This window comes from Actinomadura madurae (assembly GCF_047130825.1).
GTDB classification, from domain to species: domain Bacteria; phylum Actinomycetota; class Actinomycetes; order Streptosporangiales; family Streptosporangiaceae; genus Spirillospora; species Spirillospora madurae.
The window spans coordinates 8,259,328-8,481,857 of sequence record NZ_CP083237.1 but is presented as its reverse complement, the minus strand read 5'-3'; the positions used below and the strand labels follow the sequence as shown (position 1 = coordinate 8,481,857).

Below are 222,530 nucleotides of genomic sequence, written 5' to 3'. Positions count from 1 at the left end.
GGCGGCCGGCACGCCCTGATGACCGCGCTCCTGGACGGTGACGCCACCGGCCACCGGCCGGCGCCCCGCTACGCCGTCCTAACGCTCGCGTTCGCCCCGCATCCGGACGAGTTGGGCGCGGGGCGGCGCGCCCGGATCGCGGCCCGCCGCAAGATCCGCCGCGTCCGCACCGTCCTGGACGACGTCGCCGACGAGCCCGCCCTCACCGCCCTGGACGCCTCGGGCGGGACGGCCCTGCTCCCCTTCTCCGCCGGTGAGGACGTCCTGCGCGACCTGGTGACGGCGGCGGCGAAGGCGGCCGGCATCGGCGTCACGGCGGCGGCGGAGATCACCGGCCCCGCCGGGGTCCCCGCGGCCGTCACCCGCACCTCGGAGATCATGGAGCTGGTGCGCCGCGCGGGCCGCCCGCCCGGCCTGTACCGGCTCGCCGACGTCCTGCTGGACTACCAGCTGAGCCGCCCGAGCGGCGCCCTGCCCGCGCTCGCCGGGCTGCTGGCGCCGCTGGACCGCAAGCCCGACCTGCTGCGCACCCTGGAGCACTACCTGGCCTGCGACCTGAACCGCCGGGCGACCGGTGCGGCCCTGCACGTCCACCCGAACACGGTGGCCTACCGGGTCCGCCGCATCAGCGCCCTCACCGGCCTGGACCCGTCGTGCCCCGGGGACCTCCGGCTGCTGCACGCGGCGCTCGTCGCCCGGCGCTCGCTGGCCTGACCGTCAGGCGTGGTCGATGCGGAGGTGGAGGTCGAGGGTCGCCAGTTCGAGGTGCGGCTCGTGGCAGCGCTCGCACGCCCATACGCCGCTCGGCACGGTGAAGCCGCGCGCGGCGGCGTCGTCGCGCGCGCAGAGCAGCGTGTAGGTCTGGACGAGGCCTCGCCACGTCCGCCGGATCGCCGATGACATTCCCGCTCCCCCCGGAGCCGTACGTTCGTATTCGGCCCAGGATATGGCAACGGGAATGTCAAGGCGAAACGCCGGGGGTCACTGCCCGATCTTCACCCCGGGCTGGCCCTGCCGGTACTGCAGTGGCCGGGCGGCTCGCCGGCCGCGGGCCTCGGCCGCGCCGCGGACCCGGAAGAGCGGCAGGATCGTCCGCCCGAAGGTGTTCTCCATCATCATCGCCGCCGCCGCGTACAGGGCCAGCACCGCCGTGACGACGAACAGCCAGCCGCCGACGTCCGACGCCCAGTCGGACGGGGCCCAGAAGCCGCCGGCGGTGAAGCCCGCCGCGGCCGACAGGCACGCCAGGAGCACCGCCAGCACGAGGTTCTCGGCCAGCGCGGCGAGCGCGCACAGCCCGGTGATCGCCGCGAGGGCGATGTACCAGAACGCGAAGCCCTCGCTCGGGTTCCCGGGGACCGGAGCGAGTGCCGCGGGGAAGGCGCCCACGCTCACCAGCGCGAACAGCAGGCCCCAGGCCGTCCAGAACGCGCCCCACATGCCGTGTATCGCGGTGGCGATCCCGTCGCGCGCCCGGTAGGCCCACATGCCCGCCAGGATCTGGGCGATGCCGGCGAAGAGCACCAGCGGCCACAGGATCAGCGGGGTGAGGGGGCCGCCGTACCACTCGGCCTCCCAGGCGCCGACCATCATCGCCGCCGTCGCGAGCCCGAACAGCCCGAGGATGGACGGTGCCGCGATGGGCTGCAGGAAGATGCGGGTCCGGTCCTCCCAGAACGCGTGCTCGCCGGGTTCGTCCACGCCCCGGCCGGGTGCGGCCGTGGCGGCGCCGGGAGTCGCCATGCCCCCCGCCTGGCCGGCCATGCCCTGACCTGACATGCCTTGGCCCGACATGCCCTGGCCCGCCGCGCCCTGACCGGTGTGCTCGCCGGGCGCCGGCGGGGCGGCACGCTCTTTACGCCTTGCCATGAGATCCCCCTGTGGAATTCGGAGAGCTGTAAATGCGTCCCTAACCGGGGTATTGGCGACCAAACAGTCGGACATTCACCTTTCCCCGGTACAAACGGGGACATTTACGGAGAATTCGAACCGACGTGGGGATCCGATGAACGTCAGCGCCGCGGACGGCAGTGGATCTGCAGGCCGGGGGACGTGTGCCAGCCGATCATCGCGAAGAGCCGGTCGATGTGCGGCGAGACCGCGTGCAGGACGAGCAGCCGGCCGTGCTCGTCGAGGTCGCGGGCGGCCTTGGTGAAGGCGCGCAGGCCGGCGACGTCCACGAACTCCACGGCGGTCAGGTCGACGTGCAGGTCACCGGGCATGCGGGCCTGGGCGGCGTGCAGGGCATTGCCGACGTCCGGGGCGTTGGAGACGTCGATCTCGCCGGACATCTGGAGCCGGGGCGACGCCGACGCGGCCGCGATGCGCAGCAGCGCCGTGTCGTGCTCGACGATGTCGTAGCGGGGCGCCGCCGCCCGCGCCCCGGAGTCGAGGCCGCCCTCGCCGTCGGTGATCCGCCAGACCGTCATCCGCTCCTCGCCCTCGACGGGGCGCCGCTACCGTGCGCGGCCCCGTATATGCCAGGCTCTCACCTGTCGGCACCTTCTGAACCCCACCGGGCGGATTTCATGGACGAGAAGGCGATTCTGGAACGTATCAACGAGTTCATCGAGGAGGAGCACGCGCTCCGGCAGGCGCACGAGCGGGCCGAGACGAGCAATGCCGACGCGCAGCAGCGGCTGCGGCGGCTGGAGGTGGCGCTCGACCAGTGCTGGGATCTCCTGCGGCAGCGGCGGGCCCGCATCGCGGCGGGACAGAACCCCGACGACGCCGAGGTCCGTCCCGCCGCGGAGGTCGAGAACTACCGCCAGTAGCCCCTCACGGGACCCTGCCGGTACCCCCTCACGGGACCATCCAGCCGAGCACGCCGGTCGACTGCAGGCCCGACAGCAGGCACATCCCGGCGAGGAACAGCAGGCTCCAGAGGACGACGCGGCGGAAGATGTCCCCCTCGCGCCCGTCCAGGCCCACCGCCGCGGCGGCGATGGCGAGGTTCTGCGGGGACACCATCTTGCCGAGGACGCCGCCGGAGCTGTTGGTCGCGGCCATCAGCACCGTCGACAGGTCGGCCTTGTTCGCGGCCGTGACCTGCAGGGCACCGAACAGCGAGTTGGACGAGGTGTCCGACCCGGTGACGGCGGTACCGAGCCAGCCGAGGATCGGCGACAGCAGCGCGAACCCGGCGCCTGCCCCGGCCATCCAGGTGCCGAGCGTGACCGTCTGCCCGGAGGCATTCATCACGAACGCGAGGGCGAGCACGGCCATCACGGTGACGATCGCCCACTTGAGCTGGACGAGGGTCGTCCAGTAGGCGCGCAGGGCCTTGCCGAAGCCGATCCCGAGGGCGGCCATGCTGATCAGCCCTGCGACGAGCATCTGCGTTCCGGGCGTCGTCAGGTAGTTGAAGCTGAAGGTGGGCAGGGTCAGCGGCCGGCCGGTCGGACCGGTGAGGTCCAGACCGGGCCAGGAGAACGTCCGCGTGGCCTTGTCCAGGAGGTCCTTGACCTGGTCGATCTGGCAGACGACGAAGACCGCGATGATGATCGCGTAGGGGGCGTAGGCGCGGGCGACCTCGGCGCGCGAGTCCTTGGCGCGCTCGTCCTTGGCGCCGCCCTCGACGCGGGCGGCGAACTCGGGAGTGGGCTCGTCGGCGGCGCCGCCGGCGACGGGCGCGGGCTGGGCGGGCGTCGCGGAGGGCCGCAGCCGGACGACGAGCACGACCGCGGCGGCCGAGACCAGCGACGCCACGACGTCGGCGAGCGGCACCGAGATGAAGTTCGCGGTGATGTACTGCGCGACGCCGAACGCGGCGCCGCAGAGCAGGGCGGTGGGCCAGGTCTCGCGGAAGCCGCGCCGCCCGTCCACGATGTAGACGAGCACGAGCGGGACGAACACGGCGAGGATGGGGGTCTGCCGGCCGACCATGGCGCCGAGCGTGTCGCTGGACTCGCCGGTGACCTTGCCGAGGGTGAGGATCGGCGTCGCCATCGCGCCGAACGCGACCGGCGCGGTGTTGGCGGTGAGGGCGAGGACGGCGGCCTTGATCGGCTGGAAGCCGAGCGCGATCAGCATGACCGAGGTGACCGCGACGGGCGTGCCGAACCCGGCAAGCGCTTCCAGCAGCGCGCCGAACGAGAACGCGATCAGCACGGCCTGCAGCCGGCTGTCGTCGCTGACCTGCGCGAACGACCGGCGGAGCACGTCGAAGTGCCCTGTCGTCACGGTCATGTTGTAGACCCAGAGGGCGTTGATGACGATCCACAGGATCGGGTAGAAGCCGAACGCGGCACCCTCGGTCGCGGCGAGGAACGCCTGGTCGGCGGGCATCCCGTACGTCCAGACGGCGACCAGTAGGGAGACGGCCAGCGCGATCAGGGACGCCAGCCACGCGCGCATGCGGACGCCGCCGAGCAGGACGAACAGCACGGCCAGCGGCAGCGCGGCGACCAGGGAACTCCAGCCGAGCGAGTCGGCGACGGGATCGAGGACCTGCTGGTACACGGCGATCACCTCGCGGGTAGGGAGCACGCCCCCGAGCAGATGATCGATACCCATCCGCATGACGCGGATCACCTAGATAGTGAACTTTTCAAACAGTCAGAGGTCGCGCAGGAGCCGGGCCGGGGTGATGGGCAGGTCGCGGACGCGGATCCCGGTCGCGTGGTGGACCGCGTTGCCGATGGCGGCGGCGGCCCCGACGATGCCGATCTCGCCGATGCCCTTGGAGCCCATCGGGTTCAGGTGCGGGTCGGACTCCTCCACCCACGCCGCGTCGATGTCCCGCACGTCGGCGCAGGCCGGGACGTGGTACTGCGCGAGGTCGCGGTTCAGGTAGTCGCCGAACTCGGCGTCCATGACGCTCTCCTCCATCAGCGCCATGCCGAGCCCCATCGTCATGCCGCCGATGAACTGGGAGCGCGCGGTCTTGGGGTTGATGATCCGGCCGGCGGCGAACACGCCGAGCATGCGGCGGACGCGGATCTCGCCGGTGTCGGCGTCCACCTCGACCTCGGCGAACTGCGCGCCGAAGGCGTGCCGGGCGTAGGCGTCCCGCGCCTTCAGCTCCGCGGTCGTGTCGGCCGACGCCTCGACCCCCTCAGACGGGATCCCGCCGTGTTCCCTGTGGGGGGACGACCCCCCACGCCCCCCGGCAACCCCGCCGTTGAGCTCGTCCTTAAGGGCCTCGCAGGCTCGGACGACGGCCGTGCCCCACCCCGCCGTCCCGGCGGACCCTCCGGCGACGGAGGCCCTGGGGAGCGAGCTGTCGCCGATCTCGATCCGCACGTTGCCGAGGTCCTCCTTGAGCGTCTCCGCGGCGATCAGGGCGAGGGCGGTCCGGGCGCCGGTGCCGATGTCGGCGGCGGCGATCCGGACGGTGAACGTCCCGTCGGGCTCGGCGCGGGCAGTCGCCCGGTTGGGGCGCTGGTACGCCGGATACGTGGACGCGGCCACGCCCGTGCCGACGAGCTTGCGGCCCTCCCACCGGACGCCCGGTCGCGGGTCGCGTCCGTCCCATCCGAAACGGGCGGCGCCCTCCCGCAGGCAGGCGACAAGGTTGCGCGAGCTGAACGGCAGGCCGCTCTCCGGCTCGCGGTCGGGCTCGTTGCGGATCCGCAGCTCGACGGGGTCGACGCCCGCCGCGACGGCCAGCTCGTCCATCGCCGATTCGAGCGCGTACATGCCGGGCGTCTCGCCCGGGGCGCGCATCCAGGACGGCGTGGGGACGTCCAGCTTGACGACGCGGTGGGTCGTGCGGCGGTGCGGGGCCTGGTACATGACGCGGGTCGGCGTCGTGGTCTGCTCCGCGAACTCCTTGACCGTGGACGTCTGCTCCACGGCGTCGTGGATGATCGCGTTCAGGCGTCCGTCGTCGCCGGCGCCGAGCCTGACGCGCTGGATGGTCGGCGTCCGGTAGCCGGTGGTGGCGAACATCTGCTGGCGGGGGACGGCGAACTTGACGGGACGGTTCGCCGCGCGCGCGGCCATCACGGCGAGGACGGCGTTCGGCCGCGGCAGCCCCTTGGAGCCGAACCCGCCGCCGACGTGGGGCGACACGACGCGCACCTGCCCCGGATCGAGCCCGAAGATCTTGGCGATGGTGGCCTGGACGGTCGACGCCCCCTGGTTCGAGTCGTGGAGCGTGAGGGTGCCGTCGTCGTTCCACTGGGCGATCGTGGTGTGCGGCTCCATCGGGTTGTTGTGCTCGGCCGGGGTCGTGTAGGTGACGTCGATCCGCACGGCCGCGTCCCCGAAGGCGTCCTCGGGGTCGCCCTGCTCGGTGTCCGCCGGGAAGACGGGGTTCACCTTGTCGGGCTTGTAGAGCCCGGGATGGCCGGCGCGGAGCGTGACGTCCGGTTCCTCCTCCGCGTACTCCACGTGGACGAGACGTGCCGCCTCCCTCGCCGTTTCGAGGGTCTCGGCGACCACGGCCGCGACGAACTGGCCGCGGTAGGAGACCGTCCGCGACTGGAAGAGGGCCAGCTCACCGTCGGAGACGTCGGCGAGCTCTGGCGCGTTCTCGCAGGACAGCACGGCGAGCACACCGGGCAGCCTCCGCGCGGCCTCCGTGTCGACGGACGTGACGCTGCCCTTGCCCACGCTCGCCTGGACCGCGGCCGCGTACGCGACGTTCTCCACCGGGTACTCGAACGCGTACCGCGCCGTTCCGGTGACCTTCTCGCGGCTCTCCAGCCGGTCGGTCATGAGGCCTCCCCCAGCTCGGTCAGCGTCCGGACGATCAGATTGCGCGCCAGCGGCACCTTGTACGCGTTGTCGCGCAGGGGCTCGGCGGCCTCCAGTTCGGCCTCGGCGGCGCGCAGGAACGACTCCCTCGTCGCCTGGGCGCCCCGGAGCGCCTCCTCCGCGCGCAGCGCCCGCCACGGCTTGTGGGCGATGCCGCCCAGGGCCAGCCGCACGTCCCGCACCTGACCGTCGTCCACGTCCAGGGCGGCGGCCACGGAGACCAGGGCGAAGGCGAACGACGCGCGTTCCCGGACCTTGCGGTAGCGGGACGGCAGGCCCAGCGGAGGAACCTCCACGGCGGTGATGAGGTCGCCCGGTTCGAGCGTGGTGTCGCGTTCCGGCTCGTTGTCGGGGAGCCTGTGCAGATCCTCGAAGGGGACGGTCCTCTCCCCGCCGCGCCCGTGGACCCGGACGGACGCGCCCAGGGCCGCCAGCGCGACCGCCATGTCGGACGGGTGCGTCGCCACGCACGCCTCCGAGTGGCCCAGGATCGCCAGGTTGCGGTGCTCGCCCTCCCGTGCGGGACATCCGCTGCCGGGGTTCCGCTTGTTGCACGGCTTGGAGGCGTCCTGGAAGTAGGAGCAGCGGGTGCGCTGGAGCAGGTTGCCGCCGACGGTCGCCAGGTTGCGTATCTGGCCGGACGCCCCCGCGAGGACGGCCTGTGCCAGCACGGGGTGCCCCTCGCGCACGGTCCGGTCCGCGGCGAGCGCGCTGTTGCTCACCGCCGCACCGATGACGAGGCTCCCGTCAGGCCGCAGTTCGATCTGGTCGTGCGGCAGGTGCGAGACGTCGACGAGCCTCGCCGGCTCCTCCACCCCGAGCCGCATCAGGTCCACGAGGTTGGTCCCGCCGCCCAGATAGACGGCTCCGGCCTCGTGCCGCTGGAGGGCGTCCTCGGCGCTGGTGGCGCGCTCGTAGGCGAAGGGCCTCATGTTCCGGCCGCCTCCCTGCGCTGCGCGGCCTGTTTCACGGCCGCGACGATGCCGACGTACGCACCGCACCGGCAGAGGTTGCCGCTCATGCGTTCACGAATCTCGTCGTCGTCCAGGACGGGATCGGAGCGAAGGTCGCGGGTCACAGCGCTCGGCCAGCCGCGTTCTGCCTCGTCCAGTACTGCCGTCGCGGAGCAGAGCTGGCCGGGTGTGCAGTAACCGCACTGGAACGCGTCGTTCTCGACGAACGCCTCCTGCACGGGGCTGAGCCGTCCGTCGCCCTGCGCCAGCCCCTCGACCGTGACGATCTCCGCCCCATCGTGGGCGACGGCCAGGGCAAGGCATCCGTTCGCACGGCGTCCGTCGAGAAGGATGGTGCACGCACCGCACTGACCGTGGTCGCAGCCCTTCTTCGAACCCGTCAGCCCGAGGTCTTCACGCAGGACGTCCAGGAGCGACGCCCGCGTATCGACGTTCAGCCGGTGCTCCGTGCCGTTCACGCGCAGGGTGATGTCGGCGTGTACCGGGGTGGCTTCGCTGTCCATGCCCGACTGCCTACCCCGGATCATCGATCGGTCACAAGACCTCGACGGCGGCGTCCACGGCGCCCCGGACGTCGCCGCCCGGCGGATACAGCAGCGACCGTCCCACGACGAGGCCCTTCACCCCCGGGATCCGCATCGCGCGCCGCCACCCGTCCCGCACCGCGCGCGGGTCACCGGCGACCTCGCCGCCGAGCAGCAGCGCGGGCAGCGTCGTCGCCGCCATCACCCGCTCCATCTCCGGGACGACCGGCACCTTCAGCCACGTGTACGCCGACGTCACACCGAGCCCGGACGCGACCGACACCGCCCGGATCATCGCCTCGGGCGTCAGCAGGTTCCGGACGCGGCCCTCGATCCGGTGCGCCACGAACGGCTCCACCATCGCCATCAGCCGGTGCCGCGCGAGCCCCGACACCGCCCGCGCACAGCCCTCCAGCGTCCGGGCGGTCGCCGGGTCGGCGTCGTCGACGCGCAGCAGCATCTTGCCGCCGTCCAGCCGCGCCGCGGCGATCGCGTCCGCGTCGTAGGCGGTGAACCGGTCGTCGATCTCGAAGGACGTCCCGGCGAGGCCGCCCCGGTTCATCGACCCGATCGCCAGCCGGGCGTCGAGGACGCCGAGCAGCATCAGGTCCTCCAGGACGTCGGGGGTGCCGAGCACGCCGTCCACCCCGGGCCGGTCGAGCGCGACGCACAGCCGGTCGAGCAGGTCGGCGCGGTCGGCCATCGCCACCGGGTCGCCGCCGACGCCGAGCGCGCCGCGCGCCGGATGGTCCGCCGCGATGATCATCAGCCGGCCGGACTCGCCGGGCGGCGCGTCCCGCCGCACCCGCCGCGCCGCCGCCTCGGCGATCGCCTCCGGCCGCGCGGCCCGCACGTCGGCCAGGTCGCTGATGCGCACGCCGCCGAGTCTGCTGATGATCACCTCGCCGTGTCAATCGGCCGGTCGGTCGGAGTCGGAGAGGATCTCCACCACCTGGCGGGCCGTCTCGGTGGGCAGCGGCGCCGGGAGGCCCTTCCACTTGCGGGACGCGGCCACCGCCGCGGCGCCCGCCCCTCCCCCGTACACCGCCGCGGCGACGAAGGACGCCAGCTCGGGCGGCAGCTTCCGCTCCAGGAGCAGCACGTTCATCCGGTAGGTGGCGGCGGTCGCGAGGACCCCGAAGGCCCCCGCCACGGCGCCCAGCCGCAGCGCCGGGACGCGCTGCCTGGCCTTGTCGATCATCTCCTGCTGCGCGGCCTCGACCACCCGCCGGGCGAGCACGAGGTTCTGCTCCAGCGGGTCGCCGGCCTCCACCGGTTCGCGCGACTCCGTCATGACCTCGCCTTACCCGCAGATGGGGATGAGAATCGGGCGAGCAAAGTGTCACTTCAAGTGACTTTACGTGTGCTGTAGGTTACCGAGCCGGACCCGACAGAGAGGCCGGTGGATGCAACCGTTCGAGCTGCCCGACTTCTACGTCCCGTACCCCGCGCGGCTGAACCCGCACCTGGAGAGCGCGCGGGCGCACACGATGGCGTGGGCGCGCGAGATGCGGATGCTGGACGAGCACCGGGACCCCGGCACTCCCGACATCTGGGACGAACGCGCGCTCGAAGCCATGGACTATCCGCTCCTGTGCGCCTACACGCACCCGGACTGCGACGGGCCCGAACTCGACCTCGTCACCGACTGGTACGTCTGGGTGTTCTACTTCGACGACCATTTCCTAGAGGTCTTCAAGAAGCCGCACGACCAGGAGGGCGCGCGGTCGTACCTCGACCGGCTGCCGCTGTTCATGTCGCTCGACCCGCCGGAGCCGGTGAACGCCGTCGAGCGCGGTCTCGCCGACCTGTGGGCGCGGACCGTCCCGTCGAGGTCGGACGCCTGGCGGCGCCGCTTCTCCGCCAGCACCCTCAACCTGCTGCGCGAGTCGCTGTGGGAGCTGTCCAACATCAGCACCGGGCGGATCCCGAACCCCGTCGAGTACATCGAGATGCGCCGCAAGGTCGGCGGCGCGCCCTGGTCGGCGGACCTCGCCGAACACGCGGCGGGCGTCGAACTGCCCGAACGCGTCGTGGGGACGCGCCCGCTGCGCGTCCTCAAGGACACCTTCTCCGACGCCGTGCACCTGCGGAACGACCTCTTCTCCTACCAGCGGGAGACCGAATCCGAGGGCGAGGTGAACAACTGCGTCCTGGTGATGGAGCACTTCCTGTCGGTGGCGCCCCAGGTCGCCGCGGACACGGTCAACGACCTGCTGACCTCGCGCCTGCGCCAGTTCGAGAACACCGCGCTGACCGAACTGCCGCACATCGTCGAGGACCACGCGCTCGACCCGGTCGAGCGCGCTCGCGTCGCGGCCTACGTGAAGGCCCTCCAGGACTGGCAGTCCGGCGGCCACGAGTGGCACCTGCGCTCCAGCCGCTACATGAACAAGAAGTCCATCGGCATGTCGGCCGCCCGCATCCCGGCGCTGCTGAATTCCGCAAGGATCAGCCTGCCCCACGTCCCATTCCAGCGAGTCGGCCCAACACCCCTGCCCGAGTTCGACATCCCGTACCCGCCCCGCGTGAACCCGCACCGCGCCGACGCAGGCCGCAACGTCATCGCCTGGGCCCGCGAGATGGGCATGTTCGACCCGCAGCCGCGCACGCCCGTCCCGGTCTGGAGCGCCGAGAGGCTCACCGGGATGGCTCTGGAGGTCTGTGCCGCGTCCCTGGCCCCGGACGCGGAGCCCGAGGCGCTCGACCTCGCGACCCAGTGGCTGGCCTGCGGAACCTTCGGCGACGACTACTTCCCCGCCGTCTTCAACCGCGACCGCGACATGGCCGGCGCGAAGCTGTTCCACGCCCGCGTCCCGTCCTTCATGCCCCTGGACCGCGGCGCGACCCCGCCGCCGGAGAACCCCTTCGAGGCCGCGCTCGCCGACCTGTGGCACCGCACCGCCGCCCCCATGGATGACACCGCCCGCCGCGAGTTCCGCGCCGCCGTCGAGCACATGACCGAAAGCTGGCTGTGGGAGTTGAACAACCACCTTCACTCCCGCATCCCCGACCCCGTCGACTACATCGAGATGCGCCGCCACACCTTCGGCTCCCAGCTCACGATGAGCTTGTCCCGCATCGAGCGCGCACCCGAGATCCCCGCACACGTCTTCCAGACCCGCACGCTCCGCGAGATCGACGCCTCCGCGATGGACGTCGGCTGCCTCCTCAACGACTGCTTCTCCTACCAGAAGGAGATCGAGTACGAGGGCGAGCTGAACAACGGCATCCTCGCCGTAGAGAACTTCTTCGGCTGCGGCCGCGACGAGGCCCTGCCCATCGTCAACGACCTCATCACCTCACGCCGCCGCCAGTTCGAACACCTGGCCACCACCGAGCTCCCGGCCCTCTGCGACGACCTCGGCCTGGACGCCCCGGCCCGCACGGCCCTCGCGTCCTACATCGACGAACTCCGCGACTGGATGACCGGCATCCTCAAATGGCACCGCGAATCCGACCGCTACGACGAACGCGAGCCCACCCCGCGCCTCCCGAAACCCACCGGCCTCGGCACCTCCGCCGTCCACCTCTTCACCCGCACGGTCAGCCCACCGACCGTCCCGGCCCCCCGAACCGCAAGCCCGGGATCATGAAGCCCCCGCTCACCCAGCCCATCGACCGCTGGTCGGTGGGAGCCAGGTCACCCGGCCCGGCATGACTCAAGCCCCCTGTCGCGAGCATGTCCGCGACGAAGTCATCGTCTCGCCGTAACGTGGATGCCGGTCGCGGCGTCCTACACGCGGGCCGCCCGATCGTTACGCGCCCGGTAGTCGGGCTCGCCGTACAAATTTCCCGGCCTCCTTCAAACGCTTTGGCGGGGTGACACGACGTTGATGCGTGAGGGCATGGAGAGATCTGCGTAGAACCTCGCCGGAGGTCCTTGCGGCGATAGCGTCGAACGCGACCTTCGTCGTTTCCTGGCAGGTGGGGCTGATGGCGCTGGGTGTGCTGGTCAGCTGGGGCGGGTGGCGGCTGGTCGTGCAGAGGCAACGGCAGGCGGCGCTGCGGGAGGTCCTGTCGCGCGCCTCGGCCGGGACCGTGGTCGTGTATGAGGACGGCCCCGACGGCCAGCGCGTGCGGATCTGGGCGAGCGACCAGCCGGACACGCCCCCGCCGCCCTCACCCCCGTCACCGGGCTCACCGTGATCAGCCCGGAGGAACAGGCCGCCGTCTGCGTGCTGTTCCGCGCGGAGGCGGAGGGGCTGTTCGCTTTCGCGTGGGCCGCGCTCACCCAAGGCGACGCCGAGACGGCCAGGGATCTGGTCCAGCAGACGTTTCAGGCGGCGATCGTGGCCTGGGCCGACCTGGCGGCACGAGACACCGAAGGACAGCGCAGATGGCTGTATCAGGTCCTCAAGTACAAGGCGATCGACGAGTGGCGCAAACAGCGGCGGGTGTGCCCAGTGGACGAGGTCGAGACCGACGATCCCATCGATCACGACAGCCTGGACGTCGGCCATCAGGTGATGTGTACGGCCGCGCTCCAAGAATGCTGGAATCTCATCGCCAAGATGCCGCCGGATCGTGCCCGCGTGGCGCATCTGCGCTGGGGAGAGGGCTGGACCACTCGCGAGATCGCCGATCGGCTGGGCATCGCTGCGAGCACGGTCCGCGGTCACATAATGAAGGCGCGCAGCGAGTTGTTGTTGAGGGTGGGACCACAGGTCCCGTTCATCGACGATTCTGAAGAAGAAGGATGGGGAAGGGGGACGGCATCATGAGCAGTATCGAATCCCGTATCGAGCCCGCCGCCCCGCCAGTGCGCTCGAGTTTTCGGACGCTGCTCGCGGTCGACATCGAGGGGTACAGCGCCAGGGGGCCGCGCCAGCAACTCAAGGCGCAACAGACGCTGCTGAACGCGATGGAGACCGCGGCCGAAGACGCCGAGCTCGAAAGAGGCCGGTGGCTGCAGCAGGTCAACGGTGACGGCCAGCCGACAGTGCTGCCGCACGACGTCGACATTGTCACCGTCGTCGGCCGGTTCGCTCCCGCCCTCGAACGGACACTGGCGGCGATGCGCAAGGACGCCGGCGCGTCCGGTTCGCCGCGCGTACGGCTCGCACTCCACTGCGGCCGGCAGATCTTGACATCGGACGCATCTCTCGGCCCCGCCGCGGACGTGGTCGTCCAACGGCTGCTCAGCTCCCGTCCGCTTCGCAGGTACCTGCGTGTCCATCCGGAGCGGAACGTCGCGCTGATCGTGTCCGATCTGATTTTCCGCAACGTGGTCCGAAGTGGCTTGTGCGCACTGCCTCCAGAGCAGTTCCGCCCCATTCGTACGGTTGTCGAAAACACCGTCTACCGCGGCCACATCTACCTCCCCGGCAAGGGCACCGACGAGAACACACGGGGCAGCGACCTGCACGCCGCCGAGGCTCCCGCGGCCCCGGTGAGTGCCGATGAGCCCTTCGACGAGCGGGGCGCAGAGCTGTACCAGCGGGTTCTGGAGCAGGCACAGCAGAATCCCCCCAGCTACGACGTCGAAGCCGAACTCGGCCGGTTGACCGACTGGATGAGTGCCGCACAGCGTCCACGGCCCGACGCCGCGACAACGGGCCGACAGAACGCCGACATCGGCCCATCGCCGACACCTGGCTTCGCTCATGCCCCGAAACCAGGCTTCTTGGAGCAGCTCACCCTCCCGGAGCAGGACGCGCTCTTCGCGTCCGCGCGGGAGGTCGTGCACCCGGTCGGCGCGGTGCTGTGGGCCGAGGGCCAGTCCGCCGACCACATCATCGTGATCAAGTCGGGCTCGGCTCGGGTCAGCGTCGAGCGGGACGGCCGCGAGCGGATCATCGCCATCCGCGGCCCCGGCGACATCCTGGGCGAACGTGCCGCGCTGATGCTGCGCCGCCGCTCGGCCACCGTCGTCGCGATGGACACGCTGCACGCCCTGCTCCTGTCCACGCAGGAGTTCGTCGCCTACCTCAGCGACCACCCGCGCGTCGTGGCCGTCCTGGAACACGAGATGTACGACCGGATGTTGGAGAGGGACCGCCTCCCAGGTGCCCCGGCTCCCAGCACGCTGCCGGATCAGCGCACCGACCCGTCCGAGAACGGGCCGCCCCAGCCCAGGCTGCTCTATTCGCCGGGCCGGGCCAGGCCACCGTGGACAGCCCTTTACCGCACCATCCTCTACGCCGACATCGCGGGCTTCAGCTCACCCGGACGCAACGACGCGGATCGCAACGACCTGCGCCACGCCATGTACCGAGCCCTCCAGAAGGCGTTCGAGGACGCCGCCATCCCTTGGGACGCCTCCCACATCGAGGACCGCGGCGACGGCGCGCTCATCATCGTCCCCACCGAGGTACCCGCCGCCGTGATCGACCCGATGCTGAGCTCGCTCGCCGCGCGGCTGGGACGGCACAACCGCGAGTCGAGCGGAGCCCTCCGCATCCAGCTCAGGGTCGCGGTGCACGTCGGCCGAGTGATGCCCGATCCGCCCGGCATGTCCGGATCATCCATCATCACGGCGGCCCGGCTGCTCAACGCCCCGCCGCTGAAGGACCGGCTCACCACGACCGGCGCCGACCTCGGCGTCATCGCGTCCCGGCTCCTCTACGACGAGGTGGTCGTCCCCGACCACATGCACGCCTCCGAGTACGAGCGGGTCACATGCCGGGTCAAGGGGGCCTACCTCGAAGGCTGGATCCGCCTCTATGGTCTCGACACCACCACGGACGACGACGCCCTGCCGGCTACTCGCCGGCGGCCGTGAACGGCCAGGCACCCGGCGGGGTGTCGACTTTCCGCAAGATCGAGGCGGCGCGGGTGCCGTCGGGGATCAGGCTGGTGACCACAGGATGTGGCGTGGCCTCGTAGCGCCGCCGTCTCGTTGCGCTCCACGGGTGTGCCAGGTGGGGCAGTAGTCCGGGGTGCAACGGTGACGACTCCCCCACGCCGGGGACGGTTCCAACCGCCACCGCCACCGCCAGCGCCCCCGGCCACCGCGCCCGCCGCCAAGTCCGCGTCCGTGCGGCTCCGTGCGCGTCCGGATGTGGCGAGGGGGCCTGGACGGGTGGGCGGATTCTGCGGTGCTCGGTTCTCTCGAAATGCTGGGGGGTGTGCGGACATGTGGGGTGCGTCCGGTTGATTCGCTCGCGCCTCGCGGCGCGTGAGGAGAGGAGATGGCTTGCCATCCCCCGCGGAGGAGTCCCTGCCCGATGAGAGACGGCACCGCTTCGAGGAGATCTACGCTGCCAACCGCGCCCGGCTCCTCGGGTACGCGCTGCGGCGCACCACCGATCCGCAGGACGCGGCCGACGTCCTGGCGGAGACGTTCCTGACCGCCTGGCGGCGGCTCGACGACATCCCGCCGGGCGACCAGGCGCGGCTGTGGCTGTACGGGGTGGCCCGCCGCGTCCTCGCCAACCACCACCGCGGCGAGCGCCGCCGGTCCGCGCTGGCCGCCGACCTCGGTTCCCGGCTCCGCGCCGCCGCGCCCGTCCAGGACGCGGCCGGGAACGACCTCACCGGCGTCGCCGCCGCCTTCCGGAGCCTGCCCGAGCTGGACCGCGAACTGCTGTCCCTGGTCGGCTGGGAAGGGCTCGACCACGCCGAGATCGCGACCGTCCTCGGCTGCTCCCGCAACGCGCTGCGGATCCGCCTGCACCGCGCCCGCCGCCGGTTCGCGCGCGCCCTGGCGCGCCTGGACGCCGAGGTCCCCGGCCCTTCCCTGCCCACCGCCGTGCGGATCCCGAACGGAGAGCACACATGAACCGCGAGATCGACACGCTGATCGGCGGGCTCGCCACCGTCACCGACCAGCGGGCCGGGGAACTGCTGCCCGAGGACGCGGCGGCCGCCCTGTCCGACCGCATCACCGCCACCGCCGTCGTGTCCGAGCGGCGTAGGCGGCGGCGCTCGCCGGTCCTTCTCATCGGCCTCCCGCTGGCGACGGCGGGCCTGGCCTGCGCGGCCGTGGCCGTGATCGTCCGGGACGACGGGACGCGGCGCCCGCCGGTCGGCACCACGACCGCGAGCCCTCGTACCGCTCTCGTGGCGGCGCTGTCCTTCACGCGGAAGGGCGACCACATCGACGTGCGGGTCCGCGACCCGCTGGCCGACCCGAAGCGGTACCAGGCCGAGTTCGCCGAGCACGGCCTCAAGGTCAGGCTGTCCCTGGTGCCGGCGTCCCCGTCGATCGTCGGCACGGTGATCGCGATGAGCACGAGCGAGGGCACGACCGAGGACGACATCAGGACGATCACCGCCAAGGGCGGGTGCGAGACCGGCGGCGGAGGCGACGTCTGCCCGGTCGGCGTCCGGATCCGCACCGGCTACCAGGGCACCGCCGACATCACCTTCGGCCGGGCGGCCCGTCCGGGCGAGCAGTACTCCAGCAGCGCCCCCGTGACCGCGCCGGGCGAGGCCATGCACGGCATGACCTTCCGGGGCCACCGCGTCGGCGAAGTGCTGGCCGCCTTGAAGAAGCGGAACGTCACGGTCCCCGAATACCGCGTCATGGACGGCAACGTGAGCAAGAAGATGCTTCCTGGCCAGGTCCCGGCCACTTGGTACGTGCACGACGCGGTCCCCTGGGCCAAGAACCAGGTCCTCCTCTTCGCAGGCCCCGAGCCCACCGAGCCCGCCGGGACGCCCGCGGCTCCGCCAGTACCGGGGAAGCCCTAGGGGACGACGAACGACGCGGCCGCGCTGCCCGGGCTACGAGGCCAGGGTGGCGCGGGCGGTCATCAGGGCGAAGCCGAGGAGGTTCTCGCCCTGCCAGGCTGAGACGTCTTCGGCGCGGGGGTCGGTGGCGGCCAGGCCGATGCCCCAGACGCGGTCCAAAGGGCTCGCCTCGACGAGGATGCGGGCGTGGGTGCCGAGGAGGTAATCGCGAAGTTCCTTGTTCTGCGCGAACTTGGCCTCGTTGCCTTTCGTGACGATCGCCACACGATGGTCCTGCCAGGTCTGCTCGTCGAAATCGCGGACGCGGCGGCCGAGGTCCTTGGCGCGGCGCGGATGGGACGCCGCGATGATCGCGGCGGCCGTTTCCTCGTCGCCGAAGAGGCGGGCCTTTCCGGCCATCATGTAGTGCTCGGCGGTGGCGTAGGTGGTGCCGTCGACGGTGAAGGGGGACGGCCACCACTGGCTGAGATAGCCGGGTCCGGGGGTCCGGTGGCCCCAGAAGAACAGGAACTTCAGGCGCGTGCCCTCGTTCTGGAGGCGGGACAGCTCGGCGACGTCCATGGGACGAGGGTGCCAGCCGGTGGACGCGTCCGGCCAGCGGGTTTCGGAGGGGAATGGCAGATCGACCGGCGTTGTTGGGAGAAGTGCCGCGGCCCTGGTCAGAGGGTGCGGTCTAGACCATTTTGCGAAAGCGGGCTGGACGTCGGGACCATTGTCTAATTCGGCCCGGCCCGAACAGGAGGACAGCGGTAACAATGGACAAGGCCCTGGCGAACCCCCGTCGCACCCAGATCGTCGCGTGGCCCGAGCGGCGCCCGGCGGATGCGGACTCCGAACGTTCCGCGGAGACCGAGGCGACCACGGACGAGATCGCCGCGCGCTGACGATAGATGAGGACCCGCCCGGAGCTCCGGGCGGGTTCTTTCGTTCTCAGAGGACGGAGACCGCCAGGTCGCGGACGGTCTTCTCGTCCACCTCGACGCCCAGGCCCGGACCGGACGGGACCTCGGCCGTGCCCTTCGAGACCCGCACCGTCGGGCCCGCGTACGGCGACTCGATGAACTGCCGGCCGTTCAGGTCGACCGGGGTGTCCAGGCCGTGCGCCGCGAAGAGGTGCAGGGACGCGGCGAGGCCCAGGTCGGAGTCGGTGAGGCCGGAGCCCATCAGGGAGACGCCCGCGTCCTCGGCGAGCGAGCAGAGGCGGCGCGAGAGCGTGAGGCCGCCGGTGCGCTGGACCTTCGCGATGGCGATGTCGACCGCTTCGAGGCGGACGAACGTGGCCAGGTCGGACGGGTGCCGGAGGCTCTCGTCCAGCGCGACGGGGATCGGGCAGGTGTCGCGGAGGCGGCGCAGCCCGGCGATGTCGTTGGCCGGGAGGGGCTGCTCGAACGCCGTGACGCCGAGGTCCTCCAGGCGCCGCGCCATGCGCAGGGCGCCGCTGACCGTGTAGCCCTGGTTGGCGTCCACCCAGAGGTCGGCGTCGTCGCCCGCGTGCAGGCGGACGGCCTCGACCACGGCCGCGTCGTCGGCGTGCAGGCCGATCTTGACCTTGAAGGCGCCGTACCCGAGGTCGCGGCCCTCGGCGACGCTGTCGGCCACCTCGTCCGGCGACTGGCCGGACACGATCCAGGCCAGGTCGATCGTCTCGCGGCGCCGCGCGCCCCACATCATGCCGAGCGGGACGCCGGCGGCGCGGCCCAGCAGGTCGTGGAGGGCGACGTCCACGGCGCTCTTGGCCAGCGGCGCGCCGATGCTGAAGCCGCGGTTGACGGCCCGGTCGAAGGCGGTCGTGGCGCCGTCCAGGTCCCAGGCGGGACGGCCGGTCAGGACGGGGGCAAGGTAGCGGTCGATCGTGGTGACGATCGACTCGGCGGTCTCGTACGTCCAGGCCGGGATGGGGGTCGCCTCGCCCCAGCCGTGCGCGCCGTCCGCGCTGACCTTGACCAGGACGCGCAGGCTGGGCCGCCCGGCCACGGCGACCGCGCCGCCGGACACGCCGAACGACCGCCGCGTCGGCAGCGCCACGCAGAACGTCTCGACCCGTTCGATCTTCATCGCACCCTCCGGAAGGTGGCGGCGCGCCCTGTCACCGGGAACAGCCCGGGCGGCGTCCCTGGACGGCGGGACGGCGGGCGCGCCGCGAGGTCAGCTGGGCGGGGCCGTGCTGGCGCGCAGCACCACCTCGCCGGCGACGCGCTCGATGCGGCTCCGGCGGGTGGCGGGCTCGCGCAGCGCCAGTCCCATCACGCGCTCCCCCATCGCGTTCAGCGGGAGCGCGACGGTGGTGAGCGGCGGGGTCAGGTCGCGGACGATCGGGATGTCGTCGAAGCCGGCGAGGGAGATGTCGCCCGGCACGGAGACCGCGTTGTCGCGGAACGCCGCGAGCGCGCCGATCGCCATCACGTCCGTGACGGCGAACACGCAGGTCGGGCGGGTCCCGCGGCGGAGCAGCTCGATCGCCGCCGCGTAGCCGCCGTCGCGGGTGAAGGCCGCCTCGACGATCCGCTCGGGCGGGACGGGGACGCCGGCGTCGGCGAGTGCGTCGGTGAACCCGCCGAGCCGGTCGGCGACGGTGGTGAGCGCGCGGGGCCCGGTCAGCACGGCGAAGTCGCGGTGGCCGAGGTCGAGCAGCGCGCGGGCGAGGGCGGCGGCGCCCTCCCGGTTCTGCGGCAGGACGGCGTCCACCTTGAGGCTCCGGTGCCGGCTGAGGACCGCGACGCGCCCGCCGGTGCGCTGGTAGGGGTCGAGCTCGGCGGCCATCAGGCGCTCCCAGTCGCGGTCCTCGAAGCCGGAGCCGATCAGCAGGATCGCGCGGGCCCGCTGGGCGCGGAGCATCGCCACGTACTCGACCTCGCGGGACGGGTCGCGGAACGTGCTGGCGAGCATCACGAGCATCCCGTGCTCGGCGGCGGTGCGCATCACGCCGTGCGCGATGGCGGCGAAGTAGGGGTCGCTGACGTCGTGGCAGATGACGCCGACGGACTTGCTGGACGAGCTGGCGAGCGCCTGCGCGTGCGCGTTCGGGGTGTAGCTGAGCTCCGCCGCAGCGGCGAGCACGCGTTCCCGGAGGTCGGCGCGCACCTGGGAGGTCCCGTTCAGGACGCGGGACGCGGTGGCCAGCGAGACGCCGGCCTCCCGCGCGACGTCCTGCAGGGTCACGTAGGCCCGGTCGCCGGCGCGCTGCTCCTCGGCCGCTTCCGTCATCACCGCCCCCTCGGTCGACGCGGGGTGCACGCGGCGGGTTTCCTGCGAAGACCCTCTTGACCGCGCCATGCGCCGCTTCTTACGGTACATCAGAAAGCGCTTTCTGAACGCGCTTTCCCAGCCACCGTCCCGGAGGAACCCATGGTGAGTCAGGGCACGACGGCCGCGACGCCCCAGGCGGACGCGGCGGGCGTCGTCGAACGCGGCCGGCCCGGCGTGGGCGAGCGGGTCCGCGACGGCCTGGAACGGTCGTGGCGGCCCGTCGCGCTGCTGATCGCCTGCTTCGCGGCCTGGTGGGCCGTGAGCGCCTTCAAGATCGTGGAGGCGTACCTCGTCCCGTCGCCCGGCGCGACGCTGCGCCTGATGGCCGACAAGTGGGGCTACATCTGGCACCACACCTGGGTCACCACGTACGAGACCCTGATCGGCTTCGCGCTCGCGGTGCTCATCGGGGTCTTCGCCGCGGTGATCATGGTCTACTCGGCGACGGTCGAGCGCACCCTCTACCCGATCCTGCTGTTCGCGCAGGTCATCCCGAAGATCGCGATCGCCCCGCTGTTCGTGGTGTGGCTCGGCTTCGGCATCGGCCCCAAGATCGTCGTGGCGGTGCTGATCGCGTTCTTCCCGGTGGTGATCTCGATGGTGGCCGGGCTGAAGGCGGTGGACCCGGAGATGCTGCAGCTGTCGGCCACCATGGGCGCGAGCCCGCTGGCGACGTTCGCCAAGATCCGGCTGCCGGCCTCGCTCCCGCACCTGTTCTCCGGCCTGAAGGTCGCGGTCACGCTCGCGGTCACCGGCGCCGTCGTCGGCGAGTTCGTCGGCGCCAACGAGGGGCTCGGCTACGTGATCCTGCAGGCCAACGGCAACCTCGACACCCCGATGCTGTTCGCCGGCCTGCTGGTCATGTCGGCCATCGGCGTCGTGCTGTTCGTCGTCGTCGAGGTCGCGGAGAAGCTGCTGCTGCCCTGGCACGCCAGCCGGCGCGGCGACGCGGTCACCACGACGTACTGACGACACCGCCCCACGCCGGACGCACGCCGACATCCGGCCCCGCCCCCCGCCACCGAACCGTCCGCCCGGAACCGCCGGGCGGGACGTCCGACACCACCGGCCGAGACAACCCACCCCTTTACGGAGGGCCGCCTCATGAAACTCCGCACTCTCGCCATCGCCGCCATGGTCCCGGCCCTGGCGCTCACCGGCACCGCCTGCGGTGGGGACTCCGACGAGACCACGAGCGCGTCCGGCAAGAAGCTGACCAAGGTCACGCTGACGCTCAACTGGTACCCGTACGGCGAGCACGCGCCGTTCTACTACGGCAAGAAGAAGGGCATCTACGAGAAGCACGGCATCGACCTGGAGATCAAGGCGGGCCAGGGCTCGCAGAAGACCGTCCAGGCCACCGGTGCCGGGCAGACCGACTTCGGCTGGGCCGACACGCCCGCGCTGCTCGCGGCCGTCGACAAGGGGATGCCCGTCAAGAGCGTCGGGGTGTTCCTGCAGACCACGCCCGCGTCGGTGCAGTCGTTCACCACGGCCGGCATCAAGAAGCCCGCCGACCTGAAGGGCAAGAAGATCGCCGGGACGGCCGGGGACGCGCTGGCGCGCACCTTCCCGGTGTTCCTGAAGAAGAACGGCATCAGCGAGAGCGACGTGCCCGTCCAGAACACCGACCCGGCCGGGAAGATGGCCGCGGTGCTGTCCGGCAAGACCGCCGGGCTGATGGGCTTCGCGAACGACCAGGGCCCGACGATGGCCGAGAAGTCCGGCAAGGAGGTCTCGTACCTGCGGTACGCCGACTTCGGGCTGAACTTCTTCTCCAACGGCCTGATCGTCGGCGAGCGGAAGCTGAAGAGCGACGCCGACGTCGTCAAGAAGATGGTCGCCGCCACCAGCGAGTCGTGGACGGCGGCGGAGGGCGACCAGGCGGGCGCCGTCGCGAGCATGGCGGGCGCGTCCGAGCAGCTCCCGCCCGACAAGGTCATCACCGAGCAGTTCAAGACCACGCTGACGCTGCTGCACACGCCGGCGACGCAGGGCAAGGCGCCGGGCGTCAACGCCGAGGGCGACTGGAAGACGACGATCGCCACCTTCCAGCAGGCCGGGGTCATCGGTGAGGCGAAGCCGCCGTCGGAGTACTGGCAGGCGTCGGCCGCACCGCAGGGATGACGGGACGAGCGATGAGGATCATGAGCAAGTCAGCCACCGGGACGGACGGGCCGGACGCGACCGCGCGGGAGAGCGCGGTCAGCCTCGACGAGGTCGCGGTCCGGTTCCGCACCCGCAAGCGGGACGTCACGGCGCTGCGCGAGGTGTCGCTGGAGGTCGCGATGGGCGAGTTCGTGGCCATCGTCGGCCCGTCCGGCTGCGGCAAGTCCACGCTGCTGAAGCTGGTCGCGGGGCTGCTGAAGCCCTCGTCCGGCGGGGTGCGGCTGCGCGGCGAGACGGTCGCGGGGCCGCGGCACGACATCGGCTACGTGTTCCAGCGGGCCGCGCTGCTGGAGTGGCGCAGCGCCCGCAAGAACATCCTGCTCCAGGCGGAGATGCGCAAGATGCCGTCCGACCAGGCGCGCAGGCGGACCGCCGAGCTGATCGAGATGACCGGCCTGACGGGCTTCGAGGACGCGCTGCCGCACGAGCTGTCCGGCGGCATGCAGCAGCGGGTCGCGCTGTGCCGGGCGCTGCTGCACGAGCCGCCCGTCCTGCTGATGGACGAGCCGTTCGGCGCCCTCGACGCGCTCACCCGCGAGCAGCTCAACGTCGAGATGAACCGGATCTGGCGGGAGACGGGCACGACCGTCCTGCTCGTCACGCACTCGATCGCGGAGGCGGCCTACCTGGCCGACCGCGTCGTGGTGATGACCGACCGGCCCGGCTCGATCGCCGAGATCATCGACGTCGACCTGCCGGCCGAGCGCGACTACGCCGCCACGATGGCCCGCCCCGAGTTCGCCCGCGTCACCAACCGCGTCCGGGGGCTCCTGGGCGCGCGCGGGGCGGCGGACTGACCGGTGCCCGCGGTGGAGCACCGCGGGCGAAGGCCACGGCCACTACACGACAGGCTAGGAAGGAACGGGATGGCACGCAGGTCCATCGGGATCGTCATGAACGGCGTCACCGGCCGGATGGGGTATCGCCAGCATCTCCTCCGCTCGATCCTCGCGATCAGGGAGCAGGGCGGGGTGCGCACTGGCGACGGCACCGTGCTCTGGCCGGAGCCCGTGCTCGTCGGGCGCAGCGAGGACAAGCTGCGCGACCTCGCCGAGCGGCACGGGCTCACCGCCTGGACGACCGACCTGGCCGAGGCGCTGGCGCGTCCGGAGATCGACGTCTACTTCGACGCGCAGGTCACCAGCGCGCGGGCGGACGCGATCCGCGCCGCCGTGGCGGCCGGCAAGCACATCTACACCGAGAAGCCGCTGGCCGACGACCTGGAGGGCGCGCTGGCCCTCGCGCGGCTCGCGGACGAGGCCGGGGTGCGGCACGGGGTCGTCCAGGACAAGCTGTTCCTGCCGGGGCTGCTCAAGCTGAAGCGCCTCGTCGACGGCGGGTTCTTCGGGCGGATCCTGTCGGTGCGCGGCGAGTTCGGCTACTGGGTGTTCGAGGGCGACTGGCAGGAGGCGCAGCGCCCGAGCTGGAACTACCGCGCCGAGGACGGCGGCGGGATCATCCTCGACATGTTCTGCCACTGGCGGTACGTGCTGGACTCCATCGCGCCGGTGCGCTCCGTCCAGGCGCTCGGGGCGACGCACATCCCCGAGCGGGTGGACGAGGGCGGCAAGCCGTACGAGGCCACCGCCGACGACGCCGCCTACGGGATCTTCGAGCTGGACGGCGGGATCGTCGCGCAGATCAACTCGTCCTGGACGACCCGGGTGTTCCGCGACGAGCTGGTGGAGTTCCAGGTGGACGGGACCGAGGGGTCCGCGGTGGCGGGGCTGCGGCGCTGCCGGGTCCAGCACCGGTCGATGACGCCGAAGCCGGTGTGGAACCCCGACCTGCCCGCCACCGAGGACTTCCGCTCGCAGTGGCAGGAGATCCCGGACAACGTCGAGTTCGAGAACGGGTTCAAGACCCAGTGGGAGATGTTCCTGCGGCACATCGCCGGCGACGGGGACTTCCCCTGGGACTTCTACGCGGGCGCGCGCGGCGTGCAGCTCGCCGAGCTCGGGCTGCGGGCGTGGCGGGAGGGCCGGCGCCTGGAGGTACCGGAGCTGTGAAGATCGACCTGCCGGGTTCGCTGACCCCGCACACGATGGGCGAGCCTCGCTCCTACCCGCCGCCTTCCGGTCCCAGCACGTCCCGGGTCGCCTACGCGGCCGCGCACGTGGTGGCCGGCGGCGAATTCCTCGACTGGGAGACGACGCTGGCGTTCCGGCGGTATCTGTGGTCGTACGGGCTGGGCGTCGCGGAGGCCATGGACACCGCGCAGCGCGGCATGGGCCTGGACTGGGCGGCGACCCGCGAGCTCATCGTGCGGAGCGGCCGGGAAGCGCTTTCAGCCGGGGGCCGCATCGTGTGCGGAGCGGGCACCGACCAGCTGCCGCCCGAGCCTGCCTCCCTCGACGAGATCGTGGCGGCGTACGAGGAGCAGCTCGCCGTCATCGAGTCGGTGGACGCGGTGCCGGTGCTGATGGCGAGCCGCCACCTGGCCGCCGCGGCGCGCGGGCCGGACGACTACGCCGCGGTCTACGGGCGGCTGCTGCCCCAGGTCAAGCGGCCCGCGGTGCTGCACTGGCTCGGCCCGATGTTCGACCCGGCGCTGGAGGGCTACTGGGGCTCGCCCGACCTGGACACCGCCGCCGAGGCACTGCTCGCCCTGATCGGCGAGCACGCGTCCCGCGTCGACGGGGTGAAGATCTCGCTGCTGGACGCGGGGCGGGAAATCGCCTTCCGCCGGCGCCTGCCGCCCGGCGTCCGGCTCTACACCGGCGACGACTTCAACTACCCGGAACTGATCCGCGGCGACGCCGAGGGGTACAGCGACGCGCTCCTCGGCATCTTCGACCCCATCGCGCCGGCCGCCGCCGCGGCGCTGCGGGCCCTCGACGGCGGCGACACCGCGTCCTACGAGGAGATCTTCGCGCCGACGGTCCCGCTGGCGCGCCACCTCTTCGAGACCCCGACCTACTACTACAAGACGGGTGTGGTGTTCCTGGCCTGGCTGACCGGCCACCAGAAGCACTTCCGGATGGTCGGCGGTCTGGAGGGCGCTCGTTCCGTCCCGCACATGGTGCGTCTCTTCCAGCTCGCCGACGCCGCGGGGCTCTTCCCCGACCCCGGTCTCGCGGCACACAGGATGCGCGCCTGGCTGACCGTCCAAGGAGCCGAGTGATGAGGTTCAGCCTCAACCAGTGGACGACCCGGTACTGGCCCCTGCCCGACCTCGCCGCCGGCTGCGCGTCGGCCGGGGTCACGGGAGTCGGCCTCTGGCGGGAGCCCGTCGGCGAGTACGGCGTGGCCCGCACGTCCAAACTGATGCGCGAGCACGGCCTGACGGTCACGTCCCTGTGCCGGGGCGGCTTCTTCCAGCGGGAGGACGCCGTGGAGAACAACCGCCGCGCCATCGAGGAGGCCGCCGAACTGGGTACGTCCGTGCTGTGCCTAGTGAGCGGCGGGCTGCCGGAGGGGTCCCGTGACCTGGACGGAGCCCGCTCCCGTGTCGCCGACGTCCTGGCCGAGCTCGCGCCCTACGCGGGCGAGCACGGCGTCCAGCTCGCGCTGGAGCCGCTGCACCCGATGTACTGCTCCGACCGGTGCGTGGTCTCCACCCTCGCGCAGGCGCTCGACATCGCGGCGCCCTTCCCGTCCGCCCAGGTGGGCGTGATGATCGACACCTATCACCTGTGGTGGGACCCGGACGCCTGGACCGGCATCGCCCGCGCGGGCGCGGAGGGCCGGCTGTCGCTGTTCCAGGTCGCCGACTGGGTGACGCCGCTGCCCGAGGGCGTCCTCACCGGACGCGGCATGCTCGGCGACGGCTGCGTCGAGCTGCGGCGGTTCCGCGAGGCCGTCGACGCCACCGGCTACACCGGCCCGATCGAAGTGGAGATCTTCAACGACGCCGTCTGGGCCATGCCGGGCCCGGACGCCCTGCACCTGGCCCTCTCCCGCTACCACGAGCACGTCGCGTGACAGACCGGCCCGACACCCCGCGCGGGAACGTGCGCGCGGACCCCGTCCCGGAACCTCGCGCCGGCCCGCGGCACACCCCTTCGCCCGGTCGCGGCGGGCCGACGAAACGAGCGGGCCGGGCATGACGCAGCGCTCATCGAAGGTCCGGACGTGGCGGGCGGCGTCGGGCGCCTGGCTCGGCATCGGGACGGCGCCGGGCGCGCTCGTCCTCGGCGCGCAGGTCGGCGGCCGCCACGACGGCGCGCTGCCCCTGATCGTCCTCGTGGTGGGCGGCGCCGTCATGGCGGCGCTGCTCGCCGCGCAGGGGCGGCTCGGGCTGCGGGCGCCCGCCGGCGAGGACGCGGGCATGACCGACCTGGCGCCGCGCTACCTGCCGCCCATGGCCGAGCGCGCGTTCACCGCCCTGCTGGCGGCCGCGATGGTCGGCTGGTTCGGGTTCAACGTCGGGCTCGGCGGGGCGGCCGCCGCCGCGCTGGGCGGCGTCCCGGACGCGGCCGGCGTGGTGGCGCTGACCGTCCCGATGGTCGCGATCCTGATCGCCGGCGGGGGCCGGTGGAACGCGGTCGCGGTCGCCACCACCCTCACCGCGATCGCGCTGATCGGCATCGTCGCGGTGCGGCTCGCTCCGCCGACGTCGCCGGTGACGTTCTCCCGGGAGGGCCCGCCCGGCGTCCTGGTCGCCGACCTCGCCGGCTACATCGGCTACGTGTCGGTGTTCGCCGTCCGGGCCCCCGACTTCACCGTCGGCCTGCGCGGGCGCGGCGACCTCGCGGCCTGCGTGACCCTCCTCGTCGGCCCCGCGCTCGCGGCCTCCGTCGTGGGCGCCGGGGTCGCGGCGGCCAGCGGCTCCACCGACGTCGTCGCCGTCCTGGCCGGCCCGGACGGCCTCCCGGCCGCGAACCTGTTCGTCGCCGCCTCGGTCATAGCCCCCACCCTGGCCGCCGTCCACTCCGGCGTCTTCGCCGTCCGCCGCTTCCTCCCCACCCCCAGCCCTGCTGGAGATGGGGGCCGGGGGTGGTGGGGGCGGGTTGACGGACGGCAGGTGGTGGCGGTTCTGGCCATCTCGGTTCCGGGGGCCGTGCTGGCGGCGTTGCGGGTGGATCGGATGCTGCTCGACTGGCTGACGGTGCTGGCGGCGGCGTTGCCGGCGCTCGTGCCGCCTATGGCGGCGGAGGCGGCGCGTCGGCGGCGGGGGCGGGCGGGGCGTCCGGTGGCGACGTGGATCTGGGCCCCGGGGGCGGTCGTGGCCATGGCGCTGACCTTGGCGGGGCACTCGGCCGCCGCGCCCGTCGGGCTCGTGGTGTCCGCGGCCGCTACGGCCGTCCACGGATGGCGGCGGCGGGTTCGGTCGTGACGCGATGTCCACATGCGGCAGGGCCGAATTGTCTCTTGACGTCCGGCGAGGCCGGTCGTACGTTCGTGAAAGCGCTTCCAGAAAGCGCTTTCCAGGCCCGCTCGACCCCCACCCTTGGACGGCCGGAATGCGAAGAAAACTTCATTGGTGTCTCCTCACGATCGCGGCGCTGCTGCTGCCGCTGCTCGCCGTGCCGCCGGCGGCGCAGGCGCGCGACGACGCGCCGATCCTCGACCCGATCCCCGACGACCCCGCCCCCTCCGGGCTCGGCCTCGTGCTGCAGGAGGTCGCGCAGCTGCCGAAGTCGAAGCCGACCGGCACCCCGACCGACCCCCGGCTGCTGCGGTGGAACCGCATCAACTACGTCGGTGAGGTCCCCGACCGGTCGGGCCGCCTCTACGTGCCCGACCTGAACGGCAACCTGTACCTGCTCGACAAGAAGACCCGCACCCCGCGCGTCTACCTCGACGTCGCGGCCACGTTCGCCCCCGACTTCTTCTCCCAGGCCGGGCTGGGACAGGGCTTCGGGTTCGTCGCGTTCCACCCCGACTTCGCGAAGAACGGGAAGTTCTACACCGCGCACGTCGAGGCCGGGGACGCGCTGACGACCAAGAAGCCCGACCTCACGCCGCAGCCGAAGACCGGCTACCACGGCGTGATCGACGAGTGGACGGCGTCCGACCCGAAGGCGAACACGTTCTCCGGCACCCACCGGGAGCTGCTGCGCATCGGGTTCGCCGGGCGGATCCACAACCTCCAGCAGATCGACTTCAACCCCAACGCGCGTCCCGGCGACGCCGACTACGGCAAGCTCTACCTGTCGGTCGGCGACGGCGGCAACGGCAACGTCGGCGACAACGGCGGCGACCCGCAGAACCTCGGCGTCCCGCAGGGCAAGATCCTGCGGATCGACCCGTCCGGGAACGACAGCGCCAACGGCAAGTACGGCATCCCGGCCGACAACCCGTACGCCGGGCAGGCCGGCAAGGTCGGCGAGATCTACGCCTACGGCATGCGCGACCCGCACCGGTTCAGCTGGGACACCGGCGGGACGCACCGGATGTTCCTCGCGCACATCGGCGAGCACGAGATCGAGTCGATCCACGAGCTGTACCCCGGCGCCAACATCGGGTGGAGCGAGCGGGAGGGCGCGTTCACGTTCCGCAAGGACGACCGCTGCCACCTGTACCCGCTGCCCGCGGACGACGACAAGTACGACTACGAGTACCCGCTCGCGGCGTACGACCACGACCCGCCGCCCGACTGGAACTGCTCCAGCGACGTCGGCCACGCCATCTCCGGCGGCTACGTCTACCGGGGCTCGAAGCTGCCCGCGCTGCGCGGCAAGTACCTGTTCACCGACATCGTGGACGGCCGGCTCATGTACACCGAAGAGTCGGAGATGAAGCACGACGCGACCGGGAGGAACCGCGCGCAGATCTACGAGATGACCGCGTACGACACCTCCGGCAAGCCCGTCACGATGAAGGAGCTGGCCGGCGACGAGCGAGTCGACCTGCGCTACGGCTCGGACGCCAAGGGCGAGCCCTACCTGCTCGCCAAGGCCAACGGCAAGATCTGGAAGATCGTCGGGACCAAGCGGTTCGCGGACTGCAAGGCCGGCCCGGTCAGGGTCGGGCACGCCATGGCCGGGAAGAACTGGGCGCCGGTGACCCCGTCCAAGTGGAAGTTCCCCGGCGACCAGGTCATCCTCGCCGAGGCCGGTGAGGAGCGCCCCGGGCCGCGCCGCCCGTTCGAGTACGCGGTCCTGAAGAAGGGGCCGGCGTTCACCTCGACGCGGATCGACGCGCGGGTGCGGCTCGACACACCGGTGTCGGTCAGCAACCGGGATGTGATCGTCGTCTTCGGCTACCAGGACGACACCCACTTCTACTACGCCCATCTCTCCAGCGACAACACCATCTACCCGCACAACGGGATCTACCTGGTGAACGGCGCGGACCGGCTGCGGATCGACCAGCAGTGGAACGCCAACCGGTCGCACGGAGCGCCCCCGTCCATCACCGACGAGGCGTGGCACCGCGTCAGCGTGACGCACTGCGCGGGCACCGGTGAGACGGCCGTGTACGTGGACGGGAAGACCCGCCCGGTCTTCACGGCCATCGACACGACACTCGGTTCCGGCCGGGTGGGCTTCGGCTCGTTCGACAACATCGGCCGGCTCCGCGACCTGACGGTCCGCGGGACCCCGGCGAAGTAACGGCCTCCTCCGGGCGGGCGACGGGCACCGCCGCCCGCCCGGAGGGCTCCAAGGAGTCTGCACATGCTGATCCGTCGTGGCCCCGCCGCACTCGTGACCGTGCTGCTCGGCGCCTCCCTCTCCGTCGCCGCCCCGGCGTCCGCGTCGTCCGGGCACGGCGGCGTCTTCCCGCCTCTGAAGAAGAACCTGGTCTCCTACTACGACTTCGAGCACCCCGTGCCGGGCGACCCGTCCCGCGAGGCCGACCGCGGCCGGTCCGGCACCGCGATCGACCTGATCAACGGCGGCGCGGCCATGCGGGTCCGGGACGGCGCGCGGCGGCACGCCGTCCAGATCAAGCAGGTGAACCCGTCCGCGAAGGGCACCGACGACTGGAAGGCGGGGATCTACTCCGCGACAGGCGTCCCGTCCCTGCGCGCGTTCAACGCCGCCAAGGGCGCCACCCTCATGGGCTGGTTCAAGATGACCGGGACGAACCCGAGCCCCAACACCGAGACCTCCAACCCTGACGACGTCTACAACGCGATCGGCCTGTCCGGCCTGCTCACCGGCGACTCCGACGGCCACGCCGTGCGCGCCCTGCTGGAGATCATCGACGTCGGCGGCACCCTGCACGTCGTCGCGCTGGGCCGCCGCGTGGACGGGGGCAGTTCCCAGACGTTCGCCGCGAGCGAGGACTGGCGGAGCATCCTCCCGCAGCACACGTGGGTGCACCTGGCGGCCACGTTCGACTACGACACCGGGCAGATGGCGCTCTACAAGGACGGCAGGCCGCTGCCCGGCTTCTACACCGTCTCCGGCGACCCCTGGAAGCTCGAAGGCGCCCCGGAACCCGACCTCACGTCCGCCACGGACCCCCGCGGCATCAAGATCGGCGGCAGCTTCCCGCAGAACGACGAGGAGAAGAACCCCTGCAACTGCCGCATGGACGGCCTGATGTTCCTCGACCGGGCCATCACCGCCAAGGAAGCGGCCATCCAGTACAAGTTCGCGCGCCACTGATCGAACGCCGCCGGCGCCCCCAAGGCGCCGGCGGCCCTTCAGGCGCGAAAGCCGCGCCGTTCCAGTCGGGCGCCCCAGCGGTGGAGGGCGTCCACGTGGTGGCGGGTCAAGCCCACTTCGGGCCGGACGGGGATCAGGCGCAGGGCTCGGCGGTGCGGAAACGCCTGCCTGCGGACCGTCAGCGGGATGACGTCGTCCACCCACGCGAAGGGGCGCCCCTCCGCGTGCCGGAGGATCGGCGCCCACTTGCGCATGCGGGGAAGCTGCAGAAGCGGGGTGCGGGGATCACCGTCCCGGGACGCGTAGGCGGAGATCTCCACGTGCGGCAGCGGCGGCAGGCCGACGAGCGGACCTATGTACTCGTTGGCGTGTTCCTCCCACGTCGTCGCCCAGACGAGGTCGTAGCGGGCGGAGAGGTCCTGGAGCCACGTCCCGTGCACCGGGTTGACGCGGACGGTGAGCCGTCCGACCGCGTGCTCGGCGAAGCCCGGCCGCGGCTCCTCCGGGTTCAGGACGCCGTCGACGTCCAGGTAAAGCAGTGGCCTGGCCTTGCGGGTGCCGGGACGGGGGACGTCGCCTAGCCACATGGGACGGTCAGCAGGCCGGCGTCGGTCGCGGCCAGGAGGGTGCCGTCCGGGGAGATGGCCAGGTCGTTGACGTGGGCCGGCGCCTCGACGCGGTGGGACGGGACGGATCCCGCCGCGTCCCAGACGAGGACCGTGCCGGAGGCGTCCCGGAGGGCCGCGGCGACCAGGAGGCGGCCGCCCGCGGAGGCCGCCGCCACGTGGGCGGACGGGGCGGGCAGGGGAAGGGTCGTGAGCCGGTCGCCGTCCAAGCCGAGGACGCGCAGCTCCGACGGGGCGGGCTCGATGAGGACGAGGCCGTCCGGGGACGGGGTCAGCGCCGCGCTGGCGGGCGGCACGGCGGCGATCTCCTCGCCGCGCTCCACGTCCCAGAGGGCGACCGCGGAGTCGCCGGGCAGCCCGATGAGGGGGCCGGTCGCGGGGGGCGTGTGGAGCATCCAGCGGCCGAGGGCGGTCCGGTGGCCGAGCCAGAGGGTGAAGTCGGCCAGGCGTTCGCCGGTGAGGGCGTCCCACACGGCGACCTCGGCGTCGTTGGCGGGGCCGGAGGCCGCGACCACCGCCGCGCGGCCGTGGTGGACGGCGAGGCCGAGCAGGTCGGGCCGGCCGTCCAGGGTCAGCTCGTCGCCGGTGCGCAGGTCGAGGACGTGCACGCGGTCGCGGTGCGTCCACGCGACGACCGGCGAGCCGGCCGGGACGCCGAACGCCCACTCGGCGCGGTCGACCGGGAAGTCGGGGATCGGCGGCCCGAGCGCCGACCCCGCCGCCAGGTCCCACGCCTGCCCGGTGTTCACGCCCTGACCGGACCGGGACGCGTACGCCAGCGGCGGCCCCTCGGCCGCGGCGGCGACCCCGTCGAAGGACCCTTCGGCCAGCACCCTTTCCGGCATGCGTGGGAGGTTAGGCCACACCGCTGAGATCGTTCTATACGGTCGCGAGAACTCGGCCGAGCTGTGACGTTTTCGGCCGCCGCGGGGCTGTTGTAGGTTCCCTCATCGTGGAGCCGATCGATCTTTCCCCCGTCGAGCGGCGCGTGTGGCGGGCGTTCCCCACCGGCGTCCCGGTCGACCTCAGGGACGGCACGGACGATCCCGAGGAGGGGCACGCGTGGGGGGCCGCGCGGACGGTCCGGGCAGAGGTTCTGCGGAAGCTGCTGCTGAGGTCGCCGGCGGACGGCGAGGTCTCGGCGCTGCGAGTGACGGGCGCGCGGATCACCGGGGTGCTGAACCTGGCCTACGCGACGGTCGGGCACCCGATCCGGCTGATGGGGTGCCGGTTCGAGGAGACCCCCGTCCTGTACGGGGCACGCGTCCGGCAGGTGAATCTGAGCGACTCCTACCTGCCGGGCCTGGACGCGGCGACCCTGCACGTCGACGGGGTGCTGCGCATCACCGGCTGCCGCATCCCGGGGCAGGTCCGCCTCGGCGGGGCGCGGTTGTCCGGCGCCCTCTTCCTGGAGCGGGCACGGCTCGGGGAGCGGGGCGCGCAGGAGGAGGTCCTCCACCTCAACCACTCCGTGATCGAGGACGACGTCTGGGGCCCCGGCCTGGTCGTGCGCGGAGAGATCCGGTTGAACGGCGCATCGGTCTCGGGCCGGATCAGCCTCGTCGGCGCCGTCCTCCGCAACCCGGGCGGGCGGGCGGTCGACGCCGAGAACCTGAGCGTGGGGTCGGACGTCAACGCCACGCGGGCGCGGTTCGAGGGGGAGGTCAGCCTGCGCGGCGCGACGGTCCCCGGGCTGCTGGTGTTCACGCAGGCGTCCCTGTCCGATCCGGGCGGGTGCGCCCTGCGCACGACCAGCGCCGCGATCGGGGAGCTCTGGTTCCGCGAGGCGCGGGTGGACGGGCCGGTGAACATGCTCCGCGGCAGGCTCGGCCTGCTCCATGTCGCTCCGAGCGCGCTCGGCGACGGCGAGGTGTGGCTGGACGGCCTGACGTACGGGTCGCTCACCCCCCGGCTGCCCGCGAAGGTCCGCATCGCGATGCTGGAGCGGGACGCCGAGGGCTACGTCCCGCACGCGTACGAGCAGCTGGCCGCCGCCTACCGGCAGGCCGGGGACGACCGGGCGGCGCGGAACGTCCAGCTCGCCAAGCAGCGCCGCCACCGCTCGACGCGTCCGTGGTACTCGCGGATGTGGGGCTACCTGCAGGACGTGACGGTCGGGTACGGGTTCCGGCCCCGCTGGGCGGCGGCGTGGCTGGCCGGCCTGCTCGCCGTGGGCACGACTGTGTTCGGCCTGCACGCGCCGGAACCGCTGAAGGCCGGCGAGCACCCGCCGTTCAACGCGCTCTTCTACACGCTGGACCTGCTGCTGCCCATCATCGACTTCGGGCAGGAGAAGGCGTTCAAGACGGCCGGCTGGTACCAGTGGCTCGCCTACACGCTGATCATCACCGGCTGGGTGCTCGCGACGACGATCGCCGCGGGGGTGACCCGGACGCTCAGCCGGCAGTGACGGCGCGCAGGCGTCCGGCGACCGACTCCGGCGGGACGTCGTTGATCCACGCGGCCATGCCCGACTCGGAGCCCGCGAGGTACTTGACCTTGCCGGGGGCGCGCCGGACCGAGAACAGCTCCAGGTGCAGGCGGAGGAGGTCGCGGCCCGCGCCGACCGGGGCCTGGTGCCAGCCGGCGACGTACGGGAGCGGCCCGTCGTCGAGGGCGTCGCAGCGCCGCAGCAGGTCGCGGTAGAGGACGGCCAGCTCGTCGCGCTCGGCGGCGTCCAGGGCGGTGAGGTCGGGGACGTGGCGGTGCGGCGTCAGGTGCACCTCGATCGGCCAGCGGGCGGCGGCGGGGACGTAGGCCGTCCAGTGCTCGCCGGCGAGGACCACCCGCTCGCCGGCGCGCTCGGCCGCCAAGACGGCGGCGAACAGGTCCGGGCGCGCGGCGGCCGTCGCCAGCATGCGGCCGGTGCGCGGGGTGACGAACGGGTACCCGTAGATCTGCCCGTGCGGGTGGTGCAGGGTCACGCCGATCTCGACCCCGCGGTTCTCGAACACGTAGACCTGCTCGACGCCCGGTATCGCGGACAGCTCGGCGGTGCGGTCGGCCCACGCGTCGATGACCGTCCGGACGCGGGAGACGGGCAGCCGCGCCATCGACGTGGAGTGCTCGTCGGTGAAGCACACGACCTCGCACCGACCGGCGCCGCGGGCGCGTTCCACACCGTCGATCTCCGGCGGCACCGGCGGCACCGGCGGGGTGCGGACGTCGAACGACGGGAACCGGTTCTCGAAGACCGCGACGTCGTAGGACGGGTCCGGGATCTCCGAGGCGGGCCCGCCGGGGCACAGCGGGCACTGGTCCGGCGGCGGCAGGAACGTGCGGTCGTTGCGGTGCGCGGTGATCGTCACGTGGTCGCCGGTCAGCGGGTCGCGGCGGGTCTCGCACACCGGCTCGGCGGGCGGGAGGCCGCGCGGGTCGGGGACGGGGACCCGGCCCGGCGCCCCGTCGTAGTAGACGATCTCGCGGCCGTCCGACAGCCGTGCGCGTGTCCGGTTCATCTCGCCCGGAAGCCTACAGCGCCGACAGGTCCGCCCGAGTCTCCGCCTCGTGGACGGCCAGAAGGTGCTTCACGAGGGTGGTCAGCACCTCCTTGCCGGACCCGCGCTCCCGGACGTCGCACAGCACGACGGGCACGGCGTCGCTGAGGTCCAGCGCGTCCCGTATCTCGCCGGGCTCGTAGTCGTAGCCGTCGTCGAAGCAGTTCACCGCGATGAGGAACGGCAGGCCGCGGTTCTCGAAGTAGTCGACGGCGGGGAAGCAGTCCGAGAGCCGGCGGGTGTCGGCGAGCACGACGGCGCCGAGCGCGCCGTAGGACAGCTCGTCCCACATGAACCAGAAGCGGTCCTGGCCGGGGGTGCCGAACAGGTAGAGGACGAGGCCGTCGCGGATCGTGATCCGGCCGAAGTCCATCGCGACCGTGGTGGTGGTCTTCTGCTCGACGCCCTCGGTGTCGTCGACGCCGACGCCCCGGTCGGTGAGCAGTTCCTCGGTCTGGAGGGGCCGGATCTCGCTGACGGCGCCGACGAGCGTCGTCTTGCCCACCCCGAATCCCCCGGCGACGAGGATCTTCACCGCGACCGGGGCCACCGGCGAGGCGTCCTCGTGGGGCGGCGACCCCGCGCTCTCAGAGTGCCTGGAGACCATGAAGCACTTCCCTCAGCAGACGTTCCTTGGAGAGCGGGCTCTCCTGTTGGGGACGGGTGGCGGTGATGAGCCGGTGATGCAGGAGATCACCGAGCAGGACGCGGACGACGACCAGGGGCAGCCGCATCCGCGCCGCGATCTCGGCCACCGGCTGCGGCTGCACGCACATCTCCAGGATGTCGAGATGCTCCGGGCCGATGCCGGGCGAGCCCGACCGGGGCCGCGCGGCCGTCGAGACGATCGTGATCATGTCGAACGCCTCGCCGGTCGCCGGCCTCGCCCGGCCGCGGGTGAGCGCGTACGAGCGGACGATCGGGCCGGCCTCGTCGTCGAGCCATTCGCTGCCAGGACCACTCATGGTCCGTCACGATTCCTCGTTGTCGAGAGCCTCGGCGCGGCCACGCCGGGTGCCCTGCTGGATGGACGACATCATCGACCGCAGCTGCTCGGGCGACCGGTCGGCCCGCGGCTCGGCGGCGGGCGGAGCCGCGGCGGAGCGGTCCTCGCGCAGCTGGGAGGCCATGTTCTCCTGCCGGACGCGCTTGGGCAGCGGGGGCCGGCCGCGGCCCGAGCCGCCCGGCGGGCGGCGCCGGACCTCGCGGGGCGAGCGCGGCACGCCGGGCGCGGCGGGCGCCGCGGCCGGCTGCGCCGGCTGGGCCTCGGGGACCGACGGCGGGTCGCCCCACGGGGACGGCGCCCCGCGCGGAGTCGGCACCGGCCCCTGCGCCGGCTCCTCGAACACCGGGATCGGCCCGGTCAGCGCGTCCGGGTCCTCCGGCCGAAGGCCGCCGGAGGGAGGCCTCGGGGCCGGGCCGGACGCGCCGGACACGCCGGACGGCGGGCCGAACGGGCTGCCGGGCTGCGGCGAGCGGGCGAGGGGGTCCTCCTCCCGCGGGGGCGCCGCCGCGGCGTGCCGCCCCGACGGAAGCCGCAGCACGGACCCGCCCTGGTCGTAGCCGCCCTGGTCATAGCCGTCCTGGTCGTAGCCGCCCTGGTCGTAGCCGCCCTGGTCGTAGCCCTGCTCCAGCCCCGGCTGCTGGCCGCCGCCGGCGCCGTGGTGGGCGCCGACGACCGTGCCGACGGGGACGAGCGCGTCCTCGGCGCGGCGGGTGGTGAGGGCGGGCGCGCCCTGCACGGGGTCGCCCTCGTCCGGGACGACGAGGTCCTCGGGCAGCAGCACGATCGCGGTCATGCCGCCGTACGGGGACGTCCGCAGCGTGACCTTGATGCCGTGCCGGCGGGCGAGGCGCCCGACGACGAACAGGCCGAGCTGCGCGCTGTCGGACAGGTCGAACTCGGCGGAGGTGGCGAGCCGCTGGTTGGCGGCGGCGAGCCTCGTCTCGTCCATGCTGAGGCCGCGGTCCTCGACCTCCAGCGTGAAGCCGTGCGCGACGGCCTGCCCCTGCACCTGGACGGTGGTGTGCGGCGGCGAGAACGTGGCGGCGTTCTCGATCAGCTCGGCGAGCAGGTGGATGACGTCCGCGACGGCGGGGCCGACGATCGCCGCCCGGGTCATCGGCGCGACGTTGACCCGGGTGTAGTCCTCGACCTCGGACGCGGCGGCGCGGGCGACGTCCACGATCGCGACGGGGCTGCGCCAGCCGCGGCCGGGCGCCTGCCCGGACAGGATGATCAGGCCTTCCGCGTGCCGGCGCATGCGGGTGGCGAGGTGGTCGACCCGGAACAGGTCCTCCAGGTCGTCGGGGGTCTCGATGCGCCGCTCCATCGAGTCGAGCAGCTTCAGCTGGCGGTGCAGCAGCGTCTGGCTGCGGCGGGCGAGGTTGACGAACACGTCGCTGACGTTGCGGCGCAGCGTCGCCTCCTCGACCGCGCCCTGGATGGCGGTGCGGCGGGCGGCGTTGAACGCCTCGCCGACCTGGTCGATCTCGCGGGTGCCGAACGCCAGCGGCGGCGCCTCGGCGGCCACGTCGACCTCGTCGCCGCGGCGCAGCCGCCGGATCACGTTCGGCAGCCGGACGTCGGCGAGGTCGATCGCCTCGCGGCGCAGCCGGGCCAGCTCGCGGATGACGGACCGGGCGACCCAGATCGCGAGGACGAGGGTCGCGATGACGGCGACCAGCCCGAGCACGCCCGCGAGGACGACGCGGGTGATGATGCCGTCGGAGATCGGCGCGGCGCGCTTCTCGGCGCCCGCGGACACCGCCAGCTCCAGGCCGCGGAGCCGGGTCAGGTTGGAGTCCGCGGTGGTCTTCCACAGCACGCCGGCGTTGGGGCCGGAGGTCCTGACCAGGTTCGCGGACGCGACGAAGTGGTCCTCCAGCGTGCGGAACCGGCTGTACTCGGGCATCCCGACGACGCGCTGGTAGTAGGCCTGGTCGGCGGACCGCAGCTCGGACGCCGAGTAGTCGTAGAGGGTGCGCTGGGTGCCGACGAGTTTGACGAACTGGGCGTGCTCCTCGGCCGTCATGCGGCCGGCGGCGATCGCGCCGGCGAGCAGCGCGTCCTCCTGGGCGAGGACCTCGCGGGCCCGGTTCAGCGACGCCTCGTTGCGAGCGTCCTTGGCGACCTCGGAGTTGTCGAGGGTGGACAGGGAGCCCTGCAGCGAGCCGACGTCGTTCAGCAGCGCGGTGTAGTCGGCGAACGCGCGGGAGCGGTCGGTGCGGAGGGTGTCGATGGCGCGGCGCCGGTCGTCCAGCCCGTCCAGCTCTTTGATGATCTTGTCGGCGAGCCGGCGGGTGTTCTCCGGCGCCGCGTCGCGGGCGCCGTCGTCGGCGGCGAGCCGACGGAACAGGTCGGCCTGCCGGTCGGTGACCAGGCGGCCGGACTCCATGGAGGCGCGATCGCCCTCCACTCGGCCGCCGAGGTAGACCATCGACAGGCGGCGCTCGGCCTGCAGCGCGCTGCCGAGGGCGCCGGCCGGGTAGCCGTAGTGGTCTTGGACGGTCTTGACACCCCTCAGGTTGAGTCCCTCGCCGAGCGCGATGCTCGCGGCGAACGCCCACAGGACGCCGAGGGAGACCACCGAGACGGTGACCATGAGGACGACTTTGAAGCGGATGGACCGAAATCGCGCGGCCTTGGGAGCCCGCCGGTGGCCGGCGGCTGAGTCCGTGTTGCGGCCTCGTTTTGGCACTGCGGCTGAACTTTCACTCGGGCGGACGGCTGGGAGACGGCTCGGGGCGACCGCGCGGAACGGTCGGGGTCGACCGCGCGGCACCGCACGCGTGGAACGCAGCAGAGCCTAGAACCGTACGCAGTCGTGTGTCGACAGTTTCCAGATCATCACGTTTTGTATGCACGAAGAGGTCTAAATACCCCTACCATGCCTGAGCGTGATGGTTCGTACTCCACACGCGACGAAGAGCGCGTGGCGACCGGCCCGCCCCGGCCGCACCCTGCTCGCCGCCGGCGCACTGCTGACCGCGGCGCTGACCGGCGGATGCAGCGGCGACTCCGAGGGAGCGGCGGCGCCGCCCGACGTCCCGATGCTCCAGGAGCTCGGCACCCCCGAAGGCCGCCTCGACCTCGTCGCCTGGACGGGCTACGCCGAGGACGGCTCCACCGACCCGAAGGTCGACTGGGTCACCCCGTTCACGAAGGCGACCGGCTGCAAGGTGTACACGAAGGTCGCCGACACCTCCGACTCGATGGTCGCCCTCATGCAGAGCGGCCGGTACGACGGCGTGTCGGCGTCCGGCGACGCCAGCCTCCGGCTCATCTACGGCGGGACGGTCGCGCCCGTCAACACCGGCCTGCTCAGCAACTACGAGGACATCGCCAAGTACCTCAAGAACCAGCCGTACAACTCCGTCAAGGGCCAGATGTACGGCATCCCGCACGGCTACGGCGCCAACATGCTGATGTACCGGACGGACAAGATCCCGCAACGTCCGACCTCCTGGAGCGTGGTGTGGGAGAAGGACTCCCCCGCGGCCGGCCACGTCGTCGCCTACGACTCGCCGATCTACATCGCGGACGCGGCGCTGTACCTGAAGACGCACCGCCCCGATCTGAAGATCACCGACGTCTACGAGCTGGACGAGAAGCAGTTCGACGCGGCGATCGACCTGCTGAAGCAGCAGCGCCCCAACGTCAACCAGTACTGGGCGAACTACCTGGACGAGCTCCAGTCGTTCAAGAGCGGCTACAACTACGCCGGGACCGCCTGGCAGGTGACCGCGAACCTGGCCATGACGGACAAGGCGCCGGTCGCCACGACGCTGCCGTCCGAGGGCGCGACGGGCTGGTCCGACACCTGGATGATCTCGTCGAAGGCCCAGCATCCGACATGCATGTACAAGTGGATGAACTGGATCTCGACGCCGAAGATCCAGGCCGAGATCGCGCAGTGGTTCGGTGAGGCGCCCGCCAACCCGAAGGCGTGCAGGTACACCGCCAAGGGCTTCTGCTCGACCTACCACGTCGGCGATCCGGAGTTCTACAAGCGGATCGCGTTCTGGAAGACGCCGGTGAAGGACTGCGGCGACGACCGCGGCAACACGTGCGTCGAGTACTCCCGCTGGGCCCAGGCCTGGACGCAGATCAAGGGCTGACGGAGGGCCGGCCCCTCCCCGGGGACGCCGCCGGACCGCGGCCCGCCGTGCTAGGGCCAGCGGTAGACGGCGTCCTCGGACGGGACGTGGTGCGGCAGGTAGCACTTCGTCGTGACGTGCTCGTCCTTGCAGGCGAGGCACAGGTAGGTGCGGTGGCCGCGCAGCCCCCGGCCGCGCCGGTCGCAGGGCGGGCACACGCACGGCGACCAGCCGACGATGACCCGCCCCGGGCCGAGCCGGTGCCCGGCGGGGCACACGAACGGCACGTGATCGCTGGTCGGCATGGTCTCGCTGGTCGGCACGGCCCCCAGCCTAGTCGAACATACTGTCGAACCTCTAGTGGTCCCGCCGGGTGACGAAGCGGGCGAGGGCCCGCAGTTCGGCGGCGGCGGGCTGGGCCGGGGCGGCGGCGTCCAGCTCGTCCAGGGCCTCGCCGAGCAGCGCCTCCGCGCGGGCCGCCGCCCAGGCGCGGGCACCGGCGGCCTCGACCAGCTCGGCGGCGCGGGCGGCCTCCTCGCCGGTGAGCGGCTCGTCGCGGAGATACAGCCCGGCCAGCTCCTCCCCCGCGGGGGTGGCGGAGGTGAGGGCCGCGACGACGGGAAGCGACTTCTTGCGCGCGCGCAGGTCCGCCTGGGCCGCCTTGCCGGTGACCGCCGGCTCGCCCCAGATGCCGAGCAGGTCGTCCACGAGCTGGAACGCCAGGCCGAGGCGCTCGCCGAAGGCGCGCAGCCGGGCGGTCCGGCCGGCGCCGGCGCCGGCGGAGACGGCGCCGAGCGCGCAGGCCGCGCCGAGGAGCGCGCCGGTCTTGCGGCCCGCCATGGCCAGGCACTCGTCGAGCGTGACGTCGGAGCGCCGCTCGAACGCCAGGTCGGCGCTCTGGCCCTCGACCAGCTCGACGACGGCGCGGCCGAGGACGCCGACCCCGACCGCCACGCCCGCGGAGCGCTCGTCGGCGAGCCGCTCGAAGGCGGCGGCGAGCATCCCGTCGCCGGCGAGGATCGCGGCGTTCGCCCCGAAGACGGTCCAGGCGGTCGGGCGGTGCCGGCGGGTGCGGTCGCCGTCCATCACGTCGTCGTGCAGGAGCGAGAAGTTGTGCGCCAGCTCCACCGCGACGGCGGCCGGGAGGGCGGCCGGGGCCGTCCCGCCGGCCGCCTCCGCGGCGAGGAGCGTGAACGCCGGGCGGATCGCCTTGCCGCCGCCCGCCCCCGTGGCGGGACGTCCCCGCTCGTCCCGCCAGCCGAAGTGGAACGCGGCGATGCGGCCCGTCGCGTCCGGCATGGCCTCGGCCGCGCGCCGCAGCGCGGGGTCGACCATGCGGCGGGTCCGGGCGAGCACCTCGGCCGCCGTGCGGGGACGGTGGTCCGGCCCCGGCCGGTGGCCGCAGCGGACCACGGCCGGGTCCTCTCTCCAGGCGGGCATGGCACGTCCCCTCTCGTCAGCGGGCGATCTCGACGTTCTCCAGGACGCCGAGGGCGTCGGGGACCAGCACGGCGGCCGAGTAGTACGCGCTGACCAGGTAGGTCAGCAGCGCCCGGTCGTCGATCCCGGCGAACCGGACCGACAGGCCCGGCCGGACCTCACCGGGCAGCCCGGTGCGGTGCAGGCCGATGACGCCCCGGTCGTCCTCGCCGGTGCGCAGCGCGAGGATCGAGCTGGTCCCGGCCGGGGTGACCGGGATCTTGTCGCACGGGTAGATGGGGACGCCGCGCCACGCCCGCGCGCGGCGCCCGTCGATCTCCAGGACGGACGGGTACACGCCGCGGCGGGTGCACTCGCGGCCGATCGCGGCGATCGTCCGCGGATGGGCGAGGAAGAACCGGGTCTTGCGGCGGCGCGCGAGCAGCTCGTCCATGTCGTCCGGGGTCGGCGGGCCGTCCCGGGTCTGGATGCGCTGCCGGAGGTCGGCGTTGTGCAGGAGGCCGAAGTCCCGGTTGTTGATCAGCTCGTGCTCCTGCCGCTCCCTGACCTCCTCGATCACCAGCCTGAGCTGCTGCTCGACCTGGTCCATCGGCCCGTTGTAGAGGTCGGCGACGCGCGTGCGGACGCGCAGGAGCGTCTGGGTGACGCCCAGCTCGTACTCGCGCGGCGAGGCCTCGTAGTCGACGAACGTGCCGGGCAGCACCGGCTCGCCGTCGTGCCCGGACGCCAGCGCGATCGCCGCCTCCCCGTGCCTCGTCTGCGGCGGAGCCGGCGCGTCCCGGAACTGCTGGAGATGCGCGCGCAGCGCCTCGGACCCGCCGGCCACCTCCTCCAGCGCCTCCCGCGACAGGGACAGGACGGTCGCCGGGGTCAGCGCGCGGAAGGTGTGCTCCCACTCCTCGGTGACGTCCAGGAGCGCGCGGTCGCCGAAGAACCGGCCGTCCGCGAGAACGTCGATCCGGGAGTCGGCGTCGTACTCCCCCGGCCCGGCCTGCTCGACCTTGCCGTGCGCGATGAGGTGGACCGCGTCCATGGGACGTCCCGCGACCGCGATCGCCTCGCCGGGGACGTACTCGCGCTGCGCGAACCGGGCGGCGAGGGCGTCCAGGACCGCGGGGTCGGGCAGGCCGCGCAGCGGCGGCAGCTCGGCGAGCTCGGGCGGGACGACCCTGACCTCGGCGCCGTCGTTGACGAACGTCACCAGGCCGTCGCCGAGCCGGTAGGTGAGCCGGCGGTTCACCCGGTAGACGCCGGCGTCCGCCCGCACCCACGGCAGCAGCGCCATCAGCCACCGCGGGGTGATGCCCCGCATCTGCGGGACGGACTTCGTCGTCGTCGCGAGGTTGCGCGCGGCCTGCGTGCTGAGGGCGTGCCGCTCGGTCACGCGCCGGCACCGCCGTGCGCGATCTCGACGGACTCCAGCATGCCGAGCGCGTCGGGCACCAGCACCGCGGCCGAGTAGTAGGCGCTGACCAGGTAGGAGATGAGCGCCTTGTCGTCGATGCCCATGAACCGGACGGACAGGCCCGGCTGGTACTCGTCGGGCAGCCCGACCTGGTGCAGGCCGATGACGCCCTGCGCCGCCTCGCCCGTCCGCATCAGCAGGATCGAGCTGGTCCGCGTCCGGCTGACCGGGATCTTGTTGCACGGGAAGATCGGCACGCCGCGCCAGGCGGGGACCTTGTGGCCGCCGACGTCCACGCCCTCGGGGTAGACGCCGCGGGCGCTGCACTCGCGGGCGAACGCGGCGATCGCCTTCGGGTGGGCGAGGAAGAACGCCGGGTCCTTCCAGACGAGGGTGAGCAGCTCGTCCATGTCGTCGGGGGTGGGCGGGCCGGTGCGGGTGTGGACGCGCTGCGACAGGTCGGCGTTGTGCAGCAGCCCGAAGTCGCGGTTGTTGATCAGCTCGTGCTCCTGCCGCTCGCGGAGCGCCTCGATGGTCAGCCGGAGCTGCTGCTCGACCTGGTCCATCGGCTCGTTGTAGAGGTCGGCGACGCGCGTGTGGACGCGCAGGACGGTCTGCGCGACGCTCAGCTCGTACTCGCGCGGCGAGGCCTCGTAGTCGACGAACGTGCCGGGCAGCACCGGCTCGCCGTCGTGCCCGGACGCCACGTCGATCGCCGCCTCGCCGTGCGCGTTGTGCGCGCGGGACGGGCTCGCCCGGTACTCCTCCAGGTGCGCCTGGAGGGACGCGGACTGGCCGAGCGTCTCCTGGAAGTCGGTGTCGCTCATGCTGAGGATGGTGCAGGCGGTCACGGCCTTGACCGTGTGCTCCCAGGTCGCCGGCTCCTCCCCCTCCTCCGTGCCGAGAAGGGCCTGCTCGCCGAAGAAGTCGCCGTTGGCGAGCGTCCCCAGCACCGCCTCGGCGCCGTACTCCCCGGCGCCCACCTTGCTCAGCTTGCCGTGCGCCACGAGGACGACGCGGTCGACCGGGCGGCCCCGCTCCACGATGACGTCGCCGGGCTCGAACTCCTGCTGCGTGAACCGGCCCGCGATGGCGTCCAGGGTCAGGTCGTCGTCGTAGCCGCGCAGCGGGGCCAGCTCGCCGAGCTCGCGCGGGATGACGCGGACGTCGGCGCCGGTCGTCACGAACGTCACCCGGCCGTCGCCCAGCGTGTAGGTGAGCCGCCGGTTGACGCGGTAGGCGCCGCCGGCCGCCTGCAACCAGGGCAGCAGTTTGAGCAGCCATCGCGAGGTGATGCCCTGCATCTGCGGGACGGACTTGGTCGTGGTCGCCAGGTTCCGTGCCGCCGCGGTACCGAGGCTCAACTGCTGCTGCTGTTCCGTCACGTCCACACCACCGATTCGTCGTGGGTCTGCGGGAAGCGGCCCTGTCGGGCCAACGATGAAGCTACAGACGGTAATCAGATGTGTGCAACGGGCCATTGCCCCCACCTCTGCTTCGCCACTGCGCCACACAAGTAGCACCGGTACGTGACATCACGTCTACATGCCTCGAATGGCATATGAACCGGCGGTTATGATTGGCGCCATGCCGTCCGCGTTCGCCGTGCTCGCCGAGCCGACCCGCCGCCACATCCTCGACCTGCTGCTGGAACGTCCCCGTCCGGTGGGCGAGCTGGTCGAGCACCTCGGGCTGACCCAGCCGGGGACGTCCAAGCATCTGCGGGTGCTGCGCGACGCGGGCCTCGTCCGGGCGCGCCAGGACGCGCAGCGCCGCGTCTACGAGGTCCGCCTGGAGCCCCTGGCCGAGGTGGACGCGTGGCTGACGCCGTACAGACGCGCCTGGGAGGCCCGGCTGGACGCCCTGGAACGGCACCTCGACGCGGGAGAGTGACGTGGGACGGCGCCGCTACCGCAGGCTCCTCGTCGGCCCCGACGCCTATCGCTGGCGCGTCGCGCACCAGCACGGCCGCGAGGGCGGAAGGTTCCGCGACTGCCGCGAGTCCGTGCTGCTCCGCAAGGAGGGGAGCCCGGGGCGCGTCACCGTCGTCTTCCGGGCGGGCCCCGGCAGGATCGTCCCGGACGGCGGCCCGTACACCCACAGCGGCGGCGTCGCCCGTGCCGAGGACGAGACCCTGCTCAACCTGCACCGGCCCGGAGTCATCCGCGCACTGCTGGACGTCGTGCTGGCACACGGCGAGGGCTTCGACTCCAGCGTCGAGATCGACGGCTGGACCCTCATGGACGAGGTGCGGCAGATCACCCTTCCACGCGGCGCGGGCCAGGAAAGATCCGCCGCGCCGGGGTGTTAGCCACGGAGAGCATCGGGCCCGGACAGGACGGGCCCGGCGGAAACCGGAGGGAGGCCCGCAGTGACGGCGGTATGGACAGCACTCGCGATCGAGACCGGTGCCGGCCTGGTGATCGCGGCTTCGCTGGCGGGCTGGGCCCGCCGGCGCTTCGCCCGGTCCCGCTGACCGCTCCGTTCACCGTGTCCCGGAACCCGCCGGTTCCGGGACGCGCTCGTTCCCGGCCTCCTCGATCGGCACCCCCGCGGTCTCGGGGATCTTGAGGATCGGCACCAGGGCCACCAGCGCGGCGATCATCAGGTAGTAGGCCGGGACGTAGTTGGAGCCCGTCACGTCGATCAGCGAGCCGATCAGCACGGCCGCCGTCCCGCCGAACAGCGACGTCGAGATGTTGTAGCCGATCGCGAAGGCCCCGTACCGCACCCGGGTCGGGAACATCGCCGGGAACGTCGCCCCGATCACCGCGAGGATCAGCACCAGCAGGCCGCCGACGATGGCGTAGCCCGCGGCGACGCCGAACGCGCTGTGGGTCTGCATCAGCGCGAACGCCGGCCACGAGAGCAGGAGGTAGCCGACCGCGGCGGTGATCAGGAGCGGCCTGCGGCCGATCCGGTCGGACAGCGCGCCGAGCGGCAGGATCACGACGATCATCGCCGCCTCGACCCCGATGGTGATGAGCTGCGCGGTCGTGTCGTTCATGTCCAGGAAGTCCACGAGGTAGGACGGCATGAACGTCAGCAGCGTGTAGTCCGCGACGTTCAGCAGGAACACGATCCCGATCAGCATCAGGATCATGCGCCAGTAGCGCGCCAGGGTCTCCTTCAGCGGCGACTGGGCCTTCTTGCCCTCCTGCTCCATGTGCTGGAAGACCGGAGTGTCCTCGATCCGCGTCCGGACGTAGAGGCCGACGGCGCCGAGCGGCAGCGCGATGAGGAACGGCACCCGCCAGCCCCAGCCGTTCATCGCCTCCTCGCTGAGCGCGAGGTCCATCGCCAGGACGAGCCCGGCGCCGAGGATGTAGCCGCTCAGCGTGCCGAGCTCCAGGTAGCTGCCGAAGAAGCCGCGCCGGTGCGTGGGCGAGTACTCGGCGATCATCGTGGCGGCGCCGCCGTACTCGCCGCCGGTCGAGAAGCCCTGCACGAGCCGGACCGCGAGGAGCAGCAGCGGCGCGGCGATCCCGATCGTGCCGTACCCGGGCAGGATGCCGATCACGAACGTGGAGCCCGACATCAGGATGATCGTGGCGGCCAGCACCCGCTTGCGGCCGAGCTTGTCGCCCAGCGGGCCGAAGAACAGGCCGCCGAACGGGCGGGCGAGGAACGCGGCCGCGATCAGCGCGAACGAGCGCAGCGACGCGCTGCCGCTCGCGCCCTCGGGGAAGAACACCGTGCCGATGATCGCGGTCATCACCCCGGCGCTGAACACGCCGAAGTCGAACCACTCGATGCAGTTGCCCATCGCGGAGGCGATCACGGCCTTGTGCACGGCCTGCTCGCTCGACTTCTGCTCCTTGGAGAGGGAGACGCCCTCACCATCCTCGGGGCCCTGTCCGGCAGCCGCGTTCACCGTGTTTTTCACGCGCTGCATCTGCCCGATGATCGGCGAAGCTAACGCCCTGCCGTGGCACGGTCACCGAGCGCAGGTCAGGCCTTGCGCGTCCTGCGCCGGGTGCGCACGGTGTCCTCTTCCTCCTCGCCGCCGCCGAGGAGGCCCGGCAGTGTGGGGAGGACGGTGGTGCGCTGCGGGTCCCCGTCGCCGAGCTCCTTCGCCTCGGACTTCTCGCCCTCGGGCTTCTCCCCCTTGGGCTCCACCGCCTCGGGCTCCTCCGTCTCGGGGGCGGCGTCCTGGTCCGGCAGCTCGTCGGTGGTCTGCGGGTCGTCGCCGCCGTCGAGCAGCTCGTCGAGGGTGGCGGTCTTCTGCGGGTCGGCGTCCGGCTCGTCCAGCAGGAGGTCGTCCTCGGGAATGGCGACGAGCGCCTGCGTCTCCTGCGCCTCCCGGGTGATGACGCCGCTGGCGAGGACGGTGTTGCGGTGCCGCAGCGCGCCGTTCTCGCGGAGCAGGTTGTCCACGTCGGCGCGGGCGCGGGCGATGCGGCGGCTCAGCCGGACGTGGACGAGCAGGCCGCCCGCCGCCGCGCCGAGCACGAAGCCCGCGACCGGGAAGCCGACGGCCGTCGGCGCCAGCAGGGCCACCAGCGCGACCACGACCAGGGCGACCACGATCGCAAGCGCGAGAAAGTGCTGCTCCATCCAGTCCAGGACGGCGTTCACGCGCTTGGGAATCCTCACTCGCCTTCTCCTCCACTCGGCTCAGAACGGGAACAACGAGCGGGCCGCGACAGGATGTTCCACACCGCGGCACCGCTGATCCTGAGTGCACCGCCGGGCTCCGCGGCCGGGACGGCCCGGGCTCGCGCCGCCGGCGCGCCGCCCCGCTCCCGCGACATGATGACCGGCGGGAGACCGTTCGAAACACTAACAGGGCGTGACCCTCGCCTCCCACGCGGCGCCCCGGGCACCCGGCTCACACCGCCGGGATGCGAACACGAGCTCGGGGCGAATATCGTCCATGGACATGAGCGAACACTTTGACGTCGTGGTCCTGGGCGCGGGCCCGGGTGGATATGTCGCCGCGATCCGGTCGGCGCAACTCGGGCTGAAGACGGCGATCATCGAGGAGAGGTACTGGGGCGGGGTGTGCCTCAACGTCGGGTGCATCCCCTCGAAGGCGCTGCTGCGCAACGCGGAGCTGGCGCACATCGTCACCCAGGAGCGGAAGACGTTCGGGATCAACGTCGAGGGGAGCGTGTCCTTCGACTACGGCGTCGCCTACCAGCGCAGCCGCCAGGTCTCGGAGAAGCTCGTCAAGGGCGTCCAGTTCCTGATGAAGAAGAACAAGATCACGTCCTATGACGGGCGGGGCACGTTCACCGACCCGAACACGCTGCAGGTCGCGCGGCAGGACGGGTCGAGCGAGACGGTCACGTTCGACAACTGCATCATCGCGGCCGGCGCGCACACCAAGCTGCTGCCGGGCACGTCCCTGTCGGAGCGGGTCGTCACCTATGAGGAGCAGATCCTCAGCTCCGAGCTGCCCGAGAGCATCGTCATCGCGGGCGCGGGGGCCATCGGCGTCGAGTTCGCCTACGTCCTGCACAACTACGGGGTGAAGGTCACGATCGTCGAGTTCCTCGACCGGATGGTCCCGAACGAGGACGCCGACGTGTCGAAGGAGCTGGCGAAGCGGTACCGCAAGCTCGGCGTGGACGTCCTCACCTCGACCCGGGTGGACGCGATCGACGACTCGGGCGAGAAGGTGAAGGTCACCGTCACCGGCAAGGACGGCGCCCAGCAGGTCATCGAGACCGACAAGGTGCTCCAGGCGATCGGTTTCCAGCCGAACGTGGAGGGCTACGGGCTGGAGAAGACCGGCGTGGCGCTGACCGAGCGCGGCGCCGTCGACGTGGACGGCCGCTGCCGCACGTCCGTCCCGCACATCTACGCCATCGGCGACGTCACCGCCAAGCTGATGCTCGCGCACGCCGCCGAGGCCATGGGCATCGTCGCGGCCGAGACCATCGCGGACGCCGAGACGATGGAGCTCGAGTACATCATGATCCCGCGCGCCACCTACTGCCAGCCGCAGGTCGCGAGCTTCGGCTACACCGAGGCGCAGGCCAAGGAGCAGGGCTTCGACGTCAAGACGGCCAAGTTCCCCTACAGCGCCAACGGCAAGGCGCTCGGCATGGGCGAGGGCGACGGCTTCGTCAAGGTGATCAGCGACGCCAAGTACGGCGAGATCCTCGGCGCCCACATGATCGGCCCCGAGGTCACCGAGCTGCTCCCCGAGCTGACCCTGGCCCAGCAGTGGGACCTGACGGTCCACGAGGTGGCCCGCAACGTGCACGCCCACCCGACCCTGGGCGAGGCCATGAAGGAGGCCGTGCACGGTCTGGCCGGGCACATGATCAACCTCTGAGGTCCGGAGACGAGAGGCCGCCGCCGCGGACGGGATCCGCGGCGGCGGCCTTTCTTCTACAGGAGGGCCTCTCAGGAGGCGGGCCAGAGGGTCAGGGCCTCGTAGGCGGGGCGCCATTCGCCCTCGTAGGCGGCGCGCACCGGCGGGGGCGCGACCCCGAGCAGGGACGCCACCACCGCGTCGCCGGCGCCGTCGAGCATCCACGGGATCACGCGCGGGGCGTCGGGTCCGACGCGCTCGCCGTGGACCTTGCCGAAGTTCTGGAACTGTTCGAGGGTCAGGGTGGCGTCCATAAGCGGGATCGCCTCCTTCTCCTCGTGGGCCAGGTGCGCGGTCAGGTTGGTGGCGAGGGCGTCGACCAGGTCGGCGACGGGTCCGGTGCCCGTGTCGATGGCCTCGATGACGGGATCGATGGCGGCGTGCTCCGCCTCCATCGCCTCCAGCAGCGCCAGGTCGTCGGGACGGTCTGCGAGCGACTTGGACAGCACCGGCCAGAGCGCCTGGTCCTCAGCGGTGTGGTGGGCGTGCAGGGCCGTCTTGAACAGCTCCCAGCCCGCGGCGGCGGCCAGGACGCGCCGGGGGTCGTCGCCCATGCGGGCGGTGGCCTTCGCGAGGCGCTCCAGTTCCCGCCGCAGCGCATCGTGCATGGCGTACATCGGGGTCCACTCGTAATTGCTCACGTTTCCTCCTTCGTTCACTGCACTGACGGAGCAGGAGGAGGAAACGTGACCGCTCAGGCCGGACCGCTCAGGACGTGGCGCTCAGGACGTGGCGCTCAGGACGTGGGCGCCGGGCTCGCGAGCCGGCTCAGCAGGCGCTGTCCCTGACGGGAGCTGATGCCGAGGCGGCGGGCCAGTTCGGCGCCGGTGATGCCGGGCTCGGCGTCGATGATGGCGAGGGCGCGGGCCTCGTTGTCGGTGGCGACGCTGCGCGGGACCCGCTGGGTCTTCTTGGGCGGCGCCTTCCGCCGCTGCGGCCTGGGTGCCGGCTCCGGTACGGGCTCCGGTGCCGGCTTCGGCGCCGTCAGCTCGGTGACGCGGGCGAGGGCCTGGTCGAGCATGACGCCGTCCGACAGCATCCAGACGACGTCGGCGGGCGCCCTGGCCTTCCACTTGCGGCCGTAGTGCGACTCCAGGAGCGCCAGGGCGTGGCGGCGGCGCTGCTCGGCGGTCAGCGCCCGCGGGTAGGACGTGATCTGCCACAGCACCATGCGGCGCCACAGCCGGAACGTCGAGAACGGTGCCAGCAGCCAGCGCGCGACGGGGATGCCTTCGCGGACGGTCCCGGCGGCGATGCCGGCGCGGCGGCGGATCGCGTGCCGGACGGCCTCGATGAACGTGATGAACAACACGGGCATCGCGGCGTGCATGACCATGCCGGTGACGTCGCCGTGCGCGGCGGAGACGTTGAGCCAGACGGTGGCGGCGGTGAACGCGAACGCCATCCAGCGCAGCGCCGGCATCGGCATGGCCAACCACTCCAGCAGCAGCGCGACCGACACCAGGGCCAGGATGCCGAGGTCGACCCCGGCCGGGACGATCCACGCCTGGTCGCCGAACCACGGCTCGGCGACGTCCTGGACGGAGGCGAACGAGCCGTAGCCGCCCAGGCCCGCGAGACCGGCGAAGAACAGGCCGCCGACCCCGGCCAGGACGCGCTGCGCCCGGGTCAGCGGCTCGACCGTCCGCGCCTCGTCCATCGCTTCCTCCCGCCACGGGGGTGTCTAGATCACCCAGTGACGGTACAGCGCCGTCCGGGACGAAACCGGCAATATCCCCCAGCCGTCCCGGGCGTCAGCGGAGCGGGTCGAAGGGGTCCAGCTCGCGCGGGCGGCGTCCGGTGACGATCATCTCGGCGAGCAGGTTCCCGGTCGCCGGGCCGAGGGTGATGCCCCACATGCCGTGCCCGCCGGCGGCGAAGACGCGCGGGGAGCGGGTCGCGCCGATCAGGGGCAGGCCGTCGCGGGTGCAGGGCCGGGACCCGACCCACTCGTCCTGCCGGGCGTCCAGGTCGGCGCCGCGCAGCAGCGGGCGGGCGGCGTCGACGATCGCCCTGATCCGGCGCGGGTCGAGCGGCGCCTCCGGGCGGCGGAACTCCATCATCCCGGCGACGCGCAGCCTGTCTCCGAGCGGCGTGCAGGCGACGCGCTGGGCGGGGAAGTACACCGGGCCGTCGGGGACGCGGTCCATGGGCACGCTGAAGCTGTAGCCCCGGCCCGCCTGGACGAGGGAGCGGACGCCGAACCGCCGGGCGAGGTCGCCGAGCCACACGCCGCTCGCCAGCACGACCGTGTCGAACTTCTCGAAGTCGCTCCCCGTGGTGCGGACCGAGACGCTGCCCTTCTGGTGGGCGATGTCGGTGACCGCCGCGCCCGTCCGGATCTTGCCGCCCCGGTCCCGGACGGAGTCGGCGAGCGCGTGCACGAACACCCCGGGATCGATGAAGCGCTGGCCGCGCAGCAGGATCGCGGCGCCGACCTTCTCGGACAGGGCGGGCTCCAGCCGGCGGGCCGCGTCGCCGTCCAGGACCTCGTACTCCAGCTCCTGCCCCGCCGCGCGGATGTGCTCGATCTCCTCCAGCAGGACGCGCCGCTCCCCGGCCGTCCGGTAGGCGGCGAAGAAGGACGCCGCGTCGCGGGTCTCGGCGTCGACGCCGCCCTCGACCAGCGCGTCGAAGCTCGGCAGCGCCCGGCCGTTGATCGGCACGAGCGACTCCATCGCGCGCCGCCACCGCGCGGCGGTGCTGTTGCGGGCGAACCCGGCGAGGAACTTGAGCAGGTTCGGGTCGGCGCTCGGCGGGACGTAGACGGGCGACGACGGGCTGAGCACCGCGCGCACGCCGTAGGAGAGGACGGCCGGTTCGGGCAGCGGGGTCGCGAGGCCGGGCGTCAGCCAGCCGGCGTTGCCCCAGGACGCCCCGGCGGCGACGTCCCGCTTGTCGAACACGGTGACGTCGGCACCGTGCTCCTGCAAGAACCATGCGGTGGACAGGCCGACCATGCCGGCGCCCACCACGGCGACCCGGCGCGGCGCCGCGTCGGCGGCCATGGCGACTCCTCTCCTCGTGAACCTCGTCACTCTCGATGGTGGTACGCCCGCGCGCCGATGCCTCTGTTCAGTTCGGCCAATATGACCGGCCGTCGTGTTGCGAAGCGCACAATGGAGGGGAGGAGGTCGCCGATGATCAGCGTGACCGGCCTGGTCGACGCGCTGGGCCCGGGGCTGCTGCGCCCGGTGGCGTCCGGCCGGGACGCCCAGGTGCACGACGTCGTCCTCGCCGAGCCGGGCGAGGCGGCCGGGCAGCCGGGCGAGATCGTCCTCGGCGCCGGCGTGACCGGCCCGGCCGAGGCCGTCGAGCTGCTGGAGCGGGCCGGCGCGGCGGGCGCGGCCGGCGTCGTGCTGAAGGCGCCGCTCGCCGCCGAACCCGAGGTCGTCGAGGCCGCGCGGCGGCTCGGGCCCGCGCTCATCGAGCTGCAGCGGGACGCCTCCTGGACGCATGTCATCTGGCTCGTGCGCGGCGCCGTCGACCGCGCCCACGCGGCGCTCCCCGGCCGGTCCGGCCCCCAGGACGACCTGTTCGCGCTGGCCGACACCGCGGCGGAGATCGCGGACGCCCCGGTCACGGTCGAGGACGCCCGGTCGCGCGTGCTCGCCTACTCGGGCCGCCAGGACAGCACCGACCCCGCCCGCGTGTCCACGATCGTCGGGCGGCGCGTCCCGCCGCAGGTCATCGCGCACCTGCGCGCCTCCGGCGTGTTCCGCAAGCTGGCGCGGTCGAGCGACCCGATCCTCGTCCCCGAGGGCCCGGACGGCATGCTGCCCCGCCTCGTGATCCCGGTCCGCGCCGGAGGCGAGTGGCTCGGCTCGATCTGGGTGGTGGCGAGGACGCCGATCCCGCCGGACCGGGTCGGGCGGCTCACCGACCTGGCGTCCGTCCTCGCCCTGCACCTGCTGCGCCTGCGCGCCGAGGCGGGCGTCGCGCGCCGCGTGTCGGCGGACCAGCTGCGCGCCGCGCTGCGGGACGGCACGCGGCCCGTCCCGGAACCGCCGCCGTGGCGCGCGGTGGTCCTCGGCGGCCGGGACGAGAGCGAGGACGTCCGCCGGCGCCTCGACCTGTGGGACGCCGTCGTGCAGCGCTTCGGCTGGCACCGCCCGCTGCTCACCGACCTCGACGGCACCCTCTTCGCGGTGCTGACGGAACCGCCGGGCCGCGACACCGCCGGGACGATGCCCTGGCTGCGGCACGCCCTGACCCGCGTCCGCGCGCACGATCGCGCCCTGTACGCGGCGGCGGGCGGCCTCGCGCACTCCCCCGCCGACCTGCCCCGCTCCCGCGCGGAGGCCGCCGAGCTCGCCGCCCTCATCACGGCCGGCCGCCTCTCCCCCGGAACGGTCCTGCTGGAGGACGCCTGGGACGCCGTCACCGTCGAACGCGCCAGGAGAGCGGTGGGCGCCGACCTTCCGGGCGGCCCGCTTCCCGCCCTGCGCGCCCACGACGAGAAGCACGGAACGGCCTTCCTCCCGACCCTCGCCGCCTGGCTGGACCACTACGGCGACCCGAAGGGCACGGCCGAGGCCCTGGACGTCCACCCCAACACCCTCCGCCACCGGCTGAGGCGGATGACCGAGGTGACCCCGGCGGACCTCTCGTCCTCCCGGACCCGCCTGGCCCTCCGCCTCCAGCTCACCGCCCTCCTCGACCGGGGCCGAGCGCGCAACGAAACGCCGTGATGGCGGTCGAACACGCAACGAAATGCCTGGTCAGCGCAAGGTTGGCGCATTGGATTCCCGTCTCGCTCTCCTTAGGCTTCCGATCGAGCGATCACCATCCCGGAAGCCCTGGAGACACCTATGACCGTGATGCCCGCAACGGAGCCGAGCACCGTCCGGACCGCGTTGCGGCGGCACTACCTGATGTGCCGGCCCGAGCACTTCGCCGTCACCTACGCGATCAACCCGTGGATGGATCCGGCGGCGGGGGCGGACGCGGCGAAGGCCGTCGCGCAGTGGGAGGATCTGCGGGCCGCGTACCACGCGCTCGGGCACGAGGTGAGCCTCATCGATCCGATCGAGGGGCTGCCCGACATGGTGTTCGCGGCCAACGGCGCGCTGGTCGTCGGGGGGCGCGTGTACGGGGCGAAGTTCATGTATCCCGAGCGGTACGCCGAAGGCCCCGCGTACGCCAAGTGGATGGTGGAGAACGGGTTCTCCGAGGTCCTGGAGCCGGAGTACACGAACGAGGGCGAGGGCGACTTCCTCACGCTCGACCACGTGATCCTGGCCGGGACGGGATTCCGGACGGAGATCGCCGCGCACCAGGAGGCGCAGGAGTTCCTCGGCCGCCCGGTGGTGACGCTCCGGCTCGTCGACCCGCGCTTCTACCACCTGGACACGGCGCTCTTCCCCCTGGACGGCGGCAACGTGGCGTACTTCCCCGGCGCGTTCTCGCCCGGGAGCCGCGCGGTGCTGGAGCGGCTGTTCCCCGACGCGATCCTGGCGGGCGAGGACGACGCGGCGGTGCTCGGGCTCAACGCGGTGTCCGACGGGCGCAACGTCGTCGTCAACGCCGAGGCGGCCGGGCTGATCGGCACGCTGCGCGAGCACGGGTACGAGCCGGTGCCGGTGGACCTGTCGGAGCTGCGCAAGTCGGGCGGCGGCCCCAAGTGCTGCACGCTGGAGCTGCGCTCCTAGCGCCGGTCGAGGGCGAGGCGGCGGCGGGCGAGCGTGCGGGTGCGCAGGACGCCCGCCACGCCGATCGCCCAGATCGCGAACTGGACGGTCCAGGCCGCCCGGAACGCGCCGGGCGTGAACTCGCCGGACGGCGACAGCGCGTCCAGCACGATGCCGATCAGCAGGATCGTGACGAGGGAGGCGCAGAAGCCGCCGACGTTGACGATGCCGGTGGCGGTGCCCTGGCGGCCGGGCGGGTTGAACGTCCGGGCGAAGTCGAAGCCGATCATCGAGCCGGGGCTGCCGAGCGCGACGCACAGGACGAGCAGCACCAGCAGCCAGGACGGCGCGGGCGGCGGCCAGGCGAGGACGGCGGTCCAGGCGCCGACGCCGAGCGCGACGATGCCGAGGACGAGCCACGACCGGCGCAGCGGGTAGCGCGCGACGAGCCGTCCGATGAGCGGCCCGGACACGACGTTGACGAGGACGAACAGCGTCAGCAGCGTCGACGCCGCCGACGGCCGCATGCCCTGCCCCGACACCAGGTACGGGTAGCCCCACATCAGCGCGAACGTGTGGGCCGGGAACTGGGTGACGAAGTGCGACCAGAGCCCGAGGCGGGTGCCGGGGTGGCGCCACGCCGCGGCCAGGTTGGCGCCCGTCCGGCGCAGCGTGGGCACCTCGGCGCGGCCCGGCCCGCTTCGCAGGAAGGCGGCGGACAGCACCGCCATGAGGGCGCCGAGCGCGGCGGCCGACCCGAACGCGGTGCCCCAGCCGGGCCCGTGCAGCAGCGCGACCAGCGGGATCGCGCTGAGCACCTGGCCGAGCTGCCCGAGCTGGCCGGTGAGCTGGGTGACGACCGGGACGTACCGGCCGGGGAACCAGGTCGCGACGATGCCGAGGACGCTGATGAACGTCATGGCGTCGCCGGCGCCGACCATCACGCGGGCGGCGACGGCCGTCCCGATGTCGGTGGAGACGGCCATGAGCGCCTGCCCGCCGGCCATGAGCAGCGCGCCGCCGGCGACCATCCGGCGCGGGCCGAGGCGGTCGAGCAGGAGCCCGACGGGGATCTGCAGGCCCGCGTAGACGAGCAGCTGGAGGACGGTGAACGACGCGAGGATCCCGGCTGAGGCGTCGAACCGGTGGACGGCCTCAAGGCCGACGACGCCGAACGACGTCCGGTGCAGTACCGCCACGGCGTAGGCGACGACGCCGACACTCCACAGCGCCCACGCGATCGGGGCGGCCTTCTCTTTTTCCAGGGATGCCAGGGGGGTTTGGGCGGTATGCACGGATACCCAATGTATGTCACGACTGTCGCGGCCGGGCGCGCAGGTGCAGCCGCTCGCCCTGCGGCCCGAACAGGCTGAGCACCTCGACGGTCCCGCCGGCGCCGCCGAACCAGTGCGGCAGCCGGGTGTCGAACTCGGCGGCCTCCCCCGGCTCCAGGACCATGTCGCGTCCGGCCAGGTGGAGGCGGAGCCGGCCGTTCAGGACGTACAGCCACTCGTAGCCCTCGTGGACCCGCGGGTCGGGCTCCGGCAGCCGCTCCGGGATGATCATCTTGAACGCCTGGACGCCGCCGGGACGCCTGGTCAGCGGCAGCACGATCATGTCGTTCATGCGCTGCGGGCGCGGCCTGATCCGCGGGTCGCCGACGTTCGGGGCGCCGACCAGCTCGTCCAGCGGCACCTGGTGCGCCTGCGCGAGCGGGAGCAGCAGTTCCAGGCTCGGCCGCCGCTTGCCCGACTCCAGCCGCGACAGCGTGCTCACCGAGATGCCGGTGGTCTCCGCGAGCGCGGCCAGTGTGACGTTTCTCTCCTGGCGCAGGCGCCGGAGCCTCGGCCCGACCCCGGCGAGGACGTCCTCGGTGGTCTCCATGCGGCAATTGCAGGATCGGCAAAGAAGTTTGTCAAATCCGCGGCCCACCGCGCACGCTCGCGGCATGACCGACAACAGCGAACGAGACGTACTGATCATCGGCGGCGGGCCCGCCGGGCTGAGCGGCGCGCTGACCCTGTCCCGCGCCCGCCGCACCGTCACCGTCGTGGACGCCGGCGAGCCGCGCAACGCGACGGCCGAGCACATGCACGGCTTCCTCACCAGGGACGGCATGCCGCCCGGCCTCCTGCTGGAGACCGGCCGCACCGAGGTGCGCGGCTACGGAGGCGAGATCGTCGAGGGGAGGGTCACGCGCGCGGAGGGGGGCGCCGAGGAGGGCTTCGTCCTCACGCTGGCCGACGGGAGCCGGCTCAAGGGCCGCCGCCTGCTGGTCACCACCGGCGTGACCGACGTCCTGCCCGCCATCCCCGGCCTCCAGGAGAGGTGGGGGCGCGAGGTGCAGATGTGCCCCTACTGCCACGGCTGGGAGGTCCGCGACAAGAAGATCGTGGTGCTGGGGACGTCCCCGAACTCGATCCATCAGGCGTCGCTGGTGCGGCAGTGGTCGGCGGACGTGACGTTCGTCGCCTCGCGGCCCCCCGAGGGAGAGGACGCGGCACGCCTGGACGCGCGCGGCATCCCGGTCGTCGCGGACGAGGTGAAGCGCGCCGTCGTCGAGAACGACCGGCTCACCGGGCTCGAACTGGCGGGCGGGCCGGCGCTCCCCTGCGACGCGGTGTTCCTCGCGCCGGAATGGGTCGCCAAGGACGGGCCGCTCACCGACCTCGGCTGCGAGACGGGCGACGACGGCTTCGTCAAGGTCGACGCGACCGGGCGGACCAGCGTCCCGGGCGTGTGGGCGGCGGGCAACGTCGTGCTCCCGGCGGGCCAGGTCATCATGGCGGCCGCCGCCGGCGCGATGGCCGCCGCGATGGTCAACGCCGACCTCGTCGAGGAGGAGGTCGCCCGCAAGATCGCCGCCTAGGGTGGGCGGCGTGGACGAGCGGGAGTGGCGGCGGGCGCGGGCGGCGCTCGACGCCGGTCGCGGGCGGCTCGGCGAGGTCGCGAGCGGCCTGTATCCGGACGTGCCGCGCGTCGCGGGAACCTCGCTGCTGTGCCGGGACGGGTGGATTCCGGACGCACCGGTTCCGTTGGAGGACGTCCGGCTGGAGTGGGAGGCCCGTCCCTCCGCTCCGGCCGTCGCCGACCCGTCCGACGGCCTGCCGCCCGGTTACCGCACGTACGCCGAGACCATGGCCGCCCTCGCGCCGCCGAGAGTCTTCGAAGACCGTCCGAGCTACCGGCTGCTGGCCGCCGCTCCCTCAGTGCTGCGCCTGGGACCCGCCCGCTACTTCGACGCGGTGAACGTGGGCGAGTCCGCCGCGCACGAGCTGGCGGCCGGGGCGGACGGCCTGCCGCTGCGGACCCGGGTCGGCGACCCGTGCGACCTTGCCCGGCGGGCGGCGCTGCCCGCGATCACGACGGTGACGGTGACGACGTCCGCGGAGTACGTCCTGCACTGGCGCGACCCGGCGAAGGTCGCGCACGCCGGCGGGCTCTACCAGGTGATGCCGGTCGGGGTCTTCCAGCCGCTCGGCGACGAGGCGCCCGACATGTGGCGGTGCATGGTCCGCGAGTACGCCGAGGAGTTCCTCGGTGGCGCGGAGGACTACGGCGAGGCCTTCGTCCAGGACGAGTGGCCCTTCCACCGGACGCTCACCACGGCCCGGTCCGAGGGGCGGATCCGGGCCTTCTTCCTCGGGCTCGGCGTCGACCCGCTCACGTTCGCGCTCGACCTCCTGACCGCCGTCGTCATGGACGCCGCCCTGTTCTCCGACCTCTTCGGCGGCCTGGTCGCGGTCAACGACGAGGGCGAGGTGTCGACGGCGGCGTTCGACGGGACCGTCCCGCGGCCGATGCAGCCGGCCGGCGCCGCCGCGCTGCGCCTGGCGTGGCGGCACCGGGCGGCGCTCGGGCTCACGCGCGGCTGAGCGCCTTCAGCTCGTCCAGCGCGTCCACCAGGTGGTCCACGATCTCCGACGGGTCGGGGACGAGGTCGCGGCAGGCGACGATGCCGACGTCCACCTTGCCGTCGTAGGAGAACACGGTGATGTTCAGGCCGCCGGAGACGTCCGTGATGACGGAGATCGGGTAGTAGGCACGCACCTTCGCCCCGCACAGGTAAAGCGGGAACTGCGGGCCCGGCACGTTCGAGATGATCAGGTTGACCGGGCGCAGCGACACCGCGGGCGCGGCCTGCAGCGCGAGGCGCGTGACCGCGCCGGCGAAGGGCGGCGGGAGGAGCCCGCTCATGTCCCGCACCCAGCCGCCCGACGTGCCGGTGAAGCGCCGCTTGGCGACGTCCATGTCGCGCCGGACGAGCTCGTACCGCTCGGCCGGGTCCGGGACGTGCGTGGCCAGCGGCGCCGTCATGATCGAGACCTGGTTGCCCGGCACCGCCGCCGCGCCGGCGCGCCGCCGCAGCGACACCGGCACGGCCGCGACCAGCGGCGTCTCCGGCAGGTCGCCGCGCTTGTCCAGCCACTGCCGCAGCGCCGTCGCGCACAGCGCCATCACCACGTCGTTGACGCTGCCGCCGAGCGCCCGCCGGATCTCCTTGATCTCCTCCAGCGGAAGCTCGCCGCACGCGACGGAGCGGCGGCGCCCGATCGGCCGGTTGAACGGCGTCGGCGGCGCGCTCACCCGGGGCGCCCTCGGCAGCTCGGGGCGGCGCAGGGCGCCCTGCATCGCCGACGACACGAGCCCGACGCCCGGGACGGACGACAGCCCCGGGATCTCGTCCAGGTACGGGGCGGTCCGCGCGGCCGCCACCGCGGACCGGACGGGATGCAGCGCGGCCCTCAGCAGCCCGGTGCCGAGCATCCCCGCCGTGCCGGGGGCGCGGGCGGGCGTGGTCTCGTCCGCGGGCAGGTCGCGGGGCTCGGGCGACAGGTCGAGCAGGGCGGCGAGCGTCTCGGCGGCCATCACGCCGTCGACCGCGGCGTGGTGCACCTTCACGTAAACGGCGGTCAGGCCGCCCGCGAGCCCCTGGATGAGGACCATCTCCCACAGCGGGCGGGACCGGTCGAGGGGCTGCTCGTGCAGCATCGCGACGATGTCGCCGAGCTGCCGGGCGGTGCCGGGCCGTGGCAGCCCGATCTCGGAGATGTGCCGCTCGGGCTCGAAGTCCGGGTCGTCCTCCCAGTACGGGTTGTCCAGCCCGAACGGAACCTGGACGAGGCGCTGCCTCAGCGGACGCGCCGCGAGGTGCGCGCGGCTCCGGATCAGCTCGGCGACGAGCGGGACGGTGAGCCGCCCCCCGGTGCAGGACGCCGCGTCGACGATGCCCAGCCCGGCGATGTGGGCGTGCGTGGTGCCGTTCTCGGCATGGAGGAAGGTGGCGTCCACGGTTGTCAGCTGGGTCATGCTCTCGTCCCGTCCGCTCGTCCTGCGCCGTCCTTACCTCTCTGAGAGTTATGCGCTCCAGGAGCGCAGGTCAACGTGGGTCGCCAGGAAGTAACAGCGACTTAACGGGGCGTTTCACCCAGTTCACCGGCCACTTTCCGCGGGCCTTGAAAACATTTGCCCGGCTCTCGACCTCATGTGGTCAGAAAACTTCACAACCCAGCTCAAAGGGGTGTTCTCCGGGTGGCACCAAGATCATCGCACTAGGGTGGTGCGCCATGACGGCACGACCACTCTCGGAGATCGTCGAAGCGGGGTGGGCGGCCGCGCTGCAGCCGGTCGCCGGGACGATCGCCGCCGCCGGCGACTGGCTGCGCGCAGAAGTCGCCGCCGGCCGCCGCTACCTGCCCGCCGGGAACCACATCCTGCGCGCGTTCACCCAGCCGTTCGACGACGTCCGCGTCCTCATCATGGGGCAGGACCCCTATCCCACCCCCGGCCACCCGGTCGGCCTCAGCTTCTCCGTCGCCCCGGACGTCCGGCCGCTGCCCGCCAGCCTCGTGAACATCTACCGCGAGTACTGCGCCGACCTCGGCCACCCGGAACCCTCCAACGGCGACCTCACCCCGTGGACGGAGCAGGGCGTCTGCCTGCTCAACAGGTCCCTGACCGTCATGCCCGGCAAGCCCGGCTCGCACCGCGGCAAGGGCTGGGAAGAGGTCACCGAGCAGGCCATCCGCGCCCTCGCCGGCCGCGGCCGCCCCCTCGTCGCCGTCCTGTGGGGCCGCGACGCCCGCAACCTCAAACCGCTGCTCGGCGACGTCCCGTGCATCGAGTCCCCGCACCCGAGCCCCATGTCCGCCGACCGCGGCTTCTTCGGCTCCCGCCCCTTCTCCCGAGCCAACCAGCTCCTGGAGCAACAGGGCGCCCAACCGGTCGACTGGAAGTTGCCGTAACTCCCAGGGGGGCGACCCCCTGGAACCCCCGTTGCGAGCCGGTCGATCCTCACGCCACGGTGCGGCCTTCTGTGACCGTGCAGGTCTGTGACGTGTCGCTGCGGTCGCCCGGCTCGACGGGCATGCGCGCTCCGCTCGCTGCGCTCGCTCCACGCGCCTGCCCGTGACCCCGGCTGAGCTTCGAACCCCAAGAGGGTGTGAACTGTCCTCGTCCAAGAGGGTGCGAAGTGTGTGCTCGCCGGGGAGGGCGAGCGCCTGGATCAGTCTTCGGGGAGTTTGCGGAGGAGGAGGGCGAACTCGTCGGTGCCCTCGGGGGGCAGGTGGGCGGGGAGCGGGGTCAGGCGGCGCTCGCCGTGGCTCCAGTAGACGCCCGGAGCGCACGGGTCGTCGGCGGCGGCGTGCATCTCCTCCACGACGTCGGCGAAGACGGGAAGCACGTCGCGGACGGAGCGTGAGGTGATCGGGTACAGCAGGAGCGTGCTGTGGCACGGGACGCCGACCAGGGCGCCGTGCTCGTTCGGCCACGGGAGGAACTGGTCGACCTCGCTGAGCAGCGCCGACACGTAGCGGCTGCCCGGCTTGGTGACGACCCGGACGTTGCGGCCCGGCAGCAGCGGCTGGTCGTGGACGGAGACGTCGGCCAGCTCCCGGTCGTGGGTGTTCGTCATCACATAGCCGAGCTTGTGGAGGCCGAGGAGACCGGCGCGGGCCTTGGTGAGCGGCCCCCCGTAGCGCGGGTGCTCGATCATCACCATCGCGTCGAAGTGGTCGCCGGCCGGGACGACGACCAGGCCCTCCCGGTCGCGGGGCGCGAGCTTCGGCACGATGCGGAGGCGGAGCAGCTCGCGGACGTCGCCGAACAGCTCCATCTCACCGACCGCGAGGAAGGCGCGGTCGCCGACCTCGCGGACCCACTCGTCCACCACCTTCGGCCAGGCCGAGCGCGGCTCGCGGGCACAGCGCTCCAGCACCGTCCAGCTGGAGGCGCGCGCCTCCGACCGGCCCACGGGCAGCACCACCTCGGAGGTGCCGGGGTCGAACCAGGCGCTGGGCGCCAGGGCGGGCAGCACGTCGCGGATGAGCGCGTGCACGTCCGCCGCCGCGTCCAACGGTTCCATGAGGCTCATCCTCCCTCAGCCATCGGCGGATCACGTCACTCCCCACCTTCTCAGGTTTGGGGCCGGTTGTGCGATGCATCGACATCCCCGGCTCACACTCGCTGATCATGAGCTGCTCAAGTACGGTGCTCACATGTCCGAAATCGTGTACCCACCGGTGATCAAGACGGCCCTCGGTGTGTTCAAGGCCCTGAACATCAAGTTCCGTATCGAAGGGACCGAGAACATTCCCGGCACCGGTGGCGCGGTGCTCGTCAGCAACCACGTCAGCTACCTCGACTTCATCTTCGCGGGCGTCGCCGCCCACCCGGCGAAGCGGCTGGTGCGGTTCATGGCGAAGAAGGAGATCTTCGACAACCGGATCGCCGGGCCGCTGATGCGCGGCATGCACCACATCCCGGTGGACCGGGACGCGGGCGCCTCCTCGTACGCGGCGGCGCTGAAGGCGCTCAAGGGCGGCGAGGTCGTCGGCGTCTTCGCGGAGGCGACGATCAGCCGGTCGTTCACGGTGAAGGACATCAAGAGCGGCGCGGTGCGGATGGCGGTGGCGTCCAAGACGCCGCTCGTCCCGGTCGCGCTCTGGGGCCCGCAGCGGCTGTGGACGAAGGGCCGCAAGCGCCGGCTGCTCCAGCGCAACGTGCCGGTGACGATCCTCGTCGGCGAGCCGATGCACCCCAAGCGCGGCGACGACTACGACCAGGTCACCCGCGACCTGCGCGCGCGGATGTCGGAGCTGCTGGAGAAGGCGCAGCGCGAGTACCCCGACGTCCCGCACTCGGACGAGACGTGGTGGCAGCCCGCCTACCTCGGCGGGACGGCGCCGACGCCGGAGGAGGCCGACAAGCTCGACATGGAGGAGGCCGAGGCCCGCAAGGCGGACCGCGCCGCCGGCGAGGCGGACAAGGACGGCGGCGCCTGACGGTCGGCCCGCCCGGCTAATTCGGTGGACGCGGTCCGCCACCGCGCGTGATCATCGATGCCATGACCATGTCGCGGGAGAGGCCGCAGGAGGTCCTGCATCTGATCGAGCCCGGGGAGAACGTCACGGATCTCGCTGAGGGGACGACGGCCCCCAGCACCGCCCTGGGCTCGGAGCCGGCGCTGCCCGTGGTCTTCAACCTGTCCGACAACAACTCGCCCGCCGACGTGATGGACGTGCTGTCGCTGCGCCCGTTCGCGTCCGGTGAGCAGCCCTGGTCGCGGTCGACGCGGCTGGAGAACGTCCGGGCCGAGGCGCCGCTGCGCCCGGACGACGCCCGGCTCGTGCGGGTCGCGCACGAGAAGGGCAAGGAGTCGGTGCTGGCCGAGGGCGACGGCTGGACGCTGCTGACGAACCGCTGGAAGAGCGGCGTCGCGTACGTCGCGGTGTCCGCCGTCACCGAAGAGCTGGCCGAGACCGTCCTCGACGCGTCGGTGAAGGACGCGACCGAGCCGCCGAAGGTGGACGAGACCAGCGTCGAGATGGGCTTCTGGCACATGGGGACGCACGGCCCGGTCCGCAGCGAGCGCGCCATCACCGCCGACTCCTGGGACGGCATCCGGCGCAACTACACCGCGTCCGTCGCCGAGGCGCTGGACGAGGTGATGAGCCTCACCCGCGACGAGGTCTCCGGCCGCCTGCTGCTCCTGCACGGTCCGCCCGGAACGGGCAAGACCACCGCGCTGCGCGCCCTAGCCCGCTCCTGGAAGGACTGGTGCCAGGCGGACTGCGTCCTCGATCCCGAGGCGCTGTTCGGCACGCCCAGCTACCTCATGGAGGTCGCGGTCGGCGACGACGAGGACGAGAACCGCCGCTGGCGGCTGCTCATCCTGGAGGACTGCGACGAGTTGATCCGCGGCGAGGCCAAGCAGTCGACGGGCCAGGGCCTGTCGCGCCTGCTCAACCTCACCGACGGGATGCTCGGCCAGGGCCGGGACGTCCTCGTGGCGATCACCACCAACGAGGACCTCGCCATGCTGCACCCGGCGGTCGTCCGCCCCGGCCGCTGCCTCGCGCAGATCGAGGTCGGCCGCCTCACCCGCGCCGAGTCCCTCTCCTGGCTGGACGGCACGGACGTCCCGGCCGCCGAGATCGGCGCCGACGGCGCGACCCTCGCCGAGCTCGCCGCCCTCCGCAAGGGCGAGAAGCGCCCCGAGTCCGAGAGCGCCCCTGCCACGGACACGGGCTTCTACCTCTGAGCGAGGCCGTGGTCAGGTGGCCTTCCGAAGGCCCTGCTCCATGTCGGCCCAGAGGTCGTCGGGGTGTTCCAGGCCCACGGAGAGGCGCACCGTTCCCTCGCCGATGCCGGCGGCGGCGAGGGACGCCGCGTCCATCTGCCGGTGCGACGTGCTCGCCGGGTGCATGACGAGCGTGGCGACGGCGCCGAGGGACGGGCCGAGGGAGATCAGCTCGACGGCCTCGGAGAAGGTGCGGCCCGCGTCCCGGCCCCCGGTCAGCTCGAACGCGAGGACGCCGCCGGCGCCGTCCGGGAGGAGGCGGCGCGCGACCTCGTGCTGGGGGTGGTCGTCCAGTCCCGGGTAGTGGACGCGGGTGACGGACGGGTGCGCGGCGAGGCGGTGGGCGAGGTCCAGCGCGGACGCGCTCTGCCGCGCCACGCGCAGCGGCATCGTGGCGAGACCGCGGACGGCCAGCCAGGCGGCGAACGGGTCGGCGGTGGCGCCCAGCTCGACGGCGTGGTCCCACACGCGCTGGTGGACGGCCGGGTCGGCGAAGACGGCGGCGCCGCCGATGATGTCGCCGTGGCCGCCGAGGTACTTCGTGGTCGAGTGGATCACGATGTCGGCGCCGTGCCCGATCGGGCGGCAGAGCAGCGGCACGAAGGTGTTGTCGACGACGGTGAGGACGCCCGTCCCGCGGACGGCCTCGGTGAACGCGGGCAGGTCCGTCACGTGCGTGGTGGGGTTGGCGACCGTCTCCAGATAGAGCAGGCGGGTCGTGGGGCGCAGCGCCTCGCGGACCTCGGCCGGGTCGTCGCCGGGGATGAACGTGACGTCGACGCCCCAGCGTGCGGCGAGGTCCTGGAGGAGCGCGTAGGTGCCGCCGTAGAGGGCGGTCTGCGCGATGACGTGGTCGCCGCCGCGGAGCAGCCCCATCAGCACGGCGTTGACCGCGCCCATGCCGGACGCGGTGGCGAGCGCGCCGGCGCCGCCCTCCAGCTCGGTCAGCGCCCGTTCGAGGGAGCGGACGGTCGGGTTGCCCATCCGGGCGTAGAAGAACGCCTCGTCCGGCCCCTGGAACGCGGCGGCCAGCTCGTCGGCGGCGTCGAAGGAGAACAGGTGGCCCTGGTAGATCGGGACGCCGAGCGGGCGGCTGCCCTCCGGCGTGATCACGGGCGGGTGGACGGCGCGGGTCTGCGGATGGTGTCCGGTCATGGTCCCAGCCTGTGCCCGCCGCCCGAGCGGCGGAAACGGCCAATTCCGACCAGTGGCCCGGACCACGCCCCCCGCTGCCGTGCGTCGCGGAGCCGGACCACCGGCCCGGCCGGGGCGCCGGCGCCGCCGGCCGCCCGGTACGGTCCCGCCGCCTGCCCACCCACCCCGCGAGGGCGGACCGGCGATCGGGGTCGTCCCGGACGGGGTGGCGATCGGCGTCCCTCGGCCGGAGACCCGAGCATCACCCGGCGAGGGCCCCTCCCGCCATCCGGGGTACCACCGCCAAATGCCGGACGGGCCCTACGGGGCCGCGGGCGCGAGTACTACGTACCGGTTACGGGGTCGCGCGGGCGAACAGCCGCCGGTACACGCACCGCAGACCGTGGAGATCACTGACGGGCGAGGGGAACGCGAGCCGCACGTCGAACGACGGGGCCCCGTCCGGTGGCGGGGCGGAGCAGCGCAGCCACATGCCGTACCGGTCGAGCGCCAGCGGCCGGACCGGCCCGCCGGGGACGGACTCGGGCAGCAGTCGCGGCAGCTCGTCCCGGTGGGCGGCGTCCAGGTGGGTGAGGATGCCCGCCTCGACGGCGACGAACGGGTCGGGGGCGGCGTCCGCGTACTCCTCGGGCTCCAGGGTGGCGCTCCCCCACGTGTCGTCGATCTCGACCTGCGCGACTTCGAGGGCCAGGATCGTCCACTCCCGGACGCCGTCCCTCTCGGCGCCGGAGGCGCTCCGGGGGGTGTGCGGGGTCGTCCCCCCTCGAAGAGCGTCGGCGCCGAGGTCGAGCAGTTCAGGACGCGGGTGGGCGTGCGAGAGGCGGAGGGCGGCGGCGCGCAGCTCGCCGTCCGGGACCTCGGTCAGCCAGCCGTGCAGCCAGGCCCAGCCGCGCACCCGGTCGGGGAAGGTGACGGGGGCGACGTCGGAGATCCGCAGCGTGGCGGGGACGTCCTCCGGCTCGGCCCTCAGCGCCGCCACGATCGGCGAGGCGGCCGGGACGAGCAGCAGCGGCCTGCCGTCGCGGTCGGTCGTGTGCGCCGGGACGGGCGCGTAGGGCACGCCCGGCGCGACGAGGACCCCGTCCGCCATGCCGTAGGCGAGGGTCCGCGCCCGCTCCGCCGCCGTCGGCCCCTCCGTGACCTGCCTGGTCTCCGCTCGCCGCACCGTGCCTCCTTGACGTGAGAGGTTAGGCTTACCTAACTTAGGCATACCTAACCACCAAGGAGCGTGATGAACAACCCCCGTCCCAAGGTGCGGATCTCGCGGGCGCTCGGGATTCCGCTGACGCCGAAGAGCGTGAAGTACTTCGAGGCCCGCCCTTACCCGCCCGGGGTGCACGGCCGCGCCCGCAAGCAGGAGACCGACTACAAGGTGCGGCTGCGCGAGAAGCAGCGGCTGCGCGCGCAGTACAACATCCGCGAGGCGCAGCTCCGCAACGCGTTCGCCAAGGCGGCGAAGGCGGAGGGGAAGACCGGCGAGGCCCTGCTCGTCGACCTCGAACGCCGGCTGGACGCGCTCGTCCTGCGCGCCGGCTTCGCCCGCACGATCTACCAGGCGCGGCAGTTCGTCGTGCACCGGCACGTGCTGGTGAACGGGCGCCGCGTCGACCGCCCGTCGTACCGGCTGCGCCCCGGCGACGTGATCACGGTCGCCGAGCGGAGCCGCTCGATGGTCCCGTTCCAGGTCGCCGCGGCCGGCGGGCACGCCGAGACCGTCCCGCCCTACCTGGACGTCCGGCACGACGCGCTCGCCGCGCAGCTCACCCGGCTGCCCGCGCGGAGCGAGATCCCCGTCATCTGCGACGAGCAGCTCGTCGTCGAGCACTACTCCCGCTGAGGCGCGGCGGGCGTTCCTAGTTCTTGGGCTTCTCGCTCGTCTCCGCCTTCGGCGACTCCGATGCCCCGCCGCCCGGGACGGCCGGGAGCTGCCCCTGCTGGTTCTGGTTCTGGTCGTTGGTCCCGGACGCGTACTGCTTGGTGACCTTCCAGGAACCGTCGATCTTGGCGAGGGCCAGCCGGAGCAGCGTGGCGGGGGCGGCGGTGGCGCCGTCCTTCATCCGGACGTCGATGTCGACCATGACGACGGCCGAGGCGAACTTCCCGTCGACGGTGCCCACGAAGACCTGGTTGGTCTTGGACGTCAGCGACAGCTCGGGGTTGTTCTTGAACGTCTCGCCGAGGCTGGGGAGCGTCGTGCTCTTGAAGCTCTCCAGCAGGTCGCCGCCCATGAGCTTCTGCGCCTTGTCCATCTGCGTCTGGTAGTTCTGCGCGTTGTAGTTCAGCGCGACGTCGCCGTAGGCGGAGGCGACCTTGGCGACGGCGTCCCGCTCCTCCTGCTTGCCGGACGCCGAGCTCGCGCTCCTCCATTGCCAGATCGCCAGGCTCGCCAGCAGCGCGACCAGGACGACCACCACGACCGCCTGCGGCACGCCGAGACCGAGGATCCCCGGCCGCTCGTCCACCCGCACCGCGCTCGCGCGGGCCGGGGCCTTCTTCGGCGCCTCCTCCTCGGCCTCCTCCTCCGGAGGTTCGAGGCGGGACGGACGCGGCTTCGCGGCGGTCGTCGCCTCGGTTGCCGCCCCCTTGGTCGTGGTCGCCTTGGTCGTGGTCGCCTTGGTCGTCTTCACCGCCGGTCTGGCGGCCTTGGCCGGACGCGCCGGGGGCTCGTCCTCCGCCTCGCCGTCCGCCTCGTCCTCGGCGTCGAGCGCCTCCAGGACCTCGTCGAGGTCCTCGTCGTCGATGACCTCGATGACCCGCACCCGGCGCCTTCGCTTGGCGGCGGGCTTCGCCGGCCTCTCCACGGCCTCGGTCTCCTCGGCCGCCGCCTCTCCGGCCGCCGTCTCCTCGCCGGCCGGGACCGCCTCGACCTCGTCGACGTCGTGCTTGCCGGTCTTGGCTGTCACTTCGGGCACTCCTCGGGGTTGGGGTCAGTCCTTGTTCCGACGCCGTCGGGACAGGCGGGACACCACGGGCACCGAGCCCATCATGACCCTGATCAGGATCAGCAGGGCGATGACCGGAGGAATGTACACCAGCCACACCGGCGGGCCGCCAGAAGAGCCGTCGTTGTTCGCGGCCTTCCTGGCCTGGACGCCCTGCTCGTTGAGCGCCGGGTCGTGCGTCGGGATCGTCTCGCCCGGGTTCTTGGCCTTGTACGGCTTCTGCTCGGTCGCCGCCGGGGTCCGCCCGCCGGGGCAGGTCGGCACCTTGTTCACCCGCGGCTGCGCGAGCGGGTACTTGTACTCCAGCGCCGCGAGCCTCTTCGTCGTGACCTGGAAGACGACGTTCAGCACGGGCTTGCCCTGGTCCCGCCCGATCACGTTGTCGAGGACGACCCGCAGCTGCGGCGCCAGCACGAGGATCTGCCGCAGGTCGCTCAGGTAGTCCGGGTTGTACCCCGCCACGCCCAGGTTCCCGAGCATGTCCACGGTGCACCCGAAGTCGGGGGCGGTCTTGTCGAGCAGGCCGTTGACCGTCTTCAGCAGGCCCGGCCCGCGGTCGCGCAGCTCGGCGATCTGCCCGCGGACCTGGCTGAGCGCCGCGGTCAGGGCGGCGAGGTTGTCGACGCCGGCGCCGAGCGACCCGCGGTTCTGGTTCAGCACGTGCGTGATGCGGCCGAGGTCCTTGGTCAGGCCGTCGAGCAGCTCGGTGTTCTCCGCGAACGTCTGCGTGAGGTCGTCGCCGCCGTTGATGATCTGACGGAGCGAGTCCTCGCGCCCCGCCCAGCCCTCGGCCAGCTCGTGGGTGAGGACCTTCGCGTCGTCGGGGTTGATCGCCTTGAGCGAGTCGATGACCGCGCCGAACAGGTCGCCGTACTTCGGCGGCACCTTGGTCTGCGACACCGGGATGACGGTTCCCGGCTTCATCGCCGGGGCGTCGCTCTTCCCGGCCCCCGGCGTCAGCTCGACGACCGGCTCGCCGACCGCCGACTTGCGCGCCGCGGCGGCGGTGACGCCCTGCGGAATCTTGACGCCGCGCTCGATGTCGAGCTTGACGACGACCTTGTTCCGCTCCAGCCGCACCGAGTCGATCTTGCCGATCCGCAGGCCGAGGTAGTCGACCTCGAAGTTCGGGTGCAGGCCGGGCGAGGACTCGAACTCCACCGTGATGTTGTACGGCCGGTCGATGAAGTCGAACCGGATGACGTTGTTGAACGCCCACACGACCATCACCGCGGCGAGCACGCCGAAGGCCACCAGGTTGATCGTCAGTCGTCTGGTCATCGGCGCGGCTCCAGGAGCTCGTTGAGGTCCGGCAGGGCGCCCTGGAGCTCATCGGGGAGTTCCGGTGTCCCGGCGGACTTCTTCTTCCGCGGCGGCTCGCTGAGGCCGGGGAAGATCGGCGTCCCGTCCGGCCAGACGATCCGGAGGATCGGGTAGAGCAGCAGCTGGCCGTCGTAGCTGGCCCGCGGGATCTTCTCGGTGAACGTCACCAGGCTGTTCACCAGGTCGGTGAGCCGCTTGCGGTTGTCGCCGAGCTGCTGCAGGACGGGGTCGAGGTCCCGCAGCAGGGCGCGGAACCTCCCGATGCGTCCCTCCAGCACCTTGTCGTTCAGCTCGCGGGCCATCATGGTGAGCCGGTCGACCGTCTTGATGATCTTGTCTTTGTCGTCGTTCAGCAGCCGGGTGGTGCGTTCGAGCTGCTCGGGGGTCTCGCTCAGCGCGTCGCTCCCCTTGGCCAGCGACCGCCCGAGCCTGGCGAACCGGTCCACCGACTCGCCCAGCTCCCGGCGCTGCTCGGCGAACATCCGCAGCAGCGCGCCCGCCTGCGCGATCGTCGTGTTGAGCTTCGTGCCGTTGCCGTCCAGGGCGGTCGCCCCGGCGTTCACCACGGTCGCCACGTCGTCCCCGGCCAGCGCCTGGATCAGCGGCCCGGCCTGCCCGACGACCTGCTCGAACGCCGGCTGGACGCTGGTGTCGGTGATCGCGGCGCCCGTCGCGAGGAACGGCCCGCGGTCCATGCTCGCGCCGGGCGCCATCTGCAGCTCGACGTAGTTCTCGCCGAGCAGCGACGTCACCTTGATCTCGGCGCGGGTGCCCTTGGGGATCTTGACGTCGTCCTCGATGGACAGCGTCGCCTTCGCCCGGTAGCCGGCGAGCTCGACCTTGGTGACGGTGCCGATCGTGATGTCGGACATCTTCACGCTGTGCCCCGCGACGAGGCCCTGCGCGTCATCGAACGTGGCGGTCAGCGTCAGGTCGCCCTTCGGGGCGCCCGCCGTCTTGTAGGAGCAGCCGGAAACGGCGAGCGCCACGGCCGTGATGAGCACCACCAGCAGTCTGCTCCGGCCCATCAGTTGCCTCCGTTCTGCCAGGGACAGTTGGAGTTGGGCGGTGGCAGCGGGCAGTCGACCTCGTCGCTGTTCATCAGGCCCTTGAGCCACGTGCGCAGGAACGCGTCCGTGGCGAAGCGGATCTGCAGCGACTTGTTCTTCGGGTTGTAGCCGCCGATGAGCGCCTCGTTGATGCCGGGCAGCACGTTGAGCAGCTGGGCCAGCTGCTTGGCGTTGCCCTTGAGGACCAGCGCGGTCCTGGTGAGGACGGCCAGGTCGTACGGCAGCGTCCCCTTGTACTTCTTCAGCAGCTTGTCGCCGTTCTTCGACAGCTCCAGGACGCCGCTGATCAGCTGCTGCAGCTCGCCGCGCTCGGAGCTGAGCACCTGGCTCGCGGTCCCGAAGTCGCGGATCACCGAGCCGAGGACCTGCTCGCGCCCGCGCACCACCCCGGCCAGCCGGCTGAGGTTCCGCGCGACCTCGATCAGCTCCTTGTCCTGCCCCGCGACGTTCTCGACGAGGCGGGCGCTCTGTTCGAGGGTGGCGTTGAACTCCTTGCCGTTGCCCCGGACGGTGTCGGCGGCGGTGCCGAGCGCCTGCTGCATCTTGGTCGGGTCGAGCGCGTTCGCCAGGTTGGTGAACGAGCTGAGCGCGTCGTCCACCTCGACCGGCACGTGGGTGCGCTCGATCGGGATGACGTCGGCGGTCTCCTTCGGCTGCCCCGGCCTCCACGCCGGGTGCAGGACGAGGTTGCGCTCGCCGATCAGGTTCAGCGGGACGATCGACGCCTGCACGCCCTTCGGCAGCGGGACGTCCCGGCGCAGGTGGAATGTCACCTTGACCCTGTCGCCCTGGCTCTCCACCTTGTCGACGAGGCCGACGTCGGCGCCCATGACCTTGACCTTCGACTCCTCGTAGAAGGAGCGGGCCTTCGGGACGTAGACCACCATGGTGCGGTCGCCGCTCGCGGACGGGGCGAGCGAGCAGCCGCCGAGCGAGGCGGTCATGGCGAGGCCGAGCGCGACGGCGATCCCCCTCGTCCGGCTCTGGCGGGCCATCAGTTGCCTCCCTGCGGTCGCCGCGTGGAGATCGGGCCGGGCGGCTGCAGCGGGCCGAGCCCGGTGAGCAGGCCCTCGATGTACTGGCCGTTGCCCTTGAGGTTGGCGACCTGCTGGAACGTCGGCCCGAGCAGCGAGAAGTCGGTGTTCAGCGCGTCCATGTTCGGCGCGAGCCGCGTGGTCAGCAGGTGCAGGTTGTCCAGGAGCGTGTCGAGCTGCTTCTGGTTCTTGGAGATCACGTTGGACAGCGTCCGGACGGTGCGGTTGCCCTGCCCGATCGTCGCGGCCAGCTCGTTGCGGCGGCGGACCAGCGTCTGCAGCAGCACCTGGCTGGCGTTGATGATCTCGCGGAGCTCCTGGTCCTTCCCGGCCAGCGTGCCGGTGATCGTCTTGCTGTTCTCGATCAGCCTCTGGATCTGCGGGTAGGAGTCGTTCAGCGTCCGGGACAGCTCCTGGATGTTGACCAGGATCCGGTGCAGCTTCGCCGCGCCCGGCGACCTGATCCGGTTGACCTGGGTGAGCAGCCGGTCGATGCTCTTCTGGTCGAGCTTGCCGACGATGTTCTGCGCGCCCTCCAGGGCCTCCGGGACGGTGAACGGCACGCTTGTGTTCGCCAGCGCGATCCGCCGTTTCGACTCGGGCACGTCCGCCATGTAGGGCTTGGAGACCGGGCCGGACAGCCGCAGGTACCGGCCGCCGAGCAGCGTCGTCGTCTGGATGTCGGCGCGGGTCTTCGGCCCGAGGTCGATGCCGGCGTTCACATGCCAGGTGACGATGACCTTGCCGTGCCGGAAGTCGGGCTCGACCGAGGTGATCCGGCCGGACTTCACGCCGGCCACCCGCACGTCCTGGCCCTTCTTCAGCCCGGCCGCGTCGCTGAACTCGCCGCTCATCGTGTAGCCGCGGTCCAGCAGGTGCAGCTGGCCGATGGCGAACGCGAACACGCAGCCGGCGGCGAGCGCGGACAGGGTGACGATCGCGACGACCTTGTGGTTGACGTCCCGCAGGGATTTCAGCGCCATCAGCCGCCCACCCCCAGCAGCATCTTCCGCAGCTTGTCCAGATCGTCCTTGCTGGGCTGGCCCGTACCGGGGGCCTTCGGCAGCTCCATCGGGAACGGGCACGGGCCCTGCACGACGTTGAGGCAGAGGGCGTTGGTGCGCAGGAAGTGGCCGCCGTTCGCGGTAGAGAACAGCTGCCGTAGCGTCAGCGGCAGCTGCTGCACCATCTTCTCCAGCTGGTCGACGTTCAGCCGGAACGTCTCGCTGAACCTGCCGAGGTTCTGGATGATGCGGGCGAGCTGCGCGTCGTTGCCGCCGAGGACCGCGTTGAGGTTGGTGGTGACGCCGGAGATCTCCACGACCGCGCTCTCCAGCAGCCTGCGGTTGCCGGCGAACACCTTGGTCAGCGACTCCAGGTTGTCGACGCTGGCGGCGATCTGCCGGTCCCGGGTGGCGATCGCGTCGCTCACCGTCTCGTAGTCGTCGATCATCCCCTTGATCGTCTTCTTCCGGGCCGCGAACGTCTGCAGCAGCAGGTCCAGGTTGTCGGTGAGCAGCGAGATGTTCTGCTCGTTGCCCTCCAGCGCCTGGGAGAAGGAGAAGAGGATCTTGTTGAGCTGGTTCGGGTCCAGGTTCCTCGTGAGCGGGCCGAGGCTGTTGACGATGTCGCCGAGGTCCACCGCCGACCGGGTGCGCGGGACGCGGTCGCCGTCGCCGAGCCTGCCCTGGCTCGTTCCCGGCTCCAGGTAGACGACCCGCTGGCCCATCACGTTGCGCCAGCGGATCGCGGCGGTCGAGTCGGCGGGGACCTTGACCTCCTTGTCGACGGCCATGCCGACCACGGCCTTGCCGCGCACCACCTTGATGCTCTTGACCTGGCCGACGGGCGTGCCCGCGACCTTCACCTGGTCGCCCTCCAGCAGGCCGGTGACGTCGTCGAAGGTGGCGGTCAGCTCGTACCGGGCCTTGAAGCTCGTGCCGAGGATCTGCTGGCCGATGTAGAAGGTGAGCAGCCCGGTCAGCACCACGAACACCAGGAACTTCAGGATCGTGGTGTATTCGGGGCCGCGCGCGGCCTTGCCGCGCATCCGCGGGCTCACGGCCTCCTCCCGGCCGGCGCGCCCTGCTGCCCCTCGGGCAGTTGCGCGTCGAACGCCGTCGTCCGCGGCGTCGACGGGCAGACGTCGATGATGATCTGGCAGATGTCCAGCGGGAGGTCGTCGCGGGCCTGGGCGATCAGCGTGCCCTCCGGACCGGGGACGCGGATGATCTGCGACAGCAGGGCGAAGAACCCGTTCAGGCCGTCGATCAGCACCGGGACGTTGCGGCGCTGGCCGTTCACCACCCGCACGACCTGGCCGCCGGTGTCGATGATCTTGCCGAGGTTCCCGCCGTGCCGCTGCAGGTTCGTGCCGAGGGTCTCGCCGAGCCGGCCGGACTCGTCCAGCAACTGGGAGACCTTGTCGGGCTTGGCGGTGACGACCCGGGAGAGTTGGTTGAAGTCGCCGGCGAAGCGGGCGATGGTGTCGCCGCGGGAGGCGAACGTCCCCGACAGGCCGTTGATGTCGTTCAGCAGCGCCTGGATCGCCGCCCGGTCCCTGTAGGTCGCGTCGACGACGATCGCGCCGTTCTCGATCGTGCGGCGCAGCGCCGGCCCCTGGCCGGACAGCCCGGCGCCGAACGTGTGCAGGATCGTCGCCACGTCGTCGGGATTGATCGCCTTGGTGAGGTTGTAGGCGGGCCAGGCGGTGTCGGACAGCTCCTTCGGGTCGTTGGTCTTCGCGATCCTGCCGCCGTCGTCGAGGAAGGGGCCGGACAGTTCGTGCGCGCCGAGGTCGAGGGAGAGGTCCTTCGGGCCGAACACCGAGACCGGCTCGACCGTCGCGACCGTCGTGTCGGCGATCCGGACGCCCTTGTCGACCCGGATCCGGACGGTGACCCGGCCGCTGTCGGCCAGCCGGATGTCGTCGACCTCGCCGACCGCGATGCCGCGGACCTTCACCTCGGACTTGCCGGGGTCGAGGCCCTGCCCGGCCCTGCCGAACGTCGCGTCGTAGTACGTGGAGCCCGCGTGGGACGGGGTGGACCCGATCGCGACGAACGCCGCGGCGGCCGCGATGACGCCCGCGCCGGTCAGCCCGAAGAGGGTCCGGGAGCGCTTGGAGAGTGTCTCGTCGCTCATCCGGTCAACTTCACTGTGCTGCCGTGGCCCCAGAAGATGTACGACAGGACCAGGTTCATCAGGATCATCAGAATGGTCGACTCCCGGATCGCGCGGCCCGCGGCGACGCCGACGCCGACCGGTCCGCCCGCCGCGTAGTAGCCGCGGTAGCAGTGGATGAACATGACGATGAAGGCGAACACCGCGACCTTGATCACGCTGTAGAACACGTCGATCGGCGGCAGGTAGAGGTGAAAGTAGTAGTCGTAGATGCCGGGTGAAAGGCCGAAGTACTGGATCGTGATGAACCTGGTGGCGAAGAACGCCATGAACAGCGACACCAGGTACAGCGGCACCAGCGCGATGACGCCGGCGGCGACCCGGGTGCACACCAGGTAGGCCAGCGAGTTGATGCCCATGACCTCCAGCGCGTCGATCTCCTCGGAGATCCGCATCGCGCCGATCTCGGCGGTGAACCCGGTGCCGACCTGGGCGACCAGCGCGACGCCCGCGATGATCGGGGTGACCTCGCGGACGTTGGAGTAGCTCGCGACCAGCCCGGTGAACGCCTCGGCGCCGATGCGCTCCAGCCCGGGGTAGCCCTGCAGGCCGACCATCGCGCCGGTGGCGAGCGACATCGTCGCGATCACGAAGATCATGCCGCCGCCGATGACCAGCGCGCCGACGCCGACGGTGATGTCGCTGACCTGCTTGGCGAGCGTCTTGCCGTACTTGCGCCGGATGACGATGTCGAAGAGCAGGTGGTAGAGGACCCGGCCGAGGAACACCGGCAGGTTGGCCGACGCGGCGAGGCCCGCGGTCCGGCCCCTGACGGCGCGGCCCAGCTTGCGGACGGGGGATATGGCGACCATCAGAACCTCGGGGGGAACAGGACCTGGTAGATCATGGTGAGGATGTAGTTCGTCGCGAACACCACGATCGAGGTGACGACCACCGCCCGGTTGACCGCGCGGCCGACGCCGACCGGGCCGTAGTCGCAGTTCATGCCCATGTAGCAGGCGACGGCGGCGGCGATGAACCCGAACACCCACGCCTTGAACAGGGTGATCATCAGGTCCGAGAACTGCAGCAGGGTCGTGGCGCCGTCGAAGAACGCGCCGGGGCTGACGCCCTGCTGGATGACGTTGAAGTAGTAGCCGCCCACGATGCCCGCGAGGATCACCACCGAGCAGAGCAGGCCGGACACCATGCTCGCCGCCCACAGCCGGGGGGTGACCAGGCGGTGGATCGGGTTGATGCCCATGACCTCCATGGCCGCGAGTTCGTCGCGGATGTTGCGGGCGCCCATGTCGGCGGTGATCGCCGAGCCGCCGACGCCGGAGACCAGCAGCGCCGCGGCCAGCGGCGCCACCTGCTGGATCATCGCCGCGGTGAGCAGCGCGCCGGTGCCGGACTGCGCGCCGAGCTGCCGGGCGATGTCGCCCACCTGGAGCGAGATCGTCGCGCCGAGCGGCACCGCGATGAGCATCACCGGCACGCTGGTGACCCGCGCCAGGAACCAGCACTGCTCGATGAACTCGCCCCACCACTGGCGCAGGTCCCAGGTGCGGCGCAGCCCTTCGAGGAGGGTCACGCACAGCAGTCCGGTCTCGTCGAGAGCTCGCTCGACGCGTCTGCGTGCCAGGTCCGGGGCCTTGGTCAGGCTCAGGGCCATCAGCCGGTGACCTCCCCCAAGGGGGGTTGGTGAAGGTTCACTCCAGCCTCCTTTGTGCTCGGACGTCGGCGCCCATCCGAAACCCCGGAGCCCGCCGTGCGCGGCGCCGCCATGTCGTGCGCTGGCGCCGCCGTTGCCGGCCGGCCCGGTACCACATGCGACCCCGCGCACCCTTCAGAGCACACCGGCACCGCCTGTGATTTGAGGCACTCTATTGGAAGAAGGTCTAAGAAGCGAGTACTTACATCTGGTTTTGTTCGAAGCTACGATCGGCCGGTGCAGACCAAGGCGCGACGAGGCATCGAAGAAGTCATGGACGACGGCGTGGACCCCCTGGTCATGGGCGTCCGGGACCGCTGGAAGGACCAGGGGCTGCGCGGTGATCCGTGGCCGTTCCTGGCGATCTGTTCGGTCGGGCGGCTCAACCAGCTGCTCACGAAAGCCCTGGACATCGAACTGAAACGGCTGGACCTCACCCGGACCGGCTACTTCCTGCTGACCACCCTCGCGCTCTCCGTCAACGGGCGGGCGCGGCTGAGCACGCTGGGCCGCATCCTGATGATGCATCCGACGACGGTGAAGCTCACCGTCGACCAGCTGGAGGCGGCCGGGCTCGTCGGCCGGGCCCGGCATCCGCGCGACCGGCGCGCCACCCTCGTGGAGATCACCGACGCGGGCCGGGAGCGGGCCAACGAGGTGAGCCTGGCGCTGGAGGCCTCCGGCGGCGCCCTCGCGGCGTTCGACGGCATGCACCGGGACCTGTTCGAGGCGCTGCAACCCGCCCGGCTCGCGGCCGGCGATGTGGAACTCTTGAACCCCGGCCAGGGCCAGGGCAGGGCACGCGGCGATGGGTGAACCGCGCGGCGTCCCGGCCGCGTACTTGGTCTTCGACGACACGAGACCCGGGCGATAAGGCAGTCTTCTCCTATGCCACAGAGTCACGGCACGCGCAGACGTCCCTCCACCCGGCGTTCCGCACGGGTGCCGCAGCCGCGTCGATCGCCCGAGGAACGCCCGGACGCGCCGCGCGGACGCGGGCGCCTGCGGCGGGTGCTCACCAGCAACGTCACCATCATGATCGTGGCCATCGGCGCGCTCGGCGCGGCGCTGACGATGGTCGACCTCGGCAGCTTCGTGGACGACGGCACCAAGCCGCCGAAGGCGGCCGCCGCCGGCCTGTCGACCAACGACATGCTCGCCAAGCTGACGTCGGCGTCCGACATGGACCCGATCCTGGCCGACTCGATCGCCGCCGCGAAGAAGCGCGCCTACGAGGAGCACCAGCGGGAGCTGAAGCGGCTCAAGGAGAAGGCCAAGAAGGAGGCGGCGGCGCGGGCGAAGCTCAAGGCCCAGCAGGAGCGGGAGCGGCTCGCCAAGTCGAACCCGAGCGCCGCGCAGAACAAGGCGTACGGCAAGAAGATGAACGCGCTCAAGGGCTGGGGCCGCTGCTGGGCGGACCTGGAGACGCTCTGGATGCACGAGAGCGGCTGGAACGAGCGGGCCGAGAACCCGTCCAGCGGCGCCTACGGCATCCCGCAGGCGCTGCCCGGCTCGAAGCTGGCGAGCGCGGGAGCCGACTGGCGCACCAGCTCCCCCACCCAGATCGCGTGGGGCCTCGGCTACATCAAGGCCCGTTACAAGGACCCGTGCGGCGCCTGGGACTGGTGGCAGGCGCACAACTGGTACTGAGCCCCCGCCGGACCCGCGCTCGGCCGCGTCCCGGCAGGCCCGAGCTGGCACCATGGAGGCATGCGGACGAGCAGGGCGCGCCAGGTCGGCGGCGCGGGTGAGGCGAATGGGGAGGGCGGCGGCGCCGCGGGGGGCGGCCGCCAGTGGGCGCGGGCCGACGCCACCCGCCAGGCGCTGCTGAGCGCGGCGCTGCGGGTCTTCGCCGACCGCGGCTACTCCGCGGCGGGGATCGCCGAGATCGTCGAGCGGTCCGGCATCAGCGTCGGCAGCCTCTACCACCACTACGGCGGCAAGGCAGGGCTGTACGTGGCGCTGTGGGAGGACCTCAGCGCCGAGCAGGAGGCGAGCGCCGCGCAGGCCGTGTCCGCCGCCCGCAAGGAGGGCGAGTCCGACCCGATCGCGCTGTTCACCGCCGGGGCCCGGGCCTACCTGCGGGTGTGCTGGGAGCGGCGGGAGGCGGCCCGGCTCTTCCTCGACGGCGAGGGCCCAGCGGGGTCGTCGCTGATGCGCCGCAGCCGCGCCCAGCACTGGATCGCGCAGAACACCAAGCTGCTGCGCGGCCCGTCCTCCGGGGAGCCCGCCGGACGCGCCGAGCAGGTGCTGAGCCTCGTGCTCACCACGGTGATCGGCGAGGCCGGGCGGGAGATCGCCACCGCCGAGAACGAGGACGAGGCCGCGGAGATCATCGACGAGGTGTGCCGCATCCTGATCCGGCTCGCCCGCTGACCCCACGCCGCCGCGTCGCCCCGTTCAGGGGCGGGCGGCGCGGACCTGCCCGGCCGGGAGCCAGGCGGGCCGGACCGTGCGGACGCGGGCGGGCTGCGGCGGGAGCGTGCGGAGCCTCGCCGCGGTGGGCCGCTTGCCCGCGAGCCGCGAGCCCGCGGCGCGCAGCCGCCGGCGTGCCGCCCGCCGGGCGCGGGTGCCGGCCCGGCGGCCCAGCCGCAGCCGGAGCAGCAGCAGCGTCACCACGACCGCCAGCGCGGCCAGGAAGCCCGCCTGGAGCGCGACCAGGTCCGCGACGGTGAACCGCTCGTCGGGGAGCTCGCGCAGGTTCGACACCGGGACGAGCGGCCCAGAGGCCGGCGCGATCTGCGGGGTGTCCGGCACGATCGGCGGCAGCGCCACCTGCGGACCGGTCATGCCCGCGAGCGGGTCGAAGCCGGACGCGGTCAGCGGCGGGACCCCGGGCGGCAGCGACGTCGGGCTGATCCCGGGCGGCAGCGCCCCGGACGCGGCCGTGACGATCAGCTTGTAACTGCGGGACACCGTCCTGGCCCTGGCCGCCGAGACGGACGCGCGCAGGGTGATCAGCCCGGGTTTCGCGGTGGACGGGGCCCGCACGGTCGCGAGCGCCGACGCCCCGCCGCTCCCGACGCCGCCGAGGTTCTGCGTCCGGGGGCTCACCCCCGCACCCGCGGCCGACATCCGCAGGACGGTGCCGGTCGCGGTCGCCTTCGCCGAGGACACCCGCACGGTCGCGGTGATCGAGCCACCGGGGCGCATCGTCGCGGACGAGACCGACAGCCCGAGGGACAGCACCGGGGTCTTGGGAGTGCCCGGCTCGTTCGGCGGGTCCGTGGGCGGATCCGTAGGCGGGTCGGTCGGTGGGTCCGTGGGCGGATCAGTGGGCGGGTCGGTCGGCGGATCTGTAGGCGGGTCGGTCGGAGGGTCGGTCGGTGGGTCCGTGGGCGGATCGGTCGGCGGGTCGGTCGGCGGATCTGTAGGCGGATCCGTGGGCGTCTCCGTCGGCGGGTCGGTCGGTTCATCGGTGACGGTCGTGCTCGGAGCGGGGGTCGGCTCCGCGAGCACCGGGTGGACGCCCACCGTGCCGATGAGCGCCACCGCGGCGAGCCCGGCCAGGACCGAAGCCGATCGTGAGCGCACCGAACGCACCTCCACGCACCCATCCCGCCGAATTGCACTGAATTGGATGGAAGCATGCGCCGAATCGGCGGATCAACCCTGCGCGTCAAGGTCCGTGTCAGGTGCTCATTTCCCGCCGAGACGACAATTGGCGATTATCAACGGTTGATTATTCGGGTGCGTTGTCGTCCCGTCCGGCGCCCGCCCGCGAGGCGCGCTCGCGCAGCCGCATCGCGCGCAGCACCGCCTCGATCGCGAAGCGCGCCTCGGAGTCGGCCAGCCGGTCGCCGAGGATGCCCTCGACCTGCCGCATCCGGTACCGGACGGTCTGGGGGTGGATGCCGAGCTCGCCGGCGATGTCGGTGGCGGTGCCGCGGGTCACCAGCGAGGCGCGGAGCGTGTCGAGCAGCCGGTCGCGCTGGCGGGGGCTGAAGCCGTCCATCTCACCGAGGTGGCGGTGGGCGAGCTGGTCGATGAGGGCCTGGTCGGAGAGCAGCCAGAGGGTGACGAGGTGCTCCTCGCAGTCGGTCACCGGCGCGTCCCCGAGCACCCCCGTCTCCACCAGGCCGAGCGCGTGCCGCGCCCACCGCAGCGAATCGGCGACCCCGGTGATCGGCACGGTGAGGCCCGTGACGAGCTGCCCGTCGGGCAGGACGCGGAGCAGGGCCTGCCGCCGCTCGGGGGTCGGCCTCCCGGGCACGACCAGAAACGGCTGGGTGGCGGTGAGGTCGGCGAGGACGTCATCGTCCAGGGCGCCGCGGACGTACCGTGCGCCCGACGGGGCCACGACGGCGGTGACCTCGTCCGGGATCGTCCAGCGCGCCCGTTCGGCGGCCTCGGCCAGCATGCGGGACCCGGCCCGGCGTAGCAGCAGTTCGAGTAACCGCCGCCGGTGCTCCTCGGCCTCGCCGTCCGGCCGCGCGTCCATGTAGCCCTCAAGCGCGAGCGCGGCCAACTCGTCGATGTAGGCGAACAGTGCGTCCGCGAGCTGCGCCATCACCTCGGGCGACACGCGCCGACGCGGGCCGACCTTCATGATGCGGCGCCACGCGACCTGCGCGCCGATGCGCAGCGCGGCCTGGAGCGTGTCGAGCGTCCGGCCCTCCTGCGCCTCGAACCGGCCGAGCCGGCGGTAGGTCTCGTGGTGGCGCTCGCGCGGGGCGTGGGGGTTGGCGACCTGGTCGACGAAGTCCATCAGGGCGCGCTCGACCCCGATCCGCAGCGCCTCCACGTGCGGGTCCCGCAGGGGACGCCCGTACTCGGGGATCGACCTGCGCACCTCCTCGATGATCTCCTGGGAGAGACTGGGCAGCTCCGGCCGCATCAGCAGGGCAAGCCGCCGCGGCAGCCTCGCCCGCCGCTGCGCGTGCTCCGGCGTCAGAGTCCGTGTCATGGGCACACCTCCGAGAACGCCGCCGTCGCGGTCCTGGCGTTTCGCCGGGCGGGGGCACCCGGCTTCCCGGACGGTCGGCGGTACGGCGTGACGCTGAGGGCGCGCCGAGCGGGGGACCCCTGCACACCCCCCGCGATCTGTGAGCCGGACCACAACGAAGTTAGATCAGATCAACTAGGGCTTAATGCAAAGAGAAAGTAAAATCACCATACTGTCGCTTTGCAGTGACACTCGGCGTCCGATAAAGGACAGTTCATCTCGAGGACGGACTCCGTTCCCGCAGCCGGTGCGCCCGCAGCACCGCGTCCAGGACGAAACGCGCGGACGGATCGGTCAACTGCTCGTCGAACGTCTCGCTGATCTGCCGCATCCGATAGCGGACCGTCTGCGGATGCAGCCGCAGCATCCGCGCCGCCTCGACGGCGTTTCCCTGCGCCTCCAGCCACGCGGTGAGAGTTTCGGTCATGCGCATTCGACGTGATCTTGTCATTCCCGCCAGCACGGCCAGTTCCCGCCGGGCAAGCTGATCGAGCAGAGCCCTGTCCGACAGCAGCCACAGCTCCAGCAGGTGCCGCTCGCACAGCGTCGGCCCGCCGTCCTCCAGAACGCCCGCCTCCACCAAGGCCAAGGCCTGCCGCGCCCACCGCAGCGAGTCGCCCGCCTCCGCCAGGGGCACGCCCAACCCCACCGCCGCCCGGCGATCCGGAAGCGACCGCTCCAGCATCGCGGCACGCTCCTCGTCGAACGCCCCGGGTATCAAGAGATGAGGTTCGGCGTCGGCGAGGTCAGCGAGCACGTCCTCGTCCAGCGCCTCCCGGACGCATCGCACCCCGGCCGGTATCGCCACCATCGTCACGGCGCTCGGCACCTCCCACCCCACCGCCGCCGCGGACTCCACCAGCGCGCCGCTCGCCACGCCCGGCCCCAGCACCAGCCGCAGCAGCCGCCGATGATCACCAGGCAGTTCGTCGGCCGACGACCGCACCTCCAGGTAGCCCTCGACCGACAGCGACGCCAGCTCGTCGATGTAGGCGAACAGCGCGTCGGCCAGCCGCGTCATGACCCCGGCCGGCAGCCGCTTCTCCCGCGCGACGTTCGCCACCCGCCGCCACGCGACCTGCACCCCGACCCGGTACGCCGCCTGCAACGCGTCCAGCGTGCGCCCCTGGTAGGCCTCACTCCGGCCGAGCTCCCGGCACAGCTCGTCGCGCCGCTCGGTACCGTCCCCGCCTCCCGACACCTGGTCGACGAACGCCGCCATGGCCTGCTCGACCGTGATCCGGAACGCGGGCGGCTTGGACGCCCCGTCCTGCCGCCCGTACTCCGGCACCGACCGCCGCACCTCGGCGATGATCTCTTCGGCCAGCGACGGCAGCTCGGCACTCAGAATGGCGATGACCTGTGGCGGAATCGACCCAGGACGACGCCCGGCGAGGGTCCCCGTCATTAACCCCTCCCCTCACCCAAAAAGGCCAAATAAAAGGTAACCCACCACCCCACCCCCACGCATCACCACCCAAAAAACACTCACCAAACGACAATTCCAAGCACCCCCCATGATCACCGAAAGACAAATTACAACCCACCACCACACCCCCGACTCAAGCGACAACCCCACCATTACCCCAAGTAACGACTTTCACCCTCCGCGTCCACACGAACACCGATAGCGTCCGCCGCGTGCCATCCGTAGATCACGAGGTGCCACTGGAACTGATCCGGAACGAGCCCGCACTCGCCCCGGAACTCCTCCAGCTGGTTTCCGGTATCAAACCCCCCGAATACGAACAGATCTCCCATGGATCGGAGACGCTCACCGACTGCAACCCCACCGAATACCGGTGCGACTCGACCGTCCTCCTAGGCGACCCCCACCGCCCAGACCTCGCGATCGTCGTAGAGGTCCAGCGCAAGCCGGACGATCGCAAGCGCTTCAGCTGGCCGGTCTACCTGTCCACACTCCGCGCCCGCCGCAGGTGCCCGGTCACGCTCCTCGTCCTGTGCCCGAACAAGCGAACGGCCACCTGGTGCCGCGAACCCATCGAAAGCGGACACGAGGGCTGGGTCCTGCGCCCCTGGGTACTGGACCTCACGAAGGCTCCCGCCGTCACCGACCTGAACAAGGCCCGCTCGCTCCCGGAACTGACCGTCCTGAGCACCCTCGCCAACGCCGACGGCCCCGACCGCGAAGCCGTCCTGACGGCCTTCGCCGAGGCGCTGGAGGTCACGGACCGGGACAAGGGCGAGCTGTACCATGACTACGTGCGGTCACAGCTCTCCGAAGCCGCACGAGACTGCCTGGAGGAGATCATGCAAGCCGGCACCTACGAGTGGAAAAGCGACTTCGCCCTCAAACACATAGCCGAAGGCAAAGCCGAGGGCAAAGCCGAAGGCAGGGTTGAGGAGGCGATCGAGCTGCTCCTCATCATCCTGGAATCGCGCGGCTTCACCCTCGACGGCGACCTCCGCCAGCGCATCACCACGTGCCAAGATCTCCAGCAGATCCACACCTGGGCACGACGCGTCAGCACCGCCCAAACCCTCGACGAGATCTTCACCTAACTCCCCACCCGCCCGCCAGGAAGCTGAAAGAGCCTGGCGGGCGGGTCACCACCACCGCGAGACACCGCCCTCCAAAGCCGTCCGAACCAAGGCTGTCGACACGACGCCGCTTCCGCGGCGCTAGGGGCGTGGATGGCCTGGTGACCCAGCCGTGGGGAGGGGCAGCACCGCAACTCGCGTAGGGGTTGGCATCACCCAGTCATGCGGGCAGTCCGCGCGATGTGAAAGGCCGGGGGCTTTGTCGTCACTCCCCGGCCAGCACACCTACTCGGAGGGAATCATGCAAGCCGGCACCTACGAGTGGAAAAGCGACTTCGCCCTCAAACACATAGCCGAAGGCAAAGCCGAGGGCAAAGCCGAGGGCAAAGCCGAAGGCAAAGCCGAAGGCAGGGTTGAGGAGGCGATCGAGCTGCTCCTCATCATCCTGGAATCGCGCGGCTTCACCCTCGACGGCGACCTCCGCCAGCGCATCACCACGTGCCAAGATCTCCAGCAGATCCACACCTGGGCACGACGCGTCAGCACCGCCCAAACCCTCGACGAGATCTTCACCTGAGCCGACGCATCGGCGCGGTCCGGCATCTGGTGGCGGGCCGTTCCCTTTGTTGGTGCCGTGCCCGCGGGGGTGCCGCGGGCACGGGCTCGGGGCGGTCAGAGTTCGCTGTAGGGCTTCAGGGCCAGGTACTCGTTGAAGATGACGGTGTTCTTGCCGGCCGCCGACGGGAAGCCGCCGACCTGGTTGACGAGCCAGTCGGCGATGCCGCCGCCGAAGACGCAGCCCTTCGCGCCGGGCACCGAGAACGAGTTGTCGACGTGCTTGGCGGACCGCACGGTGGGCGGCGGATCGGTGCGGACGACCCTCGCCGGCTCGCCGGTGATCGGGGTGTTCGGGGCCGGTGGCGAGGTGGTGGCGGTGGTGAGTTCGAGAGTGATCGGGTTGCTGTCGCTGCCGACCCGGCAGTTGGAGCCGAGGAACGGGTTGACCAGCCGGATCTTCAGGCCGACCTTGATGTGGAAGTCCGCGCTCGTCGGCTGGTCGAAGACGCCGGCGTACTCGGGCTGCGCGTACACCGCGGTCAGCAGCGGGTCGCCGAACAGGCCGGGCTGGACGAGCATCCGCTCCGCGCGCATCTTCCCGAACACCGCGGTGTACTTGAAGGTCTGCGGGTTGTAGGCGTTCGCGAACGTCATGCGGATCGGCTTGTCGATCGCCTGGTCGAAGGCGCCGACATGGAAGGTCCCGCTGGTGACGACCACGGAGACGCACCTGGACAGGCGCGGGTCGGAGCCCTCGGGAAGCGGCGGGCAGTCGGAGAAGTCGAAGGTGTCCGGGATCGGGTCGGGGTTGGCGGCGGGAGCGGCGGGGGCGGCCTGCGCCGCGGTCCCCGCGCCCACGGTCAGCGCCGCGCCCAGGGCGGCGGCGGAAAGCGCGAGCCGGGTCACGCGCTTGACGGGACGGGCGAGCTGCACGGTCGGGTCCTTTCTTTCTGCGCGAATACGGGGGACTTCGAACTGCGAAGATCCTCGATTCCTAGGGGGAGAGTAAGCCCGCCATATTGATGGTTCAATACGTGGCGGTGCGCATTTTTGGGACAAATCTTCGATCTTGTCAGCGGGTGCCAGAAAGAGGTTTTGTACGAGTGTTCTCATTGTCAGCGGGGATGCATTTCGGCGGCGGTCGTCAGGGGCTGGAAATCGTTTGGGGAGGGGTCACCGTTAGTCGTGCGGCGACCACGATCCGGTCTTCGGTCGCGATGAATCCGCTTGGACAGGCGAAGTTGACGAAAGTGACGCCCATGTTCCCGCCGTCGAGGCCGAGCACGCTGCTTCCGTTGGTGAAGGCCGCGTCGGCCGTTCCGAGGTTGCCGGTGGGATCCGCTATATCCGCCTGGCACCTGTTCGTCCCGACGAGGTTGAGGTGGAAGCCGAAGAGGGTGCCCGTCGTCTTGCCTGTTCCGGCGTCGTAGGACGAAACGTACATCTCCAACTGGACGCCGCTGGTCATCGTGACCGTGTATCCGACTCCGTCCGGGCCGGTGCAGTCCTGGAAGGTGGCCTCGTCGAATTCGATGAGCGGTTCCGTCGTGTCCCCGGCTCCGGATTCGGCGGATCCGGTGAAGGTGGCGCCGGCGCAGTCGATGCTCCAGCCCCGGTCGGTATTGCGAATCTCCACCGGTGCCGTGGCCGTCACGGATCCTCCCGGTGTGACCGTCCAGGTGTCCTCTGGGGCCGACGCCGGCAGGAGGGCGGCGAGAATGGCTGTCAGGGCAAGCACTTTCATGCGGCCACCCTTTCGTCGGGAGTCTCAGGCCGGTCCGCCGCAGGTGCGCGGCCTGCGGCGGACCGGCGGGTGCGTGCCCGGACCGGGGTGGTGGCGAACGGGCACGACCCGCTATTTGAGCGTGAAGTTCTGCGGCGGGTCCCAGGCGAACGCGGCGTTCGTGATCCGCCCGAATCCCGCTCTCGAGAAGCCCGTCCAGGACGGGCATGTCGTCTTGTTCGTGACTCGCATCGAGGCGCTGGCGGTGAACGTGCCGTTCGCGTATCCGCCGACCAGCCCGGCGTACGTCTCCTCCGTCGAGGCCAGAGCGGGGATGTTTCCGATGCGGATGGCGCAGGAGGTGCTCGGCACTTCGCCGGTGGCGGTGGCGGGGATCTTCCCGGACGCGTTGATGAGAATGCCGTTGAGTTCCAGGGTCACCGTGTCGTTCACGATGGGCCGTCCGTTGAACCACCAGTTCGAAGCCACGGAGAGGGCGAGGGGGAACTCGCGTCCGGATGCCGAGAGCACGCAGCCGGTGAACGTGGGGGTAACCTCGGCCAGCATGAAGCGCTGGCGCCAGTGCTGTTTGTCGAGGTGGAACCGCAGCGCGGCCGCCTCGCAGCGGATCTGGGAGGCGCCGGTCCCCGCGATGACGAACGGGGCGACCGTGGCCGTGACGTCTCCGCCCGGTGAGATCGTCCAGGTCTGCGGTTCTTCGGGATCGGCGTCGCAGTCCCGCGTCTCCGACGGCCTGCACCAGGGGCCGGACTCGATCTTCGCGTAGTTGCCGGAGCCGGAGATGCTCGCCGTGAACAGCGGGCTCAGGTCCTCGCCCACACCGCAATGGGAGAACGCCGGAATATCCAGTTCCCCGGTGAAGGTCTGGCCGTCGTCGGGTCTGATGAATCCCGTTTCCTCATCGCCCATGAACGAGGAGAGCGACAGCAGGGTCCGACCGCTGCCGCAGTTCTCTCCCACGTTCAGGGCGGTGCCGTTGACCGACACGTCCTTGACGCGCACGGCTACGTACTGGCGCATCCAGGCGTTGCTGCTCTCCACACCTGGCGGGCGGACGTTGGGCGCCTGCAATGGCGCGACGATGCGCAGGTTTCCGACCTTGCGGTTGATGGGGTCGCCGGGCGCGCGGAGCTGCACCGTCTCCGCCGCCGCCGTCGTGGGCATGAAACCGAGCGACAGGATCGTGGCTCTGCTCGGCACGGTGGTGTTGAGCACATAGCCCTGCTGCTCAAGGTAGTTCGTGCCGGTCGTGGGAGGATTGGCGCGATAGGTGACCACCCCTCGCCTGAAGACGCTTTCCGCCGCAATGGGGGTGGCGCTGCCGAGTTTCTTGATATTGGCGAATCCGGCGCCGCGCGCACAATAGGGCAGGCCGGGGTCATACCCCTCCGGGGGAACCCGCGCGATGCCCGTGCCGGGACGTTCCGGCTTATTGAAGATCTCGTAGAGTTTCTCGTCCAGGTTCAGGCTGTACTCGGGATCGTCGCCGGGGTTCACCGGTGGCGGCGGGATCTCGAAGCATTCGAGGGTGCTTGGCGGTTCCGCCTGCGGCGCGATGCCCTGCCCCGTGGCCGGGACCCCGGCCGCGGCCGGGGTCCGACCCCGCACCGAGACGCTTCCGAGCCGCGGGCTGCGCGGCGGGGTGCAGTTCAACGAGACCGGCTTCCCGGCCGTCCCCTCGGAGTCGTCGAGGACGAGTGTCAGGCCGCGTGCCCGCCAGGCCAGCTGGCCCGGCGCGGAAGGGGTGATCGGGGACGTCACGCCATGGCCGGTGAGCCGCACCGCCTCGCCGGTGGACGGCCCCTCGGCGGCGAGGGCGAACACGGGCCAGCCGGCGTCGAGGACGCGGGTGCCCTGGACGATGTCCACGTCCAGCCGCGCCGTCCCGGTGACACCGGCCATCGCCTGAACGCCGGGTGCCACGGGATCCGCCGTACCGCCGCCCGCCGGCTCGGCCGGTCCGCGCAGGAGCGTGGAGGGGACGTTCGCGCTGATCGCGACCGTGCCCGGTTGCACGGGTTCGCCGACGCGCCCGGCGGCCGGCGCGCTCGCCTTCACCGCGACGTCGACCCGCTGCGTTCCCGTCGGCGTGGTGCACAGGAAGGGCAGCTCGGCGCCGATGTCGGCGGACGCCGACGGGCCCGCGCCCGGCATGCCGACGACGGCCAGCGCCGTCGCCACGGCCGCGGTGGCCGCGAGCGAGGCGAGGCGGCGGCCGTACTGCAACATGTCCACGTCCAATCGTCGGAGGGGGCCGCATTCGCGCGCTCGGCGCGAATGCGGCCCTCGGGGGGAGCGTCAGGTCGCGGTCATCACGGGTGCGTGATCATCTGGAGCGGCGAGACCTGGTAGGCGCCGTCGAGCAGGACCTGGTCGCCCGCGTTGATCAGGCTCGGGTCGCAGTCCGCGTCGACGGTCTTGACCTCGAGGTTGCCGCCGGACACGCGGAGCGTTCCGTCGGAGTTGTCGTACGTGCCGTCGATCGTCCCGGTGTCGCTGCCGGGGCCGGCGACGGTGGCGTCGCACTCGTCGCTGCCGTGGATGCTCGCCTGGACGCCGGTCAGCGTGCCGGTCGTGACCCCGGCACCGTCGTAGTCCTGGGCGTTGAACTGCCAGGGCGTGCCCGTCGCCGTCACCTGGACCACGATCCCCACCGGCCCGGTGCACCAGTTGTTCGGGTTGCCCGGGGTGGAGAACGACACGCTGTCCAGCTGCGCGATGCCGGCGCCGGGCAGGTTGGACCCGCTCTTCGCCGACCCACTGGCCGTGGACGAGTCGCACACGATCGCCGCGCCGGTGGTCATGTCGATCGCGGTGAGCGGACCGAGGTTGGTGCCGGAGATGGCGCCGCCCGGCGAGACGGTCCACGGGTCGGCCGCGTAGGCCGGGGTGGACATCAGACCGAGACCGGTGACCATGACGGCGGTCGCGGCAAGAGCGTTTCGGGTGAGCTTTCGCATGTCAGTTCTGCTTCCCTTCAGAGGGTGGTTTCTGTCGGCTAGTGGGGATACTGACTGCGTTTTCCTGGGTGTGACTCCTCCTGTTCAGCGGGGAGCAGGACCCATGGAGCCGAAACCCTCGACTCCATCAGACGACCACCCTGTCCTGCCCTATATATACCTGTAAGATACGCACTGGTAACAAGTAAATCAAGGTCCGATTGACACCTTTCCGATGCCTCCACCACCGTTTTTTTGGTTTTGTCATCGACTTAGCAATCGAGCATCCCTGTATTGTCAGCGGCCACGAATCGCGCATTGCGGTCAGGCGCCGAGAGTGTCGATGTTGTCGATCTTCCATTGTCCGTTCAGCTGGACGGCGTCGACGGCGAAGACGGCGGCGGAGTAGCTGGTCTTGTCCTTGTCGGTCCGGGTGTTGCGCTGGTCGGCGAAGATCAGCAGGCGGGCGCGGTCCCTGGTCAGGGACGTGACCGCCGAGTCGGTGACGGTGGTGGTCAGGACCTGTTTCTGCTGGGGCGCCTGCCTGTGGACCAGCGCGAAGAGCTGGTTGTACTGCTGGACGGCTTTACCGGTGAGGACGTCCTGGGCGGCCTTCTCGGTTTTCGCCACGTCGGCGTAGTTGTAGGAGAAGGCGGTGTTCACCGCCGTGGTGATCTGCCCCTTCACCTCGCTTGTCCGGCCGTTGTCGCTCAGCGCCTCATTCTTGGCGGACGCCGCGCCGGTCCGTTCGCCGGCCTGGCCGTGCAGCCATGCGGCGGTGACACCGAACGCGATGGCCAGGGCGCCGAGAAATGTGACGAGGCGGTTGCGGCCGGATCCCGGAACCGCGCGCCCGAGCGTGCTGATCGCTGCCATGCGACTCTCCTCGTCAGGACGTTCCGGTCGGGGCCTGTCCGAGGGCCGACAGTTTCCAGCCCGCGGACGTTCTGGTGAGCTGACCGGTGAACCGGCGCAGATTGTTCACCGGCTTTCCGTCCGCCCCGCTGATCGAAATACTGACGGCGGCGATGACGGCGGCCTTTCCGGCGCGGATGTCGAGTTCGGTGAGGGCCGATTCCCGTATCTTCGCCGTGCTGGTCGTCTTCGCCTTCTGGATATCGCTCTTGAGCCGTGCGCCGCCCTGGACGATCTCGTCGTAGAGCTGGGCGGTCGACGAGTCCCGCCAGACCTTCAGCCCCGCGTCGACGTCGCGGTAGTCGAGGGTGTTGAGGTTGACGATCGCCTGGTCCGCCGCGGCGAGGACCTTGTCGCGCTCGGCGGCGTAGGCGAGCGAGCCGTCACTGGACGCGGTGCGGTACGAGTAGCCGAACCACGCGCACACACCGGCGGCGATCACGGTCACCGCCAAGGCCACCCTGACCAGTGGATCCGCGAAGAGCCCGCGGGACGGTTCGGCGGCGTCCTTCTTCTCCCGCCGCGGCGGCTCGTCGGACGCCCCGGTCCGTCGAGGCTCTTCCGCCGCTTCGGATGCTTCCGCCGCCTCGGGCTGTTCCGCCGCCTCGGGTTCTTCCGCCGCCTCGGGTTCTTCCGCCGCCTCGGGTTCTTCCGCCGCCTCGGGCTGTTCCGCCGCCTCGGGTTCTTCCGCCGCCTCGGGTTCTTCCGCCGCCTCGGGTTCTTCCGCCGCCTCGGGCTGTTCCGCCGCCTCGGGTTCTTCTGTGCGGGCTTCCTGCTCTTCTGCCGCCGGGTCGGCGGTTCTGGTCTCGGTCACCTGAATTCCACCCCTTTCCTTCAGGCGGCCCGGAGGTCGCTGATGCGCCAGCCGTGGTCGTCGCGGGCCGTGACGATGAGCTGGGCCGCGACGGGCGAGCCGGTCGCCTTGCCGTCGCGGGTGGTCGTCTGGTCGAGCATGACCAGCAGGACCGCCGTCCCGTCACGGGTGAGCTCGATGAGCCCGGCCTTGGTGACCTTCGTGGTGAGGGCGAGCCTCATGACCGGGGCGTTCTGCTCGACCAGGCCGAACAGCCGCCGGTAGTCGCCGATGGCCCGCCCGGTGAGGACGGCGCTCGCGGCCCGTTCGGTCGCGGCCGGGTCCGTGTGGACGTAGGTGAAGATCCGCTCGACCTTCGCCGAGACGTCCGCGACGACCCTGGCGGTCCGGGTTTTGTCGACGAGGGCGCGGTTGGCGGCCGGTGACCGCTCGCTCCGCCTGCCGGCCCAGCCGTCGACGGCGAGGGCGGACAGGCAGATCGCCAGGGCGAGGGTCACCGGCCACCCCAGCCCGGCGGCCCGCTTCAGCGCTGAGCCGAGCGAGCGCCGGGCGGCCTTGTTCTTCCGCGGGTTCTTCCGCGGGACGGGGCGGCGCCGCGCGGGCCGTTCCTCGGTGACGCTCACGGCCTGCTCCCCCCGGGCGCCAGCGGGTTCAGCGAGCTGATCTTCCACGTCCCGCCGACCCGCCGCATCCCGACCTCGTAGCGTTTGCGCTGCTCGGTGCCCTGGGCGGAGTCGCCGGCCGGCTCGGTGAAGACCCGGACGGAGGCGATGACGGTCGCCTCGCCGGCGGACCGGTCGAGGTCGGTGACGGCGAGCGCGGTGACGCGCCCGTGCGAGCGGGCCGTCTGCTTGGCGAACCTCGCGCGCGCGGCGGGCATGTCGCGTTTCAGCGCGTCGGCGAACGGGCCGGTGGCGACGTCCAGCCAGTGCTGCAGGTCCAGCTCGGCCACCTTGGGGTCGATGCTGTTGATCAGCGCGAGGTCGCGGACGGCGGTCCGGCTCACCTCGTCCCGCGCGGCGGCCAGGTCGTGGTCGGCGCCCCGCCCGGACTGGAACAGCGACCAGAGCGACAGGCACAGGAAGACCGCGGCGGCGGCCGTGAGGACGTGGCCCGCCGGGCGCGCCCACCGGATCAGCGAGCCCGGCCTGCGAAGCGCCGCCGCCACGCCGGTCATCGCGGGCCTCCCAGGCCGAGGAGGGCGGCCAGGTCCCCGGACGGCGCCGGTCGCGCCAGCCCGGTGAGGCCGAGCGAGTTGAGAAGGTCCGTCGTGCCCGCTCCGCTCAGGGTTCCGGGCTTGGCCGGTGCCGGGACGCCCTCGCGCGGTGCGTTGGCGGCGCCGCGGACGTTGATGCCGGTGCTCGGGCTCTCGGCGCAGTGCGCGCCGGTGTTGAACCCCGGCGCGGGCGACAGGTCGAGGCCGTTGCGGTAGCGGGTCTTCCCGTAGCCGCGGGTGCAGGGCTGCGGGTTGAAGAACGTGTTCACCAGGCCGAGCCGGAGCTTGCCGCCGGACACGATGCTGGACCCCACGCCCGCGACGTTCGGGAGGTTCGCCAGCAGTTCCTCGATGGCGGCCTGCCGCGGCTCGCCGACCCGGGCCGTGGTGAGGAGGTTCGCCAGCAGGACGCTGAGGCTCGGGTCCAGGTCGCGCAGCAGGCCGGACAGCTCGTTCGCCGCTCCGGGCCCGGCCGCGATGAGCCTGCGCAGGTCGGTGTCGGAGTCGCGGAGCTGCCGCGCCAGCAGGCTGGAGCTGGACGCGAACGCCTTGAACGCGGCCGACATCTCGTTCTGCGTCCGGAGCACCGCCCGGCCGTTGTGGATCAGTGCGCGCGAGTCCGGGAACGCCGCGTCGGACGCCGACACGAACCGGGCGCTCGTGTCGAGGAGCTGCTGGAGGTGCGGGCCCTGCCCGGCGAACGCCAGGCCCAGCTCGTCGATGAGCACCTTCGTGTCGTCGAGCGGCAGCGAGGCGGCGAGGTCGTTGACGCTCTTGAGCGTCTCGTTCACCGGCGCCGGGGTGACGGTGACGCTGCGCGGGATCGTGGAGCCCTGCGCCAGGTAGGGCCCGGAGTCGGCGGCGGGCCGCAGGTCGACGTACTGCTCGCCCACGGCGGAGCGGTTCGCGACGACCGCCTGCAGATTGCCGGGGATCTTCGGGGACGAGTCGTCGATCCGGAGTTCGGCGATGACGCCGTCCCGGCTGAGGTCGAGCGTGCCGACCTTGCCGACGGTCACGCCCCGGTAGGAGACGGCGGAGCCCTCGAAGAGGCCGCCGGCGGTCGCCAGGTCGAGCCGGACGGTGTAGTACCCGCGCATCCCGACGTAGCGGCCGAGGTCGGCGTAGGTGACGCCGATGTAGCCGACCACCAGGACCGCGATGACGGCGAACACGACGATCTTGATGCGGGTGACCACGGTGAGCATGTCAGTCCCCCTCCCCGAGGGTCGGGAGCGGAAGGGCGGGCCCATCGCCGGGCCCGCCACCGGAGCCGCCGGAGGGTGATCGCGGCGCGACCGGCGTCGGCACCGGCGTCGCCGGGTCCGGCGTGGCGGACGGCTGGGATCCGCCGCCGCCCGCGATGTTCGGGCACGGCACCGGCTGCGGGCCGGCGGGCGGGGCGGCCAGGGCGCGCGCCTCCGCGAGGCTCTTCGGCTTCAGCTCCTTCACCGGCGGGATGACGCAGTCGTTGCCCTCGGCGGCGACGACGGTGAGGTAGCCGTTGAGGTAGTCGCCCTTGACGGCCTTGAGCGCCTCGTCGGTGAACGGGTAGGTGAGCAGGACCTCAAGGGACTTGGGCAGATCCCGCCCGGAATCAGCAAGCTTGCGCAGGATGACCGACAGCGAGCGGAGGTTCGCGACCGTGTCCTCCTTGCTGGCGTCGATGGTCCTGACGGCGACGTCCGACAGCTTCTCCAGCCGCCGCAGCAGCTCGACGAGCTTGCCGCGCTGCTCGTCCAGCACCTTCAGGCCGGGCGAGAGGTCGTCCAGGACGGTCTCGACCTGCCCGTTGCGGGTCGCGACCGTGGACGACAGCCGGTTGAGCCCGTCGAGCGCGTCCACGATCGACCGCCGGTTGCGGTTCAGCGTGCTGGTGAGGCCGTTGAGGTTCTCCAGCGCGGAGCGGACCTTGTCCTCCCGCCCGCCGAGCGCCTGGTTCAGCTCCTTGTTGATCGTCCGGATCTGCGGGAGCCCGCCGCCCGACAGCAGCAGCGACAGCGCGCCGAACACCTCCTCGGTGTCGGCGTTGCGGGTCGTGCGGGACACCGGGATCGTGGCGCCGTCGGTCAGCCGCCGCGGGGACGGCGCCGTGGCGGGCGCGGCGAGCTTGATGTACTTCTCCCCCAGCAGGCTCGACTGCTCCAGGTTCGCGGTCGCGTTCGCCGGCAGGCGCACGTCGCCGTTCACGACGAGCGTCACCTCGGCATTCCACGCGTCCTTCGGCAGCGACACCTTCTTCACCCGCCCGACCGGGACGTCGTTGACCCGGACCGCGGCCTGCGGGACGAGGTTCAGCACGTCCTCGAACTGCACCTTCACCGTGTACGGGTGGTCGCCGAGGTCGGCGCCGCCGGGCAGCGGGATGTCCTCGATCCGCGTCGAGCAGCCCGCCGCGAGGACGGTGCCGGCGATGAGGGCCGCGAGGAGCCTGGGCGCGCGCATCAGCGGCCTCCCTCTCCGCCGGGGCCGGCGTAGGTCGGCCCGGCCGGCGGAAGCGGCAGCGGCGGGACGCCGGGCGCCTGCGCCGGCGGGACGGCGACCAGCCCGCCCTTCTCCAGGCGCTCGCACTGCTCGCGCAGCGCCCTCGTCGCGGACGCCGCCGCCGCGCACACCGGCCGCTGGTCGGCGCCGGGCGGGTCGACGCCCGGCCCGCTCGTGCCGCCGAACCCCTTGGTGATCTCCAGGAGGTTGCCGCGGGTCATCAGCGAGCGGGTCTTCGGGTCGTAGGCGTTCAGCGCGTTCTGCGTCAGCAGCGGCGCGGTGTCGAGGATCTCGGCGAGGGACGCCCGCTGGTCGACCAGGACCTGGGTGATCCCGGCGAGCCTGCCGACGTTCTTCTTCAGCGCCGCGCGGTTGTCGGACACGAACCCCTTCACCTCGGCGAGCGCCAGCGCGAGGCTCCGCAGCGCCGCGCCGAGCTCCTCCCGGTCGGCGGCGAGGAACCCGCTCACCTCGGCGAGCTGGTTCTCGGCCAGCCGGATCTGCCCGTCGTTCGCGCGGAGCATCTCGCTGAACTTGTTGAGGTTGGCGACGGTGGCGTACAGGTCGCCGCTGGTGTCGGCCAGGGTCTGGGACGCCTTGCCGAGGTCGGCGATCGTGGTGTTGAGCGCCCTGCCGTTGCCGCCGAGGTTGGCGGCGCCGACCCGGACGACGTCCGACAGCGCGCCCTTAGCGTTCAGGCCCTGCGGGCCGAGGTCGCCCGAGAACTTGCGCACCGCGTCGTAGAGCTGGTCGAGTTCGAGCGGCGTCGCGGTGCGGCTCACGTCGATGGACGCGCCGTCGGCCATCTTCGGGCCGCCGCCGTAGGCGGGGTCGAGCTGGACGTACCGGTCGGAGACGAGGTTCGGCGCGATGACGACGGCGCGGGCCTCGGCGGGGACGTCCACCTCGTCGTCCACCCGCATGTCGACCCTGACCCGGTTCCCGAGCGGTTCGACGGAGTCGATCGACCCGACCTTCACGCCGAGGACGCGGACGTCCGAGCCGGGGTAGACGCCGATGGCGGTGGCGAAGTACGCGGTGATCCGGTGCGTCGGCCCGCCGGTCAGCAGCGGGACCAGCGCGATCGCGACCAGGAGGACGAAGGTCGCGATGAGCGCCTGGAGCACCCGCGTGCGGTGGTCGCGGATCGGCGAACCGAGCCTGGGGAGCTTCACCGTGCGTGTCGTGGAGGATGCCCTGCCATCAGCCCTCATGTCACCGGCCTCCCGTCAGACGCGGAGGCTCGCAGCCCGTGACGGGCGGTTTCCACGCGCCGTTCTCCAGGTACTCCTTGGGGACGGTGCCGCACAGGTAGCCGTCCACCCAGCGGCCGTTGCCGGTCGAGTTGGCGACGACGCGCATGTAGGGGGCGGCGGTCTCCAGCGCCCGGTCCAGGTTCTTCTGGTTGCGTTCGAGGACGGTCGTGACCCGGTCGAGGGAGGCGAGCGTCGGGCCCAGGGTGCGGCGGTTGTCGTCGACGAGGCCGATCAGCTCCCGCGCGAGGCGGTTCGTGCCGACGAGCAGCGCGTGGATCGCGTCGCGCCGCCGGCGCAGCTCGCCGAGCAGCAGGTTGCCGTCCTTGAAGAGGGTCTGGAACTGGGCGTTCTGCGCGGCGATCGTGCCGGACAGCTGCTTCGTCCCGGCGAGGAGGCGGGCCAGCTCGGCGTCCCGGGACGCGATGGTGTTCGACAGCGACGACAGGCCGTGCAGTGCGACGCGGACGCTCGGCGGGGTGTCCTCGAACGTCTTGGAGATCGTCTCCAGGCTCGCCGCGAGCTTGGCCGTGTCGAGCCGGTCGAACGTCCGGCCGAGGTCCTCGAAGGCGGTCGTGACGTCGTAGGGGGCGACGGTCCGGTCGAGCGGGATGGTCTCGCGCGGGTCCTGCCTCCGGTAGCCGAGCGGGTCGAGCTGGAGGTACTTCGAGCCCAGCAGGGTCTTGATCATGATCATGGCGCGGGTGGCGTTCCCGACCCAGGTGTCCTTGACCCGGAACGTCACCTTGACCTTGTTCCCTTCGAGCTCGACGGCGGTGACCTTGCCGACCTTCACGCCGGCGACGCGGACCTCCTGGCCGTCCTTCAGCCCGGCGGCCTCGGAGAAGTACGCGCTGTAGGTCGTCCCGCCGCCGATGACGGGCAGGTCGTCGGCGCGGAACGCGAGCATGCCGAGCACCAGGAGCAGGGCGACGCCGACGGCCGCGACCCCGATCGGGCTGCGTTCGCGCAGCGGCTTCAGCCGCGGCCGGCCCGTCTTCAGGCGGGGCAGGGCGCGCGGCACGGGACGCGGCGGCGGTGTCGGCCCGCCCGGCGGGTTCGGGGGCGTCATCCGCGGCACCTCGCGTCCTTGATCGGGAGGCCGGTCGGCGGCGGCTGGTCCGTGACGTCGGAACCGGCGTACGTCACGCCGATCAGCTGGACCTCGCACTGGTAGAAGTTCATCCACGACCCGTAGGAGCCCACCCGGCCGAACGTCGAGAGCTTCTCGGGCGTCCGCCGGAGGAACCGCTCCAGCAGCGGCTCGTCGCGGTTCAGGTTGTCGCTGAGCCGGCCGAGCTGGACGATGTCGTCCTTCAGCGGGTCCCGCGCGACCTGGAGCAGCCCGGCGGTGGCGCTGGTCAGGTCGGCGATCGACCCGAGCGCCTCGCCGATCGGCCGGCGGTCGGCGGCCAGGCCGGAGGTGAACCGGCGCAGCGTCGTGATCAGGTCGACGAGCTGCCGGTCGCGCCCGTTGACGGTCTGGACGATGCTGTCGAGGTTCGTGATGACCTGGCCGATCACCCGGTCCTTGGCGGCGAGCGTGCTCGTCAGCTGCCCGACCGTGCGCAGCAGGCTCTCGACGGTGCCGCTCTCCCCCTGGAGCACCTTGACGATCGACTCCGAGAGCCGGTTGGCGTCCCCGGGCGACAGCGCCTGCATCAGCGGCTGGAAGCCCTGGAACAGCTGGGTGAGGTTGAGCGTCCCGGTGGTGCGCCCGACGGGGATCGTCCCGCCGCGTTTCAGCACCTGGCCGGGCGAGCCGGTGCCCTGGCCGAGCGCGATGTACCGGCCGCCGACCAGGTTGAGGTACTTGACCGCGGCGGTGGCCGAGGCGGGGATCGTCCGGTCCCGGTCGACGGAGAACTTCACCCGGGCGAGCCGCCGGTCGCTGACCTCGATCTCCTCGACCTGGCCGACCTCGACGCCCGCGATCCGCACGCCGTGCCCGGGATGCAGCCCGGCGACGTCGGTGAACTTGGCGTAGTAGGTGACGCGGTCGCCGCTGGTGGCGCCGGTGATGCTGGACGCCAGCAGCAGCGTCGCCAGCACCGTCACCCCGATGAAGATCAGCGAGCTGACGAGCGGGAACCCAAGGCCCTTCAGCCCCTGTCCGGCGAGCCTCACCTGACCGTCACCTCCGTGCCCCGGTAGATCGGCCCGACCAGCACGCTTGACCAGTCCGGCAGCTCCTCGGGGACCTCGTCGAGCGACGGCCCGGCGAGCTCGTTGACCAGGTCGTTCTCCGACGCCGAGTTCGCGGGCCCGAGGCCGCTCCCGGCCGCGCCGCCGCCGCCCGGGGCGCCGCCGGCGGGCAGCACCCGCACCCCGTTCCCGGACGCCAGGTACGGGACGCTCGGGCAGTGCGGCCCGTCGCCGCCGTCGTAGCGGGGCGCGTCCCTGCCCGGCACGTAGCGGCCCTTGTGCGGGATCGACACGAGCACGCCGTGGACGCCGTGCCGGTCCGTGCCCTTGCCGAGGACCTTGTCCATCTTCGGGACGAACTCGGCGAACGTCCGGAACGTGCAGGGCGCGGCGGGGGCGTAGCGGCGCAGCAGGTCCAGGCTGCCGCGGCTCGCCGACGCCAGCTCAATGATGTTCCCGGAGTTGGCGCGCAGGAAGTCGTCGAGATCGGCGGACGATGCCGAGACCGTGTCGTACAGGCTCGCGAGGGCGAGGCGCTGCTCGACGATCGTCCGGCTGGTGACGGTGAAGTCGGTGAGCGCCTGAAGCAGGTCGGGGGCGGCGTCGGAGGCGTGCCGCGAGAACTCCGCCAGCTCGTCGAGGTTGCGGGCGAGCGCCGGGACCTCGGGGTTGAGCCTGGTCAGGAACGCGTCGAGCTGCTCGAAGTTGCGGCCGATCTGGTCGCCGCGCCCCTCCAGCGCCCGCGACATGGCGTTCAGCGTCGCCGACAGCTTGGCCGGCTGGACGGTGTTCAGCAGGTCCATCGTGTGGTTGAGCACCTCCGACAGCTCCACCGCGTTCCTGCTGCGGTCCTCGGAGATGACCGCGCCCTCCGCGATCGGCGGGGCCGTCGACCCGTCCGGCGGGACGAGCGACACGAACCGGGCGCCGAACACCGTCGTCGGCAGCAGCCGCGCCTGGACGTCCGACGGGACGCGGTCGGTCATCCGCGGCTTCAGCGCCAGTTCGAGCTTCGCGCCCGCCCCGTCCGCGGTGATGGAGCGGACCTCGCCGACGACGACGCCGCGGACCTTCACGTCCGCGAGCGGGTGCATCTCGTGGCCGGCCGTCCCGGTGCGCAGCGTCACCGTCGTCACGTCGGTGAACTGCTTGTTGTAGATCGCGATCGACAGCCAGATCAGCAGCGCCGGGACGAGCAGGAACGCCACGCCGGTGAGGCGCTGCCCGACGACGTGCCGGGTGGTGCGTCTAGCCATGTCAGCCCGTCACCTTCACCGTCGTCGTCGCGCCCCAGATGGCGAGGCTGATGAAGAAGTCCGTCACGCTGATCAGCACGATCGCGGTGCGGACCGCGCGGCCGACGGCGACGCCCACGCCGGCGGGGCCGCCGACCGCGCGGTAGCCGTAGTAGCAGTGCGCCAGCACGACCATGACGCTGAAGATGAGCACCTTGACGAACGACAGGACCACGTCCTCGGGGGCGAGGAAGATGTTGAAGTAGTGGTCGTAAGTGCCTGCCGACTGCCCGTTGAACCAGAGCGTCACCTGTCTGGACGCGACGTAGGAGCTGAGCAGCCCGATCCCGTACAGCGGGACGATCGCCACGCTGCCCGCGATGATGCGGGTGGTCACCAGGTAGGGCACCGACTGGATGCCCATGCCCTCCAGGGCGTCGATCTCCTCGTTGATCCGCATCGCGCCGAGCTGGGCGGTGAAGCCCGCGCCGACCGTCGCCGACAGCGCCAGGCCGGACACCAGTGGCGCGATCTCCCGGGTGTTGAAGTAGGCCGACACGAAGCCGGTGAACGCGGCGGACCCGATCTGGTCGAGCGCGGCGTAACCCTGCAGCCCGACGACCACGCCGGTGAACACCGTCATGCCGATCATCACGCCGACGGTGCCGCCGATGACCGCGAGCGCGCCGCTGCCGAAGGCGACCTCGCCGAGCAGCCGCAGCGACTCGCGCAGGTAGCGGCGCAGGGCGCGCGGCGTCCACAGCAGCGCCCGGACGTAGAAGCCGAGCTGGTCGCCGGGATCGTCCAGCCAGGAGACGAGCTTGACCGGCCGGAACCGGCGCGCACCGGGGATCGCCACGTCACGCCCCCTTCGGGGGGACGACCTGGAGGTAGATCGCCGTCAGCACGAGGTTGACGAAGAACAGCAGCAGGAACGTGATGACGACCGACTGGTTGACCGCGTCGCCGACGCCCTTCGGGCCGGGGCTCGGGTTCAGCCCGCGGTAGGCGGCCACCACCCCGGCGATGAACCCGAACAGCAGCGCCTTCAGCTCGCTGACGTACAGGTCGGGCAGCTGCGCGAGGGCGGAGAACGAGGCGAGGTAGGCGCCCGGCGTCCCGTCCTGCATCATCACGTTGAAGAAGTAGCCGCCGGCGACGCCGACGACGGAGACCAGGCCGTTGAGCAGCACCGCGACGGCCATGCAGGCCAGCACGCGCGGGACGACGAGGCGCTGGACGGGCGAGACGCCCATCACCTCCATCGCGTCCATCTCCTCGCGGATCGTCCGGGAGCCGAGGTCGGCGCAGATCGCCGACCCGGCCGCGCCGGAGATCAGCAGCGCCACGATCAGCGGGCTCGCCTGCTGCACCACCGCGAGGACGCTGGCGCCGCCGGTGAGCGACTGCGCGCCGAGCTGCTTGGCCAGCGACCCGACCTGGAGCGAGATGACCGCGCCGAACGGGATGGACACGAGCGCGGTCGGCAGGATGGCCACCGACGCGATGAACCAGAACTGCTGGATCAGCTCGCGGAGCTGGAAGGGCCGGCGGAACGTCATCGCCAGCACCGTCCCGGCGAGCGCGAACAGCCGCCCGACCTGGCGCAGCGCGCCGGCGCCGGGGACGGCGGTGTCAGGTGCCGCCACGCGCGTCTCCTTCCTCGGGCCCGCGCGCGTCGCCGCGCGGTGCGGTCGGCTCGTCAGTTCGCGCCATCGCCGCCGCCTTCCGCCACGTGCCTGCGGTTGGCCCAGATCGCCTGCTGCGCCTGGTGGGAGAGCCGCGGGAGCATCGCGTCGACGCGCAGCGCGTGCCGGCGCTCGGCCTGCCGGGGCGGCATCCCGGCGGTGGGACGCAGCTGCGGCGGGATCTCGATGGTGCGGCGGCCGCGCGCCGGGCCGTTGGTCTGGGCGGCCGCGGCCGCGGCGGCCTCGGCGGCGAGCAGCGCGGCGTCCTTCTCCTCCGACATCCCGATCGGCCCGCGGGTGTCGCCGTGCAGGAACTGCGTGACGGCCGGCTCGTCGCTGGTGAGCAGCGCCTCGCGGGGGCCGAACGCGATGAGGTCGCGGCGGTACAGCATCCCGATGTTGTCCGGGACGGTCGCCGCGATGTCGATGTTGTGCGTGACGATCAGCATGGTCGCGTCGATCCGCGCGTTGACGTCGATCAGCAGCTGGGAGATGTGCGCGGTGCGGACGGGGTCCAGGCCGGAGTCGGGCTCGTCGCACAGGATGATCTCCGGGTCGAGGACGAGGGCGCGGGCGAGGCCGGCGCGCTTGCGCATGCCGCCGGAGATCTGGCCGGGCAGCTTGCGCTCCTCGCCGGCGAGCCCGACCATCTCCATGCGCTCCATCACGATCCGCCGGATCTCGGACTCCTTCTTGCGGGTGTGCTCGCGGAGCGGGAACGCGATGTTGTCGTAGAGGGGCATGGACCCGAAGAGGGCGCCGTCCTGGAACATCAGGCCGAACCGCTTGCGGGCCTCGAAGACCGTGCGGTCGGGGTCGTTGACCATGTCGACGCCGTCGATCAGCACCCGGCCCTCCTCGGGCTTGAGCAGCCCGACCAGCGACTTGAGGAAGACCGTCTTGCCCGTGCCGGAAGGCCCGAGCAGCACGCTCACCTCACCGGCGGGCAGCGTCAGGGTGACGCCGCGCCAGATCGTCTGCGTGCCGAAGGCTTTGGTCAGGCCCTCCACGACGACTTCAATTCCCAACGAACACCGCCACTCGCGATAAGGCTCCGTCCGGCGGAACGTTACGGCCGAGTAGCTCTCGCATTCAATAGGGCCGCACGGGGTTCAGGACGCAATTCGATAAATGGCGGCCGTTTTTGTCACCGGCTTAGTCTCCGCTCGGCCGGGATTCGCCGCCCAGTGACTACCGGGCGGTAACATGATGGCCCGCAGCCCCCTGCCCCAGGGGCCTGCCGGCCTCCGGTTGTCACCGGGCCAGCAACCGAACGCCGTTCTTGTCACATCGCGCGCAAAACCGCACCGAACCGCACCCGATCACGCCGCCGACCCTTGCCAGCGGCGACGGTCGACTTTATGTTCGCGGTGTTTCCGATCTCGCCCCAGGGTGTCGCCCTTCCGTTCGGCACACGCCACCCGGCACCGCCGTCCCGGCCGGGACGGAAGGCGCGGCGCCGGATGCCCGGCCGGCCCCGATGCGGAGGTTTCTCTTTCCCATGTCCCAGGCATTGGAATTGTCCGAACACGACCGGAGTCAGATCACCTCCGCCGATTTCCTGGGCCTGCTGCGGGCGGAGCTGGCCGATGTGGCGCGGGAGATCGTCACCGAGATCAAGCGGGCGATCCCGGAGTACGACCGGCCGGAGCGCTCCGCCTACGACCAGATCCTCCGGCACGGCATCGGCCTGCTGCTGGCCTCCTTCGCCGACATGGACGCCGACCCCGCCGCCGCCACCGCCCAGCGCGACGAGACCTGCCGCGCCTTCGGGCACTTCGAGGCCGTCGAGGGGCGCACCCTCGACCACCTCCAGGCCGCGACCCGGATCGCCTTCCACGTCGCCTGGCGCCGCACGGTCATCGTCGCCGAGCGCGAGCGGATCCCCACCTCGGTCGTGGCGACCACCGTCGACGCCATGCTCGTCTACCTGGACGAGGCCGTCGCGCAGGCCCGCCTCGGCTACCAGCAGGCCACCTGCCACGCGGACGTGCGCCGCCGCGAGGAGCGGCGCCGGCTGCTGCACCTCATCCTGCAGCGTCCCGCCGTCGTCCCCGAGGCCATCGAGGACCTCGCCAAGTCCACCGGCTGGTGGCCGCTCCCGGCGGAGGCCACCCTCGTCGCCATCCACCCCGAGGCGCCCTGCACCCGCTCCGCGCTCGACGCCGACGTCCTCATCGACTTCGACTCGGCCGAACCGTGCCTGCTCGTCCCCGGACCGCTCACCGCGGAACGCCAGGCCATGCTGCACGCCGCCCTGGCCGACGCGAGCTGCGTCCTCGGCCTCACCCTGCCGCTGGAACGCGCGACCCACTCGCTGCGCTGGGCCCGCCGCGTCCTCGCCCTCGCCGAGGAGGGCGTCATCCCGGACGCCTCCCTCATCCCGTGCCAGAACCACCTGATGACCATGTGGCTGCTGTCCGACCCGCCGCTGATCGAGGAGCTCACCCGCCGGCATCTGGAACCGCTGCGGGACGTGTCGGACGGGCAGCGCAAACGCCTCGTCGAGACGCTCGCCGAGTCCGTCACCACCCGGGCGACCGCGGTCGACATCGGCGAGCGGCTCAAGATCCACCCCCAGACCGTCCGGTACCGGCTCCGCCAGCTGGAGAGCTACCTCGGCGACAGCCTGGAGGACGCCGACGCCCGCTTCTCCCTCGACGCCACCCTCCGCGCCGCGAGCCTGTACCGGCGCCGCAGGCCCGGCCGCCGGAGCGTCCCCGGCGACCGGTGACCGCGCCCGGCATGGGGCGCCGGTGACGCTTCGGGTCACACGGGACGCCACGGACCGTTATCCTGACCTTCTGGTTACCGGCTCATGACGGAAAGTCGAAGGGGTCCATGCCGACGTCGACCTGGTTCCGCCTGAACGTCGCCAAGCGCGAGCGCGTGCTCGAAGTGGCGATGCGCGAGTTCGGGGAGCACGGGTACTCGACCGGCAGCCTCAACACCATCGCCCGCGAGGCCGGCATCGCCAAGGGCTCGCTCTTCCAGTACTTCAGCGACAAGCTGGAGTTCTTCGCGTTCGTCTGCGACGAGACGTCCCGCCGCATCCGCGAGGAGATGGAGCGCCGCATCGAGCGCATCGACTTCGACCAGACCTTCGACGAGTGGCTGTTCGACGTCCTGTGCGACTGGACCGAGTACATGGCCGACCACCCGCTGGAGCGCGGCGTCACCGCGGCGACGAACTTCGAGCTCGACAACAGCGTCCGCTCCGTCGTCCGCGACACCGCCAACCAGCACTACCTGCAGGTCATCCACCCGACGCTGCACCTGTGGAAGGCGCAGGGCGACATCCGCGAGGACGCCGACCTCGACGTCCTCGCCACCTGGCTGATGACCGTCCTGCCGTTCCTCGCGCTCGCCCCGTACTACGACGGCCTCGACCCCATCCACGACCTGCGCGGCCGCACCCCCGCCGAGCAGCGCCCGGTGATCCGCCAGCTCATCGCGGGCTTCCGCCCCATCTTCGCCACCGCCAAGTAACCCGGGCCGCCTCGCCGCGGTTCGGTCAGTCCTCGAGGTCGGCGACGAGGATGTCCATGTGGCGGGTGGCGAGGCGGGCCGGGGGCGGGAGGTCGGCGGAGTCGGCGGCGGTCAGCACGCGCGGGTTGCCTATCCGGCGGACGCGGCCGAGGCGTTCCACGCCGCCGCGTCCCTCGGCGAGCAGGTTGCGGACCCAGTCGGCGTCCCGGCCGTACGGGAGGCCGACGATGAGCCGGCCGCCGCTGCGGAACGCGGTGACCGGCGTCCGGTACTCGCGGCCGGAGCGGCGGCCCCGGTGCACGATCATCGCGAAGGGCGGCAGGTAGGGGGCGTAGACGCCCTGCACCCGGTTCGTGACGACCCTGTTGAAGCGGGCGAGCGATCGCGGCATCAGCGGTTTCATCATGACCCCATGCCTACCTCAGCGGGTGAGGACGAACTCGTCCGGCTTCGCCGTGCGGCTGCTCGCCCAGAACTCGAACGTGTGGCCCGGCCAGAGCGCGCGGTTGACGCCGTTCTCGTCCAGGTACCAGCTGTTGCAGCCGCCCTCGTTCCAGACCGCGCGGCGCAGCCGCTTCTGCATGCGGTCGTTGAAGCGGCGGACGGCCTCGGGCTTCGGCTCGATCGTGTCGCTGCCGGTCTCCTGGAGCAGCCGCAGGCAGCTCAGCACGTGCTGGATCTGAACTTCGATCATGAAGACGACGGAGTTGTGGCCGAGGCCGGTGTTCGGGCCGAGCAGCATGAAGAAGTTCGGCATGCCGGGGATCGTGGTGCCGCGGTGCGCCTCGACGCCGTCGGCCCAGATCTCCTGGAGCTTGGTGCCGTTGCGGCCGGTGACGCGCAGGTCGGTGATGGCGTCGGTCACCCTGAAGCCGGTGCCGTAGATGATGCAGTCGACCTCGTACTCGCGTCCGTCCTCGGTGACGATCGAGTTCTGCCGGACCTCGGCGACGCCGGACGTCTCGACCTCCACGTCGGGGCGGGCGAGCGCCGGATAGTAGTCGTTGGACAGCAGGATCCGCTTGCAGCCGATCCGGTAGTCCGGCGTCACCTTGGCGCGCAGTTCCGGGTCGGGGATCTGCCTCTCCATGTGCCGGCGGGCGAGGCGCTCCTGCGGCCCGGACAGGCGCGGGTCGATGGTGAAGCCGACGGCGCGGGCCTCCAGCGCCCAGTAGATGCCGCCGCGAAAGGCGCGGGCGGCGCCCGGGACCCGCGCGAAGAGGGTGCGGACGGGCGCCGGGATGGCGACGTCCGGCTTGGGCTGGATCCACGGCGGCGTCCGCTGGAACACCACGAGGTCGGCCGCCTGCTCGGCGACCTTCGGGACGAACTGGATCGCGGACGCGCCCGTCCCGATGACGGCGACCCGCTTGCCCGCGAGGTCGTAGGAGTGGTCCCACTCGGCGGAGTGGAAGGCCGTCCCCTGGAACCGCTCGATGCCCGGCAGGTCCGGATAGGACGGGACGTGCAGGGCGCCGATGCCGGACACGATGGCCTTCGGGGTGAGGACGGACCCGTCGGCGAGCGTGACGTTCCAGCGGCGGGCGGCGTCGTCGTACTCCATGGAGTCGACGGCCGCGCCGAAGCGGATGTGCCGGCGCACCCCGTACTTGTCGGCGGTGCGCTCCATGTAGGCGCGGATCTCCGGCTGCGGCGCGAACATGCGCGTCCAGCGCGGGTTCAGCTCGAAGGAGAAGGAGTACATGTGGGAGGGGACGTCGCAGGCGCAGCCCGGGTAGGTGTTGTCGTGCCACGTCCCGCCGAGCGCGTCGCTCTTCTCCAGGACGGCGAAGTCGTGGAAGCCGGACCGCTTGAGCCGGATCGCCATGCCGAGGCCGGCGAATCCCGAGCCGATGATGACGATCGCCGGGGCGCGCTCGCTCATGACCCCTCCTCTCGGATAACCTACTGCCGGTAAGTTACCCGGAGTAGGTTACTGACGGTAGGTCCAACAGAGGGGATTCTTCTGTGAGTGGCGCCACATCGCGGCCCCCGTCGCACCGGCGCCGGATGTCCCGGGCCGAGCGCGAGCGGCAGATGCTGGACGTGGCGGAGCAGGTGTTCGGCGAGCGCGGCTTCCAGGCCACCTCCATGGACGAGATCGCCGAGCGGTGCGGGGTCTCCAAGCCGATGCTCTACGAGTACTTCGGCTCCAAGGACGGGCTGCTCGTCGCCTGCGTGAGCCGGTCCAAGGCCGAGCTGTTCGACGTCACGCGGAAGGCCATGGCGGGCGCGACCACCCCCGAGGACATCCTCTGGCGCGGCATGGTCGCCTACTTCGAGTTCATCGACGAGCACAGCAGGTCGTTCGCGATGCTGCTGCGCGAGCCGACGGCCGCCTCGCCGGAGACCATCGAGGCCGTCGAGTCGACGCGGCGGCAGCAGAGCACGCTGATCGCCGGGGTGCTCGCGACGTTCGCGCCGTCCGCGCCGTCCGGCGCCGTGGCCGCCTACACCGAGATCATCATCGGCGCGAGCGAGCGGCTCGCGCAGTGGCAGACGAGCCGGCCCGACGTGTCGGCGAAGGACGCGGCCCGCTACATGACCGATTTCTGCTGGAAGGGCCTCAGCCCGTACCTGTCCGCCGGGGAAGCGCCTCCAGAGCCCCGATGAGCAGGTCGAGGCCGAACTCGAAGTCGGTCTCGGGATCGACGTCGGCCAGCGCGGGACCGTAGGCGAGGACGTGCGGGAACTCCTCCGGGTCGAGCCGCGTCCACGACTCGGCGCCGTTCTCGGCCAGGTGCCCGAGCATTTTCGCCATGCCGATCTCGCGCAGCTGGGCGCCGAGCGCGTAGGCGAGGAGGGCGCGCATGATGCGCACGGACGTCTCCCCGTCGAACCCGGCCGCGGCGGCGAGGGCCAGGGCGCGCTCGGCCGGGCGCAGCCCGACCGGGGTGTCGACCTTGTGGGTGAGGACGATCGACATGCAGCGCGGGTTGTCGTGGGCGACCTTGCGGAACGCCCGGACGAGGGCGCGGGCGCGTTCCTGCCACGGCTCGGACGGGTCGTCGTGCAGCTCCAGGCCCGCCACGACGTGCTCGGCGACGCCCTCCAGCAGCGCGCCCTTGTTCGGGACGTGGTTGTAGAGGGACATGACGGCGACGTCCAGCTCGGCCGCGACGCGGCGCATCGACAGCGCGTCCGCGCCCTCCCGCTCGATCAGCGCGACGGCCGCCTGCACGATGCGCGCGCGGGTCAGGCCCGGACGCGGGGTGTCGGAGGTCACACGCCTCACCATCGCTTCCGCTCCCTCCCGCCGTTGACACCGCTCAGTGTCCCATGCCACCGTACGTACATTGTACGTAAGACGTACATCGTACGTCTGCGGCCCGGGGAGGAGCTCCCTTGTCGACACACGACCTCTACACCGACCCCGTCCCGGCCGAGACCTGGAACGTCCCGATGGCCGGCGACGCCAGGTTCACCTGGGAGTACGACGACGGGCGCGACCGTCTCCTCGCCCTCTACCAGAAGGGCAAGGACAAGCAGTGGGACGCCGCCAAGCGCATCGACTGGGACGTCGAGGTCGATCCGCACGACATCCTCGGCGTCCCCGACCAGTCCCTCGCCATCTACGGGACGAAGTACTGGGACATGCTGTCGGAGAAGGAGCGCGGCGAACTGCGGCGGCACTCCACGTCGTGGCAGTTCTCCCAGTTCGTGCACGGCGAGCAGGGCGCGATGGTCACCGCCGCCCGGATCGTGGAGTCGGTGCCCGACCTCGACTCCAAGTTCTACTCCGCCACCCAGGCGATGGACGAGGCGCGCCACGTGGAGCTGTTCACGCGGTTCCTGCACGAGAAGGTCGGGATGGTCTACCCGATCAACACCAAGCTGCAGGACCTGCTGGACGAGACCCTCACCGACTCCCGCTGGGACATGCCCTACCTCGGCATGCAGGTGCTCATCGAGGGCCTCGCGCTCGCCGCGTTCGGCGTCATCCGCGACATCACCACCAAACCGCTGCCCAAGCAGATCCTCGCCTACGTCATGCAGGACGAGGCGCGCCACGTCGCGTTCGGCCGCCTGGCCCTCCGCGACTACTACAAGCAGCTCTCGCGCGCCGAGCTCCGCGAGCGCGAGGACTTCGTCATCGAGGGCTGCTACCTGATGCGCGACCGCATCCGCGGCAGGGAGATCTGGACCAACTTCGGCATCGACCCGAAGGAGGTCGACGAGCTGGTGGAGAACTCCCCCTACATGAGGATGTTCCAGAGCCTGCTGTTCAGCCGGATCGTCCCGTGCGTGAAGGACATCGGGCTGTGGAGCGAGCGCATCCAGCGGACCTACGACGACATGGGCGTCCTGGACATGTCCAAGGCCGACCTCGACGCCCTCATGAACCAGGACGAGGAGATCGCCGAGAAGCTGGACACCGAGCGGTTCGCCGCCGAGGAGGCCGACCGCAAGGCCGAGGTCGACGCCGTGATCGCCGACGCCGCGGCGGGCTGAGTACGGTTGGATCACTCGACCCGGACACCTCGGAGGTTGTGATGCCACTCGCGCGCTTCGACGGCGCCCTCGCCGTCGTCACCGGAGCCGGCGGCGGAATCGGGCGGGCCGTCGCCCTCGCACTGGCCGAGGGGGGCGCGAGCGTCGTCGCCGCGGACATCGACCTGCCCGCCGCCGAGCGGACCGCCGTCCTCGCCAAGACGCTCGGCGCGGGCGGCACCGCCTACGAGGTGGACGTGGCGGACGCCGCCGCCATGGAGGCCTTCGCCGCCGAGGTGAAGGAGGCCCACCGGGTCCCCGACATCGTCGTCAACAACGCGGGCATCGCGGTCGCCGGCTCCTTCCTCGACACCGGCGTGGAGGACTGGGAGCACATCCTCGGGGTGAACCTGTGGGGCGTCGTGCACGGCTGCCGGCTGTTCGGCCGGCAGATGCGCGACCGCGTCCACGCCCTGCCGAACAAGCCCGACAAGCCGAACTTCGGCGGCCACATCGTCAACATCGCGTCCGCCGCCGCGTTCGCGCCGTGGCGGGCGATGCCGGCCTACTGCACGACGAAGGCCGGCGTCCTCATGCTCAGCGAGTGCCTGCGCGCCGAACTGGCGGGGTCACGGATCGGCGTCACCGCCGTCTGCCCCGGCTTCGTCAGCACCGACATCGTCAGGAACGCACGCTACGTGGGGGACGACGCCCCCGCCCTGAGCCGCCTGCGCGACCGCGGCACCAAGGCCATCAGACTGCGCAACTACCCGCCGGAGAAGGTCGCCGAGCGGGTCGTCCACGCCATCGTCAAGAACAAGCCCGTGGTCCCCGTGAACGTCGAGGGCCACCTCCTGCACACCCTGTCCAGGGTGTCCCCCGCATCCCTACGCCTCCTGGCCAGGATCCCCACCAAGTCCTAGCTCCCGCGCTCAACCAAACCATGCGACCTGACAACGATCCTCTCCCCGCGCACATCGGTCAGGTCACCCTCGCGGAGCGCGGGCAGCGTCAGTTCCGGCATCGGATCAACGGGCGCGGGGTGATGGGGTGGGTGGTTCGGAAGTGCACCCTGTTCTTCGACAGGGTCGGTTTCCTGGACGGGCGGGCGCGTGACGTGTGGATACGCACCGGGCTTCTGGAACGGTAACCGGTTCTACCCGGCGGCCAATTATCTTGACGTCGAACCGGTTGTTAGAAAATGCTTCGGTAAATTGCGGGCGCTGGTCCACTCCCAGAACGCGATAAGGGCCGCGGAGCGGGGTCCACTCCGCGGCCCATCGTCGAGTTCAATGGCCTGACCTGGTCCTCACCTACACCCAGGACACCCCTACCGCTTGGACGGTCACGGCGTCGACCTCCTCCTCCCAGGCTTTCTCATATGCCGACCATCCGACCTGGACCGGGAGCTTGATCGGCATTCCTCCCCTTTACGAAACACCTTAGAAGCTGTTGACAGTGAATATGCCATGATCGGCCGATTCAGGTCAGAAATGATTCAGTGCGGCGAGGACCTCGCGGGCGGCGGCCGTCGCCGTGGCGAGGCAGGCCCGCTCCCGGGCGTCCCGCTCCGCCGCCGCGGGCGCCCGCTCGCTGTAGCTGACCGTGAAGACGGCGTTGCGGGTCCGCGCCGTGACCTGCCCGACCACGGTCGGCTGCCCCTCGTCGGCCTTGAACCAGCGGTACGCCTCGTCCCCGATCCCGGTGGCGCGCTCCAGCGTGATGGTGCGGACGAGCGGGGCGTCGTGCGCCTGGGCCCACTGCGCGTCGTAGAAGCCCTCGGCGTCCTGCACCGGCGTCGCGGTGTCGGCCGGCGCGTACAGGTGCGCCTCCACCCGCAGCCAGCGGAAGGCCGAGCCGGTCGAGGAGAACGTGCACGTGGTGAGCGTCGAGTTCGCGTTCTGCCGCTTCGACGCCTTCGGGACGGCCTTCTCGACGGTGGCCGCCGACACCGTCCCGCAGGGCGCCGGGAGCGCCTTCACGACCCGGCCCTGCTGCATCGGGGCCGCCGGCGCCGACGCGCTGCCCCGGGGCGTGACGGCGGCCCTGTCCGTGCCGCCGTCACGCCGGCCGGGCGCCATCAGGAACACCGTCACCGCCGCCACCGCGAACGCGACGACGCCCACCAGCAGCACGAGCAGCCGCTTCGGCCGGCGGGCCGGGGCCGGCGGCTCCGGCCCGGCGTACGGCCGGTGGAACGGCTCGACCGGACGCTGAAGGCCCACGCCCCGCTCCTCACTCCCCCGTCTGGACACAGGTCCGCCTCCCGCCAACGTAGCCAGCCCCGCCGCCCCTGACCAGGCCCCCGGCGGGTGCCGATCGTCAGACCCCGTGGTCACAATGAAGGGGTGCTGATAGCGGACATCACGCGGACGTCGGAGGCGGTCGCGGGCACCGCGGGCCGCAAGGCCAAGGTAACCGCGCTCGCGGAGTGCCTGCGCGCGGCCGAGCCCGGCGAGGCCGCGACCGTGGTCGCCTACCTGTCGGGTGAGCTGCCGCAACGCCAGATCGGGGTGGGGTACGCCGCGCTGCGGGACGTCCCGGAGCCCGCGGCGCGGCCGTCGCTGACCGTCACGGAGGTGGACGCTGCGTTCACCGAGATCGGCGCGGTGTCGGGCACCGGGTCGGTCGCCCGGCGGCGCGAGCTGGTCGCGGCGCTGCTCGGCCGCGCGACCCGCGCCGAGCAGGGCTTCCTCATCCGGCTGCTGGCGGGCGAACTGCGGCAGGGCGCGCTGGACGGGGTGATGGCCGAGGCGATCGCGGCGGCGGCCGGGGTGCCGTCCGCCGAGGTGCGGCGCGCGGTCATGCTGCGCGGGTCGCTCGGCCCGGTCGCCACCGCCGCGCTCGCCGGCGGGGTCGACGCGCTGCGCGGGTTCACCCTGGAGGTCGGGCGTCCGGTCAAGCCGATGCTCGCGGCGTCGGCGCCGTCCGTCGACGAGGCGTTCGGCAAGCTCAAGGCGGAGGCGGCCGTCGAGTGGAAGCTGGACGGGATCCGCGCGCAGGTGCACGTGTCCGGCGGCGAGGTGCGGGTGTTCACCCGGACGCTCGACGAGATCACCGCCCGGCTGCCCGAGGTCGTCGAGGCGGTGCGGGGCCTGCCCGCCCGCGCCGCGGTCTTCGACGGCGAGCTGATCGCGCTCCGGCCGGACGGCCGCCCCCATCCCTTCCAGGTGACCGCGGCCCGCACCGCGACCCGGACGGCGAAGAACACCGAGCCCGTCCCGTTGAGCGTGTACCTCTTCGACGTCCTGCACCTGGACGGCACCGACCTGCTGGACGCCCCCGGCGCCGACCGGAACGCGGCGCTGGCCCGGGTGGTGCCCGAGGAGCTGCGGATGCCGCGGGTGGTGACCGGCGACCCCGCACGGGCCAAGGAGGTCTTCGACGAGGCGGTCGCGCGCGGGCACGAGGGCGTCGTGGTGAAGTCCCTCGACACCCCCTACACGGCGGGCCGGCGCGGCGCCGGATGGATCAAGGTGAAGCCGCGGCACACCCTCGACCTCGTCGTCCTCGCCGTCGAGTGGGGGCACGGGCGCCGCCAGGGCCTGCTGTCCAACCTGCACCTCGGCGCCCGCGACCCCGAGACCGGCGGGTTCGTCATGCTCGGCAAGACGTTCAAGGGCCTCACCGACGAGCTGCTCGCCTGGCAGACCGAGAAGCTCCGCGAGCTGGCGGTCCGCGAGGACTCCTGGACCGTGCACGTCCGCCCGGAGCTGGTCGTCGAGATCGCGTTCGACGGGGTCCAGCACAGCCCGCGCTATCCCGGCGGCATCGCGCTGCGCTTCGCGCGCGTCCTGCGCTACCGCCCCGACAAGGCCGCCTCCGAGGCCGACACGATCGACACCGTCCGCGCTGTCGCCCCCATCATGGACTAGCGCGCCACGGACCAACCCCGCCACGGACCAACCCCGCCACGGACCAACCCCGCCACGGACTGGCCCGCCACGGACTGGCCCGCCACGGACTGGCCCGCCACGGACTGGCCCGCCACGGACTGGCCCGCCACGGACTAGCCCGCCACGGACTAGCCCGCCACGGACTAGCCCGCCACGGACTAGCGCGTCACGGACTAGCGCGTCACGGACTAGCGCGTCACGGACTAGCGCGTCACGGACTAGCGCGTCACGGACTAGCGCGTCACGGACTGGCCCGGCCGCGCTCGTCCACGGCACCGGGCGTCCCCGCCGGGGGGCCTGTCCGTTCCTCTGGCGGAGGCCCCGGCGGTGCGTCCTCCTCCGGGCCGGGGCGTCTGCGCCTGGGCACGGCGCGGGTCCGCACGCGGGACGCGGCCTTGCGGCGGGTGCGGGAGAAGGTGCGACTCCGGGCGCGGGTCCCGGACCGGCGTTCGGCCCAGATCCCGGCGGTGCGCTGGGCACGGACGAGGGAGCCGCCGATGGGACCGCGCTCCCCCTCCGGCGCGGCCCTGCGGGCGCCCCGCCGCCCCGACCGGCGCCCGGACCGGCGTTCCGCGCGCGCCGCGGCCCTGCGCCCGGCACGGGCCGCGGCGCGGCGTTCGGCGCGGGCGAGCCGCCGGCGGCGGGCCCGCTCGGCGGCCTCGGCGCGGCGCTGCAGCAGCTCCGGCGGGATGAGGTCGTGCCGTCCCGCGATGAACTCCTGCACCCAGATCTTGGCGCGGATGAGCGGCCGCCGGAACAGCCTCTCCCGCCGGACGGCCCGCTGGTACTTGCGCGAGTCGAGGCCGTACCGCCAGCGCGACCAGGGCGAGCCGGGCCGCGCCACCCGGATCGCCCCGACGATCAGCAGCGCGGGCACGAACAGGCCGATGAGACCCGTCCAGATCTTGCCCTTCAGCAGCGTCACCACGGCGAACACGAGGTTGACGACCAGGGAGGCGACGTAGACGCGGGTGAGGACGCCGGTGCCCGGGTCGGGCGCGATCCCCTCGTAGCCGAGCGGGCGGATGCCGAGCAGCAGCAGCCCCGTCACCGCGATCGCGACGAACACGGCGTCGACGGACGCGCGGCCCTTCTCCGTCCAGTACACATCGCTGAGGTGCAGGATCAGGGCGAACTCGTCCAGGACGAGGGCGGATCCCATGCCGAACACGGCGGCCGCCACCAGGTCGAGGCCGACGTAGGCGTCCGGGACGGCGAGGCTCGCCACCCCGCCCAGCAGCATCAGCACGACGCCGAACACCACGTGGTGGATGTGCAGGTCACCGGCCGTGATGTTGCGGAACCACCACCGCACGTTCGCGCGGATCAGCCGGACGTTGATCCGCGTCAGCACGAACGTGATGATGAACGCGACGAAGAAACCGAACAGCGGCAGCCGCCCAGTGGCCACGATGCGTTCGTCGAACATCTCGATCATCTGCCCCCCGCAGCCTCCATGATGCCCTGCGACATGCGCGGATATCGTGGGACCCGGCCGATCGACGACGATCGAGGAGGGCACCGCCGTGAGCCGCACCGTGGATCGCTGCGACCCCGGGTACCGGGCGTGGACCGCCGAGGCGATCCGGCTCGTCGACGCCGACGCCAACCGCAGCGCCGACACGCACCTGCACGTGTTCCCGCTGCCGCCGGAGTGGGGCATCGACCTCTACCTGAAGGACGAGTCCGTCCACCCGACGGGTTCATTGAAACACCGGCTCGCGCGCTCGTTGTTCCTCTACGCGCTGGCGAACGGCTGGATCCACGCGGACACGACGATCATCGAGGCGTCCAGCGGGTCGACCGCGGTGTCGGAGGCGTACTTCGCGCGGCTGCTCGGCCTGCCGTTCGTCGCGGTGATGCCCGCGTCCACCAGCCCGGAGAAGATCCAGCTCATCGAGTTCCACGGCGGCCGCTGCCATCTGGTGGACGACCCGTCCTCGATCTACGACGAGTCGCGCCGGCTCGCCGCCGAGTGCGGCGGCCACTTCATGGACCAGTTCACCTACGCCGAGCGGGCGACGGACTGGCGCGGCAACAACAACATCGCCGAGTCGATCTTCGAGCAGATGCGGCTGGAGCGGTTCCCGGAACCGTCCTGGATCGTCGTCGGCGCGGGCACCGGCGGGACGTCCGCGACGATCGGCCGGTACGCGCGGTACCGGATGTTCCAGACGCGCCTCGCCGTCGTCGACCCGGAGGGCTCGGCGTTCCACGGCTCGTTCGCCGACGGCGACCCGGAGCGGACCGCGGCGGGCTCGCGGATCGAGGGCATCGGGCGCCCGCGCGTCGAGCCGTCGTTCCTGCCGACGGTGATCGACCGGATGATCCGGGTGCCGGACGCGGCGTCGGTCGCGGCGATGCGCTGGACGAGCGAGGTCAGCGGCCGGGACGTGGGCGGCTCCACCGGCACCAACATGTGGGGCGCGGCGGAACTGATCGCGGAGATGCGGGCGCGCGGGGAGCGCGGGAGCGTCGTCACGCTGATCTGCGACGGTGGCGAGCGCTACGCGCACACGTACCGCTCGGACGCGTGGCTCGCGGCGCAGGGCCTCGACATCGCGCCGTACCTGGCCGCGCTGAACGGCTTCCTCAAGACCGGCGAGATGCCGGACATCGCGTGACGGCCGACCCCATGACGGCCGACCCCATGACGGCCGACCCCATGACGGCCGACCCCATGACGGCCGACAGAGTGACGGCTATCCCGTGACACGGACCGGGTTGAACAGGTCGGCGTAGATGAGCAGGCCGCCCATGACGATCAGGACGACCGCCATCACGTAGGTCACCGGCAGCGCCTTGGCGACGTCCACGTAGCCGGGGTCGGGCCTGCGGAAGATCTTCGCGAACGCCTTCTTGATCGCCTCCAGCAGCGCGCCGGCGATGTGGCCGCCGTCCAGCGGCAGCAGCGGGACCAGGTTGAACAGGCCGACCGCGAGGTTCAGCGAGCCGAGCAGCATCACGAAGAAGGAGACCTTCTCCATCCCGGAGAAGTCCTCGGACGCGGCGACCTCGCCGCCGATGCGGCTGACGCCGACGACGCCGATCGGGCCGTTCGGGTCGCGCTCGTCGCCGCCGAAGGCCGCGTTCCAGACGCCGACCATCTTCTGCGGCATCCGGAGCAGCGCGCCCGTGGTGCGCGCGGTCAGGTCGCCCATCGTGCTGGCGACCGCGCCGGGGCCCTGCCGCTCGATCGCGCTGTCCGGCGTGATCCCGAGGAACCCGACGTTGACGACCTTGTCCTCGTCCTCCAGGTCGTACATCTGGTTGCGGGTGATCGGGACGTTCAGCGCCAGCTCCCGCCCGTCCCGCTGGACGGTCATCGGGACGGTCTGCCCGCCGTCCCCGCGGATGAGCTTCTGCAGCTGCGCGTAGTCGTCGATCTTCTGGCCGTCGAACGCCACGATCCGGTCGCCCGGCTGGAGCCCGACCTGCCGGGCGGGCGTCGGCGCCGCGTCCGCCGGGCACGTGGTGGCCTCGGAGCTCGCCGGCACCATGCACTCGGCGACCTCCTTGATCACCGGCTGCGGCTGGTTGGTGCCGATGCCCATCAGCAGGATCGCGAAGAACATCACCGACAGCAGCAGGTTCATCGCGGGGCCGCCGAACATGATCAGCAGCTTCTGCCACCACTTCTTGGCGTAGAAGACGCGGTCCTCGTCGCCGGGGCCGACCTCCTCCAGCGCCGCGCCGCGGGCGTTCTCGATGAGCCCCTGCCACGGGCCGGTGCTGACCCGGCGGACCTGCCCCGGGGCGTCGCCCTTGCGCGGCGGCAGCATCCCGATCATGCGGATGTAGCCGCCGAGCGGGATCCACTTGACGCCGTACTCGGTCTCGCCCCGGTGCCGGGACCACATCGTCGGGCCGAACCCGACCATGAACTGGGTCGTCCGGACCTTGAACAGCTTGGCGAACGAGAAGTGCCCGAGTTCGTGCAACGCGATGGACACCAGCAGGCCGAAGAAGAGGATCAACGCCCCAGCCAGGTAGTAGACCATGCGTCGTGCCCCTCCGGTCGTGCACCCCGCGCCGGGGGGTGAGCGTTGGCAATCACCTCAGAGTACGTTAGCGCGCCGCATTCCGGTTGAAGCCCGGAGTGAACTGCTGAGCATGCGCAGCGGGGCGTCGCCCGCGCCGGGAGGGAAATGCAATAATGAGGCCCGCCGATCATCCCGTGCGGGAGAGTCCCCTGCAGCCGGCCGGGGACGCCGAAGGAGCAAATCCTCCCCGGAACCTCTCAGGCCCACGGACCGCACGGGCCAGGCGACCTCTGGAAAGCGGGGACTCACGTCCCCCGCCGAAGGTGAAAGCCCGCCGCGTAGGCGGGTGAAGCTCTCAGGCGCCGATGACAGAGGGGGAGGCACCGAGACGCCCGGTGCGCGGGTGGGACGATGGACCACGTGCGCCCGTGACGAAGGAGCCCAACCCATGTCCGCCGATTCGACTGCGAAGAAGACGCCGCTGCACGACGTCCATGAGGACCTCGGCGCGAACCTCGTCGACTTCGCCGGTTACCTGATGCCGCTGCGCTACGCGAGCGAGACCGCCGAGCACCAGGCCGTACGCACCGGGGCCGGGCTGTTCGACCTGTCGCACATGGGAGAGATCTTCCTCTCCGGTCCGGGCGCGGGCGCGGCGCTCGACTTCGCGCTGGTCGGGAACCTGTCGCCGATGCCGGTCGGCAAGGCCCGCTACACGATGATCTGCGGGCAGGACGGCGGCGTCCTGGACGACCTGATCGTCTACCGGCTCGCGGACGAGACCTGGATGGTCGTCGCGAACGCCGCGAACGCGGACGTCGTCCGGGACGCGCTGGCCGAGCGCGCCGCGAACTTCGAGGCGGCCGTGGACGACCGGTCCGCGTCGTACGCGCTGATCGCCCTCCAGGGCCCGCGTTCCCAGTCGATCCTCGAAGGCCTGACCGGCGCGCCGCTCGCGGACCTCAAGTACTACGCGATCCTCGCCGACCGGGTCGCGGGCGTCGACGCGCTCATCGCGCGCACCGGCTACACGGGCGAGGACGGCTTCGAGCTGTTCGTCGACGCCGCGGACGCCGTCCCGCTGTGGAAGGCGCTCGCCGCGGTGGACGGGGTCGTCCCGGCGGGGCTGTCGGCCCGCGACACGCTGCGCCTGGAGGCGGGCATGCCGCTGTACGGCAACGAGCTGACCGCCGAGACCACCCCGTTCGAGGCGGGCCTCGGCCGGGTCGTGAAGCTGGACAAGCCGGGCGACTTCGTGGGTAAGACCGCCCTGGCGGCGCAGGCGCAGACCCCGCCGGGCCGTAGGCTCGTCGGACTGGTCGCGCGGGGCCGGCGCGCGCCCCGCAAGGGATACCAGGTCGTCACGTCCGGCGGCACGCCGTGCGGGGTCGTGACGAGCGGCGCCCCGTCGCCCACACTGGGCACGCCGATCGCCATGGCGTACCTCGACAGCGGCGTCGGGGAGACGGACCTCGCCGTGGACGTCCGCGGCCGGCACGAGCCCGTGGACGTGGTGAACCTGCCGTTCTACAAGCGTTCCTGAAGTAGTTGTCCGGGGGTGTGGGGGTCGGCCCCCACATTGAGAAGAGAGAAGTGATCGTGAGCGTTCCTGAGGAGCTCCGCTACAGCGAGGAGCACGAGTGGGTGTCGGGCCTCGGCGGCGAGGACGGCATCGTCACGGTCGGCATCACCGCGCACGCCGCCGACGCGCTCGGTGAGATCGTCTACCTGGAGCTGCAGCCGTCCGAGGGCGACACCGTCGAGGCGGGCGAGCCGTGCGGCGAGGTGGAGTCGACCAAGTCGGTCAGCGACATCTACTCCCCCGTCAGCGGCGAGATCACCGCGATCAACAGCGCCGTGGTGGACGAGCCGAAGGTCATCAACGACGACCCGTACGGCGAGGGCTGGATCTTCAAGGTCCGGATCTCGGAGGAGCCCGGCGACCTGCTCGACTCCGCCGCCTACGACAAGCTGATCGAGGAATCATGAGCCTGGACGACTCCCTCGCGGCGGCCGACCCGGAGGTCGCCGAGGCGGTCGCGGCGGAGCTGCGGCGGCAGCAGCAGACCCTCGAGATGATCGCGTCGGAGAACTTCGCCCCGGTCTCGGTGCTGGAGGCGCAGGGCTCCGTCCTGACGAACAAGTACGCCGAGGGCTACCCGGGCCGGCGCTACTACGGGGGCTGCGAGCACGTCGACGTCACCGAGCAGCTCGCGATCGACCGGGCCAAGGCGCTGTTCGGCGCGGACCACGCCAACGTCCAGCCGCACAGCGGGGCGCAGGCGAACACGGCGGTCTACTTCGCGCTGCTCCAGCACGGCGACACGATCCTCGGCCTCGACCTCGCGCACGGCGGGCACCTCACGCACGGGATGCGGCTGAACTACTCCGGCAAGGTGCTGAACGTGGTTCCGTACCACGTCCGGGGCGAGGACGGCCTGGTCGACATGGACGAGGTGGCCGCGCTCGCGGCGGAGCACCGGCCGAAGATGATCGTGGCGGGCTGGTCGGCCTACCCGCGGCAGCTCGACTTCCCGGCGTTCCGGCGGATCGCCGACTCGGTCGGGGCGCTGCTGATGGTCGACATGGCGCACTTCGCCGGGCTCGTCGCGGCGGGCCTGCACCCGTCGCCGGTGCCGCACGCCGACATCGTCACGACCACCACGCACAAGACGCTCGGCGGCCCGCGCGGCGGCCTGATCCTGGCCCGCGAGGAGTACGGCAAGAAGATCAACTCCGCGGTGTTCCCGGGCATGCAGGGCGGCCCGCTGGAGCACGTGATCGCCGCCAAGGCCGTCGCGCTCAAGATCGCCGCGTCGGACGGGTTCAGGGCCCGGCAGGCGGCCACCGTCGAGGGCGCGAAGATCCTCGCCGAGCGGCTGCTGGCCGAGGACTCCGCCAAGGCCGGCGTGAAGGTGCTCACCGGCGGGACGGACGTCCACCTCGTCCTGGTCGACCTGGTGGACTCCGACCTCACCGGGCGGGACGCCGAGGACCGCCTGCACGACATCGGCATCACCGTCAACCGCAACGCGGTGCCGAACGACCCGCGCCCGCCGATGGTGACGTCCGGCCTGCGGATCGGCACGCCCGCCCTCGCCACCCGCGGCTTCAGCGCCGCGGACTTCGCCGAGGTCGCGGACGTCATCGCGCTGGCCCTCCAGCCGGGCTTCGACCGTGACGCCCTCGCGGCCCGCGTGAAGGCCCTCGCGGACGCGCATCCCCTGTACCCGAACCTGTGACGTCCGGGCGCCCCCTCCCCTGCCCGGGAGGGGGCGCGGCCGCACCGAGGTAGCGCATGGCCATCAGCGTCTTCGACCTGTTCAAGATCGGTATCGGGCCGTCGTCGTCCCACACGGGCGGCCCGATGGCCGCCGCGCACCGTTTCGCCCGCGGCCTCGGCCAGGACGGCCTGCTGGAGAAGACGGCCTCCGTCCAGGTCGTCCTGTACGGCTCTCTCGGCCTCACGGGTAAGGGGCACGGCAGCGACAAGGCCGTCATCCTCGGCCTTGAGGGCGACAAACCCGAGCTGGTCGACGTCGACCGCGTCGACGAACGCCTCGCGGCGATCCGCGAGCGCGGCGCCCTGCGCCTCTTCGGCGACCACGACATCCCCTTCGTGGTCAACGAGCACCTGCATTTCGAGCGCAAGAAGTCCCTGCCGGGCCACCCCAACGGCATGCTCTTCACGGCCCTGGACGCCGCCGGCGGCGAACTGCGCTCGAAGGTCTACTACTCCGTCGGCGGCGGCTTCATCGTGGACGAGAACGCCACGGGCGCCGACCGCATCAAGCCCGACGACACCGTCCTGCCCCACCCCTTCGAGACGGCCGCCGAACTCCTCGAACGCTGCAGGGAGACGGGCCTGTCGATCTCCGCGCTCATGCTGGAGAACGAGAGGGCGTTCGGCCGCACCGCCGCCGAGATCCACGACGGCCTCCTGGACCTCTGGCACGTGATGCGCGCCTGCGTGACCCGGGGCTGCACCCGCGAGGGCCTCCTGCCGGGCGGCCTGAAGGTCCGCCGCCGCGCCCCGCAGCTCCACCGGCAGCTCTCGACCGAGAAGGCCTCCGACCCCCTCCACGCCATGGACTGGGTCACCCTCTTCGCCCTCGCTGTCAACGAGGAGAACGCCGCCGGCGGCCGCATCGTCACCGCTCCCACGAACGGCGCCGCCGGGATCATCCCGGCCGTCCTGCACTACTACGACCGCTTCGTCCCCGGCTGCGACGACGCCGGCGTCGTCCGCTTCCTGCTGGCCGCGGGCGCGATCGGCGTCCTGTTCAAGCAGAACGCGTCCATCTCCGGCGCCGAGGTCGGCTGCCAGGGCGAGGTCGGCTCCGCGTGCTCCATGGCCGCCGCCGCCCTCACCGAGGTCCTCGGCGGCACCCCCGAGCAGGTCGAGAACGCCGCCGAGATCGGCATCGAGCACAACCTCGGGCTCACCTGCGACCCGGTCGGCGGCCTCGTCCAGGTCCCCTGCATCGAACGCAACGCCGTCGGCGCCATCAAGGCCATCAGCGCCGCCCGCATCTCCCTCCGCGGCGACGGCCGCCACTTCGTCTCCCTCGACAAGGCCATCAAGACGATGCGCGACACCGGCCGCGACATGCTCGACAAGTACAAGGAGACGTCGCGGGGCGGCCTGGCCGTCAACGTCATCGAATGCTGACGCCGCAGGACGGCCTGGACCGGTGACGGGAGTACCCGGCGGCATGCGGCGTACCTCGGCTGCGGTAGTGCGGGTGTCTCCTCCGAGCAGATGTCCGGCCTTGGGCTCCCGGCGAGACTGACGTGCAGTCGAAAGAGGAGAAAGCCCATGAACACCCTGCTGACCCGCACGGAGACGAAGGCGCCCCGGCCGATGCGGCTGACGGACATGCCCGCCGGACTGATGCTGGCCTTGGTCGCCGTCGGGCTGCCTCGGACCGTTCTCGCCGACCTGGACATCGTTGAGCCGGAAAGCGGTCTGCTGTACTACTTCCTGGCCCTGGCCCCGTTCGCCGCCTGGCTCGCGGTGGCGGTCTTCCGCAGGACCAGCAAGCCGTTCATGGATTTCGTCGTCCTCGGTGCGCTGTACGCGCTCTCGCTGTCGATCGTCCACCAGGTGCTCTGGAACGCGGCCGCGGGGTACGGGAACAAGCCGACGGCCGGTGCATCGGACTTCGCCGAGAAGTTCAGCCCGGCGTTCCAGGAACTCGCCCTTCGCGGCTACACGGTGGGAATCGCCACGATCATCGGTGTGGGGACCGGCCTGGTCTTCGCGGTCATCGCCACCGTGGTCGGTCGCGTACGCACCCGCACGCCCTGACGCGGTCGCTGACGGCGCATCTGCGCGATGCCCCAAGCAGGGCACCGCGCACCGCCTCGCTGAGCAGCCCGGTTGGAAGGCTGAGAGGTTCCTCGGTCGCCGGGAGTAGGTCCTTCGCCTCATGTGCGCTGTGAGTCTGCTGGCTAGGGTCGGCACTCATGCAGAGCACGGGCATTGTTCGCCGCGAGGCGGCCGAGCGCAGGCGCGACACCCTTGAACGGCTCGGGACCGAGCGGGACATATGGGTGGCGACGGCACACCCCGAGCACGGCCCGCACCAGATCCCGCTGTGGTTCGTGTGGGACGGGCAGGCGGTGTGGATGTGCACCAGCGCCACGTCCGCGACCGCACGGAACGTCCGCGAGGAGCCGCGCGTGCGCCTGGCGCTGCCGGACACCCTCGACGTGGTACTCCTCCAGGGCGAGGCGGAATGCTTCCTGGACCAGGACGTACCCGGAGACGCAGCGGAAGCCTTCACCGCCAAATTCGGATGGGACCCGCGCACGGAGGAAGAGTCATTCATCTATGTCCGCGTGGTCCCGAAAATCGTGCGCGCCTGGCGCGGCGAGCCGGAACTGCACGGCAGAGTCATCATGCGCGACGGCACATGGCTGGATTAGCCGCCGTCCCTTCCCCGCCCGCAGGACACGATCCACGGCTGGGCATTACTGCCCGAAGTTGTTGACCTGTCGTGCGTTGTCACCGACCTGCACACCCTGCGATCCGGTCACCGTGACGTTGTACTCGGCCACACGACCGTGACCGAGAAGTTCGAGAACCGCCCGGGCAGCCGCCAGAACTTCGGTGTCGCCCTCCACACCCCGATCCAGGAGTGCCCTGGCCAGCGGAGCCTCCCAGGTATCCGGGTCGTTCTGGTGTTCTGCGAGGGCGACCTCGGCGGCGCCCCCACCCGCCAGCCGCGCCGCGACCAGTTCCCGCAGTTTGCCGTAGGCGTCCCGGACGGCGTCGGCGGCGGTGTCGCCGAGACCTGCCGCCGCACCCGCGCTGAGCGCGGCGACGATGACCGTCACCGGTTCCATGCGATTTCTCCGTTCATCGGTGCTGTCAGGGATGCCAGATCTCATGCAGCTTGGCGACCCGGCCGTCCGCCATGGTGAGTTCGAACTCGATGTTCTCCGACGTGGACGAATGCAGGGCGGCCAGCTTCGCCAACGTGACATTCAGCCCTTCGGCCGGCCCGACCTGGGGGTCCCTGGCCAGCTGGTTGATATTGATCACCGCGTTGGACGCGACCTGGACATCGACGGTCTTCGTGCTGGTGTTTCGCAAATAGATGTCGTTCGGGGCGAATCCCCGGCCGTCTTCTCGCGCGGCTTCGTGCGCAGCGGCTCCCGTCAGACGCTCGAACTCGTCGACCGTGAGCGTGCGCCTTTCCGCGTCGATGCGCCGGATGTACACGCGGTGCATGCCATCGGCCAGAGGCGCCGGCGGTGTGGAGGGCTTAGCGGTCTCCGTCGGCGCCTCTACGCGCTTGGCATCCGGAGACGGCGGGACGGTGAGCTCTTTGAGGGTCGTGGTAAGCCCGGCCGGTGTGGTGACGAACCGTGGCTTGGGCGCCTTGATCGTGGCGCCGAGCCGGGTGAGCGACCGCCGTTCGTCCTTCGGCACCTTGTAGCCGATGAAGCGGAAGTCCAGCTTCACCCCGCTCTCCTCCGCCTTCTTGCGGACCGCCTGCCGGAGTGCCGCCTGATCCTGCGCGCAGGCATCGGTGCCGCGCGAGGCCACCACGATGATCCGGTTCAATTTGCGGCCCCGGAACGGATAGTGGCCGGAGAAGTCGTCGATCGCGGCGAGGATGCCGCTTCCCAGCGTGGCTCTGCCGGACGGTTTCAGCGTGCTCACCGAGGAGCTGATTTTCCGTCCCCGTCCTGTACCGGCGTCCACGACGGAGGCAGTGTTCCTCTTGTCGCCGCAGGTACCGCCGAATCTGCGCAGGGACAACGAGTCGTCATCGGCGGAATTGTCCGCGGCGGAACCGACGGCCCTGGTGACCGCGGTGAAGTTCGCGCCGTCCTTGGGAAGCGAGGCGTCGATGAGGAACGCGGTCCGGTAGTCCGGAACGGCCCGCACCACCAGGAAGGCCAGGACACCGATCAGCAGCACCGCGGCCGTCAGCACGACCAGCAGCCCCCGCGACCGGCGTCGGCGCGTTGCGCCTCCGAGCCCGGTCACGAGGTCTTCATCAGCTTCGCGCGAAGGGCGGCAAGGGCCCGATTCATGCCGTTCACCTCGTTGTTGTAGTCAGCCGCGATGTGCTGGAAGCGCGCCAGCCGCGCGTCGAGCGGAGCCCCGGAGCGTGCGGTCTTGAGCAGGTCATCGGCCGCCGCGACCACCCGTCTTCGTTTCTCTCGCAGCGAGACGGCCCGATCGCGCACACCGCGGGCATCGGCGCCCTTGGCCCGGCCCTTCAGGTCGTCGAACCGCGGGTCGGAACCTCCGGCCGCTCGCCTGGCCCGGCCGAGCATGCCGTCGGCGACGTCCAAGCGCCCGTCGACGATCGCCTGAACGGCCGTGTTCACCTGTGTCACCGTGGCGTTGAGGGAGTCGACGATCGCCTGGGCGCCCTTGAGGACCGGTTCGGTGTTGGAGTACCAGTCCAAGGTCCGCTCAAGGTCGGAAGCGTTCTTCGCATGGACCGGCGGCGGCGCCTTGGCCGCCGCGGCGATGCGGTCGAGCCTCGCCCGCTGGGCGCCCGGCACCTGGTAGCCGACCAGCCGGAACTCCAGCGACAGGCCGGCCGAGCCGATCCGCTCCCTGATCTCCTTCTCGACATAGGCGGGGTCGTCCTCGCAGGCGTCCACGCCGTGCCGGGTGACCACGATGATCCGGTTGACCTGACGGGCCTTGGCGTCGAGCGGTCTGGAGAAGTCCTCCACCGCCTCCACGATCCCGCGCACCAGTGTCGGCTCGCCCCCGGGCCGCATCCGCGCCGCGGAAGCCGTGATCGCCTGACGGTTGCCCGTCCCGAAATCGGCCAGCCTGGCCGTGTTCCCCGATTCGCCGCACTCACCACCGAACCGGCGGAGCGACAAGGCGTCGCCGTCACCGGAGTTCTCCAGCGCCTTGCCCAGCGAGGACGTCACCGCGGTGAGCTCCGCCGGGTCGGTGCTCTCGGCCGCGTCGACCAGGAACTGAGTCCGGTAGTTCGGCGCGAAACTCGGCGAGAACCAGCCGAGATAGAGCCACCCAGCGCCCACGGCCAGCGCCGAGGCGACCAGCGTCACCAGCAACGCCGACAGGGCCGCCGGGACGTCGATCCGATAGTTGTTCTCCTGGTACGCCTCGTCCCCGACGATGACTCCGTGGCTGTCCCTCACCGTCACGTGTCTCACCGATGGTGGTGAGCCGTCCCCTGGAGGAACGTCATCATCGATCACCCGTCGTCGTGCGCGCCGGTCGGCGACCGTCCCGTACGCGGCGACCCCGAGCCCGACCACCGCGACGGCCAGGCCGACCACGGTGACCGGCCTTCCAACGTCCTCCGGTCCGGCCACCGCGAAGTAGAGTGCGGTCCCTGCGAGCCCCCCGACCGTCACCAGGCCACCGCCCGATGCCATCACGCGCCGCGTCATACCGGCATCATCTTCAGGACAAGAAGATCACTATGGGTGATTCCGCAAAGACGTAGCGCTATCACCCGACCGCAAACGGCCACAAGAAAACGGCACCGACAACGCGTGCTCTCTCCCCAATCGTGGAAGGGGCGGCCCCCTCAACCCGCTGGCAAGTTGACCCGTCACCAACGGCCCGACGTCGAACGAGCACGCGAGGCACCGATGGAATCCTTCCCCGAGCCAGCGGAACAGCGGCATGTCAACGAGATCGACGCCAGTGCTTCACCGGCCGACCAGCCGGACCAGACGGCCCTGGCAGGGACGCACAGCCAAGCGCGAGCGCCGCGCGCTTCTTCCGCCTTATCCGGTTTCACTCGCAGGTGGGGCATGTGATGATCGGCGGCATACCGGTCGATGCGCATCTTCTCGCGATCTTCTTCGTGACCTCGGTCGTCGCCATGGTGATCCCCGGGCCCGACATGCTGTTCATCCTCGGGTGCGGGATGCGGGGCGGCGCTCGGGCGGGACTTCTCGCCACGGCGGGGGTCGCGACGAGCGAGGCGGTGCACGTCGCGGTGGCCGCGGCGGGGCTGGCCGCACTCTTCGCGGCGGTGCCGGTCGCGTTCACGGTGGTCCGGATCGTCGGTGCCGCCTATCTGATCTACCTGGGCGTCCAGACCCTGCGGCACCGCAACGACGTGGACACGGCACCGGCCGGGGTCTCCGGACGCCGGGCCTATCTCAACGGGCTGGTGACCAATCTGCTGAACCCGAAAATGGTCACCTTCACGATCGCGTTCCTGCCCCAGTTCATCGATCCGGCGCTCGGGCACGTGTGGGCGCAGTTCGCGATCCTCGGCGCCATCCTGATCGTGCTGGAGTTCCTGGTAGACGGCACAGTCGGCGTCCTCGCCGGACGCATCGGCGACTGGCTCCGCAACCGACATGCCGCCCGACGCCGACTCAACATCACCGTCGGAACCCTCTTCATCGGCCTCGGCACCCGCCTAGCCACCGAACGCTAACCAAAGACGCGAATCGCTGACCAAGCGCAAACCCCGCTCAACCTCCCCACCGCCCCGGACACCAGCGCCTCGCGACCCCCAACGCCATCCCGATCACGCCGAAGCCCCTGGTAGACGGCACAGTCGGCGTCCTCGCCGAACACATCGGCGACCGGCTCCGCAACCAACACACCACCCAACACCAACTCAACATCACCACCGAAACCCTTCATCGACCTCGGCACCCGCCCAGCCACCGAACGCTGAGTCGAGGACGCGGATCGCTGAGCGGGCCCGAAGCCCCGCTCGACCGCCGGGCGTCAGCAGGTAGGACGCCACCGCCACGCTCCTAGCACCGCTGGCGACGACCTCGTCCAATGGTGGGCCGCTCGCGGCGCCGAACCCATACGGGACGAGGCCGCCCCAGCCGCCACGACAGGCCCCCCTCCTGGACACCGACGCCGCCTGCGTTCCCCCGGCGTCAGCCGTACCAGACGAGAGCGCGGACGCCTCCGCCGTCGATCGTTCCGACCAGCCGACCGTCGCGCGGCGCGCCCCGGAGGAACCGTCCGGCCTGGTCCCGGTCGATCGCGCGGCGGTCGAGATACGCACCCGGACGGGCGTCCTGCTTCGGCCGGAAGCGCTTCGGCGGCGCCGTCCTGACATCGGACGCGGGCATACGCGGCTGCTGTGGCGAGGGCGACAGATCCTTCGACGGCGTGCGCTTCCTCGGCGGCCTGTCGTCCAACGACCCGCGGTTCTTCGGCAACACCTCGTGAACCGCGACGCTCGGGCTCCTCGGCGCGGGCGCAATGGCGCGGCAGTAGATCGTGCGGGGATCGAGCTCTCCGTGCGGCCGGGAGACATCTTCGGTTTACTCGGCCCGAACCGCGCGGGCAACGCCACGACCCTCAACATCCTCCGCACGCTGCTGCGACCTGGCGGGGGCGACGGGGTGCGGGCGATCCGCGCGCTGGCGGAGACCGTCGCGGTGTGGGACGCGCCCACGCGCTGCGCGGCTTCGCGGCGCCCGTCTCGAACGCAACGTCTCCTCCCACGAGGCCCGCTTCCACTGCGTGAAGCCGAGAGACCGCGGCCGCCTGTCGTACAGATCCGTCCAGAACGTGGGAGCGGACGCCCCGCTCGGCGACATTGGTGCCGTACTCGACACAGACGTGCCAGCCGTCGAGAAGCGGAAAGGGCTACCAGGCGACGTCCACGGCGGCTGGGATGCCCGGCGCGCGGCGAGGCCGTCCACGCCAGGCACAACGCCTTCGCCGGGACGGCCAGCCCCACATGGGAAGCTCGGTTGCGGTGCCAGGACCGGCCATGCCCGCACCGCCCTCTATGTTCGGTCGGTTCGCGGGCTGATCGCTTGGACGGGGCAGGCGACTGCCGCGCGGTGCACGGCGTCGTCGTGCTGGGCGTCGGGTGCGGGGTCGTAGACGAGTTCGTCGTCCTCGTCCAGTTCGAAGACCTCGGGGGCCGTGAACACGCACTGGGCGTGGGTCTCGCAGACGTCCCGGTCGACGCTGATCTGCATCGTCATCCTCTCGGTGGTGGGTTGAATCGGGAGAGCCCATCCAGCCGCCACCGGAGTCCGACGCGGTGGTCGAGCTGGATCGCGTGGTCAATGTGGAAGTCGACGAATCGCTGGGCTCCGGGGCGATGTGCGGCCCTGTCCTCGTCCCAGTCGACCGTGGCCATGCCGGTGAGATGGAGGGTGTGCCCGGCCGTCCAGTCGATGAAGAGCAGGGAGGCCCGAGGGTTCAAAGCGAGGTTCCCCAGGGTCATGTACATCGAGTTGCCGGTGTAGTCAGGCCAGCTGACGCGGTCGGGGGCGGCGTCGAGGAAGCCGGGGGCGCCGCCGCGGTGGGAGGCGTCCACACCGAGGCCGGGCGCGCCGGTGCCGACGAAGAACGTGTCGGCCGCGCGAATCCACGCGAGCTGGGTCGCGTTCAGATCCGAGCCCTCCGTCCGCGCCGTGGGCCCGGACCGCCGCACCGCCTCGACGCTGCGGGTTTGGATGTACTTCGGGCAGTTCGAGTAGACCTGGTCGGTATGGACGAGCAGCCCTCCGCGGTCCGCGGGGCGGGCCCGTCCGTTGACGCGCATGCGCCGGCGCTTCTCGGGGTCGATGGCGATCATGCCGACCTCGACGGGGGCGGTGAACGCCTCGACGAGCGGGTCGACCGCCGGAAGGGCCGCATCGATGTGCAGCGTCGACTCGTCCGGGACGCTGATGAAGCCGGGTTGGCCGGCGAGCAGCGTGGTCCAGAGCGAGCCCTGATGGTCGGCCGATACGACGATCATCCTCTGGCCTGCCAGGAACCGTCCGGCCACCTCGGGGATCGTGTTCGCGACACGGGCACTGCCGTGCGCGTCGGCACGGAAGCCTGCCCGCCGCTGGACGTCCACCTCGCCTGGATGAAACATCCGGTCGATCCTCCTTTCACGTTCTGGGGAAGAGCCATCCCTGGGTTTAGAAGAAGCCGCAGGTGGGCGCTCCCTGGACGGGGGCGGTAGTGCCGTTGACGCCGGTGGCGGCGTAGATCTCAAGCCGGATGCCGTCGGGGTCGGTGAAGAAGATGCCGCCGGAGGCCGCCCCCTCGGCATGGGCGACGATGCCGTCATAGGCGAACTCGACCCCGAGCGTCTTGAGCGTCTCCTCGGCACGGCGCACGGCATCGATCGTCGGAACCTCGAACGACAAATGGTGCAGACCGGGCAGGCCGGTGGGGAAGGCACCCTCGCTCTGCTGCCACAGGGTGAGGCGCACGACGCCGTCCTCGCCCAGGAAGGCGTACTTCCGGTCGGCGTCCGAGCGGGCCAGGACTTCGAAGTCGAACAGCGCCGCGTAGAACTCGATCGACCGGTTCAGGTCCGTCACGTTCAGCGCGACGTGGCCCGTCTTGAGTGCCGCGTTACTCATAGTGACCTCCAGGTCGGCACGTGTCCCCGCCACCCTTCAAGCGGACGGCTAACGGTTATGAGCACGCTTGCCATTAGCCTCAACCGTAGAGGCGAATCTAATGGGAAGCAAGCGCTGATACATTAGAAGGGTCAGCGACAGGCCGGACCACGCCGAGACGCGACCGAGGAGGAGACGTGACGGCCGACGAGGTGCCCGACCTCTACCCGTCCGAACCGAGACCGGTGCGCCTGATGAACACGATCTGGGCCGACAAGGGCCGGGTGCACGACGCCCTGACGACGACCGGGCGGCTGGACCAGTGGGCGCGGCAATGCGGGATCGAGACGCCCGGCCCGCTCGGCGACGGCGACCTGCTCCGGGCCCGGGAACTGCGCGACGCGCTGCGCCGGATCGCCGCGAACGCGGTGGGCGACGAACGGCCGACCGCCCTGGTCGGCGACCTGACGATCGAGGACGCGCTGGCGACCCTGAACGGCTTCACCGCGTCGTGCGTCCCCGAACTAAGGCAGGGGGACGGGCACGGGTTCCACCGGGACTGGCGGTTCGGCTCCGACGGCTTCGACCGCGAACTCGCCGTGATCGCGCTCGAAGCCGCCGACCTGTTCTCCGAGCGTCCAGAGGTCAGGCTCGGCGCCTGCTACGGGCCCGGCTGCGTGCTCTACTTCCACCGCTCGCACCCACGGCGCGGCTGGTGCTCGGCGGGCTGCGGCAACCGAGCCAGGGTCGCCCGGCACTACCGCCGACACGCCAGCACCTGAGCCCACCTGAAGCGGGACGTCGACCCCACGCTCGCCCGCGGGACGACGCCCGCAAACGCGCCAGCCCACTTCACCGACCGCGAGAGCCTTGGCGCCCACCTCACTCGGAGCGGAACGCCGATCCCAGTTCTAGGGGCCATCGTGGCGGCGGACGTCCAGGGCGATCCCACCGCCGGGCGCGCACCAGAGGATACGCGGGGCCTGCCGGACATGCGCGGGGCCTGCCGGGCGTGCGCGGGGCCTGCCGGGCGTGCGCGGGGCCTGCCGGGCGTGCGCGGGGCCTGCCGGGCGTGCGCGGGGCCTGCCGGGCGTGCGCGGGGCCTGCCGGGCGTGCGCGGGGCCTGCCGGGCGTGCGCGGGGCCTGCCGGACGTGCGCGAAGCCTGTTGGGCGCGGGGCCTGCCGGACGCGCGCGAGGCCTGCCGGACGTGCGCGAGGCATGTTGGGCGCGGTCTGGTGTGGGGTTAGGCGGTGCGGGCGCCTCGGCCGGTTGGGGAGTGGGCGCCCTGGCGGGCCTCGTTGCCGCAGTAGCGGCAGATGACCAGGGGGTTGACCGGCTCGCCGCAGGAGTGCTGCCACTGGACGGGCGGGTCGTCCGGATGCAGGTGCCGGTCGCCCCAGGCCATCAGGACCAGCAGGACGTCGCACAGCTCCACCCCGGCGGGCGTCAGGTGGTACTCGTAGCGGGCCGGGTGGTCGCTGTAGCGCTCGCGGCGGATGATGCCGTTCGCCTCCAGCTTGCGGAGCCGGGACGTGAGGATGTCGCGGGACGCCCCCGTGTTGTAGACGATCTGGTCGAAGCGCCGCACGCCGTAGCTCAGCTCCCGGATCGCCAGCAGGCTCCAGCGCTCGCCGACCAGGTCGAGGGTGTCGGCGATCGAGCATTCGCGCGGGTCGGCGTCCTTCGGCATACCGGGAAGCCTAGTCGTCAGAGCCGCTCGACGATCGTGGCGTTGGCCAGGCCGCCCGCCTCGCACATGGTCTGGAGGCCGAACCGGGCGCCGCGGTCTTCGAGAGCGTGCAGCAGCGTGGTCATGATGCGGGCGCCGCTCGCGCCGAGCGGGTGGCCGATCGCGATCGCGCCGCCGCGCACGTTGACACGCGCCAGGTCGGCGCCGGTCTCGCGCTGCCAGGCCAGGACGACCGGAGCGAACGCCTCGTTCACCTCGAACAGGTCGATGTCGCCGAGGGTGAGGCCGCCGCGCTTCAGCACCTTCTCGGTCGCCGGGATGATCGCGGTGAGCATCAGCAGCGGGTCGTCCCCGGTCACGGCGAACGCGTGGAAGCGGGCGCGCGGGCGCAGGCCGAGGCGCTCGGCGACGTCCGCGCCCATGACCAGGACGGCGGCGGCGCCGTCGTTGATCGGGGAGGCGTTGCCCGCGGTGATCCGCCAGCCGATCTCGGGGAAGCGCTCGGCGGTCCGCTCGTCGTAGTAGGCGGGCTTGAGGCGGGCGAGAATCTCCGGCGAGGTCCCGGGGCGGACGGTCTCGTCGCGCTGCCCCGTCCAGGCGACCTCCCGGTCGAACTCGCCGTTCTTCCACGCCTCGGCGGCGCGGCGGTGCGACTCGTAGGCGTAGGCGTCGAGTTCCTCGCGGGCCAGGTCCCAGCGGGCGGCGATCAGCTCGGCGCTGATGCCCTGTCCGACGAGGCCGTCGGGGTAGCGGTCGGCGAGCAGCGTCCCGAACGGGTCGCTGCCGGGCAGGACGCTCGACCCCATCGGCACCCGGGACATGGACTCGACGCCGCACGCGATCGCGATGTCGTAGGCGCCGCTCTGCACGCCCTGCGCCGCGATGTGCAGGGCCTGCTGGGACGAGCCGCACTGCCGGTCGACGGTCATGGCGGGCACGCTCTCGGGGAACCCGGCGGCGAGGACGGCCGTGCGGGTGATGTTGAGCGCCTGGTCGCCGGCCTGGGTGACGACGCCGCCGATGACGTCGTCGACCGTCGCCGGGGCGATGCCCGCGCGCTCGACCAGCGACGTCAGCGTTCGCGCCAGCAGGTCGGCCGGGTGGTCGCCGTGCAGGGCCCCGTCCGGCTTGCCCTTGCCCACCGGCGTGCGCACCGCCTCCACGATCACCGCGTCCCGCATGACCCACCTCCGTTGTGTTCTCCAACTCTCTCTCGCAGTATCCGGCTAGAAGGTTGGAAAACACAACCCACTGCGCCTAGTGAGTTGGGTAACACAACGAAGCAGAAAGAGCCCGGGGGGCCGCAACGCATCGCCACGCCCCCCGGGCCATCGGGCCGCTCAGCGGTAGGGGCCCATGCCGTGGTCCGTCTGTTCCTTCCGTACGTCGAAGAGCCCCTCGGCGTAGCCGCCCGGACCTGCACGATCGGACAAGCGCGCCTCCTCGGTCTCCTTGACGTCACATTCACTTCGGACACTAGCGGCGCATGCCGACATAGACCCCAAACAGCATCTCAAGGGGCCGTCAAGCATCGAAGGCGTCGCCCGACCGTTTCCCGATCAGCCCTTGAACATCTCGCGCATCTTGCGGGCGGCATCGCCCGGTTTCTTCTTCTGCCCCTTCCCCGGGGCCTCCTCGGCGCTGGACGGCCGCCTCTCGCGATCGCGTTCGGTCTCCGTCTTGCCCGCGGTCTCGCCGGGCTTACCAGGCTTGTCGTTCACGACAACTCCCCCGATGTCGGTTCACTGTCGTCCCATAGGTACCCCGTTCACCCCGGGTAAAAGCGCACCTCCGGTCGTCCCACCTGGCCGTAGTGGGGCTTGCGGTAGGCGAGGCCGTTCTCCGCGAGGTACTCCAGGTAGCGGCGCGCGGTGACACGGGAGACACCGGTGAGGTCGGCGGCGGCCGCGGCGGAGAGGCCGTCGCCGGCGCGGGCCAGCACGTCCGTGACGGCCTGGAGCGTCTCGCCGCTCATGCCCTTGGGCAGCGACCGGTGGTCCGGGGTGCGGAGCGTGGCGAGCATCCCGTCCACGTCGGCCTGCCCGCTGACCTCGCCCGTCCCGACCGCCTGCTCACGGAACCGCGCATACCGGACGAGCTTGTCGCGCAGCGAGGCGAACGTGAACGGCTTCAGCAGGTACTGGACCACCCCGACCGACACGGCGGTGCGGATCACCGCGAGGTCCCGAGCGGACGTGACGGCGATGACGTCCACGTCCCGTCCCCCGGCGCGCAGTGCTCGGCAGACGGTGAGGCCGTGCGTGTCGGGCAGGTAGAAGTCCAGCAGCACGACGTCGACCGGGGTGCGCTCGCAGAACCGCAGCGCGTCCGCGCCGGAGTGGACGACCCCCGCGACCGTGAACCCGGCGACGCGTTCGACGTAGGTGCGGTGCGCCTCCGCGGCGACCGGGTCGTCCTCGACGACGAGCACCCTGATCATCGCTTGTCCCCGGGCAGCCGGACGGTGAAGACGGCGCCGGACTCGCGGCCGGCGCCGACCGCGACCTCGCCGCCGTGCCGCCGGACGGCCTGGCCGACCAGCGCGAGCCCGAGCCCGTGCCCGACCGGTCCGCCGGACGACTTGGTCGTCCAGCCGCGCCGGAACATCGCGGGCACGGCCGACGGGTCCACGCCCGGCCCGCTGTCGGACACCTCCAAGACCAGCTCCCCTTCCTCCTCGCGGGCCGCGACGACGACGCGCGGCGGCCGGTGGACGGCGCCCTCGATGGCGGCGTCCACCGCGTTGTCGATCAGGTTGCCGAGGATCGTGACCAGGTCGCGGGGCTCGATCACGGCCTCGATCACGGCGTCCTCGGCGATGACGAGCTCGACGCCGCGCTCCCCCGCCTCCGCGGACTTGCCGAGCAGCAGCGCGGCCAGCACCGGCTCGGTGACCGACCCGACGACCCGGTCGGTGAGCCGCTGCGCGGTCTCCAGCTCGGCGGTCGCGAACTCCACGGCCTGCTCCGGACGGCCCAGCTCCACGAGCGACACCACCGTGTGCAGCCGGTTCGCCGCCTCATGCGCCTGCGAGCGCAGCGACTCGGCGAACCCGCGCACCGTGTCCAGCTCCCCCGTCAACCCCTGCAACTCCGTGTGGTCGCGAAGCGTGACGACATTTCCCATCGCCCGGTCCCGCGACCGGACGGGCGAGGTGTTCACGACGAGCACCCGCGTGTCGCCCACGTGAATCTCGTCCGACCGCGGCTCCGCCGACATCAGGGTCGCCACGAGCTCCTCCGGCAACCCCAACTCGGTCACCAACCGCCCCTGCACATCACCCGCGGCCACAACCCCCCGCGCCCTCCCCCCAACCCGCTCCGAACGACCCCCCACACGCCCCTTCGCAACGCTGTCAGCCCCACGCACCACACCACGCCGTTCCACCGGCTCCACACCCGGCTTCGCAGCGCCCTCCGTCCCGTCCGTCACATCAAGCCGTTCCGCAGGTCCCACGCCCAGCTCTGCGGCAGACTCCGACCCCCGCACCACACCGCGCTCATCCACCGGCTCCTCGCCCGGATTCACGGCCCCCTTCACCCCACGGACCGCATCGCGCCGTTCCACCGGCTCCCCGCCTGGGTTCGCGGCGGCCCCAGTTCCGTACGGCACATCACGCCGTTCTGCAGGCTCCGCGGCGGACTGCGTCCCGCGCACCGCGCGACTCTCTTCCACCGGCCTCCCGCCTCGGTCCGCGGCGGGCTCCGTTCCGGCGGGCGCATCGCGGAGATCCGCAGGGCCCGCATCCGGCTCCGCGGCGCGCTTTGTCCCGCGCACAGCGCCGCTCTTATCCACCGGCCCCGCACTCGGGTTCGTGGCGGCCTGCGTTCCATGCGGCACATCACGCCGATCCCCAGGTCCCACCTCCGGCTCCGCGGCAGCCCTTGACTCACGCACCACACCGCTCATATCCACCGGGCTCACGCCTAGGGTCGCGGCGGGCTCCGTTCCGGCCGGCGCATCGCGCTGTACCGCGGGCTCCACGCCCGACCCCGCGGCAGCCTGCGTCCACCGCACCGCATCGCGCCGTTCCACCGGCTCCTCGCCCGGGTTCGCGGCGGCTCTCGTTCCGTGCGACACATCGCGCTGCTCCGCAGGCTCCACGCCGGGCTCCGCGGCGGCCTGCGTCCCGGGCGCCGCGCCGCTCTTTTTCACTGGCCCCTCGGTCGGGTTCGTGGGGGCCTTCGTCGCGGGTGCTGTAGCGCGCCGTTTCGCAGGCGTCGCGCTCGCGGGTGCGGTGGGGTTTGCGGGGTGGGGGGTTAGGTCCAGGAGGTCGCGGGCGGCGTCGTTGCAGAGGACTACTCGGCCCGTGCGGTCGAGGATGAGGAGGCCCTCGCGGACGGCGTGCAGGATGGCCTCGTAGTAGTCGAACATCTGGCGCAGCTCGTCCGGGGCGACGCCGCGGGTCTGGCGGCGGAGGCGGGCGGAGACGAGGTAGCTGCCCGCCATGCCGACGGCGAGGACGACGGCGGCGACGACGGCGAGGGAGATCAGGCGCTGGCGCAGCTCGGCGGAGATCGCCCTGATGGTGATGCCGACCGAGACCAGTGCGACAACGCGGCCGTCCTCGCCGAAGACGGGGGCCACGGCACGGACGGACGGGCCGAGCGTGCCGGTGTAGGTCTCGGAGAACGTGCGGCCGGCGACGGCGGGGGCGGTGTTGCCGACGAACGTGCCGCCGATCCGGGACGGGTTCGGGTGGGTGTAGCGGATCCCGGCCGGGGTCATGATCGTGATGAAGTCGACGCCGGTGTCGTGGCGGACGCGCTCGGCGTACGGCTGCAGCAGCCGGCTCGGCTGCGGGGTCGCGAGCGCGGCCTGCACGTTCTGCGAGTCGGCGATGCTGGACGCGAGCGCCGTCACCGTCTGGCGGGCGGTGTCGTCGGCGGCGCGGCCGGAGTCCAGGTACGCCAGGATGGCGCCGGCCGCCACGAGCAGCCCGACGATCGCGGCCTGCAGCACGAGCAACTGCCGCGCCAGGCTCCAGCGGCCCGGCATCGCCCATCGGGGACGCCGCATCTGCCCTCTCTCCGTTCGGACACCACCGTGAACGAAATGTACACAAGGGTGACCCCCGTCACAGAACCGCGCATAGTCACGGGTGCAGCACACCCCACCCCCCGCCGACCCATCGCCTGACCTGCGAGCCTTACCGGGCTCGGGCGCCCATCGTGTGCCTGCGCCGGCCCCAGCGGCGCAGGGGCGCCCGACGGGGCGGCGGTCGCCCCGGCCGGGACCCGTGCCTCACCGGTCCCGGCCGGGCGCCGCCCTCGCGGACGGGCGCCGTTCCGGTGGACGGAAGGAGACCCCGTGTCCGACACCGCCGACGCCCGTCCGAAGAAGGACCGCGTCCACTACCTCTACCTCGCCGTGGTCGCCGCGGTGGTCGCCGGCGCCGCCGTCGGGCTGGTCGCCCCGGACTTCGCGCAGGAGCTGAAGCCGGTCGGCACCGCGTTCGTGAACCTGATCAAGATGATGATCTCACCGATCATCTTCTGCACGATCGTGCTCGGCATCGGGTCGGTGACCAAGGCGGCGAAGGTGGGCAAGGTCGGCCTGGTCACCATCGTCTACTTCATGGTGATGTCGACGTTCGCGCTCGCGATCGGGCTCGCGGTCGGCAACGTCCTGCACCCGGGCGACGGCCTGCACCTGGACCCGTCGTCGGTCGCCGAGGCCAAGGAGCAGGCCGAGGGCGGCGAGGGCACCACCGACTTCCTGCTCGGCATCATCCCGTCCACGCTGGTGTCGGCGCTGACGGAGGGGCAGGTGCTGCAGGCGCTGCTGGTCGCGCTGCTCACCGGGTTCGCGCTGCAGGGGCTCGGCCCGGCGGGCGCGCCGATCCTGCGGGGCATCGAGCATCTGCAGCGGCTGGTCTTCCGCATCCTCTGGATGATCATGTGGGCGGCGCCGGTCGGCGCGTTCGGCGCGATCGCCGCGGTGGTCGGCTCCAGCGGCTGGGACGCGCTGAAGAGCCTCGCGGTGATCATGCTGGGGTTCTACGCCACGTGCGTGGTGTTCGTGTTCGTGGTGCTCGGCGCGATGCTGTGGGCGGTCAGCCGGATCAGCGTGTTCGCGCTGCTGCGCTACCTGGCCCGCGAGTTCCTGCTGATCCTCTCGACGTCGTCGTCGGAGTCGGCGCTGCCGCGGCTGATCGCCAAGATGGAGCACTTCGGGGTGAGCCGCCCGGTCGTCGGCATCACCGTCCCGACCGGGTACTCCTTCAACCTGGACGGCACCGCGATCTACCTGACGATGGCGACGCTGTTCATCGCGTCCGCGCAGGACCAGCCGATGTCGATCGGCGCGCAGATCCCGCTGCTGCTCTTCATGATCGTCGCGTCGAAGGGCGCCGCGGGCGTGACCGGCGCGGGCCTGGCCACCCTCGCAGGCGGGCTCCAGTCGCACAAGCCCGCACTGGTGGACGGCGTAGGCTTCATCGTCGGCATCGACCGGTTCATGTCCGAGGCCCGCGCCCTGACCAACTTCGCCGGCAACGCGGTCGCCACGGTGGTGATCGGGACGTGGACGAAGGAGTTCGACGCCGAGCAGGCCAGCCGCGTCCTGTCCGGCGAGGACCCCTTCAACGAGGCCACCATGCTGGACGACCACCACGGCCCGGCCGAGAAGCCGGTGCCCGAGCCGCGGCCCGCCGCCACCGTCGTGGACGGCGCCCGGGCCTGACGGGCCGGCCGTCCAGCGCCGGCGCACGCACCCCGCTCCCGGCGCTGGGCGGCCTCCGCCGTCCGGCGCCGGACGGGTCTCACGTGGGAGGGACCAGCACGCCCGGGTTGAGGATGCCGGCCGGGTCGAGGGCGGCCTTGGCCGCGGTGAGCGCGGCGGCGAACGGGCCGGGACGCTGCCGGTCGTACCAGGGCCGGTGGTCCCGGCCGACGGCGTGGTGGTGGGTGATCGTGCCGCCGCTCGCCGCGATCGCCTCGGACACGGCGGTCTTGATCTCGTCCCACTGGGCGACGGTGGAGCCCCAGCGGCCGGGCGCGTAGACACCGAAGTAGGGCGCCGGGCCGTCCGGGTAGACGTGGGTGAACCGGCAGGTGACGACGCCGTCCCCGGCGACCTCGCGGATCGCCCGCCGGGCCGCCCCGGTGACCGCGCGGTGCAGCTCCTCGAACCGGTTCCAGGTGCAGGCCGTCTCGAACGTCTCGACGATCATCGAGTGCCGGGCCAGCGCGTCCCGCTGGTAGGGCATCCGCAGGAACGACGCCCGCCAGGTGTCGCCGGCGCCCTCCCCCGCGGACTCCTCGGGCGCCTCGCCGCCGTGGTCGCGGCACAGGTCGAGGGCCTGGTCCAGCGACGCGCGCACCGGCGGGCCGACTGACTCGAAGCCGAGCAGCAGCAGGCCGCCGCCGACCCCGGCACCGGTGTTGATCAGCGCTTCGGCGGCGTCGAGCAGCCGGCAGTTCGCCGGGTTCAGCCCGCTCTGCGCGACCGCCCGGGTGGCCGCCACCGCGGCGCCGTAGTCCGCGAACCGGACGGCCGCCTTCGCCCGCCGGGTGGGACGCTCCTGGACCCGCATCCACGCCTCGGTGATGATCCCCAGGGTGCCCTCGCTGCCGAGGAAGAGCCCGTCCGGGGACGGCCCGGCGCCGGAGCCCGGCAGCCGCCGCGACTCGCCGGTCCCGCTCGGCGTGACCACGCGCATCGACTCGACGAGGTCGTCGATGTGCGTGTAGAGGGTCGCGTAGTGGCCGCCGGACCGGGTCGCCAGCCAGCCGCCGAGCGTGGAGAACTCGAACGACTGCGGGAAGTGCCGGAGCGTCAGCCCGTGCGGCCGGAGCCCCTCTTCCAGCCGCGGGCCGAACACGCCCGCCTGGACGCGCGCCGCGCGGCTCACCGGGTCGATCTCCAGGATCCGGTCCAGCCGGGCGAGGTCGACGGTGACCGCGGGCCCGTCGAACCGCGGCTCGACGCCGCCGACCACCGAGCTGCCGCCGCCGTAGGGGATGACGGCGATGCCGGCGGCGCCGCACCAGTCGAGCAGGTCGACCAGGTCGCGCTCGTCCCGCGGCCGGGCGACGAGGTCCGGCACGTGCCGCAGGTCTCCGTGCAGGTTGCGGACGACGTCCCGGAACGCCTTGCCGTGCGCGTGCGCGGCCCGGTCCTCCGGATCCGCCGAGCAGAGGCCGGCGAGCGCGTCCGGCGCCCGGACGCGCGGATCCGACAGCCCGAGCTCGCCGATCCCGGGAGGTTCGTGGCCGGTCAGCTCGCCGGACGTCAGCGCCCGGACCCGGGACAGCAGCGCGTCGAGCTCCGCCCCGCGCACCGCGTCCTCGACCGAGCCCCATCCCCACCACGACCGCACCATCCCGGCTCCCTCCTCCGCCCCGGGCCATTGTCCCCGGCGCCGGCCGACAGCATCACCGGGCGGCCACGGACACCCGGCCGAGCGTCCAAGCGCCCTCCCTCACCGCCGCGCCCACGAATGTTGAGCGGGCGCTGATACCAGCCGGACGGGCGCGGACACCGACCGATCGGGCACGGATGCCCGCCGGGCGAACACAGGTGCCTCCCGGACGGGCACAGATGCCCAGCAGGGCGAGCACGGACACCAGCCGGACGGGGACGGACACCGGCGGCATGCACGGATACCGGCCGGACGGGCGCGGATACCGCGCGAGCGGGTACGGATGCCCGCTGGTCGGGCACAGGCGCCACCCTGGACGGGCCCAGATGCCCTGCGGGCGGGCACGAAGACCGGCCGAGCTGGCTCGGGGACACCAGCCGAGCGGGCACGGACACCCGCCGGGTGGGCACAGGTGTCCCTCGGGTGCGGATATCGACCGGTGGGGGTGGGTTTAGGCGGTTTCGGGGTGGGGGCGGCGGTGCCGGCGTCTGGTCTGTGGGTGGAAGCGGATCACTACCGGTAGGTCGGGCATGCCGACCGCGTCGCGGTAGCGCTCGACCGGGCCCGCGCCGAGTTCCCCGTACACCTCGCTCACGAGGGTGTCGCCCGCGCAGGACACGGTCAGCCGGAGCCGCGGCCGGTCGGCCGTCCCGGTGAGGCGGACGCGGGTGTCGCGGACGCCGGGCAGCCCGCGCGCGTCCCGGGTCAGGTCGTCCGCGGCGGCGCGGGCGCGGGCGCGGGTCTCCGGGTCCAGGTCCGGCCACCAATGGTGGACGGCGGCGCGGCACTGCATGACGAGCCACAGCTGGCCGGCGAGCGCGAGCAGTTCGGCCACGCCCGCCGCGGCAGGCAGGAACCATCCCGTGTCGGCGGCGAAGCGGTGCAGCGCCGGGTCGAGCAGCGGGCGCTCCGCGACGGCGTCGAAGGCGCCGAGGCCGGCGGCCAGGGCGGACGCGCCGGCCAGCAGCAGCACCGCCCCGGTGGCGGCGATCGCGATCCTCATCGTCAGTCCTTCCGCCAGCGGAGCCGGACGTCGACGTCCGGCCGCCGCATCGGCTCGATCCCGTCCAGCCGGGCCTCGACCGCGGCCCGGACGAGATCGGCGATGTTCGCCGGGTTCCGGTACCCGGTGGCCGCCCGGACGACGACGCCGCGGCGGAACGCGCCGAACCCCCGGACGCGGGCGCGCTCGATGCCGGGGACGTCCAGCGCGGCGTCCGCGAGGGTCCGGCGGAGGGCCGCCCGGCCGATGGCGCCCGCCATCCGCGGATCGGGCCCGGCCAGCGGCACGCCGCGCGGACGGCCGGGCAGGGCGGCCAGCAGGAACGCGATCCCGAGGACGGCCATCCCTCCCGTCACGACCAGGACGTTCGGGTCGTTCCAGGAGTGGCGCCGCAGGACGTCCACGGCGGCGGCGACGCCCGGCACCGGGTGGACGGCGGAGCCGAGGGCGCCGGCGAGCAGCTCGATCGCGGCCACCGCGCCGGTGGTGGTCGCCAGCAGCGCCGCGGTGACGCCGGCGAACGCGCGGCGGGGCCGCAGCTCGCGGACGGCGAGGCGGCGGGCCCGCCGCCTGTCCCGTTCCTCCTCGATCAGATCCCTGACCAGCGTCTCCGCCATTGCCACCCCCGTGGGCCGTCGGCGCATCCGACATCATCACCCATGGTGCGGCACCGTCACGCTGAGTGAAACACGCCATGCCGACGCGGGTCAGCGGAAAACGACCGTCCGGTCACCGTTGAGCAGGACGCGGTGCTCGGCGTGCCAGCGGACGGCGCGGGCGAGGGCGAGGCACTCGACGTCGCGCCCCACGGCCACCAGCTCCTCCGGGCTGTGGGTGTGGTCGACGCGGGCGACCTCCTGCTCGATGATCGGGCCCTCGTCCAGGTCGGCGGTGACGTAGTGCGCGGTCGCGCCGATCAGCTTGACGCCGCGCGTGTGCGCCTGGTGGTAAGGGCGGGCGCCCTTGAAGCTCGGCAGGAACGAGTGGTGGATGTTGATGATCGCGCCGGGGAGCTTGGCGCAGAAGTCGTCCGACAGGATCTGCATGTACCGGGCGAGGACGACGAGGTCGGCGCGGTAATGCTCGACCAGCGTGAGGATCTCCGCCTCCTGGGCGGCCTTCCCGCCCGGCCCGACCGGCAGGTGGTGGTAGTCGATGCCGTACGACTGGGTGAGGGGCCGCAGGTCGGGGTGGTTGGACGCGACCGCGACGATGTCGATGTCGAGCAGCCCGGACCGGGTCCGGTAGAGCAGGTCGTTCAGGCAGTGCCCGCCCTTCGACACCATGATCAGCACGCGCGGGCGCTCGGCCAGCGGGTGCAGCCGCCACTCCAGCCCGAGCTCGGGGACGAGGGAGCCGAAGGCGCCGCGCAGCTCGTCGGGGTCGGTGTCGTCCAGGGCCGCGAACTGCACCCGCATGAAGAAGGTGCCGGACTCCCCGTCGCCGAACTGCTGGCTCTCCACGATGTTGCACCCGCGCTCGGCGAGCAGCCCCGAGACGGCGGCGACGATGCCGGGCCGGTCGGGGCAGGACAGGGTCAGCACGTACTCGTTCACAGGTCTCCCTCTCGACCTCGGTGTGAGAAGCGGCAGCTCAGGACGGGTGCCTTGAGCTTACGCGCTCCCCCACGCCGGCGCCGGGGAGCCGCCGCCGCATGTCGCCGCCGTCGGGACCGGTGAGGGGCCCGTGTGACCACCTTGTCTACTGGTGAGTAGTTTACGAACTCGCGTTGAGGTTACCTTTGCCGTCATGCGGCGAATCGCGCTCGTGACGACGGCGGTCATCCTCCTGCTCGCGGGCTGCACCGACGAGCCCGCGGAGAAGGGCAGGGCGGAGGGGCGTCCGGCGAAGGTCGACGGCATCCCCACCTCCGCGGGCACGCACAAGCAGAAGCTGGACGTCGGCACGATCGGGCACCGGGAGTACCTGCTGCACGTCCCGGCCAAGGTGGCGGACGGGACGTGGAAGGACGGCAGGCCGGAAGACCCGCCCCCGCTCGTCATCGCCCTGCACGGCGGCCTCGCGAACATGGGCAAGATGCGGGACCTCACCGGGTTCGACGAGCAGTCGGACGAGCACGGCTTCCTCGTCGCCTACCCCGACGGGTTCATGACCACGTGGAACGCGGGCGCCTGCTGCGGCGCGGCGAAGATCGGGAACATCGACGACGTCGGCTTCCTCACCAAGCTGATCGACAAGGTCACCGGGGCGGGGCTGGCCGACCCGAAGCGCGTCTACGTCACCGGGTTCTCCAACGGCGCGGGGATGGCGTACCGGATGGCCTGCGAGCGGCCGGGCAAGGTGGCGGGCATCGGCGTCGTGGAGGGCGCGCTGGTGACCGAGTGCGACCCGGACCGGCCGGTGTCGGCGATGATCTTCCACGGCACCGCGGACCGGAACGTGCCCTTCAACGGCGGCGGGAACCGGGACTTCAACGACCGGCGCCCGTTCCCGCCGGTATCGGAGGCGGTCGAGTTCTGGCGTAAGGTCGCCGGACTGCCCGAGCCGCGGCAGCGGGTGAAGGCGGCGGCCGGCGACACCGAGTGCGGGAGCACGGGCAAGGGCGAGCGGGGTGTCGCGGTGACGTTCTGCAAGATCAACGGCGGCACGCACCGGTGGCCGGACGGGGCGACCGCGATGCTCTGGGACTTCTTCGACTCCCACCCCCGCACCGGCTGACCACCGCCGGATATGAGGGCTTTTCATATTTTCCCGCTATGGTGGGAGACGTGACGAGCATCAACCTCCGGGACCGCTATGACGCCGCGACCGCCGCGATCGAGGCGCCGTTCGCCGTCGTCGACCTGGCGGCCTTCCGCGCCAACGCCGCCGGCCTCGTGCGCCGCGCCGCGGGCAAGCCGATCCGCGTCGCCAGCAAGTCGGTGCGCTGCCGGGCGCTCCTGGAGGACGTCCTCGCGATGGACGGCTTCTCGGGGATCATGGCGTTCACCCTCCCCGAGGCGCTGTGGCTGGCCGCCGAGGGCGTCAGCGACGACATCCTCGTCGCCTACCCGACCGCCGACCGCACGGCCGTCGCCGCGCTGGCCGAAGACCCCGCCGCCGCCCGCGCCATCACGCTGATGGTCGACTGCCCCGAGCACCTCGACCTGATCGAGGCCGCGGCCGGCGACCGGCGGATCCGGGTCTGCGTCGACATCGACGCCTCCTATCGTCCGCTCGGCGGGCGCGTCCGGATCGGCGCGCTGCGCTCCCCGCTGCGCACCGCCGCCGAGGTCGGCGCGTTCGCCGAGCGGATCCTCAAGCGGCCCTCGCTCGACCTCGTCGGGCTGATGGCCTACGAGTCGCAGATCGCCGGCGTCGGGGACCTCCCGCCGGGACGTCCCGCCCGGGGCCGCGTCATCCGCGCCATGCAGCGGCAGTCCCGGTTCGAGCTGGCCCGCCGCCGCGCCGCGATCGTCCGGGCCGTCCGCGACCTGGCCGACCTGGAGTTCGTCAACGGCGGCGGCACGGGCAGCGTGGAGAAGACCGCCGCCGAACGCGCCGTCACCGAGGTCGCCGCCGGCTCCGGCCTCTACCAGCCGCACCTGTTCGACCAGTACTCCAACTTCACCGGACGTCCCGCCGCCCTGTTCGCGCTGCCCGTCGTCCGGCGCCCCGGGCCCGGCGTCGCGACCTGCCTCGGCGGCGGCTACCTGGCGTCCGGGCCGGCCGACGCCGTCCGCCTCCCCCAGCCGTACCTGCCGGCCGGGCTGTCCTACGACGGGAACGAGGGCGCGGGCGAGGTGCAGACGCCGCTGCTCGGCCGGGCCGCCGACCTGCTGTCCGTCGGCGACCGCGTCTGGTTCCGCCACACCAAGGCCGGCGAGCTGTGCGAACGCTTCGACGCCCTCCACCTCATCGAGGACGGCCGCCACACGGGCACCGTCCCCACCTACCGGGGCGAAGGCAGGACCTTCCTCTGACGAGCCCCGCGCCACCGTCTAGGTTTGGGGGCATGGGAGACGAGCCGGTGATCGGCGTGCGGGGAGAGCCGCGGTGAAGATCGCGATCATCGGCGCCGGCAGCGGCTACATGCCGGGCGTCATCCGGGGCCTGCTGCACCGCGCGGACGACCTCGCCGGCGCCGAGCTGGCGTTCCACGACGTCGACACCGCGCATCTCGACGTCATGACGCGGCTGGCCCGCGGCATGTTCTCCGCGCGCGGCGCCGCGTTCACCGTCGAGTCGCACACCGGGCTCAAGCCCGCGCTGGACGGCGCGTCCTACGTCTTCACCACGTTCCGGCCGGGCGGGCTCGCCGCGCGGCACCTGGACGAGTCGATCCCGCTCAAGCACGGCGTCGTCGGGCAGGAGACGGCCGGGCCGGGCGGGTTCCTGATGGCGCTGCGGTCCGTGCCCGTGCTGCTGGAGATCGCGTCGGCCGCCGATCCGGGCGCCTGGATCGTCAACTACACCAACCCGACGAACATCGTCACCGACGCCGTGGCCCGCGCCACCGGCGCGCGCATCATCGGCCTGTGCGACCAGTTCATCGGCGACACCGAGATGTGGGCTGACCTGCTGGGGCTGCCGTCCGAGGGGCTGGAGGTCGACTGGATCGGCCTGAACCACGCCACCTGGGCGCGGCGGCTCCGGCTCGACGGCCGCGAGCTGGACGTCCCGCTGCTGCTGGACCGCCTGGAGGTCCCCGGCGGCGGCGCGACGCCGTGGCGCGACCCGTCCCGCATGGCAGAGCTGGCGAAGGCGCTCGGGTTCCTGCCGAACTCCTACTCCAAGTACTACTTCTTCCACGACGAGGTCGTCGGGGAGCTGCGCGCGAAGGGCACGACCCGCGCGCAGGACGTCCTCGCCATGCTGCCCGGCTACTACGAGCAGGTGGCCGCGGAGTCGCGGAAGGCCGACCCGGACCCGTCCCGCGAGCGCGGCGGCGGCGAGCACGGGGAGTTCGCGGTGGACGTCATCTGCGCCATGCACCGCGACGAGGGGCGCCGGATGATCGTCAACACCCGCAACGGCGGCGCGGTCTCCTCCCTCGACGCGGACGCGATCGTCGAGGTCCCGTCCCTGGTCGGACGGTCCGGGCCCGTCCCGCTGACGATGGGCGCGCTGCCGGGCCCGGTGCGCGGCCTCACCCAGGCGATCCACGCCTACGAGCGGCTGGCGTCCGACGCGGCCGTCACCGGCGACCGCCGCACCGCGCTGCAGGCCCTCATGGCGCACCCGTTCGTCCGGAGCAAGCACACCGCCGAGAGGATCCTCGCCGAGGGCCTCGCCGCGCACCGCGCCCATCTCCCGCAGTTCGGCTGAACGGCACAGGTCCCGGCTCCGTACTCCATGGTGTGGGAGGAACGGATTGCGGGGCGTACCGGATCGGCCTCGGCGTCTATGCCATCGGACGGCTGGCGGGCGCCGAGGCCGACGAGCTGTCGGCGCACCTGCGCGGCTGCCCGCCCTGCCGCGAGGAGCTCGCCGAGCTGCGCGGCGTGGCCGAACTCCTCGCCTACTCCGCGCGGCAGTGGGGCGTCGCGGTCCCGGCACGCAGAAGCGCCGGCCGCAGACCGCGGACCGGCGCCTCCAGGATGGGCCTCAGCGGCGCCTGCGCCTACGGCGCCACAGGACCAGGGCGGTCACGGTGACGGCCGCGGCGGCGCCCGCGAGCAGCAGCCGCTTGTCGAGCTGACCGTCCTCGCGGTCGTCCTCCTGGTCCTTGGCCTCGCCGGACGGGCGCACCAGCGCGCCGACCGCCTTGGCGACCTGGTCCGCCTCCTCCTTCAGCCGCTCGGCACCGCGCTGCGCGACGTGCTTGGGGTTGAGCCGGTCGGCGAGCTCGTCGACGGTGCGGGCCAGCTCCTGGCGGCGTAGCTCTATCTCCCGTTCCAGCGCCGCCGGGTCGCGGCTCCTGTCAGCCATGCCGTGTCCTTATCGTGTCGGGCGAACTCGTGCGGGACGAACCATGACGAGCCAAACATGATCCGAACAGTGTGGCAGGTCTTCCCGGCGATCGCCCGCCACACCCCAGCCGGTACGGTGGGGAGCCACCATCCGAGCGAAAGGCGGGTCAGGGTGTCCGAGCGGCTCCAGCCGGGCGACGTCGCCCCCGAGTTCGAGCTTCCCGACGCCGGGGGCGTCCCGGTGTCGCTGGCAGCGCTGCGCGGCAGGCGCGTGATCCTGTACTTCTACCCGGCGGCGATGACGCCCGGCTGCACCAAGGAGTCGGTCGACTTCGAGGGCAGCCTGCCCGAGCTGGAGGAGGCGGGCGTCACCGTCGTCGGCATCTCCCCCGACAAGCCCGCCAAGCTCGCGAAGTTCCGGGAGAAGGAGGGGCTGACCTTCCCGCTCCTGTCCGACCCGGACACCGAGGTCCTCAAGGCCTACGGCGCGTACGGGGAGAAGAAGCTGTACGGCAAGGTCGTCGTCGGCGTCATCCGGTCCACGTTCGTCATCGGGGCGGACGGCCGGATCGAGAAGGCCTACTACAACGTGAAGGCCACCGGGCACGTCGAGCGCCTCCGCCGCGACCTGAAGGTCTAGGAACGGCCCGCCAAGAACCCGGTCCGGCAACGCATCCGGCCGGCAACGCACCAGGCCCGCGCCGAGCGCGGGCCTGGTGCGGGCGGGGGGATTCGAACCCCCACGGTGTCGCCACCAACAGGACCTAAACCTGCCGCGTATACCTGATTTCGCCACGCCCGCGGGTGCCTCCGTCCGGAGGCGCGTTCAGCTTAGCGGCTGTTCCCGGACGGCGAGGCGGGTCGTCCACCGGCCTGGAGCGCGGCGCTCCGCCCCTCCGCCCCGGCGGCGGGAGCGGCGGCCTCGCGCCGGGGCGCGCGGTACAGCACCGCGACGATGACCGCGGTGACGGCGAGCGCGATCGACGCGGTGAGGAACGCCGACTGGACGCCGTCGCCGAAGGCCGCCCGCGCCTGGTCGGCGACCTGCGGGCCGATCCGCATCGCGACCGCCAGGGACGACTCGGCCTGCTCGGCGACCGGACCCGGCAGGGAGTCCACGTTCAGGTTCGCGCGGTAGGCGGACTGCAGGATGCTGCCGAGGACGGCGATGCCGAGCGCGCCGCCCAGCTCCCGGGCGAGGTCGTTCATGGCCGAGCCCACGCCCTGCTTCTCCACGGGCAGCGCGTCGGTGATGGACGCGGTGGACGGGGTCATGGCGAGCCCCATGCCGGCGCCGAACGGGACGAGTCCCGCCAGCAGCAGCCAGTAGGTGCTGTCCTCGTCCAGCAGGGAGAAGATCAGCATCGCGAGGGCGACGAGGAGCAGCCCGGCCGTGACGACGCGGCGCGGGCCGAGCCGGGCGGCGAGCCGCGGCGCGACGCCCCGGGCGAACGGCATCATCATCAGCGCCATGGGCAGCAGGCTGAGCGCCCCCACCAGCGCGCTGTCGCCCTTCACCAGCTGCAGGTACTGCAGGACGATGAAGACGAAGCCGAAGAAGGCGAAGAACTGGAGGGTGATCGTGAGTGCGCCCGCGGAGAACGCCCGGATGCGGAACAGCCGCGGGTCGAGCAGCGGGTTCGGGCGCCTCAGCTCCCACAGGACGAACCCGGCGAGGATGACGACCGCGGCGCCGAGGCCGAGCAGCGTCCGCGGGCTGCCCCAGCCCTCCACCGGCGCCTCGATGATCGAGTAGACGCCGGCGCCGAGCCCGGCGACCGTGATCACGGCCCCGGTCAGGTCGAGCCTCGGGGCGTCCGGCTCGGCCGACTCGGGGACGACGGCGAGCGTGGCGACGAGCGCGACGACGGCGAGGACGACGTTCATCCAGAACACCGACCGCCACGACCACGCCTCCAGCAGGCTCCCCGACACCAGCAGGCCGAAGATGCCGCTGGCGCCGGCGACGCCGGCCCAGGCGCCGACCGCGCGGGTGCGCTGCTCGGCCGGGAACGTGGAGGTGATCGTCGACAGCGTCGCCGGCATCACCAGGGCGGCGCCGACGCCGAGCACGCCGCGCATCGCGATCAGCCAGTCCGGGTCGCTCGCGAGCGCCGCGGCGGCCGAGCCCGCGCCGAAGACGACGAGCCCGGCGGCGAGCGCGCGGCGGCGCCCGTACCGGTCGCCGATGGCGCCGCCGAGCAGCAGCAGCGCGGCGAACACGAGCGCGTACGCGTCGATGATCCACGCGAGCTCGGTCAGCCCGGCGTGGGTGTCGCGGGCGATGGACGGCACCGCGGTGTTGAGGGACGCCACGGCCGACACGACCGTCGCGAGGGACAGCATCACGGCCGGCAGCACCGCGCGATGGACGGTGCCCGGTCCTTCCTTGCCGGTGGCCATGAGAAGCCTCCTGAGTGGGGTTTCTGTTCTCTGCGTTTCCTCGAATCTGGCCTCCGGCCCGGCTATATTTCAACTGTGATGAATAAATCCGGAGCGTCCCGGGGCCGGCGCCGCGGCAGCCCCGACACCCGGGAGGCGATCCTCGCGGTGGCCCGGCGCCGCTTCCTCGCCGACGGCTACCAGCCGGTCACGATGCGGTCCATCGCCGCCGAGGCCGGCGTCGACGCCGCGCTGATCAGCTACTTCTTCGGGTCGAAGCGGGGCCTGTTCGGCGCGGTGCTGGGCCTGGTCGCCAACCCGCCCGAGGTGCTGGCGGGCGCGCTGCCCGGCGACCCGGCGACGCTGCCCGAACGCGTCCTGGCGGCGCTGCTGACCGCGTGGGACGACCCCGAGAAGGGCGCCCCGCTCGTGTTCCTCGTGCGCAACGCGGTGCAGGACCCGGAGCTGACCCGGCTGGTCCGCGACCTCATCGAGCGCGAGATCGTCGGCCGCATCGCCGAGTACGCGGGCGGCCCGGAGGCGCGGGCGCGCGCCGCGGCGTTCGGCACCCAGCTCGCCGGGCTGATCTTCGTCCGCTACCTCATCGGCGTGGAACCCGTCGCGTCGATGCCGCGTGATGAATTAATCCGGCAGCTCGCCCCGGGGCTCCGGGCCGCCCTGTTCCGCCCGCGGCGGCGGTCCCCGATCCAGAGATCCGCCCGTCCCGGCGGTTAGGGACGCACCCCCGCGCGGGTTCCGGTCGGCACGCCCCGCCGCCCGCCCAAGTATGTGAAAAGAAAGCCTCGGCAGGCGGGGGAAGGCCGTCCTACGCTGGTCGGGTCCGTCCGCCACGCGCAGTCGGTGACACCATGACCACACCCCCGGCGGGCACCGCCGCGAGCGACACCTTCACGCACTTGCTGCTGCCCTTCGACGGGATGGAGCAGTTCCTCGGCGGCGCCGTCCCGTTCCTGAGCGCGGGCGTCGACGCGGGCGACCGCGTCCTCGCGGTGTGCGGGCCCGCCCGGGAGGCGCTGCTGCGCGACGCGCTCGGCCCCGCCGCCGGCGGCGTCGAGTTCACCGCGGCCGCCGCCTGGTACGAGCACCCGTCCCGGACGATGTCGGACTGCCTGAGCGACGCCTGCGACACCGCGCGGCAGGGGCGCCGGCTCCGGCTCCTCGGCGAGCCGGTGTGGGCGACGCGCCCCCCGCTGGAGGTCGTCGAATGGCAGCGCGCGGAGGCCGTCCTGAACATCGCGTTCCGCGGCACCGGAGCCGCGATCATGTGCCCGTACGCGGCGTCGCTTCCGGCGTCGGTCGTCGCGGCCGGGCGCAAGACCCACCCGGAGACCGTGCGCGGCGCGCGGGCCGTCGCCAACCCCGGCTTCCTGAACCCGTGGACGTTCTGCGGCCAGTGCGACGACGAGCCGCTGCCCCCGCCGCCCGCCGGCGCCGAGACGCTGGACATCGACCGCCCCGACCTGTACTGGCTGCGCGCCTACGTCGCCGACTGCGCGCGGCAGACGCCGCTGCCCGAGGAGGACCGGCAGCGGCTGCTGGTCGCGGTCACCGAGATCGTCACCAACGCGCTCCGGCACGGCGCGCCGCCCGTCGTCCTGCGCCTGTGGACGGACGAGTCGGACGGGACGGACGGGACGGCCGCGCTGGTCTGCGAGGTGACCGACAAGGGACGGTGGGCGCCGGGCACCGGGTACGGGCTCGTCCCGCCGGCGCCGGGCAGCACCGCGTCCGGCGGACGGTTCGGGCTGTGGGCGGTGCGGTTACTGTGTTCCGTCGTCCAGATCCGGACGGGCGAGGACGGCACGGCGGTCCGGCTGCGGCTCACCCTTCCCCACCCCCCTGACCACGTCCGGATGAACGGAGCGTGAGGAACTCCATGCGTTGGGCTTCCAAAAGCGGCCATCCGGCGTACGCTGAACGAATCCGCACTACATCCGATGGGCAGGCCATGGAGACACCCTGGTTCGCCAAGCGCCCTGTCAGCGACGTCCGGCCGGGAGACCACGGCTGGCTGGCCTACAGCGGCCCGGAAGAGCGCGACCGGATCATCGAGCCCTTCATCCAGGAGGGCCTGAGGACCGGAGAAAAGGTCGTGTACGTCACCGACACGCCCGCCGACCGGCTGCCCGGCCTCGGGCCCGCGCACCGGGTCGACGTGCACCCCCACATGAGATCGGGCCAGCTGCGGGTGATCACGCGGCCGGAGGCGTGCCTCGACCGGAACGGGACCTTCGCACCGTCCAAGATGGCCGACACCATCGGCCGCGAGGTCGGCGCGGCATTCGACCAGGGCTTTCGCGCCGTCCGGCTCACCACCGACTACAGCTGGCTGCTGGACCGGCCGGGACGGTCCGACCTCGGGCTGATGCTGGGCTGCGAGCACCGGGTCGGCGACGCCGTCTCGCCGAGCACCATGGCGATGGCGATCTGCCAGATCGACCGGCGCGCGTGCCCTCCCGACCAGCTCATCGCCCTCCGCGACACACACGAGGTCCTCGTGGAAGTGAACCCCGAATTCGATGACGGGATCCTGAAGATAGTGCGCACATTCGAACCGGACGGGCTGCGCGTCGAAGGGGAGCTCGACGCCGCCCGGCACTCGGTGTTCGCCGAGAAGCTGTCGCAGGTGCGGCCCGGCGGCGGCAGCGTCCACCTCGACCTGTCCCGGCTGGGCTTCATCGACCTCGGCGCGCTCCACCTGCTGGCCCGGCACGCCACCCGGCTGCCCGCCGACGCCTCGCTGGTCCTCGACCACCTCTCGCCGGACGTGGAGCACGTCATCGAGATGGTCGGCTGGCACCGGCTGCCCGGCCTCGCCCGCGGGCAGGGGACCCCGCAGATGGGAGGCCTCTGCTGATGGCATTGGAGCACAGGGCCTTCCTGTACGGCGGCACCGACGAGTTCCTGTCGGTCGCCGTCCCGTACCTGAAGGCCGGCCTCGAACGTGACCAGGCCGTCGTCGCGGTGGCACGCGAGCCGAACCTGACCGCTCTGCGCGACACGCTCGCCCCGTACGGCGCCGCGATCGACTACATCGACTCCGCCGGCTTCTACCAGCACCCCGTCCGCACCCTGCGCGACTACCAGAACCTGGTGAGGGACAGCGCCCCGCGCTCCGTGTGCGCGCTCGCCGAACCTGTCTGGGACGGGTGGAGCGAGCGGCAGGCGCTCGAATGGGTCCGCTACGAGTCGCTCATCAACGTCGTGTTCGGGGAGACGGACGCCTGCGCGCTGTGCCCCTACGACACCGAGACGCTGCCCGCCCGCATCCTCAACGAGGCGCGGCGCACCCATCCGCTGCTGGTGACCGGACGGCAGGACGGCGGCAACAGCGAGTACGTCGACCCCGTCGCGTTCGGGGCGGGCTGCGACCGGCGCGTCCGCCTCGACCGCCCGGCCGGCGCCGACTACCTCGCCATCGACGGCGCCGACCTGCACGGCCTGCGGTCGTTCGTCGGCGAGCGGGCCCACAAGCACGGCCTTGCCAAGCAGACGGCGCAGAACCTCGTCACCGCCGCCAACGAGGTCGCCGCGAACGCGCTCCAGCACGGCACGCCCCCGATCGGCCTCTGGGTCTGGCAGGACGGCCCCGACCTGATCTGCGAGGTCGGCGACCACGGCTTCTGGCACCCCGCGCCCGGCCCGCTGACCGGCTACGTCCCGCCCGACTCGGCGCTCCAGCGCGGCTTCGGGCTCTGGACCGTCCGCCTCCTGGTCGACCTGATGGAACTGCGCACCGGCTGGGACGGCACGTTCGTCAGGCTCCTGGTCCAGCCGTGACGCCGGCGGGCGGAGGAACCACCGGGGTCGCGCTCGGCTCCCTCGCGCTCGGTTCCCCGACGCCCGGTGAAGCCGGTGAGCCCGCTCCGCCCGGTCCGCTCGGTCCGCTCGGTCCGCTCGGCGAGGGCGGGACGGGTCGACCCGGGGACGCCGGATTCGGTGTGGGCACGGTCGTGGCACTCGGCGCGGGTTCCGGGGTGCGCGGGTGCTCCGCCGGTGTGGACGTCGTCCCGGGCGGTGTCAGCGGGCGCGCGGGCTCGGGCCGTCCGGCTCCGGGCCACAGCAGCACCGCCACCGCCACCACGACGGCGGCGGTGACGGCCGCCGCCACGGCCGGGAAGGCCCAGCGCCGTAGGCGTGCCCGCCACGCCGGGGCGGTCTCGCTCCCCGCGTCCTGAAACCTGCGGACGGTCTCGGGGTCAGCGTGGATCTCGTCCGCGGCCGCGCGGTAGTGGTCGCGCAGCAGGGCGTCGAGCTCGTCGTTCATGCCCTGCCCTCCCTCATGTGCTCCCGCAGCGCCGCCATGGCCCGCGCGGCGTGGCTCTTCACCGTCCCCCGGGAGATCCCGAGCGTCTCGGCGATCTCGTGCTCGCTCAGGTCGCACCAGTAGCGCAGGACGACGACCGCCCGCTGCTTCGCGGGCAGCGCGCGCAGCACCTCGTCGAGGTCGCCCGCGCCGGCCCCCGCCGCCGCGGCGGGTGCGCCCGCGAGCCGCTCGACGTCGGCGACCGACCCGACCGGGGTGTCGCGGCGCCGCGCCCGGCGCTTGTTCTCGTCGATCGCGAGGTTGACCAGCACCCGGCGCGCGTACGCCTCCGGGTTGCCGTCCGCGAGCCGCCGCCACCGCCGGGCCACCCGCTCGTACGCGACCTGCAGCAGGTCCTCGGCGAGGTGCCGGTCGTAGACCAGGAACACGGCCGTGCGCAGGAGGCGGCCCGCGGTGACGGTGACGAACTCCTCGAACGAGCCCTCCGCCCCGCGGACCTCCTCCTCGGTGCTCAACGTGGACAGACCGCACCTACCTCGGCTTCGGGGCGCCGGGCGGCGCGGGCACGACCGTGGGCTCGTCCCGCGGCGGCGCCGGTGCGGGCGCCGCGGGCGCCTGCGCGGCGTCGGTCGGATACGTCGCGCATCCGGGCGGCGGGCTCGCCGGCTCCGGGGAGGCGGGCTTCGGAGCGGCGGGCGCGGAGGTCGCGGGCCCCGGGGAGGCGGGCTCCGGGGACGCGGGCTTCGGGGTGGCGCGCTTCGGGGCGGCGGACGTCGTGGGCTCCGGCGAAGCGGGCCTCACTGCCTTCGGCGGGCGCGCGGGCCGTGCCGCCGGCTCGGACGGCACCGGCCGGGGCGTCGGGCGCGCGGGTTCGCAGGACGGCGGCGCGGACGGGGCGGGCGTCGCCCGCTGCCCGGCGGGGTACGTCACCGCGTTCGTCGCCGCCACCTGCCGCGTGCTCGCCGGGGCGTCCGTCCCGGCCGCCAGCCAGGTCCCGGCGGCGAGGACGCCCGCCCCTCCGAGCGCGGCGAGCGCGAGCACCGGCCCGCGGCGGACAAGGCCCTTGTCGATCATGTTGCTCCTCGGGGGAAGGTTTCCCTACACCCCCGATAACCCCTGCGGCGGGCGTCCAGGTTGTCATGCCCGCCCGTTTTTCCCGCCCCGTTCTCCGCCTAGCGGAGCCCGGCGGCGTCCAGAGCGCCGGGGAGGATCTCGGCCATGGCGCGGAAGGCGCGCCCGCGGTGGCTGATCGCGTCCTTCTCCGCGGCGGTCATCTCGGCGGTCGTGCGGGTCTCGCCGTCCGGGACGAAGATCGGGTCGTAGCCGAAGCCGCCGGTGCCGCGCGGCTCCCGGATCAGCGTGCCGCGCATCCGCCCCTCCACGCAGTGCTCCACACCGCCGGGGACGACGAGCGCGGCCACGCACAGGAAGGCGGCGCCGCGCCGGTCGCCGGGCACGTCGGCGACCTGGTCGAGGACGAGCCGCAGGTTGGCGGCGTCCCGGTCGCCGGCGCCGAACCGGCCCGACCAGCGGGCGGACAGCACGCCGGGCATGCCGTTCAGCGCGTCCACGCACAGGCCGGAGTCGTCGGCGACCGCGGGCAGGCCGGTGAACGCGGCGATCGCGCGGGCCTTCAGCAGCGCGTTGCCCTCGAAGGTCGGCTCGGTCTCGGGCACGTCGGGGGCGCCGGGGAACTCCTCCAGGCCCACCACGTCCAGCCCGCCGAGAATTCGGCGCAGCTCGGCGACCTTGCCGCGGTTGCCGGTCGCCAGCACGACCCGCGTCATCGGCCGAGCGCCTCGGCCTGGAGCCGGGTCAGCTCGGCGCAACCGCCCGCCGCGAGGTCGAGCAGCGCGTCCAGCTCGGCCCGGTCGAACGGGGTGCCCTCGGCGGTGCCCTGCACCTCCACGAACCGGCCGTCGCCGGTGCAGACGACGTTCATGTCCGTCCCGGCGGCGGAGTCCTCCTCGTAGCACAGGTCGAGGCGGGGCTCGCCCTCCACGACGCCGACGCTGACCGCCGACACCGAGGTGATGAGCGGGTCGCCCTTGAGCAGCCGGCGCTCGCGCATCCAGCCGACCGCGTCGGCCAGCGCCACGTACGCGCCGGTGATCGCGGCGGTGCGGGTGCCGCCGTCGGCCTGCAGGACGTCGCAGTCGAGCTGGACGGTGTTCTCGCCGAGCGCCTTGAGGTCCAGGCAGGCCCGGATCGACCGGCCGATCAGCCGGGAGATCTCGTGGGTGCGCCCGCCGATCCGCCCCTTCACCGACTCCCGGTCGTTGCGGGTGTTGGTGGCGCGCGGCAGCATCGCGTACTCGGCCGTCACCCAGCCGAGGCCGCTGTCGCGCCGCCAGCGGGGCACCGACTCCTGCACGGACGCGGCGCACAGCACCCGGGTGGCGCCGAACTCCACGAGCACCGACCCCTCCGCGTGGTCGAGCCATCCGCGCTGGATGCGGACGGGACGGAGCTGGTCGTGTGCGCGATCATCGGGACGGGCCATGCGCCCAACCCTAGCGGGACTCACAGGGTGTAACGGGCGCCCACCCTGGCCAGCTCGATGGGGCCGTCATAGGAGGCGGCCCTGGCCTCCTTGAGGGACATGTCCGGGTCGTTCCACGGCACGAGGTGGGTGAGGACGAGCCGCCCCACGCCCGCGCGGGCGGCGTGCTCGGCGGCCTCCCGGGCGGTCAGGTGCAGCTCGGACGGCAGGCCCGGCCCGTCCAGGAAGGACGCCTCGCAGAGGAACAGGTCGGCGCCGGTCGCCAGCTCGACCAGGGCCTCCGACGCGCCGGTGTCGCCCGAGTAGGCGAGCGTCCTGCCGCCGTGCTCGATGCGGAACGCGTACGCCTCGACCGGGTGCGGCATCAGCGCCGTCGTGACCCGGAACGGTCCGATCTCGTAGGGGCCGCGGCGCAGCGTGCGGAACTCGAACGTCTCCGACATGCCGGGGTCCGGTTCGAGGTCGTAGGCGCGGGCCATGCGGGCGGCGGTGTCCGCGGGGCCGTACACGGGGATGCGGGGAACCGGGCCGCCCGGCCGGTAGGTGCGCGCCACCCAGTATCCGCACAGGTCCAGGCAGTGGTCGGCGTGCAGGTGCGAGATGCAGACGGCGTCGATCTCGTACAGCGAGCGGAACCGCTGCAGCGACCCGAGCGCCCCGTTCCCGAGGTCGAGCACCAGCGCGTAGCCGCCCGCCTCGATCAGGTAGCTGGACGCGGGGCTGTCCGGCCCCGGGAAACTGCCGGAGCAGCCGATCACAGTGACCCGCACGCTCACTCCTCCTCTTGTGTCCCCGAGGAATCAGGTGGTCAGAGCCTTGCTCAACGTCGTCTCCACCGCGCCGATCTCGGGCCCGAGGAAACGGCGGCCGAGCTCGGCGAACACGGCGGGGTCCCCGGTGGCGCGGAACCGGTGCCGCGGCCGTGGCGTCGCCTCGGCGCGGGCCAGCCCCCGATCGTGCAGCACTCGGTACACGTCCTTGGCGGTCTCGTCGGCGCTTGAGACCAGTGTGACCCCGTCTCCGACGACATACGAGATGACGCCGGTCAGAAGCGGGTAATGGGTGCAGCCGAGAATGAGGGTGTCGCACCCGGCGTCCATGATCGGACGCAGGTAGCCCCGGGCCGCTTCGAGCAACTCCTCGCTCATCGTCACGCCCGCCTCGACGAACTCGACGAAGCGCGGGCAGGCGGCGCTGACGAGCTCGATGTGCGGCGCGGCGGCGAACGCGTCGTCGTAGGCGCGGCTGGTCACGGTGGCCTGGGTGGCGATCAGCCCGACCCGCCCGTTGGAGGTGGCGCGGGCCGCGCGCCGGGTCGCCGGGTTGATGACCTCGACGACCGGGACGTCGTAGCGCTCGCGGGCGTCGCGCAGCATCGCCGAGCTGGCGCTGTTGCAGGCGATGACCAGCATCTTCACGCCCTCGTCGACGAGCTCGTCGAGCATCTCCAGCGCGTAGGCGCGGACCTGCGCGATCGGCCGCGGTCCGTACGGCTGGCGGGCGGAGTCGCCCAGGTAGACGATCGGCTCGTTCGGCAGCTGGTCGAGGACGGCGCGGGCCACCGTGAGGCCCCCGAACCCGCTGTCGAAGATCCCGATGGGCGCGTCCTGGTGGCCGTCCGCCCGGGATGGATCTGACATGGTGCCCAAGGCTAAGCGACACGGCCCCGCGCGGGTGCGTCATGCGTTGGACATCACACCGTCACACGCCGGAAAACCCTCCAGCTCACGCCGCGGACGCGTGATCCGGTCGTCGGCCGCCGCGAAACGCCGTGCTTTCCGCCGATCGGCGCGGCGGGCTCGGATGCGGCGGGCTCGGGTGCCGGGTCAGGCGCTGGGACGGGGGGCGCGGGCGAGCTGGCGGCTCTGCGCGACGAGGCGGCCGGCGGTGTCCCACACCTCGACCTCCTCGTCGAACCAGCCGCCGGACAGCAGCCGCCCGGTGCCGTGCACGGCGAGCCAGCCCGGCGCGGGGACGGCCCGCATGTGCCAGGTCAGCTCGACGGTCGGGGCCCAGCCCTGCGCGCCGAGGTTCAGCGCGACGGGCGGCAGCGCGTCCACGGCCAGCGCGAGGGAGTAGGCGTCGAAGGGGTGGCCGCAGCGGTGCCGGAACCAGGCCCGGATCTCCGGGCGCCCGAGCGGCTGCCCGTCGAGCCAGCCCATCGTGGTCCGGTCGAAGCGCATGTCGACCTGGTCGGCGAAGTCGCCGGCGCCGCTGGGAGGCCGGACGTCGGTGCACTCCTCCAGCGGCGGCATGGCGACGGACGGCCCGGCCGTGTAGTCGGGCTCGGTGGCCGGGTCGAGGGTGCCGGTGGTGATCAGCGCGTCCACGACGGGACGGTCGTCCTGGACGAGCGTGACCAGCGACGAGGCGGCCGTGCGGCCCTCCTTGCGCGAGTCGACGACCAGCCGGGCGGGGCCCGCCTTGACGACGCGGTGGAAGTCGGCCGCGGTCGAGACGGGGTGCTCGTGCGGGGACGCGTCCACGGCGGCGCGGGCGAGGACGGCCATCAGGTAGCCGCCGTTGAGCGCGCCGCCGATGCCGTAGCCCGCGTCCAGGACGATCTCGTACCGGCCGTCGCCGACCCGCTCGACCGCGGTCGCCTCACCGAACCCGCTCATCGTCCCTCCCTGCGCGCCGCGTCGGCACACCCGGCACATTCTAGAATCACGTTCGATAACGCACTCTACAGTGCCGGACGTGCACCGGAACGTGCCGGGTCCGGTCCGGGCGGGGCCGGGCCGGCCCCCCCGCACCGGGTCAGGCCCAGAGCTGGCCTTCGAGGCGGGCCTCCGCCTCCTCCAGGGTGCCGCCGTACGCGCCGGTGGACAGGTACTTCCAGCCGCCGTCGGCGACCACGAACGCGATGTCGGCCCGCTCGCCCGCCTTGACCGCCTTGGCCGCCATCCCGAGCGCCGCGTGCAGCGCGCCGCCCGTCGAGATGCCCGCGAAGATGCCCTCCAGCTCCAGCAGCTCGCGGGTGCGGCGCAGCGCGTCCCGCGACGCCACCGAGAACCGGGTGGTCAGCACCGACTCGTCGTACAGCTCGGGGATGAAGCCCTCGTCGATGTTGCGCAGCCCGTATACCAGCTCCCCGTAGCGGGGCTCCGCCGCGACGACCTTGACGTCCGGCACCTGCTCGCGCAGGTACCGGCCGACGCCCATCAGCGTGCCGGTGGTGCCGAGCCCGGCGACGAAGTGCGTGATCGACGGCAGGTCGGCGAGGAGCTCCGGGCCGGTCGTCTCGTAGTGCGCGAGCGCGTTGGCCTCGTTGCCGTACTGGTAGAGCATCACCCACTCGGGGTTCTCCTCCGCCAGCCCCTTCGCCACCCGGACGGCCTCGTTCGAGCCGCCCGCCGCCGGCGAGAAGATGATCCGGGCGCCCCACATCTCCAGGAGCTGGCGGCGCTCGGCCGAGGTGTTCTCGGGCATCACGCACACCATCTCGTAGCCGCGCAGCTTGGCGGCCATGGCCAGCGAGATGCCCGTGTTGCCCGACGTCGGCTCCAGGATCGTGCAGCCCGGCGTGAGCAGCCCCTCCTTCTCCGCCTTCTCGATCATGAAGAGGGCTGGGCGGTCCTTCACCGAACCGGTGGGGTTGCGGTCCTCCAGCTTGGCCCAGAGCCTGACGTCCGCGCTCGGCGACAGCCGCGGCAGCCCGACCAGCGGCGTGCGGCCGAGGGAGTCCAGCAGTGAGTCGAAACGCATGCCGGCCCGGCTCAGCCGCCGGCCACTGCCGGGAGGATGGTGACGTTGTCGCCGTCGGCGACCTGCGTCTCCAGCCCGCCGAGGAAGCGCACGTCCTCGTCGTTGAGGTAGACGTTGACGAACTTGCGCAGGCCCTTGTCGTCCACCAGCCGGTCGCGCAGGCCGGCGTGCCGGGTGTCCAGGTCGGCGAACAGCTCGTCGAGCGTGCCGCCCTTGCCCTCGACGGCCTTCTCGCCGCCGGTGAGGTTGCGCAGGATCGTCGGGATCCGGACCTCGATCGCCATCGCGGTGATCTCCTTCTACGTCGTACGGGGCTGCCCGCCCCTGCGTCACAACCGGGCGGGCGGCGGGATGATTCCAGGCGTGATCAGCGCGTCAGCGACAGTCGTAGACGACCTCGGCGCGCGAGTGCCCGAACAGGAAGCTCTGCACGGGGGGCACGGCGGCGGACCCGGCGCGGCGCCGCACGCCGCGCGTCCCACGCTCGCTCGTCCCCATGGGGCCCAGTTTACCGGCCGCCGCCCCGCCGCTCCCCGTCGCCATCAGCCCGAGTACGCCTCCACGACGGAGACCTCTTCCTCGGTCACCTCGCCGTCCACGATCCGGAACGACCGGAACTCGGTCCCGTCCTCCTCGCGCGTCGAGACGAGCACGTAGTGCGCGTTCGGCTCGGACGCGTAGGAAATGTCCGTGCGGGACGGGTACGCCTCGGTGGCGGTGTGCGAGTGGTAGATCACCACCGGCTCCTCGTCCCGGTCGTCCATCTCCCGCCAGACCTTCAGCTGCTCCTGCGAGTCGAACCGGTAGAAGGTAGGGGACCGCTCGGCGTTGACCATGGCGACGAACCGGACGGGGCGGTCCGAGCCGATCGGGCCGGCGATGATGCCGCAGGCCTCGTCGGGGTGGTCGGCGCGCGCATGCGCGATGATCTGCTCCACCAGGGCGCGCTCGATCGTCAGCATGCCCCGAAGGCTACCCGGCGGCGCTTCCGCGCCCGGCGCCGCCCGCCCCCGCACGCGCCCCCGCATGGGGCCTCAGCCGAGCCGGACGCGCAGCCTGATCCTGGTGCCCCGCGCGCCCGACCGGATCTCGACGATGTGGCAGAGCCGCCGGACGGCCCACATCGCCGCGTCGCCCCCGTGCGCGTCCGGCGGCACGTGCCCGAGGAACCGGTCGGCGAGCATCCGCCCCGGGTCGTCGACGTCGCACACCAGCTCGCCGTCCTCCGCCCACACCAGCAGCGCCCCGTGGCCGCCGCCGTCGCGGACGATGCCGGTCGCGACCTCGTTCACCGCCAGGACGAACGGGAGCGTCCGGTCGCCGGGCAGGCCGTGCCGGGCGGCCTCGGCGGTCAGGAAGTCGCGCAGCGCCGGCAGGGCGCCCGCCGCGAACGTCCGGCGCACCGCGGCCGTCGGGGGCGGCGGCAGCGGGCCAGCGTTGCATTCGGCGTAGTACTCGGCCGGATCGGTGAAGCGCTCGCTCACCGCCGTCCCGTCCGGGCCGGTCAGCTCGGGGTGGGTGCGGGCCGCGCCCTCCAGGACGTGTCCGGGCAGCCCCACCGCGTCGTACGCGCACACGATCGTCGAGGGGGTGCCGGCGAACACCACGTTCAGCAGGCACTCGTGCCGCTTCCACTCCCGCGTCTCCAGCGGGGTCAGGCCGTCCCAGACGGGCTCGGCGAGCAGCCGCAGCCGCCCGCGCGGCCACCAGTCGGCGCGCGCCCGGTCGTGGCAGGACGCCAGCGCCTGCACCGGGCCGTCGCCGAACCACTCCGCCGCGTCGATGAACTCGATGCCCGCGACGGTCCTCGGGCCGAGCCGCTCGCGGAGCTCGGCGGACACCGGCGGCGCCACGACGGCGACGACCGCGTCGTCCGCGCGCCGCCCGTCCCGCAGGAACGGGACGGCCGACAGCAGGAAGTCCTGCCGCGATCCGTACAGCAGGGCCCGGTGCGCGAACAGGTCCCGGCCCGCCTCCGGCCCGCGCGGGCCGGCCACGGCGGGACCGCCTCCGGCGGCTCCCGTCGATCCGTTCACGGCGCGCTCTCCGTAACGATGCCGGGCGCGGTGTCCCAGCCCGCGGCCCGCATCATCAGCTCCATGCAGCCCGGCATCGACCGCAGGATCACCTGCCGGTCCAGGACGCTGCTCATCTCGTTGGCGCGGATCAGGGCGCGCAGCCCGTCCAGGTCGCAGAACTCGAGCCGGGACAGGTCGAGGCACACGTGCGCGGCGCCGCCGCCGACGTCGCGCAGCGCCTCCACCAGCGCGGGCAGCGTCGACTCGTCGATCGCGCCGGACAGCCGGAGGCCGGGCGGCGCGAACAGCGGCACGATCGTCAGCACCCCGTCGTCGTACACGGCGTCGGCCCGGACCCGCCCGCCGTGCCGCGCCTCGATCTCGCGCAGGTGGTCGCCGGCGAACCAGCGCCGGTCGAACTGGCACAGCGCCATCGCGCGCCCGGCCCGGCCGACGGCGCGGTGGACGGCGTCCTCGAAGGCGGTGAACCGCTCCGTCCCCGGCCAGCCGCGCAGGGACGGGCACGCCTGCGCCGTGACCCGCACGCCCGTGCGCCCCCGCGCCAGCGCCTCGTCGAGCACGGCGCCGAGGTCGGTCCCGGCGGTCGGCAGGACGGTCAGGCGGCCGTCGCTGAGCGCCGCCCCGAACCGATCGCGGAGCCGGTCCCGGAGCCGCGCGGCGGCGGCGTCGGCCGGTTCGCCGTCCACCAGGTAGACGAGATCGTGGCCGGCCCGCAGCCCGTCGTCGAGGAACGTCGTCAGCACGGCCCGGCGCTCCTCGTCGTTGACATACGCGAGGCTCAGGTGGTCGCCGAACCACATGTCGCCGACCGCCCGCGCCGCGCCGGGGCCGGCGCCGGGGTCGGCGTCGCGGACCTGCCCGGATCCCATGCCTCCTCCTCGGCCGCCGAAGCCGCCCGCGTGCCCTAGCGGACGGCGCGTTCGATCGAGACGCCCGGGGCCTCGTCCAGGCCCTCGGCGCGGAGCCCCGCGTGCACCTCGGCGGGCACGCCCCGCAGCAGCAGGCCCCGGTCGCGCGCGGGGCGGTCGGCCCCGGTCAGCATCCGCAGGCCGTCCGGGTCGCAGGCCTCCAGGCCCTCCAGGTCGAGGCAGAGCAGGCCGGTCCGGGTCTTGATCGACTCCAGCACGGACGCGGCGGCGGGACGGGTCGCCGCGTCGATGACGCCGGCCACCCGCGCCCCGGGCGGGCTGAACAGGGGGCTGATCCGCAGCGCCCCGTCGTCGTAGTAGTCGTTGGCGCGCACGCGGCCCATGTGGGCGGCCTCCACGTCCGCGAGCCGGGCCCCCTCGAACCAGCGCCGGTCGAACTGGCAGATCGCCATCGCCTTCAGGTCGGTCGTCATGAAGACCTCGTCCAGCATCCGCTCGAAGTCGCCGTGCTGGTGGGTGCCGGGCCAGCGGCGCAGCGAGAACCGCGCCTCGCCCGCGATCCGCACCCCCGAGTACCCCTGGACGAGCGCGAGGTCGATCTCGGTCGCCATCAGCTGGAGGCTCTCGGACGGGTCGAACCGGCCGCTCGCCAGGAACGTCTCCTCGGCCGTCCGGACGACGAAGTGCCCCTCCTCCATGGCCTCGGCGAGGTCGACCGGCGCGCCCTCCGGGGCGGCGTGCGGGGCGGCGGCGTGCGGGGCGGCGGCGTGCGGGGCGGGGCCCGTGCTTTCGTGCTCGGCGAGCAGCCAGCCGAGGACGTCGCCCGCGCGGACGCCGTCCGAGATGTAGATGACCTTGTGCCCCGCGGCGACCCCGTCGCGGGCGTACGCGGCCATGATCGACCGCCGTTCCTCGTCGTTGTCGAAGATGAGGGCCAGATGGTCCCCGAGCTCCATCGCGCCGACCGGCTTGGTACCGGTCCCCACTGCCGACATGGACGCCTCCGAGTTGTCCGCGGCCCGCGGTGGCGGGCCCCTCAGTCCCCTGCGACAACGCTAACAACGCTCCGCACAGACGTCCCGACAATCGGTAATGTCCGCTTTGGCCGGGTGTGGACGTTCCGGCCGCCGGCCCTCAGAGCACGCCGGCCCTCAGAGCACGCGGACGAGGCTCTCCTGCAGCATCGTCAGCCAGTCATAGGCCGCGAACATGGGGGCGCGGGGATCGCGCGGGTCCATGCTCCCCGCCTGCTCGTACCAGTCCTCGGTGATGTCCAGCCGGGTGCCGAGCGCGAGCCGGACGTCGTTCAGCGCCCGCAGCCAGGCCTGAGCCTGCTTCTCGTCCAGGACGGCGTCCGTGCCCTCCTGGCGCAGCACGCCGAGGACGGTCTCGGCCGCCTCGCGCTTGCCGTCGCGCAGCCCCATCTCGGTGTAGCGGCGGAACTCCCCGGCAGCCTCGCCGTCGTCGCGGTAGGCGTCCGGGAACAGCCGCGCCAGCACCGGGTCGTCCGGCGCCCTCGTGTTCTCGGAGATGCCGATGGAGGCCAGTTCGCCGTCCGCGTCCGGCGCGTCGCCGAGCAGTGCGAGCAGCTGCTCCATCAGGGCGCGCACGAGCGCGGTCTCCTCGGCCTCCAGGCGCACCCGGACGCCGTCGCGGGTCTTCTTCACATGGCTCATCGGCTCAGTCGTCCTGCTTGACGGTGGCCCACAGGCCATAGGAGTGCAGGATCTCCACGTCCCGCTCCATCTCCTCGCGGGTGCCGTTGGCCACGACGGCGCGCCCCTTGTGGTGCACGTCGAGCATCAGCTTCTCGGCCTTGGTCTTCGGGTAGCCGAAGACCGCCTGGAACACGTACGTGACGTAGGACATCAGGTTGATCGGGTCGTTCCAGACGATCGCCAGCCACGGCCGGTCGGGACGCACGTCCTCCTCGGCGTCCGGCCGTTCCAGCTCCACCGGTGCGGGCGCCGTGCTCATGGCGCTCATCGACGGCGTGCCCCCTCTCTCTACGCGAAGTCGGTCCGCCCACCGCACCCCGATGCTATGCGCGGTTCGCGGCGGCGGCCCGCACGTCCATCGTGCCCACATGAGACCGTATGGTTCCACTGTGGACCTTGGTGACGGCACCGCGCTGCTGACCGACCAGTACGAGCTGACCATGCTCAAGGCCGCGCTGCGCAGCGGGACGGTCGGGCGCCGCGCCGTCTTCGAGGTGTTCGCGCGGAGCCTGCCCGCCGGGCGCCGCTACGGGGTCGTCGCGGGCACCGGGCGGCTCCTGGACGCGATCGAGGCGTACCGCTTCGGCACCACCGAGCTGGACTTCCTCATCTCCCGCGGGATCGTGGACGAACCCACGGCGCAATGGCTGGAGAAGTACCGCTTCACCGGGAACGTCTGGGGTTACGCCGAAGGCGACTGCTACTTCCCGGACTCGCCGATCCTGACGGTCGAGGGGACGTTCGGCGAGGCCGTCCTGCTGGAGACGCTCGCGCTGTCCATCCTCAACCACGACTGCGCGATCGCGTCCGCCGCGTCCCGGATGGCGCAGGCGGCCCAGGGCCGGCCGATCATCGAGATGGGGTCGCGGCGCACCCACGAGCGCGCCGCCGTGGCCGCCGCCCGCGCCGCCTACATCACCGGGTTCACCACGACGTCCAACCTGGAGGCCGGCCGGCTCTACGGCGTACCGACCGCCGGGACGAGCGCGCACGCGTTCACCCTCCTGCACGACGGCGAGCGGCACGCGTTCGCGGCGCAGCTCGCCTCGCTCGGCGAGGGCACGACGCTGCTGGTCGACACCTACGACGTCGAGCGGGCCGTCCGGACGGCCGTCGAGCTGGCCGGGCCGTCGCTCGGCGCCGTCCGGATCGACAGCGGCGACCTCGGCGTGATGGCCCGCCGCGTCCGCGAACAGCTCGACTCGCTCGGCGCGACCGGCACGCGCATCGTGGTGACCGGGGACCTGGACGAGTACGGCATCGCCGCACTCGCCGCCGCGCCGGTGGACGGTTACGGCGTGGGGACGGCCCTGGTGACCGGCTCCGGCGCGCCCACCGCGTCGCTCGTCTACAAGCTCGTCGCGCGCGCGGACGGCCCCGAGGAGGACGCGCCCATGCGCCCGGTCGCGAAACGCTCGGTGGGCAAGCCGAGCAGGGGCGGGCGCAAGACGGCCGTGCGGCACATCGACGGGCGCGGCGTCGCCTACGCCGAGACCGTGTCCACCGGCGAGCCGACCCCCGGGCAGCGCGACCGCCTCCTCCAGGTGCCGCTGGTGCGGGACGGCGAGATCGTCGGGCGCGAGTCGCTGCGCGAGGCGAGGGAGCGCCACACGCGGTCGGTCGCCGAACTGCCCGCGACGGCGCTCCAGCTCTCCAGGGGTGAACCGGCCGTCCCGACCGAGTTCGTCGACGGCGGCCCGCCCCGTTGAAGCCGCGCCGCGCTGGGCACAAGGCTGGGGTACGGTCAGTGCAGACCCGGTGGGGCAACCGGTAGAGGGAGCGGTCATGGGCAAGAAGGCTCTGATCATCGTGGACGTGCAGAACGACTTCTGCGAGGGCGGCTCGCTCGCCGTCGAGGGCGGCGCCGCGGTGGCCACCGCGATCTCCGAGCACGTGACGGCGCACCGGTCCGACTACGCGCACATCGTGGCGACCCGCGACTTCCACCTCGACCCCGGCGCGCACTTCTCCGACGAGCCCGACTACGTCGACACCTGGCCGCCGCACTGCGTGATCGGCACCCCGGGCGCCGACTTCCACCCCAACCTCGCCCTCGCGCCCATCGAGGCCGTGTTCAGCAAGGGCCGCGAGAGCGCCGCCTACAGCGGCTTCGAGGGCGTCTCCGACGACGAGACGCCGCTCGCCGGCTGGCTCGCCTCCCGCGGTGTGGACGCCGTGGACATCGTCGGCATCGCCACCGACCACTGCGTCCGGGCCACCGCCATCGACGCCGCCCGCGCCGGGCTCCGCACGACCGTCCGGCTCGACCTCACCGCCGGGGTCGGCAAGGCCACCGTCGACCGGGCCCTCGACGAACTCGGCCGGGAGGGCGTCGCCCTGTCCGGCTCCCCGGTGGTGACCGCCTGATCATGACGGAACCCACGGTCATCCTGGTCGCCGGCGTGTCCGGCAGCGGCAAGACCACCATCGGCACGCTCCTCGCCGAACGCCTCGGCTGGGAGTACGCGGAGGCGGACGCGTTCCACCCCGAGGCCAACATCGCCAAGATGCGCGCGGGCCACCCGCTCACCGACGAGGACCGCCTCCCCTGGCTGCGCTCCATCGCCGCCTGGATCGACGAGCGCGTCACCGCCGGCCGCCCCGGCGTCGTCACCTCCTCCGCGCTCAAGCGCAGTTACCGTGACCTGCTGGTCGACGGGCACGCAGGGGTCCGCATCGTCCTGCTGGACGGCGACCGCGACACGATCGCCGCCCGCATGCGGGCCCGCCAGGGCCACTTCTTCAGCGCGGACCTGCTCGACTCCCAGTTCGCCGACCTCGAACGCCCGGAACCGGACGAGAACATCGTCACCGCCCCCATCACCGGCACCCCCGAGGAAACGGTCAAGCACATCCTCAAGGCCCTGGACCTGTCCCCGCGATCGCACTGACCGCGAGGACACGCCCCCGTCACGAACGCATCAGTCACGGACGTAGTAGTGGCCGAGCACGCCGTCGAAACGTCCGGCCGGCCGGCAGCACCGGCGGAAAGCGCCGCCCGGACCCGCACGGGCAGGGGTCGTTGCCGCCGAGCTTCTCGACCAGCTCGGTGTCGACGCCGACCGTCCGGTCGCCGCGCTTGACCCTGGTCTCGCTAGAGGGAACCCCCTGCGGCGCTTGCTGGTCCGCTCAAAAGGACGCCTCGGTGTCTCGCTCGCGGTACATGACGGCCTCCTCGGCTCGGAATCGGCCACCGCCGACCGTAGGCGCCACAGCAAACCGGAAGCCACGAATTAAGCCCGCCCAGTACCGCCGCCCAATGCCACCGCCCAATGCCACCGCCCAGTACCGCCGCTCTACCACCCGCCCAGTTACCGCCCGTCGCTCAACGCCACCGCCCAACGCCACCGCCCAACGCCACCGCTCAACGCCACCGCTCAACGCCACCGCCCAACGCCGCCGCCCAATACCCGCCGCCCAGTACCCGCCGCCCAATACCGCCGCCCAGTACCCGCCGCCCAGTCCGCCGCCCAATGCCAACCGCCCAATGCCAACCGCCCAATGCCAACCGCTCAATGCCAACCGCTCAATGCCACCCGCCCAGTACCGCCGCTCAACGCCACCGCCCAGTACCGCCGCTCAACGCCACCGCCCAGTGCCACCGCTCAACGCCACCGCTCAATGCCACCCGCCCAGTACCGCCGCTCAACGCCACCGCTCAGTGCCACCGGTCAGTGGCGGCGGTCAGTGCCACCGGTCAGTGGCGGCGGTCAGTGGCGGCGGTCAGTGGCGGCGCTTGGCGGCCCATTCGCGGATCTTGGCGATGCGCTTGCGGATGTCGTCGCTGCTGGCCTGGGCGATGGCCGGGCCGCCGCACGCGGCGCGCAGCTCGGTGTGGATGACGCCGTGGGGCTTGCCGGTGCGGTGGTTCCAGGCGCCGACCAGGCCGTTCAGCTCGCGGCGGAGGGCGGCGACGTCCTCGGCGGCGGTGCGGTCGGCGCGCGGGTCGCCGGTCTTCTTCTTCCGCTCGCTGGCGATCTGGTCGGCCTGGCGCTTGCGCAGCAGCGCCGACACCTGCTCGGGCTCCAGCAGGCCCGGGATGCCGAGGAACTCCTCCTCCTCGACGGAGCCGGGCTCGGCGTTCATGCCGAACTCGCCGCCGTCGTACAGGACACGGTCGAACGTGGCGGACGCCTCCACCGTCTCGAACGGCAGCTCCTCGCCGACGTCGGGCGTGTCCTGCTGCCGGTTCGCCTCGGCGAGCAGCTGGTCGTCCAGGCCGTCCTCGCGGACGGGACGGTCCAGGACGTGGTCGCGCTCCTCCTCCATCTCGGAGGCGTGGCCCATCAGGGTCGGCACCGAGGGCAGGAACACCGACGCGGTCTCGCCGCGCTTGCGGGCGCGGACGAAACGGCCGATCGCCTGCGCGAAGAACAGCGGCGTGCTGGTCGACGTGGCGTACACCCCGACGCACAGCCGCGGGATGTCGACGCCCTCGGACACCATGCGGACCGCGACCATCCAGCGGTCCTCGGTCTCGCCGAACTGCTTGATCTTCTTGGAGGCGGTCGGGTCGTCCGACAGCACGATCGTGGCGCCCTGCCCGGTGACCGCGCGGAGCATCTTCGCGTAGGCGCGGGCGGCCTCGTGGTCGGTGGCGATGACCAGGCCGCCCGCGTCCGGGATGGCGCGGCGCAGCTCGGTCAGCCGGCGGTCGGCGGCGGCCAGCACCTGCTTGATCCAGTCGCCCTTCGGGTCGAGCGCGGCCCGCCACGCCTGGGCGGTCTGGTCCTGGGTGAGCGGCTCGCCGAGGGTCGCGGTGATCTCGTCGCCGGCGCGGGTGCGCCAGCGCATCTCCCCCGCGTACGCCAGGAAGATCACCGGCCGGACGACCCCGTCGGCGAGGGCCGGGCCGTACCCGTAGGTGTAGTCGGCGCGGCTGCGGCGCACGCCGTCGGGCCCCTCCTCGTACTGGACGAACGGGATGGGGTTGATGTCGGTGCGGAACGGCGTGCCGGAGAGCGCCAGCCGCCGCGTCGCGGGCTCGAACGCCTCCCGGACGGCGTCGCCCCACGACAGGCCGTCGCCCGCGTGGTGGACCTCGTCGAAGATGACCAGCGACTTGCGCGACTCGGTCCGGTTGCGGTGCAGGGCCGGGCGGGCGGCGACGGTCGCGTAGGTGACGGCGACGCCGTGGAAGTCCTTGCCGACGGGCCCCTGCCCGTTCTGGTACTCGGGGTCGATCTTGATGCCGACGCGGGCCGCCGACTCGGCCCACTGCCGCTTGAGGTGCTCGGTCGGGCACACGACCGTGATCGCCGAGACGACGCGCCGCTCCATCAGCTCGCGGGCGAGGCGCAGCGCGAACGTCGTCTTACCGGCGCCGGGCGTGGCGACGGTGAGGAAGTCGCGCGGGCCGGGCCTGGTGCCGTCCGTCCCGCTGTCCTCACCCGGGGAGCGACCCCCGGAACCCCCGAAGTACGCCTCCAGCGCCTGCTGCTGCCAGGCACGCAGGGACGACGCGGTCCCCCAGGCGGCCCGCTCGGGGAACGCGGGGGGCATGCTCGATGCGGCGAAGGTGCTCACGGTCATCGAAGGCTATCGAGCCCCACCGACAGATCGTGCCGCGCCCGGCCCGGCTGTGCCCGGATCCACACGGTGACGACCGTGCCGGCGGGACCGGTACGCCGCCCACGACGCCCGGATGAGACGCCCCTGACCTGCGGTGAAGCCTCGCATGCAGGAGTCGTGGGCATAGTCCATGAAGTTGTGCACCGGATCACGGCCCCGCTGCGGGCACGTGTCGCGGTGGCGCGGGCATCCTTCCGCGGGCACCGCCTCGTACGGGGTGTCGGCCACCCCGTCCCCCGGCGGCGTGCATCCGCCCTCGAACGTGTGCATCAGGCCGAGCCAGTGCCCGATCTCGTGCACGCCCGTGTACCCGTGGTTGAACGGCGCGTACGACCCGCGCGGCAGGCTGCGGTAGTCGACGACCACGCCGTCCATGCGCGGATCGCGCCGGTACCACTGCGGGAACGTGGAGAAGCCCAGCACCTCCGCCCCGACGGAGGCCGTGTAGACGTTGAGCGCGCCTCGCCCGCCCTTGCGGAGACGCCGCTTCATGGCGTGCTCGTAGTGCTGCGGGTGGTAGAACCAGGACGGCTTGTTCGTGCGGTCGTAGCCGCTCAGGCGGAACCTGACCCGGGTGTCCGCGCCGCCCTTCCGCCCGCTGTACGCGGCGTTCAGCGTGGCGATCTGCCGCCGGAGGGCCTTCTTCGACAGCCGCCCGTACCGTCCGCTGTGGACGACATGGAACCGCACCGGGACGACGAGCCGCCGCGCGATGCGCCGGGCCCCGTCAAGCCGGGACGCATCGAACCGGGACGCGTCGAACCGGGCGATGTCGGACGTCCCGAACCGGTCGAGGAGGGTCTGGTGGAGATCGGCGAGCAGGGCCACCGCCCCGTCGTGGCCGAGATCGGCCCGGTCGTGCGGGCGGGCCGCCCGCGCGGCGGAACCGGGCACGCAGCCGTCGTCCGGGACGGCCGATGCGGCGTGGACCCGGTCCCGGACCCGGTCCCGGTCACTCACCGAACCGGACACCGCACCCACCGTGACCAGCAGTGCGCACAGCGAAGCCCCCGCGATCCGCCGCATCAATCCCCCGTATGTAGAAACGTCCCGTGGTTCGGAAACGCCAAGGTCCCGCGGTCACACCCGCGGGACCCTCACGCGCGCACGCCTACATGGGCGCCGCGCTCATCGGCCGCCGTCCGGCGGCCGGTCACTCGCCCTCGTCGCCGCCGCCCGGCTTCATGGACTCGTAGATCTCCTTGCACTCCGGGCAGACCGGGTACTTCTTCGGATCCCGGTTCGGCACCCAGACCTTGCCGCACAGCGCGATCACCGGCGTGCCGGTCACCGCGCTCTCGGTGATCTTGGCCTTCTTCACGTAGTGGGCGAACCGCTCGTGGTCGCCGTCACCGTGCGAGAGGTCCGGCTTGACATCGCTCTGGGTGTCGCTGTCGGGAAGGATCTTCGTACTCACGTCGTTCACCTTAGTTCAGCGTCGGGTCCTCGGGAAAAGTGGAGACGAAGGCCAGGTCGCCGCCCTGCCTGCGCAGGACCGCCTGCCACAGCCGCTCCGGGTCGCCGGCGAACACGTCCCCGGCCTCGGCGGGCACCAGGTACCACGAGCCCTCCTCGATCTCGGCGCGCAGCTGCCCCGCCGACCAGCCCGCGTACCCGGCGAACACCCGCAGCTGGAGCAGCTCGGCCGCCAGCAGGCCGGGCGGGGCCTCCAGGTCGACCAGGCCCACCCGGGACACCTCGGTGCCGCCGTCCAGCGCCCGCCAGCCGAGCGGCTCGTCCTCGCCGGGCAGGCGGGCCAGGGCCAGCGCGTTCTCCAGCGCGACCGGCCCGCCCTGGAACACCACCGCCGGCCCGGTGACCAGTTCGGCCCACGGCGGCAGGACGCGGCCGACCGGAACCTCGGTCGGCCGGTTGAGGACAACTCCGAGCGTCCCCCCGTCCATGTCGTGCTCGACCAGCAGGACGACGCTCCGCCGAAAGTTCGGATCCTCCAGCTGAGGGGTCGCCACCAGCAGGAGCCCCACCCTGATGCCGTCTTCCATGGGTCCCATCATGCGTTGCCCGGACCTCCGGCGGCACGCCCTCGCGGTCGTTAGCCTGTTACGCATTCCTATCGATGGGGATATCGGCTCCACAAGGTCCTGGGTCGAGAATGATCTAGGATCATCGGCCACCGCTTGGTCCGCGCGCCGGGAGGACAGCGATGCAGTTGCCCAGGGTCGTCATCGCCGCCGTGTTCATCGTCATCGGGGCGCTGATCGCGATCCCGGCGCTGTTCGACGGGGACGGGTCGGCGTCGCCGGCCTCCTCAACCACGTCGGCGAGCCCCAGCCCGTCCGGCGGTTCGCCGTCCGCGTCGGCGAGCCCGACCCGGTCCGGGACGGGGTCGGCGTCGCCGAGCGCCCCCGGGCGGCCGGTGACCGCGAGCATCGGGTCGGTGTCGTGCCCCGACCGGACCGTCAACGTCCGGATCCGCAACACCGGGACGAAGAACGAGGACTACTCGATCGAGAAGAACGACGACACCGCCGCGATCCCCGGCACGATCGGCCCCGGCGCCACCCGCACCGTCGCCGTCAAGCTCCGCGAGGACCGCGGCACCCGCGTCACCGTCCGCTGGGCCAACCGGCAGATCGAGAGCGACACCCTGCGGGCCAACTGCAAGAAGGCGGGCGCCGCGCCGAGCGAGACGCCGCCGAACCAGCTGCCGAACACCGGGCCGGACGCCGTCCTGTGGGCGCGGGCCGCGACCGGCGGCGCCATCATCCTGACCGGCGCGATCATCTTCTGGTACGGCGGCATCTGGCCCCGCCGCCGGGAGAAGATCTTCGCCGGCAAGGACTCCTGACCCGTAGCCGGTCGAGCGCGGTCGGGCCCGGTCAGGCGTAGTCGGGCGCGGTCAGGCCTCGGTGCGGGGCCGACCGCCGGCGGCCTCCCGGACGGCGCCCGCGACGCGCGTGCTGACGTCGGGGTGGAACACGCTCGGCACGATGTAGTTCGGGCCGAGCTCGTCCGGGGTGACCACCTCGGCGAGCGCCTTCGCGGCGGCGGCCAGCATGTCGAGCGTGACGCCGTCGGCCTGCGCGTCCAGCAGTCCGCGGAAGACACCGGGGAAAGCCAGCACGTTGTTGATCTGGTTGGGGTAGTCGCTGCGGCCGGTGGCGACCACGGCGGCGTGCTCGCGGGCCTCGTCCGGCGACACCTCCGGCTCGGGATTGGCGAGCGCGAACACGATCGCGTCATCGGCCATCGAGGCGATGTCGTCGCCGTTCAGGATGCCGGGGGCGGACACGCCGACGAACACGTCGGCGTCCTTCACCGCGCCGCGCAGGTCGCCGGCGTAGCCGTCGGCGTTGGTGTGCTCGGCGATCCAGCGCAGCGAGTCGTCCAGGTCGTCGCGGCCCTTGTGCACCGCGCCGTGATAGTCGCAGACGACGAGGTGGCGGGCCCCCGCGTGCATCAGCAGCTTGAGGATCGCGCTGCCGGCCGCGCCCGCGCCCGCCATCGTGATGCGGACCGAGCCGATGTCCTTGCCGACGACCCGCAGCGCGTTGGTCAGCGCCGCCAGCACGCAGATCGCGGTGCCGTGCTGGTCGTCGTGGAAGACCGGGATGTCGAGCAGGCCGCGCAGCCGCGCCTCGACCTCGAAGCAGCGCGGCGCGGAGATGTCCTCCAGGTTGATGCCGCCGAACGCGGGGGCGAGGATCTGCACGGTCCGGACGATCTCGTCGGTGTCCTGCGTGTCGAGGCAGATCGGCCACGCGTCGATCCCGGCGAACCGCTTGAACAGCGCCGCCTTGCCCTCCATGACGGGCAGCGCCGCCTCCGGGCCGATGTTGCCGAGGCCGAGCACCGCCGAGCCGTCGGTGACGACGGCGACGCTGTTGCGTTTGATCGTCAGCCGCCGGACGTCCTCGGGGTTGCGGGCGATCGCGAGGGAGACCCGGGCGACGCCGGGCGTGTAGGCCATCGACAGCTCGTCACGGTTGCGCAGCGGCACCTTGGACTGCATCTCGATCTTGCCGCCGAGGTGCATCAGGAACGTCCGGTCGCTGACCTTGTGGATCTTGACGGACTCGATGTTCTCCAGCGCCCCGGCGATCGCCTCGGCGTGCTGGGTGTCGCGGGTCGCGATCGTGACGTCGATGCGCAGCGTCTCGTGGCCGGCGGTGTTGACGTCCAGCGCCGTGACGATGCCGCCGGCGTTCTCGACCACGTGGGTGATCTGGCTGACGGCCCGCCCGCCGGCCGGGACCTCCAGCCGGACGGTGATGGAGTACGACACGCTCGGCACGCTCGCCACGACTGCTGCTCCCTTTGCTCCGGGTCCGTCCCACGTCCGGCGCGCGCCGGGACCTCGGGGGGACGGCGCGTCCGGGGGCCGCCGCCCGGGCCCGTCCCGTGACTCAGAAAGCCCGGGCCGCGACGACGATGAGCTCGACGGTCGCCGGCACGGGCAGCCTCGTGGAGTCGATCACGAGGTGGTAGAGCCGCGGATCGGCCGGGTCGGCCCCGTAGAAATGCTTCACGTAGGCCGTCCGGGCGCGGTCGTTGTCATCGAGCATACGCTCCGCCTCGCGGTCGGGTGTCCCGGTCGGCGTAGAACGTTCCCATCCGGGCGGCATCTCGGCGGCGGCGCGGCCGAGCAGGACGCAGCCGCCGCGCCCGGCCGCCCGGGTGATGACGCTCTCGGTCTGCTCGACGAACTCCTCGGGCGGCGCCGTCCCGCCCTGCGGCAGGTAGACGTCCATGCCGAGCGCGAGGGTGGGCAGCCGGGCCGCCCGCGCCGAACGTGGCCGAGATCGTCACCACCCGCGCGCTCACACCCGGGACCATGCCCGCTCCCGCGTGGCGGGAACGGGCGGCACCGCGGCTCGTGCCGGGTCAGAACAGGGCGGACTGGAGGCCGCGGCGGGCCTTGGAGACGCGCGGGTCGTCCGGCGGCAGCAGCTCGAACAGCGACAGCAGGTGCTTGCGCGCCGCGTCGCGGTCGTCGCCCGCGCCGCGCCGCACCGCGCCCAGCAGGCGCTCGAAGGCGTCGTCGATGCGCCCGGACACCATCTCCACGTCGGCCGCGCTGATCTGCGCCTGGACGTCGCCGGGCTTCTCGGCCGCCTCCCGCAGAGCGCCGTCGGCGTCCAGCGACCGGACGCGCAGGCTCAGCTCGACCAGGGCGAGGCCCTGCTTGGCCTGGCCGTCCCGCGGGTTCGCGGCGAGGATCCGCTCGAACGCGGCCTTGGCGCCGTCGATGTCACCGCGCTGCAGGGCGTCCTCGGCCTCGGCGTAGACCGGGTCGGCCGCGGGGGCGTCCGCCGCCCCGCCCTGGGGCTGCTCGCCCTCGGGGACGTCCGGCAGGATGCCCTCCTTGCGGAGCGCCTCGAAGAGCTGCTCGATGGCCTGGCGGACCTGCGGCTCCGGAGCCGCGCCGTTCAGGAACGGCAGCAACTGGCCGCCGACGACCGCCGCCACGAACGGGATGCCGCGCACGCCCATCTGCTGCATGTAGGCGCCGAGCTGCGGGTTCGCGTCGATGTCGACCTTGGCCAGGATCCACTTGCCGGCCGCCTCGGTGGCGAGCTTCTCCAGGATCGGGCTGAGCTGCTTGCACGGACCGCACCACTCGGCCCAGAAGTCCACGAGGACGGGGACGGACTGCGACCGCTCCACGACCTCGGTGTTGAACGTCTCGTCGGTGACGTCCACGACGTACGGCCCGCCGGCCGCGCCCGTGCCCGGACCGGCGCCGCCAGCCTGGGCCCGGCGTTCCTGCTGCTTCCTTGCCGCGGCCTGGCGAGCCCCCAGGTCGATGGCCCCGTGCAACGAAAAGTCCTGAGAAGGCATGGGTCCATCCTGCCCCATGACCGCGTCCGGCTGCGCCTCCGTACGCTCCCAGCGGAGCGCGCGGGCGCGGCGGACGCCCGGCACGTCCCCCTCCACGGCATATTCAGGCGCTTATCCTCCTTTTTTTAATTCGCGCCTTAAGAGCTTCAGGCAAAGAATCCAGGCAGCCTGCCGTAAAGGCAAAAAGATTGCTGACAGCCATCACCAAGCCCGGTTATAGTCACGATGTCGATGCATCGCGGCCCGGCCACAGCGACCGGCGCCGGCGCCGCCCCAATGCGGCCCGGCCGGCGGGCGCCGCGTGGCGGGTTGGGGGACCCGAGGCCACCGGCGCCCGGCAGGCGCACCGTCCGGCCGCGCGCATGACGAGCTACGGGGGGAAACTTGTGATCGCGGAGCATTCCGTGATCGTGGCCCGAGGAATGGGTGTCCGCCGCGGGGGGCGGTGGCTCCTGCGCCCGGTGACCTTCGGCGTGCCCGAAGGCGTGGTCGGCCTGGCCGGTCCACCGGGTGCCGGTAAATCCACTCTGCTGGCCACGTTCGCGACCTTGCGCAAACCGAATACCGGCGTGCTGCACATTCTCGGACACGACATAGCGAACGCCACCGGGCTGCGGGCCGCGCGGGCCGGGATCGGCTACCTGCCGGCGCGGTTCTCCCGGGCGGAGAGCATGACGGCCGGCGAGTTCGTCGCGTACGCGGCGTACTACAAGCGGACCAGCGCGTCCGCCGCGCGCTCCATGCTGCGGCGCCTCGACCTCACCGAGGCGGCCGGGACGGAGCTGGCGCTGCTGCCGCCGGACGTCCGGCTGCGGGCCGGGCTCGCCGCCGCCTGCGTCCACGAACCCGAGGTGGTGCTCCTGGACGACCCGTTCGGCGAGCTGTGCGCCGCCGCGGAGCCATGGCCGACGGGCGCCGAGGGCCCCGGGCGGCGGTCGCTCACCGCGGCGATGGCGGAGCTGATCCCGGTGCTCCGCTCGCTGGCGCCCGCGGTCGTCATCACCGCCGACGTCACCGAGACGCTCACCGGCTGGTGCGACCGGCTCTTCACGCTCACCCGCGGCCGGCTGGCCGAGCAGCCCACGCACTCCGCCACCGCCCGCCGGGGCCGCTCCGCCGCCGACCGCCGCACCGCCCCCGAGCCGCAGACGTCCCTGGACCACCAGCGCGCCCTCGGCCCGCGCCCCGTTCCGAACCCGCAGCGCGCCCTGGATCCAGAGAGCGCCCCCGAGGCCCAGGGCGCCGGGGCCGGGACCCCGCGCGCCGCCCGGCCGGCGCTGCCGCGCCTCACGCTGCCGCGGATCGCCCTGCCCCAGCCGGCCCTGCCCCAGCCGGCCCTGCCCCAGCCGGCCCTGCCGCAGCTGGCGCGGGCGAGGCGGCCCCCCGCCGGAAGCGCCGGCGGTGTCTGATCTCGGGCGGGTGCTCCGGCTGGACGCCCGCCGCACGGCGCTGCTGGTCGCGGTGCCGGTCCTCACCCTGGTCGGGACGGCGGCCACGGTGCTGTCGCTGTGCCCCTCGGTCGCGTACTGGGACAACACGGTCGTCGCGCTGGTCAACGCCGTCCGGTTCCTGGGTCCGGTCGCGGCGGCGCTGGCCGCGTGGGCGGCCGTCCGGGAACGTCCGCTCGACTACCTGCGCGACCTCACGGCGCGCTCGCCCGCCACCGGTGTGCTGTTCGACCTGCTGCTGCTGTCGTCCGCGGCCCTGGTGTCCTACCTCGCGGTCACGGCCCTGGTCGTCGCCGTCACCCTCGTGCACGAGGAAGCGGGCCATCCGCACCCGCTCGGGGCGGTCGCGGGCGCGGGCGCGCTCGTCCTCCACGTGGTCGTGGGGTACCTGACCGGACGCGTCGTCCCCCACCGCGTCACCGCCGCCCTGGTCCTGGCCGTGACGTCCCTGTGGGCCGCTCTGCGCGTCCCGGGCGTGTCGTGGTGGAGCCTGCTCCCCCCCGCCGCGCTCCCCCGCCTCGACCTGTTCACCACCCTGCGGCCCGCGGTCTTCGCCGACCAGGTCCTCTGGGCAGCCGGGACGACCACCGCACTGATCCTCGGCTACGTGATGTGGGTGACGCGCCGGTTCCTGATCGTCCTCCCCCTGGCGATGGCGCTGGCCGCGACCGCCGCCGCCACGCTCGACCTGCGCGGCTCGTCCGGCGCGGTCGCGCCCGCCGCGGCGGAGCCGGTGTGCCGGCGGTGGCCGCTGACCGTCTGCGTGCACCCCGCGCTGCGCCACGCGCTGCCGCGGCTGATGGAGCAGGTCACCCCCCTCGCCGCGCGGCTGGACGGGACGCCCGGCGCGTTCACCCGGGTGGAGCAGCGTCCGGCCTGGGTGCCCGTCACGGTGGCCGGCGGCGTCGCGGCCGTCCACGTCGACGAGAGCCTCTCCCCCGGTTACGCGGCCCGCGCCGTCCGGCAGATCAGCGAGGGCCTCAAGGACGGCCCGGCCTGCGCCTCCCCCAACGGCTACCGCGCGCTGGTCGACGCGTGGCTCCTCGGCGACGACCCCCGCGCCGTCGCCGACTCGCGCACGGCCCGCCGGTTCGCGTCCTGGAGCGAGCGCCGCCGCCGCGCCTGGCTCCGGCTCCACTTCACCGAGTACCGCACCTGCGCACTCGACCGGGACGACTTCCGCTCCCCCCACCGCGAGAAGAAGCACCGCCCCGCGAAGCACCCCCGCCGCGAGGCCCTGGACGGCGCGCGACCCCGCGCGTGACCGCGGCCGGACCCCTCCGGCCGCCGGTCGCGCGCGAGTTCAGGCGCCTCCCGCGGCCGCCTCGGCGGCCGGGGGCGTGGTCCAGCGGCGTTCCACGAAGAACGGGGCGACCGGCAGGACGGCCGCGCCGAGGGCGAGGACCGTGCGCCGGAGGTCCCAGCGCAACTGCTCGCGGACCAGGAACACCAGCCCGACGTAGGCCATGAACAGCACTCCGTGCACCGGGCCCGTCAGCTGCACGCCGGCCGGCGCGTCCGCCCCGTACTTCAGCGGCATCGCGACCAGCAGCAGGAGCAGGAACGAGGCCGCCTCCGCGATGGAGACGTACCGGAATACGCGAATCAGATCCACGCCGGGGCCAACGGCGGAGAGGTGACCCGGGTTTCGGACCGCACTATGGCCTTGATCACACTGACCTCACCGGCGTGCCAGGTACGCGGCGGCTCTGCCGGGAATGGTTGCGTACATGGCTCGCTCGGAACCGAAGAACGACGCGCAACCCAAGCCGTCCCCCGGCCGGTCCCGTCCGCCCCGGCGCGGCCTCCTCACGCCCCTCGTGCTCGTCATCGCCACGATCGCCCTGGTGCTGGTCGCGCAGCAGGCGCTGCGGGGCCTGCCCGGCTGGCTCAACCCGTTCGAGGAGGAGACGAAGGACCGCAGCGGGCCCGTCCTGCTCAAGTCGATCCGCGATCTGCACCGCTACGAGGCCGCGAGCGGCAACTTCCAGGTCGTCGTGGACCTGGAGAAGGACGCCAAGTTCCTGCCGTCCTCGCTGCGCGGCAACCGCACGCTGTTCGTCGGCAACGGCTCCGTCGACGCCTACGTCGACCTCTCCAAGCTCGGCTCGGGCGCCGTGAAGGTCAACGCGGACCGGACGGCCGCCACCATCACGCTGCCGCGCGCCGAACTGGAGCAGACCAACCTCGACACGAAGAACAGCTACGTCTACGCCACCCAGCGCGGCCTGCTCGACCGGTTCGGCGACTTCTTCAGCAGCAACCCGAACAACCAGCAGCAGCTCTACGTCCTGGCATCGCAGAAGATCCAGACGGCCGCCGCCCAGAGCGGCCTCAAGGAACGCGCCGACGCCAACACGAAGTCGATGCTGGAGAACATGCTCAAGGCCCTCGGCTTCAAGACCGTCACCATCACCCCCGAAGCCCAGTGAGGTTCCCGCCTTCCGGTGACGGCCCCGCCTTCCGGTGACGGCCGTTGCGAGCCGCTGACGGCCGTTGCGAGCCGCTGACCGCTATCGGCAACCCGCACGCACGGCACCCGGGGTCCCTGCACAATGGCGTTCCGTCGCTCGCTACAGAGAGGACGCGATGGGACACCCACCGTCACCGAGGAAGGCGTCCCCGCGGGTGATGAACCCGCTCTGGATCATCTCCCTGTTCCTGGGGCTCACGGAAGTGACGATCGGAGTCGTGACCACCCAGGCCACCGGCTGGGTCCAGGCGCTGCTCGCGGTCTTCGCCGTGCTCTTCCCGAGCGGCGTTGCCGGGGCGTTCTTCCGCATCCTCTGGCAGAAGCCGTGGGTCCTGTACGCACCCGGCGACTACGAGGACGAGGGGATCTTCAAGGATCTGCAGCAGCACGGGCACGAGTACGCAGCGACCGTCTCGTCCGCCACCGACCGGAGCCTGGAGAACCTTGAGGCCGCCATGCGCTCGGCGTTCGAGAAGGTCATCGACCCCGCGCTGGTCATCGCGGCGGCGCCCGGCGCGGGCCAGTCCGGCATCCGGGGTACCGGCGACGCGGGGCGCTCCGTGGTGGACGAGGCGATCGAAACGGCCCGCGAGCACTTCCAGCAGCGCGTGATCGAGGTGGATCTCAGCGCGATCCACTCCAGCCTCGCGGGCTTTCCGCTGATCTTTCCCGTCACCGACTCCACGACCGTGACCGACCTGCTCGACAACCTCTATTTCGCGATCGCGGCGTACGTCAGGTCCTTCTCCTACAACAAGAGCTGGGTCCTTGAGGACGTCAGGACCGGCCGCACCTACACCGACATAGGCGCGGCCTGGGCCCGGCGGACGCTCAACGAAACGCGTGACTGGCGCCGCCTGTCAGAAGCGGGGATAGAGCCCGGCTCGCGGATGCGCGCGAAGTGGCTCAACCCCGCCGAGGGGTGACACACCGGCCCACCAGGTCCGCCGCCGTCACACCCCGCCGCCGTCACACCCCGCCCGTCACGCCTTGGGGACGGTCAGGATCAGGGCGTCGCCCTGGCCGCCGCCGCCGCAGAGGCCGGCGGCGCCGACGCCGCCGCCGCGGCGCTTCAGCTCGTAGGCGAGGTGGAGGGCGATGCGGGCGCCGGACATGCCGACGGGGTGGCCGACCGCGATGGCGCCGCCGTTGACGTTGACCTTCTCGGGGCCGACGCCGAGGTCGCGCATCGACTGGATGCCGACGGAGGCGAACGCCTCGTTGATCTCGATGAGGTCGAGGTCGTCCACGGACAGGCCCGCCTTGCCGAGGGCGTGCTCGATCGCGTTGGACGGCTGGGACTGCAGTGAGTTGTCCGGCCCGGCGACGTTGCCGTGCGCGCCGATCTCGGCGAGCCAGCTGAGGCCCAGCTCCTCGGCCTTGGCCTTGGACATCACGACGACCGCCGCGGCGCCGTCGGAGATCTGCGAGGACGAGCCGGCGGTGATCGTCCCGTCCTTGCCGAACGCGGGACGCAGCCGGGCGAGGACCTCCGCGGTGGTGTCGCCGCGCACGCCCTCGTCCTGGGCGAAGACGACCGGGTCGCCCTTGCGCTGCGGGATCTCGACCGGGGCGATCTCGTCGTCGAAGACGCCGTTCTTGATGCCCTCGGCGGCGCGCTGGTGGGAGCGGGCGGAGAACTCGTCCTGCTCCTCGCGGGTGATGCCCAGCTTGGCGTTGTAGCGGTCGGTCGACTCGCCCATGGAGATGCCGTCGAACGCGTCGGTGAGCGCGTCGTAGGCCATGTGGTCGAGGACCTCGACCGAGCCGTACTTGTAGCCGCCGCGCGACTTCGGCAGCAGGTGCGGCGCCTGGGACATCGACTCCATGCCGCCGGCCACCACGATGTCGAACTCGCCCGCGCGGATCAGCTGGTCGGCGAGCGCGATCGCGTCCAGGCCGGACAGGCACACCTTGTTGATCGTGACGGACGGGACGCTCATCGGGATGCCCGCCTTGACCGCGGCCTGCCTGGACGGGATCTGGCCCGCGCCGGCCTGGAGCACCTGGCCGAGGACCACGTACTGCACCTGGTCGCCGGAGACACCGGCCCGTTCCAGCGCCGCCTTGATCGCGTGCGCGCCGAGGTCGGCCGCGGAGAAGTCCTTCAGCGAGCCCATCAGGCGGCCGATGGGGGTGCGCGCTCCGGCGACGATCACGGACGTTGCGGTCATGTGGGGGCCTCCAGAAGGGTGCTGCGGCGACGTTTGCCACGATACCCACGGGACCTGCGATCGGTTCCGTTCGCCCCCGCCTGGCGCCCGAGAGGGAGTCTGGACGTCTGAGAGGGAGTAACGCCCATGCTGACCCGTATCGACCACATCGGCATCGCCTGTCGCGATCTGGAGGCCACCGTCGAGTTCTACAAGGCGACCTACGGCTTCACCGACACGCATTTCGAGGTGAACGAGGAGCAGGGCGTCCGGGAGTGCATGCTCAAGATCAACGAGACGGGCGACGGGGCCGCGAGCTACATACAGCTGATCGAGCCGATCCGGGAGGACTCGGCGGTGGCCAAGTGGCTGGAGAAGAACGGCGAGGGCGTCCACCACATCGCGTTCGGGACGGACGGGACGGTCGCCGACGAGGCCGCCGGCATCGCGGGGAAGGGCGTCCGGGTGCTGTACGACGCGCCGCGGAACGGATCCATGGAATCCTTGATCAACTTTTTGCATCCCAAGGACTGCCACGGCGTCCTGACGGAGCTGGTGCAGAAGCGCCCGGACGCCGGATGATCTTGCCCGCCGGGGGAGGCGCGGGCGCGACCGGATCGTGACGTGTTCGATATCACGGTCACGGGGGGCGGGGCTTCGACCGCCGCTCTGTGACCGTTCAGACACATCTGGTGTATTTGCACCCCCGGCACCTGGGCACCCGATCGCCCGCGACGCGCCCGAACAAAAAGGACAATCCACGCAGCGCGTCAAGATGAGCCCCCAACACGGCAGTGTCCGGAGTACGCTTCATTCGCCGGAAGAGGTCTGGGGCTCTGCGCCGTTTCATGCCAGGCGATCAACCGGTCCCCGGAACCACCCGTAGCCCCGTCACATCAGGATTGAGCCACATGCAGTCCGACATCGACGCCCAGCTCAGCAACTTCTTTGAAGACACGCCCCCGCGCGAGTTCGACGTGGTGCTTCGCGGCTACGACCGGCACCAGGTCGACGAGCACATCAAGTCGCTCGACAACGAGGTGCGGCAGACCCGCGAGCAGACCCAGGCCCTGCAGCGGGAGCTGTCGGACGCCCATCGGCAGCTGCAGGAGCAGGAACGTCCCACCTACTCCGGTCTCGGCGCCCGCATCGAGCAGCTGCTGCGGCTGGCCGAAGAGCAGGCCACCGAGCTCGTCCAGGCCGCCCGGTCGGAGGCCAACGAGATCAAGGCCGCCGCCAAGGTGGACGCCGCCGAGCAGCGCGCGACCGCCGAGAACGACGCCGCCGAACTGCGCGCCAACGCCCAGCGCGAGGGCGACGACATGCGCGGGGCGGCCGAGCGGGAGGCCGAGGAGGTGCGCACGTCGGCCCGCCGCGAGGCCGACGAGCTGACCTCCACGACCGAGCGCGAGGTGGCCAAGCTGCGCGCCACCGCCGACCACGAGGTCGCCGAGAAGCGCGCCGCCGCGGAGCGGGAGATCGCCAAGCTGCGCACCACCACCGAGCGCGAGGTCGCGCAGCTGCGCGCGTCCACCAAGCGCGAGCGGGACGAGATCCTCACCACGGCCAAGCGGCAGGCCGACGAGATGCGCGCCCAGGCGCAGCGCATCCTGGAGGAGAGCGAGGCCCAGCGCGCCCAGGCCGAGGCGGAGTTCGAGATCCAGCTCGCCGCCCGCCGCGAGGAGGCCGACCGGCAGGACGCCGAGCGCCACTCCGCCGCGCAGGCCGCGACGCAGAAGCTGGTCGCCGAGGCCGAGCAGCGGGCCGCGTCCGCCGAGCAGCGCGCCGCGAAGGCGACCCAGCAGGCCGAGCAGACGCGGCGCGAGGCCGACTCGCACGCCAAGCAGCTGATGGCCAACGCCCGCAAGAACTCCGACAACGTGATCGCCGAGGCCAAGGCACAGGCCGAGCAGCTGCTCGCCGAGACCAAGGCCGAGGCCGACCGCGTCCGGACCGCGGCGCAGCGGCAGGTCGACGAGCTCACCCGGCAGCGCGACAGCATCACCAGCCACCTCAACCAGCTGCGCCAGCTCATCGGCGGCGTCGCGCCGACGATGGGCGGCGACGCCGAGCTGGCCGCCGCCCCGGAGAAGGCCGCGATCCCGGCGGCCGAGCCGAAGCCGGCCCCGGCTCCGCAGGCCGCGCCGAAGCAGCAGCCGGCCGCCAAGGCCGCGCCCGCGGCCAAGCCGGCCCAGGCCAAGAAGTCCGAGGAGGACGACGAGGACTGGTGGCAGGAGTGACCGGTACGGTGACCGCCTGACGGTCTGCGCGTGACAGGAAAAGCCTGGAGGCGGTGAAACGTCTCCAGGCTTTCCGTCGTCTCACACCGTAGGCGTGACGAAGAGGAGAGCGGCGTGCCCGACGAGACCCCCCACGAGGACGGTCCGAAGCCGGCGTCCGGCGAGACCCGGCCCGCGACCGGCGGCAGGGTCCCCACGCCCGCCCCACCCCCCGACGACGACCGGCCGAAACCCACGCCCGGCCCCGCCCCGGCCCGCCCGACCCACCCGGCCCGTCCGTCCACAGAACCCGGCGAGCCCACCGCGCCCGCCGAGCCGACCGTGCCCGGCAAGTCCAGCGAGCCCGCCGAACCCCCCGGCCCCGGCGAGCCTGGCGAGTCCGGCAAGGAGAGCGCGGACACCGACAGCGCCGACACCGTCGACACTGAGGAGGCCGACCGGGACGACGAGACCAACCGGGACGACGAGACCAATCGGAGCGACGGAGGCGACCGGAGCGACGAGGACGACCGGGACAGCAAGACCGGCCGGAACAGCGAGACCAACCGGGACGGCGAGGGCGACCGGAACGGCGAGGGCGACCGGAACGGCGAGGGCGACCGAGACCAGGACAGGGACGGGAGCGGGGGCGGGGGCGGGGAGGGCGACACCGAGGTCGCGCCCAGTGGTGCGCTCGTTCCCGAGGAGACCGAGCCGCCCGTGGGTGAACGCGACCCGGCGACCGGCACCCCGGTCACGCTCCCGGCGCGGGTCGCCGCCGAGCGGGCCGCGCCCGACCCGCGCGCCCCCGACCCGGCGCACGACGTCGAGCAGCGCAAGCGCGAGGCGGGCGTCGACCACCTGTTCCCGTTCGGACGGCCCGGCCAGCCGCTCGGCCGCGCCCACCCGTTCGTGTTCGGGTTCACCGCGGCGCTCGGCGTCATCACCGCCTGGCTGCTGGTGCGGGCCGCCACCAACGCCAAGTCCGTGATCGTGATGATCGTCGTCGCGATGTTCCTGGCGGTCGGGCTGAACCCGGCGGTCGAGCGGCTCCGCAAGTTCGGGCTCCCGCGCGGCGCGGCGGTCGCGTCGGTGTTCCTGCTCGTGATCCTGTTCTTCGCCGGGTTCGTCGCCTCGCTCGTCCAGCCGGTCACCGAGCAGGTCACCGAGCTGCGCAAGAACATCCCCGAGTACGTCGAGCAGCTGCAGAACAACCGGACGCTGGCCGACTGGGACAAGCGCTACGGCCTGCTGGAGCGGGCCGAGAAGGCGGTCAACAGCCCCGACTTCCAGAACAGCCTCACCGACACCGCCACCGGGATCGGGAAGGTCGCGGTCAACGGCATCTTCCAGACGATCACGATCCTGATCCTGACGCTGTACTTCCTCAGCTCGCTGCCGCAGATCAAGACGTTCTTCTACCAGCTCGCGCCGCGCTCGCGAAGAGCCCGCGTCGCCCTGCTCGGCGACGAGATCCTCGACCGGATCGGCGGCTACGTCGCCGGGCAGTTCACCATCGCGTTCATCGCGGGCGTGTGCTCGTACATCTTCCTGTCGATCGTCGGGGTGAAGTACGCGCTCGCGCTGGCGCTGATCGTCGCGGTGACCGACCTGATCCCGCTGATCGGCGCCACGATCGGCGCGGTGATCGTGTCGCTGGTCGCGTTCCTCACCGGGGACACCACCGACCTGATCATCTGTGCGGTCTTCTACCTGGTGTACCAGCAGGTGGAGAACTACCTGGTCTATCCGCGCGTGATGAAACGGACCGTGGACGTCCAGCCGGCGGTGACGATCGTGGCGGCGCTGGTCGGGGCGGCGCTGCTCGGCGTGGTCGGGGCGCTGCTGGCGATCCCGACGGCGGCGGCGATCTCGCTGCTGATCCGCGAGGTGGCCATCCCCCGCCAGGAGACGCTCTGAGTCACGCCCGCCGGCACCCCGCGGGTCACCGGGACGTGCGGGCGAGGGCGGCGGCGAACTCCGCCACCGCCTGGTTGAACAGGTCCGGCTGCTCGACCGCGCACAGGTGGCCGGCGCGCGGCATCACCAGCAGCTCGGCGTTCGGCAGGGCGCCGGCCATGGCGCGGGCCTCGTCCTCGGTGGCGAGCACGTCCTCGTCCCCGACCATGACGAGGGCGGGCACCCGCAGGTCGCCGAGCGCGCCGAACGAGTCCGCGCGTCCCGCCATGGCGCGCTGCGCCCACGCGGCGGCGTGCGGCGGGGTGGCCTGGACGAGGCCGCGGACCCGCCCGTAGATCAGGGCGCGCTGCCGGTAGGTGGTGGGCCCGACGAGGTCGGGCAGCACCTCGTCCACGAGGACCCGGGTGCTGCGGTCGCGGTCCAGCCGCTCGGCCTGGCGCAGCCGGTTCTCCCGGACGGGCGCGGGGTCGGCGGAGGCGCGGGTCGCGGCCAGCACGAGGCCGAGGATCAGGTCGGGGTGCCGCCGGCACAGCGCCATCGCCACGTAGCCGCCCATCGACAGGCCGCCGACGACGGCCCGCCGGACGCCGAGGCGGCGGAACATGCGGGCGACGTCGTCGGCCATGGTGTCGATCGACGGCTCGTCGTCGCCGAGCACGGACCCGCCGAAACCGCGCAGGTCGGGGGTGATGATCCGGAAGCGGTTCGCGAGGCCCTCGCGCTGGGCCAGCCACATCGCCGAGGAGAGCGGGAAGGCGTGCAGCAGGATGAGCGGTGTGCCGCGTCCGACGTCCCGTGCGTACAGCTGCACCGTCATTGGGCAATCGTCACCCGCGATCGCGTCCGGTGGGACGGGAGTGGCCGCGATCGGCCGCATGTGTTTAGTTGTCCGATTCATCCCATTCGGTGGGCAGCGGATGGGCGGCCGGCGCGACCCGCTCGACGATCTCGTTCAGCACGATCCGGACGTAGGGCTCGCCCACCCAGAGGTGCTTGGCGTTGTCCACCGCGACCACCTCGGCCTGCGGGACGCGCTTGAACCGCTCCCGCGCCTCCGCCGGACGCAGGTAGTCGTCGAACTCGGGCACGAGGGCCACCACCGGACGCCCGTCGGCGCCCCACGCGTCCAGGTCGGCGTCCCCCGCGCGCTTCAGCGGCGGCGACAGCAGGATCACCCCCTCCACCAGCGGGTCGCGTCCCCACCGCAGCGCCAGCTCCGTGCCGAACGACCAGCCCAGCAGCCACGGGCGCGGCAGGTCGTGGTACTCGGTGTACTCCAGCGCCGCCGCCACGTCGAACCGCTCGGTCTCCCCGTCTCCGAACTCGCCCTGGCTCGTGCCGCGCGCCGACGTCGTCCCCCGCGTGTTGAACCGCAGCACCGCCAGGTCGGCGAGCGCCGGCAGCCGGTAGGACGCCTTGCGCAGCACGTGGCTGTCCATCATCCCCTCGGCCGTGGGCAGCGGATGCAGGCAGACCAGCGTCGCCACCGGCGGCCGCTCCGGCGGCAGCGCCAGCTCCCCGACCAGTTCCAGCCCGTCCGACGTGTGCAACGTGATCTCCTCGCGCCGCGCCGGCAGCACGCTCGCCGCCCTGATCTCCGCCATGGGTCTCCTTAGTAACGGGGCGCTTCAGTAACGAGGCGCATTGCGGCCGCGCAGGATGCGGGGCGCTCGCCGGGTGCGGGCCTGCCAGCAGGGGCGATGCCAGTGCCGCCGGTCGTCGCCCCTGTCGCCCGCCCGCCAGGCGACGACGTGCCCGGCACCGGGCGGGATCTCCTGGTCGCATCCGGGGCACCGGTACGGCTTCGTCGCGTTGGCCCCCGCGATCGGCCGGACGATCCATTCGCCGTCCGGCCCCTCCTCGGTCTCCTGAACCCGGGCACCGCCCTTCGGGGGGCGTCCGGAGACGGCGCGGCGGTTCTTGCGGGGGCTCATGCTTCGAGGATATTCAGCGCAGCGGCTTGCCCGCGGTGACGTGCTCCACAAGGAGCGGGGCCGGGGCGAGCGACGGCTCGCGCGTCTGCGCGTGCAGGGCGCGCAGGACGGCGACGGCGCGGTCCGGGCCGAGGCGGTCGAGGTCGGCGATCGGCCCGGTCGGGTAGCCGCAGCCCAGCGTCATCGCGGCGTCGATCGCGTCGGCGTCGGCGTACCCGGCGCCGAGCATGGCGGCGGCGTCGTTCAGGTACGGGAAGCGCAGCGCGTCCACGATGAAGCCGGCGCGGTCGCGGCACCGGACGGCGGTGAGACCGAGGCGCCCGAGCAGGCCGGCGGCGCGCTCGGCGACGTCCGGGGCGGTCGCCACCGTCGCGGCGACCTCGGCGAGGGTGCCCGCCGGGTCGGGAAGGTGCAGCCCGACGACGTCGGCGGGACGTCCGGTGGCCATGGCCTGTCCGATCACGGAGCCGTCCACGGAGGTGACGGCGACGACCGTGCCGGGCTTGGCGGCCTGGACGGCGGCCGACAGCAGCGCCCGCGCGGCCTCGGCGTCCTCCGCCGCCTCGATGATCAGGTCGCAGGAGGCGAGGCCGGCGGCGGAGTCACGCACCTCACTGCCCGCCCGTTCGCACAGCGCGGCGACCGCGTCCGCGAGCGGCCCGACGCCGACGATGCCCACCACCGGCTGCGGGACGTCCGCCGCCTCCTCCCCCGCACCGGCGGAATCGTCATGAGAGTAGAAGCCGCGGCCGGTCTTGCGGCCGAGCAGCCCGGCGGTGACCAGCTCGCGAAGCACCGGCGACGCGGCGTGCCGCCGGTCGCGCGACTCGGCGTAGATGGCGTCCAGCACCTCCAGGCAGGTGTCGAGGCCGATCAGGTCCATGAGGGTGAACGGGCCCATCGGCAGGCCCGCGCCCTCCTTCATCGCGGTGTCGATGTCGTCGCGGGTGGCGTGGCCGGCCTCCAGCATCCCGGCGGCCTGGTTCAGGTAGCCGAACAGCAGCCGGTTCGCGACGAACCCGGCCCGGTCGCCGATCGTGACCGGCGTCTTGCCGAGGCCCCGCGCCAGCTCGGCGACCCGGGTCACGGCCTCCGGCTCGGTCAGCACCGTCCCGATGATCTCGACCAGCTTCATCACCGGCGCCGGGTTGAAGAAGTGCACCCCGACGATCTCGCTGGGACGTCCGGTCGTGACCGCGATGTCGGTGACCGACAGCGACGAGGTGTTGGTGGCGAGGACGGCGTCGTCCCGGCACACCCGGTCCAGCTCGGCGAAGACCTTGCGCTTGAGGTCTAGCCGCTCCGGGACGGCCTCGATCACGAGGTCGCAGTCGCCGAGGTCGGCGAAGTCGGTGGACAGCGTGATCCGGCCGAGGATCTCGCGCTGCGCGTCCTCGGTGAGCCTGCCGCGCTTCACGGCCCGCCCGGTCGAGCTCTCCAGGTGCCCGCGCCCGCGTTCCAGCGCGTCCCTGTTCACCTCGATGCCGACGACCGCGAGGCCGCCGCGCGCCACCACCTCGGCGATGCCCGCGCCCATCGTGCCCAGTCCGACGACCCCGACCCTGCTGAACGAACCACCAGTCATGCCCGCAGTCTCCCAGAGCGCGCATGCGCCGCCATGCCCGGGTACGACCGGAACGTGCGCCTCGGAATCTTCCTCCTCGCCGCCCGTTTCCCCGGACAAGACGACACCGCCGCCCTGTCCCGCACCGTTGATGCCGCCATCGCCGCCGAGCAGGCCGGGTTCGACGACGTGTGGCTGGCCGAACACCACTTCATGACCTACGGGGTCGTCCCGTCGGCGACGCTGCTGGCCGGGCACATCCTGGCCGCGACCACCCGCGTCCACGTCGGGACGGCGGTGAGCGTGCTCTCCACCCAGCATCCGGTGGCGCTGGCCGAGCAGGCCGCGATGCTGTCGCTGCTGTCCGGCGGCCGGTTCCGGCTGGGCGTCGGGCGCGGCGGTCCGTGGCGCGACCTGGAGGTCTTCGGCACGGGCCTGCCCCGCTACGAGCACGGCTTCGCCGAGTCGCTGGACCTGCTGCTCGCCTGGCTGCGGTCCGACCGCGTCGCGTGGTCGGGCGAGCACTTCCGCTTCCGCGAGGTACCGGTCGTCCCGCGCGCGCTCGTCCCACCGCAGGTCACGGTCGCCTGCACGTCCCCCGCCACAGAGGCGCTCGCGACCGAACGCGGGTTGCCGATGCTTCTCGGCATGCACGTCGGACCGGACGAGAAGGCCGCCGCCATCTCCCGCCACGGCGACCCGTCACTCCCCCACATCTCGACCCACGTGGCCCAGGTCGCCGACACGCGGGAGGAGGCCGTCCGCACCCTCATGGACGAGATGCCGCGCTGGCTCGGCCCCGGCCTGGACGGATACGTCGCCGTGGACGACCGTCCCCGCCCGCCCCGCGACCCGGTCGGCTACACCCGCCGCATGTGCGACCTGCACCCCGTCGGCTCACCGGACGACTGCGTCGAGTCGCTCGTGACCACGGCGGAACGCACCGGGATCGGGCACCTGATCCTGCTCGTCGAGGCGGCCGGCTCCCGCGCCGCCACCCTGGAGAACATCGCCCGCCTGGGCGCCGACGTCCTTCCCAAGGTCCGCGCCGCCACATAGACGTGCGGCGTGCCGATCGCCTCGGCACGCCGCACCGTTTCCGCTCAGCAGTCGCGGAGCTCGGGAGACTGGTTGAGGATCTGCTCGCGGGCGGTCACGAACGTCCGGTAGACGTCGGAGTCGCCGCTCGGGAAGACGGCGACGCGGTGGCAGTTCTGGAAGGCGAGCTTCATCCCGAAGTGGCGCTCCAGCGCGCCGCGCATGGCGTCGCTGGCGAGGACGCGGAGGAGCTGGCCGCGGGCCTGCTCGTCCGGCGGCGGCGTGAGGTTGTCGGCGAAGTCACCCCCGTCCACCTGGAGCCGCGCCACCAGCCCGGTGATCATGTCCCACGCGTACGGGAGGGACGTCCTGATGCACTCGATGAAGGCCGCGTCGCCGACCTCGCCCTTCTGCGCCGTCTCGAGCAGTTCCGGGGTCACGTCGAGGGACATGTGCGGGGATCCTTTCGCAGAGAGGATGAACACCCACCCGCCGACGCTAACCACGCTCCCGTGGGAATTCCAGGCCTTGACAAAGATTTTCATTCCGCTACGCGCCGCGCGGTGCCGCCCCGTGCCCCCGCGCCCGCCCCCGCCCCCGCCCCGGCCGGACGGCCTGCCGCTCGGCGAACTCGGCCCAGTACGCCCGCGCCCGCCGCGCCAGCCGAACGTCCCGCACGGCCTCCGCCTCGGCCCGCCGGGCCTCCGCCCGCTGCCTCGCCATGTCCCGCATGATCTGGTGGTGGTACACGACCTCTCCCCGAACGTCCCGGACCGCACGCCACGGCCCGACACCCAAGACACTCGCGCTAAGGCCCCCACCCCCACATCGGCACGACGCCCTATCCGCCCGCCCCGGAGTGCCTTAGACACCCCACCCGCCGCGCTCACACGTGCCCCTGCCCCTCGCACAGGACTTACAGGAGAAGCCCCGCGAGGACGGCGTCGACGACCTCGGCTGGCATCTCGTCCAGCACAGCCGGCATCGGGACCGAGGAGAGACGGATCTCGCCATCCAGTGAGCCCGCGAGAGCTTGAGCCTCAAGGCTGCCATTTCACCCACGACCCACGAGGCGGCCACGCCTGGGCGGACGAGTGCCGCGGCGGCGTCCCAGCGCGGCAGGTGGCGTTCGAGGACCGAGAATCAGCACAAGCAGCGATCAACCCGCTGGAGAGCCCCACAACCGGAGCCCACAACGATTACCGCCGGTACACCAATCTCGCCTGAAGCGGCCGGACGCCGCACTAAGGTGAGGCACCGTGCGTCTCGTTATCGCCCGCTGCAGCGTCGACTACGCCGGCAAGCTCACCGCCCACCTGCCCATGGCTCCCCGCCTCGTCCTCATCAAGGCGGACGGAAGTGTGAGCGTCCACGCCGACGACCGCGCCTACAAGCCCCTCAACTGGATGAACCCGCCGTGCTCGCTCCGCGAGGAGCCCTACGAGGAGAACGGCGCCATAGCCCGCTGGACGGTCACGCACGGCAAATCAGGCGAGCGGCTCATCCTCACCATCGAGGAGATCCTGCACGACACCAGCCACGAGCTGGGCCTCGACCCGGGCCTCCAGAAGGACGGCGTAGAAGCACACCTCCAGGAACTCCTCGCCGAGCACATCACCACCCTCGGCGACGGCTACACCCTCATCCGCCGCGAGTTCCCCACCGCGATCGGCCCGGTCGACATCCTCTGCCGCGACGCCGACAGCGCCACAGTCGCCATCGAGATCAAACGCCGCGGCGAAATCGACGGCGTAGAACAGCTGACCCGCTACCTGGAACTCCTCAACCGCGACCCGCACCTCGCCCCCGTCCGCGGCGTCTTCGCGGCCCAGGAGATCAAACCCCAGGCCCGCGTCCTCGCCACCGACCGAGGCATCGACTGCGTAACCCTCGACTACGACGCCCTACGCGGCATCCAACACGAGGGCACCCTCTTCTAACCGGCCTAACGTCACGAATGTCACAGGTGCGCGTCAGTCTGTTCCGTAAGCCGAAGAAACTCGTCGAGAAGCTCGACAGTGTATTTCGCCTCCATGCTGTCGATGCAGAGAGTGTTGAAGCTTCTCATGTACACATCGACTTCCTCGGGGTCGTCCAGATACATCGTGCTGGTGAGGTTCTCGACGTAAACCATGTCCGGCAGATTCCGCTCGGAAAACCGCAGGATTGTGAAGGCGCCTCCTTCGGAGACGCGTCCTTGGTACCCGAACGGCATGATTTGAATGGTGACCTTGGGTAGTCGAGACATCTCGATGAGGTGCTTGAACTGGCCACGCATCACTTCGGGATCGCCGATGGGACGGCGCAGTGCTCCCTCATCTATCGCGGCCCACAGGAACGGCGCGCCCGGACCCGTGAGGATCTCTTGACGGTTCATGCGCAGCCGCACGCGCTGGTCGATCTCTTGGTCGGTGAATCCGGTGCTGCTCAGACGGATGATCTCGCTCGCGTACCCCTCGGTCTGGAGCAGCGCCGGGACAAAGTGCAGTCCATATGTGCGGATCAGGGAGGCCGATTCCTCCAGCTCCGCATAATTCCGGGACTCCATGGACGGTATGCCGTCTGATCTGCTCTGGAAGGTTTCCAGCCGGTAGAGAAGTTCTTCGAGCTCCTGGCAGCGTTGTTCGGCCTCGGTGGCGCGGCGGCGGGCGTGGCGGAGCTGGCTGGTGAGATCGGTGATCTCAGCTTCGAGCTGGTCTCGTTCGGCCTGCAGAGCAGCTCGGTCACGTTCCCAGGCGGCTTTCAGCCGGCCGTGCCGGCGGATACGTTCGGCGAGTTGCTCTTCTAGGTGCGCGGCGTAGCGGTCGGCCTCGCGCTGGCCCACCACGGCGGCGTGCAACTCGTCGCGAACTATCCGCACCCGGTATTCGTGCGGATGGCGAACTCGCAGGGCCTCCAGCCACAGCTTGGCCAGATGTGTGCGAACCTCCGGAGAGACCTCCATACCCCGCTCCGCCTTGATGGCGAGCAGCCGCTCCAAGAACGACTGGTCTCCTGGAACACGGTGACCGTTGAGGTAGCGCGAGACAACGCTCTTGTCGAAGTGGTAAGTGCGGGCAAAGCGCCCCTGCGACATCCCTACCTGGCCCCAGAGCCCGCGCAGCTCCTCGACCCACGCCTGTACCTCGGGGTCGAGGTTGGGGGACAGAGGCCGCAGGCCCATCGAGGCCGGAGGGGCAACGGAACCCCGGGGCATGATGTCGGTCATGCGGTCCATTCTCTGCAATCAAGGCGCCGCTGTCCCACCGAGTTCGCCGATGCCAGGCGTTGCCATTTTCTGCAACCCCCAAGGGACGGCCGTTGCGGCCTAGTGCACCCCCCACCGGGTCTGGCTTGCTGGAAACCGTCCGGCGCCACCGGGTGCCGGACCCCGACACGGTGAAGGCGGCATGCAACACACTGAACGTCCCCCGACCGGTCCGCGCCCACTGCTGATCGCGATGGTCACAGTCGTCATCGGCATCTTGTCCGACGCGCTGTCGCTTCTCTCAGACCACCCGGTCCCCGAAGCGCTGCTGACCGCCTGCGCGGTGATCGGCAGCACCGCTGATCTACTCAACCAGGTCCTCCGGACGCGCCGTCCCCTTCTCAGTCCCGGCGATAAGGAGAAGGAGCAACCGGACGATCAATCAGAAAATCCCAACATCTGACCGCTTGGCTCACCGAGGCCATCGCGTCCGTTCTCTGCGGGCCGTCCAGTAGTCCACTTCGTAGACAATCAGCAATGACCGAGAGATCCGCCGACAAGATAAAGCGCCTCGGGTCGCATGACCTATCAACGCGACCCGAGGCACCTCTATACACAGCAATTCACCACTGCCAACTCACCACCGGGCAGTGTCGATCCGATCGCCTCGACCAGGCCAGCGTGAGCGTCGGAGATGACCAGTTGGACGCCGGTCAGGCCGCGAGCCACCGGACCCTCCAGGCCGCCGCGGACCTGCCGGGCGCGCTGGCCGCCGAGGTCGCCACGGCCGCGCGGGCGGCGTTCGTGGACGGCAGGGCGCGCCGCCCTTACGTGCAGCGCCGGCTTCGCCGCCCTCGTGGCCTCCCTGGACCTGCCCGCGGGCGTCCCCGCGGCGCAGGACCACCAACCCCGTCTACCCACACAAGCGCATACGGTCCGTCCGCTAACCAGGGTCAATTGTTCGCCGCCGTGCACCCTTACGCGCGGCCGGTGTCCCCGGCGGCTCCAGGAGCATCCACCTGGCGGCCTGAGTCCCTGACCGGTCTCATCGAGGAACAGATCCAGGCGCCCAGGTCCGCCGCGGTGGTTCCACTTGCGGCCTCATCGTCGCGTTCGATGGCGCGTTGCCCCGGGGACCAGCACCGACCAGCCGTTGCGGCGCAGCAGCAACGACACTTCCGGCAGGGTGTGGTCGATCCCGAACAACCGCCGGATCAGCGCGGCCACCCGACCCAGCCTCCACTGCTGGTCATCGGCATAGCCGTGCGCGGCCGGACCGCGATTCAACTCGGCCCCCAACCGCGCAAAGGCCGCATCGTCCGGCCACGGCCGACAGTGCGCCCCCCTGGACCACAGCGCCTCGGCCCCACCCTCACGCCAGGCTCGCCGCCACTTCTCCACCTGCCGCAACCCGGCTCTTAGCTCGGCGGCGATCCACGTACAAACGCCCCCCACCGAACCATTGCGCGGCCTGCAACCGGACCTGTTTTGGTCGTTCCCGGCCGGCAGCGGTCATCCCACCGCCCTGGGGGCATCTCGCCACGCCACCGGCATACGCCACACCACCGGCCGTCCACTCGCCCGGCCGCCATCACTCATCAACCCTGGTTGGCGGCCGATTGCGGAACGCGGCATCCATCAACTTCGATCTCGCTTACCCGCCGCCGGCGATCAGCCAGCTGAAGTGGCTGCCGGGGGTTACGCTGCGGACGCTCGGCCGGCGCCCCGGGCATGTGGTGTCGCGCACCGAATTGTGCAGGGTGCCGCCGAGGTGACTGGTCGGCGCGCCCAGCGGCCAGCGACGCCTGGCATTGGGCAGGCCGCCGCGGGAAGCCCACCCGAAGCGCGACGCGAGCCTTCCGGCGAGCGCGCTCGCGCCTCCCAGGCGGTGCGGAAGTCGCCTGGCCCCGAGGGGCTCTTCATCCCATCGCTCCATCCTCTGGCCTCTTTCCGCCTCGATCCAGCAGATAGGAGGTGGCCCCACCGAAACGAGGACCTGCCCGGCCCGGCTGCGCTCCGGCAGCCGTTCGAGGGAGTAGGACCCGATGCGCAGCTTAGGGATTGGGTCCTATTCCATCCGTGCTCGGCGCGGGCCTCGGCCAGCAGTTGCGACTGGAGATAACGGTCCGCTGGACAGCGGAGGCGTTCGCGGCTCGGTCAGTTGACCGTAGCGGCGGACCAGCATGACCGCCCCCGGTGCGCTCAGGGACTCGTGAGGACGACACGGGTGAGAACGGAAGGACAGCAGTCCCGCTGTGGGCAGTCAGCGGGCGACGCGGTAGCGGAGGTGGGTGACGCCGTTGCCTTGGAGGGTGGCGATCGGGCCTTCCAGGTCGACCGGGCCGCCCAACTCGCTCAGGTAGGGCACGCCGTCGCCGAGGAAGACCGGCATGAGGTCGATCCACACCTCGTCCAGCAGGCCCAGTTCCAGGGCCTGGCGGGCGATGGTCCCGGCGGCCACGTTGACGTACCTGTCGCCCGCCACGGCCTTGGCCTGCTCGATCGCGCTCGCGACACCGTCGGTGACGAAGGTGAAGGGGACGGTGGTGTCGCGATCCTTCCAGTCGTCGGGGACGTTGTGCGTGACGACGAAGACGGGTTCGCCTGTGGGTGAGTCACCACCCCAGCCGTTGGTCAAGTCGAACAACCGTCGGCCGATGACGCCTGCCCCGGCGGTTCCGGCCATCTCACGCCAGTGGAGCGCGCTGGCCTCGCTCAGACGCAGGGTCATCTTCCCTGAGAGCATCGGAATCGCGACGTTTCCGGAGTCGTGCCAGCGGTGCAGCCGATCGAAGCCGCTCTCCTGCGGGCCTGCGATGAAGCCGTCCAGGGACATGCTCGCCGTGGTGTACACCTTGGTCATGGTCGGGTTCCCTTCTCTTCGCCCTCGCTGTCTGGACTGACCGCACGCGTCCAAGAAAGTCATCGGTGCCCGGCCCCCATGTCCGTACCTGGGTGCGGTGGCGGTGCACCTACTGGACCGCCGGCCTGACGAGACCGGAGCCGTGCACGCTCGTCCCAACTCGCGTCCACGGGTCGTCCTAGGGATGAGGATCACGTCGGTGAATCGGCCCCCCGGGGGGCAGGACGCGCCAGCCAGCTGCCAGCACAGCGGGCACGGAACGGTGGGATGTCGGGGATGCGACGCCGCGCGAGGTCCGGGCGGCAGTAGTGGCGTCGCGCGGACGGTCCCGGCTCGTGCCCTTCCCGTCCTACTCGACGGCCTCCTGTGTCACGGGAGACCACATCACCATGGCCATCACCGGAGACGGCAGTGCGCGTGATCCGCCACGTACTGCCCTACCGGTTCTGTGTGACGGGTTGTCCGGCTGCGGAGAACTCGGGCAGCCGCTCGTGGTTGTGTGCTGGCTGGGGAGCGGCCGGTCTGCTCCCGGACGTCCTCGCGACCTACGAGGGCGAACCAGCTGTGTCGCCGATCGAGGTGGTCTTCGCAGGCGATCGTGCGAGCATGCTGCGCGATGGGCGGGCCGATGCCGCACTGCTGTACACGCCGACCGATGGCGTCCGTGGGCTGGGCACCGAGACGCTGCTGAGCGAGCGCCGGTCGCTGTGCTGTCTGTGTTCCACCCCCTCGTACGGCGGCCTACTCTGCGGATGGCCGAGCTTGAGCGCGAGAGGCTGCACAAGCACGATCCCACCGATGGCGGCACCGGTGGCAGCATCAGCGAACTGATGCACCTGATCGCCCTGGGCCGCACGGGCGCCGTGCTGCCGCAAGTCATTGACCACGCCCCTGCGCGATGACCTGACGACGATTCCAGTGACCGACGTTCCGCCGAGTGTCCTCGTGCTCGACTGGCCCGCACACGGCACGTCCTCATCGGTCGCTGCCCTCGCCCGCGCCGCCGCGAAAGCCGCCACGGCGCCGCAATGCTAGGCCCCTGTGCGGGTCCGTCCGGAGGCTGTTGCCGTCTCTCGGCCGAGTGCGGCTCCGGCGGCGTGCTGATGTGCCCGCACGATGGCGGGGTCCACGCTGCCGAGGTGCTCGGGGGCCGCCGCCGAGGTGCTCGGGGGCCGCCGCCGCGTTTGCGGGCCTGCCGGGATCACTTCCAGACCCCTGCCGACGGCAACAGGGGACCATGGGAGACGCCGCCCGCCCGCCTGAATTGCGCCCCGGGCCGTCCGGGGGCACTTCGGGCGGGCGCTGCGTCCCGTCGATCTTGTGGCCCAGGATTCGGCCTCTCCCGCCCAGGCGCTGCCCGGTGCGGCTCTTGCGGCAAAACCGGCACATCCTGCACGCGGTGATGCACGACACCTGCACCTGTCGGCATGGCGGAGGTTAGGCGGCCTTGGGTAGGTCGGTTGGTGGGGTGGTGGTGGGGGTCGCTCTTGTGTCGGGAGGTGGGAGGGCGCGGTAGATGTAGCGGCCGGTGGTGTCTTGGGTAATGTGCATCTGCTCGGCGTTGGCGTGTTTGAAGCGGTTGTGCCATCCGCAGCAGAGGGCCAGTTTGTCGATGTCGGTGGGGCTGTCACCTAGGGCCCATCCGTTCACGTGATCGACTTCGCACAGGGTGCCGGGGACTTCGCAGCCTCGGACCGCGCAGGTCGGATAGAGCGTTTCGAGGACTTGGCGTTGGGCTGCGGTGGCGAACCGGACCTTGTGTCCCAAGTAGAGCGGGGTGTGGCCGCCCAGGAGGAGCGGCGAGACTCCTGCGGCCAGGGCTATGCGGCGGGCCTGGGGGGCGGGGATCGGGGTGCCGTCGGTCAGGCGGGCGGGTGCTTCGCCGCCGGTCAGGGTGTCCAGATCGCAGATGACGGTGACCTTGGTGGCCCGGTGGCCGCCCGAGAGGACGGCGGTCAGCGCGGCGGCGGTTCGTTCGGGCAGGTCGCGCTGGTCGTCGGGTCCTGCCGGTTTGGCCAGAGGTCCCAGGGTTCCGTCCCAGATGGCGGCGTCCTCGGGGTTCAGCCAGCCCTTGATGTATCGGCCGCCGTCCAGGGAGCGCGTCACAGTGACCCAGGAGCGCTCGTAGCCGCGCTGGGAGTCTTCAGGGGCTTGCTCGCGCCCGTCTCGTTCGGCGATGACGTCGCGGATGCGGCGGCCGAACGCGGCGACTTTTCCGGCTGAGAAGCCCTGGCCGACCATGTCCAGCAGGACTGATTCCGCCTCCGCGCAATCGGCGTCGTCAAGCCGGGCGACGGCGTCGGCCACGGTGGCGGCGTGGCCGTAGGACAGCTCACCGCCTGCGAGCATCGCCGTCACCTTCGGCAGCCTGTGGCGCTGCCGTGCCAGGGTCACCCGCTCTCTGGCGCGCGACTCGCGCATGCCCAGCCGCGACCGCAGCCATGCCTGGGTGGACGGCAGGCCCCAGCGAAACATTTCTCCAGTGGCGTCCACGCGACCGATCAATTCGGCCAGCGCGCTTTCCTGCGCGTCCGACGCGGCCGCGAGCTTCTCCGCCAACTCCATGCAGGACGACGGGGATTCCGGCGCGGTACGTCCGGCTAATTCAGCGGCGATCGCGGCAGCGGCGTTCACCAACTCTATGGTGGACGCCCCACGCAGATCGACCGCGATCAAATCCATGAGGAAAGTATATCGAATGTGTGTTCGAAATGGGCCGCGAGAACCACTTCAGTTTTGTCACCGCGGGGATAGTCGGAGGCGGTCCCCAATCGCCGTCCGCTTAGAGAAGCCGGGCCATGGCTTCGCCCTGCCCCTCTTGGACGGTGGGGTGGCGCGTCGGGCAGGGGGCAGGCGGAGCCTGCCCGACGAAAGCTGCACCCAGGGGTCGCAGAGGCTCCGAAGTCAAGGGTGGGACGGAGTCCCATCGCGAAGCGACGCCGAAGGCGCCCTTGACTTTGGAGGGGCGGCCCCGTACGCAGCGCCACCCCACACAATTGCCCGAACACGGGCATACTCATCCTAGGTCGGGACTGGGCGACACAACTCGGGTCCAAGTAATCAGACTCCGGACAAATGCTCACCACTCAATGGTCAGGGAAAGAGTATGGAACAGGCTTCATATCGACATTTGCGACTCGGTTGCCTGTTGGGCTTGGCGTCTGCTCGCCGGCTGGGCGGTGATTGGGCATGTGACGCAGGCGGAGGGCTGCCGGACGGTAGGGGTGGGCGGGCATTATGGCGGGCATGACGTTTCAAGCGAGCGGCACCTTCGACATCGAGGCGTGGGACGCCGACAAGCCCTATGACGAGCAGGGCGGGAACAAGCTGACCCGGGTGCACGTCGGCAAGGCCTTTCACGGGGACCTCGTGGGGACGAGCTCCACCGAGCTGATCACGGTGGAGTCGGCGGCGGGGCCGGTCGCCTACGTGGGAGTCGAGCATGTCCAGGGCATCCTGCACGGCCGCGAAGGGACGTTCGTGTTGCAGCACAGCGCGGGCAGCGAGGACGGAACGCCCGACACCCAGTGGCTGCGGTGGCTGATCGTGCCCACGTCCGGGACGGGCGAGCTGGCGGGCATCCGCGGTGTCGGGCAGATCACCGTCGCCGAGGACGGGTCCCACGCCTGGGCGCTGGAGTACACGCTGGACTAGCGGCCGACCGGCGGCCGGTAATGTTCACCTCATGCCCCCGGTCACCGGCGACGCTACGCGCGAGCGCATCATCGACGCGGCCGAAGAGTGCTTCGGCCGCTTCGGCGTGGCCAAGACCACGGTCGAGGACATCGCCGCCGCGGCGAAGCTGTCGCGGGCGACCGTGTACCGGAGCGTCACCGGCGGGCGGGACGAGCTGATCCTCGCGGTGGTGGTCCGCGACCTGCACCGGTTCCTCGACCGGCTCGCCGAGCGGTTGCGCCGGGAGCGGTCGGTGTCCGAGGCGATCGTCGAGGGCACGCTGGACGCGGTCGAGTACGTCCGCGACGAGCCGGCCCTCGCGCATTTCCTCGTCCCGGAGGCGGCGGGGCACATGCAGGCGGCCGTGGCCGGGGCCGCCGAGCACGTGCTCGCGCTGTGCTGCGACTACGTCCGGCCCTATTTCGAGCAGGCGCAGCGGCAGCGCAGGCTCCGGCCCGACATCGAGGTGGAGGGGACCGTGGAGTTCCTCTTCCGCATCATCACCTCGCTGATCGTGATGGAACGCGACCGGGACGCCGACGGGCTGCGCCGCTTCCTGCGCACCTATGTCGTCCCGGTCATCGCGGCGCCATGACTCCGGCGAGCGGGTAGCGTCCAGTGAAGTCCAGGCGGGAGAAAGGCCGGCAACAATGAAGGACACGGCACACGAGATGCGGGGGAGCTCGGCCGTCCGGCCGAGTCCGGTGTTCCTCGCGGTCGTGGCGGCGACCGTCCTGTGCGGCCTGATCGCCTGGCGGTACGGGACGATTCTGGAACGGCCGGGACGGATCGCGCTGTTCGGGTTCGTGATCGCCGCCTGGATCCTGTCGCTGTCGCTGCACGAGTTCGGGCACGCGTACATGGCGTACCGGTCGGGCGATCGCAGCGTGGTGTCGAAGGGCTACCTCACGCTGAACCCGCTGAAGTACTCCGACATCACGCTGAGCTTCCTCATCCCGGTCGTGTTCATCATCCTCGGCGGCATCGGCCTGCCGGGCGGCGCCGTCTGGATCGACCGGCACGTGATCCAGGGGAAGCTGCGGCACAGCCTGATCTCGGCGGCGGGCCCGCTGTCGAACGCGCTGTTCGCCGTCATGCTCGCGGTGATCTTCAAGAACTTCGCCGACAGCGGGCACGCGCTGTTCTGGTCCGGACTGGCGTTCCTGGCGTTCTTGCAGGTCACGGCCGCCGTCCTGAACCTGCTGCCGATTCCGGGGCTGGACGGCTTCGGCATCATCGAGCCCTACCTGCCGCGCCATCTGGTGGACCGGGCGAACGCGTACGGCGGCTACGTCTTCCTCATCCTGATCGCGCTGCTGTGGCTCGGGCCGATCAACGAGGGCTTCTTCAACGTCATCTACTACATCACCGACGCGATCGGGCTGGGCGACTTCCCGTTCCGGGTGAGCGGCTCCATCGACCACTTCCCGATCGAGCTGGGGCACTACCTGTTCCAGTGGTGGAACGACTAGTCCGCGACCGCGACGAGGTGCCGGACGATGCGGCGCAGTTGTTCGGCGTAGCGTTCCTGGAACTCGGGTGATCCCGGGTCCATGCCGAAGACGCGGCGGACGGCGAGCGGATTCGTGACCGGCGCCGACACCATCGCCATGACGGCCAGCATGACCGCGCCCGGGTCCAGGTCGGCGGGCAGTTCCCCAGCGGCCTGGCGGCGTTCGAGGTCGGACAGGTCCTCCCGCTCGCCGGACGGGACGTCGTCGAGGTTCTCGGTGAGGCCGCGCCAGGCGTTCAGCCGTGTTCCGCGCGGGTCGTCCAGGACGTGCCGCAGGTACCGGATCACGATCTCGTCGAACGGGACGGACGGGTCGTTGAACTCGGCCTCCCGCTCCAGCCAGCGCCGGCCGAGCGCGCTGTACAGGCCCTCCTTGCCGCCGAAGTAGTAGTTGATCAGCTGCTTGTTCACGCCGGCGCGGTCGGCGATGTCCTGGACGCGGGCGCCCGCGAACCCCTTGGCGGAGAACTCCTCCAGCGCGGCGTCCAGCAGCAGGCGCCGCGACCGCTCGGCGTCGAGGGTGCGCTCGTCCGGGGCGGGGGCGCGCCGCGCGCGCTTCGTCGTCTCCGTCACGGACCCCATCGTAACCGCTCGGCTGATCTCTTCACCCAACCGGCTGGTTGACAAGTTTATCCATATGGTTGAACCTGGTCGCCATGATTCTTGTGACCGGAGCGACCGGAAACGTCGGACGCCATCTCGTCGGCGAACTGCTCACCGCGGGCGCCAGGGTCCGCGCGCTGACCCGCGATCCCGCCCGAGCCCGCCTGCCCAGCGAGACCGAGGTCGCCCGCACCGGCGACATGCCGCTGGACGGCATCTCGGCGATCTTTCTCAACCCGGCCGTGTTCTGGCACGGCTTGGACGATCTGCTGTCCCGCGCCGTCGAGCACGGTGTCCGGCGGGTGGTCATGCTGTCGTCGGCCGCCGCGCTGGACGACGACGCGGCGAATGAGCTGGCCGTGCACCACCTGAAGATCGAGCGGGCGATCGAGGACTCCGGGCTGGAGTGGACGTTCACGCGTCCCGGCGAGTTCTCGTCCAACGCGCTCGGCTGGCGGGAGGCGATCCGCGCCGGCGACCCCGTCCGCGAGCCTTACGCGGCGGCCCGCAGCGCGCCGATCCACGAGCGCGACATCGCGGCCGTCGCCGCGAAGGCCCTGCTCACCGACGATCTCCTCGGCGCCAGGCCGGTCCTGACCGGGCCCGAGGCGCTCACCCACCCGGAGATGGTCGGGCTCATCGGCGAGGCGACCGGCCGCCCTGGGCGCTTCGAGGAGATCACTCCCGAGGAGGCGCGGCGGGAGATGCTCGCCCACCCCTACATGCGCGAGGGCCTGGTGGACGTCCTGCTCCGCCTACGCGCGAACTCGGTCGACCATCCGGCCGAGCCGTCCCCGGAGGTCGAGCGCATCACCGGGCGCCCGGCCCGGACGTTCAAGGAGTGGGCCGCCGACCACGCCGACGCCTTCTGCTGACCAGCAAGCCCCCGCGGAGCGTCGACGAGGGGAGGAGCCGGAGCCGGCCAAGGGGGCGAGCGAAGGAGCGGGACATGAACGCCACCCTGACCAGCCTTGCCGACCTCGCACACGCCGGACGCGCGACCCGGCGACCGACGCGCCGAGACCGCGGGCGGCGCGGCGGTGCCCGGTGTCGACTGGTGTCCTGCGCCAGCTCCCAACACGGCAGCCGGGGCACTGGGGCCCCAACACCGCCCCACTACACCGACTCGCTGACTCACTGCCCCCGACCCACTGACCCCCGACCCACTGACCCCCGACGCGCCGAGCCCAACTCACCGAGCCCGACCAACCGAACCCACCCGACCGAACCCGCCCCACCGAACCAACCGCTCGAACCCAACCAGCCAAACCCGACCGACCAAACCCAACCGGCCAAACCCGACCGATCAGGCCCGACCGATCAGGCCCGACCGATCAGGCCCGGCCAACCAAGCCCGGCCACCCAAGCCCGGCCAACCGAACCCGGCCAACCGAACCCAACCGACCGAACCCAACCGACCGAACCCAACCGACCAGACCCGACCGACCAGACCACCTGCCGCCGACCACGTTGGAGAGCGCGACCAGGGCGGGGCCGCCCCCGTGGCCCCGGCCTAGTCGCGGTTGTTGGTGGCCGTGATCTCCTGCAGCGCCCACTCGAACCAGTCGCGGCGCATCGCGGCGAAGCGTTTGCCGTACTCGATGACCAGTCGTCCGTAGACGGACAGGTCGTCGTCCCCCCAGTCGATGTCCTTCTCCAGGGCCTTCAGCTCGTCGAGGTACTCGCCGAGTCCCTCCTTGTGCCTGCGGAGATATCTCTGGGCCTCGTCCGGCTCGACCAGTCCGAGGAAGAAGACCCGCAGCAGCGCCTCGTCCCGCCGTCCGACCTTGGCCGGGACGTTCACCAGCCAGTCGTGCAGCTCGGCGCGCCCGGCCTCGGTGATCCGGTACGCCTTGCGACCGCGGGGCCCCTCCTCGGCGACCTCGATCAGCCCGGCGTCGGCGAGCTTACCCAGTTCGCCGTAGAGCTGGCTCTGCCGGGCCGGCCACACGTTCCCGAGCGAGATCTCGAACACCTTCAGCAGGTCGTACCCGCTGGCACCGTCCATCTCGGCGATGAGCCCGAGCACCGCATGTCGCAAACTCATGTCCTGCAGTGTACAGGTCAGTGTTGACATGTCGAAAGAGGATTGTCTATGTTCGACATGTCAAAGTTGGAATGTCATCGGGAGTGCCGGACCGTGCCGAAGTACTACGCCAGAACGTTCCTCCCCTGGATCCTGCTCGCCGTCGGCAGCGGTTTCGACGTCCGGGCCGGAGCCGTGACGGGGCTCGTCGTCGCACTGGCACTCCTCGCGCACGATCTCCGCCGGGGGCACCGCGCCGACTCCCTGATCCTGGAGATCTCCACGACCGTCTTCCTCGCGGCGCTGACCGTCGCGGCGTTCGCCGCCCCCGACTCCCCACCGATGGGCTACGGCGCCTCGCTCGCGATCGGCTGGCTGGGCGTCACGGCCTGGGGCACGCTCCTGCTCGAACGCCCCTTCACCGAAGGAATCGCCCGCCGTAAGGTCAGCGCGGAGGTAACCGCGACCGCCGGGTTCCGGCACGTCAACCGCGTGCTCACCGCCGTCTGGGCGGTGAGCTTCACCGTCATGGCGGTCGTGCTCGGCTGTGTCCAGTACTGGTCGCCGGACAGCACGGCACTGCTGGTCACTGTCAAGATCGCCGGGTTCACACTCCCGGCCGTCTTCACCGCCCGTTACCCCGAGATCGTCCGGAGGCGCCACCTCACCAGGTCCGGCGCACCTTCTCCGGAGCCGGAGCCAGAGCCAGAGCCGGAACCCGAGCCGGCGACGGCGTCCTCTCCGGAGCCCGAACCGTCCTCCCGCTGACCCCACCCGGGAAAGGAGCACGAGATGAGCGAGAACACCGCCGACCGTCCCGCCGCCTGGCTGGAGGGGCAGCTGGCCCCCGTAGCCGACGAGATCGTCGCCCGCGACCTGCAGGTGACGGGCACCCTGCCCGCCGCGCTGACCGGCCGGTACTTCCGGAACGGGCCGAACCCGAAGCCCGGCGAGCCGACCCGGCACTGGTTCAGCGGCCACGGCATGATCCACGGCGTCCGGCTGAACGACGGCCGCGCCGAGTGGTACCGCAACCGCTGGGTCAGGACGGACATGTTCACCAAGGGCACGCCGTTCCTGCGCGAGGACCTCACGTTCGACCGGCGCTCGGTCCAGGCCAACACGCACGTCATCCCGCACTCCGGCAAGATCTGGGCGCTGGTGGAGGTCGGCTTCCCGTACGAGATGACGCCGGAGCTGGAGACCGTGGGCCCGTGCGACTTCGGCGGCCGGCTCACCACCGCGATGACCGCGCACCCGAAGGAGGACCCGGTCACCGGTGACCTGCTGTTCTTCGGCTACGGCGTCTTCGAGCCGTACCTGACCTACCACCGCCTGACCGCGGACGGCACGCTGGCCGAGAGCCGCGTGATCGACGTCCCCGGGCCGACGATGATGCACGACTTCGCGATCACCGAGAACCATGTCGTCTGGCTCGACCTGCCGGTGGTGTTCGACGCCGAGCTGGCGCTCTCCGGCATGGCGGGACTCCCCTACCGGTGGGACGACGGCTACGGCGCCCGGCTCGGCGTGATGCGGCGGGACGGCACCGGGGACGTCCGCTGGTTCGACGTCGACCCGTGCTACGTCTTCCATGTCGGCAACGCGCACGAGGACGCCGCCGGCCGGATCGTCCTGGACGCGGCGCGCTACCGTCCCGAGAACTTCACCGCCCTGTGGACGCACATCGGCGGCACCGCCCACCCCTCCGTGGCTGCGGCGCGGTCCGACACCGCCCGGCTGCACCGCTGGACCCTCGACCCCACGACCGGCAGGGCGGCCGAGGAGCAACTGGACGACCGGGGCGTGGAGTTCCCGACCCTCGACGACGCCCGCACCGGCCGAGCGAACCGCTACCTGTACATGGTCGCCGGGGACCGGACGACCGCCGGCAAGGAGATCGTGAAGTACGACCTGCGCGGCGGCTCGTCGGCGGCGCACGTCTGCGAGGGCGCCACGCACGTCGGCGAGGCCGTCTTCGTCCCGGCGCCGGACGCCCGCGCGGAGGACGAGGGCTGGATGCTGTCGGTGGTCACCGGCGACACGGCGTCCGAGCTGCGGGTGCTGGACGCGGCGGACCTCTCGCACGTCGCGAGCGTCCACCTGCCGCGGCGCGTTCCGGCCGGATTCCACGGAAGCTGGATCCCCGACGCCCGGATCGGGGCCTAGGGTGATTTACTAGCCGGTACAGCCGCGCAAGCACTCACTTACAAGGCTCCTCCCGGGAGGTTCCTCATGTCCGTGGCCACGGAGAACACCGAGACGTTCGCGTCCCTGAACCCGGCCACCGGCGAGGTCGTCGCCGAGCATCCCGTCCAGGACGCCGCCGCCGTCGCCGCGGCCGTCGAGCGCGCCCGGGAGGCGGCCGCCTGGTGGCGGGCCCTCGGCTGGAAGGAGCGCCGCCTCCGGCTGCTCAACGTCAAGGGCTCCCTCACCCGCAACCTGGGGAGGATGGCCGAGCTCATCCACCAGGAGACCGGCAAGCCGGTGCAGGACGCCCAGCTTGAGACGATCATGGCGATCACGCACCTGGACTGGGCCGCCCGCAACGCGCAGAAGGTCCTCGGGCCGCGCTCGGTCTACCCCGGCCTCATGGCGATCAACCAGCGCTGCGTGCTGGAGTACCAGCCGCTCGGCGTCGTCGGCGTCATCGGCCCGTGGAACTACCCGGTCTTCACCCCGATGGGCTCGATCGCCTACGCGCTCGCCGCCGGGAACGCCGTGGTGTTCAAGCCGTCCGAGTACACCCCGGGCGTCGGCGTGCTCCTCGCCGAGCTGGTCGACGCGGTGATCCCCGAGCACCCCGTGCTGCAGACGGTGACCGGGCTCGGCGAGACGGGGGCGGCGCTCGCCTCGTCCCCGCACGTCGGCAAGATCGCCTTCACCGGCTCGGCCCGCACCGCCAAGCGCGTCATGGCGGCCTGCGCCGAGAACCTCACCCCGATCGTCGCCGAGTGCGGCGGCAAGGACGCCTGCATCGTCGACTCCGACGCCGACCTCGACGCCGCCGCCGACGCCGCGCTGTGGGGCGCCATGTCGAACGCCGGCCAGACCTGCATCGGCGTCGAGCGCATCTACGTCGTGGACGAAGCGTACGACAGGTTCCTCGGCACGCTCACCGAGAAGGCCCGCGACCTGCGTCCCGGCTTCGATCGGGAGGCGGCCTACGGGCCGATCACGATGCCGTCGCAGCTCGACGTCATCGAACGGCACATCAAGGACGCCCTCGCCAAGGGCGGCAGGGCGGTGGTCGGCGGCGCCGAGTCCGTCCGCAAGCCCTACGTGGAGCCGGTCGTGCTGACCAACGTGCCGGACGACTCGTCGGCGGTGTGCGAGGAGACCTTCGGCCCGACGATCACCGTCCACCGGGTCAAGGACATGGACGAGGCGGTGGAGAAGGCCAACAAGACCAGCTACGGCCTGGCCGGGACGATCTTCTCCGGGGACAGGTCCCGCGCGATGGAGACCGCCCGCCGGATGCGCTCCGGCATGACCTCCATCAACGCGTTCGCCGCGTTCGCCAGCGTCGCCGCCCTGCCGTTCGGCGGCGTCGGCGAGTCGGGCTTCGGCCGCATCCACGGCGCGGACGGCCTGCGCGAGTTCGCCCGGCCGAAGGCCATCACCCGCCAGCGGTTCGCGACGATGAACCTCACCTCGTTCGCCCGCTCCGAGAAGGAGATGGCCCGCGTCCTCGGCCTGATCAACATGATCCACGGCCGCCGCTACAAGCGCTGAGCGGCGCCCCCGGCGAAGTCCCGCCTCCACCGCCCACCGCGGGCCGCGTCACGCGGGCGCGGTCGGGGGGTGGGGCGGGGGGGCGCCTAGACTCCGGGGCATGGGCTCAGAGACGTTCGGCGCACCTGCGCGCAGCCGCCTCCAGGCGTCCCTGGGCGCGATCTCCCCGCCCCCGCAGGGCTTCCGGCCGTTCGCCGACGGCGACGTCCCGGCGCTGGCCGCCCTCATGTGGGACGCCTACCGCGGCACCCCCGACGAGACCGACGTGGGCGACCTCCAGGGTGCTGTCCGCGAGCTCCACCTCACGCTGGACGGCGAGTACGGCACGTTCCTGCGCGAGGCGTCGTTCGTCACCGACCACGAGGGGCGTCCGGTAGGGGCGGCGCTGGTCACCCTCTACCAGGGCCTGCCGCTTCTCGCGTTCCTCTTCACCGCCCCGGTCCACGCGGGACGCGGTCTGGGCCGCGGACTGGTCATGGCGACCATGCACGCCCTGGCCGAGCAGGGCCACGACACCCTCACCCTGGCCGTGACCCGCCGCAACCGCCGCGCCCGCCGCCTCTACGACCGCCTCGGCTTCATCGAGGTCGCCTAGAGTCGCACCTGTCGGCCCGTGTCCGGCCCAGCCGACCCGTATCCGGCCGTGCCGGGCGCGTGTCCCGTGCCGCCGCCCGCGAAAGGACTCCGCGACCATGCAGCAGACGATCACCGCCGCGAACGCGCTGGCCGAACGGTGGGCCGCGACCTGCTCCGGCGCGTCCACCGTCATGGCGGGTCCCGGCGCGTGGCCGCTCCTCGCGCTGCTGGCGTCCGCCGCGGACGGCCCCGGGCGCGGCGAGCTCGAAACGGCCGTCGGACTGGACGCCCCGGCCGCGGGCCGTGCGGGGGCCGAGCTGCTGGCGCTCCTCGGCGACGCGCCCGCCGTCCGGTCCGCGCTCGGGCTGTGGACGCGGCTCGACGTCCCCATCGAACCGGCCTGGGCGCCGCCCGCGACCGCGCACGGCATCCTCACCGGCGAACCCGCCAAGGACAAGCGCGATCTCGACGCCTGGGCGGCGGAGCACACCGGCGGCCTCATCCGGTCCATGCCGATCAAGATGGAGCCGGGGACGCTGCTGGTCCTGGCGTCCGCGCTCACCGTCCGGACGCAGTGGTTCGAGCCCTTCGACACCTTCGACGGCGACGCCTCCCTCTACCGGACCACGCAGCACCTGGAGGACGCCAGGGTCACCGACGCGCCGGACGGGCCGGTCACGCTCGTCCGCGTCGCGGGCACCGACGACGTCGACGTCCATCTCGTCCGCGGCGACCAGCCGCCCGGCCAGGTGCTCAAGGCCGGCTTCGGCACGCTCGACGGCCGCCGCCCCGCCACGACCGCGGGCGACCTCCCCGAAGGGACGCCCGCCCCCGGCGTCACCGTCTGGTTCGAGGAGGCGATCTGGCCGACGCCGCAGTTGCGGCTCACGCTGCCGGCCTTCGAGGTCACCGGGGCGCACGACCTCCTAGGCCTGCCGGACGTCTTCGGGCTCGCGTCCGTGCGGGACACGTCCCGCGGCCACTTCCCCGGCATCAGCACCACCCCGCTCGCGATCGGGCAGGCCCGGCAGAACGCGCTGGCCCGCTTCGACGCGGAGGGCTTCGAGTCCGCCGCCGTCACCGCGGTCGGTGCCCTCGCCGGCTCCGCCGCCCCGTTCGGCGATCCTCACCTGGCGAAGCGGGTCTCCGTCACGTTCGACCCGCCGTTCGGCTTCCTGGCCGTGCACCGCCCGTCCGGTCTGGTCCTCACCACCGGCTGGGTGGCGGAGGCCGGCGCGGCCTAAGCCTCACCCGGACGGGACGTCCCGCCTAAGGCGGTCTGAGGCGGCGGAGATAAGGCGTCGTCCCAATGTGGGGCACGGGGTCTTAGGACGAACCTTGTACATGTCGGGCCGAGAGGGTCCGGCAGGGACAAGGAGAAGCAGATGCTCAGCCAGGAGTTCATGAGGGTCGTCATCGAGGACCGCGTGCGCGAGCTCCGGGCCCAGGCGAAGAACACCCGCCGCGCCCGCATCGCCAAGGCGCTCAAGCGCTGACCACCGCGGTCCACCGCGGTCCACCGCCCGGACGACCCGAACCCGCCGACGACGCCGAGAGGGAAAGCGACATGACACGCCCCGAGTTCAGCAACATGATCATCAAGGACCGCGTACGGGTGCTGCGGAGCGAGGCGAAGAACGCGCGCCGCGCCCGCCGCATCGCGAAGGCCCGCACGCGGTGACGCCCGCGGCCTGTACGGCACCGGCCACGCCCCCGTCCTCGGACGGGGGCGTTTCTCATTTCGGGGCGTTCGCCGGCGCGAGCGGGGTACGGCCGCGGATCAGGTCGGCGGCGCGCTCGGCGATCGCGATGGTGGGGGCGTTGGTGTTGCCGCGCGGGACGGCCGGCATGACCGAGGCGTCCACCACCCGGAGGCCCTCCACGCCGCGGACCCGCAGCTCGGTGTCGCAGACGGCGCCGTCCCCGCCCATCGCGCAGGTGCTCGTGGGGTGGAACAGCGTCGCGGCCTCGCGGCGGACGAAGTCGACGACGGCCTCGTCCGACGCGGCCTGCTCCCCCGGCGCCCACTCGCCGCCGACGAGGGACGCGAGCGGGCCGGTGGCGGCGATCTCGCGGGCCTGCCGGACCCCGGCGACCAGGATGTCCAGGTCGGCCTTGTCGGCGAGGTAGGCCGGGTCGATCAGCGGCTTGGCGTACGGGCTGGCGGAGCGGAGCGTCAGCGTGCCCCGGCTCGCGACCGCGATCGCGGTGACCATGACCGACAGCAGCCGCTCGGACGACTCGGTGAGCCCCTGGTCGACGAACGGCGTGGGGAGGACGTGGTACTGCAGGTCCGGCGCGGGCAGCCCCTCGACCGTCCGGACGAACCCGCCCGCCTCCGCGACGTTGGACGTGTACGGCCCGCGCCCCAGCGCCTGGTACAGGGCGAACGAGCGCGCGTTCGCCAGCTCCCAGAGGGCCTTGGTGCGCGGCGTGGCGAACATGACGTTCACGAACGGGTGGTCCTGGAGCCGCTGGCCGACCGGGGAGTCCGCGACGACGTCGATCCCGAGCGACCGCAGATGACCGGCCGGGCCGATCCCCGACAGCATCAGCAGCTGCGGGCTGTTCACCGCGCCGCCCGACAGGATCACCTCGGCCTCGGCGCGGACCGACCGCGTCTCGCCGCGCGCCTCGTACCGGACGCCGGTCGCCCGCCCGTTCTCGATCGTGACCCGGGTGACGAGCGCGTCGGTCACCACCGTGAGGTTCGGCCGGTTCTCGATCGGATGCAGGTACCCGGCGGCGGCGGACCAGCGCCGGCCGCCCTTGCAGGTCACCTGGTAGAAGCCGACGCCGTCCTGGTCGGCGCCGTTGAAGTCGGGGTTGGCGGCGAGCCCGTACGCCTTGGCCGACTGCACCCACGCGCGGGTCAGCGGGTGCCGGTAGCGGGGGTCCTCGACGCGCAGCGGCCCGCCGACCCCGTGGTAGGGCAGATCGCCGCGCTGCTGGTCCTCGGCGCGGCGGAAGTAGGGCAGCAGGTCCTCGTAGCCCCAGCCCTCGCAGCCGTAGGAGTCGCGCCAGGTGTCGTAGTCGTAGCGGGCCCCGCGGATGTAGATCATCGCGTTGGTGGACGAGCTGCCGCCGAGCGTCCGCCCGCGCGGCCAGTACACGCTGCGGCCCGCCGCGTGCTCCTGCGGGACCGTCGCGTAGTCCCAGTCGTACGGGCCCTTGATCAGCGACGCCACGGCGGCCGGGATGTGGATCTCCGGGGCGTCGTCGGGCGGTCCCGCCTCCAGCAGCAGGACCTTCAACGACGGGTCCTCCGTCAGCCGGGCGGCGAGAACGCAGCCCGCGCTGCCCGCTCCCACGATGATGTAGTCGTACACGGCGGCCTCCGGGTTCTTTCCGGAACCCTACCCAACGGGCCTGCGGCGACCGCACGGCTAGGCTGCTGCCCATGGCGAAGAACATGGCGGAGGACGGAGCGAAGGACAGGGCGGAGAACGGGGCGGAGAACGGGGCGGAGAACGGGGCTGGGGACAGGGCGAAGAACCGGGACAATCCCGTCGTGCTCTCCCGGATCTACACCCGCACCGGCGACGACGGCACCACCGCGCTCGGCGACGCGTCCCGCACCCGCAAGACCGACCCGCGCCTCGCCGCGTACGCCGACGTCGAGGAGGCCAACGCCGCGATCGGCGCGGCCCTCGCCCTCGGCGCCCTGCGGGACGACCTGGCCGCGCTGCTCACCCGCGTCCAGAACGACCTGTTCGACGTGGGCGCCGACCTGTGCGCGCCCGTCGTCCCCGACCCGCAGTACCCGCCGCTGCGCGTCGAGCAGTCCTACGTCGAACGGCTGGAGGCGGCCTGCGACGAGCACAACGCGGACCTGCCCGCGCTGCGCAGCTTCATCCTCCCCGGAGGAGCGCCCGGCGCCGCGCTCCTGCACGTCGCCCGGACGGTGACGCGCCGCGCCGAGCGATCCGCCTGGGCTGCGATCGAGGAGCACGGCACGGGGGACGACGGCGGCGTGAACCCGTTGACCGCCACCTACCTCAACCGGCTGTCCGACCTGCTGTTCATCCTGTGCCGCGTCGCCAACGCCGAGCACGGCGACATCCTGTGGAAGCCCGGCGGCGAACGCTGACCCGCCGATCTCCCGCGGAGGACCCCACGTGCACGGGGTGGGGCTAACCCCACCCCCGGATGACCGGCTCCCCTCCTGGTGTCACCGCCGCCACCGGAGCAGGCTTGTCATGCACGGGTGCACGGAGACGGGTGCACGGAGACAACGGGAGTGACCACGTGAGGACCCTGACGATCACCGCCGGACTGGCGGCCGCCGCGGCGGCGCTGGCCGGCTGCGGCAACCTGAGCGTCGGCACGCACCACGAGAACCGCTCCTACACCGCGCCCGCCGGCGTCACCACGCTGAAGATCAAGTCGCACGGCAGCCGGGTCGTCGTCACCGCGACCGACACCTCGACGATCAAGGTCTCCGAACGGCTCCGCTGGACGAACGAGAAGAACAAGCCGAAGGCCAAGCACGTCACCGACGGCGGCACCCTCACCCTGTCGTCCGAGTGCGGCAACCAGGTGATCGGGTACAGCGGCTGCGGGGTGTCCTACCGCGTCCAGGTGCCGCGCTCCATGCCCGTGGACATCAACGGAGAGGACGGGACGATCGTCGCGTCCGGGCTCAGCGGGACCGTGCGGCTGCACAGCTCCAACGGCTCCATCGACGCGACGGGCCTGAACGCGACGGCCGCGACGATCACCTCCAGCGACGGCTCGGTGCGCGTCACGGGGCACGCCGGAACCGCCCGGCTGAGCAGCGAGAACGGCACCATCGACGCCCGCGGGCTGTCCGGCGACCGGCTGAGCGCGAGCACCCGCGACGGCATGATCCGCATGCGGGGCACCTTCCCGGTCGCCGATCTCCACACCGACAACGGCTCGATCGACGGGCGCGGGCTGTCCGGCGACCGGATCACCGCGAAGTCGCGGGACGGCTCCATCGACCTGCGCTTCGGCACGGCGCCCACCGCCGTCACCGCCACGACCGACAACGGCTCGGTCCGCCTCCACCTCCCGCCCGGGGAGCGCTACGCCATCGACGCGTCCACCGACAACGGCGGCAAGAGGATCGACCCGCTCATCCGCCAGGACTCGGATGCCAAGCGCCATATCAAGCTCAGCACCAGGGACGGCGCCATCACGGTCTTCCCCTCCCCCTGACCGGACGGCACGGGGCTCCGGACCGCCGCGCCGCCGCGCCGCCGCCTCAGCGGAGCAGGTAGGCGCCCCGCCAGAGCGGTGTGGAGGACGGGGCGGACGACGAGCCGCGGCCCAGGTCCAGGCGGGCACCGCCGTTGACGGCGACCGTCGTCCGGGCCAGGTGCTGGAGAACGTGGGCGATGGCGTCGGTGTTGCCGTCGAGCAGTTTCCGGTTGACGTTCCCCAGCCGGTCGCACTTGCGGTGATAGCAGGGGTCGTAGGCCGCACCGGCCCTGCCGCCGAACATCGCGGCCTCGGCGGAGGTCTTGCGCCCGCCGGCGCCGGTGGCGATCCCGCCCGCCGGGATGCCCCGCTCGATGAACGGGCCGTAGTCGGAACGCCCGTTGAACTCCGCCTCCGCCGTGGCCAGCCCGCGCCGCTTGAAGTACTCCCGGAACATCCGCTCGATCGCGCCGGACCCCGCGGGCGCCCGCGTGCCCGCACCTGACGAGTGGTCGCCGTCGTAGACGCCGCGGACGCCGTTCGGCGAACCGAGCATGTCGAAGTTGAGGTTCAGGGCGATCTTCTCGCGGTCGGCACGCGACAGCGACCGCACGTAGTGCGCGGACCCCCGCAGGCCCTCCTCCTCGGCGCCCCACCACACGAACCGCACCCGGTTGCGGACGTTCCCCGCACCCAGTTCCCTGAACTTCCCGGCGATCGCGAGCAGCGCCGCGGCACCGGTGCCGTTGTCGTTGATCCCCGGGCCCGCCGGGACGCTGTCCAGGTGCGCGCCGGCCACCACCACGTTGCCGGCCCGCCCGCGCGCCGTGTCCGCGATCACGTTGGCCGACGACCGCTTCCCGTGAACCGTCTTCGTCTTCACGCGCAGTCTCAGGCCGCCCTTCCGCGCCGCCTTCACCATCGCCTTTCCCAGGCTGTGCGTGGTGCCGACGACCGGGATCCCGGACGGCTCCGACACCGTCCCGTTCACCGGCCCCTCCGCCCCCGGCCGGTTGTAGATCACCACGGCGGACGCGCCCGCCGCCTTCGCGTTCGCCGCCTTCACCTCGAACGTGCAGGTCCCCCGCTGGAGGAGGGCGATCGCGTCCTCGGCGAAGCGCTTGAAGTCGGCCTTCTGGCAGCCGCTCGTCCCGTCGCCCTTGGCCGGGGCATCGACGGGCTCGGCCCGCGCGGTCACATCGCCGGAACCCGAGTACGCGAGCGTGAGGAAGTCCTTCTCCCAGGCATAGGACGCCGCCGACGGCGCCGTCCGCGCGAGCACCGGACGGCCCCGCTCGCGCCAGTACGGGTACTTGAACCTCTGCACCTTCGGCGTGAATCCGGCCCGCCGCAGCTGCCCGACGACGTACTTCACCGAGACGTCGTAGCCGGCGGTCCCCGCCGCGCGGTTCCCGCCGTTGTAGTCGGCGATCTCCTGGAACGCCGTCAGGTGCGCCCTCACGTCCTTCAACGTCACCATCGCCGCCAAGTCGCGGCGGACCGGCGCCGCGTCGGCCGCGGGCAGCGCGGCCGGCAGGAAGAGGGCGGGCACCGCGACGGCGGCGCCGGTGAGGAGCTTGCGCACGAGCACTCCAGCGGAGGGAGTAGGGAGCTGACCAGCGCGATCCTCACCGCCAGCCCCGCCCCCCTCAAGCATCGCGGCCGCAACCACACCGCTTCGATACCACCGCCTTACTCCCTCATTCCGGCCCCGCTTCTTCCGGACCCGCTCACCTCGGCCCCGCTCAACCCAGACCCGCTCAACCTGGACCAATTCACCCCGAACCAGGCTCATCCCGGGCCCGCTCATCCCGGGCTGGCTCACTCCGGGCCGACTCAACCCAGGCCGACTCAACCCGAGGCGACACCCCGGAGCGACTCACCCGGGACCGCTCCCCCGGGCCGAGTCAGCCCGCACCGCCCAGCCCGCGCCGCCCAGCCCGGGCCGACTCACCCCCGACCGCTCACCCCGACTGCCCAGCCCGCGCCGCTCCACCCTGGGCCGACTCACCCCGGACCTCTCAGCCCGGATCGCTTCACCCGGGCCGCTCAGCCTGGGCCGCTCAGTCTGGGCCGTTTATTCGGGGGAGTGTAGGTCTACTGGGAAGCCGGGCGGGGCCGCCTCTAGCCACGCGAGGAAGCCGGTCAGTGCTGCTGCGCCCATCGCCAGCTCCACCGTCAGGTCGCCGTCCTTGACCTCGATGACGGTCACGTCCGGTAGCAGCCCCTCCGCCTCGTCCGGGTCCGGGTCGCGGCGGTTGGACACGACGAGGCCCCGGCGGTGGATCACCTGCCGGGGCCGTCCGCGGAAACCGAACACGCGGTGCCAGTGCAGCTCGTCGCCCTTGTAGCGGCCGATGCCGAGGCGCCAGACCCCGGGGGCTCCGCCCTCCTGGGACAGTTCGCGCAGGCTGCACTCCACCGTCCCGCCGCCGCGGGTGAACAACCGCCGGCGCACCGCCATGAAGACGAACAGCAGCGCCGCGACGAGAACGAGCGCGGCGAGCACCCCGCCCACGTCCAGTGCCAGGTGCTCGCCCAAGTCCCCCGCCGTCCGTCAGTCCCGCCGCGCGCCTAGGCCTCGATGCCCGCCGCGCGCAGCCGCGCCCGGGCCCGGCGCTCCGGCGTCCCGCTGTCGGCCTCCGCCGACAGCGCCGCGTCCAGCGCCTGCCGGGCGTCCTGGACGTCGATCTCGTCGCCCCGCTCGACCTGCTCCGCCAGCACCGACACCTCGTCGGCGGCGACGGAGAAGAACCCGCTGCCGACCGCCGCCAGGATCGGCTCGCCGCCGTCCGCCGGCTCGATCTTCACCACGCTGCCGTCCAGGAGGATGCCCAGCACCGGGGCGTGGCCCGGCAGGATGCCGAGCGAGCCCTCGATGGTCTGGGCGACCACCGTCCTGGCCTCGCCGGACCAGATCTCGCGCTCCGGCGAGACCAGCCCGACCTTCAGGGTTGCCACGTCTGTCTCCTCCGACTACTGGAGCGGTTCCGGCGGGGCCGCCCCGGGCGCGCGGCCCGGGGACGGCCCCGCCGGAGCGGACTACTTCTCCAGCTCCTTGGCCTTCTTCTCCACGTCCTCGATGCCACCGCACATGAAGAACGCCTGCTCGGGGAGGTGGTCGTACTTGCCCTCGGCGAGCGCCTTGAAGGAGGCGATCGTCTCGTCCTTCGGCACCGTCTCGCCGGGCTGCCCGGTGAACTGCTCGGCCACGTACATCGGGTGCGACAGGAAACGCTCGATGCGCCGCGCCCGCTGGACGGTGACCTTGTCCTCTTCGGACAGCTCGTCGATGCCGAGGATCGCGATAATGTCCTGCAGCTCCTTGTACTTCTGCAGGATCCGGATCACTTCCTGGGCGACCTCGTAGTGCTCGTTCCCCAGCACCTGCGGGTCCATGATCCGCGAGGTGGAGTCGAGCGGGTCCACCGCCGGGAAGATGCCCTTCTCGGAGATGCCCCGCGACAGCGTCGTGGTGGCGTCCAGGTGCGCGAACGTGGTGTGCGGCGCCGGGTCGGTGATGTCGTCGGCGGGCACGTAGATCGCCTGCATCGAGGTGATCGAGTTACCGCGCGTCGAGGTGATCCGCTCCTGCAGCACGCCCATCTCGTCAGCCAGCGTCGGCTGGTAGCCCACCGCGGACGGCATGCGCCCGAGCAGCGTGGACACCTCCGAACCGGCCTGCGTGAACCGGAAGATGTTGTCGATGAACAGCAGCACGTCCTGGTTCTGGACGTCGCGGAAGTACTCCGCCATCGTCAGCGCCGACAGCGCCACCCGCAGCCGGGTGCCCGGCGGCTCGTCCATCTGGCCGAACACCATCGCGGTGTCCTTGAGGACGTCCGCCTCCGCCATCTCCACCCAGAGGTCGTTGCCCTCACGGGTGCGCTCGCCGACGCCGGCGAACACCGAGGTGCCGCCGAAGTTGCGGGCGACGCGGCGGATCATCTCCTGGATGAGGACGGTCTTGCCCACACCCGCGCCGCCGAACAGGCCGATCTTGCCGCCCTTGACGTACGGGCACAGCAGGTCGATGACCTTGATGCCGGTCTCCAGCATCTCGGTCTTGGACTCCAGCTGGTCGAACGCCGGGGCGCGGCGGTGGATCCCCCAGCGCTCGTTGATCTCCAGCGACGCCGTCGGGACGTCCAGCGCGTCGCCGAGGGCGTTCCACACGTGGCCCTTGGTGATGTCGCCGACCGGCACCGCGATCGACTCGCCGGAGTCGACCACCGGGGCCCCGCGCACCAGGCCGTCCGTCGGCTGCATGGAGATCGCCCTGACCATGTTGTCGCCGAGGTGCTGGGCGACCTCGAACGTCAGGGTCTTCTCCTCGCCGCCCAGGCTGACCTGCGCGTTGAGGGCGTTGTAGATGTCCGGGATGGCGTCGGCGGGGAACTCCACGTCGACGACCGGGCCGATGACACGGGCGACGCGCCCGGTCGCGGTCGCCGTCTCTACCTGAGCAGTCATTGTCACTCCCCGCCAGACTCGGCGAGCGCGTCAGCGCCACCGACGATCTCGCTGATTTCCTGGGTGATCGCGGCCTGCCGCGCCTGGTTCATCTGGCGCGTGTAGACCCCGAGCAGTTCGTTGGCATTGTCGGTCGCCGACTTCATGGCCCGCCGCACCGCCGCCTGGAAGGACGCGGCCGACTGCAGCAGCATGTGGAAGATGCGGCTCTCGACGTAGTTGGGCAGCAGCATGTCGAGCGCCGCCTGCGCGGACGGCTCGAACTCGTACGCCGGCGGGACCGTGGAGGTCTCGGCCTCCGCGATCTCCAGCGGCATCAGCCGCGCGACCCGGACCGTCTGCGTCAGCATCGAGACGAACTCGGTGTAGACCACGTGGATCTCCCCGACCCCGCCCTCGGCGTCGGTCTTGAGGAAGTCCTCGGTGAGCCGGCGGCCGATCGCCTCGGCGTTCCCGAACGCGGGACGGTCGCTGAACCCGCTCCAGGTCTGCGCGACGTCCCGGTCGCGGAACCGGTACCAGGTGATGCCCTTGTTGCCGACGACGTACGGGACCGGCTCGCGGCCCTCGTCCCGCAGCGCCCTGATCAGCGACTCGGCCTCGCGGATCACGTTGGCGTTGTAGGCGCCGCAGAACCCGCGGTCACTCGTGATGATCAGAACGGCGCTGCGGGTGTCGGCCGGCTGCTCCTGCAGGAGCGGGTGGTCGATCCCGACATGGTGGCTCACCAGCGCGGTCAGGGCCTGCGTGATCTGGTCGGCGTACGGCTTGGAGGCCGCCACCGCCTGCTGGGCCTTGACGATCCGCGACGTGGCGATCATCTCCTGGGCGCGCGTGATCTTGGCGGTCGACTTGACCGTCTTGATCCGCTGCCGGAGTTGACGAAGCTGTGCGGCCATCGCCGTCAGTCCTTCTTGGCGCGGGTGATGGTCTCCTGCTCGACGTCCTCGGCCTCGATCGGTTCGACGGGCTCCTCGGCCAGCAGCTCGCCCTCGCTGGTCTGGAAGCCCTTCTTGAACTCCGTGATGGCGTTCTTGAGGCTGGTGAGGCCGTCGTCGGAGAGCTTGCCGGTCTCCCGGATGGAGGTCAGCAGGCCGGACTCCTCGCGCTCGACGTAGTCGAGGAACTCGCGCTCGAAACGGCGGATGTCGGCGACGGGCACGTCGTCCAGCTCGCCGGAGGTGCCCGCCCACACGGACACGACCTCCTGCTCGACCGGGAACGGGCTGCCCTGCGGCTGCTTCAGCAGCTCGACCAGGCGGGCGCCGCGCTCCAGCTGGGCGCGCGAGGCGGCGTCCAGGTCGGACGCGAACGCCGCGAACGCCTCCAGGTCACGGAACTGCGACAGCGCGAGACGCAGCGTGCCGGCGACCGTCTTCATCGCCTTGATCTGCGCGTCGCCGCCGACCCGGGAGACCGAGATGCCGACGTTGATCGCCGGCCGGACGCCCTGGTTGAACAGGTCGGTCTCCAGGAAGCACTGCCCGTCGGTGATGGAGATGACGTTCGTCGGGATGTAGGCCGACACGTCGTTGCCCTTGGTCTCGATGATCGGCAGACCCGTCATCGAACCGGCGCCCATGTCGTCCGACAGCTTCGCGCAGCGCTCCAGCAGCCGGGAGTGCAGGTAGAAGACGTCGCCGGGGTAGGCCTCGCGGCCCGGCGGGCGGCGCAGCAGCAGCGACACCGCGCGGTAGGCCTCGGCCTGCTTCGACAGGTCGTCGAAGATGATCAGGACGTGCTTGCCCTGGTACATCCAGTGCTGGCCGATCGCGGACCCGGTGTAGGGGGCGATGTACTTGTAGCCCGCCGGCTCGGACGCGGGGGCCGCCACGATGGTGGTGTACTCCAGCGCGCCGGCCTCCTCCAGGGAGCGGCGGACGTTGGCGATCGTGGAGCCCTTCTGCCCGATCGCGACGTAGATGCAGCGGACCTGCTTCTTCTCGTCGCCGGACTCCCAGTTCTCCTTCTGGTTGATGATGGTGTCCACGCAGACGGTCGTCTTGCCCGTCTGCCGGTCACCGATGATCAGCTGCCGCTGACCGCGGCCGATCGGCGTCATCGCGTCGATGGCCTTGATGCCGGTCTGCAGCGGCTCGTTCACCGACTGCCGCTGCACGACCGTGGGGGCCTGCAGTTCGAGCGCGCGGCGCTCGGTGCTCTCGACCGGTCCCTTGCCGTCCAGCGGGTTGCCCAGCGCGTCCACGACGCGGCCGAGGAAGCCGTCGCCGACGGGGACCGAGAGGACCTCGCCGGTCCGGCGGGCCTTCTGGCCCTCCTCGATCTTGCTGAAGTCACCCAGGACAACGGCGCCGATCTCACGCACGTCCAGGTTCAGAGCCAGGCCACGGGTACCGTCCTCGAACTCGATGAGTTCGTTCGCCATCGCGGACGGCAGGCCCTCGATGTGGGCGATCCCGTCGCCGGAATCGACGACGGTGCCGACCTCTTCGCGCGCGGCGGCCTCGGGCTCGTACGACTGGACGAAGCGCTCCAGCGCGTTCCGGATCTCATCCGGACGGATCGTCAGCTCCGCCATGATTCCTCTCTTGCTCCCTTTGGGTAGCTCCGCCGGCGGTTCAGCCGGCGCCGAGCCGCCGCCGGACGTCGTCCAGCCGTCCGGCGATCGTGCCGTCGATGATCTCGTCCCCGAGCTCGATCGACAGTCCGCCGATCACCGTGGGGTCGATCTCGATGTTCAGGTGTACCTCGTGGCCGTAGGCCGCGGCGAGCACCGCGGCGAGCCGCGTCCGCTGCCCGTCCGACAGCGCGGCGGGCGTCCGGACGAGCGCGACCAGCCGCTGCCTGCGCTGGGCGACGAGCCGCCCGTACTCGGCGAGCCCGCTCTCCAGGCTACGTCCTCGGGGACGCAGCACCAGTTCGGTGACCAGCGTCAGCGTCGCGGGGGTGACCTTGCCGTCCAGCAGCGCGTTCACCAGGCCGAGCTTGCGCTCGCCGGGCAGGCCCGGGCCGGCGAGGGCGCCGCGCAGCTCGGGCTCCCCCTCGATGACCCGGGAGAACCGGAACAGCTCGTCCTCCAGGTCGTCGATCCGGCCGTCGGCCTCGGCGCGGGCGGACTCGGCGGTGACCGCGAGGGCCTCCACCGCGTCCGACAGCTCCGACGGCTTCGACCAGCGCAGCCGGACGACGTCGGCGACCAGCCCGAGAGCGGCCGGCGACACCTTGCCCTCCAGCAGGATCTGGACGAGCTGCGCCTTGTCGGCGCCGTCGCGCGCCGGGTCGGAGACCGCCCGCCGCAGGCCGTGCTCGCGGTCGACCAGGTGCAGCACCGCGAACAGGTCGCCGCCGAGCCGGGCCAGGTCGGCGGAGGGAATGACGGCCTCCAGCCGCTCCTTGGCCTCGGCCAGCGACGCCCTGCTCACCGCTCCCGTAATGGTCATGGCGTGACCTGCTCCTGGGTGCGGGCGCGCTCTTCCAGTTCCTCGAGGAACCGGTCGACGACCCGGCTCTGCCGCGCGCTGTCCTCAAGGGACTCGCCCACGACGCGTCCGGCCAGCTCGACCGACATGGCACCGATCTCGGCGCGCAGCGACTGCAGCGCCTGCTGCCGCTCCGCCTCGATCTGCGCCTTGGCGCTCTCGACGATCCGGCGCGCCTCGGCCTGAGCCTGCTCCTTGGCCTGCGCGATGATCTGCGCGCCCTGCTCCTCGGCCTTGCGGCGCTCGTTGGACGCCTCGACCGCGGCCGACTTCTGCTGGGCCTTGTACTGCTCGAGGACCTGCTGGGCCTCTTTCTGTGCCTGCTCGGCCCGCTCCAGGCCGCCCTCGATCGCGTTCGTCCGCTCCTCCAGGGTCTTCTGGAGCCGCGGGACGAGGATCCGGCCGAGGACGACCATGACGACGACGAACGAGAAGATGCCGACGACGAGCTCGAACGGGTGCGGGACGAGAGGGTTGTTCTCCTCCGCCGCTAGGACGGAAGCTGCTCTGATCATGTCTGCAGCCCTTCCTCAGATGGGACCCGTGGTCAGATGCCCTGGAAGATGAAGGGCGCGACCAGGCCGATCAGGGCGAGCGCCTCGGTGAGGACGAAGCCCAGCAGCATGTTGGTGCGGATCACGCCGGTCAGCTCGGGCTGGCGGGCGATGGCGTTCACGCCCTGACCGAAGATGATGCCGATGCCGATGCCCGGGCCGATGGCCGCGAGGCCGTACCCGATCGAGGTGACGTTACCTTCGACGGCGGCGAGGACTCCCGTCATGGGTTCATTCCTTTTCTGTCGGCCGGCGGAGGCTCCGCCGGTCTGGGCTTACGAGATGGTCGGTGCGGGGGCGGTGCCGGAGCGCCGCGAACCCTCGGGGCTTAGTGGTCCGCTTCGAGGCCGCTCTGGATGTACATGGCCGCGAGCATCGCGAACAGGAACGCCTGCAGGAATTGGATCAGCAGTTCGAGCGCGGTCAG

Annotated in this window: 224 protein-coding genes, 1 tRNA gene and 1 riboswitch (2 of these 226 only partly in view); of the genes, 87 read left to right on the top strand and 138 right to left on the bottom strand. The window is 71.9% G+C overall.

The features are described from left to right. Positions 1-714: the 3' portion of a PucR family transcriptional regulator gene (locus K8Z49_RS39505; protein WP_256255569.1), read on the top strand. 483 nt of this gene lie to the left of the window's left edge; the window shows 714 of its 1,197 coding nt (coding positions 484-1,197); the start codon falls outside the window, past its left edge; the stop codon is at positions 712-714. Between the two features lie 3 nt (positions 715-717). On the opposite strand, the gene K8Z49_RS39500 is transcribed toward K8Z49_RS39505, so the two are convergent. The 3 genes from K8Z49_RS39500 to K8Z49_RS39490 form a co-directional block, all read right to left on the bottom strand. Further along, the gene (locus K8Z49_RS39500; protein WP_021597869.1) at positions 718-903 is read right to left on the bottom strand and encodes a hypothetical protein; all 186 of its coding nucleotides are present in this window, start codon (positions 901-903) and stop codon (positions 718-720) included. Between the two features lie 78 nt (positions 904-981). Further along, complete coding sequence (locus tag K8Z49_RS39495) at positions 982-1,869, bottom strand: acetate uptake transporter family protein (RefSeq protein ID WP_412516587.1); 888 nt, start codon at positions 1,867-1,869, stop codon at positions 982-984. A 143-nt stretch (positions 1,870-2,012) separates the two neighbouring features. Further along, the gene (locus tag K8Z49_RS39490) at positions 2,013-2,429 is read right to left on the bottom strand and encodes an STAS domain-containing protein (protein WP_021597867.1); all 417 of its coding nucleotides are present in this window, start codon (positions 2,427-2,429) and stop codon (positions 2,013-2,015) included. Positions 2,430-2,528: 99 nt separating this feature from the next. On the opposite strand from K8Z49_RS39490, the gene K8Z49_RS39485 reads away from it, so the two are divergent. Then, the gene (locus K8Z49_RS39485; protein WP_021597866.1) at positions 2,529-2,774 is read left to right on the top strand and encodes a DUF2630 family protein; all 246 of its coding nucleotides are present in this window, start codon (positions 2,529-2,531) and stop codon (positions 2,772-2,774) included. Between the two features lie 28 nt (positions 2,775-2,802). Here K8Z49_RS39485 and K8Z49_RS39480 read toward each other — a convergent pair whose 3' ends face one another. The 6 genes from K8Z49_RS39480 to K8Z49_RS39455 are packed head-to-tail and all read right to left on the bottom strand — an operon-like array spanning position 2,803 to position 9,494. Next, positions 2,803-4,515, bottom strand: a complete 1,713-nt coding sequence (locus K8Z49_RS39480; RefSeq protein WP_218163823.1) for an L-lactate permease — start codon at positions 4,513-4,515, stop codon at positions 2,803-2,805. Positions 4,516-4,557: 42 nt separating this feature from the next. Beyond that, positions 4,558-6,663 carry a xanthine dehydrogenase family protein molybdopterin-binding subunit gene (locus K8Z49_RS39475; RefSeq protein ID WP_412516585.1) on the bottom strand — a complete coding sequence of 702 codons (2,106 nt, stop codon included), beginning with the start codon at positions 6,661-6,663 and terminating at the stop codon, positions 4,558-4,560. Then, a complete protein-coding gene (locus K8Z49_RS39470; protein ID WP_412516584.1) occupies positions 6,660-7,634 on the bottom strand; it encodes an FAD binding domain-containing protein in 975 nt (324 codons plus the stop codon). The genes K8Z49_RS39475 and K8Z49_RS39470 overlap by 4 nt, the downstream gene beginning before the upstream one ends. After that, positions 7,631-8,179: a (2Fe-2S)-binding protein gene (locus K8Z49_RS39465; protein ID WP_412516583.1), complete on the bottom strand. Its 549-nt coding sequence runs from the start codon at positions 8,177-8,179 to the stop codon at positions 7,631-7,633. Before K8Z49_RS39465 ends, K8Z49_RS39470 begins: the two co-directional genes overlap by 4 nt. A gap of 31 nt (positions 8,180-8,210) precedes the next feature. After that, a complete protein-coding gene (locus K8Z49_RS39460; RefSeq protein ID WP_412516582.1) occupies positions 8,211-9,101 on the bottom strand; it encodes a Cgl0159 family (beta/alpha)8-fold protein in 891 nt (296 codons plus the stop codon). Positions 9,102-9,110: 9 nt separating this feature from the next. Then, complete coding sequence (locus K8Z49_RS39455; protein ID WP_021594948.1) at positions 9,111-9,494, bottom strand: phage holin family protein; 384 nt, start codon at positions 9,492-9,494, stop codon at positions 9,111-9,113. A 112-nt stretch (positions 9,495-9,606) separates the two neighbouring features. Between K8Z49_RS39455 and K8Z49_RS39450 the strand changes: the two genes are divergently transcribed. The 6 genes from K8Z49_RS39450 (at position 9,607) to K8Z49_RS39425 (ending at position 16,837) form a co-directional block, all read left to right on the top strand. Next, the gene (locus K8Z49_RS39450; protein WP_412516581.1) at positions 9,607-11,796 is read left to right on the top strand and encodes a terpene synthase family protein; all 2,190 of its coding nucleotides are present in this window, start codon (positions 9,607-9,609) and stop codon (positions 11,794-11,796) included. Between the two features lie 340 nt (positions 11,797-12,136). Further along, positions 12,137-12,349 (top strand): hypothetical protein, encoded by a 213-nt coding sequence (locus tag K8Z49_RS39445; RefSeq protein ID WP_024935384.1) that lies wholly within the window; start codon positions 12,137-12,139, stop codon positions 12,347-12,349. Beyond that, complete coding sequence (locus K8Z49_RS39440) at positions 12,346-12,924, top strand: RNA polymerase sigma factor (RefSeq protein ID WP_021594951.1); 579 nt, start codon at positions 12,346-12,348, stop codon at positions 12,922-12,924. Before K8Z49_RS39445 ends, K8Z49_RS39440 begins: the two co-directional genes overlap by 4 nt. Further along, positions 12,921-14,924: a cyclic nucleotide-binding domain-containing protein gene (locus tag K8Z49_RS39435; RefSeq protein ID WP_412516580.1), complete on the top strand. Its 2,004-nt coding sequence runs from the start codon at positions 12,921-12,923 to the stop codon at positions 14,922-14,924. The genes K8Z49_RS39440 and K8Z49_RS39435 overlap by 4 nt, the downstream gene beginning before the upstream one ends. Positions 14,925-15,338: 414 nt before the next feature. Then, positions 15,339-15,923 (top strand): RNA polymerase sigma factor, encoded by a 585-nt coding sequence (locus K8Z49_RS39430; protein WP_412516579.1) that lies wholly within the window; start codon positions 15,339-15,341, stop codon positions 15,921-15,923. Then, on the top strand, positions 15,920-16,837 hold the full coding sequence (locus K8Z49_RS39425) for a hypothetical protein (RefSeq protein ID WP_412516578.1): 918 nt from the start codon (positions 15,920-15,922) through the stop codon (positions 16,835-16,837). The genes K8Z49_RS39430 and K8Z49_RS39425 overlap by 4 nt, the downstream gene beginning before the upstream one ends. Positions 16,838-16,870: 33 nt before the next feature. On the opposite strand, the gene K8Z49_RS39420 is transcribed toward K8Z49_RS39425, so the two are convergent. Beyond that, complete coding sequence (locus K8Z49_RS39420) at positions 16,871-17,398, bottom strand: NADAR family protein (RefSeq protein ID WP_021594956.1); 528 nt, start codon at positions 17,396-17,398, stop codon at positions 16,871-16,873. 194 nt (positions 17,399-17,592) lie between these two features. Between K8Z49_RS39420 and K8Z49_RS39415 the strand changes: the two genes are divergently transcribed. Next, entirely contained in the window at positions 17,593-17,721 is a 129-nt protein-coding gene (locus tag K8Z49_RS39415; protein ID WP_021594957.1) for a hypothetical protein, read from the top strand. A 46-nt stretch (positions 17,722-17,767) separates the two neighbouring features. Here the strand turns inward: K8Z49_RS39415 and K8Z49_RS39410 are convergent, their stop codons facing one another. Together K8Z49_RS39410 and K8Z49_RS39405 are read right to left on the bottom strand one after the other, a co-directional pair. Further along, positions 17,768-18,892: a mandelate racemase/muconate lactonizing enzyme family protein gene (locus K8Z49_RS39410; RefSeq protein WP_075023413.1), complete on the bottom strand. Its 1,125-nt coding sequence runs from the start codon at positions 18,890-18,892 to the stop codon at positions 17,768-17,770. Between the two features lie 90 nt (positions 18,893-18,982). Continuing rightward, positions 18,983-20,041, bottom strand: a complete 1,059-nt coding sequence (locus K8Z49_RS39405; protein ID WP_052357527.1) for a LacI family DNA-binding transcriptional regulator — start codon at positions 20,039-20,041, stop codon at positions 18,983-18,985. 141 nt (positions 20,042-20,182) lie between these two features. Here K8Z49_RS39405 and K8Z49_RS39400 point away from each other — a divergent pair, with 141 nt between their 5' ends. From K8Z49_RS39400 to K8Z49_RS39360, 9 genes are all read left to right on the top strand, one after another. Further along, the gene (locus K8Z49_RS39400; RefSeq protein ID WP_412516577.1) at positions 20,183-21,052 is read left to right on the top strand and encodes an ABC transporter permease; all 870 of its coding nucleotides are present in this window, start codon (positions 20,183-20,185) and stop codon (positions 21,050-21,052) included. A 135-nt stretch (positions 21,053-21,187) separates the two neighbouring features. Beyond that, on the top strand, positions 21,188-22,210 hold the full coding sequence (locus K8Z49_RS39395; RefSeq protein WP_021594961.1) for an ABC transporter substrate-binding protein: 1,023 nt from the start codon (positions 21,188-21,190) through the stop codon (positions 22,208-22,210). Between the two features lie 20 nt (positions 22,211-22,230). Beyond that, entirely contained in the window at positions 22,231-23,049 is an 819-nt protein-coding gene (locus K8Z49_RS39390; RefSeq protein WP_412516576.1) for an ABC transporter ATP-binding protein, read from the top strand. A 69-nt stretch (positions 23,050-23,118) separates the two neighbouring features. Next, on the top strand, positions 23,119-24,261 hold the full coding sequence (locus tag K8Z49_RS39385; RefSeq protein ID WP_021594963.1) for a Gfo/Idh/MocA family protein: 1,143 nt from the start codon (positions 23,119-23,121) through the stop codon (positions 24,259-24,261). After that, on the top strand, positions 24,258-25,376 hold the full coding sequence (locus tag K8Z49_RS39380; RefSeq protein WP_412516575.1) for a dihydrodipicolinate synthase family protein: 1,119 nt from the start codon (positions 24,258-24,260) through the stop codon (positions 25,374-25,376). The genes K8Z49_RS39385 and K8Z49_RS39380 overlap by 4 nt, the downstream gene beginning before the upstream one ends. Further along, positions 25,376-26,176 (top strand): sugar phosphate isomerase/epimerase family protein, encoded by an 801-nt coding sequence (locus K8Z49_RS39375; protein WP_412516574.1) that lies wholly within the window; start codon positions 25,376-25,378, stop codon positions 26,174-26,176. Before K8Z49_RS39380 ends, K8Z49_RS39375 begins: the two co-directional genes overlap by 1 nt. A 121-nt stretch (positions 26,177-26,297) precedes the next feature. Continuing rightward, a complete protein-coding gene (locus K8Z49_RS39370) occupies positions 26,298-27,530 on the top strand; it encodes a hypothetical protein (protein WP_412516573.1) in 1,233 nt (410 codons plus the stop codon). Positions 27,531-27,657: 127 nt separating this feature from the next. Beyond that, positions 27,658-29,751, top strand: a complete 2,094-nt coding sequence (locus tag K8Z49_RS39365; protein ID WP_412516571.1) for a PQQ-dependent sugar dehydrogenase — start codon at positions 27,658-27,660, stop codon at positions 29,749-29,751. 63 nt (positions 29,752-29,814) lie between these two features. Next, entirely contained in the window at positions 29,815-30,753 is a 939-nt protein-coding gene (locus K8Z49_RS39360; protein WP_412516570.1) for a hypothetical protein, read from the top strand. A 38-nt stretch (positions 30,754-30,791) separates the two neighbouring features. Here the strand turns inward: K8Z49_RS39360 and K8Z49_RS39355 are convergent, their stop codons facing one another. Continuing rightward, positions 30,792-31,340 (bottom strand): HAD domain-containing protein, encoded by a 549-nt coding sequence (locus K8Z49_RS39355; RefSeq protein WP_021594970.1) that lies wholly within the window; start codon positions 31,338-31,340, stop codon positions 30,792-30,794. Further along, positions 31,331-32,224 (bottom strand): WD40 repeat domain-containing protein, encoded by an 894-nt coding sequence (locus tag K8Z49_RS39350; protein WP_075023406.1) that lies wholly within the window; start codon positions 32,222-32,224, stop codon positions 31,331-31,333. The genes K8Z49_RS39355 and K8Z49_RS39350 overlap by 10 nt, the downstream gene beginning before the upstream one ends. A 107-nt stretch (positions 32,225-32,331) precedes the next feature. Here K8Z49_RS39350 and K8Z49_RS39345 point away from each other — a divergent pair, with 107 nt between their 5' ends. Beyond that, positions 32,332-33,789, top strand: a complete 1,458-nt coding sequence (locus K8Z49_RS39345) for a pentapeptide repeat-containing protein (protein ID WP_024935391.1) — start codon at positions 32,332-32,334, stop codon at positions 33,787-33,789. On the opposite strand, the gene galT is transcribed toward K8Z49_RS39345, so the two are convergent. Genes galT through K8Z49_RS39325 form a run of 4 tightly spaced genes read right to left on the bottom strand, consistent with a single transcriptional unit; the run spans position 33,776 to position 38,481 of the window. After that, positions 33,776-34,837 (bottom strand): galactose-1-phosphate uridylyltransferase, encoded by a 1,062-nt coding sequence (gene galT / locus K8Z49_RS39340; RefSeq protein WP_412516568.1) that lies wholly within the window; start codon positions 34,835-34,837, stop codon positions 33,776-33,778. The two genes, K8Z49_RS39345 and galT, sit on opposite strands and share 14 nt — an antisense overlap. Before the next feature lie 13 nt (positions 34,838-34,850). Then, positions 34,851-35,483, bottom strand: coding sequence for a GTP-binding protein (locus tag K8Z49_RS39335; RefSeq protein WP_081842637.1), 633 nt, complete (start codon positions 35,481-35,483; stop codon positions 34,851-34,853). Then, complete coding sequence (locus K8Z49_RS39330) at positions 35,464-35,841, bottom strand: DUF742 domain-containing protein (protein ID WP_021594975.1); 378 nt, start codon at positions 35,839-35,841, stop codon at positions 35,464-35,466. The genes K8Z49_RS39335 and K8Z49_RS39330 overlap by 20 nt, the downstream gene beginning before the upstream one ends. A gap of 6 nt (positions 35,842-35,847) precedes the next feature. Further along, positions 35,848-38,481, bottom strand: coding sequence for a nitrate- and nitrite sensing domain-containing protein (locus tag K8Z49_RS39325; RefSeq protein WP_412516567.1), 2,634 nt, complete (start codon positions 38,479-38,481; stop codon positions 35,848-35,850). Between the two features lie 298 nt (positions 38,482-38,779). On the opposite strand from K8Z49_RS39325, the gene K8Z49_RS39320 reads away from it, so the two are divergent. Further along, entirely contained in the window at positions 38,780-39,997 is a 1,218-nt protein-coding gene (locus K8Z49_RS39320; RefSeq protein ID WP_024935431.1) for an ABC transporter substrate-binding protein, read from the top strand. Between the two features lie 50 nt (positions 39,998-40,047). On the opposite strand, the gene K8Z49_RS39315 is transcribed toward K8Z49_RS39320, so the two are convergent. From K8Z49_RS39315 to K8Z49_RS39300, 4 genes are read right to left on the bottom strand one after another with little or no spacing between them, the layout of a single operon-like run. Next, positions 40,048-40,299: a hypothetical protein gene (locus K8Z49_RS39315; RefSeq protein WP_021600366.1), complete on the bottom strand. Its 252-nt coding sequence runs from the start codon at positions 40,297-40,299 to the stop codon at positions 40,048-40,050. Positions 40,300-40,333: 34 nt separating this feature from the next. Further along, positions 40,334-41,416 carry a family 2 encapsulin nanocompartment cargo protein polyprenyl transferase gene (locus K8Z49_RS39310; protein WP_083598255.1) on the bottom strand — a complete coding sequence of 361 codons (1,083 nt, stop codon included), beginning with the start codon at positions 41,414-41,416 and terminating at the stop codon, positions 40,334-40,336. Positions 41,417-41,432: 16 nt separating this feature from the next. Next, positions 41,433-42,800, bottom strand: coding sequence for a family 2B encapsulin nanocompartment shell protein (locus K8Z49_RS39305; protein ID WP_021593669.1), 1,368 nt, complete (start codon positions 42,798-42,800; stop codon positions 41,433-41,435). After that, positions 42,797-44,212: a family 2B encapsulin nanocompartment shell protein gene (locus K8Z49_RS39300; RefSeq protein ID WP_412516566.1), complete on the bottom strand. Its 1,416-nt coding sequence runs from the start codon at positions 44,210-44,212 to the stop codon at positions 42,797-42,799. Before K8Z49_RS39300 ends, K8Z49_RS39305 begins: the two co-directional genes overlap by 4 nt. A gap of 196 nt (positions 44,213-44,408) precedes the next feature. On the opposite strand from K8Z49_RS39300, the gene K8Z49_RS39295 reads away from it, so the two are divergent. Both K8Z49_RS39295 and K8Z49_RS39290 read left to right on the top strand, forming a co-directional pair. Beyond that, positions 44,409-44,714 (top strand): ArsR/SmtB family transcription factor, encoded by a 306-nt coding sequence (locus K8Z49_RS39295; RefSeq protein ID WP_021593667.1) that lies wholly within the window; start codon positions 44,409-44,411, stop codon positions 44,712-44,714. Position 44,715: 1 nt separating this feature from the next. Further along, on the top strand, positions 44,716-45,132 hold the full coding sequence (locus tag K8Z49_RS39290) for a hypothetical protein (RefSeq protein WP_111831991.1): 417 nt from the start codon (positions 44,716-44,718) through the stop codon (positions 45,130-45,132). A 174-nt stretch (positions 45,133-45,306) separates the two neighbouring features. Here K8Z49_RS39290 and K8Z49_RS39285 read toward each other — a convergent pair whose 3' ends face one another. Further along, positions 45,307-46,716, bottom strand: coding sequence for an MFS transporter (locus K8Z49_RS39285; protein ID WP_021593665.1), 1,410 nt, complete (start codon positions 46,714-46,716; stop codon positions 45,307-45,309). 56 nt (positions 46,717-46,772) lie between these two features. After that, complete coding sequence (locus K8Z49_RS39280) at positions 46,773-47,417, bottom strand: hypothetical protein (RefSeq protein ID WP_152563997.1); 645 nt, start codon at positions 47,415-47,417, stop codon at positions 46,773-46,775. 286 nt (positions 47,418-47,703) lie between these two features. Here K8Z49_RS39280 and lpdA point away from each other — a divergent pair, with 286 nt between their 5' ends. Next, complete coding sequence (lpdA, locus tag K8Z49_RS39275) at positions 47,704-49,107, top strand: dihydrolipoyl dehydrogenase (protein WP_024935433.1); 1,404 nt, start codon at positions 47,704-47,706, stop codon at positions 49,105-49,107. Positions 49,108-49,178: 71 nt separating this feature from the next. On the opposite strand, the gene K8Z49_RS39270 is transcribed toward lpdA, so the two are convergent. The 3 genes from K8Z49_RS39270 to K8Z49_RS39260 all read right to left on the bottom strand — a co-directional run bounded on the left by K8Z49_RS39270 (position 49,179) and on the right by K8Z49_RS39260 (position 52,154). Beyond that, positions 49,179-49,787 carry a hemerythrin domain-containing protein gene (locus tag K8Z49_RS39270; RefSeq protein ID WP_256255566.1) on the bottom strand — a complete coding sequence of 203 codons (609 nt, stop codon included), beginning with the start codon at positions 49,785-49,787 and terminating at the stop codon, positions 49,179-49,181. Positions 49,788-49,882: 95 nt separating this feature from the next. Further along, positions 49,883-50,806, bottom strand: a complete 924-nt coding sequence (locus K8Z49_RS39265) for a DUF2637 domain-containing protein (RefSeq protein ID WP_021593661.1) — start codon at positions 50,804-50,806, stop codon at positions 49,883-49,885. A gap of 94 nt (positions 50,807-50,900) precedes the next feature. Further along, positions 50,901-52,154, bottom strand: a complete 1,254-nt coding sequence (locus K8Z49_RS39260; protein ID WP_412516564.1) for an NAD(P)/FAD-dependent oxidoreductase — start codon at positions 52,152-52,154, stop codon at positions 50,901-50,903. Positions 52,155-52,286: 132 nt separating this feature from the next. Here K8Z49_RS39260 and K8Z49_RS39255 point away from each other — a divergent pair, with 132 nt between their 5' ends. Both K8Z49_RS39255 and ddaH read left to right on the top strand, forming a co-directional pair. Continuing rightward, a complete protein-coding gene (locus K8Z49_RS39255) occupies positions 52,287-53,837 on the top strand; it encodes a PucR family transcriptional regulator (protein ID WP_075023396.1) in 1,551 nt (516 codons plus the stop codon). Positions 53,838-53,957: 120 nt separating this feature from the next. Further along, positions 53,958-54,797 carry a dimethylargininase gene (gene ddaH, locus K8Z49_RS39250; RefSeq protein ID WP_412516563.1) on the top strand — a complete coding sequence of 280 codons (840 nt, stop codon included), beginning with the start codon at positions 53,958-53,960 and terminating at the stop codon, positions 54,795-54,797. On the opposite strand, the gene K8Z49_RS39245 is transcribed toward ddaH, so the two are convergent. Next, a complete protein-coding gene (locus K8Z49_RS39245) occupies positions 54,794-56,071 on the bottom strand; it encodes an MFS transporter (protein WP_244938707.1) in 1,278 nt (425 codons plus the stop codon). The two genes, ddaH and K8Z49_RS39245, sit on opposite strands and share 4 nt — an antisense overlap. A 16-nt stretch (positions 56,072-56,087) precedes the next feature. Continuing rightward, positions 56,088-56,660 (bottom strand): helix-turn-helix domain-containing protein, encoded by a 573-nt coding sequence (locus K8Z49_RS39240; RefSeq protein WP_021593656.1) that lies wholly within the window; start codon positions 56,658-56,660, stop codon positions 56,088-56,090. A 64-nt stretch (positions 56,661-56,724) separates the two neighbouring features. On the opposite strand from K8Z49_RS39240, the gene K8Z49_RS39235 reads away from it, so the two are divergent. Beyond that, entirely contained in the window at positions 56,725-57,645 is a 921-nt protein-coding gene (locus K8Z49_RS39235) for an NAD(P)/FAD-dependent oxidoreductase (protein ID WP_021593655.1), read from the top strand. Positions 57,646-57,655: 10 nt separating this feature from the next. Continuing rightward, complete coding sequence (locus tag K8Z49_RS39230; RefSeq protein ID WP_412516561.1) at positions 57,656-58,651, top strand: hypothetical protein; 996 nt, start codon at positions 57,656-57,658, stop codon at positions 58,649-58,651. On the opposite strand, the gene K8Z49_RS39225 is transcribed toward K8Z49_RS39230, so the two are convergent. Continuing rightward, a complete protein-coding gene (locus tag K8Z49_RS39225; protein ID WP_412516560.1) occupies positions 58,638-60,086 on the bottom strand; it encodes a WS/DGAT/MGAT family O-acyltransferase in 1,449 nt (482 codons plus the stop codon). The two genes, K8Z49_RS39230 and K8Z49_RS39225, sit on opposite strands and share 14 nt — an antisense overlap. Before the next feature lie 257 nt (positions 60,087-60,343). Between K8Z49_RS39225 and K8Z49_RS39220 the strand changes: the two genes are divergently transcribed. Continuing rightward, on the top strand, positions 60,344-61,021 hold the full coding sequence (locus K8Z49_RS39220) for a uracil-DNA glycosylase (RefSeq protein WP_412516559.1): 678 nt from the start codon (positions 60,344-60,346) through the stop codon (positions 61,019-61,021). A 260-nt stretch (positions 61,022-61,281) separates the two neighbouring features. Here the strand turns inward: K8Z49_RS39220 and K8Z49_RS39215 are convergent, their stop codons facing one another. After that, positions 61,282-62,139 carry a hypothetical protein gene (locus K8Z49_RS39215; protein ID WP_021593651.1) on the bottom strand — a complete coding sequence of 286 codons (858 nt, stop codon included), beginning with the start codon at positions 62,137-62,139 and terminating at the stop codon, positions 61,282-61,284. 133 nt (positions 62,140-62,272) lie between these two features. On the opposite strand from K8Z49_RS39215, the gene K8Z49_RS39210 reads away from it, so the two are divergent. Both K8Z49_RS39210 and K8Z49_RS39205 read left to right on the top strand, forming a co-directional pair. Next, positions 62,273-63,058, top strand: coding sequence for a lysophospholipid acyltransferase family protein (locus K8Z49_RS39210; protein ID WP_412516558.1), 786 nt, complete (start codon positions 62,273-62,275; stop codon positions 63,056-63,058). Between the two features lie 62 nt (positions 63,059-63,120). Then, positions 63,121-64,317, top strand: coding sequence for a DUF5925 domain-containing protein (locus K8Z49_RS39205; RefSeq protein ID WP_412516557.1), 1,197 nt, complete (start codon positions 63,121-63,123; stop codon positions 64,315-64,317). Between the two features lie 12 nt (positions 64,318-64,329). On the opposite strand, the gene K8Z49_RS39200 is transcribed toward K8Z49_RS39205, so the two are convergent. Together K8Z49_RS39200 and K8Z49_RS39195 are read right to left on the bottom strand one after the other, a co-directional pair. Further along, positions 64,330-65,511, bottom strand: coding sequence for a trans-sulfuration enzyme family protein (locus K8Z49_RS39200; protein ID WP_111832002.1), 1,182 nt, complete (start codon positions 65,509-65,511; stop codon positions 64,330-64,332). Positions 65,512-65,845: 334 nt separating this feature from the next. After that, positions 65,846-66,676 carry a DUF2470 domain-containing protein gene (locus K8Z49_RS39195; protein WP_412516556.1) on the bottom strand — a complete coding sequence of 277 codons (831 nt, stop codon included), beginning with the start codon at positions 66,674-66,676 and terminating at the stop codon, positions 65,846-65,848. A gap of 66 nt (positions 66,677-66,742) precedes the next feature. Between K8Z49_RS39195 and rpsD the strand changes: the two genes are divergently transcribed. Then, positions 66,743-67,348, top strand: coding sequence for a 30S ribosomal protein S4 (rpsD, locus tag K8Z49_RS39190; RefSeq protein ID WP_075023389.1), 606 nt, complete (start codon positions 66,743-66,745; stop codon positions 67,346-67,348). A 16-nt stretch (positions 67,349-67,364) separates the two neighbouring features. On the opposite strand, the gene K8Z49_RS39185 is transcribed toward rpsD, so the two are convergent. Genes K8Z49_RS39185 through K8Z49_RS39145 form a run of 9 tightly spaced genes read right to left on the bottom strand, consistent with a single transcriptional unit; the run spans position 67,365 to position 76,678 of the window. Beyond that, positions 67,365-68,414, bottom strand: a complete 1,050-nt coding sequence (locus tag K8Z49_RS39185; protein ID WP_412516555.1) for a hypothetical protein — start codon at positions 68,412-68,414, stop codon at positions 67,365-67,367. Between the two features lie 24 nt (positions 68,415-68,438). Next, positions 68,439-69,734: an MCE family protein gene (locus tag K8Z49_RS39180; RefSeq protein WP_111832006.1), complete on the bottom strand. Its 1,296-nt coding sequence runs from the start codon at positions 69,732-69,734 to the stop codon at positions 68,439-68,441. Continuing rightward, the gene (locus K8Z49_RS39175) at positions 69,731-70,804 is read right to left on the bottom strand and encodes an MCE family protein (protein ID WP_021593643.1); all 1,074 of its coding nucleotides are present in this window, start codon (positions 70,802-70,804) and stop codon (positions 69,731-69,733) included. Before K8Z49_RS39175 ends, K8Z49_RS39180 begins: the two co-directional genes overlap by 4 nt. Further along, the gene (locus K8Z49_RS39170) at positions 70,804-71,841 is read right to left on the bottom strand and encodes an MCE family protein (RefSeq protein WP_021593642.1); all 1,038 of its coding nucleotides are present in this window, start codon (positions 71,839-71,841) and stop codon (positions 70,804-70,806) included. Before K8Z49_RS39170 ends, K8Z49_RS39175 begins: the two co-directional genes overlap by 1 nt. Continuing rightward, positions 71,841-72,863, bottom strand: coding sequence for an MCE family protein (locus K8Z49_RS39165; RefSeq protein WP_021593641.1), 1,023 nt, complete (start codon positions 72,861-72,863; stop codon positions 71,841-71,843). Before K8Z49_RS39165 ends, K8Z49_RS39170 begins: the two co-directional genes overlap by 1 nt. Beyond that, entirely contained in the window at positions 72,863-73,942 is a 1,080-nt protein-coding gene (locus tag K8Z49_RS39160) for an MlaD family protein (protein ID WP_250360629.1), read from the bottom strand. Before K8Z49_RS39160 ends, K8Z49_RS39165 begins: the two co-directional genes overlap by 1 nt. Further along, the gene (locus K8Z49_RS39155) at positions 73,939-75,024 is read right to left on the bottom strand and encodes an MlaD family protein (protein ID WP_021593639.1); all 1,086 of its coding nucleotides are present in this window, start codon (positions 75,022-75,024) and stop codon (positions 73,939-73,941) included. Before K8Z49_RS39155 ends, K8Z49_RS39160 begins: the two co-directional genes overlap by 4 nt. Next, on the bottom strand, positions 75,021-75,875 hold the full coding sequence (locus K8Z49_RS39150) for an ABC transporter permease (RefSeq protein ID WP_021593638.1): 855 nt from the start codon (positions 75,873-75,875) through the stop codon (positions 75,021-75,023). Before K8Z49_RS39150 ends, K8Z49_RS39155 begins: the two co-directional genes overlap by 4 nt. After that, positions 75,875-76,678 (bottom strand): MlaE family ABC transporter permease, encoded by an 804-nt coding sequence (locus K8Z49_RS39145; protein WP_021593637.1) that lies wholly within the window; start codon positions 76,676-76,678, stop codon positions 75,875-75,877. Before K8Z49_RS39145 ends, K8Z49_RS39150 begins: the two co-directional genes overlap by 1 nt. Positions 76,679-76,954: 276 nt before the next feature. On the opposite strand from K8Z49_RS39145, the gene K8Z49_RS39140 reads away from it, so the two are divergent. From K8Z49_RS39140 to K8Z49_RS39130, 3 genes are all read left to right on the top strand, one after another. Then, entirely contained in the window at positions 76,955-77,533 is a 579-nt protein-coding gene (locus tag K8Z49_RS39140) for a MarR family winged helix-turn-helix transcriptional regulator (RefSeq protein WP_412516553.1), read from the top strand. Between the two features lie 195 nt (positions 77,534-77,728). Beyond that, positions 77,729-78,367 carry a lytic transglycosylase domain-containing protein gene (locus tag K8Z49_RS39135; RefSeq protein ID WP_021593635.1) on the top strand — a complete coding sequence of 213 codons (639 nt, stop codon included), beginning with the start codon at positions 77,729-77,731 and terminating at the stop codon, positions 78,365-78,367. Positions 78,368-78,427: 60 nt separating this feature from the next. After that, the gene (locus K8Z49_RS39130) at positions 78,428-79,093 is read left to right on the top strand and encodes a TetR/AcrR family transcriptional regulator (RefSeq protein ID WP_021593634.1); all 666 of its coding nucleotides are present in this window, start codon (positions 78,428-78,430) and stop codon (positions 79,091-79,093) included. A gap of 24 nt (positions 79,094-79,117) precedes the next feature. On the opposite strand, the gene K8Z49_RS39125 is transcribed toward K8Z49_RS39130, so the two are convergent. The 3 genes from K8Z49_RS39125 to K8Z49_RS39115 form a co-directional block, all read right to left on the bottom strand. Further along, positions 79,118-80,251 (bottom strand): hypothetical protein, encoded by a 1,134-nt coding sequence (locus K8Z49_RS39125; protein ID WP_412516552.1) that lies wholly within the window; start codon positions 80,249-80,251, stop codon positions 79,118-79,120. Positions 80,252-80,399: 148 nt separating this feature from the next. Next, positions 80,400-81,623 (bottom strand): helix-turn-helix domain-containing protein, encoded by a 1,224-nt coding sequence (locus tag K8Z49_RS39120; RefSeq protein WP_021597354.1) that lies wholly within the window; start codon positions 81,621-81,623, stop codon positions 80,400-80,402. A gap of 253 nt (positions 81,624-81,876) precedes the next feature. Beyond that, positions 81,877-83,070 (bottom strand): helix-turn-helix domain-containing protein, encoded by a 1,194-nt coding sequence (locus tag K8Z49_RS39115; RefSeq protein WP_412516551.1) that lies wholly within the window; start codon positions 83,068-83,070, stop codon positions 81,877-81,879. A 233-nt stretch (positions 83,071-83,303) separates the two neighbouring features. Here K8Z49_RS39115 and K8Z49_RS39110 point away from each other — a divergent pair, with 233 nt between their 5' ends. Both K8Z49_RS39110 and K8Z49_RS39105 read left to right on the top strand, forming a co-directional pair. After that, entirely contained in the window at positions 83,304-84,185 is an 882-nt protein-coding gene (locus K8Z49_RS39110) for a hypothetical protein (protein WP_412516550.1), read from the top strand. Positions 84,186-84,465: 280 nt separating this feature from the next. Further along, positions 84,466-84,741 carry a hypothetical protein gene (locus K8Z49_RS39105; protein WP_412516548.1) on the top strand — a complete coding sequence of 92 codons (276 nt, stop codon included), beginning with the start codon at positions 84,466-84,468 and terminating at the stop codon, positions 84,739-84,741. Positions 84,742-84,836: 95 nt separating this feature from the next. On the opposite strand, the gene K8Z49_RS39100 is transcribed toward K8Z49_RS39105, so the two are convergent. The 17 genes from K8Z49_RS39100 to K8Z49_RS39020 all read right to left on the bottom strand — a co-directional run bounded on the left by K8Z49_RS39100 (position 84,837) and on the right by K8Z49_RS39020 (position 102,183). Continuing rightward, positions 84,837-85,655, bottom strand: coding sequence for a hypothetical protein (locus tag K8Z49_RS39100; protein ID WP_021597357.1), 819 nt, complete (start codon positions 85,653-85,655; stop codon positions 84,837-84,839). Between the two features lie 211 nt (positions 85,656-85,866). Continuing rightward, positions 85,867-86,466 (bottom strand): hypothetical protein, encoded by a 600-nt coding sequence (locus K8Z49_RS39095; RefSeq protein WP_146877497.1) that lies wholly within the window; start codon positions 86,464-86,466, stop codon positions 85,867-85,869. Positions 86,467-86,577: 111 nt separating this feature from the next. Next, positions 86,578-88,701, bottom strand: coding sequence for a hypothetical protein (locus K8Z49_RS39090; RefSeq protein WP_412516546.1), 2,124 nt, complete (start codon positions 88,699-88,701; stop codon positions 86,578-86,580). A 77-nt stretch (positions 88,702-88,778) separates the two neighbouring features. Next, complete coding sequence (locus K8Z49_RS39085) at positions 88,779-89,426, bottom strand: hypothetical protein (RefSeq protein WP_021597360.1); 648 nt, start codon at positions 89,424-89,426, stop codon at positions 88,779-88,781. 303 nt (positions 89,427-89,729) lie between these two features. Further along, complete coding sequence (locus K8Z49_RS39080; RefSeq protein WP_021597361.1) at positions 89,730-90,281, bottom strand: hypothetical protein; 552 nt, start codon at positions 90,279-90,281, stop codon at positions 89,730-89,732. 13 nt (positions 90,282-90,294) lie between these two features. Continuing rightward, positions 90,295-91,134: a hypothetical protein gene (locus K8Z49_RS39075; RefSeq protein WP_412516545.1), complete on the bottom strand. Its 840-nt coding sequence runs from the start codon at positions 91,132-91,134 to the stop codon at positions 90,295-90,297. 20 nt (positions 91,135-91,154) lie between these two features. Further along, entirely contained in the window at positions 91,155-91,757 is a 603-nt protein-coding gene (locus K8Z49_RS39070) for a hypothetical protein (RefSeq protein ID WP_412516544.1), read from the bottom strand. Next, the gene (locus K8Z49_RS39065) at positions 91,754-92,311 is read right to left on the bottom strand and encodes a hypothetical protein (protein ID WP_412516543.1); all 558 of its coding nucleotides are present in this window, start codon (positions 92,309-92,311) and stop codon (positions 91,754-91,756) included. Before K8Z49_RS39065 ends, K8Z49_RS39070 begins: the two co-directional genes overlap by 4 nt. Further along, the gene (locus tag K8Z49_RS39060) at positions 92,308-93,558 is read right to left on the bottom strand and encodes an MCE family protein (RefSeq protein WP_021597365.1); all 1,251 of its coding nucleotides are present in this window, start codon (positions 93,556-93,558) and stop codon (positions 92,308-92,310) included. Before K8Z49_RS39060 ends, K8Z49_RS39065 begins: the two co-directional genes overlap by 4 nt. Position 93,559: 1 nt before the next feature. After that, the gene (locus tag K8Z49_RS39055) at positions 93,560-94,795 is read right to left on the bottom strand and encodes an MCE family protein (RefSeq protein WP_412516542.1); all 1,236 of its coding nucleotides are present in this window, start codon (positions 94,793-94,795) and stop codon (positions 93,560-93,562) included. Next, the gene (locus tag K8Z49_RS39050; RefSeq protein ID WP_412516540.1) at positions 94,795-96,009 is read right to left on the bottom strand and encodes an MCE family protein; all 1,215 of its coding nucleotides are present in this window, start codon (positions 96,007-96,009) and stop codon (positions 94,795-94,797) included. The genes K8Z49_RS39055 and K8Z49_RS39050 overlap by 1 nt, the downstream gene beginning before the upstream one ends. Before the next feature lie 40 nt (positions 96,010-96,049). Then, entirely contained in the window at positions 96,050-97,159 is a 1,110-nt protein-coding gene (locus tag K8Z49_RS39045; protein WP_081842659.1) for an MCE family protein, read from the bottom strand. Continuing rightward, complete coding sequence (locus tag K8Z49_RS39040; protein WP_412516538.1) at positions 97,156-98,214, bottom strand: MCE family protein; 1,059 nt, start codon at positions 98,212-98,214, stop codon at positions 97,156-97,158. Before K8Z49_RS39040 ends, K8Z49_RS39045 begins: the two co-directional genes overlap by 4 nt. Next, positions 98,211-99,488 (bottom strand): MCE family protein, encoded by a 1,278-nt coding sequence (locus K8Z49_RS39035; RefSeq protein ID WP_412516537.1) that lies wholly within the window; start codon positions 99,486-99,488, stop codon positions 98,211-98,213. The genes K8Z49_RS39040 and K8Z49_RS39035 overlap by 4 nt, the downstream gene beginning before the upstream one ends. A 1-nt stretch (position 99,489) precedes the next feature. After that, positions 99,490-100,326: an MlaE family ABC transporter permease gene (locus K8Z49_RS39030; RefSeq protein ID WP_021596426.1), complete on the bottom strand. Its 837-nt coding sequence runs from the start codon at positions 100,324-100,326 to the stop codon at positions 99,490-99,492. A 1-nt stretch (position 100,327) separates the two neighbouring features. Then, positions 100,328-101,029 carry an ABC transporter permease gene (locus tag K8Z49_RS39025; protein WP_111832327.1) on the bottom strand — a complete coding sequence of 234 codons (702 nt, stop codon included), beginning with the start codon at positions 101,027-101,029 and terminating at the stop codon, positions 100,328-100,330. Between the two features lie 140 nt (positions 101,030-101,169). Beyond that, positions 101,170-102,183: an ABC transporter ATP-binding protein gene (locus K8Z49_RS39020; protein WP_024935445.1), complete on the bottom strand. Its 1,014-nt coding sequence runs from the start codon at positions 102,181-102,183 to the stop codon at positions 101,170-101,172. A 473-nt stretch (positions 102,184-102,656) separates the two neighbouring features. Between K8Z49_RS39020 and K8Z49_RS39015 the strand changes: the two genes are divergently transcribed. Then, complete coding sequence (locus tag K8Z49_RS39015; RefSeq protein ID WP_024935446.1) at positions 102,657-103,889, top strand: helix-turn-helix domain-containing protein; 1,233 nt, start codon at positions 102,657-102,659, stop codon at positions 103,887-103,889. 107 nt (positions 103,890-103,996) lie between these two features. After that, entirely contained in the window at positions 103,997-104,644 is a 648-nt protein-coding gene (locus K8Z49_RS39010) for a TetR/AcrR family transcriptional regulator (protein ID WP_021596430.1), read from the top strand. Between the two features lie 25 nt (positions 104,645-104,669). Here the strand turns inward: K8Z49_RS39010 and K8Z49_RS39005 are convergent, their stop codons facing one another. Together K8Z49_RS39005 and K8Z49_RS39000 are read right to left on the bottom strand one after the other, a co-directional pair. After that, positions 104,670-105,050, bottom strand: coding sequence for a nitroreductase family deazaflavin-dependent oxidoreductase (locus K8Z49_RS39005; protein ID WP_021596431.1), 381 nt, complete (start codon positions 105,048-105,050; stop codon positions 104,670-104,672). Positions 105,051-105,065: 15 nt separating this feature from the next. Next, positions 105,066-106,529 (bottom strand): flavin-containing monooxygenase, encoded by a 1,464-nt coding sequence (locus tag K8Z49_RS39000; RefSeq protein WP_412516536.1) that lies wholly within the window; start codon positions 106,527-106,529, stop codon positions 105,066-105,068. A gap of 83 nt (positions 106,530-106,612) precedes the next feature. Between K8Z49_RS39000 and K8Z49_RS38995 the strand changes: the two genes are divergently transcribed. Further along, on the top strand, positions 106,613-107,257 hold the full coding sequence (locus K8Z49_RS38995; protein WP_235206432.1) for a TetR/AcrR family transcriptional regulator: 645 nt from the start codon (positions 106,613-106,615) through the stop codon (positions 107,255-107,257). On the opposite strand, the gene K8Z49_RS38990 is transcribed toward K8Z49_RS38995, so the two are convergent. Then, entirely contained in the window at positions 107,211-107,882 is a 672-nt protein-coding gene (locus tag K8Z49_RS38990; protein WP_024935448.1) for a TetR/AcrR family transcriptional regulator, read from the bottom strand. The two genes, K8Z49_RS38995 and K8Z49_RS38990, sit on opposite strands and share 47 nt — an antisense overlap. A 107-nt stretch (positions 107,883-107,989) precedes the next feature. Between K8Z49_RS38990 and K8Z49_RS38985 the strand changes: the two genes are divergently transcribed. Both K8Z49_RS38985 and K8Z49_RS38980 read left to right on the top strand, forming a co-directional pair. Beyond that, positions 107,990-109,096 carry a ferritin-like domain-containing protein gene (locus K8Z49_RS38985; RefSeq protein WP_412516535.1) on the top strand — a complete coding sequence of 369 codons (1,107 nt, stop codon included), beginning with the start codon at positions 107,990-107,992 and terminating at the stop codon, positions 109,094-109,096. A 41-nt stretch (positions 109,097-109,137) separates the two neighbouring features. Beyond that, on the top strand, positions 109,138-109,998 hold the full coding sequence (locus K8Z49_RS38980) for an SDR family NAD(P)-dependent oxidoreductase (RefSeq protein WP_021596436.1): 861 nt from the start codon (positions 109,138-109,140) through the stop codon (positions 109,996-109,998). Between the two features lie 564 nt (positions 109,999-110,562). Here K8Z49_RS38980 and K8Z49_RS38975 read toward each other — a convergent pair. Then, positions 110,563-111,300, bottom strand: coding sequence for a hypothetical protein (locus K8Z49_RS38975; protein ID WP_021596439.1), 738 nt, complete (start codon positions 111,298-111,300; stop codon positions 110,563-110,565). 123 nt (positions 111,301-111,423) lie between these two features. Between K8Z49_RS38975 and K8Z49_RS38970 the strand changes: the two genes are divergently transcribed. Beyond that, positions 111,424-112,950: an ATP-dependent DNA ligase gene (locus tag K8Z49_RS38970; protein WP_075023369.1), complete on the top strand. Its 1,527-nt coding sequence runs from the start codon at positions 111,424-111,426 to the stop codon at positions 112,948-112,950. A 262-nt stretch (positions 112,951-113,212) separates the two neighbouring features. Here K8Z49_RS38970 and K8Z49_RS38965 read toward each other — a convergent pair whose 3' ends face one another. Next, entirely contained in the window at positions 113,213-114,409 is a 1,197-nt protein-coding gene (locus K8Z49_RS38965; RefSeq protein WP_412516534.1) for a hypothetical protein, read from the bottom strand. A gap of 88 nt (positions 114,410-114,497) precedes the next feature. On the opposite strand from K8Z49_RS38965, the gene K8Z49_RS38960 reads away from it, so the two are divergent. Further along, a complete protein-coding gene (locus K8Z49_RS38960) occupies positions 114,498-115,595 on the top strand; it encodes a PLP-dependent cysteine synthase family protein (protein ID WP_024935451.1) in 1,098 nt (365 codons plus the stop codon). A gap of 78 nt (positions 115,596-115,673) precedes the next feature. Here the strand turns inward: K8Z49_RS38960 and K8Z49_RS38955 are convergent, their stop codons facing one another. Beyond that, on the bottom strand, positions 115,674-116,972 hold the full coding sequence (locus tag K8Z49_RS38955; RefSeq protein ID WP_075023367.1) for a M50 family metallopeptidase: 1,299 nt from the start codon (positions 116,970-116,972) through the stop codon (positions 115,674-115,676). Positions 116,973-117,141: 169 nt separating this feature from the next. Then, positions 117,142-117,237, top strand: a riboswitch (glycine riboswitch). A 165-nt stretch (positions 117,238-117,402) separates the two neighbouring features. Between K8Z49_RS38955 and gcvT the strand changes: the two genes are divergently transcribed. From gcvT to K8Z49_RS38925, 6 genes are all read left to right on the top strand, one after another. Further along, a complete protein-coding gene (gcvT, locus tag K8Z49_RS38950; RefSeq protein ID WP_075023366.1) occupies positions 117,403-118,497 on the top strand; it encodes a glycine cleavage system aminomethyltransferase GcvT in 1,095 nt (364 codons plus the stop codon). Positions 118,498-118,553: 56 nt separating this feature from the next. After that, positions 118,554-118,943 carry a glycine cleavage system protein GcvH gene (gene gcvH, locus K8Z49_RS38945; protein ID WP_024935452.1) on the top strand — a complete coding sequence of 130 codons (390 nt, stop codon included), beginning with the start codon at positions 118,554-118,556 and terminating at the stop codon, positions 118,941-118,943. Further along, on the top strand, positions 118,940-120,196 hold the full coding sequence (gene glyA, locus K8Z49_RS38940) for a serine hydroxymethyltransferase (RefSeq protein WP_075023365.1): 1,257 nt from the start codon (positions 118,940-118,942) through the stop codon (positions 120,194-120,196). The genes gcvH and glyA overlap by 4 nt, the downstream gene beginning before the upstream one ends. Positions 120,197-120,252: 56 nt before the next feature. Then, positions 120,253-121,626 carry an L-serine ammonia-lyase gene (locus K8Z49_RS38935; RefSeq protein ID WP_412516532.1) on the top strand — a complete coding sequence of 458 codons (1,374 nt, stop codon included), beginning with the start codon at positions 120,253-120,255 and terminating at the stop codon, positions 121,624-121,626. 147 nt (positions 121,627-121,773) lie between these two features. Continuing rightward, complete coding sequence (locus K8Z49_RS38930) at positions 121,774-122,265, top strand: hypothetical protein (protein WP_021594850.1); 492 nt, start codon at positions 121,774-121,776, stop codon at positions 122,263-122,265. Between the two features lie 158 nt (positions 122,266-122,423). Next, on the top strand, positions 122,424-122,885 hold the full coding sequence (locus tag K8Z49_RS38925; protein WP_412516531.1) for a pyridoxamine 5'-phosphate oxidase family protein: 462 nt from the start codon (positions 122,424-122,426) through the stop codon (positions 122,883-122,885). A 45-nt stretch (positions 122,886-122,930) separates the two neighbouring features. Here the strand turns inward: K8Z49_RS38925 and K8Z49_RS38920 are convergent, their stop codons facing one another. The 3 genes from K8Z49_RS38920 to K8Z49_RS38910 are packed head-to-tail and all read right to left on the bottom strand — an operon-like array spanning position 122,931 to position 125,858. Continuing rightward, complete coding sequence (locus K8Z49_RS38920; RefSeq protein WP_412516530.1) at positions 122,931-123,296, bottom strand: hypothetical protein; 366 nt, start codon at positions 123,294-123,296, stop codon at positions 122,931-122,933. Between the two features lie 34 nt (positions 123,297-123,330). Beyond that, the gene (locus tag K8Z49_RS38915; protein WP_412516529.1) at positions 123,331-124,458 is read right to left on the bottom strand and encodes a hypothetical protein; all 1,128 of its coding nucleotides are present in this window, start codon (positions 124,456-124,458) and stop codon (positions 123,331-123,333) included. Beyond that, positions 124,455-125,858 (bottom strand): hypothetical protein, encoded by a 1,404-nt coding sequence (locus K8Z49_RS38910; RefSeq protein ID WP_075023361.1) that lies wholly within the window; start codon positions 125,856-125,858, stop codon positions 124,455-124,457. The genes K8Z49_RS38915 and K8Z49_RS38910 overlap by 4 nt, the downstream gene beginning before the upstream one ends. A 374-nt stretch (positions 125,859-126,232) precedes the next feature. On the opposite strand from K8Z49_RS38910, the gene K8Z49_RS38905 reads away from it, so the two are divergent. After that, the gene (locus K8Z49_RS38905) at positions 126,233-126,865 is read left to right on the top strand and encodes a LysE family translocator (RefSeq protein ID WP_412516527.1); all 633 of its coding nucleotides are present in this window, start codon (positions 126,233-126,235) and stop codon (positions 126,863-126,865) included. Positions 126,866-127,325: 460 nt separating this feature from the next. On the opposite strand, the gene K8Z49_RS38900 is transcribed toward K8Z49_RS38905, so the two are convergent. From K8Z49_RS38900 to K8Z49_RS38885, 4 genes are all read right to left on the bottom strand, one after another. Further along, the gene (locus K8Z49_RS38900) at positions 127,326-127,523 is read right to left on the bottom strand and encodes a hypothetical protein (protein WP_412516526.1); all 198 of its coding nucleotides are present in this window, start codon (positions 127,521-127,523) and stop codon (positions 127,326-127,328) included. 666 nt (positions 127,524-128,189) lie between these two features. Next, positions 128,190-128,393, bottom strand: coding sequence for a ferredoxin (locus K8Z49_RS38895; RefSeq protein WP_021594856.1), 204 nt, complete (start codon positions 128,391-128,393; stop codon positions 128,190-128,192). Next, complete coding sequence (locus tag K8Z49_RS38890) at positions 128,390-129,280, bottom strand: pyridoxamine 5'-phosphate oxidase family protein (RefSeq protein WP_412516524.1); 891 nt, start codon at positions 129,278-129,280, stop codon at positions 128,390-128,392. Before K8Z49_RS38890 ends, K8Z49_RS38895 begins: the two co-directional genes overlap by 4 nt. Before the next feature lie 46 nt (positions 129,281-129,326). Then, entirely contained in the window at positions 129,327-129,776 is a 450-nt protein-coding gene (locus K8Z49_RS38885) for a VOC family protein (RefSeq protein WP_412516523.1), read from the bottom strand. 176 nt (positions 129,777-129,952) lie between these two features. Here K8Z49_RS38885 and K8Z49_RS38880 point away from each other — a divergent pair, with 176 nt between their 5' ends. Beyond that, a complete protein-coding gene (locus tag K8Z49_RS38880; protein WP_412516522.1) occupies positions 129,953-130,537 on the top strand; it encodes a CGNR zinc finger domain-containing protein in 585 nt (194 codons plus the stop codon). 462 nt (positions 130,538-130,999) lie between these two features. Here the strand turns inward: K8Z49_RS38880 and K8Z49_RS38875 are convergent, their stop codons facing one another. The 5 genes from K8Z49_RS38875 to K8Z49_RS38855 all read right to left on the bottom strand — a co-directional run bounded on the left by K8Z49_RS38875 (position 131,000) and on the right by K8Z49_RS38855 (position 136,465). Continuing rightward, positions 131,000-131,446: a winged helix-turn-helix transcriptional regulator gene (locus K8Z49_RS38875; RefSeq protein WP_021594860.1), complete on the bottom strand. Its 447-nt coding sequence runs from the start codon at positions 131,444-131,446 to the stop codon at positions 131,000-131,002. A 17-nt stretch (positions 131,447-131,463) separates the two neighbouring features. Continuing rightward, positions 131,464-132,627 carry a thiolase family protein gene (locus K8Z49_RS38870; RefSeq protein ID WP_075023357.1) on the bottom strand — a complete coding sequence of 388 codons (1,164 nt, stop codon included), beginning with the start codon at positions 132,625-132,627 and terminating at the stop codon, positions 131,464-131,466. 378 nt (positions 132,628-133,005) lie between these two features. Further along, a complete protein-coding gene (locus K8Z49_RS38865; protein WP_021594862.1) occupies positions 133,006-133,167 on the bottom strand; it encodes a hypothetical protein in 162 nt (53 codons plus the stop codon). A 47-nt stretch (positions 133,168-133,214) separates the two neighbouring features. Beyond that, the gene (locus K8Z49_RS38860; protein WP_075023356.1) at positions 133,215-133,886 is read right to left on the bottom strand and encodes a response regulator; all 672 of its coding nucleotides are present in this window, start codon (positions 133,884-133,886) and stop codon (positions 133,215-133,217) included. Beyond that, a complete protein-coding gene (locus tag K8Z49_RS38855; RefSeq protein WP_412516520.1) occupies positions 133,883-136,465 on the bottom strand; it encodes an ATP-binding protein in 2,583 nt (860 codons plus the stop codon). Before K8Z49_RS38855 ends, K8Z49_RS38860 begins: the two co-directional genes overlap by 4 nt. 291 nt (positions 136,466-136,756) lie before the next feature. Here K8Z49_RS38855 and K8Z49_RS38850 point away from each other — a divergent pair, with 291 nt between their 5' ends. Further along, the gene (locus tag K8Z49_RS38850) at positions 136,757-138,130 is read left to right on the top strand and encodes a cation:dicarboxylate symporter family transporter (RefSeq protein WP_075023355.1); all 1,374 of its coding nucleotides are present in this window, start codon (positions 136,757-136,759) and stop codon (positions 138,128-138,130) included. A gap of 79 nt (positions 138,131-138,209) precedes the next feature. On the opposite strand, the gene K8Z49_RS38845 is transcribed toward K8Z49_RS38850, so the two are convergent. From K8Z49_RS38845 to purU, 4 genes are all read right to left on the bottom strand, one after another. Continuing rightward, complete coding sequence (locus tag K8Z49_RS38845) at positions 138,210-139,772, bottom strand: FAD-binding oxidoreductase (protein ID WP_412516519.1); 1,563 nt, start codon at positions 139,770-139,772, stop codon at positions 138,210-138,212. Positions 139,773-140,262: 490 nt separating this feature from the next. Further along, a complete protein-coding gene (locus K8Z49_RS38840; RefSeq protein ID WP_021594867.1) occupies positions 140,263-140,814 on the bottom strand; it encodes a hypothetical protein in 552 nt (183 codons plus the stop codon). 2 nt (positions 140,815-140,816) lie between these two features. Beyond that, positions 140,817-141,431, bottom strand: coding sequence for a DUF6286 domain-containing protein (locus tag K8Z49_RS38835; protein WP_412516518.1), 615 nt, complete (start codon positions 141,429-141,431; stop codon positions 140,817-140,819). Positions 141,432-141,521: 90 nt separating this feature from the next. Then, a complete protein-coding gene (gene purU / locus K8Z49_RS38830; protein ID WP_021597824.1) occupies positions 141,522-142,370 on the bottom strand; it encodes a formyltetrahydrofolate deformylase in 849 nt (282 codons plus the stop codon). A 193-nt stretch (positions 142,371-142,563) separates the two neighbouring features. On the opposite strand from purU, the gene K8Z49_RS38825 reads away from it, so the two are divergent. From K8Z49_RS38825 to K8Z49_RS38810, 4 genes are all read left to right on the top strand, one after another. After that, positions 142,564-143,493, top strand: a complete 930-nt coding sequence (locus K8Z49_RS38825) for an alpha/beta hydrolase family esterase (protein ID WP_412516517.1) — start codon at positions 142,564-142,566, stop codon at positions 143,491-143,493. A 59-nt stretch (positions 143,494-143,552) separates the two neighbouring features. Then, the gene (locus K8Z49_RS38820) at positions 143,553-144,737 is read left to right on the top strand and encodes an amino acid deaminase/aldolase (RefSeq protein ID WP_024935457.1); all 1,185 of its coding nucleotides are present in this window, start codon (positions 143,553-143,555) and stop codon (positions 144,735-144,737) included. A 73-nt stretch (positions 144,738-144,810) separates the two neighbouring features. After that, positions 144,811-146,082 carry a glycoside hydrolase family 4 gene (locus tag K8Z49_RS38815; RefSeq protein WP_412516516.1) on the top strand — a complete coding sequence of 424 codons (1,272 nt, stop codon included), beginning with the start codon at positions 144,811-144,813 and terminating at the stop codon, positions 146,080-146,082. 32 nt (positions 146,083-146,114) lie between these two features. Beyond that, positions 146,115-146,411, top strand: coding sequence for an anti-sigma factor family protein (locus tag K8Z49_RS38810; protein WP_021597820.1), 297 nt, complete (start codon positions 146,115-146,117; stop codon positions 146,409-146,411). Here the strand turns inward: K8Z49_RS38810 and K8Z49_RS38805 are convergent. Further along, a complete protein-coding gene (locus tag K8Z49_RS38805; RefSeq protein WP_021597819.1) occupies positions 146,362-146,685 on the bottom strand; it encodes a DUF3618 domain-containing protein in 324 nt (107 codons plus the stop codon). The two genes, K8Z49_RS38810 and K8Z49_RS38805, sit on opposite strands and share 50 nt — an antisense overlap. A 153-nt stretch (positions 146,686-146,838) precedes the next feature. Between K8Z49_RS38805 and bcp the strand changes: the two genes are divergently transcribed. Then, complete coding sequence (gene bcp, locus K8Z49_RS38800; protein ID WP_021597818.1) at positions 146,839-147,306, top strand: thioredoxin-dependent thiol peroxidase; 468 nt, start codon at positions 146,839-146,841, stop codon at positions 147,304-147,306. Between the two features lie 74 nt (positions 147,307-147,380). Here bcp and K8Z49_RS38795 read toward each other — a convergent pair. Continuing rightward, positions 147,381-147,468, bottom strand: a tRNA-Leu gene (locus tag K8Z49_RS38795). A gap of 29 nt (positions 147,469-147,497) precedes the next feature. After that, positions 147,498-149,069, bottom strand: coding sequence for an MFS transporter (locus tag K8Z49_RS38790; RefSeq protein ID WP_412516515.1), 1,572 nt, complete (start codon positions 149,067-149,069; stop codon positions 147,498-147,500). Between the two features lie 78 nt (positions 149,070-149,147). Between K8Z49_RS38790 and K8Z49_RS38785 the strand changes: the two genes are divergently transcribed. The 4 genes from K8Z49_RS38785 to K8Z49_RS38770 all read left to right on the top strand — a co-directional run bounded on the left by K8Z49_RS38785 (position 149,148) and on the right by K8Z49_RS38770 (position 152,849). Further along, on the top strand, positions 149,148-149,783 hold the full coding sequence (locus K8Z49_RS38785; RefSeq protein WP_111832035.1) for a TetR/AcrR family transcriptional regulator: 636 nt from the start codon (positions 149,148-149,150) through the stop codon (positions 149,781-149,783). A 134-nt stretch (positions 149,784-149,917) separates the two neighbouring features. Beyond that, entirely contained in the window at positions 149,918-150,937 is a 1,020-nt protein-coding gene (locus K8Z49_RS38780) for an anti-sigma factor RsbA family regulatory protein (protein ID WP_412516514.1), read from the top strand. Between the two features lie 80 nt (positions 150,938-151,017). Beyond that, positions 151,018-151,926 (top strand): MEDS domain-containing protein, encoded by a 909-nt coding sequence (locus K8Z49_RS38775; RefSeq protein WP_021597814.1) that lies wholly within the window; start codon positions 151,018-151,020, stop codon positions 151,924-151,926. Next, on the top strand, positions 151,926-152,849 hold the full coding sequence (locus K8Z49_RS38770; protein WP_021597813.1) for a sensor histidine kinase: 924 nt from the start codon (positions 151,926-151,928) through the stop codon (positions 152,847-152,849). Before K8Z49_RS38775 ends, K8Z49_RS38770 begins: the two co-directional genes overlap by 1 nt. On the opposite strand, the gene K8Z49_RS38765 is transcribed toward K8Z49_RS38770, so the two are convergent. The 17 genes from K8Z49_RS38765 to clpS all read right to left on the bottom strand — a co-directional run bounded on the left by K8Z49_RS38765 (position 152,827) and on the right by clpS (position 164,432). Further along, complete coding sequence (locus K8Z49_RS38765) at positions 152,827-153,336, bottom strand: hypothetical protein (RefSeq protein ID WP_412516513.1); 510 nt, start codon at positions 153,334-153,336, stop codon at positions 152,827-152,829. The two genes, K8Z49_RS38770 and K8Z49_RS38765, sit on opposite strands and share 23 nt — an antisense overlap. Next, positions 153,333-153,851: a SigE family RNA polymerase sigma factor gene (locus K8Z49_RS38760; RefSeq protein ID WP_412516512.1), complete on the bottom strand. Its 519-nt coding sequence runs from the start codon at positions 153,849-153,851 to the stop codon at positions 153,333-153,335. The genes K8Z49_RS38765 and K8Z49_RS38760 overlap by 4 nt, the downstream gene beginning before the upstream one ends. A gap of 16 nt (positions 153,852-153,867) precedes the next feature. Continuing rightward, positions 153,868-154,410, bottom strand: a complete 543-nt coding sequence (locus K8Z49_RS38755; protein ID WP_075023345.1) for a hypothetical protein — start codon at positions 154,408-154,410, stop codon at positions 153,868-153,870. Positions 154,411-154,508: 98 nt separating this feature from the next. Further along, entirely contained in the window at positions 154,509-155,123 is a 615-nt protein-coding gene (gene rdgB, locus K8Z49_RS38750; RefSeq protein ID WP_021598940.1) for an RdgB/HAM1 family non-canonical purine NTP pyrophosphatase, read from the bottom strand. Further along, the gene (rph, locus tag K8Z49_RS38745; protein WP_021598941.1) at positions 155,120-155,839 is read right to left on the bottom strand and encodes a ribonuclease PH; all 720 of its coding nucleotides are present in this window, start codon (positions 155,837-155,839) and stop codon (positions 155,120-155,122) included. Before rph ends, rdgB begins: the two co-directional genes overlap by 4 nt. Before the next feature lie 20 nt (positions 155,840-155,859). Next, positions 155,860-156,609, bottom strand: coding sequence for an MBL fold metallo-hydrolase (locus K8Z49_RS38740; RefSeq protein WP_024936487.1), 750 nt, complete (start codon positions 156,607-156,609; stop codon positions 155,860-155,862). Positions 156,610-156,639: 30 nt separating this feature from the next. Then, on the bottom strand, positions 156,640-157,479 hold the full coding sequence (murI, locus tag K8Z49_RS38735; RefSeq protein WP_021598943.1) for a glutamate racemase: 840 nt from the start codon (positions 157,477-157,479) through the stop codon (positions 156,640-156,642). Positions 157,480-157,665: 186 nt separating this feature from the next. Next, positions 157,666-158,460, bottom strand: coding sequence for a thioesterase family protein (locus tag K8Z49_RS38730; RefSeq protein WP_021598944.1), 795 nt, complete (start codon positions 158,458-158,460; stop codon positions 157,666-157,668). 139 nt (positions 158,461-158,599) lie between these two features. Continuing rightward, complete coding sequence (locus K8Z49_RS38725; protein ID WP_412516511.1) at positions 158,600-159,547, bottom strand: PLP-dependent cysteine synthase family protein; 948 nt, start codon at positions 159,545-159,547, stop codon at positions 158,600-158,602. Positions 159,548-159,558: 11 nt separating this feature from the next. Beyond that, complete coding sequence (locus K8Z49_RS38720) at positions 159,559-159,831, bottom strand: MoaD/ThiS family protein (protein ID WP_021598946.1); 273 nt, start codon at positions 159,829-159,831, stop codon at positions 159,559-159,561. Between the two features lie 91 nt (positions 159,832-159,922). Then, complete coding sequence (locus K8Z49_RS38715; protein ID WP_256255561.1) at positions 159,923-160,045, bottom strand: hypothetical protein; 123 nt, start codon at positions 160,043-160,045, stop codon at positions 159,923-159,925. A gap of 44 nt (positions 160,046-160,089) precedes the next feature. Continuing rightward, positions 160,090-160,509: a Mov34/MPN/PAD-1 family protein gene (locus tag K8Z49_RS38710; protein WP_021598948.1), complete on the bottom strand. Its 420-nt coding sequence runs from the start codon at positions 160,507-160,509 to the stop codon at positions 160,090-160,092. A 72-nt stretch (positions 160,510-160,581) separates the two neighbouring features. Continuing rightward, a complete protein-coding gene (locus K8Z49_RS38705; protein WP_181663337.1) occupies positions 160,582-161,583 on the bottom strand; it encodes a sensor histidine kinase in 1,002 nt (333 codons plus the stop codon). Next, positions 161,580-162,455: an MEDS domain-containing protein gene (locus tag K8Z49_RS38700; protein WP_412516510.1), complete on the bottom strand. Its 876-nt coding sequence runs from the start codon at positions 162,453-162,455 to the stop codon at positions 161,580-161,582. Before K8Z49_RS38700 ends, K8Z49_RS38705 begins: the two co-directional genes overlap by 4 nt. A 35-nt stretch (positions 162,456-162,490) precedes the next feature. Next, positions 162,491-163,450 carry an MEDS domain-containing protein gene (locus K8Z49_RS38695; protein WP_412516509.1) on the bottom strand — a complete coding sequence of 320 codons (960 nt, stop codon included), beginning with the start codon at positions 163,448-163,450 and terminating at the stop codon, positions 162,491-162,493. 156 nt (positions 163,451-163,606) lie between these two features. Next, complete coding sequence (locus K8Z49_RS38690; RefSeq protein WP_021597125.1) at positions 163,607-164,131, bottom strand: DUF2017 domain-containing protein; 525 nt, start codon at positions 164,129-164,131, stop codon at positions 163,607-163,609. Positions 164,132-164,135: 4 nt separating this feature from the next. Further along, entirely contained in the window at positions 164,136-164,432 is a 297-nt protein-coding gene (gene clpS / locus K8Z49_RS38685; RefSeq protein ID WP_021597124.1) for an ATP-dependent Clp protease adapter ClpS, read from the bottom strand. 181 nt (positions 164,433-164,613) lie between these two features. Here clpS and K8Z49_RS38680 point away from each other — a divergent pair, with 181 nt between their 5' ends. The 3 genes from K8Z49_RS38680 to K8Z49_RS38670 all read left to right on the top strand — a co-directional run bounded on the left by K8Z49_RS38680 (position 164,614) and on the right by K8Z49_RS38670 (position 167,064). Continuing rightward, a complete protein-coding gene (locus K8Z49_RS38680; protein WP_235206572.1) occupies positions 164,614-165,882 on the top strand; it encodes a nicotinate phosphoribosyltransferase in 1,269 nt (422 codons plus the stop codon). A gap of 76 nt (positions 165,883-165,958) precedes the next feature. Next, positions 165,959-166,540 (top strand): isochorismatase family protein, encoded by a 582-nt coding sequence (locus K8Z49_RS38675; protein ID WP_021597122.1) that lies wholly within the window; start codon positions 165,959-165,961, stop codon positions 166,538-166,540. Positions 166,541-166,542: 2 nt separating this feature from the next. Further along, positions 166,543-167,064, top strand: a complete 522-nt coding sequence (locus K8Z49_RS38670; protein ID WP_021597121.1) for a gluconokinase — start codon at positions 166,543-166,545, stop codon at positions 167,062-167,064. Between the two features lie 34 nt (positions 167,065-167,098). Here the strand turns inward: K8Z49_RS38670 and K8Z49_RS38665 are convergent, their stop codons facing one another. The 5 genes from K8Z49_RS38665 to K8Z49_RS38645 form a co-directional block, all read right to left on the bottom strand. Further along, positions 167,099-167,218: an SEC-C metal-binding domain-containing protein gene (locus K8Z49_RS38665; protein WP_200871976.1), complete on the bottom strand. Its 120-nt coding sequence runs from the start codon at positions 167,216-167,218 to the stop codon at positions 167,099-167,101. A gap of 678 nt (positions 167,219-167,896) precedes the next feature. Then, positions 167,897-169,675, bottom strand: coding sequence for a DEAD/DEAH box helicase (locus K8Z49_RS38660; protein WP_075023487.1), 1,779 nt, complete (start codon positions 169,673-169,675; stop codon positions 167,897-167,899). Positions 169,676-169,711: 36 nt separating this feature from the next. Further along, a complete protein-coding gene (locus K8Z49_RS38655) occupies positions 169,712-170,770 on the bottom strand; it encodes a zinc metalloprotease (protein WP_412516508.1) in 1,059 nt (352 codons plus the stop codon). A gap of 127 nt (positions 170,771-170,897) precedes the next feature. Beyond that, positions 170,898-171,161 (bottom strand): DUF3039 domain-containing protein, encoded by a 264-nt coding sequence (locus K8Z49_RS38650; protein ID WP_024936483.1) that lies wholly within the window; start codon positions 171,159-171,161, stop codon positions 170,898-170,900. Positions 171,162-171,171: 10 nt separating this feature from the next. After that, entirely contained in the window at positions 171,172-171,747 is a 576-nt protein-coding gene (locus tag K8Z49_RS38645) for a YqgE/AlgH family protein (RefSeq protein WP_021597117.1), read from the bottom strand. Between the two features lie 161 nt (positions 171,748-171,908). Here K8Z49_RS38645 and K8Z49_RS38640 point away from each other — a divergent pair, with 161 nt between their 5' ends. Continuing rightward, on the top strand, positions 171,909-172,553 hold the full coding sequence (locus tag K8Z49_RS38640) for a hypothetical protein (protein WP_143118697.1): 645 nt from the start codon (positions 171,909-171,911) through the stop codon (positions 172,551-172,553). A gap of 51 nt (positions 172,554-172,604) precedes the next feature. Here the strand turns inward: K8Z49_RS38640 and K8Z49_RS38635 are convergent, their stop codons facing one another. From K8Z49_RS38635 to K8Z49_RS38625, 3 genes are all read right to left on the bottom strand, one after another. Continuing rightward, a complete protein-coding gene (locus tag K8Z49_RS38635) occupies positions 172,605-174,008 on the bottom strand; it encodes an NAD-dependent malic enzyme (protein WP_021597114.1) in 1,404 nt (467 codons plus the stop codon). Positions 174,009-174,111: 103 nt separating this feature from the next. Further along, positions 174,112-174,456: an AAA family ATPase gene (locus K8Z49_RS38630; RefSeq protein ID WP_412516507.1), complete on the bottom strand. Its 345-nt coding sequence runs from the start codon at positions 174,454-174,456 to the stop codon at positions 174,112-174,114. Positions 174,457-174,589: 133 nt separating this feature from the next. Further along, entirely contained in the window at positions 174,590-175,546 is a 957-nt protein-coding gene (locus K8Z49_RS38625; RefSeq protein WP_075023486.1) for a tetratricopeptide repeat protein, read from the bottom strand. Positions 175,547-175,908: 362 nt separating this feature from the next. On the opposite strand from K8Z49_RS38625, the gene K8Z49_RS38620 reads away from it, so the two are divergent. Together K8Z49_RS38620 and K8Z49_RS38615 are read left to right on the top strand one after the other, a co-directional pair. Continuing rightward, a complete protein-coding gene (locus tag K8Z49_RS38620) occupies positions 175,909-176,955 on the top strand; it encodes an ATP-binding cassette domain-containing protein (RefSeq protein ID WP_412516506.1) in 1,047 nt (348 codons plus the stop codon). After that, the gene (locus K8Z49_RS38615) at positions 176,948-178,258 is read left to right on the top strand and encodes a hypothetical protein (RefSeq protein ID WP_412516505.1); all 1,311 of its coding nucleotides are present in this window, start codon (positions 176,948-176,950) and stop codon (positions 178,256-178,258) included. Before K8Z49_RS38620 ends, K8Z49_RS38615 begins: the two co-directional genes overlap by 8 nt. A 39-nt stretch (positions 178,259-178,297) precedes the next feature. Here the strand turns inward: K8Z49_RS38615 and K8Z49_RS38610 are convergent, their stop codons facing one another. Beyond that, positions 178,298-178,609: a DUF3817 domain-containing protein gene (locus K8Z49_RS38610; RefSeq protein WP_024936480.1), complete on the bottom strand. Its 312-nt coding sequence runs from the start codon at positions 178,607-178,609 to the stop codon at positions 178,298-178,300. Positions 178,610-178,724: 115 nt separating this feature from the next. Here K8Z49_RS38610 and K8Z49_RS38605 point away from each other — a divergent pair, with 115 nt between their 5' ends. Together K8Z49_RS38605 and K8Z49_RS38600 are read left to right on the top strand one after the other, a co-directional pair. Next, on the top strand, positions 178,725-179,426 hold the full coding sequence (locus K8Z49_RS38605; RefSeq protein ID WP_021597706.1) for a DUF4230 domain-containing protein: 702 nt from the start codon (positions 178,725-178,727) through the stop codon (positions 179,424-179,426). A gap of 157 nt (positions 179,427-179,583) precedes the next feature. Continuing rightward, positions 179,584-180,393 (top strand): hypothetical protein, encoded by an 810-nt coding sequence (locus K8Z49_RS38600; protein ID WP_143118696.1) that lies wholly within the window; start codon positions 179,584-179,586, stop codon positions 180,391-180,393. 57 nt (positions 180,394-180,450) lie between these two features. Here the strand turns inward: K8Z49_RS38600 and K8Z49_RS38595 are convergent, their stop codons facing one another. Further along, positions 180,451-181,641, bottom strand: a complete 1,191-nt coding sequence (locus K8Z49_RS38595) for an acetyl-CoA C-acetyltransferase (RefSeq protein ID WP_021597708.1) — start codon at positions 181,639-181,641, stop codon at positions 180,451-180,453. 126 nt (positions 181,642-181,767) lie between these two features. Here K8Z49_RS38595 and mce point away from each other — a divergent pair, with 126 nt between their 5' ends. From mce to K8Z49_RS38580, 3 genes are all read left to right on the top strand, one after another. Continuing rightward, a complete protein-coding gene (gene mce, locus K8Z49_RS38590; RefSeq protein ID WP_021597709.1) occupies positions 181,768-182,202 on the top strand; it encodes a methylmalonyl-CoA epimerase in 435 nt (144 codons plus the stop codon). Between the two features lie 329 nt (positions 182,203-182,531). After that, positions 182,532-183,860: a DivIVA domain-containing protein gene (locus tag K8Z49_RS38585; protein ID WP_021597710.1), complete on the top strand. Its 1,329-nt coding sequence runs from the start codon at positions 182,532-182,534 to the stop codon at positions 183,858-183,860. 114 nt (positions 183,861-183,974) lie between these two features. Then, positions 183,975-185,759, top strand: a complete 1,785-nt coding sequence (locus tag K8Z49_RS38580) for an AI-2E family transporter (protein WP_412516504.1) — start codon at positions 183,975-183,977, stop codon at positions 185,757-185,759. Between the two features lie 25 nt (positions 185,760-185,784). Here the strand turns inward: K8Z49_RS38580 and K8Z49_RS38575 are convergent, their stop codons facing one another. The 4 genes from K8Z49_RS38575 to K8Z49_RS38560 form a co-directional block, all read right to left on the bottom strand. Next, on the bottom strand, positions 185,785-186,576 hold the full coding sequence (locus K8Z49_RS38575; protein ID WP_021597712.1) for an alpha/beta fold hydrolase: 792 nt from the start codon (positions 186,574-186,576) through the stop codon (positions 185,785-185,787). A gap of 64 nt (positions 186,577-186,640) precedes the next feature. Further along, positions 186,641-187,363: an alpha/beta hydrolase gene (locus K8Z49_RS38570; protein ID WP_021597713.1), complete on the bottom strand. Its 723-nt coding sequence runs from the start codon at positions 187,361-187,363 to the stop codon at positions 186,641-186,643. 24 nt (positions 187,364-187,387) lie between these two features. After that, complete coding sequence (locus tag K8Z49_RS38565; RefSeq protein ID WP_021597714.1) at positions 187,388-187,693, bottom strand: hypothetical protein; 306 nt, start codon at positions 187,691-187,693, stop codon at positions 187,388-187,390. 13 nt (positions 187,694-187,706) lie between these two features. Further along, positions 187,707-189,278 (bottom strand): 3-hydroxybutyryl-CoA dehydrogenase, encoded by a 1,572-nt coding sequence (locus K8Z49_RS38560; RefSeq protein ID WP_412516503.1) that lies wholly within the window; start codon positions 189,276-189,278, stop codon positions 187,707-187,709. Between the two features lie 54 nt (positions 189,279-189,332). Here K8Z49_RS38560 and K8Z49_RS38555 point away from each other — a divergent pair, with 54 nt between their 5' ends. Next, positions 189,333-190,316 (top strand): LLM class flavin-dependent oxidoreductase, encoded by a 984-nt coding sequence (locus K8Z49_RS38555; protein ID WP_412516502.1) that lies wholly within the window; start codon positions 189,333-189,335, stop codon positions 190,314-190,316. A gap of 44 nt (positions 190,317-190,360) precedes the next feature. Here the strand turns inward: K8Z49_RS38555 and K8Z49_RS38550 are convergent, their stop codons facing one another. Together K8Z49_RS38550 and K8Z49_RS38545 are read right to left on the bottom strand one after the other, a co-directional pair. Further along, a complete protein-coding gene (locus tag K8Z49_RS38550; RefSeq protein WP_021597717.1) occupies positions 190,361-190,747 on the bottom strand; it encodes an SCO5389 family protein in 387 nt (128 codons plus the stop codon). 97 nt (positions 190,748-190,844) lie between these two features. Then, positions 190,845-191,018, bottom strand: coding sequence for a hypothetical protein (locus K8Z49_RS38545; protein ID WP_177287840.1), 174 nt, complete (start codon positions 191,016-191,018; stop codon positions 190,845-190,847). Between the two features lie 536 nt (positions 191,019-191,554). Between K8Z49_RS38545 and nucS the strand changes: the two genes are divergently transcribed. Further along, positions 191,555-192,235 (top strand): endonuclease NucS, encoded by a 681-nt coding sequence (nucS, locus tag K8Z49_RS38540; RefSeq protein ID WP_021596298.1) that lies wholly within the window; start codon positions 191,555-191,557, stop codon positions 192,233-192,235. Between the two features lie 20 nt (positions 192,236-192,255). On the opposite strand, the gene K8Z49_RS38535 is transcribed toward nucS, so the two are convergent. Next, a complete protein-coding gene (locus K8Z49_RS38535) occupies positions 192,256-193,503 on the bottom strand; it encodes a Scr1 family TA system antitoxin-like transcriptional regulator (RefSeq protein WP_412516501.1) in 1,248 nt (415 codons plus the stop codon). A gap of 181 nt (positions 193,504-193,684) precedes the next feature. Between K8Z49_RS38535 and K8Z49_RS38530 the strand changes: the two genes are divergently transcribed. Next, positions 193,685-193,945 (top strand): hypothetical protein, encoded by a 261-nt coding sequence (locus K8Z49_RS38530; RefSeq protein ID WP_412516500.1) that lies wholly within the window; start codon positions 193,685-193,687, stop codon positions 193,943-193,945. Positions 193,946-194,091: 146 nt separating this feature from the next. On the opposite strand, the gene K8Z49_RS38525 is transcribed toward K8Z49_RS38530, so the two are convergent. The 3 genes from K8Z49_RS38525 to K8Z49_RS38515 all read right to left on the bottom strand — a co-directional run bounded on the left by K8Z49_RS38525 (position 194,092) and on the right by K8Z49_RS38515 (position 196,345). Beyond that, positions 194,092-194,211, bottom strand: coding sequence for a transposase (locus K8Z49_RS38525; RefSeq protein WP_412516499.1), 120 nt, complete (start codon positions 194,209-194,211; stop codon positions 194,092-194,094). Positions 194,212-194,583: 372 nt separating this feature from the next. Further along, positions 194,584-194,883, bottom strand: coding sequence for a winged helix-turn-helix domain-containing protein (locus K8Z49_RS38520; RefSeq protein WP_412521257.1), 300 nt, complete (start codon positions 194,881-194,883; stop codon positions 194,584-194,586). An 862-nt stretch (positions 194,884-195,745) separates the two neighbouring features. Further along, the gene (locus K8Z49_RS38515; RefSeq protein WP_021596303.1) at positions 195,746-196,345 is read right to left on the bottom strand and encodes a dihydrofolate reductase family protein; all 600 of its coding nucleotides are present in this window, start codon (positions 196,343-196,345) and stop codon (positions 195,746-195,748) included. A 752-nt stretch (positions 196,346-197,097) separates the two neighbouring features. Between K8Z49_RS38515 and K8Z49_RS38510 the strand changes: the two genes are divergently transcribed. Further along, entirely contained in the window at positions 197,098-197,247 is a 150-nt protein-coding gene (locus tag K8Z49_RS38510) for a hypothetical protein (protein ID WP_412516498.1), read from the top strand. 535 nt (positions 197,248-197,782) lie between these two features. On the opposite strand, the gene K8Z49_RS38505 is transcribed toward K8Z49_RS38510, so the two are convergent. After that, positions 197,783-199,027, bottom strand: coding sequence for a DUF222 domain-containing protein (locus tag K8Z49_RS38505; RefSeq protein WP_412516497.1), 1,245 nt, complete (start codon positions 199,025-199,027; stop codon positions 197,783-197,785). Between the two features lie 564 nt (positions 199,028-199,591). Here K8Z49_RS38505 and K8Z49_RS38500 point away from each other — a divergent pair. The 3 genes from K8Z49_RS38500 to K8Z49_RS38490 are packed head-to-tail and all read left to right on the top strand — an operon-like array spanning position 199,592 to position 201,492. Beyond that, positions 199,592-199,999 (top strand): DUF3224 domain-containing protein, encoded by a 408-nt coding sequence (locus K8Z49_RS38500; RefSeq protein WP_235206409.1) that lies wholly within the window; start codon positions 199,592-199,594, stop codon positions 199,997-199,999. 31 nt (positions 200,000-200,030) lie between these two features. Further along, entirely contained in the window at positions 200,031-200,615 is a 585-nt protein-coding gene (locus tag K8Z49_RS38495; RefSeq protein WP_021596307.1) for a TetR/AcrR family transcriptional regulator, read from the top strand. 55 nt (positions 200,616-200,670) lie between these two features. Continuing rightward, positions 200,671-201,492 (top strand): site-2 protease family protein, encoded by an 822-nt coding sequence (locus K8Z49_RS38490; protein WP_021596308.1) that lies wholly within the window; start codon positions 200,671-200,673, stop codon positions 201,490-201,492. On the opposite strand, the gene K8Z49_RS38485 is transcribed toward K8Z49_RS38490, so the two are convergent. Beyond that, positions 201,489-202,106, bottom strand: coding sequence for a TetR family transcriptional regulator (locus K8Z49_RS38485; protein WP_412516496.1), 618 nt, complete (start codon positions 202,104-202,106; stop codon positions 201,489-201,491). The two genes, K8Z49_RS38490 and K8Z49_RS38485, sit on opposite strands and share 4 nt — an antisense overlap. Before the next feature lie 83 nt (positions 202,107-202,189). Between K8Z49_RS38485 and K8Z49_RS38480 the strand changes: the two genes are divergently transcribed. Continuing rightward, a complete protein-coding gene (locus tag K8Z49_RS38480; RefSeq protein WP_412516495.1) occupies positions 202,190-203,011 on the top strand; it encodes an NAD(P)H-binding protein in 822 nt (273 codons plus the stop codon). 638 nt (positions 203,012-203,649) lie between these two features. On the opposite strand, the gene K8Z49_RS38475 is transcribed toward K8Z49_RS38480, so the two are convergent. Continuing rightward, the gene (locus tag K8Z49_RS38475; RefSeq protein WP_412516494.1) at positions 203,650-204,183 is read right to left on the bottom strand and encodes a PadR family transcriptional regulator; all 534 of its coding nucleotides are present in this window, start codon (positions 204,181-204,183) and stop codon (positions 203,650-203,652) included. Positions 204,184-204,231: 48 nt separating this feature from the next. On the opposite strand from K8Z49_RS38475, the gene K8Z49_RS38470 reads away from it, so the two are divergent. From K8Z49_RS38470 to K8Z49_RS38450, 5 genes are all read left to right on the top strand, one after another. After that, entirely contained in the window at positions 204,232-204,930 is a 699-nt protein-coding gene (locus tag K8Z49_RS38470) for a hypothetical protein (RefSeq protein WP_412516493.1), read from the top strand. A gap of 24 nt (positions 204,931-204,954) precedes the next feature. Beyond that, positions 204,955-206,331 carry a carotenoid oxygenase family protein gene (locus K8Z49_RS38465; RefSeq protein WP_412516492.1) on the top strand — a complete coding sequence of 459 codons (1,377 nt, stop codon included), beginning with the start codon at positions 204,955-204,957 and terminating at the stop codon, positions 206,329-206,331. A gap of 66 nt (positions 206,332-206,397) precedes the next feature. After that, positions 206,398-207,897: an aldehyde dehydrogenase family protein gene (locus tag K8Z49_RS38460; RefSeq protein ID WP_021596314.1), complete on the top strand. Its 1,500-nt coding sequence runs from the start codon at positions 206,398-206,400 to the stop codon at positions 207,895-207,897. A 100-nt stretch (positions 207,898-207,997) separates the two neighbouring features. After that, on the top strand, positions 207,998-208,492 hold the full coding sequence (locus K8Z49_RS38455; protein ID WP_075024650.1) for a GNAT family N-acetyltransferase: 495 nt from the start codon (positions 207,998-208,000) through the stop codon (positions 208,490-208,492). A gap of 97 nt (positions 208,493-208,589) precedes the next feature. Continuing rightward, positions 208,590-209,717, top strand: a complete 1,128-nt coding sequence (locus tag K8Z49_RS38450) for a serpin family protein (protein ID WP_412516491.1) — start codon at positions 208,590-208,592, stop codon at positions 209,715-209,717. A gap of 492 nt (positions 209,718-210,209) precedes the next feature. Here K8Z49_RS38450 and K8Z49_RS38445 read toward each other — a convergent pair whose 3' ends face one another. Next, positions 210,210-211,802, bottom strand: coding sequence for a GMC family oxidoreductase (locus K8Z49_RS38445; protein ID WP_021596443.1), 1,593 nt, complete (start codon positions 211,800-211,802; stop codon positions 210,210-210,212). Positions 211,803-211,873: 71 nt separating this feature from the next. Between K8Z49_RS38445 and K8Z49_RS38440 the strand changes: the two genes are divergently transcribed. Both K8Z49_RS38440 and K8Z49_RS38435 read left to right on the top strand, forming a co-directional pair. Continuing rightward, positions 211,874-212,563, top strand: a complete 690-nt coding sequence (locus tag K8Z49_RS38440; RefSeq protein WP_412516490.1) for a cob(I)yrinic acid a,c-diamide adenosyltransferase — start codon at positions 211,874-211,876, stop codon at positions 212,561-212,563. Positions 212,564-212,721: 158 nt separating this feature from the next. Continuing rightward, complete coding sequence (locus K8Z49_RS38435) at positions 212,722-213,654, top strand: DUF4097 family beta strand repeat-containing protein (protein ID WP_021596445.1); 933 nt, start codon at positions 212,722-212,724, stop codon at positions 213,652-213,654. Between the two features lie 46 nt (positions 213,655-213,700). Here the strand turns inward: K8Z49_RS38435 and K8Z49_RS38430 are convergent, their stop codons facing one another. From K8Z49_RS38430 to atpB, 10 genes are all read right to left on the bottom strand, one after another. Next, entirely contained in the window at positions 213,701-215,221 is a 1,521-nt protein-coding gene (locus tag K8Z49_RS38430) for a M28 family peptidase (protein WP_033331654.1), read from the bottom strand. Positions 215,222-215,713: 492 nt separating this feature from the next. Continuing rightward, the gene (locus tag K8Z49_RS38425; protein WP_021596447.1) at positions 215,714-216,178 is read right to left on the bottom strand and encodes a DUF2550 domain-containing protein; all 465 of its coding nucleotides are present in this window, start codon (positions 216,176-216,178) and stop codon (positions 215,714-215,716) included. Positions 216,179-216,210: 32 nt separating this feature from the next. Then, the gene (locus K8Z49_RS38420) at positions 216,211-216,597 is read right to left on the bottom strand and encodes a F0F1 ATP synthase subunit epsilon (protein WP_021596448.1); all 387 of its coding nucleotides are present in this window, start codon (positions 216,595-216,597) and stop codon (positions 216,211-216,213) included. An 81-nt stretch (positions 216,598-216,678) separates the two neighbouring features. Then, positions 216,679-218,109, bottom strand: coding sequence for a F0F1 ATP synthase subunit beta (gene atpD, locus K8Z49_RS38415; protein WP_021596449.1), 1,431 nt, complete (start codon positions 218,107-218,109; stop codon positions 216,679-216,681). Positions 218,110-218,111: 2 nt separating this feature from the next. Then, positions 218,112-219,008 carry a F0F1 ATP synthase subunit gamma gene (locus K8Z49_RS38410; protein ID WP_250360517.1) on the bottom strand — a complete coding sequence of 299 codons (897 nt, stop codon included), beginning with the start codon at positions 219,006-219,008 and terminating at the stop codon, positions 218,112-218,114. Between the two features lie 5 nt (positions 219,009-219,013). Continuing rightward, positions 219,014-220,648, bottom strand: a complete 1,635-nt coding sequence (gene atpA, locus K8Z49_RS38405; protein ID WP_021596451.1) for a F0F1 ATP synthase subunit alpha — start codon at positions 220,646-220,648, stop codon at positions 219,014-219,016. A gap of 40 nt (positions 220,649-220,688) precedes the next feature. After that, positions 220,689-221,510, bottom strand: coding sequence for a F0F1 ATP synthase subunit delta (locus K8Z49_RS38400; RefSeq protein ID WP_021596452.1), 822 nt, complete (start codon positions 221,508-221,510; stop codon positions 220,689-220,691). Then, positions 221,507-222,064: a F0F1 ATP synthase subunit B gene (locus tag K8Z49_RS38395; protein WP_021596453.1), complete on the bottom strand. Its 558-nt coding sequence runs from the start codon at positions 222,062-222,064 to the stop codon at positions 221,507-221,509. The genes K8Z49_RS38400 and K8Z49_RS38395 overlap by 4 nt, the downstream gene beginning before the upstream one ends. A gap of 32 nt (positions 222,065-222,096) precedes the next feature. Beyond that, positions 222,097-222,330 (bottom strand): ATP synthase F0 subunit C, encoded by a 234-nt coding sequence (gene atpE / locus K8Z49_RS38390; RefSeq protein WP_021596454.1) that lies wholly within the window; start codon positions 222,328-222,330, stop codon positions 222,097-222,099. A 101-nt stretch (positions 222,331-222,431) separates the two neighbouring features. Continuing rightward, positions 222,432-222,530: the 3' end of a F0F1 ATP synthase subunit A gene (atpB, locus tag K8Z49_RS38385; protein ID WP_021596455.1), read on the bottom strand. It continues 696 nt past the right edge of the window; 99 of the gene's 795 nt are visible here — the last part of the coding sequence; its start codon lies beyond the right edge, outside the window; its stop codon occupies positions 222,432-222,434.

Coding starts and splice junctions, on each gene's coding strand:
- K8Z49_RS39500 (WP_021597869.1), bottom strand. CDS start 903: ATGTCATCGGCGATCCGGCGGACGTGGCGAGGCCTCGTCCAGACCTAC.
- K8Z49_RS39495 (WP_412516587.1), bottom strand. CDS start 1,869: ATGGCAAGGCGTAAAGAGCGTGCCGCCCCGCCGGCGCCCGGCGAGCAC.
- K8Z49_RS39490 (WP_021597867.1), bottom strand. CDS start 2,429: ATGACGGTCTGGCGGATCACCGACGGCGAGGGCGGCCTCGACTCCGGG.
- K8Z49_RS39485 (WP_021597866.1), top strand. CDS start 2,529: ATGGACGAGAAGGCGATTCTGGAACGTATCAACGAGTTCATCGAGGAG.
- K8Z49_RS39480 (WP_218163823.1), bottom strand. CDS start 4,515: ATGGGTATCGATCATCTGCTCGGGGGCGTGCTCCCTACCCGCGAGGTG.
- K8Z49_RS39475 (WP_412516585.1), bottom strand. CDS start 6,663: ATGACCGACCGGCTGGAGAGCCGCGAGAAGGTCACCGGAACGGCGCGG.
- K8Z49_RS39470 (WP_412516584.1), bottom strand. CDS start 7,634: ATGAGGCCCTTCGCCTACGAGCGCGCCACCAGCGCCGAGGACGCCCTC.
- K8Z49_RS39465 (WP_412516583.1), bottom strand. CDS start 8,179: ATGGACAGCGAAGCCACCCCGGTACACGCCGACATCACCCTGCGCGTG.
- K8Z49_RS39455 (WP_021594948.1), bottom strand. CDS start 9,494: ATGACGGAGTCGCGCGAACCGGTGGAGGCCGGCGACCCGCTGGAGCAG.
- K8Z49_RS39450 (WP_412516581.1), top strand. CDS start 9,607: ATGCAACCGTTCGAGCTGCCCGACTTCTACGTCCCGTACCCCGCGCGG.
- K8Z49_RS39445 (WP_024935384.1), top strand. CDS start 12,137: ATGGCGCTGGGTGTGCTGGTCAGCTGGGGCGGGTGGCGGCTGGTCGTG.
- K8Z49_RS39435 (WP_412516580.1), top strand. CDS start 12,921: ATGAGCAGTATCGAATCCCGTATCGAGCCCGCCGCCCCGCCAGTGCGC.
- K8Z49_RS39425 (WP_412516578.1), top strand. CDS start 15,920: ATGAACCGCGAGATCGACACGCTGATCGGCGGGCTCGCCACCGTCACC.
- K8Z49_RS39420 (WP_021594956.1), bottom strand. CDS start 17,398: ATGGACGTCGCCGAGCTGTCCCGCCTCCAGAACGAGGGCACGCGCCTG.
- K8Z49_RS39415 (WP_021594957.1), top strand. CDS start 17,593: ATGGACAAGGCCCTGGCGAACCCCCGTCGCACCCAGATCGTCGCGTGG.
- K8Z49_RS39410 (WP_075023413.1), bottom strand. CDS start 18,892: ATGAAGATCGAACGGGTCGAGACGTTCTGCGTGGCGCTGCCGACGCGG.
- K8Z49_RS39405 (WP_052357527.1), bottom strand. CDS start 20,041: ATGACGGAAGCGGCCGAGGAGCAGCGCGCCGGCGACCGGGCCTACGTG.
- K8Z49_RS39400 (WP_412516577.1), top strand. CDS start 20,183: ATGGTGAGTCAGGGCACGACGGCCGCGACGCCCCAGGCGGACGCGGCG.
- K8Z49_RS39395 (WP_021594961.1), top strand. CDS start 21,188: ATGAAACTCCGCACTCTCGCCATCGCCGCCATGGTCCCGGCCCTGGCG.
- K8Z49_RS39390 (WP_412516576.1), top strand. CDS start 22,231: ATGAGCAAGTCAGCCACCGGGACGGACGGGCCGGACGCGACCGCGCGG.
- K8Z49_RS39385 (WP_021594963.1), top strand. CDS start 23,119: ATGGCACGCAGGTCCATCGGGATCGTCATGAACGGCGTCACCGGCCGG.
- K8Z49_RS39375 (WP_412516574.1), top strand. CDS start 25,376: ATGAGGTTCAGCCTCAACCAGTGGACGACCCGGTACTGGCCCCTGCCC.
- K8Z49_RS39370 (WP_412516573.1), top strand. CDS start 26,298: ATGACGCAGCGCTCATCGAAGGTCCGGACGTGGCGGGCGGCGTCGGGC.
- K8Z49_RS39365 (WP_412516571.1), top strand. CDS start 27,658: ATGCGAAGAAAACTTCATTGGTGTCTCCTCACGATCGCGGCGCTGCTG.
- K8Z49_RS39360 (WP_412516570.1), top strand. CDS start 29,815: ATGCTGATCCGTCGTGGCCCCGCCGCACTCGTGACCGTGCTGCTCGGC.
- K8Z49_RS39355 (WP_021594970.1), bottom strand. CDS start 31,340: ATGTGGCTAGGCGACGTCCCCCGTCCCGGCACCCGCAAGGCCAGGCCA.
- K8Z49_RS39350 (WP_075023406.1), bottom strand. CDS start 32,224: ATGCCGGAAAGGGTGCTGGCCGAAGGGTCCTTCGACGGGGTCGCCGCC.
- galT (WP_412516568.1), bottom strand. CDS start 34,837: ATGAACCGGACACGCGCACGGCTGTCGGACGGCCGCGAGATCGTCTAC.
- K8Z49_RS39335 (WP_081842637.1), bottom strand. CDS start 35,483: ATGGTCTCCAGGCACTCTGAGAGCGCGGGGTCGCCGCCCCACGAGGAC.
- K8Z49_RS39330 (WP_021594975.1), bottom strand. CDS start 35,841: ATGAGTGGTCCTGGCAGCGAATGGCTCGACGACGAGGCCGGCCCGATC.
- K8Z49_RS39325 (WP_412516567.1), bottom strand. CDS start 38,481: ATGGTCACCGTCTCGGTGGTCTCCCTCGGCGTCCTGTGGGCGTTCGCC.
- K8Z49_RS39320 (WP_024935431.1), top strand. CDS start 38,780: ATGGTTCGTACTCCACACGCGACGAAGAGCGCGTGGCGACCGGCCCGC.
- K8Z49_RS39310 (WP_083598255.1), bottom strand. CDS start 41,416: ATGCCCGCCTGGAGAGAGGACCCGGCCGTGGTCCGCTGCGGCCACCGG.
- K8Z49_RS39295 (WP_021593667.1), top strand. CDS start 44,409: ATGCCGTCCGCGTTCGCCGTGCTCGCCGAGCCGACCCGCCGCCACATC.
- K8Z49_RS39285 (WP_021593665.1), bottom strand. CDS start 46,716: ATGCAGCGCGTGAAAAACACGGTGAACGCGGCTGCCGGACAGGGCCCC.
- lpdA (WP_024935433.1), top strand. CDS start 47,704: ATGAGCGAACACTTTGACGTCGTGGTCCTGGGCGCGGGCCCGGGTGGA.
- K8Z49_RS39265 (WP_021593661.1), bottom strand. CDS start 50,806: ATGGACGAGGCGCGGACGGTCGAGCCGCTGACCCGGGCGCAGCGCGTC.
- K8Z49_RS39260 (WP_412516564.1), bottom strand. CDS start 52,154: ATGGCCGCCGACGCGGCGCCGCGCCGGGTCGCCGTGGTGGGCGCCGGC.
- K8Z49_RS39255 (WP_075023396.1), top strand. CDS start 52,287: ATGATCAGCGTGACCGGCCTGGTCGACGCGCTGGGCCCGGGGCTGCTG.
- ddaH (WP_412516563.1), top strand. CDS start 53,958: ATGACCGTGATGCCCGCAACGGAGCCGAGCACCGTCCGGACCGCGTTG.
- K8Z49_RS39240 (WP_021593656.1), bottom strand. CDS start 56,660: ATGGAGACCACCGAGGACGTCCTCGCCGGGGTCGGGCCGAGGCTCCGG.
- K8Z49_RS39235 (WP_021593655.1), top strand. CDS start 56,725: ATGACCGACAACAGCGAACGAGACGTACTGATCATCGGCGGCGGGCCC.
- K8Z49_RS39225 (WP_412516560.1), bottom strand. CDS start 60,086: ATGACCCAGCTGACAACCGTGGACGCCACCTTCCTCCATGCCGAGAAC.
- K8Z49_RS39220 (WP_412516559.1), top strand. CDS start 60,344: ATGACGGCACGACCACTCTCGGAGATCGTCGAAGCGGGGTGGGCGGCC.
- K8Z49_RS39215 (WP_021593651.1), bottom strand. CDS start 62,139: ATGGAACCGTTGGACGCGGCGGCGGACGTGCACGCGCTCATCCGCGAC.
- K8Z49_RS39210 (WP_412516558.1), top strand. CDS start 62,273: ATGTCCGAAATCGTGTACCCACCGGTGATCAAGACGGCCCTCGGTGTG.
- K8Z49_RS39205 (WP_412516557.1), top strand. CDS start 63,121: ATGACCATGTCGCGGGAGAGGCCGCAGGAGGTCCTGCATCTGATCGAG.
- K8Z49_RS39200 (WP_111832002.1), bottom strand. CDS start 65,511: ATGACCGGACACCATCCGCAGACCCGCGCCGTCCACCCGCCCGTGATC.
- rpsD (WP_075023389.1), top strand. CDS start 66,743: ATGAACAACCCCCGTCCCAAGGTGCGGATCTCGCGGGCGCTCGGGATT.
- K8Z49_RS39180 (WP_111832006.1), bottom strand. CDS start 69,734: ATGACCAGACGACTGACGATCAACCTGGTGGCCTTCGGCGTGCTCGCC.
- K8Z49_RS39175 (WP_021593643.1), bottom strand. CDS start 70,804: ATGGGCCGGAGCAGACTGCTGGTGGTGCTCATCACGGCCGTGGCGCTC.
- K8Z49_RS39170 (WP_021593642.1), bottom strand. CDS start 71,841: ATGGCCCGCCAGAGCCGGACGAGGGGGATCGCCGTCGCGCTCGGCCTC.
- K8Z49_RS39165 (WP_021593641.1), bottom strand. CDS start 72,863: ATGGCGCTGAAATCCCTGCGGGACGTCAACCACAAGGTCGTCGCGATC.
- K8Z49_RS39155 (WP_021593639.1), bottom strand. CDS start 75,024: ATGAGCGACGAGACACTCTCCAAGCGCTCCCGGACCCTCTTCGGGCTG.
- K8Z49_RS39150 (WP_021593638.1), bottom strand. CDS start 75,875: ATGGTCGCCATATCCCCCGTCCGCAAGCTGGGCCGCGCCGTCAGGGGC.
- K8Z49_RS39145 (WP_021593637.1), bottom strand. CDS start 76,678: ATGGCCCTGAGCCTGACCAAGGCCCCGGACCTGGCACGCAGACGCGTC.
- K8Z49_RS39130 (WP_021593634.1), top strand. CDS start 78,428: ATGCGGACGAGCAGGGCGCGCCAGGTCGGCGGCGCGGGTGAGGCGAAT.
- K8Z49_RS39120 (WP_021597354.1), bottom strand. CDS start 81,623: ATGACACGGACTCTGACGCCGGAGCACGCGCAGCGGCGGGCGAGGCTG.
- K8Z49_RS39115 (WP_412516551.1), bottom strand. CDS start 83,070: ATGACGGGGACCCTCGCCGGGCGTCGTCCTGGGTCGATTCCGCCACAG.
- K8Z49_RS39105 (WP_412516548.1), top strand. CDS start 84,466: ATGCAAGCCGGCACCTACGAGTGGAAAAGCGACTTCGCCCTCAAACAC.
- K8Z49_RS39095 (WP_146877497.1), bottom strand. CDS start 86,466: ATGAAAGTGCTTGCCCTGACAGCCATTCTCGCCGCCCTCCTGCCGGCG.
- K8Z49_RS39085 (WP_021597360.1), bottom strand. CDS start 89,426: ATGCGAAAGCTCACCCGAAACGCTCTTGCCGCGACCGCCGTCATGGTC.
- K8Z49_RS39080 (WP_021597361.1), bottom strand. CDS start 90,281: ATGGCAGCGATCAGCACGCTCGGGCGCGCGGTTCCGGGATCCGGCCGC.
- K8Z49_RS39065 (WP_412516543.1), bottom strand. CDS start 92,311: ATGACCGGCGTGGCGGCGGCGCTTCGCAGGCCGGGCTCGCTGATCCGG.
- K8Z49_RS39060 (WP_021597365.1), bottom strand. CDS start 93,558: ATGCTCACCGTGGTCACCCGCATCAAGATCGTCGTGTTCGCCGTCATC.
- K8Z49_RS39055 (WP_412516542.1), bottom strand. CDS start 94,795: ATGCGCGCGCCCAGGCTCCTCGCGGCCCTCATCGCCGGCACCGTCCTC.
- K8Z49_RS39045 (WP_081842659.1), bottom strand. CDS start 97,159: ATGACGCCCCCGAACCCGCCGGGCGGGCCGACACCGCCGCCGCGTCCC.
- K8Z49_RS39035 (WP_412516537.1), bottom strand. CDS start 99,488: ATGGCTAGACGCACCACCCGGCACGTCGTCGGGCAGCGCCTCACCGGC.
- K8Z49_RS39025 (WP_111832327.1), bottom strand. CDS start 101,029: ATGACGTTCCGCCGGCCCTTCCAGCTCCGCGAGCTGATCCAGCAGTTC.
- K8Z49_RS39015 (WP_024935446.1), top strand. CDS start 102,657: ATGTCCCAGGCATTGGAATTGTCCGAACACGACCGGAGTCAGATCACC.
- K8Z49_RS39010 (WP_021596430.1), top strand. CDS start 103,997: ATGCCGACGTCGACCTGGTTCCGCCTGAACGTCGCCAAGCGCGAGCGC.
- K8Z49_RS39005 (WP_021596431.1), bottom strand. CDS start 105,050: ATGATGAAACCGCTGATGCCGCGATCGCTCGCCCGCTTCAACAGGGTC.
- K8Z49_RS39000 (WP_412516536.1), bottom strand. CDS start 106,529: ATGAGCGAGCGCGCCCCGGCGATCGTCATCATCGGCTCGGGATTCGCC.
- K8Z49_RS38990 (WP_024935448.1), bottom strand. CDS start 107,882: ATGGTGAGGCGTGTGACCTCCGACACCCCGCGTCCGGGCCTGACCCGC.
- K8Z49_RS38980 (WP_021596436.1), top strand. CDS start 109,138: ATGCCACTCGCGCGCTTCGACGGCGCCCTCGCCGTCGTCACCGGAGCC.
- K8Z49_RS38965 (WP_412516534.1), bottom strand. CDS start 114,409: ATGATCGAGATGTTCGACGAACGCATCGTGGCCACTGGGCGGCTGCCG.
- K8Z49_RS38955 (WP_075023367.1), bottom strand. CDS start 116,972: ATGGTCTACTACCTGGCTGGGGCGTTGATCCTCTTCTTCGGCCTGCTG.
- gcvT (WP_075023366.1), top strand. CDS start 117,403: ATGTCCGCCGATTCGACTGCGAAGAAGACGCCGCTGCACGACGTCCAT.
- glyA (WP_075023365.1), top strand. CDS start 118,940: ATGAGCCTGGACGACTCCCTCGCGGCGGCCGACCCGGAGGTCGCCGAG.
- K8Z49_RS38935 (WP_412516532.1), top strand. CDS start 120,253: ATGGCCATCAGCGTCTTCGACCTGTTCAAGATCGGTATCGGGCCGTCG.
- K8Z49_RS38930 (WP_021594850.1), top strand. CDS start 121,774: ATGAACACCCTGCTGACCCGCACGGAGACGAAGGCGCCCCGGCCGATG.
- K8Z49_RS38925 (WP_412516531.1), top strand. CDS start 122,424: ATGCAGAGCACGGGCATTGTTCGCCGCGAGGCGGCCGAGCGCAGGCGC.
- K8Z49_RS38910 (WP_075023361.1), bottom strand. CDS start 125,858: ATGACGCGGCGCGTGATGGCATCGGGCGGTGGCCTGGTGACGGTCGGG.
- K8Z49_RS38905 (WP_412516527.1), top strand. CDS start 126,233: ATGATCGGCGGCATACCGGTCGATGCGCATCTTCTCGCGATCTTCTTC.
- K8Z49_RS38900 (WP_412516526.1), bottom strand. CDS start 127,523: ATGCCCGCGTCCGATGTCAGGACGGCGCCGCCGAAGCGCTTCCGGCCG.
- K8Z49_RS38895 (WP_021594856.1), bottom strand. CDS start 128,393: ATGACGATGCAGATCAGCGTCGACCGGGACGTCTGCGAGACCCACGCC.
- K8Z49_RS38890 (WP_412516524.1), bottom strand. CDS start 129,280: ATGTTTCATCCAGGCGAGGTGGACGTCCAGCGGCGGGCAGGCTTCCGT.
- K8Z49_RS38885 (WP_412516523.1), bottom strand. CDS start 129,776: ATGAGTAACGCGGCACTCAAGACGGGCCACGTCGCGCTGAACGTGACG.
- K8Z49_RS38875 (WP_021594860.1), bottom strand. CDS start 131,446: ATGCCGAAGGACGCCGACCCGCGCGAATGCTCGATCGCCGACACCCTC.
- K8Z49_RS38870 (WP_075023357.1), bottom strand. CDS start 132,627: ATGCGGGACGCGGTGATCGTGGAGGCGGTGCGCACGCCGGTGGGCAAG.
- K8Z49_RS38860 (WP_075023356.1), bottom strand. CDS start 133,886: ATGATCAGGGTGCTCGTCGTCGAGGACGACCCGGTCGCCGCGGAGGCG.
- K8Z49_RS38855 (WP_412516520.1), bottom strand. CDS start 136,465: ATGCGGCGTCCCCGATGGGCGATGCCGGGCCGCTGGAGCCTGGCGCGG.
- K8Z49_RS38845 (WP_412516519.1), bottom strand. CDS start 139,772: ATGGTGCGGTCGTGGTGGGGATGGGGCTCGGTCGAGGACGCGGTGCGC.
- K8Z49_RS38840 (WP_021594867.1), bottom strand. CDS start 140,814: ATGAGGATCGCGATCGCCGCCACCGGGGCGGTGCTGCTGCTGGCCGGC.
- K8Z49_RS38835 (WP_412516518.1), bottom strand. CDS start 141,431: ATGGCGGAGACGCTGGTCAGGGATCTGATCGAGGAGGAACGGGACAGG.
- K8Z49_RS38825 (WP_412516517.1), top strand. CDS start 142,564: ATGCGGCGAATCGCGCTCGTGACGACGGCGGTCATCCTCCTGCTCGCG.
- K8Z49_RS38805 (WP_021597819.1), bottom strand. CDS start 146,685: ATGGCTGACAGGAGCCGCGACCCGGCGGCGCTGGAACGGGAGATAGAG.
- K8Z49_RS38790 (WP_412516515.1), bottom strand. CDS start 149,069: ATGGCCACCGGCAAGGAAGGACCGGGCACCGTCCATCGCGCGGTGCTG.
- K8Z49_RS38785 (WP_111832035.1), top strand. CDS start 149,148: ATGAATAAATCCGGAGCGTCCCGGGGCCGGCGCCGCGGCAGCCCCGAC.
- K8Z49_RS38780 (WP_412516514.1), top strand. CDS start 149,918: ATGACCACACCCCCGGCGGGCACCGCCGCGAGCGACACCTTCACGCAC.
- K8Z49_RS38775 (WP_021597814.1), top strand. CDS start 151,018: ATGGAGACACCCTGGTTCGCCAAGCGCCCTGTCAGCGACGTCCGGCCG.
- K8Z49_RS38770 (WP_021597813.1), top strand. CDS start 151,926: ATGGCATTGGAGCACAGGGCCTTCCTGTACGGCGGCACCGACGAGTTC.
- K8Z49_RS38765 (WP_412516513.1), bottom strand. CDS start 153,336: ATGAACGACGAGCTCGACGCCCTGCTGCGCGACCACTACCGCGCGGCC.
- K8Z49_RS38755 (WP_075023345.1), bottom strand. CDS start 154,410: ATGATCGACAAGGGCCTTGTCCGCCGCGGGCCGGTGCTCGCGCTCGCC.
- rdgB (WP_021598940.1), bottom strand. CDS start 155,123: ATGACGCGGGTCGTGCTGGCGACCGGCAACCGCGGCAAGGTCGCCGAG.
- rph (WP_021598941.1), bottom strand. CDS start 155,839: ATGGCCCGTCCCGATGATCGCGCACACGACCAGCTCCGTCCCGTCCGC.
- murI (WP_021598943.1), bottom strand. CDS start 157,479: ATGTCAGATCCATCCCGGGCGGACGGCCACCAGGACGCGCCCATCGGG.
- K8Z49_RS38730 (WP_021598944.1), bottom strand. CDS start 158,460: ATGAGCGGGTTCGGTGAGGCGACCGCGGTCGAGCGGGTCGGCGACGGC.
- K8Z49_RS38725 (WP_412516511.1), bottom strand. CDS start 159,547: ATGCGTTTCGACTCACTGCTGGACTCCCTCGGCCGCACGCCGCTGGTC.
- K8Z49_RS38720 (WP_021598946.1), bottom strand. CDS start 159,831: ATGGCGATCGAGGTCCGGATCCCGACGATCCTGCGCAACCTCACCGGC.
- K8Z49_RS38715 (WP_256255561.1), bottom strand. CDS start 160,045: ATGGGGACGAGCGAGCGTGGGACGCGCGGCGTGCGGCGCCGCGCCGGG.
- K8Z49_RS38710 (WP_021598948.1), bottom strand. CDS start 160,509: ATGCTGACGATCGAGCGCGCCCTGGTGGAGCAGATCATCGCGCATGCG.
- K8Z49_RS38700 (WP_412516510.1), bottom strand. CDS start 162,455: ATGGGATCCGGGCAGGTCCGCGACGCCGACCCCGGCGCCGGCCCCGGC.
- K8Z49_RS38695 (WP_412516509.1), bottom strand. CDS start 163,450: ATGTCGGCAGTGGGGACCGGTACCAAGCCGGTCGGCGCGATGGAGCTC.
- K8Z49_RS38690 (WP_021597125.1), bottom strand. CDS start 164,131: ATGAGCCATGTGAAGAAGACCCGCGACGGCGTCCGGGTGCGCCTGGAG.
- clpS (WP_021597124.1), bottom strand. CDS start 164,432: ATGAGCACGGCGCCCGCACCGGTGGAGCTGGAACGGCCGGACGCCGAG.
- K8Z49_RS38680 (WP_235206572.1), top strand. CDS start 164,614: ATGCTCAAGGCCGCGCTGCGCAGCGGGACGGTCGGGCGCCGCGCCGTC.
- K8Z49_RS38675 (WP_021597122.1), top strand. CDS start 165,959: ATGGGCAAGAAGGCTCTGATCATCGTGGACGTGCAGAACGACTTCTGC.
- K8Z49_RS38670 (WP_021597121.1), top strand. CDS start 166,543: ATGACGGAACCCACGGTCATCCTGGTCGCCGGCGTGTCCGGCAGCGGC.
- K8Z49_RS38660 (WP_075023487.1), bottom strand. CDS start 169,675: ATGCCCCCCGCGTTCCCCGAGCGGGCCGCCTGGGGGACCGCGTCGTCC.
- K8Z49_RS38655 (WP_412516508.1), bottom strand. CDS start 170,770: ATGCGGCGGATCGCGGGGGCTTCGCTGTGCGCACTGCTGGTCACGGTG.
- K8Z49_RS38645 (WP_021597117.1), bottom strand. CDS start 171,747: ATGGAAGACGGCATCAGGGTGGGGCTCCTGCTGGTGGCGACCCCTCAG.
- K8Z49_RS38640 (WP_143118697.1), top strand. CDS start 171,909: ATGCAGTTGCCCAGGGTCGTCATCGCCGCCGTGTTCATCGTCATCGGG.
- K8Z49_RS38630 (WP_412516507.1), bottom strand. CDS start 174,456: ATGGACGTCTACCTGCCGCAGGGCGGGACGGCGCCGCCCGAGGAGTTC.
- K8Z49_RS38625 (WP_075023486.1), bottom strand. CDS start 175,546: ATGCCTTCTCAGGACTTTTCGTTGCACGGGGCCATCGACCTGGGGGCT.
- K8Z49_RS38620 (WP_412516506.1), top strand. CDS start 175,909: ATGACGAGCTACGGGGGGAAACTTGTGATCGCGGAGCATTCCGTGATC.
- K8Z49_RS38605 (WP_021597706.1), top strand. CDS start 178,725: ATGGCTCGCTCGGAACCGAAGAACGACGCGCAACCCAAGCCGTCCCCC.
- K8Z49_RS38600 (WP_143118696.1), top strand. CDS start 179,584: ATGGGACACCCACCGTCACCGAGGAAGGCGTCCCCGCGGGTGATGAAC.
- K8Z49_RS38595 (WP_021597708.1), bottom strand. CDS start 181,641: ATGACCGCAACGTCCGTGATCGTCGCCGGAGCGCGCACCCCCATCGGC.
- mce (WP_021597709.1), top strand. CDS start 181,768: ATGCTGACCCGTATCGACCACATCGGCATCGCCTGTCGCGATCTGGAG.
- K8Z49_RS38585 (WP_021597710.1), top strand. CDS start 182,532: ATGCAGTCCGACATCGACGCCCAGCTCAGCAACTTCTTTGAAGACACG.
- K8Z49_RS38575 (WP_021597712.1), bottom strand. CDS start 186,576: ATGACGGTGCAGCTGTACGCACGGGACGTCGGACGCGGCACACCGCTC.
- K8Z49_RS38570 (WP_021597713.1), bottom strand. CDS start 187,363: ATGGCGGAGATCAGGGCGGCGAGCGTGCTGCCGGCGCGGCGCGAGGAG.
- K8Z49_RS38565 (WP_021597714.1), bottom strand. CDS start 187,693: ATGAGCCCCCGCAAGAACCGCCGCGCCGTCTCCGGACGCCCCCCGAAG.
- K8Z49_RS38560 (WP_412516503.1), bottom strand. CDS start 189,278: ATGACTGGTGGTTCGTTCAGCAGGGTCGGGGTCGTCGGACTGGGCACG.
- K8Z49_RS38550 (WP_021597717.1), bottom strand. CDS start 190,747: ATGTCCCTCGACGTGACCCCGGAACTGCTCGAGACGGCGCAGAAGGGC.
- K8Z49_RS38545 (WP_177287840.1), bottom strand. CDS start 191,018: ATGGCGAGGCAGCGGGCGGAGGCCCGGCGGGCCGAGGCGGAGGCCGTG.
- K8Z49_RS38535 (WP_412516501.1), bottom strand. CDS start 193,503: ATGACCGACATCATGCCCCGGGGTTCCGTTGCCCCTCCGGCCTCGATG.
- K8Z49_RS38530 (WP_412516500.1), top strand. CDS start 193,685: ATGCAACACACTGAACGTCCCCCGACCGGTCCGCGCCCACTGCTGATC.
- K8Z49_RS38515 (WP_021596303.1), bottom strand. CDS start 196,345: ATGACCAAGGTGTACACCACGGCGAGCATGTCCCTGGACGGCTTCATC.
- K8Z49_RS38510 (WP_412516498.1), top strand. CDS start 197,098: ATGGCCGAGCTTGAGCGCGAGAGGCTGCACAAGCACGATCCCACCGAT.
- K8Z49_RS38505 (WP_412516497.1), bottom strand. CDS start 199,027: ATGGATTTGATCGCGGTCGATCTGCGTGGGGCGTCCACCATAGAGTTG.
- K8Z49_RS38500 (WP_235206409.1), top strand. CDS start 199,592: ATGACGTTTCAAGCGAGCGGCACCTTCGACATCGAGGCGTGGGACGCC.
- K8Z49_RS38495 (WP_021596307.1), top strand. CDS start 200,031: ATGCCCCCGGTCACCGGCGACGCTACGCGCGAGCGCATCATCGACGCG.
- K8Z49_RS38490 (WP_021596308.1), top strand. CDS start 200,671: ATGAAGGACACGGCACACGAGATGCGGGGGAGCTCGGCCGTCCGGCCG.
- K8Z49_RS38480 (WP_412516495.1), top strand. CDS start 202,190: ATGATTCTTGTGACCGGAGCGACCGGAAACGTCGGACGCCATCTCGTC.
- K8Z49_RS38475 (WP_412516494.1), bottom strand. CDS start 204,183: ATGAGTTTGCGACATGCGGTGCTCGGGCTCATCGCCGAGATGGACGGT.
- K8Z49_RS38470 (WP_412516493.1), top strand. CDS start 204,232: ATGTTCGACATGTCAAAGTTGGAATGTCATCGGGAGTGCCGGACCGTG.
- K8Z49_RS38465 (WP_412516492.1), top strand. CDS start 204,955: ATGAGCGAGAACACCGCCGACCGTCCCGCCGCCTGGCTGGAGGGGCAG.
- K8Z49_RS38460 (WP_021596314.1), top strand. CDS start 206,398: ATGTCCGTGGCCACGGAGAACACCGAGACGTTCGCGTCCCTGAACCCG.
- K8Z49_RS38455 (WP_075024650.1), top strand. CDS start 207,998: ATGGGCTCAGAGACGTTCGGCGCACCTGCGCGCAGCCGCCTCCAGGCG.
- K8Z49_RS38450 (WP_412516491.1), top strand. CDS start 208,590: ATGCAGCAGACGATCACCGCCGCGAACGCGCTGGCCGAACGGTGGGCC.
- K8Z49_RS38440 (WP_412516490.1), top strand. CDS start 211,874: ATGGCGAAGAACATGGCGGAGGACGGAGCGAAGGACAGGGCGGAGAAC.
- atpD (WP_021596449.1), bottom strand. CDS start 218,109: ATGACTGCTCAGGTAGAGACGGCGACCGCGACCGGGCGCGTCGCCCGT.
- K8Z49_RS38410 (WP_250360517.1), bottom strand. CDS start 219,008: ATGGCCGCACAGCTTCGTCAACTCCGGCAGCGGATCAAGACGGTCAAG.
- atpA (WP_021596451.1), bottom strand. CDS start 220,648: ATGGCGGAGCTGACGATCCGTCCGGATGAGATCCGGAACGCGCTGGAG.
- K8Z49_RS38400 (WP_021596452.1), bottom strand. CDS start 221,510: ATGACCATTACGGGAGCGGTGAGCAGGGCGTCGCTGGCCGAGGCCAAG.
- K8Z49_RS38395 (WP_021596453.1), bottom strand. CDS start 222,064: ATGATCAGAGCAGCTTCCGTCCTAGCGGCGGAGGAGAACAACCCTCTC.
- atpE (WP_021596454.1), bottom strand. CDS start 222,330: ATGACGGGAGTCCTCGCCGCCGTCGAAGGTAACGTCACCTCGATCGGG.